The organism is Caballeronia sp. S22 (assembly GCF_964261745.1).
In the GTDB taxonomy this organism is placed as follows: Bacteria; Pseudomonadota; Gammaproteobacteria; order Burkholderiales; family Burkholderiaceae; genus Caballeronia; species Caballeronia jiangsuensis.
Window position 1 is genome coordinate 1,150,728 of record NZ_OZ180039.1, and the last position, 230,686, is coordinate 1,381,413.

Annotated in this window: 186 protein-coding genes and 2 pseudogenes (2 of these 188 only partly in view); 99 read left to right on the top strand and 89 right to left on the bottom strand. The window is 63.9% G+C overall.

Annotation, left to right across the window (positions count from 1 at the left end; translation table 11 throughout):
- From ACEN42_RS36985 to ACEN42_RS37020, 8 genes are all read right to left on the bottom strand, one after another.
- On the bottom strand, positions 1–19,044 hold the 5' portion of the coding sequence (locus ACEN42_RS36985) for a non-ribosomal peptide synthase/polyketide synthase (RefSeq protein ID WP_371882539.1). Its footprint begins 7,134 nt before the window's first position; only the first 19,044 of its 26,178 coding nucleotides appear in the window; its start codon is at positions 19,042–19,044; its stop codon lies off the left edge, out of view.
- Positions 19,045–19,129: 85 nt separating this feature from the next.
- Entirely contained in the window at positions 19,130–20,026 is an 897-nt protein-coding gene (locus tag ACEN42_RS36990; RefSeq protein ID WP_371882540.1) for a cupin-like domain-containing protein, read from the bottom strand.
- Positions 20,027–20,036: 10 nt separating this feature from the next.
- Positions 20,037–20,234 (bottom strand): MbtH family protein, encoded by a 198-nt coding sequence (locus ACEN42_RS36995; RefSeq protein ID WP_187603676.1) that lies wholly within the window; start codon positions 20,232–20,234, stop codon positions 20,037–20,039.
- A gap of 220 nt (positions 20,235–20,454) precedes the next feature.
- On the bottom strand, positions 20,455–22,089 hold the full coding sequence (locus ACEN42_RS37000; protein WP_371882541.1) for a cyclic peptide export ABC transporter: 1,635 nt from the start codon (positions 22,087–22,089) through the stop codon (positions 20,455–20,457).
- Between the two features lie 20 nt (positions 22,090–22,109).
- Positions 22,110–22,313, bottom strand: a complete 204-nt coding sequence (locus ACEN42_RS37005; protein WP_035499072.1) for an MbtH family protein — start codon at positions 22,311–22,313, stop codon at positions 22,110–22,112.
- Positions 22,314–22,326: 13 nt separating this feature from the next.
- Complete coding sequence (locus tag ACEN42_RS37010) at positions 22,327–23,847, bottom strand: 4-hydroxyphenylacetate 3-hydroxylase N-terminal domain-containing protein (protein WP_371882542.1); 1,521 nt, start codon at positions 23,845–23,847, stop codon at positions 22,327–22,329.
- Positions 23,840–37,063 carry an amino acid adenylation domain-containing protein gene (locus ACEN42_RS37015; protein WP_371882543.1) on the bottom strand — a complete coding sequence of 4,408 codons (13,224 nt, stop codon included), beginning with the start codon at positions 37,061–37,063 and terminating at the stop codon, positions 23,840–23,842. The genes ACEN42_RS37010 and ACEN42_RS37015 overlap by 8 nt, the downstream gene beginning before the upstream one ends.
- A 4-nt stretch (positions 37,064–37,067) precedes the next feature.
- Positions 37,068–38,369, bottom strand: a complete 1,302-nt coding sequence (locus ACEN42_RS37020; RefSeq protein ID WP_371882544.1) for an NtaA/DmoA family FMN-dependent monooxygenase — start codon at positions 38,367–38,369, stop codon at positions 37,068–37,070.
- Between the two features lie 173 nt (positions 38,370–38,542).
- Here ACEN42_RS37020 and ACEN42_RS37025 point away from each other — a divergent pair, with 173 nt between their 5' ends.
- Positions 38,543–38,902 carry a DUF6072 family protein gene (locus ACEN42_RS37025; RefSeq protein WP_371882545.1) on the top strand — a complete coding sequence of 120 codons (360 nt, stop codon included), beginning with the start codon at positions 38,543–38,545 and terminating at the stop codon, positions 38,900–38,902.
- A 106-nt stretch (positions 38,903–39,008) separates the two neighbouring features.
- Here the strand turns inward: ACEN42_RS37025 and ACEN42_RS37030 are convergent, their stop codons facing one another.
- A complete protein-coding gene (locus ACEN42_RS37030; protein WP_371882546.1) occupies positions 39,009–39,752 on the bottom strand; it encodes a class I SAM-dependent methyltransferase in 744 nt (247 codons plus the stop codon).
- Between the two features lie 137 nt (positions 39,753–39,889).
- Between ACEN42_RS37030 and ACEN42_RS37035 the strand changes: the two genes are divergently transcribed.
- Both ACEN42_RS37035 and ACEN42_RS37040 read left to right on the top strand, forming a co-directional pair.
- Complete coding sequence (locus ACEN42_RS37035; RefSeq protein WP_371882547.1) at positions 39,890–40,903, top strand: prohibitin family protein; 1,014 nt, start codon at positions 39,890–39,892, stop codon at positions 40,901–40,903.
- Between the two features lie 58 nt (positions 40,904–40,961).
- Positions 40,962–41,165, top strand: coding sequence for a hypothetical protein (locus ACEN42_RS37040; protein ID WP_187603668.1), 204 nt, complete (start codon positions 40,962–40,964; stop codon positions 41,163–41,165).
- A gap of 6 nt (positions 41,166–41,171) precedes the next feature.
- On the opposite strand, the gene ACEN42_RS37045 is transcribed toward ACEN42_RS37040, so the two are convergent.
- From ACEN42_RS37045 to ACEN42_RS37065, 5 genes are read right to left on the bottom strand one after another with little or no spacing between them, the layout of a single operon-like run.
- Positions 41,172–42,602 (bottom strand): cytosine permease, encoded by a 1,431-nt coding sequence (locus ACEN42_RS37045; protein WP_371882548.1) that lies wholly within the window; start codon positions 42,600–42,602, stop codon positions 41,172–41,174.
- Positions 42,603–42,651: 49 nt separating this feature from the next.
- Positions 42,652–43,584, bottom strand: a complete 933-nt coding sequence (locus tag ACEN42_RS37050) for an electron transfer flavoprotein subunit alpha/FixB family protein (protein WP_371882549.1) — start codon at positions 43,582–43,584, stop codon at positions 42,652–42,654.
- 13 nt (positions 43,585–43,597) lie between these two features.
- Positions 43,598–44,347, bottom strand: a complete 750-nt coding sequence (locus tag ACEN42_RS37055) for an electron transfer flavoprotein subunit beta/FixA family protein (RefSeq protein WP_371882550.1) — start codon at positions 44,345–44,347, stop codon at positions 43,598–43,600.
- A gap of 21 nt (positions 44,348–44,368) precedes the next feature.
- Positions 44,369–45,508: an acyl-CoA dehydrogenase family protein gene (locus tag ACEN42_RS37060; RefSeq protein WP_371882551.1), complete on the bottom strand. Its 1,140-nt coding sequence runs from the start codon at positions 45,506–45,508 to the stop codon at positions 44,369–44,371.
- Positions 45,501–46,736: a CaiB/BaiF CoA transferase family protein gene (locus ACEN42_RS37065; protein ID WP_371882552.1), complete on the bottom strand. Its 1,236-nt coding sequence runs from the start codon at positions 46,734–46,736 to the stop codon at positions 45,501–45,503. The genes ACEN42_RS37060 and ACEN42_RS37065 overlap by 8 nt, the downstream gene beginning before the upstream one ends.
- Positions 46,737–46,844: 108 nt before the next feature.
- Here ACEN42_RS37065 and ACEN42_RS37070 point away from each other — a divergent pair, with 108 nt between their 5' ends.
- Entirely contained in the window at positions 46,845–47,756 is a 912-nt protein-coding gene (locus tag ACEN42_RS37070) for a LysR substrate-binding domain-containing protein (protein WP_371882553.1), read from the top strand.
- Positions 47,757–47,774: 18 nt separating this feature from the next.
- Here the strand turns inward: ACEN42_RS37070 and ACEN42_RS37075 are convergent, their stop codons facing one another.
- A complete protein-coding gene (locus ACEN42_RS37075; RefSeq protein WP_371882554.1) occupies positions 47,775–48,767 on the bottom strand; it encodes a transglutaminase N-terminal domain-containing protein in 993 nt (330 codons plus the stop codon).
- Between the two features lie 206 nt (positions 48,768–48,973).
- On the opposite strand from ACEN42_RS37075, the gene ACEN42_RS37080 reads away from it, so the two are divergent.
- The gene (locus ACEN42_RS37080; protein ID WP_371882555.1) at positions 48,974–49,828 is read left to right on the top strand and encodes an SDR family NAD(P)-dependent oxidoreductase; all 855 of its coding nucleotides are present in this window, start codon (positions 48,974–48,976) and stop codon (positions 49,826–49,828) included.
- Between the two features lie 10 nt (positions 49,829–49,838).
- On the opposite strand, the gene ACEN42_RS37085 is transcribed toward ACEN42_RS37080, so the two are convergent.
- The 5 genes from ACEN42_RS37085 to ACEN42_RS37105 all read right to left on the bottom strand — a co-directional run bounded on the left by ACEN42_RS37085 (position 49,839) and on the right by ACEN42_RS37105 (position 54,749).
- Positions 49,839–50,369 carry a hypothetical protein gene (locus ACEN42_RS37085; protein ID WP_371882556.1) on the bottom strand — a complete coding sequence of 177 codons (531 nt, stop codon included), beginning with the start codon at positions 50,367–50,369 and terminating at the stop codon, positions 49,839–49,841.
- A gap of 32 nt (positions 50,370–50,401) precedes the next feature.
- The gene (locus tag ACEN42_RS37090; protein ID WP_371882557.1) at positions 50,402–52,072 is read right to left on the bottom strand and encodes an NRAMP family divalent metal transporter; all 1,671 of its coding nucleotides are present in this window, start codon (positions 52,070–52,072) and stop codon (positions 50,402–50,404) included.
- A gap of 442 nt (positions 52,073–52,514) precedes the next feature.
- Positions 52,515–53,129, bottom strand: a complete 615-nt coding sequence (locus ACEN42_RS37095; RefSeq protein WP_371882558.1) for an HAD family hydrolase — start codon at positions 53,127–53,129, stop codon at positions 52,515–52,517.
- A 120-nt stretch (positions 53,130–53,249) separates the two neighbouring features.
- The gene (locus tag ACEN42_RS37100; protein ID WP_371882559.1) at positions 53,250–53,960 is read right to left on the bottom strand and encodes an SDR family NAD(P)-dependent oxidoreductase; all 711 of its coding nucleotides are present in this window, start codon (positions 53,958–53,960) and stop codon (positions 53,250–53,252) included.
- Positions 53,961–53,996: 36 nt separating this feature from the next.
- On the bottom strand, positions 53,997–54,749 hold the full coding sequence (locus tag ACEN42_RS37105) for an SDR family oxidoreductase (protein ID WP_187603656.1): 753 nt from the start codon (positions 54,747–54,749) through the stop codon (positions 53,997–53,999).
- Between the two features lie 454 nt (positions 54,750–55,203).
- Between ACEN42_RS37105 and tauA the strand changes: the two genes are divergently transcribed.
- The 4 genes from tauA (at position 55,204) to ACEN42_RS37125 (ending at position 58,870) form a co-directional block, all read left to right on the top strand.
- Entirely contained in the window at positions 55,204–56,280 is a 1,077-nt protein-coding gene (gene tauA, locus ACEN42_RS37110) for a taurine ABC transporter substrate-binding protein (RefSeq protein ID WP_238289450.1), read from the top strand.
- 55 nt (positions 56,281–56,335) lie between these two features.
- On the top strand, positions 56,336–57,154 hold the full coding sequence (locus tag ACEN42_RS37115; protein ID WP_187603654.1) for a taurine ABC transporter ATP-binding protein: 819 nt from the start codon (positions 56,336–56,338) through the stop codon (positions 57,152–57,154).
- Complete coding sequence (locus ACEN42_RS37120) at positions 57,147–58,052, top strand: ABC transporter permease subunit (RefSeq protein WP_371882560.1); 906 nt, start codon at positions 57,147–57,149, stop codon at positions 58,050–58,052. Before ACEN42_RS37115 ends, ACEN42_RS37120 begins: the two co-directional genes overlap by 8 nt.
- 218 nt (positions 58,053–58,270) lie before the next feature.
- Complete coding sequence (locus ACEN42_RS37125; RefSeq protein WP_250487248.1) at positions 58,271–58,870, top strand: TetR/AcrR family transcriptional regulator; 600 nt, start codon at positions 58,271–58,273, stop codon at positions 58,868–58,870.
- Positions 58,871–58,886: 16 nt separating this feature from the next.
- On the opposite strand, the gene ACEN42_RS37130 is transcribed toward ACEN42_RS37125, so the two are convergent.
- Positions 58,887–59,048, bottom strand: a complete 162-nt coding sequence (locus ACEN42_RS37130; protein ID WP_371882561.1) for a hypothetical protein — start codon at positions 59,046–59,048, stop codon at positions 58,887–58,889.
- Entirely contained in the window at positions 59,045–60,433 is a 1,389-nt protein-coding gene (locus ACEN42_RS37135) for a spinster family MFS transporter (protein WP_371882562.1), read from the bottom strand. Before ACEN42_RS37135 ends, ACEN42_RS37130 begins: the two co-directional genes overlap by 4 nt.
- 308 nt (positions 60,434–60,741) lie before the next feature.
- On the opposite strand from ACEN42_RS37135, the gene ACEN42_RS37140 reads away from it, so the two are divergent.
- From ACEN42_RS37140 to ACEN42_RS37170, 7 genes are all read left to right on the top strand, one after another.
- Entirely contained in the window at positions 60,742–61,629 is an 888-nt protein-coding gene (locus tag ACEN42_RS37140) for a CoA ester lyase (RefSeq protein WP_371882563.1), read from the top strand.
- Positions 61,630–61,658: 29 nt separating this feature from the next.
- Positions 61,659–62,120 carry a MaoC family dehydratase gene (locus ACEN42_RS37145; RefSeq protein WP_371882564.1) on the top strand — a complete coding sequence of 154 codons (462 nt, stop codon included), beginning with the start codon at positions 61,659–61,661 and terminating at the stop codon, positions 62,118–62,120.
- A gap of 26 nt (positions 62,121–62,146) precedes the next feature.
- A complete protein-coding gene (locus tag ACEN42_RS37150) occupies positions 62,147–63,313 on the top strand; it encodes an acyl-CoA dehydrogenase family protein (protein WP_035499048.1) in 1,167 nt (388 codons plus the stop codon).
- 66 nt (positions 63,314–63,379) lie between these two features.
- Complete coding sequence (locus ACEN42_RS37155; RefSeq protein ID WP_371882565.1) at positions 63,380–64,618, top strand: CaiB/BaiF CoA transferase family protein; 1,239 nt, start codon at positions 63,380–63,382, stop codon at positions 64,616–64,618.
- A 2-nt stretch (positions 64,619–64,620) separates the two neighbouring features.
- Positions 64,621–65,787 (top strand): CaiB/BaiF CoA transferase family protein, encoded by a 1,167-nt coding sequence (locus ACEN42_RS37160; RefSeq protein ID WP_371882566.1) that lies wholly within the window; start codon positions 64,621–64,623, stop codon positions 65,785–65,787.
- Positions 65,788–65,818: 31 nt separating this feature from the next.
- Positions 65,819–66,505, top strand: a complete 687-nt coding sequence (locus ACEN42_RS37165; RefSeq protein ID WP_371882567.1) for a nitroreductase family protein — start codon at positions 65,819–65,821, stop codon at positions 66,503–66,505.
- 22 nt (positions 66,506–66,527) lie between these two features.
- A complete protein-coding gene (locus ACEN42_RS37170; RefSeq protein WP_371882568.1) occupies positions 66,528–67,301 on the top strand; it encodes an enoyl-CoA hydratase/isomerase family protein in 774 nt (257 codons plus the stop codon).
- Between the two features lie 44 nt (positions 67,302–67,345).
- On the opposite strand, the gene ACEN42_RS37175 is transcribed toward ACEN42_RS37170, so the two are convergent.
- Positions 67,346–68,770 carry an MmgE/PrpD family protein gene (locus tag ACEN42_RS37175; RefSeq protein WP_371882569.1) on the bottom strand — a complete coding sequence of 475 codons (1,425 nt, stop codon included), beginning with the start codon at positions 68,768–68,770 and terminating at the stop codon, positions 67,346–67,348.
- A gap of 63 nt (positions 68,771–68,833) precedes the next feature.
- On the bottom strand, positions 68,834–70,243 hold the full coding sequence (locus ACEN42_RS37180) for an MmgE/PrpD family protein (protein ID WP_371882570.1): 1,410 nt from the start codon (positions 70,241–70,243) through the stop codon (positions 68,834–68,836).
- 360 nt (positions 70,244–70,603) lie between these two features.
- Between ACEN42_RS37180 and acnB the strand changes: the two genes are divergently transcribed.
- Positions 70,604–73,189, top strand: coding sequence for a bifunctional aconitate hydratase 2/2-methylisocitrate dehydratase (gene acnB / locus ACEN42_RS37185; RefSeq protein WP_187603644.1), 2,586 nt, complete (start codon positions 70,604–70,606; stop codon positions 73,187–73,189).
- A gap of 89 nt (positions 73,190–73,278) precedes the next feature.
- Here the strand turns inward: acnB and bfr are convergent, their stop codons facing one another.
- Entirely contained in the window at positions 73,279–73,743 is a 465-nt protein-coding gene (gene bfr / locus ACEN42_RS37190) for a bacterioferritin (RefSeq protein ID WP_371882571.1), read from the bottom strand.
- Between the two features lie 157 nt (positions 73,744–73,900).
- Between bfr and cobF the strand changes: the two genes are divergently transcribed.
- Entirely contained in the window at positions 73,901–74,671 is a 771-nt protein-coding gene (gene cobF, locus ACEN42_RS37195; protein ID WP_371882572.1) for a precorrin-6A synthase (deacetylating), read from the top strand.
- Positions 74,672–74,724: 53 nt separating this feature from the next.
- Here cobF and metE read toward each other — a convergent pair whose 3' ends face one another.
- A complete protein-coding gene (gene metE / locus ACEN42_RS37200) occupies positions 74,725–77,016 on the bottom strand; it encodes a 5-methyltetrahydropteroyltriglutamate--homocysteine S-methyltransferase (protein WP_371882573.1) in 2,292 nt (763 codons plus the stop codon).
- A 111-nt stretch (positions 77,017–77,127) separates the two neighbouring features.
- On the opposite strand from metE, the gene ACEN42_RS37205 reads away from it, so the two are divergent.
- A complete protein-coding gene (locus ACEN42_RS37205) occupies positions 77,128–78,036 on the top strand; it encodes a LysR family transcriptional regulator (protein ID WP_238289608.1) in 909 nt (302 codons plus the stop codon).
- 27 nt (positions 78,037–78,063) lie between these two features.
- Here the strand turns inward: ACEN42_RS37205 and ACEN42_RS37210 are convergent, their stop codons facing one another.
- On the bottom strand, positions 78,064–78,717 hold the full coding sequence (locus ACEN42_RS37210; protein ID WP_371882574.1) for an isochorismatase family protein: 654 nt from the start codon (positions 78,715–78,717) through the stop codon (positions 78,064–78,066).
- A 173-nt stretch (positions 78,718–78,890) separates the two neighbouring features.
- On the opposite strand from ACEN42_RS37210, the gene ACEN42_RS37215 reads away from it, so the two are divergent.
- Positions 78,891–79,751, top strand: a complete 861-nt coding sequence (locus ACEN42_RS37215) for a class I SAM-dependent methyltransferase (protein ID WP_371883198.1) — start codon at positions 78,891–78,893, stop codon at positions 79,749–79,751.
- 20 nt (positions 79,752–79,771) lie between these two features.
- Here ACEN42_RS37215 and ACEN42_RS37220 read toward each other — a convergent pair whose 3' ends face one another.
- The 6 genes from ACEN42_RS37220 to ACEN42_RS37245 form a co-directional block, all read right to left on the bottom strand.
- The gene (locus ACEN42_RS37220; RefSeq protein ID WP_371882575.1) at positions 79,772–80,083 is read right to left on the bottom strand and encodes a Rieske (2Fe-2S) protein; all 312 of its coding nucleotides are present in this window, start codon (positions 80,081–80,083) and stop codon (positions 79,772–79,774) included.
- A gap of 21 nt (positions 80,084–80,104) precedes the next feature.
- Positions 80,105–80,293: a hypothetical protein gene (locus ACEN42_RS37225; RefSeq protein WP_035499036.1), complete on the bottom strand. Its 189-nt coding sequence runs from the start codon at positions 80,291–80,293 to the stop codon at positions 80,105–80,107.
- 90 nt (positions 80,294–80,383) lie between these two features.
- The gene (locus ACEN42_RS37230) at positions 80,384–81,733 is read right to left on the bottom strand and encodes an MFS transporter (RefSeq protein ID WP_371882576.1); all 1,350 of its coding nucleotides are present in this window, start codon (positions 81,731–81,733) and stop codon (positions 80,384–80,386) included.
- A 162-nt stretch (positions 81,734–81,895) separates the two neighbouring features.
- Positions 81,896–82,951, bottom strand: a complete 1,056-nt coding sequence (locus tag ACEN42_RS37235) for a 3-keto-5-aminohexanoate cleavage protein (protein WP_035499034.1) — start codon at positions 82,949–82,951, stop codon at positions 81,896–81,898.
- Between the two features lie 60 nt (positions 82,952–83,011).
- Entirely contained in the window at positions 83,012–83,860 is an 849-nt protein-coding gene (locus tag ACEN42_RS37240; protein WP_035499033.1) for a TauD/TfdA family dioxygenase, read from the bottom strand.
- Positions 83,861–83,871: 11 nt separating this feature from the next.
- Positions 83,872–84,852, bottom strand: a complete 981-nt coding sequence (locus ACEN42_RS37245; RefSeq protein WP_371882577.1) for a quinone oxidoreductase — start codon at positions 84,850–84,852, stop codon at positions 83,872–83,874.
- 510 nt (positions 84,853–85,362) lie between these two features.
- On the opposite strand from ACEN42_RS37245, the gene ACEN42_RS37250 reads away from it, so the two are divergent.
- The 6 genes from ACEN42_RS37250 to phaZ all read left to right on the top strand — a co-directional run bounded on the left by ACEN42_RS37250 (position 85,363) and on the right by phaZ (position 91,745).
- Complete coding sequence (locus ACEN42_RS37250) at positions 85,363–86,508, top strand: porin (RefSeq protein ID WP_187603633.1); 1,146 nt, start codon at positions 85,363–85,365, stop codon at positions 86,506–86,508.
- A gap of 50 nt (positions 86,509–86,558) precedes the next feature.
- Positions 86,559–86,930, top strand: coding sequence for a BON domain-containing protein (locus tag ACEN42_RS37255; RefSeq protein ID WP_371882578.1), 372 nt, complete (start codon positions 86,559–86,561; stop codon positions 86,928–86,930).
- A 49-nt stretch (positions 86,931–86,979) separates the two neighbouring features.
- Positions 86,980–88,617: a fatty acid--CoA ligase gene (locus ACEN42_RS37260; protein WP_371883199.1), complete on the top strand. Its 1,638-nt coding sequence runs from the start codon at positions 86,980–86,982 to the stop codon at positions 88,615–88,617.
- 22 nt (positions 88,618–88,639) lie between these two features.
- Complete coding sequence (locus ACEN42_RS37265) at positions 88,640–89,104, top strand: MaoC family dehydratase (RefSeq protein WP_371882579.1); 465 nt, start codon at positions 88,640–88,642, stop codon at positions 89,102–89,104.
- A gap of 33 nt (positions 89,105–89,137) precedes the next feature.
- Complete coding sequence (locus tag ACEN42_RS37270) at positions 89,138–90,829, top strand: alpha/beta fold hydrolase (protein ID WP_371882580.1); 1,692 nt, start codon at positions 89,138–89,140, stop codon at positions 90,827–90,829.
- A gap of 100 nt (positions 90,830–90,929) precedes the next feature.
- On the top strand, positions 90,930–91,745 hold the full coding sequence (gene phaZ, locus ACEN42_RS37275) for a poly(3-hydroxyalkanoate) depolymerase (protein ID WP_371882581.1): 816 nt from the start codon (positions 90,930–90,932) through the stop codon (positions 91,743–91,745).
- Positions 91,746–91,800: 55 nt separating this feature from the next.
- On the opposite strand, the gene ACEN42_RS37280 is transcribed toward phaZ, so the two are convergent.
- From ACEN42_RS37280 to ACEN42_RS37290, 3 genes are all read right to left on the bottom strand, one after another.
- Positions 91,801–93,591, bottom strand: coding sequence for an acyl-CoA dehydrogenase (locus ACEN42_RS37280; protein ID WP_371882582.1), 1,791 nt, complete (start codon positions 93,589–93,591; stop codon positions 91,801–91,803).
- A 200-nt stretch (positions 93,592–93,791) separates the two neighbouring features.
- Positions 93,792–94,157 carry an NUDIX hydrolase gene (locus ACEN42_RS37285; RefSeq protein WP_187603627.1) on the bottom strand — a complete coding sequence of 122 codons (366 nt, stop codon included), beginning with the start codon at positions 94,155–94,157 and terminating at the stop codon, positions 93,792–93,794.
- A 240-nt stretch (positions 94,158–94,397) separates the two neighbouring features.
- Entirely contained in the window at positions 94,398–95,228 is an 831-nt protein-coding gene (locus ACEN42_RS37290; RefSeq protein ID WP_374191226.1) for a CHAD domain-containing protein, read from the bottom strand.
- A gap of 198 nt (positions 95,229–95,426) precedes the next feature.
- On the opposite strand from ACEN42_RS37290, the gene ACEN42_RS37295 reads away from it, so the two are divergent.
- The 3 genes from ACEN42_RS37295 to ACEN42_RS37305 are packed head-to-tail and all read left to right on the top strand — an operon-like array spanning position 95,427 to position 99,342.
- Positions 95,427–95,789, top strand: coding sequence for a HigA family addiction module antitoxin (locus ACEN42_RS37295; RefSeq protein WP_371882584.1), 363 nt, complete (start codon positions 95,427–95,429; stop codon positions 95,787–95,789).
- Complete coding sequence (locus tag ACEN42_RS37300; RefSeq protein WP_238289393.1) at positions 95,779–97,278, top strand: ATPase domain-containing protein; 1,500 nt, start codon at positions 95,779–95,781, stop codon at positions 97,276–97,278. Before ACEN42_RS37295 ends, ACEN42_RS37300 begins: the two co-directional genes overlap by 11 nt.
- A 6-nt stretch (positions 97,279–97,284) precedes the next feature.
- Entirely contained in the window at positions 97,285–99,342 is a 2,058-nt protein-coding gene (locus tag ACEN42_RS37305; protein ID WP_238289391.1) for an ATP-binding protein, read from the top strand.
- Positions 99,343–99,383: 41 nt separating this feature from the next.
- Here the strand turns inward: ACEN42_RS37305 and ACEN42_RS37310 are convergent, their stop codons facing one another.
- Positions 99,384–99,908 (bottom strand): phasin family protein, encoded by a 525-nt coding sequence (locus ACEN42_RS37310; RefSeq protein ID WP_371882585.1) that lies wholly within the window; start codon positions 99,906–99,908, stop codon positions 99,384–99,386.
- Positions 99,909–100,281: 373 nt separating this feature from the next.
- On the opposite strand from ACEN42_RS37310, the gene ACEN42_RS37315 reads away from it, so the two are divergent.
- Positions 100,282–100,785, top strand: coding sequence for a GNAT family N-acetyltransferase (locus ACEN42_RS37315; protein WP_371882586.1), 504 nt, complete (start codon positions 100,282–100,284; stop codon positions 100,783–100,785).
- 17 nt (positions 100,786–100,802) lie between these two features.
- Here the strand turns inward: ACEN42_RS37315 and ACEN42_RS37320 are convergent, their stop codons facing one another.
- From ACEN42_RS37320 to ACEN42_RS37330, 3 genes are all read right to left on the bottom strand, one after another.
- Positions 100,803–101,513: a hypothetical protein gene (locus tag ACEN42_RS37320; RefSeq protein ID WP_371882587.1), complete on the bottom strand. Its 711-nt coding sequence runs from the start codon at positions 101,511–101,513 to the stop codon at positions 100,803–100,805.
- Positions 101,514–101,585: 72 nt separating this feature from the next.
- On the bottom strand, positions 101,586–103,082 hold the full coding sequence (locus tag ACEN42_RS37325) for a GMC family oxidoreductase (RefSeq protein WP_371882588.1): 1,497 nt from the start codon (positions 103,080–103,082) through the stop codon (positions 101,586–101,588).
- Complete coding sequence (locus ACEN42_RS37330; protein WP_371882589.1) at positions 103,079–103,672, bottom strand: isochorismatase family protein; 594 nt, start codon at positions 103,670–103,672, stop codon at positions 103,079–103,081. The genes ACEN42_RS37325 and ACEN42_RS37330 overlap by 4 nt, the downstream gene beginning before the upstream one ends.
- A gap of 239 nt (positions 103,673–103,911) precedes the next feature.
- On the opposite strand from ACEN42_RS37330, the gene ACEN42_RS37335 reads away from it, so the two are divergent.
- Complete coding sequence (locus ACEN42_RS37335) at positions 103,912–104,820, top strand: LysR substrate-binding domain-containing protein (protein WP_371882590.1); 909 nt, start codon at positions 103,912–103,914, stop codon at positions 104,818–104,820.
- A 42-nt stretch (positions 104,821–104,862) separates the two neighbouring features.
- Here ACEN42_RS37335 and ACEN42_RS37340 read toward each other — a convergent pair whose 3' ends face one another.
- Entirely contained in the window at positions 104,863–105,963 is a 1,101-nt protein-coding gene (locus tag ACEN42_RS37340; RefSeq protein ID WP_371882591.1) for an NAD(P)-dependent alcohol dehydrogenase, read from the bottom strand.
- 284 nt (positions 105,964–106,247) lie between these two features.
- Here ACEN42_RS37340 and ACEN42_RS37345 point away from each other — a divergent pair, with 284 nt between their 5' ends.
- The 6 genes from ACEN42_RS37345 (at position 106,248) to ACEN42_RS37370 (ending at position 112,879) form a co-directional block, all read left to right on the top strand.
- Positions 106,248–107,720, top strand: a complete 1,473-nt coding sequence (locus ACEN42_RS37345) for a mechanosensitive ion channel family protein (RefSeq protein ID WP_371883200.1) — start codon at positions 106,248–106,250, stop codon at positions 107,718–107,720.
- Between the two features lie 89 nt (positions 107,721–107,809).
- The gene (locus ACEN42_RS37350; protein ID WP_371882592.1) at positions 107,810–108,319 is read left to right on the top strand and encodes an NUDIX domain-containing protein; all 510 of its coding nucleotides are present in this window, start codon (positions 107,810–107,812) and stop codon (positions 108,317–108,319) included.
- 64 nt (positions 108,320–108,383) lie between these two features.
- Positions 108,384–109,805, top strand: coding sequence for an MFS transporter (locus ACEN42_RS37355; RefSeq protein ID WP_371882593.1), 1,422 nt, complete (start codon positions 108,384–108,386; stop codon positions 109,803–109,805).
- A 105-nt stretch (positions 109,806–109,910) separates the two neighbouring features.
- A complete protein-coding gene (locus tag ACEN42_RS37360; protein ID WP_371882594.1) occupies positions 109,911–110,282 on the top strand; it encodes a YciI family protein in 372 nt (123 codons plus the stop codon).
- Positions 110,279–111,556: an RNA polymerase sigma factor gene (locus tag ACEN42_RS37365; protein ID WP_371882595.1), complete on the top strand. Its 1,278-nt coding sequence runs from the start codon at positions 110,279–110,281 to the stop codon at positions 111,554–111,556. Before ACEN42_RS37360 ends, ACEN42_RS37365 begins: the two co-directional genes overlap by 4 nt.
- A 192-nt stretch (positions 111,557–111,748) precedes the next feature.
- Positions 111,749–112,879 (top strand): FAD-dependent monooxygenase, encoded by a 1,131-nt coding sequence (locus ACEN42_RS37370; protein ID WP_371882596.1) that lies wholly within the window; start codon positions 111,749–111,751, stop codon positions 112,877–112,879.
- Positions 112,880–112,883: 4 nt separating this feature from the next.
- Here the strand turns inward: ACEN42_RS37370 and ACEN42_RS37375 are convergent, their stop codons facing one another.
- From ACEN42_RS37375 to ACEN42_RS37410, 8 genes and pseudogenes are all read right to left on the bottom strand, one after another.
- A complete protein-coding gene (locus ACEN42_RS37375; RefSeq protein WP_371883201.1) occupies positions 112,884–113,624 on the bottom strand; it encodes a hypothetical protein in 741 nt (246 codons plus the stop codon).
- Positions 113,625–113,632: 8 nt separating this feature from the next.
- A complete protein-coding gene (locus ACEN42_RS37380) occupies positions 113,633–113,836 on the bottom strand; it encodes a hypothetical protein (protein WP_371882597.1) in 204 nt (67 codons plus the stop codon).
- A 123-nt stretch (positions 113,837–113,959) separates the two neighbouring features.
- A complete protein-coding gene (locus ACEN42_RS37385; RefSeq protein WP_371882598.1) occupies positions 113,960–114,697 on the bottom strand; it encodes an SDR family oxidoreductase in 738 nt (245 codons plus the stop codon).
- 51 nt (positions 114,698–114,748) lie between these two features.
- Positions 114,749–115,546, bottom strand: coding sequence for an isocitrate lyase/phosphoenolpyruvate mutase family protein (locus ACEN42_RS37390; RefSeq protein WP_371882599.1), 798 nt, complete (start codon positions 115,544–115,546; stop codon positions 114,749–114,751).
- Between the two features lie 50 nt (positions 115,547–115,596).
- The gene (locus ACEN42_RS37395; protein ID WP_371882600.1) at positions 115,597–116,769 is read right to left on the bottom strand and encodes an MFS transporter; all 1,173 of its coding nucleotides are present in this window, start codon (positions 116,767–116,769) and stop codon (positions 115,597–115,599) included.
- A gap of 158 nt (positions 116,770–116,927) precedes the next feature.
- Positions 116,928–118,405, bottom strand: a pseudogene (locus tag ACEN42_RS37400) (efflux transporter outer membrane subunit).
- Positions 118,402–121,593 carry an efflux RND transporter permease subunit gene (locus tag ACEN42_RS37405; protein ID WP_371882601.1) on the bottom strand — a complete coding sequence of 1,064 codons (3,192 nt, stop codon included), beginning with the start codon at positions 121,591–121,593 and terminating at the stop codon, positions 118,402–118,404. Before ACEN42_RS37405 ends, ACEN42_RS37400 begins: the two are co-directional and overlap by 4 nt.
- Positions 121,590–122,840 carry an efflux RND transporter periplasmic adaptor subunit gene (locus ACEN42_RS37410; protein WP_371882602.1) on the bottom strand — a complete coding sequence of 417 codons (1,251 nt, stop codon included), beginning with the start codon at positions 122,838–122,840 and terminating at the stop codon, positions 121,590–121,592. Before ACEN42_RS37410 ends, ACEN42_RS37405 begins: the two co-directional genes overlap by 4 nt.
- A gap of 237 nt (positions 122,841–123,077) precedes the next feature.
- Between ACEN42_RS37410 and ACEN42_RS37415 the strand changes: the two genes are divergently transcribed.
- Positions 123,078–123,596 carry a winged helix-turn-helix transcriptional regulator gene (locus ACEN42_RS37415; protein ID WP_371882603.1) on the top strand — a complete coding sequence of 173 codons (519 nt, stop codon included), beginning with the start codon at positions 123,078–123,080 and terminating at the stop codon, positions 123,594–123,596.
- A 14-nt stretch (positions 123,597–123,610) separates the two neighbouring features.
- On the opposite strand, the gene ACEN42_RS37420 is transcribed toward ACEN42_RS37415, so the two are convergent.
- Positions 123,611–124,531: a LysR family transcriptional regulator gene (locus tag ACEN42_RS37420; protein ID WP_371882604.1), complete on the bottom strand. Its 921-nt coding sequence runs from the start codon at positions 124,529–124,531 to the stop codon at positions 123,611–123,613.
- 93 nt (positions 124,532–124,624) lie between these two features.
- Here ACEN42_RS37420 and ACEN42_RS37425 point away from each other — a divergent pair, with 93 nt between their 5' ends.
- Entirely contained in the window at positions 124,625–125,128 is a 504-nt protein-coding gene (locus ACEN42_RS37425; protein ID WP_371882605.1) for a DUF1993 family protein, read from the top strand.
- 46 nt (positions 125,129–125,174) lie between these two features.
- Here the strand turns inward: ACEN42_RS37425 and ACEN42_RS37430 are convergent, their stop codons facing one another.
- A complete protein-coding gene (locus tag ACEN42_RS37430) occupies positions 125,175–126,074 on the bottom strand; it encodes a LysR family transcriptional regulator (protein ID WP_371882606.1) in 900 nt (299 codons plus the stop codon).
- Between the two features lie 103 nt (positions 126,075–126,177).
- Between ACEN42_RS37430 and ACEN42_RS37435 the strand changes: the two genes are divergently transcribed.
- From ACEN42_RS37435 to ACEN42_RS37455, 5 genes are read left to right on the top strand one after another with little or no spacing between them, the layout of a single operon-like run.
- Positions 126,178–128,280, top strand: a complete 2,103-nt coding sequence (locus ACEN42_RS37435) for an acetate--CoA ligase family protein (RefSeq protein ID WP_371882607.1) — start codon at positions 126,178–126,180, stop codon at positions 128,278–128,280.
- Positions 128,277–129,035: an enoyl-CoA hydratase/isomerase family protein gene (locus ACEN42_RS37440; RefSeq protein ID WP_371882608.1), complete on the top strand. Its 759-nt coding sequence runs from the start codon at positions 128,277–128,279 to the stop codon at positions 129,033–129,035. The genes ACEN42_RS37435 and ACEN42_RS37440 overlap by 4 nt, the downstream gene beginning before the upstream one ends.
- On the top strand, positions 129,032–130,456 hold the full coding sequence (locus tag ACEN42_RS37445; protein WP_371882609.1) for an aldehyde dehydrogenase family protein: 1,425 nt from the start codon (positions 129,032–129,034) through the stop codon (positions 130,454–130,456). The genes ACEN42_RS37440 and ACEN42_RS37445 overlap by 4 nt, the downstream gene beginning before the upstream one ends.
- A gap of 22 nt (positions 130,457–130,478) precedes the next feature.
- Entirely contained in the window at positions 130,479–131,297 is an 819-nt protein-coding gene (locus tag ACEN42_RS37450) for an enoyl-CoA hydratase (RefSeq protein ID WP_371882610.1), read from the top strand.
- A gap of 54 nt (positions 131,298–131,351) precedes the next feature.
- Positions 131,352–132,665: an MFS transporter gene (locus tag ACEN42_RS37455; RefSeq protein ID WP_371882611.1), complete on the top strand. Its 1,314-nt coding sequence runs from the start codon at positions 131,352–131,354 to the stop codon at positions 132,663–132,665.
- Between the two features lie 14 nt (positions 132,666–132,679).
- On the opposite strand, the gene ACEN42_RS37460 is transcribed toward ACEN42_RS37455, so the two are convergent.
- A complete protein-coding gene (locus tag ACEN42_RS37460) occupies positions 132,680–133,261 on the bottom strand; it encodes a hypothetical protein (RefSeq protein WP_371882612.1) in 582 nt (193 codons plus the stop codon).
- 80 nt (positions 133,262–133,341) lie between these two features.
- Here ACEN42_RS37460 and ACEN42_RS37465 point away from each other — a divergent pair, with 80 nt between their 5' ends.
- On the top strand, positions 133,342–133,884 hold the full coding sequence (locus ACEN42_RS37465; protein WP_187603593.1) for a MarR family winged helix-turn-helix transcriptional regulator: 543 nt from the start codon (positions 133,342–133,344) through the stop codon (positions 133,882–133,884).
- Between the two features lie 19 nt (positions 133,885–133,903).
- Here the strand turns inward: ACEN42_RS37465 and ACEN42_RS37470 are convergent, their stop codons facing one another.
- Positions 133,904–135,115, bottom strand: a complete 1,212-nt coding sequence (locus tag ACEN42_RS37470; protein WP_371882613.1) for an IscS subfamily cysteine desulfurase — start codon at positions 135,113–135,115, stop codon at positions 133,904–133,906.
- Between the two features lie 241 nt (positions 135,116–135,356).
- On the opposite strand from ACEN42_RS37470, the gene ACEN42_RS37475 reads away from it, so the two are divergent.
- Genes ACEN42_RS37475 through ACEN42_RS37520 form a run of 10 tightly spaced genes read left to right on the top strand, consistent with a single transcriptional unit; the run spans position 135,357 to position 144,593 of the window.
- Positions 135,357–135,887, top strand: coding sequence for a flavin reductase family protein (locus ACEN42_RS37475; protein ID WP_309882458.1), 531 nt, complete (start codon positions 135,357–135,359; stop codon positions 135,885–135,887).
- 32 nt (positions 135,888–135,919) lie between these two features.
- Positions 135,920–137,401, top strand: a complete 1,482-nt coding sequence (locus ACEN42_RS37480) for a 4-hydroxyphenylacetate 3-hydroxylase family protein (protein WP_035498998.1) — start codon at positions 135,920–135,922, stop codon at positions 137,399–137,401.
- Positions 137,402–137,443: 42 nt separating this feature from the next.
- On the top strand, positions 137,444–137,830 hold the full coding sequence (locus ACEN42_RS37485) for a hypothetical protein (protein ID WP_035498997.1): 387 nt from the start codon (positions 137,444–137,446) through the stop codon (positions 137,828–137,830).
- Positions 137,831–137,832: 2 nt separating this feature from the next.
- Positions 137,833–139,176 (top strand): amidase, encoded by a 1,344-nt coding sequence (locus tag ACEN42_RS37490; protein WP_371882614.1) that lies wholly within the window; start codon positions 137,833–137,835, stop codon positions 139,174–139,176.
- Between the two features lie 37 nt (positions 139,177–139,213).
- Entirely contained in the window at positions 139,214–140,440 is a 1,227-nt protein-coding gene (locus ACEN42_RS37495; RefSeq protein ID WP_371882615.1) for an ABC transporter substrate-binding protein, read from the top strand.
- A 12-nt stretch (positions 140,441–140,452) separates the two neighbouring features.
- On the top strand, positions 140,453–141,142 hold the full coding sequence (locus ACEN42_RS37500; RefSeq protein WP_250487300.1) for a DUF2848 domain-containing protein: 690 nt from the start codon (positions 140,453–140,455) through the stop codon (positions 141,140–141,142).
- A gap of 10 nt (positions 141,143–141,152) precedes the next feature.
- Positions 141,153–141,923, top strand: coding sequence for an ABC transporter ATP-binding protein (locus ACEN42_RS37505; protein WP_371882616.1), 771 nt, complete (start codon positions 141,153–141,155; stop codon positions 141,921–141,923).
- Positions 141,904–142,668, top strand: a complete 765-nt coding sequence (locus ACEN42_RS37510) for an ABC transporter ATP-binding protein (RefSeq protein ID WP_371882617.1) — start codon at positions 141,904–141,906, stop codon at positions 142,666–142,668. Before ACEN42_RS37505 ends, ACEN42_RS37510 begins: the two co-directional genes overlap by 20 nt.
- Positions 142,669–142,683: 15 nt before the next feature.
- Positions 142,684–143,568, top strand: coding sequence for a branched-chain amino acid ABC transporter permease (locus ACEN42_RS37515; protein ID WP_035498991.1), 885 nt, complete (start codon positions 142,684–142,686; stop codon positions 143,566–143,568).
- An 8-nt stretch (positions 143,569–143,576) separates the two neighbouring features.
- On the top strand, positions 143,577–144,593 hold the full coding sequence (locus ACEN42_RS37520) for a branched-chain amino acid ABC transporter permease (RefSeq protein WP_371882618.1): 1,017 nt from the start codon (positions 143,577–143,579) through the stop codon (positions 144,591–144,593).
- 7 nt (positions 144,594–144,600) lie between these two features.
- On the opposite strand, the gene ACEN42_RS37525 is transcribed toward ACEN42_RS37520, so the two are convergent.
- From ACEN42_RS37525 to ACEN42_RS37535, 3 genes are all read right to left on the bottom strand, one after another.
- Positions 144,601–145,059 carry a DUF4437 domain-containing protein gene (locus tag ACEN42_RS37525; protein ID WP_371882619.1) on the bottom strand — a complete coding sequence of 153 codons (459 nt, stop codon included), beginning with the start codon at positions 145,057–145,059 and terminating at the stop codon, positions 144,601–144,603.
- 83 nt (positions 145,060–145,142) lie between these two features.
- Positions 145,143–145,847: a glutathione binding-like protein gene (locus ACEN42_RS37530; protein ID WP_371882620.1), complete on the bottom strand. Its 705-nt coding sequence runs from the start codon at positions 145,845–145,847 to the stop codon at positions 145,143–145,145.
- Between the two features lie 146 nt (positions 145,848–145,993).
- Entirely contained in the window at positions 145,994–146,899 is a 906-nt protein-coding gene (locus ACEN42_RS37535) for a LysR family transcriptional regulator (protein ID WP_371882621.1), read from the bottom strand.
- A gap of 207 nt (positions 146,900–147,106) precedes the next feature.
- Here ACEN42_RS37535 and ACEN42_RS37540 point away from each other — a divergent pair, with 207 nt between their 5' ends.
- Positions 147,107–148,021 carry a LysR family transcriptional regulator gene (locus ACEN42_RS37540; RefSeq protein ID WP_035498987.1) on the top strand — a complete coding sequence of 305 codons (915 nt, stop codon included), beginning with the start codon at positions 147,107–147,109 and terminating at the stop codon, positions 148,019–148,021.
- A gap of 4 nt (positions 148,022–148,025) precedes the next feature.
- Here the strand turns inward: ACEN42_RS37540 and mdcH are convergent, their stop codons facing one another.
- From mdcH to speB, 12 genes are all read right to left on the bottom strand, one after another.
- The gene (gene mdcH / locus ACEN42_RS37545; protein WP_371882622.1) at positions 148,026–148,955 is read right to left on the bottom strand and encodes a malonate decarboxylase subunit epsilon; all 930 of its coding nucleotides are present in this window, start codon (positions 148,953–148,955) and stop codon (positions 148,026–148,028) included.
- A gap of 22 nt (positions 148,956–148,977) precedes the next feature.
- On the bottom strand, positions 148,978–149,745 hold the full coding sequence (gene madM, locus ACEN42_RS37550; protein ID WP_187603580.1) for a malonate transporter subunit MadM: 768 nt from the start codon (positions 149,743–149,745) through the stop codon (positions 148,978–148,980).
- A 14-nt stretch (positions 149,746–149,759) separates the two neighbouring features.
- On the bottom strand, positions 149,760–150,155 hold the full coding sequence (gene madL / locus ACEN42_RS37555) for a malonate transporter subunit MadL (protein WP_035498984.1): 396 nt from the start codon (positions 150,153–150,155) through the stop codon (positions 149,760–149,762).
- Between the two features lie 58 nt (positions 150,156–150,213).
- Complete coding sequence (gene mdcE / locus ACEN42_RS37560) at positions 150,214–151,029, bottom strand: biotin-independent malonate decarboxylase subunit gamma (RefSeq protein ID WP_371882623.1); 816 nt, start codon at positions 151,027–151,029, stop codon at positions 150,214–150,216.
- Positions 151,026–151,877, bottom strand: coding sequence for a biotin-independent malonate decarboxylase subunit beta (locus ACEN42_RS37565; RefSeq protein WP_371882624.1), 852 nt, complete (start codon positions 151,875–151,877; stop codon positions 151,026–151,028). Before ACEN42_RS37565 ends, mdcE begins: the two co-directional genes overlap by 4 nt.
- A 5-nt stretch (positions 151,878–151,882) precedes the next feature.
- Positions 151,883–152,191 carry a malonate decarboxylase subunit delta gene (locus tag ACEN42_RS37570; RefSeq protein ID WP_061118522.1) on the bottom strand — a complete coding sequence of 103 codons (309 nt, stop codon included), beginning with the start codon at positions 152,189–152,191 and terminating at the stop codon, positions 151,883–151,885.
- An 8-nt stretch (positions 152,192–152,199) separates the two neighbouring features.
- Positions 152,200–153,090 (bottom strand): triphosphoribosyl-dephospho-CoA synthase, encoded by an 891-nt coding sequence (locus tag ACEN42_RS37575; protein ID WP_371882625.1) that lies wholly within the window; start codon positions 153,088–153,090, stop codon positions 152,200–152,202.
- A complete protein-coding gene (gene mdcA, locus ACEN42_RS37580) occupies positions 153,090–154,751 on the bottom strand; it encodes a malonate decarboxylase subunit alpha (protein WP_371882626.1) in 1,662 nt (553 codons plus the stop codon). Before mdcA ends, ACEN42_RS37575 begins: the two co-directional genes overlap by 1 nt.
- 254 nt (positions 154,752–155,005) lie before the next feature.
- The gene (gene betA, locus ACEN42_RS37585; RefSeq protein WP_371882627.1) at positions 155,006–156,697 is read right to left on the bottom strand and encodes a choline dehydrogenase; all 1,692 of its coding nucleotides are present in this window, start codon (positions 156,695–156,697) and stop codon (positions 155,006–155,008) included.
- A 26-nt stretch (positions 156,698–156,723) separates the two neighbouring features.
- Positions 156,724–158,244, bottom strand: coding sequence for a cytosine permease (locus ACEN42_RS37590; protein WP_238289303.1), 1,521 nt, complete (start codon positions 158,242–158,244; stop codon positions 156,724–156,726).
- A 46-nt stretch (positions 158,245–158,290) separates the two neighbouring features.
- Positions 158,291–159,799: an aldehyde dehydrogenase family protein gene (locus tag ACEN42_RS37595; RefSeq protein ID WP_371882628.1), complete on the bottom strand. Its 1,509-nt coding sequence runs from the start codon at positions 159,797–159,799 to the stop codon at positions 158,291–158,293.
- 82 nt (positions 159,800–159,881) lie between these two features.
- Positions 159,882–160,856: an agmatinase gene (gene speB, locus ACEN42_RS37600; protein WP_371882629.1), complete on the bottom strand. Its 975-nt coding sequence runs from the start codon at positions 160,854–160,856 to the stop codon at positions 159,882–159,884.
- A 151-nt stretch (positions 160,857–161,007) separates the two neighbouring features.
- On the opposite strand from speB, the gene ACEN42_RS37605 reads away from it, so the two are divergent.
- Positions 161,008–161,943, top strand: coding sequence for a LysR family transcriptional regulator (locus ACEN42_RS37605; RefSeq protein ID WP_371882630.1), 936 nt, complete (start codon positions 161,008–161,010; stop codon positions 161,941–161,943).
- A gap of 15 nt (positions 161,944–161,958) precedes the next feature.
- Here the strand turns inward: ACEN42_RS37605 and ACEN42_RS37610 are convergent, their stop codons facing one another.
- From ACEN42_RS37610 to ACEN42_RS37630, 5 genes are all read right to left on the bottom strand, one after another.
- Positions 161,959–163,365, bottom strand: a complete 1,407-nt coding sequence (locus tag ACEN42_RS37610) for an MFS transporter (RefSeq protein ID WP_371882631.1) — start codon at positions 163,363–163,365, stop codon at positions 161,959–161,961.
- A complete protein-coding gene (locus ACEN42_RS37615; RefSeq protein WP_371882632.1) occupies positions 163,268–164,368 on the bottom strand; it encodes a porin in 1,101 nt (366 codons plus the stop codon). The genes ACEN42_RS37610 and ACEN42_RS37615 overlap by 98 nt, the downstream gene beginning before the upstream one ends.
- Positions 164,369–164,392: 24 nt before the next feature.
- The gene (locus ACEN42_RS37620; RefSeq protein WP_371882633.1) at positions 164,393–166,009 is read right to left on the bottom strand and encodes a bifunctional 3-(3-hydroxy-phenyl)propionate/3-hydroxycinnamic acid hydroxylase; all 1,617 of its coding nucleotides are present in this window, start codon (positions 166,007–166,009) and stop codon (positions 164,393–164,395) included.
- A gap of 89 nt (positions 166,010–166,098) precedes the next feature.
- A complete protein-coding gene (locus ACEN42_RS37625; RefSeq protein ID WP_371882634.1) occupies positions 166,099–167,037 on the bottom strand; it encodes a VOC family protein in 939 nt (312 codons plus the stop codon).
- 58 nt (positions 167,038–167,095) lie between these two features.
- Positions 167,096–167,944 (bottom strand): fumarylacetoacetate hydrolase family protein, encoded by an 849-nt coding sequence (locus ACEN42_RS37630; RefSeq protein WP_371882635.1) that lies wholly within the window; start codon positions 167,942–167,944, stop codon positions 167,096–167,098.
- Positions 167,945–168,119: 175 nt separating this feature from the next.
- Here ACEN42_RS37630 and ACEN42_RS37635 point away from each other — a divergent pair, with 175 nt between their 5' ends.
- Entirely contained in the window at positions 168,120–168,839 is a 720-nt protein-coding gene (locus ACEN42_RS37635) for a TetR/AcrR family transcriptional regulator (protein WP_371882636.1), read from the top strand.
- A 35-nt stretch (positions 168,840–168,874) separates the two neighbouring features.
- Here ACEN42_RS37635 and ACEN42_RS37640 read toward each other — a convergent pair whose 3' ends face one another.
- Positions 168,875–169,705, bottom strand: a complete 831-nt coding sequence (locus tag ACEN42_RS37640; RefSeq protein WP_238211708.1) for an anti-sigma factor — start codon at positions 169,703–169,705, stop codon at positions 168,875–168,877.
- The gene (locus tag ACEN42_RS37645; protein WP_035498970.1) at positions 169,702–170,235 is read right to left on the bottom strand and encodes an RNA polymerase sigma factor; all 534 of its coding nucleotides are present in this window, start codon (positions 170,233–170,235) and stop codon (positions 169,702–169,704) included. The genes ACEN42_RS37640 and ACEN42_RS37645 overlap by 4 nt, the downstream gene beginning before the upstream one ends.
- Before the next feature lie 168 nt (positions 170,236–170,403).
- Between ACEN42_RS37645 and ACEN42_RS37650 the strand changes: the two genes are divergently transcribed.
- The 16 genes from ACEN42_RS37650 to tagF all read left to right on the top strand — a co-directional run bounded on the left by ACEN42_RS37650 (position 170,404) and on the right by tagF (position 191,065).
- Positions 170,404–170,640 carry a hypothetical protein gene (locus ACEN42_RS37650; protein WP_035498969.1) on the top strand — a complete coding sequence of 79 codons (237 nt, stop codon included), beginning with the start codon at positions 170,404–170,406 and terminating at the stop codon, positions 170,638–170,640.
- 174 nt (positions 170,641–170,814) lie between these two features.
- Positions 170,815–171,300 (top strand): type VI secretion system tube protein Hcp, encoded by a 486-nt coding sequence (locus tag ACEN42_RS37655; protein WP_035498968.1) that lies wholly within the window; start codon positions 170,815–170,817, stop codon positions 171,298–171,300.
- Between the two features lie 44 nt (positions 171,301–171,344).
- Positions 171,345–172,394 (top strand): type VI secretion system protein TssA, encoded by a 1,050-nt coding sequence (gene tssA / locus ACEN42_RS37660; protein ID WP_371882637.1) that lies wholly within the window; start codon positions 171,345–171,347, stop codon positions 172,392–172,394.
- A gap of 33 nt (positions 172,395–172,427) precedes the next feature.
- Positions 172,428–172,955, top strand: a complete 528-nt coding sequence (gene tssB / locus ACEN42_RS37665) for a type VI secretion system contractile sheath small subunit (protein ID WP_371882638.1) — start codon at positions 172,428–172,430, stop codon at positions 172,953–172,955.
- Between the two features lie 4 nt (positions 172,956–172,959).
- Positions 172,960–174,462, top strand: coding sequence for a type VI secretion system contractile sheath large subunit (gene tssC / locus ACEN42_RS37670; protein WP_309882406.1), 1,503 nt, complete (start codon positions 172,960–172,962; stop codon positions 174,460–174,462).
- A 41-nt stretch (positions 174,463–174,503) separates the two neighbouring features.
- A complete protein-coding gene (gene tssE / locus ACEN42_RS37675) occupies positions 174,504–175,052 on the top strand; it encodes a type VI secretion system baseplate subunit TssE (RefSeq protein WP_309882404.1) in 549 nt (182 codons plus the stop codon).
- Positions 175,049–176,944 (top strand): type VI secretion system baseplate subunit TssF, encoded by a 1,896-nt coding sequence (gene tssF, locus ACEN42_RS37680; protein WP_371882639.1) that lies wholly within the window; start codon positions 175,049–175,051, stop codon positions 176,942–176,944. Before tssE ends, tssF begins: the two co-directional genes overlap by 4 nt.
- Positions 176,929–177,975 carry a type VI secretion system baseplate subunit TssG gene (tssG, locus tag ACEN42_RS37685; RefSeq protein ID WP_371882640.1) on the top strand — a complete coding sequence of 349 codons (1,047 nt, stop codon included), beginning with the start codon at positions 176,929–176,931 and terminating at the stop codon, positions 177,973–177,975. The genes tssF and tssG overlap by 16 nt, the downstream gene beginning before the upstream one ends.
- A complete protein-coding gene (tssH, locus tag ACEN42_RS37690) occupies positions 177,968–180,562 on the top strand; it encodes a type VI secretion system ATPase TssH (RefSeq protein WP_371882641.1) in 2,595 nt (864 codons plus the stop codon). Before tssG ends, tssH begins: the two co-directional genes overlap by 8 nt.
- Before the next feature lie 10 nt (positions 180,563–180,572).
- Positions 180,573–180,962, top strand: coding sequence for a DUF4280 domain-containing protein (locus ACEN42_RS37695; RefSeq protein ID WP_371882642.1), 390 nt, complete (start codon positions 180,573–180,575; stop codon positions 180,960–180,962).
- Between the two features lie 15 nt (positions 180,963–180,977).
- Positions 180,978–182,984 carry a type VI secretion system Vgr family protein gene (locus tag ACEN42_RS37700; protein WP_371882643.1) on the top strand — a complete coding sequence of 669 codons (2,007 nt, stop codon included), beginning with the start codon at positions 180,978–180,980 and terminating at the stop codon, positions 182,982–182,984.
- Positions 182,985–183,004: 20 nt separating this feature from the next.
- Positions 183,005–184,351 carry a type VI secretion system-associated FHA domain protein TagH gene (tagH, locus tag ACEN42_RS37705; RefSeq protein ID WP_371882644.1) on the top strand — a complete coding sequence of 449 codons (1,347 nt, stop codon included), beginning with the start codon at positions 183,005–183,007 and terminating at the stop codon, positions 184,349–184,351.
- A gap of 19 nt (positions 184,352–184,370) precedes the next feature.
- Positions 184,371–185,711, top strand: coding sequence for a type VI secretion system baseplate subunit TssK (gene tssK, locus ACEN42_RS37710; RefSeq protein WP_371882645.1), 1,341 nt, complete (start codon positions 184,371–184,373; stop codon positions 185,709–185,711).
- A gap of 32 nt (positions 185,712–185,743) precedes the next feature.
- Positions 185,744–187,045, top strand: coding sequence for a DotU family type VI secretion system protein (locus ACEN42_RS37715; protein ID WP_371882646.1), 1,302 nt, complete (start codon positions 185,744–185,746; stop codon positions 187,043–187,045).
- Between the two features lie 34 nt (positions 187,046–187,079).
- Positions 187,080–190,490 (top strand): type VI secretion system membrane subunit TssM, encoded by a 3,411-nt coding sequence (gene tssM, locus ACEN42_RS37720; protein WP_371882647.1) that lies wholly within the window; start codon positions 187,080–187,082, stop codon positions 190,488–190,490.
- A complete protein-coding gene (gene tagF, locus ACEN42_RS37725) occupies positions 190,490–191,065 on the top strand; it encodes a type VI secretion system-associated protein TagF (RefSeq protein WP_371882648.1) in 576 nt (191 codons plus the stop codon). Before tssM ends, tagF begins: the two co-directional genes overlap by 1 nt.
- On the opposite strand, the gene ACEN42_RS37730 is transcribed toward tagF, so the two are convergent.
- From ACEN42_RS37730 to ACEN42_RS37755, 6 genes are all read right to left on the bottom strand, one after another.
- Positions 191,062–191,889 (bottom strand): PP2C family serine/threonine-protein phosphatase, encoded by an 828-nt coding sequence (locus ACEN42_RS37730; protein WP_371882649.1) that lies wholly within the window; start codon positions 191,887–191,889, stop codon positions 191,062–191,064. The two genes, tagF and ACEN42_RS37730, sit on opposite strands and share 4 nt — an antisense overlap.
- Positions 191,890–191,929: 40 nt before the next feature.
- Positions 191,930–193,324, bottom strand: coding sequence for a serine/threonine-protein kinase (locus tag ACEN42_RS37735; RefSeq protein ID WP_371882650.1), 1,395 nt, complete (start codon positions 193,322–193,324; stop codon positions 191,930–191,932).
- Between the two features lies 1 nt (position 193,325).
- Entirely contained in the window at positions 193,326–194,204 is an 879-nt protein-coding gene (locus ACEN42_RS37740; protein WP_187603551.1) for a DUF3365 domain-containing protein, read from the bottom strand.
- A complete protein-coding gene (locus ACEN42_RS37745; RefSeq protein ID WP_371882651.1) occupies positions 194,201–195,091 on the bottom strand; it encodes a FecR domain-containing protein in 891 nt (296 codons plus the stop codon). Before ACEN42_RS37745 ends, ACEN42_RS37740 begins: the two co-directional genes overlap by 4 nt.
- Positions 195,092–195,217: 126 nt before the next feature.
- Positions 195,218–196,753 (bottom strand): hypothetical protein, encoded by a 1,536-nt coding sequence (locus tag ACEN42_RS37750; protein WP_371882652.1) that lies wholly within the window; start codon positions 196,751–196,753, stop codon positions 195,218–195,220.
- A gap of 52 nt (positions 196,754–196,805) precedes the next feature.
- Positions 196,806–196,940 carry a hypothetical protein gene (locus tag ACEN42_RS37755; protein ID WP_255503495.1) on the bottom strand — a complete coding sequence of 45 codons (135 nt, stop codon included), beginning with the start codon at positions 196,938–196,940 and terminating at the stop codon, positions 196,806–196,808.
- 444 nt (positions 196,941–197,384) lie between these two features.
- On the opposite strand from ACEN42_RS37755, the gene ACEN42_RS37760 reads away from it, so the two are divergent.
- From ACEN42_RS37760 to ACEN42_RS37775, 4 genes are all read left to right on the top strand, one after another.
- Positions 197,385–198,965, top strand: a complete 1,581-nt coding sequence (locus ACEN42_RS37760) for an isocitrate lyase (protein ID WP_371882653.1) — start codon at positions 197,385–197,387, stop codon at positions 198,963–198,965.
- Positions 198,966–199,243: 278 nt separating this feature from the next.
- Complete coding sequence (locus ACEN42_RS37765) at positions 199,244–200,341, top strand: transglutaminase domain-containing protein (protein ID WP_371882654.1); 1,098 nt, start codon at positions 199,244–199,246, stop codon at positions 200,339–200,341.
- Positions 200,342–200,764: 423 nt separating this feature from the next.
- Complete coding sequence (locus tag ACEN42_RS37770; protein ID WP_371882655.1) at positions 200,765–201,253, top strand: helix-turn-helix transcriptional regulator; 489 nt, start codon at positions 200,765–200,767, stop codon at positions 201,251–201,253.
- Between the two features lie 257 nt (positions 201,254–201,510).
- Positions 201,511–202,326 carry a helix-turn-helix domain-containing protein gene (locus ACEN42_RS37775; protein WP_371882656.1) on the top strand — a complete coding sequence of 272 codons (816 nt, stop codon included), beginning with the start codon at positions 201,511–201,513 and terminating at the stop codon, positions 202,324–202,326.
- Between the two features lie 21 nt (positions 202,327–202,347).
- Here the strand turns inward: ACEN42_RS37775 and ACEN42_RS37780 are convergent, their stop codons facing one another.
- Together ACEN42_RS37780 and ACEN42_RS37785 are read right to left on the bottom strand one after the other, a co-directional pair.
- Positions 202,348–202,677: a protease inhibitor I42 family protein gene (locus ACEN42_RS37780; protein ID WP_371882657.1), complete on the bottom strand. Its 330-nt coding sequence runs from the start codon at positions 202,675–202,677 to the stop codon at positions 202,348–202,350.
- A 48-nt stretch (positions 202,678–202,725) separates the two neighbouring features.
- The gene (locus ACEN42_RS37785; RefSeq protein ID WP_238289249.1) at positions 202,726–203,493 is read right to left on the bottom strand and encodes a C1 family peptidase; all 768 of its coding nucleotides are present in this window, start codon (positions 203,491–203,493) and stop codon (positions 202,726–202,728) included.
- Positions 203,494–203,757: 264 nt separating this feature from the next.
- On the opposite strand from ACEN42_RS37785, the gene ACEN42_RS37790 reads away from it, so the two are divergent.
- Complete coding sequence (locus ACEN42_RS37790; RefSeq protein ID WP_371882658.1) at positions 203,758–205,275, top strand: P-loop ATPase, Sll1717 family; 1,518 nt, start codon at positions 203,758–203,760, stop codon at positions 205,273–205,275.
- 564 nt (positions 205,276–205,839) lie between these two features.
- On the opposite strand, the gene ACEN42_RS37795 is transcribed toward ACEN42_RS37790, so the two are convergent.
- The gene (locus tag ACEN42_RS37795) at positions 205,840–206,526 is read right to left on the bottom strand and encodes a response regulator transcription factor (protein ID WP_187603532.1); all 687 of its coding nucleotides are present in this window, start codon (positions 206,524–206,526) and stop codon (positions 205,840–205,842) included.
- A gap of 659 nt (positions 206,527–207,185) precedes the next feature.
- Between ACEN42_RS37795 and ACEN42_RS37800 the strand changes: the two are divergent.
- The 3 genes and pseudogenes from ACEN42_RS37800 to ACEN42_RS37810 all read left to right on the top strand — a co-directional run.
- Positions 207,186–208,259 (top strand): annotated as a pseudogene (locus tag ACEN42_RS37800) (M4 family metallopeptidase); the annotation flags it as partial.
- 261 nt (positions 208,260–208,520) lie between these two features.
- On the top strand, positions 208,521–208,754 hold the full coding sequence (locus ACEN42_RS37805) for a hypothetical protein (RefSeq protein ID WP_222946346.1): 234 nt from the start codon (positions 208,521–208,523) through the stop codon (positions 208,752–208,754).
- 46 nt (positions 208,755–208,800) lie between these two features.
- Positions 208,801–209,145 carry a hypothetical protein gene (locus ACEN42_RS37810; RefSeq protein ID WP_371882659.1) on the top strand — a complete coding sequence of 115 codons (345 nt, stop codon included), beginning with the start codon at positions 208,801–208,803 and terminating at the stop codon, positions 209,143–209,145.
- A 97-nt stretch (positions 209,146–209,242) separates the two neighbouring features.
- Here ACEN42_RS37810 and ACEN42_RS37815 read toward each other — a convergent pair whose 3' ends face one another.
- Complete coding sequence (locus ACEN42_RS37815) at positions 209,243–209,545, bottom strand: protealysin inhibitor emfourin (protein ID WP_371882660.1); 303 nt, start codon at positions 209,543–209,545, stop codon at positions 209,243–209,245.
- A gap of 176 nt (positions 209,546–209,721) precedes the next feature.
- On the bottom strand, positions 209,722–211,902 hold the full coding sequence (locus ACEN42_RS37820; RefSeq protein ID WP_371882661.1) for a TonB-dependent receptor: 2,181 nt from the start codon (positions 211,900–211,902) through the stop codon (positions 209,722–209,724).
- A 305-nt stretch (positions 211,903–212,207) separates the two neighbouring features.
- Here ACEN42_RS37820 and ACEN42_RS37825 point away from each other — a divergent pair, with 305 nt between their 5' ends.
- From ACEN42_RS37825 to ACEN42_RS37880, 12 genes are all read left to right on the top strand, one after another.
- Positions 212,208–212,453, top strand: a complete 246-nt coding sequence (locus ACEN42_RS37825) for a DUF3253 domain-containing protein (protein ID WP_371882662.1) — start codon at positions 212,208–212,210, stop codon at positions 212,451–212,453.
- Positions 212,454–212,608: 155 nt separating this feature from the next.
- Positions 212,609–213,112 (top strand): MaoC family dehydratase, encoded by a 504-nt coding sequence (locus ACEN42_RS37830; protein WP_086968128.1) that lies wholly within the window; start codon positions 212,609–212,611, stop codon positions 213,110–213,112.
- 175 nt (positions 213,113–213,287) lie between these two features.
- A complete protein-coding gene (locus ACEN42_RS37835; protein ID WP_284509228.1) occupies positions 213,288–214,634 on the top strand; it encodes an MFS transporter in 1,347 nt (448 codons plus the stop codon).
- Positions 214,631–216,031: an MmgE/PrpD family protein gene (locus ACEN42_RS37840; protein WP_371882663.1), complete on the top strand. Its 1,401-nt coding sequence runs from the start codon at positions 214,631–214,633 to the stop codon at positions 216,029–216,031. Before ACEN42_RS37835 ends, ACEN42_RS37840 begins: the two co-directional genes overlap by 4 nt.
- Before the next feature lie 27 nt (positions 216,032–216,058).
- On the top strand, positions 216,059–217,243 hold the full coding sequence (locus ACEN42_RS37845) for an acyl-CoA dehydrogenase family protein (RefSeq protein ID WP_371882664.1): 1,185 nt from the start codon (positions 216,059–216,061) through the stop codon (positions 217,241–217,243).
- On the top strand, positions 217,240–218,430 hold the full coding sequence (locus ACEN42_RS37850; RefSeq protein WP_371882665.1) for a CaiB/BaiF CoA transferase family protein: 1,191 nt from the start codon (positions 217,240–217,242) through the stop codon (positions 218,428–218,430). The genes ACEN42_RS37845 and ACEN42_RS37850 overlap by 4 nt, the downstream gene beginning before the upstream one ends.
- A 71-nt stretch (positions 218,431–218,501) precedes the next feature.
- Positions 218,502–219,251: a GntR family transcriptional regulator gene (locus ACEN42_RS37855; protein ID WP_371883202.1), complete on the top strand. Its 750-nt coding sequence runs from the start codon at positions 218,502–218,504 to the stop codon at positions 219,249–219,251.
- Between the two features lie 19 nt (positions 219,252–219,270).
- Positions 219,271–220,080: a CoA ester lyase gene (locus ACEN42_RS37860; protein WP_371882666.1), complete on the top strand. Its 810-nt coding sequence runs from the start codon at positions 219,271–219,273 to the stop codon at positions 220,078–220,080.
- Between the two features lie 24 nt (positions 220,081–220,104).
- Complete coding sequence (locus ACEN42_RS37865; protein WP_371882667.1) at positions 220,105–220,854, top strand: electron transfer flavoprotein subunit beta/FixA family protein; 750 nt, start codon at positions 220,105–220,107, stop codon at positions 220,852–220,854.
- Entirely contained in the window at positions 220,854–221,786 is a 933-nt protein-coding gene (locus ACEN42_RS37870) for an electron transfer flavoprotein subunit alpha/FixB family protein (RefSeq protein WP_371882668.1), read from the top strand. Before ACEN42_RS37865 ends, ACEN42_RS37870 begins: the two co-directional genes overlap by 1 nt.
- Positions 221,783–222,313: a DUF2889 domain-containing protein gene (locus ACEN42_RS37875; protein ID WP_238211764.1), complete on the top strand. Its 531-nt coding sequence runs from the start codon at positions 221,783–221,785 to the stop codon at positions 222,311–222,313. Before ACEN42_RS37870 ends, ACEN42_RS37875 begins: the two co-directional genes overlap by 4 nt.
- 8 nt (positions 222,314–222,321) lie before the next feature.
- Entirely contained in the window at positions 222,322–223,251 is a 930-nt protein-coding gene (locus ACEN42_RS37880) for an alpha/beta hydrolase family protein (RefSeq protein WP_371882669.1), read from the top strand.
- A gap of 36 nt (positions 223,252–223,287) precedes the next feature.
- Here the strand turns inward: ACEN42_RS37880 and ACEN42_RS37885 are convergent, their stop codons facing one another.
- From ACEN42_RS37885 to ACEN42_RS37895, 3 genes are all read right to left on the bottom strand, one after another.
- Positions 223,288–223,776 carry an Hcp family type VI secretion system effector gene (locus tag ACEN42_RS37885; protein WP_035498061.1) on the bottom strand — a complete coding sequence of 163 codons (489 nt, stop codon included), beginning with the start codon at positions 223,774–223,776 and terminating at the stop codon, positions 223,288–223,290.
- Between the two features lie 138 nt (positions 223,777–223,914).
- The gene (locus ACEN42_RS37890; protein ID WP_371882670.1) at positions 223,915–225,378 is read right to left on the bottom strand and encodes a beta-1,3-glucanase family protein; all 1,464 of its coding nucleotides are present in this window, start codon (positions 225,376–225,378) and stop codon (positions 223,915–223,917) included.
- Positions 225,379–225,641: 263 nt separating this feature from the next.
- Positions 225,642–226,478: a FadR/GntR family transcriptional regulator gene (locus tag ACEN42_RS37895; protein WP_035498065.1), complete on the bottom strand. Its 837-nt coding sequence runs from the start codon at positions 226,476–226,478 to the stop codon at positions 225,642–225,644.
- A gap of 213 nt (positions 226,479–226,691) precedes the next feature.
- Between ACEN42_RS37895 and ACEN42_RS37900 the strand changes: the two genes are divergently transcribed.
- The 5 genes from ACEN42_RS37900 to ACEN42_RS37920 form a co-directional block, all read left to right on the top strand.
- The gene (locus ACEN42_RS37900) at positions 226,692–227,900 is read left to right on the top strand and encodes an ABC transporter substrate-binding protein (RefSeq protein WP_187603517.1); all 1,209 of its coding nucleotides are present in this window, start codon (positions 226,692–226,694) and stop codon (positions 227,898–227,900) included.
- 84 nt (positions 227,901–227,984) lie between these two features.
- Positions 227,985–228,845 (top strand): branched-chain amino acid ABC transporter permease, encoded by an 861-nt coding sequence (locus tag ACEN42_RS37905; protein WP_238211769.1) that lies wholly within the window; start codon positions 227,985–227,987, stop codon positions 228,843–228,845.
- On the top strand, positions 228,842–229,864 hold the full coding sequence (locus tag ACEN42_RS37910) for a branched-chain amino acid ABC transporter permease (protein ID WP_371882671.1): 1,023 nt from the start codon (positions 228,842–228,844) through the stop codon (positions 229,862–229,864). The genes ACEN42_RS37905 and ACEN42_RS37910 overlap by 4 nt, the downstream gene beginning before the upstream one ends.
- A complete protein-coding gene (locus ACEN42_RS37915) occupies positions 229,861–230,628 on the top strand; it encodes an ABC transporter ATP-binding protein (RefSeq protein WP_371882672.1) in 768 nt (255 codons plus the stop codon). The genes ACEN42_RS37910 and ACEN42_RS37915 overlap by 4 nt, the downstream gene beginning before the upstream one ends.
- Positions 230,625–230,686 carry the start of an ABC transporter ATP-binding protein gene (locus tag ACEN42_RS37920; protein WP_238211773.1) on the top strand. It continues 640 nt past the right edge of the window, so the window shows 62 of its 702 coding nt (coding positions 1–62); it begins with the start codon at positions 230,625–230,627; its stop codon lies off the right edge, out of view. Before ACEN42_RS37915 ends, ACEN42_RS37920 begins: the two co-directional genes overlap by 4 nt.

The following is a 230,686-nucleotide window of genomic DNA, read 5'->3' on the forward strand; positions in this document are numbered from 1 at the left end:
TGCCTGCAAAGGCGGCAACGCGCCAGTAGATGGTCCGTCGAGCGAAAGCGCCTCGGCAAGCGAAGCAACGCTGGGTGCATCGAACAGCGTGCGCAAAGGCAATTCGATAGAAAGCGCTTCACGCAGGCGCGACACGAGTTGCGTCGCAAGCAGCGAATGACCACCGAGCGAGAAGAAGTTATCGAAGACGCTGACGCGTTCAAGACCGAGCACGCTGGCGAAGCACTCCGCGAGCGAATGTTCGATCGACGTGCGCGGTGCGACATAAGCGGCAAGGTCTTGCCACTGCGGATCGGGCAACGCACGACGATCGAGCTTGCCATTAGGTGTCAGCGGCAGCGCATCGAGCACGACGAAGGCCGACGGCACCATGTAGTCGGGCAGACGCGAATCGAGATGTTCGCGCAAGGCACTCGTATCGATCTCCGAAACCAGCGTGACGTATGCCACAAGCTGCTGATCCTGCTGTCGAGCACGCGCAATAACCACCGCCTCCCGCACCGCCGGATGACTGGCGATCTGCGCCTCGATCTCACCCAGTTCGATACGGAAGCCGCGAATCTTGACCTGATGATCGTTACGGCCAAGGAATTCGATATTCCCATCGACGCGATATCGTGCGAGATCGCCCGTGCGATACATACGCGCGCCGGGAACAAACGGATCATCGAGGAAGCGCTCAGCGGTGAGATCATCACGATTCAGATAACCCCGCGCCACGCCCGCCCCACCGATATACAACTCGCCCACCGCACCCGGCGGCACCAGTTGATAACGTTCATCGAGCAGATACATACGCGTATTGGCAATCGGACGACCGACCGGCACCGTCGATGATGTACTCGCTTCGAGCCCGGTTTGATAGCACGAAGACCAGACCGTGGTTTCCGTGGGGCCATAAAGATTCCACAACGACTTGACCTTCTCGCGCAGACGCGCAGCCAGTCCCTCGGACAAGGCTTCGCCACCGCACAACGCCGTGAGTTGCGCGGAGCCGGGCCACTGCGCATCGAGCAGCATGCGCCAAGTCGCCGGGGTCGCCTGCATGAAGCGGATGTCGTGCTTCACGAGCAGCGTTTGCAGCGCGAGCGGATCGGCTGCATCGCTTCTGCGGGCCAGCACCACGCACGCACCGGTGCTCAAGGGCAGATACAGCTCCAGCCCGGCGATATCGAAGGAGATGGTCGTGACGGCGAGCAGCTTGTCGGCTGCGCTCATCGCGGTGACATCACGCATCGAGCAGAGGAAGTTCAGCATCTCGCGATGCTCGACCATCACGCCCTTGGGCTTGCCAGTGGAACCGGAGGTGAAGAGCACGTAAGCGAGGTGATGCGAAGCGACGGCTGTGTGCGGATCGTCTTGCGGGAGTGCATCATCGAGTGACGAGTCGGGATCGAGCACACGCAGAGAACCCGTATCTCCCAGCGCTTCACGTCCGGCGGCATCGGCGATCAACAGCCGTGGCGTCGAGTCGGTGAGGATATGGCTCAGGCGCTCGCCGGGATACGCCGGATCGAGCGGCACGTATGCACCGCCTGCCTTGAGTATCGCCATCAACGCGACGACCATGCCGATGCCACGCTCCACGCACAACGCCACGCGATCTTCCGGCTGTACACCGAGCGCAATCAGATGATGTGCAAGCTGATTAGCGCGCGCATTGAGTTGCGCATACGTGAGCGATTCATCTTCGAAGATAAGCGCGATCGCGTCAGGCGTACGTTGCACCTGTTGCTCGAAGAGCTGATGAATGCACAGATGTTCGGGATAAGCAGCAGCGGTGTCGTTCCACGTCTGGACCAGCAAGGTGCGGGTCTCGGTCGGCAACACGTCGAGCTGATTCACCGGCGTCTGAGGGGCCTGTTCGAGCGCCAGCGCAAGGCTCGACAGCGCTTGCTCCATGTAGCCGCACAGTTGCTCGGGCGACAGCGGCGCGAGCGTCTGCGCGGTGAGTCCGAGGCTTTGGCCATCGTCTTCGACCGCGAGCATCAACGGATAGTTGGTGCGTTCTTCGGCGCCGAGCAGCTCGATACCGTCGAAGACCGGTTGCTCATCGGTGGAGGCCTGATTGTGGCGATAGTTGAGCAAGGCGCTGAAGAGCGGCGCGGGCGCGGCGACGCCACTGCATCGCTGTGCAAGCGCGAGCGGCGCGTGCTGATGCTGCAACAACGCGGCGAGCCGTTCATGCGTGTCACGCACGCTATCGATGACCGATGCATTGTTCACATCGAGACGAATCGGCAGTGTGTTGATCAACAGGCCAAGCGCCTGATCGACCCCTGCCTGCATGCGTCCGAGCAGCACGGTGCCGAACACGACGTGACCATCCGGGTTCGCTGCACTGGCAGCATTGAGCACCCGCGCCAGCGCCAGATGGCACAGACTGGCGAGACTCACGCCGATGCTGCGGGCCTGAGTGCGCAGGCGCGTATTGAGCGATGCAGGCAAGCTCACGCGCGCTTCGGCAACCGCCGAGCCATCGTGATGAACGTCGGTGAGGCCGAAGGGCAAAGTCGGTTCGCTCACGACCGCGAGCATGTCGCGGAAGAATGCTTCATGCTCTTGCCGGGTCGCGCCGAGCCGAGCCTGCGCGACCAGATCGCGGAACGGCTGAGCCGTGCCGAGCGTGTGTGCACGGCCGTCGAGCAGTGCGCCGATTTCCTTCTGGACCACCTCCAGCGTGACGTGATCGCCGATCAGATGATGCCAGACGAGCAGCGCCAGCCAGCGTGCCGAGCCGGGTTCGCGAGCGATGGTGAGCCGAAGCAGCGGAGCTTGAGCGAGGGAAAGGCGCTGTGAGCGCGCATCGAAATGTCGCGCAAGCTGATCGGCAGCGTTGCCCTCCGTGAGGCTGATTTCGTCTATCGCCAGGGGCGCGTCACGCCAGACCACTTGCGCGGGCGTGCTGAGTCCGTCGTGGATGAAGGCGGTGCGCAGGATGTCGTGGCGTCGCACGACTTGCTTCAAGGCATCGAGCCACGCATCGAGTCGTGCACGGCTATCGAAGACGATGCGCGCAGTTTGCAGATACGGATCGCCGTCGGTGGTCAGCATGTGATGGAACAGGATGCCTTCCTGCAACGGCGCGAGCGCGTAGATATCCTGCACGTTGGCGAGCCCGCCGGGCACCTGCGCGACGATACGATCGATGTCCGTCTGCGTGAGCGCGATGAGCGGCAGCATGGGCGGCGTGAGTGCAGTGCAGTCGCGAGTGATCGCATTGGGCGGGACGACGATCTCGGCGGTAACGGCACCCTGTTCGAGCGAAGCCGCGAGCACACAGAGCACGGGCGTGGCGAACAGATCGCGCACGCTGGCGTGTAATCCGACGCGACGCATACGCTCGATGAGCGTCACGGCGAGCAGCGAGTGACCGCCGAGGGCGAAGAAGTTGTCCTGCCGGCCGACGCGTTCGAGGCCGAGCAATTCAGCCCACAGATCGGCGAGCGCGGTTTCGGTCGCACCCTGAGGCGCTTCGAAGGGACGCAGCGCGAAGGCATCGGCTTGTGGATCGGGCAGCGCGCGGCGATCGAGCTTGCCGTTGGGCGTCAGAGGCAGCGCGTCGAGCACGACAAAGGCCGAAGGCACCATGTAGTCGGGCAGGTGCGAGGCGAGGTATTCGCGCAGGGCGCTGACATCGATATCGGATGTCAGCGTGACATAGGCGACGAGTTGCTGATCTTGCGACTCCTCATGCCGCGCACGAGCGATAACCACCGCTTCGCGCACTGCCGGATGATCGGTCAAATGCGCTTCGATCTCGCCGAGTTCGATACGGAAGCCGCGAATCTTGACCTGATGATCGTTGCGGCCGAGGAACTCGATGTTGCCGTCGGCGCGATAACGCGCGAGATCGCCCGTGCGATACATGCGTGCGCCGGGCACGAAGGGACTGGCGACGAACCGTTGCGCGGTAAGCGCCGCGCGCCGAAGATAACCGTCCGCGAGACCCGCACCGCCGATATAAAGCTCGCCGATGACGCCGATCGGCACATGGCGCAGGTTTTCATCGAGCACATATGCGCGCGTATTGTCGAGCGGCTGTCCGATGGGAATCGACGTGCCATAGGAGATGGCATCGTTCAGCGCGTGGGTCAGCACACCCACGGTTGTTTCCGTCGGCCCATAGTGATTGAGAACGCGCAGGCCGGGCTTCAGCGCCTGCAAGGACATGATCCAGTCCGACCGGGTCGCTTCTCCGCCCAGCACCAGCAGTTGCGCGGGCAATGCAGGCGTATCGAGCGTCACGTCGACGAGTGCGCGCAGATGACCGGGCACGATCTTCAGCACATCGATATTGCGCTGACGCATGTATTGGCCGAAGAGGTAGCCATCGGAGGTCCGCTCGGTCGACAGCACGTGCAGTTCATGACCTGCCACCAGCGCACCGAACAGGATCGTATGGCCGAGATCGGTGGCGATGGTCGAAGCCAGGGCCATGCTGCTCTGCGCGCGGACGTTCATTCTCGCGAGCACGCCGCTCAGATAGTTGGCAAGGTTCCGGTGACTCAGGACGACGCCCTTCGGCTTGCCCGTGGAGCCGGAGGTGTAGATCACATAGGCCGGGTGACGGGAGAGCGCGTCGGCGGCGGGATTCGTGTCCGCGCAGGTTTCGATGCGACTCGCTTCGGTGTCGGGACATACCACGGTCACATCCTGCGCGATCTCCGAGAAGCGTTCGATAAGCTGTGGCTGAGTAACGAGCAACGACACTTGCGCGTCGTCGAGCATGTACTCGAGCCGTTCGGCGACAGAGGTGGGATCGAGCGGCACGTAAGCGCCGCCTGCCTTGAGAATCGCCATCAACGCGACGACCATGCCGATACCACGCTCCATGCACAGCGCGACGCGATCTTCCGGCCTCACACCCAGCGCGATCAGATGATGCGCAAGCTGGTTCGCACGCGTATTGAGTTGCGTATAGGTCAGCGACTCATCTTCGAAGACGAGCGCGATCGCATCAGGCGTGCGTCGAACCTGTTGCTCGAAGAGCTGATGAATGCACACGTGTTCGGGATAGGCAGCAGCCGTGTCGTTCCAGCTTTCAAGCAATGCGCGCTCTTCAGGCAACACGAGTTCGAGCGCATGCAGCGGCGCATCGGGTTGATCGAGCGCTTGTTGAAGCAATCGCGTGAAGCGTTCACCCAGCCGTGCGATGGTGACTTCATCGAACAGATCGGTGGCGTAACTGAGCGTACCCGCGAGACCGCCTTGCGTATGCGTCAGACTCAGCGTGAGATCGAACTTGGCACCGGCTTCGGCAGCGGGCAGCAAGGTCAGCGTGAGTCCAGGCAAGGCGAGCGCTTCCATCGGCGCGTTCTGCAACACGAACATGACCTGAAACAGCGGCGTACGACTGGTGTCGCGAACCGGCGCGAGTGCTTCGACCAGTTTCTCGAAAGGCAGATCCTGATGCGCATACGCGGCCAGCGTCGTGTCGCGCACTTGCGCGAGCAGATCGCGCAACGAGGGTGCGCCTGACAGATCGGCACGCAGCACCAGCGTATTGACGAACAAGCCGATGAGCGGCTCGATCTGCGCATGCGTGCGATTGGCAATAGGCGAGCCCACCGCAACTTCCGATTGCCCCGACAGCCGCGCGAGCAGCGTCTGGAACACGGCGAGCAGCAGCATGAAGGGCGTGACGCCCTCGCGTTGGGCCAACGCATGCAGGCGCTCGGAGAGCTCCGCGTTCAGCGCAAAGGGCAGCGTCGCACCGCGTCCGCTGATCTGCGCGGGCCGTGGGCGGTCCGTGGGCAGATCGAGTGGCGCGAGTTCGGCGAGTTGATTGCGCCAGTATTGAGTCTGCCGATCGAGCTCGGCCCCGGCGAGCCATTCGCGTTGCCACAGCGTGTAGTCGGCGTATTGCACGGCCAGAGGCGGCAGCGCGAGCGGTTCATTGCGCAGTGCGGCGGTGTAACCGGCACCGAGTTCACGTACCAGCACGCCGGTAGACCAGCCATCGGAGACGATGTGATGCATGGTGAACAGCAGAACGTGTTCATCGTCTTCGAGGCGCAGCAGTTGAGCGCGCAGCAACGGGCCGCGTTGAAGATCGAAGGGACGACGTGCTTCGTCCTGTGCCAGACGCGGGACATCGGCGGCTTGGGCATCGATGAGCGGCAGTGCAAATTCCAGTGCCGGAGCGATGTGCTGCACGGCCTGACCGTCGTGTTGTGCAAACGAAGTGCGCAGGCTTTCGTGACGGGCGACGAGCGCATTCAGAGCAGCTTGGAACGCACGAACATCGAGTGCGCCGTGCAGACGCAAGGCGATCGGGATGTGATAGGTGGACTGTCCGGGGTTCAACTGTTCGAGGAACCACAGGCGTTCCTGTGCGAAGGACAGCGGTACATGTGCCGGGCGCGCAAGTGCCTGCAAAGGCGGCAACGCGCCAGTAGATGGTCCGTCGAGCGAAAGCGCCTCGGCAAGCGAAGCAACGCTGGGTGCATCGAACAGCGTGCGCAAAGGCAATTCGATAGAAAGCGCTTCACGCAGGCGCGACACGAGTTGCGTCGCAAGCAGCGAATGACCACCGAGCGAGAAGAAGTTATCGAAGACACTGACGCGTTCAAGACCGAGCACGCTGGCGAAGCACTGCGCGAGCGAATGTTCGATCGACGTGCGCGGTGCGACATAAGCGGCAAGGTCTTGCCACTGCGGATCGGGCAGCGCACGACGATCGAGCTTGCCATTGGGCGTCAGAGGCAGCGCATCGAGCACGACGAAGGCCGACGGAACCATATAGTCGGGCAAACGCGAATCGAGATGTTCACGCAAGGCGCTCGTATCGATCTCTGATACCAGCGTTATATAAGCGACGAGTTGCTGATCATGCGTCTTTTCATGCCGCGCACGTGCGATAACAACCGCCTCACGCACTGCCGGATGACTGGCGATCTGCGCTTCGATCTCACCCAGTTCGATACGGAAGCCGCGAATCTTGACTTGATGATCGTTGCGGCCCAGGAACTCGATATTGCCATCGGCACGATAACGTGCGAGATCGCCCGTGCGATACATACGCGCACCTGAAACGAACGGATCATCGAGGAAACGTTCGGCGGTGAGATCGTCACGATTCAGATAACCCCGCGCAACCCCAGCCCCACCGATATAAAGCTCGCCCACCGCACCCGGCGGCATCAAGCGACGCTGCGCATCGAGCAGATAGATACGTGCGTTCGCAATCGGCTTGCCGATGACGGGCTGCATCTGTTCGATCGTTATCTCCGTCAAAGCGGCATCGACGGTGCATTCGGTCGGACCATAGACGTTGAACGCGCGGATCTGATCGGCCTCTGCGAGCTGATTCCATGTCTGTTGCGAGAGTGCTTCGCCGCCCACCAGCAAGGTCAGCTCGGATCGCCGCTGTTCAAGCAGACCGGTGGTAAGCAACACGTCGAGCTGGGTGGGTGTGCAATCGAGCACATCGACGTCGCGCGCATCGAGAAATTCGATCAACGCCGCGCCATCGGTGCGCACATCCGCAGGGATCAAAATCAGTCGATGTCCCGCGAGCAAGGAAGTGAGGCTTTTCAGCGAGGAGTCGAATGCGATGCTGGCATTCAGACTGACGCCGGAGTTCGGAGCGCAATGCGCGAACACCGTCGATTGCAATGCGCGATGGAGATTCGCGACATTGCGATGCTCGACCATCACGCCCTTGGGCTTGCCCGTTGAACCGGACGTGTAGATCACGTAAGCAAGGTGATGCGGAGCGACGTCGGTTTGCGGGTCGTCTTGCGACAACGCGCCATCGAGCGATGCAGCGGGATCGAGCACGGTGAGCGAGCCGATATCGCCCAGCGCTTCACGTCCGGCGGCATCGGCGAGCAGCAGGCGGGGCGTGGCATCGGTGAGGATATGACTGAGACGTTCGCCCGGATACGCCGGATCGAGCGGAACGTAAGCGCCGCCTGCTTTAAGTATCGCCATCAACGCGACGATCATGCCGATACCGCGCTCCATGCACAGCGCGACGCGATCTTCCGGCCTCACACCCAGCGCGATCAGATGATGTGCAAGCTGGTTCGCACGCGCATTGAGTTGCGTATAGGTCAGTGATTCATCTTCGAAGACGAGCGCGAGGGCATCAGGCGTACGTTGAACCTGTTGCTCGAAGAGCTGATGAATGCACAGATGTTCGGGATAAACCGCAGCGGTATCGTTCCAACGTTCGAGCAGCGCGTGCTCTTCGGGCAATACCAGTTCGAGCGCATGCAGCGGCGCATCGGGTTGATCGAGCGCTTGTTGAAGCAATCGCGTGAAGCGTTCACCCAGCCGTGCAATGGTGACTTCCTCGAACAGATCGGTGGCGTAGCTGAGCGTGCCTGCGAGCGCGTCTTGGGTATGCATCAGACTCAGCGTGAGATCGAACTTGGCGCCCGCTTCGGCCCCGGGCAGCAAGGTCAGCGTGAGACCAGGCAAGGCGAGCGCTTCCATCGGCGCGTTCTGCAACACGAACATGACCTGAAACAGTGGCGTGCGACTGGTGTCGCGAACCGGCGCGAGCGCTTCGACCAGCTTCTCGAAAGGCAGATCCTGATGCGCATACGCGGCCAGCGTCGTGTCGCGCACTTGTGCGAGCAGATCACGCAAAGAAGGTGCGCCTGACAGATCGGCACGCAGCACCAGCGTATTGACGAACAGGCCAATAAGCGGCTCGATCTGCGCATGCGTGCGATTGGCAATAGGCGAGCCCACCGCAACTTCCGATTGCCCCGACAGCCGCGCGAGCAGCGTCTGGAACACGGCGAGCAGCAACATAAAGGGCGTGACGCCTTCACGTTGGGCCAGCGCATGCAGCCGTTCGGAGAGTTCGGCGTTCAGCGCGAAGGGCAGCGTCGCACCGCGTCCGCTGATCTGCGCGGGACGTGGACGGTCCGTGGGCAGATCGAGGGGCGCGAGTTCGGCGAGTTGATTGCGCCAGTATTGAGTCTGTCGATCGAGTTCCGAACCGGCGAGCCAGTCGCGTTGCCACAGCGTGTAGTCGGCGTATTGCACGGCCAGAGGCGGCAGCGCGAGCGGTTCATTGCGCAGTGCAGCGGTGTAGCAGGCGCCGAGTTCACGCACCAGCACGCCGGTGGACCAGCCATCGGAGACGATGTGATGCATGGTGAACAGCAGAACGTGTTCATCGTCTTCGAGGCGCAGCAGTTGAGCGCGCAGCAACGGACCGCGTTGAAGATCGAAGGGACGACGCGCTTCGTCTTGTGCCAGACGCTGGACATCGGTGGCTTGGGCATCGATGAGCGGCAGTGCAAGTTCCAGTGTCGGAGCGATGTGCTGTACGGCCTGACCGTCGTGTTGCGCAAACGAAGTGCGCAGGCTTTCGTGACGGGCGACGAGCGCATTCAGCGCGGCATGGAACGCACGAGCATCGAGGACGCCATGCAGACGCAAGGCGATCGGAATGTGATACGTCGACTGTCCGGGGTTCAACTGTTCGAGGAACCAGAGGCGCTCCTGTGCGAAGGACAGCGGCACATGTGCTGGACGCGGACCTGCCTGCAAAGGCGGCAACGTGCCAGCGGACGGTCCGTTGAGCGAAAGCGCCTCGGCAAGCGATGCAACGCTGGGTGCATCGAACAGGGTACGCAAGGGTAATTCGATCGAAAGCGCTTCACGCAAACGAGAAACGAGTTGCGTTGCGAGCAGCGAATGACCACCGAGCGAGAAGAAGTTATCGAAGACGCTGACACGTTCAAGGCCAAGCACGCTGGCGAAGCACTCCGCGAGCGAATGTTCGATCGACGTGCGCGGCGCGACATAAGCGGCGAGGTCTTGCCACTGCGGATCGGGCAATGCGCGACGATCGAGCTTGCCGTTGGGCGTCAGAGGCAGCGCATCGAGCACGACGAAGGCCGATGGCACCATATAGTCGGGCAGACGTGAGTCGAGATGTTCACGCAAGGCGCTCGTATCGATCTCCGAAACCAGCGTGACATAAGCGACAAGCTGCTGATCCTGAGAATCCTGTTGTCGGGCACGCGCGATAACCACCGCTTCACGCACCGCCGGATGACTGGCGATCTGCGCTTCGATCTCACCCAACTCGATACGGAAGCCGCGAATCTTGACCTGATGATCGTTACGTCCGAGGAATTCGATATTGCCATCGGCGCGATAACGTGCGAGGTCGCCCGTGCGATACATCCGCCCGCCTGAAACGAACGGATCATCGAGGAAACGTTCAGAGGTAAGCTCAGGACGATTGAGGTAACCCCGCGACACACCCGCTCCGCCGACATACAACTCGCCCACCGCGCCAGGAGGCATCAACTGACGTTGCTCATCGAGCAGATAGATGCGTGTATTGGCAATGGGCCGGCCGATCGGCACCAGATTCGTTTCTTCAGGAAGGCATCGATACGCCGTCGCCCACACAGTCGCTTCGGTCGGACCGTACTCGTTATAGAGCAGCACTGGCCGGGGCAGTGTCGAGCTTTGCCGTGCGAGACTCGGCGGACACGCTTCGCCCGCGACGATGATCTCGCGAAGCTTATGCTCGCCGCTCGACGACATGCTGTCGAGAATGGCCTGACCGAGCGACGGCACACATAACACGCGCGTAATGTCTCGATTGCGCACGAGTCTGATGATTGCGTTCGGATCTCTTGCAGTGTCTATATCGACGAGAGCGAGACAACCACCGTTCGTGAGCGTCCCGAAGAGACCGGCGACGGAACTGTCGAAGGCGAGGGAAGAAAGCAGCAGGAAGCGCTCGTTCGCTGCGTGCTCGTAGAACTGGTGGCGGGCGAAGGTGGATGCGACCAGCGTCCGGTGCTCGATCGCGACGCCCTTGGGTTTGCCGGTTGAGCCGGACGTGTAGATCACGTACGCAAGGTGGTGCGGAGCGACGTCCGTTTGCGGATCGTCTTGCGACAACGCGCCATCGTGCGATGCATCGGGATCGAGCACGGTGAGCGTGCCGATATCGCCCAGCGCTTCACGTCCGGCGGCATCGGCGAGCAGCAGGCGGGGCGTGGCATCGGTGAGGATATGACTCAGACGTTCGCCCGGATACGCCGGATCGAGGGGCACATACGCGCCACCAGCTTTAAGTATCGCCATCAACGCGACGACCATGCCGATACCACGCTCCATGCACAGCGCGACCCGATCTTCCGGACGCACACCCAGCGCGATCAGGTGATGTGCAAGCCGGTTCGCACGTGCATTGAGTTGCGTGTAGGTCAGCGACTCATCTTCGAAGACGAGCGCGATGGCATCAGGCGCACGTTGAACCTGTTGCTCGAAGAGCTGATGAATGCACAGATGTTCGGGATAAACCGCAGCGGTATCGTTCCAGCTTTCAAGCAATGCGTGTTCTTCAGGCAACACGAGTTCGAGCGCATGCAGCGGCGCATCGGGTTGACCGAGCGCTTGTTGAAGCAGTCGCGTGAAGCGTTCACCGAGCCGGGCGATGGTGACTTCATCGAACAGATCGGTGGCGTAGCTGAGCGTGCCGGCGAGCCCGTTTTGCGTATGCGTCAGACTCAGCGTGAGATCGAACTTGGCGCCCGCTTCGGCCCCGGGCAGCAAGGTCAGCGTGAGGCCAGGCAAGGCGAGCGCTTCCATCGGCGCGTTCTGCAACACGAACATGACCTGAAACAGTGGCGTGCGACTGGTGTCGCGAACCGGCGCGAGCGCTTCGACCAGCTTCTCGAAAGGCAGATCCTGATGCGCATACGCGGCCAGCGTCGTGTCGCGCACTTGTGCGAGCAGATCACGCAAAGAAGGTGCGCCTGACAGATCGGCACGCAGCACCAGCGTATTGACGAACAGGCCGATAAGCGGCTCGATCTGCGCATGTGTGCGATTGGCGATAGGCGAACCTACCGCAACCTCAGATTGCCCCGACAGCCGCGCGAGCAGCGTCTGGAACACGGCGAGCAGCAGCATGAAGGGCGTGACGCCTTCACGTTGAGCCAACGCATGCAGGCGCTCGGAGAGTTCTGCGTTCAGCGCGAAGGGCAGCGTCGCGCCGCGTCCGCTGATCTGCGCAGGACGTGGACGGTCCGTGGGCAGATCGAGCGGCGCGAGGTCGGCGAGTTGATTGCGCCAGTATTGAGTCTGTCGATCGAGTTCGGCGCCGGCGAGCCAGTCGCGTTGCCACAGCGTGTAGTCGGCGTACTGTACGGCAAGAGGCGGAAGCGCGAGCGGTTCATTACGCAGTGCCGCGGTATAGCAGGCGCCGAGTTCACGCACCAGCACGCCGGTGGACCAGCCATCGGAGACGATGTGGTGCATGGTGAACAGCAGAACGTGTTCATCTTCTTCGAGGCGCAGCAGTTGAGCGCGCAGCAACGGGCCGCGCTGAAGATCGAAGGGACGACACGCTTCGTCCTGTGCCAGACGCTGGACATCGGTGGCTTGGGCGTCGATGAGCGGCAATGCAAGTTCCAGTGTCGGAGCGATGTGCTGCACGGCCTGACCGTCGTGTTGCGCGAAGGATGTGCGCAGGCTTTCATGACGCGCAACAAGCGCATTCAGGGCAGCATGGAACGCACGAACATCGAGGACGCCATGCAGACGCAGGGCGATGGGAATGTGATACGTCGACTGTCCGGGGTTCAACTGTTCGAGGAACCAGAGGCGTTCCTGTGCGAAGGACAGCGGCACATGCGCTGGACGCGGGCCCGCCTCCAAAGGCGGCAATGTGCCAGCGGACGGTTCGTCGAGCGACAGCGCCTCGGCAAGCGATGCAACGCTGGGTGCATCGAACAGCGTGCGCAAAGGCAATTCGATCGAAAGCGCTTCACGCAGACGCGACACAAGCTGCGTTGCGAGCAGCGAATGACCACCGAGCGAGAAGAAGTTATCGAAGACACTGACGCGTTCGAGACCAAGCACGCTGGCGAAGCACTCCGCGAGCGAATGTTCGATCGACGTGCGCGGCGCGACATAAGCGGCAAGGTCTTGCCACTGCGGATCGGGCAATGCGCGACGATCGAGCTTGCCATTAGGTGTCAGTGGCAGCGCATCGAGCACGACGAAGGCCGACGGCACCATATAGTCGGGCAAACGCGAATTGAGATGTTCACGCAGCGCGCTCGTATCGATCTCCGAAACCAGCGTGACATAAGCGACAAGCTGCTGATCCTGCGAATCCTGCTGTCGAGCACGCGCAATAACCACCGCCTCCCGCACAGCCGGATGACTGGCGATCTGCGCCTCGATCTCACCCAGTTCGATCCGGAAGCCACGAATCTTGACCTGATGATCGTTGCGACCGAAGAACTCCAGACTGCCATCGCTCAGATAGCGTCCAAGATCACCGGTCCGATAAAGACGCCCGCCCGAAACGAACGGATCATCGATAAAACGTTCGGCAGTAAGCTCCGGGCGATTCAGATAACCCCGCGCCACGCCCGCGCCACCGACATACAACTCGCCCACCGCACCGACAGGCGCGAGCCGACCTTGTGCATCGAACAGATAGACCGTCAGATCGGGAATACGCACGCCGATCGGACTGCTGCTGACCGCACAGTCATCGCGAGTCAGAGGCCGGTACGTCACGTGCACGGTCGTCTCGGTTATGCCGTACATGTTGATCAGACGCGGCTTCTGGTCCGAATGCCGCGCGTACCACGGTTCGAGCATCGGCGGATTCAGCGCCTCGCCGCCGAAGATCACATAGCGCAACGCATCGGGCGCATCGTTTGTTTCCTGCGCCTGAATGAGCGCGCGGAACGCGCTGGGCGTCTGATTCAGAACGGTCACGCCCTCGCGCTGAAGCAGGCCAAGGAAGTCGGGTGCGAAGCGCGCCACATGCTGCGGCACGATCACGAGTTTGCCGCCGTAGCGCAGCGCGCCCCACAACTCCCAGACCGAAAAATCGAAGGCGAACGAGTGGAACAGGCACCAGACATCGCGTTCGTCGAAGCCGAACCAGTCCTGCGTGGCGTCGAAGAGGCGCACGATCTGGGCATGCTCGACCATCACGCCCTTGGGCTTGCCCGTGGAGCCCGAGGTATAGATCACATAGGCGAGATGAGGAGGCGCGACCGGCGTTTGCGGATCGTCCTGGGGCTGTGTGTCATCGAGCGATGCATCGGGATCGAGCACGGTCAGCGCGCCGGTATCGCCGAGCGCTTCACGGCCGGCCGCATCGGCAAGCAACAGCCGGGGCGTGGAGTCGGTGAGGATATGGCTCAGACGTTCGCCCGAATAGGCCGGATCGAGCGGCACATATGCGCCGCCCGCCTTCAGTATCGCCAGCAGCGCGACGATCATGCCGATGCCACGCTCCACGCACAACGCCACGCGATCTTCCGGACATACGCCCAGCGCGATCAGACGATGTGCAAGCTGATTGGCACGTGCATTGAGCTGCCCATAGGTCAGCGACGCGTCTTCGAAGACGAGCGCGATGGCATCGGGCGTGCGTCGAACCTGTTGCTCGAAAAGCTGATGGATGCAGTAACCCGCCGGATACGTTGCGCCCGTGTCGTTCCACGTATGGACGAGCAGGTTGCGCACGGCGGGCGGCAACACGTCGAGCTGATTCACCGGCGTATCGGGCGCCTGTTCGAGCGCCTGCGCAAGGCTCGAAAGCGCCTGCTCCATATACCCGCACAACTGCTCGGGCGACAGCGGCGAGACGGTCTGCGCGGTGAGTTCGAGGCTGTCGCCGTTATCGTCGATCGAAAGCGTCAGCGGATAGTTGGTGCGCTCCTCGGCGCCGAGCAGTTCGATGCCGTCGAAGGCCTCGCGCTCATCCGCCGATGCCTGATTGTGGCGATAGTTGAGCAACGCGCTGAAGAGCGGCGCGGGAGCCGCGACGCCACTGCATCGCTGCGCGAGCGCGAGCGGCGCATGCTGATGCTGCAACAACGCCGCGAGACGCTCATGCGTGCGGCGCGCGCTATCGGCGACCGATGCATCGTTCACGTCGAGGCGAATCGGCAGCGTGTTGATCAAAAGGCCGAGCGCCTGATCGACACCCGCCTGCATGCGTCCGAGCAGCACGGTGCCGAACACGATGCGTCCGTCCGAATCGAGCGCGCTGCCCGCACTGAGCACGCGCGCCCAGGCGAGATGGCACAGGCTCGCAAGACTCACGCCGATGCTTTTGGCCTGAGCGCGCAGACGCGTATCGAGCGACGCCGGGAGCTTCGCGTGCGCTTCGGCTACAGCCGAGCCGTCATGATGAACGTCGGTGAGGCCGAAGGGCAGCGTGGGTTCGCTCACATCGGCGAGCATGTCGCGGAAGAAGGCTTCATGCGCGTCCTGAGCCGCACCGAGCCGCGCCTGCGCGACCAGATCGCGGAACGGCTGAGCCGCGCCGAGCGATTGCCCACGGCCGTTGAGGATCGCGCCGATTTCCGCATGCATCACTTCCAGCGTCGCATGATCGCCGATCAGGTGATGCCAGTTCAATTGCACGAGCCAGCGCCCGCTCCCCGTTTCGGGGGCAAACGCGATCCGCAGTAACGGAGCCTGCGTGAGGTCGAAGCGTTGTGTGCGGGCATCGAAATGTCGCGCAAGCTGTTCTGCCGCGTCGCCCTGCGTGATCGCGATTTCGGTGATGGACACGGGTGCCTTGCGCCAGACCACTTGCGCGGGCGTGCTGAGTCCATCATGGATGAACGCGGTACGCAGGATATCGTGCCGCTCGACGACCTGTTGCAGCGCATCGAGCCAGGCGTCGAGACGCGCGCGACTGTCGAAGGCGAGGCGCGCCGTTTGCAGATACGGATCGCCTTCCGTGGTCAGCATGTGATGGAACAGGATGCCGTCCTGAAGCGGGGCGAGCGCGTAGATATCCTGAGCATTTTCAAGGCCGCCGGGAACCTGTTCGACGATGCGATCGATATCCGTCTGCGTCAGCGTGATGAGCGGCAGCATCGACGGCGTGATCGCGGTGCAGCCGGGCGTTATCGCGTTGGCCGGCACGACGATCTCGGGCTTCGGTGCGGCATGTTCGAGCGAAGCCGCGAGCGCGCTGAGCACGGGCGTGGCGAACAGATCGCGCACGCTGGCGTGCAGGCCGATGCGCCGCAGCCGCTCGATGAGCGTCACCGCAAGCAGCGAGTGGCCGCCGAGCGCGAAGAAGTTGTCGTGACGGCCCACACGCTCCAGACCGAGCGATTCGGCCCACAGATCGGCGAGCGCGATTTCGGTTCGGCCCTGCGGTGCTTCGAACGGGCGCAGCGCGAACGCATCGGCTTGCGGATCGGGCAGCGAGCGGCGATCGAGCTTGCCGCTGGGCGTGAGCGGCAGCGCGTCGAGCGTGACGAAGGCCGAAGGCACCATGTAGTCGGGCAGACGCGATGCGAGATGCTCGCGCAGCGCGCTGGCGTCAGTCCCGGAAAAGAGCGTGACATAGGCGACGAGCTGCTGATCCTGCGAACCCTGATGCCGCGCCCGCGCGATGACCACCGCTTCACGCACCGAAGGATGCGCGAGGATTTGCGTTTCGATCTCGCCGGGTTCAATACGAAAGCCGCGAATCTTGATCTGATGATCGTTGCGGCCGAGGAACTCGATATTGCCGTCGAGCTGATAGCGTGCAAGATCGCCGGTGCGGTAGATGCGTGCGCCCGGAACGAAGGGATCGTCGAGGAAGCGCTCGGCGGTGAGTTCGGGCCGGTTAAGATAGCCGCGCGCCACACCCGCGCCGCCGATATAGAGTTCGCCCACCGCACCGGGAGGCACCGCGCGGCGCAGCGCATCGAGAACATAGGTGCGCGTATTGGCGAGCGGTTTGCCGATGACGGGCCGCGCCTGTTCGGTCGTGATCTCCGCGACGGTCGCATCGACCGTGCATTCGGTCGGACCATAGACGTTGAAGGCGCGTATCTGTTCAGCGCGCGCCAGACGGTTCCAGGTCTGCGGCGTGAGCGGCTCGCCGCCCACGAGCACCGTCAGCGGCGACTTGCGTTGTTCGAGCAGACCCGCGGAGAAGAGGGAATCGAGCTGCGTCGGCGTGCAGTCGAACACGTCGATGCGCGCGGTATCGAGAAACTCGATCAGGGCCATCGCATCGGTGCGCACGTCGGCGGGAACGATGACGAGCCGGTGTCCACCAAGCAGCGCGGTGAGGTTTTGCACGGAGGCATCGAAGGCGATGCTGGCGTTCAGCGTGACGCCCGAGTGCGGGGCGCAATGCGCGAACACCGTCGAATGCAGCGCGTGATGCAGATTCACCACATGGCGATGCTCGACCATCACGCCCTTCGGCTTGCCGGTCGAGCCGGACGTATAGATCGCGTAGGCGAGATGATGCGAGGCGAGGCCGGGCACGAGCGGATCGCCTTGCGGGAGTGCATCGTCGAGCGACGCGTCGGGATCGAGAACGGCAAGCGCGCCGGTATCGCCCAGCGCCTTGCGTCCGGCGGCATCGGCGATCAGCAGCACGGGCGCCGTATCGCCGAGGATGTAGCTCAGGCGCTCGCCCGGATAGGCCGGATCGAGCGGTATATAGCCGCCGCCGGACTTGAGTATCCCGAAGAGCGCGACGATCGCGCCGATGCCGCGCGCCATGCACAGCGCCACGCGGTCTTCCGGACGCACGCCTGCCGCGATCAGCCGATGCGCGAGGCGATTCGCACGCGCATTGAGTTGCGCGAACGTGAGCGACTCGCCGTCGCATTCGAGCGCGATGGCATCGGGCGAGCGTCGAACCTGATCTTCGAGAAGCTGATGAATACACAGATGCTCGGGATAAGGCGCGGCCGTGTCGTTCCACAACTGGAGCCACGCCTTTCTCTCGGGCAGAAGGAGCTCGAACGAATGCAGCGGCGCTTCGGGCTGCTCGAGCGCGTTTTCGAGCAGACGCGTGATGCGCCTTGCATGGGCATCCACGTCTTCGGACGAATAGAGCGACGGGTTGCCGTCGAACATCAGTTCGATACCGAGTTCGTCGCCCTCGTCGTGGATGATCAGCGCGAGATCGTCGGGCGTTCCGTAGAAAGAGCGATTCGATCCGATGCGGCAGCCGGCGAACTCCAGCGCGAGGCTGTAGTCCGGCATGATGTTGACCGTGGGGCCGAAGAGCGGCCTGTCGGATTCGATGCGTCCCACATCGCGCCGTATGTCTTTCACACGATAGCGTTGATGACGCAGGATGCGCCGGCTCTGCCGCGAGACGTCGCCGAGCAGATCGATGACCGACGTATCCGCGCCGAGCGTCGCCCGCAGCGGCAATGCATTCGACATCATGCCGGGCACGTTTCTCGCCCGTCGGCCCACCCGCGCCGTGACCGGAAAGCCGAGCACCACTTCGGGTTGTCCGCTCAGACGCGCGACATACGCGGCCATGACCGCCGTGACGAACTGCGGCCACGTCGCGCCGTGGCGTTCGGCGACTTGCCTGAGACGCTGCGTCGTTTCGGATGACAGACGCATCTGCGCGATCGCCTGTGTGGCGACGTCCGCGGGAATCGGCTCGTGCGCCATGCATTCGGCGAGAATCACCGGCTCGGGGCAGTCCGCCAGATATTCGCGCCAGAATTGCTGATCGCTCTCGAACGCATTCGACGCGCGATACGCGTTATCGTCGTCGATGAGTTCGGTGAGTTGCCCCCACGCGCATGGCGCGGGCTCGCGTCCTTCGACCAGCGCCGAATAAACCGCCGCGAGGCGTTGCGTGAAGAGAAAGAACGAAAAGCCGTCGAACGCGATGTGATGTATCCGCTGGAACAGGAAAAACCGCGTAGGACCTGCCTGGAAGAGCTGACCGTCGAACAGCGGATACCGGTCGAGATCGATGGCGCTGGCGAGCGCGGCCTGCACTTCCCGGTCGATCGCTTCGACAGGATCGGGCGCATCGCTGACATCGACGACCCGAAGCGCGAAATCTTCCATCTCGTCCGGCAGCACCTGATGCGGCATGCCATCCGTGACGACGATGCGCACCTGCATCGCCTGCGCTTCGCCGACCGTCCGGCGCAGCGCCGCGTGAAGTGCTTCGACATCGAGCGGCCCGATGATCTCCGTCAGTTGCGCGAGATTGAAGCGCGGGTCGCGCAAATCGAGTTGCTGTCGAAAGAAGATGCCCGATTGAGCGGGGGCGAGAGGAAGGCTGAGCATGGCATCAATCCGTAAATGAGAGCACGCGGGTGCTCCGGAAACCGATGTCCGAAAACATCGTTATGCGAGTTCTGGACGAAACACTTCAGGGATTCACGATTCGGGTAAGCGAGCCCAGCGCGACGAAGGCTCTCATGCGAAGCGCCAGCATGAGACTGCCCTGTGCCCGGATCACGTCTTTCACGGCCGGATCGCTGAGTGAGCCGAGCCGGTTGAACGGCGTGCGGAAGCAATGCGCCAGCGTGATGCCGAATCCGGTATCGGCGGGATCGACGCCATGCCACCAGAACGGCGGAATATAGAGGACATCGCCGGGTTCGAGCGTCGCTTCGAATTTGGTCAGGGATGCATCCTCGGGAAAGAAGCGCGCCCGTTCATCCATGTGATGCAGGTTGGATTTGATCGGCACGGCGTATGCATGCCAGTCTTCCTTCGAGAGCCTGAACATCGAGACGCGCTTTCTGCCGATGATCTGCGTCGTCAGCGTCTCGTCCGTCGTGTGGTAATGCCATTCGGTCGAGGCATTCCGATAGATGAAGAGACGGTCGCGGGCATAAGCGCGTGGCGGCAAATCCCGGTTCGCATGCAGAAAATCGTAGCTTCCGAGGTCGGCCTTCCATTCCTGCGGAATCGGCAAGGCGCGAATGGCGAAGGTGTCGTCCGGTCCCGCGTTGCGCAAACACGCGATCGCTTCATCGAGGCGATATTTCGGGAGGTTTTGATACCAGACGCCGGCCGGGCTGGCGTTGAACGTATCCGACACGCCCACCTGGCGGTTCGCCAGTCCTTCGAGATAGCCGGGCGTGCCCCATTTCCTGAAAGCGGGCCAATTCGTGACAGCGTGTCTGATCACGATGGGTTGCTGTGCGCAAACATGGTCGCGCCAGAACCGTTCGTGGTCGATCGCTTGATTGTCGATGGCCGCAAGCTGTACAGCCCGGCCCGGAACGAGATCGATAACTTTCACGACGCGCTTCGTCATTTTCCACTCCTCATATCGTGGTTCGGTCGGACCGCGGGTCGGTCCAGTGCGCATCGATGTAGTCCAGGCATTGCTTTCGTGAACTAATCGTATGCTCCACTTCCCAGCCGGCAGGAACGTCGAGATGAGCGGGCCAGAGCGAGCGCTGCCGCGATTCGTTGATCAGGACACAGAACGTGCCCTCATCGTCGTCGAATGGGTTGTCCATGCTGTTGCTCCCTTGTTCGTGCTTCGGGTTGCAACGAAATATAGGCGCCGGGAGTTAGCAATGAATTAGAAGTCGCGCAGGCAATCCGGCCATGCCGGACGCGGCGCGCCCCAGACCGATGAGCGTCTTGCGCCAGTGATGAGGAATGCCTCGCTATTACATATCGGCTTCGATTCCGGATCAAGAGGAATTGAACGTCATCGCGCGTGTCACGAACCGTTCATGTAGCGGCGGGCGTCGTCATCACGCGCTGGACTTTGCCTTCTTCCATCCAGACGACCTTGTCGGCGGCGTTGAACCAGCGATCGTCGTGACTGACGGCGATGATCGTCTTGCCCGCCGCCTTCAGCCTCGGCAAAAGTTTCTCGTAGTAATAGCGACGGAACTGCGGGTCCTGATCGGCGGCCCATTCATCGAAGATCAGCACGGGCCGACCTTCCGCGAGCGCGCTCACCATCGCGAGCCGTTTGCGCTGACCGCTCGACAGGTCCGTCGTGCTGAAGCGCCCGAGGTTGTAGTGAACCTTGTCGGACAGGTCCATTTCCCGAATCAGATCGGCGAGATCGTCGTGCGCGGCGTCGAGGCCATAGAGGCGGTCGAACAGATGGAAGTCGGAGAAGATCACCGAAAAGAGCTGCCTGTAGGCTGTCGCGTTGGCATCGGTGACGGTCTTGTCATCCCAGCGCACTTCGCCCGCATCCTGCGCATACAACTGGGTGATCAGATTGAGCAGGGTCGATTTGCCGCTGCCGTTGCCGCCCGCGATGAACGTGATCTCTCCGGCCTTGATGAACAGATCGCACGGACCGACGTGAAAGCCCTGCTGCTCGCCCGGCGACTTGTAGGTGTAACTCACGCCGCGCAGCGCGATGCCATGCGCCAGTACGGGCGCGGATGCGCCGGGGCCCGTTTCGGCCGCGCGTTTCGCCTGCTCCAGTTCGCGTTCGAGCGCGTGGAGCCGGTCGACCGCGAGATCGGCGCGGGAGACCGCCGGCAGCGCCTGAATCAGACTGGCGATGGCCCCGCCGGAAAACACGATGACGAGAATGATCTTCGCGGGCGTCGACGAATTGCTGATGTAGTACGGCGTCAGAAACACCATGCAGCCGAGCAGGCCGTAGAAAAAGGCGTCGCTCAGGGTCTGTCCGCGATTGAATCCACGGCCTGAACTCACGCGCAAATCCTGCACGGCGAGCGCGCGCTGCACGATGTAATTGTCGAAGAGATCGGTATCGCGGCGCGCATTCATCTTGATCTCGCGAAAGCCGCGCAACAGATGATCGAAGCTGGAACGAAACGCGCTTTCGAGTTCCGTCGCTTCTTTCGACAGCGCTTCCGCATGCGCATAGCTGCTGCGATAAAAAAACGTCGCGACCCCGAGAAACAGCAGCGTGACCGCGAAAGCGATCAGCGACAGGTAACCAATATACAGCGCCGACGACAACAGCTGCGTGACGAAATAGATCAGCACGATGACGGTCGGCGCGGCTTCCTCAATCGTCTGCAAGTCCCGGCCGATGGCGAAATCCACACGCATCGCGCCGATGTTTTCATAGGCCTCCAGATCCAGCGAGCGCACCGCCCGCGCGATGTCCAGGCGCTTTTGCAGGATGAAGTTCGAGATCACGGCGGTGGTGGCGTTGAGCGCATAGTTCATCGCGAGAAGCAGCGCCACGCTCGCGATGATGAAGAACGCCATCAGATAGAGATTCGGCCCCTTCGACTGATCGTAGTTCGCCACGGTCGTGACCAGCGCGATCACGCCGGACATCATCACCCCGGGCAATGTCGATGCCAGAAGCAAGGGCGTGCGATCGCGTCTGGCCTCGCCGAACAGCAGCTTGATGAATTTCATGGGTGCTCGTGGTCTCCATGCTACGGCGCTTCACGCCGCAGACTCGCCGGCCGTATGTCGGTCCAGTTTTCGTTGATGTAGTCGATGCATGCATGACGTGTCGCCACGCCGAACACGCGGTTCCATCCGGCGGGCACGGCCGCGAAAGACGGCCACAGTGAATGCTGCCCTTCATCGTTGCACAGAACGAAAAACTCGCCGGTCTCGTCATCGAAAGGATTCATCTCGCTCTCCGGGTCATGGCGTTTTCCAGACGGGATTCACCCATCCGTGTTCGTCATAGTCGGCGAGGCACTGATCGACGAGATCCGTCATCTGTTTCAGTGAGCCGTCCGCCGACGCCATCGCTTGCAGATGCACTTTCACTTCTTCGTGGCTGCCCATGTAGTTGCGTTCGTACAGCTCGTGACGCCCCGCGAACTCCGTGCCGACCGCGTCCCACATGAGCTTCATCAGCTTGATGCGTTCGCGATGCCCGATGCCGTTCGAGCCGCGAACGTAGCGCGACAGATACCGGTCGATGTCCGGGTTGTCGAAGTCGCGCGTGGAAGAGGGCAGATAGATCAGCGCGGACGCCACGATCTTGTGGACGATTTCCTTGATGCGCCCATACGAATCCGGAGCGAGCGCGCGGTACGCCAGCGCGGCGTGCAGATTCGGCAGCACGGCGCCGTCGATCCAGCGGTCGGGCTGACGCGCCATCGTGTTGGCGAGCGACCAGAACATATGACGCAGCGCGATGACCTCGCCGAGCATCACCTGATTGCCGCGAAACTCGTCACCGCTCGTGACGTGCAGCGCTTTCGAGAGCAGCCCGGTGAGAAAGTCCAGCTTCACCGCGTATCGCGTGCAACCGTGAAAGCTCGTGCCGTGCATGAAGCCAGAAGCGGTCGGGAAATCCGGCGGCATGGCATCCGTGCCGTGACTCAGCACGTTCTCCCACGGCACGAACACGCGGTCGAGGATCAGGATTGCATCGTTCTCGTCGAAGCGGGAACTGAGCGGCGAATCGAAGGGACTCGACACCTGCGTCGCCTGATATTCGTACGAGTTCCGGCAGATGAGCTTGAGCCCCGGCGCGTTCATCGGCGTGAAGAACATGACGGCGCGGCTCTTGTCGCTTTTGGCGATGCCGGCGTGATGGCTGAGAAACGTGTAGTGCGTGAATGCGGCGGAAGTCGCGACGACCTTCGCGCCCGAGATGACGAGACCGCCGTCGGTTTCCTCGTCGATATGGATGTAGACGTCCTGCGCCTTCTCGGGCCGCGCGCGATCGATCGGCGGATTGGCGAGCGCATGATTCATGAAGGGCACGGTTTCCTGCGCGAGCTTGTGCCATTGCCGGGCGTTGCCGGCGAATGGCCCGTAGTAGTCCGCGTTCACGTTCAGCGTGTTCATGATCGACGCCTTGTAGTCCGGCGTGCGTCCCATCCAGCCATAGGTGAGCCGCGCCCATGCCGCGATGGCCTGCTGCTGCGCGACGAGATCGTCCGCGTTGCGCGCGTGCCGGAAGTAGCAGTGCGTGAAGCCGCCGTTGCCCGTGTCGGTCGCGCAGGTGAGGCCGGGCTGCTGCGCGGGATCGTGCAGCGCGTCGTAGAGGCGCGCAAGCGAGCGCGCGCTGTTGCGGAACGCCGGATGAGTCGCGATGCCGTCGATCCGCTCGCCGTCGAAGAAGACCTCGCGTCCGTCCTGCAGGCTGTCGATGAATGCCCGACCGGTCAGCGGCCGCGCCGCCAGATGCCGCGATAGCTCATTCACTGTGTCTCACCCGATTGGCAAATAGATCACGAATGATCGGTCCGATGACGGCGAGCGCGTCGGCCCGCATCATGTGGTCGTGTTCATAGGGCACATCGATGATGTCGAGCGCGCCGCGTGCGCTCGCGCGCCATGCCCGCAGCGAAGATTCGCCGGACGGCGTCGCCGTGGCGCGCATGAACGTGATCGGCGCACTGAGCGGCGCGGGCCGGAACGCGGCGGCAAGCGTCGCATGGCACGCGGTGACCTCGACCAGCGCCGGCAACGCGCTCTGCGGCACATGCGCGAGCGGGCTTTCGATCGCGCGCATATGGTCCATCACGCGGTCCCAGCGCAGCGCACCAGGCGCGGTGTCGCTGGCCGGATAGCCGATCATCGCGAGGACATTGCCCAGATGCGTGGCCGGCGCGAGCGTTTCGTGCGGCGCACTCTGAGGCAGCGTGCTGTCGAGCAGCACGACATGCGCGACGGTCTCGCCCTGCGCTTCGAGGCTCGTCGCGATCCGGTGCGCGACCAGGCCCCCGAACGACCATCCCATCAGGCGATAGGGGCCACGCGGCTGGATCGCGCGGATATGCGCGATATACCGGTCCGCGAGCCCGGCGACCGAAGGCGGCGGCGCTTCGCCGCTCAGCATCGGGGATTGCAGCCCGTAGAGCGGAACATCGACGCCGATATGCGGAATGAGCGTCGCATAGCACCAGCTCAGGCCATATCCGGGATGCACGCAGAAGAGCGGCGCAGCGGCGCTCGCATGCTGTAGCGGCAACAGCGGCGCGAGCGCATCCGACGCGTGACGATGCCGCAACCGCGCGGCCAGGCGCGCGACGGTCGGCGCTTCGAACAGCGCGCGAATGCCGGGATCCACGCCCAGCGAATCGCGGATGCGGTTGACGAGCCGCGCCGCGCGCAGCGAATGTCCGCCGAGCGCGAAGAAGTTGTCGTCGATCGATACGGCTTCGCGCTCCAGCGTCTCCGCGAAGAGCCGCGCCAGTTCCGCTTCGCGGGCGTCGCGCGGGGCGAGGAAGCGTCGCGGCGCGTGAATGGGCGCAGGCAACGCGGCGCGATCGAGCTTGCCGTTGAGCGTCACCGGCAGGCGATCGAGCGTCGTGAAGCTGGCCGGCACCATGAAGTCGGGCAGGCTATGGGCTAGTGCATCGCGCACCCGGGCTTCGTCGTAGTCCGCATCGGCGACGACATAAGCTGCCAGTTGCCCGTCCACCAGCGCAACGGCGCAGTCACGCACCGATTCCTGCGCGCGCAGCACGGCTTCCGCTTCGCCAATCTCGACGCGAAAGCCGCGTACCTTGACCTGATGATCGGAGCGGCCGAGAAATTCCAGTTCGCCGTCGGCGGACCAGCGCGCCAGATCGCCCGTTCGATACATGCGTTCGCCCGGCGCGCCGTAGGGATCGGCGACGAAACGCTCGCCGGTCAGATCGGGCCTGCCGATATATCCGCGCGCAAGTCCCCGCCCGGCGATATAGAGATCGCCGGCTGTCCCCGGCGGGCAGCGGCCCAGCCAGCGGTCGAGCACATGCACGCGCGTATTCCAGACCGGCCGTCCGATGCCGCTTCGGGTCCGGTCCGCCGCAAGCTCCGCCGCTGTCGACCAGATCGTGGTTTCGGTCGGCCCATAGACATTGATCACGCGGCGGGCATGGGCGCGCAGCCGTTCCGCGAGACGCGCGGACAGCGCCTCGCCGCCGGTCAGCGCGAGCCTGAACGCGGGCCGCGGGCCGTCTTCGATTTCGCGCAGCAGCGCGTCCCAGAGCGTCGGCGTTGCCTGCATCACGTTCGCTCGCGATGCAGCGGCGAGGCGCGCGAGCCGGCGCGGATCCTTCACGTCGTCGGAGGCGGCCAGCACGATCGTCGCGCCTGCGAGCAGCGGACCGAGCAATTCGAGGCACGCGATATCGAAGCCCAGCGTCGTTACCGCGAGCAGGCGGTCGCCGGATTTCAGGCCGATGCGATCCTGCATCGCCGCCAGCAGATTGACGAGGCCGGCGCGCGGCACCGCGACGCCCTTGGGCGTGCCGGTCGAGCCGGACGTATAGATCACGTAGGCCAGATGCTCCGCGCGCGCAGCAGGCGCGATGGCGGCGAATACCGCGCCGTCGCCGTCATGCGCCGGCAAGCGATCAACGACGAGCGCGGGTTGTGCATCGTCGAGCATGGCCGCGATGCGCGTCTGCGGATAAGCGGGATCAATCGGAAGGAAGGCCGCGCCGCTCTTCAGGACGCCGAGCATGGCAACGACGATGTCGGGCGTGCGCGGCAAGGTCAGCGCGACCAGATCGTCGGGGCCGATGCCGCGTGCGATCAGCGCATGCGCCAAACCATCCGAACGCCGCTCGAGATCGGCGTATGTCCAGCGCGTTTCGCCCTGTTCGATCGCGACAAGCTCAGGCGTGCGCCGCGCCTGCCGCGAAAACTGTATCGCGACGTCGTCATCGGGGATGGCGTGCGTCGTTCGATTCCACGCGCTCATGCGTTCGGCTTCGGCGGGCGCGAGCAGATCGCGGGCGATGACCGCCTCTTCCGGCGCCGCCGCGACATGCTCCAGCACGCGCACGAACCGGTTCAATAACTTGTGCGCTGCTTCGGCATCGAACCGAGTGATCCGGCAGTCGAGACGCAGCGTCATGCGTTCGCCCGGAATCGCCACGAGCGTCACGGGATAGTGCGTGCCGTCGTAACCGTCGATGCCCGCGATCGCGAGCCCATCCGACGCGCCGTGCAGGCGGCGGGCATCCATCGGATAGTTCTCGACGATCAGCAGGGAGTCGAACAGTTCGTTGTGTCCGGACTGCTCCAGGATTTCCGTGAGGCCGAGATGCTGATGCGGTAACAGGTCCGCCTGCGCCGCCTGCATGCGCCGAAACAGATCGGGCCAGCGCTCGCCCGGATCGAGTACCACGCGCAGTGGCAGCGTATTGATGAAGAGGCCGACGCGCCGCTCGATATCCGGCAACTCGGCGGGACGCCCCGACACCGTGATGCCGAACACGATGTCCTCGCGTCCCGTGAGCCGGGCGAGCAGCACGGCCCACGAGGCCTGGAGAATCGTGCTCATCGTCGCTTCGTGGCGTTGCGCCAGCGTGACGAGCGCGCCGCTCAGGCTCTCGGGCAGATCGATCCGGATCGTGCGCGCGTCCGACGCATCCGAACCCGGTTCGGGCCGCGTCAGCCGTGTCGGCCCGTCCAGTCCGCGCAGCGCTTCGCGCCAGGCGGCACGCGCGGCCGTCCTGTCCTGGCGCTTCAGCCATGCGTGCTGATCGCGTAGCGCAAACGCGGCCTTCGGCGCATCGCCCGCATACAGCGACATCAGATCGGACACCACGACCGGCATCGACCAGCCGTCGAGCAGCAGATGATGGTTGCTCATCACGAGCCGATGCCGTCGCGGACCGGTCTTGACGAGCGCGAAGCGCAGGAGCGGCGCGCGTTCGAGATCGAAGCGGCGTTCGCGTTCCGACGCGAGCATGGCCGACAGCGCCCCGGCGATATCTTGCGCGCCCGAAATATCCACCGCACGCCACGGCGCGTTCACCGAACCGGCGACGACCTGAACCGGCCGTCCGCTCACGGTGCGAATGCTCACGCGCAAGGCTTCGTGACGCGCCAGCAGCGCGTCCGCCGCGGCCCGCAGACGCGCGGCATCGACGTGCCCTTCGAGGGTCAGCGAAATTTGCGCGATGTAGGGATCGGGGCCGGACGCATCGTATTGCGAATGGAACAGCAGCCCTTCCTGCAAGGGCAGAAGCGGCAGGATGTCCTGCGCGCCGGGCGTCGCGGTCTCGATCGCGTCGATCTCCGCCTGCGTAAAATCGCCGCCGACATCCGATGGCGTCAGGCCGCCGGATTCGAGCCGCGCCATCGCGCGCAGCGCGTCGAACCAGCGGCGGGCCAGTTCGCGAATCGATGTCTCGTCGAACAGGCCGCCCGCGAAGGTCCAGTGCGCGTGCAGCTGCGGCCCGTCGTCGCCGTCGACGACCTGTGCATCCAGCGCAATGGCATGGGACAAGGGCGCATCGGCATCGTCGCCGCCTTCGAGCGACAGGCCGCCAACCGCCGACCAGACGCCGCCCGAACCGCCGAAGCGGCCGAGGTAGTTGAACGACAGTTGCGCGCGCGCGCCTTGCAGATGCGCGGCCGTCCGCGCATTGAGATAACGCAGCAGCCCATATCCGATGCCGTTATCGGGCAGCGCCCGCAACGCTTCCTTGACCCGCTTCACGAGCGCGGCGAGCGGCGTCGCTCCGGTTTCGACGCTGTCGATATCGATGCGCACGGGATGAAGGCTCGTGAACCAGCCTACCGTCTGCGACAGATCGAGACCGCTGTCGCCCGGCTCGCGTCCATGCCCTTCGAGATCGAGCAGGACCGGACCGCTCGCGCCGCGCCATCCGGCCACGGCGAGCGCGTAGCCCGCGAGCAGAACGTCGTTCACACCGCCGCGGAACAACGCGGGCACGCTGCCGAGCAGGCGCGCCGTGGTCGCGGCGTCGAGCTGCGCGCTCACGCGACGCGCCGTCGCCAGCGTGTCGGTGCGTTCGAGCGGGCGCGCGGCGAGCGGCAAGTCGGCGGCGGAGACGATCCATCGCCAGCGATCGAGTTCGGCAACGCGCCGCGCGGCGTGCGCATCCTCGTGAAGATGGCGCGCCCAGCGGTGAAAGGACGTCGGCACCGGCGGCAGCACGCACGGCTGGCCGCGCGCGGCGAGATCGTAGGCCTCTGCGAGATCGTCGAGCAGGATGCGCCATGACACGCCATCCACGACGAGATGATGGATCGTGAGCAGGAGCATGCTCGCCGCCGCGCGCCGGTCGTACCAGACGGCCCGCAGCACGCGGCCTTGTTGCGGCGCGAGCCATCGTTCGAGCGCGTGTTGCTGACGCGCGGCGTCGCGCTCGACATCGGCGCTGGTCCAGTCGCGTGCATCGATCCGTTGCAGCAGCGTCGGCGCATCGGCGTCGCCGGGGGTTACATCGAGTTCTCCGTCGATCAGACGCGCCCGCAGCAACGCATGCCGCGCGATCGCCGCCTGCAATGCCTGCACGAGCGTCGCGTGGCGCGCGTTGGCCGGCAGGCTTATCCGCATGGACTGGCTGAATGCGCCGATCGCGCCGCCGCGCCCGTTCAGCCAGCGCATGATGGGCGTGGCGGGCACGCGGCCGGTCGCATCGTCGTCCGGTGGCGATGCCGTGCCGCGTCCGGCATCGGATAGAACGCCGGCGATCTGCGCGAGGCCGGACGGCGTCTTGTGCCGGAACACATCGGCCGGGCTCAGATCGAGGCCCGCCGCACGCGCGCGGCTCACGAACCGGATCGACAGAATGCTGTCTCCGCCCAGCGCGAAGAAGCTGTCGTCCGCCTGCACATCCTCGCGGTCGAGCACTTCGGCGAAGAGCCGCGCGATCACGGCTTCCCGTTCTGTCGCCGGAACGCGCCGCGCCGATAGCTCGCGCGACGGTGCGGGCAACGCCTTGCGATCGAGCTTGCCGTTGGGCGTGAGCGGCAGCGCGTCGAGCACCACGAACGCCGACGGCGCCATGTGCGCAGGCAGACGTCTTGCGACGGCGGCGCGCAGCGATTGCGCATCGAACGTCGGTGCCGTCACGACATAGGCGACGAGTTGCCGTTCGCGCACGGCGACGGCGCAGGAGCGCACGCCATCGTCTTCCATCAGCACGGCTTCGATTTCGCCCGGCTCGATGCGAAAGCCGCGCAACTTGATCTGCTGATCGGCGCGGCCGAGATAGTCGAGTTGGCCATCGGCTCGCCAGCGTCCCAGATCGCCCGTGCGATAAAGCCGCGTTCCCGCCGCGCCGAACGGATTGGCGACGAAGCGCTCGGCCGTCAGGTCGGGCCGCGCGAAGTATCCGCGCGCCAGTCCCGCGCCGGCGACGTAGATCTCGCCGGTCACGCCCGCCGCGCACGGTCGCAGGCAGGCGTCGAGCACATGGACCTGGCTGTTCCACACCGGACGTCCGATCGGCGGCGCGAGCGGGCCGGCGAGGTCGTCGCTCATCGTCGCGCATACGGTGACTTCCGTCGGTCCATAGGCGTTGACGAGCCGACGCCCGTTCGACCAGCGTCCCGCCGTGTCGGGCGAGATCGCCTCGCCCGCGGTGACGATCGTGCACGCGGCGGGAATCGTCGCCGGGTCCATGACCGCGAGCAGCGCGGGCGGCAGCGTCACGCAGGTGATGTCCTGCTCGCGGATCAGCCCGGCGAGGCGCTCCGCCGACATCAACGCCGGATCGGCGAGAACGAGGCGCGCGCCGCGCAGCAGCGTGACGAGCACTTCGGAGACGGCGGCATCGAACGAGAGCGACGCGAACTGCAACACGCGCGACGCTTCCGTGATGCCGAAGCGCTCGGCCTGCGCGCCGGCCAGACTCGCGATGCCCGCACGCGTCACCACGACGCCCTTCGGCTTGCCGCTGGAGCCCGATGTATAGACGACATACGCGGGATGACCGGGCGCGACGGCGCGCACGAGCGCGCCTGTGGGCCAGCCCGCGAGCGGCGGCAGCGCCGAAAGCGTGCGCGCGGGCCGCGCATCGGCGAGCATCGCGTCGATGCGTCCCTGCGGATAATGCGGATCGACCGGCAGATAGGCGCCGCCGCTCTTGAGCACGCCGAGCATCGCGATAACCATGTCGGGCGTCCGGTGCATGGTCAGCGCGACGATGCGCTCCGGCCCGATGCCATGCTCGACGAGGCAATGAGCCAGCGCGTTCGAGCGCATGTCGAGTTCGCGGTACGTCAGTTGATCCGATCCCTGCGTCACCGCGATGGCATCCGGCGTGCGCGCTGCCTGCGCGCTGAAGCGTGCCGCGACATCGTCCTGATCGACGGGACGCGCGCTTGCGTTCCAGCGCTCGATCTCGTCGCGTTCGCCGCGCGCAAGCAGGTCGATGCGCCCGACGAGACCGTCCGGCTGCGCCGCCATCGACCGCAGGATTTGCATGAGCGTTTCGAGAAGCCGCCGCGCATCGTGGTCGGATATCCGATCCGCGCGATGATCGATCCGCAACTCCAGTTCGCGCCCCGGCGTGACCATCAGGCTGACCGGATAGTGCGTCGTGTCGTTGACGGTCATCCCCGTCAGCACGACGCCGTCGATCTCGCTTTGCATGCGCGCGGCGGGATAGTTTTCGACGACCACCAGCGTGTCGAACAGCTCGCCGTGCCCGACGAGCGCCTGCACCTCGGTCAACCCGATGTGCTGATGAGGCAGCAGCGCGGACTGGTCCCGCTGGATGCGTTCGAGCAACTGCGCGACCGTCTCGCCGGCGTGCAGGGTCGCGCGCAGCGGAAGCGTGTTGATGAAAAGCCCGACGCGTTTCTCGACGTCCTGCAACTCGGCTGGCCGTCCGGCTGCCGTGACGCCGAACACGACATCGTGCCGCCCGGCCCAATGGCCGAGAAGGATCGCCCACGCGCCCTGCGCGAAGGTCGCCAGCGTCAGGCCGCGATGGCGCGCGCAGTCAACGAGACGCGCCGTCGTTTCCGCATCCAGCATCCCGGCGACGGATTCCTGTCGCGCGGCGTTCGCGCCGGGGTCCGCGTTGGCGACGAGACGCGTCGGTCCGTCCAGTCCGTCGAGCGCCGCCTTCCACGCGCTGCGTGCGGACTCGCGATCCTGCTTCGCCAGCCAGACGAACTGGTCGCGCAACGGCGGCGCATGGCCGAGCGCTTCGCCGGCGTAAGCCTGCATCAGCTCGGACACGATGACGGGCATCGACCAGCCATCGATCAGAAGATGATGAAGACTCAGCACCAGCCGATGATGACCGTGGCCCAGCCGCAGCAGGGCGGCGCGCAGCAACGGCGCTGAAGTCAGATCGAAGCGATGCTCGCGATCCTGCCGAAGCCAGTCCGCGAGCGCATCGTGCGGATTCGTGGCGTCGGTTAGATCGATGTCTCGCCAGCGCGTTTCGACGGCGCGGCGCAGCGCCTGCACGGTGCGTCCATCGACGGCATGAAAGCTGACCCGCAGCGCTTCGTGCCGTTCGATCAGCCTGTTCAGCGCGGCATGCAGCCTGTTCCGGTTCAGGTCGCCTTCGAACGACAGCACCAGTTGCACGATGTACGGATCGGGACCGGCGGCGTCGAACATGGCATGGAAGAACAGCCCTTCCTGCAACGGCGCAAGCGGGAGAACGTCTGCGGCATCGGGCACATCGGCGCGCAACGCGGCCAGCATGTCCGGCCACGATGCATCGGCGGACTGCGGCTCGATGCTCAGATCGCGCGCGACGACAGCGAGCGCGGCCGGCGTCTTTTCCCGGAAGACATCCGCGGGCGTCAGCACGAGCCCCGCCTTGCGTGCACGGCTGACGAGCTGAATCGACAGGATGCTGTCGCCGCCCAGCGCGAAGAAGCCATCGTCCGCACCGACGGATTCGATATCGAGCACGTCCGCGAACAGCTTCGCCAGCGCGGCTTCGCGCGGCGTCGCGGGCGGGCGCGTCGCCGATGTCCGCGCCTGATAGGCTGGCAGCGCCTTGCGGTCGAGCTTGCCGTTACGCGTGATCGGAAGCCTGTCGAGCCTCACGAAGCCGACCGGCACCATATAGTCGGGCAGGCGCTGCCGGAGCGCCGCGCGCACATGCCGCTCGTCGTAATGCTCGTCAGCGACGACATAGGCCACGAGACGGCTGCCCGTCGCGCCGTCCTGCTGCGCCAGCACCGCGCACGCGCGGATCGCGGGCTGCTCGGACAGCGCGGTTTCGATTTCGCCGGGTTCGACGCGCAGTCCGCGCACCTTCACCTGTTGATCGGCGCGGCCGGCGAATTCCAGCTCGCCCTGTTCGTTCCAGCGTGCGAGATCGCCGGTGCGATACATGCGCGCGCCGGGCCGTCCGTGAGGATCGGCGACGAAGCGCTCGGCCGTGATGCCCGTCTGCCCGACATACCCGCGCGCGAGGACATCGCCCGCGATATAGAGATCGCCCGCCACGCCGATCGGGCAAAGGTTCAGGAAGTCGTCGAGCACGTGAATCTGCGCGGACGCTCGCGGCGCGCCGATCGGAACCGGATGCCGCAGCCGCCGGTCCGGCGTCGCCGGAAAGCTCGTGACGAACACGCTGGTCTCGGTCGGGCCGTAGCAGTTCAGGAGGGTGATCTCCGGAAAGCGTTGCAGGACCCGCTGGAAGCTCGCGACCGAGGCCGTGTCGCCGCCGGTGAGGATCGTGCGCAGGCCGTTCAGACACTCCAGGTCTTCCGTGACCAGCAGATTGAACAGGCTCGTCGTCAGGAGGAGATTGTTCGCGCCGTGGTCGGCGATTTCGCGGCGCAGATCGGCGGGCGTCAACTGCTCGCACGAAGCTACGGCGAGTTCGTCTCCGCGCAATAACGCGCTCCAGATTTCATAGCTGCTGGCGTCGAACGCATAGGCCGACTGGAACAGCACGCGTTGCGGCGGAAGGTCGAGCAGATCCATCGCCATATCGACGATGCCCCTGTGCGTCAACTCGATGCCTTTGGGCAGCCCGGACGAGCCGGACGTGTACATGACGTTGATCAGGCACTGCGGCGGGATGTCGATGATGAGGGGACTGTCGTCGCCTTCGTCGAGCATCGCGGGATCGATGCGGAGCGTTGCCGCGGCGCCGTAGCCGGGGTGTGTGTCGGTATCGTGGAGCACGAGCGCGGCTCGCGTGTCGTCGAGCATGCGCCTTATGCGCTCAGGCGGCTGGCCGCGATAGAGCGGCAGATAGCATCCGCCGGCCTTCACGATGGCGAGCGTCGCGACGATCAGCTCAAGCGAGCGGGCCATATCGACGGCGACGCGTGTTTCCAGTGCAACGCCGTGCGCCGCGAGCCGATGCGCGAGCCGGTTCGACATCCGGTCGAGCTGCCGATACGTCAGTGCGTGCGCGCCGCAACGCAACGCGATGGCGTGCGGCTGCCGCTCGACGATCTGCGCGAAGCGTTGCGGGATCGACTGCGCTTCCCGCTGACGCGCCTGCGATGGCGCGCCGAAGCCGAGCAGCGCCGCGCGTTCCTCGGGCGCGAGCACGACATGACGCCCGATGCCCGCGTCGGGATCGGCGATGGCCTGATCGAGCATGCCCTGAAACGCGGCGGTCATGCGGCGAGCGGTGGCGGGCTCGAACAAATCGGCGGCGAATTCGAGACTGCCTTCGATGATGCCGTGACCATCATCGCCGCCGCCGTGGGCGATGAACTCGAATGCGAGATCGAACTTGGCCGCCGCATTGCCGATGGCGCGCGGCGTCGCCGTCAGGCCTTGCAGCGAGAGCCGCGCGTCATCGCCGTATTCGAGCGTCAGCGCAACCTGGAACAGCGGATGACGCGCGGCGCCGCGCTCGGGATTGAGCGTCTCCACGATGCTCGAAAACGGCACATCCTGATTGGCGTAAGCGGCGAGATCGACATCGCGCACGCGCGCGAGCAGTTCGCGAAACGTCGGATGGCCGCTCGCATCGACGCGCAGCACCAGACTGTTCACAAAGTAGCCGACGAGGTCCTTGAGCTGCTCGTCGAAGCGGTTTTCGCCCGGCGTGCCGATGAACACGTCCGTGCCCGCGCCGAAGCGTCGCAGCACCGCGACCAGCGCGCACTGCAACACCATGAAGAGCGTGGCGTGATGAGCCTGGGCGAAGTGCGCCGCGCGACGATGCAGGCCCGCATCGATCCGGAACGCGATGCGTTCGGCGCGGCCCAGCGCGTCGGCCGGTCGTGCGCGCACGCGCGGCAGCGGCAATTCGTCGGGAAGGTCGGCCAGCATGCCGCGCCAGTAGGCGAGCTGCCGTTGCGCGAGACTGCCCGTTTCGTGGACGGAGCCGAGCAGCTTGCGCTGCCAGTCCGCGAAATCGGCGTACTGCACCGGCAGCGGCGGCAAGTCCGGTCGCGCGCCGGCGCGCCGCGCGGCGTAAGCCGTCGATACGTCGCGCAGAAACGGCGCGAGCGACGCGCCATCGAAGGCGATGTGGTGAAAGCTGAAAACCAGCACCGCGCGATCTTGCGTACAGCGCAGCAGGCGTGCCCTGAAGGGAATGCGGTTTTCGAGATCGAAGGGCGCGCCGGTCTCGTCGGCGATATGGCGATCGAGTTCGGCGGGCGTGATGTCCGTCACGGCGAGCAGGTCGTCGAGTTCGCTCGCGCGCAGGACATGCTGATACGGGCCGTCGTCCGCATGACGAAAGAGCGTGCGCAGGCTGTCGTGCCGCGCGGCGACGTCGTGAAGCGCGAGACGCAGCGCGTGCGCATCGCACGGACCGGACAGTTCGAAGGCGTAGGGCAGGTTGTAGGCGGCCGCCGCCGCGCCATCGCCCAGCCGCGCCAGAAACCACAATCCCTGCTGTCCCGCCGACAGGCAGGCGCGCTCGCGCGATGTCTCCGCCGACAAGCGCAGCCGCCGCGTGCCGCCGCCTTCGAGCAACGCGGCAAGCCGTTCGACGGTCGGCGCGCGGAACACATCGCTGACGCTCGCATCGATCTGCAATACGGCGCGTATCCGGTTCGCGAGCTGTGCGGCAAGCAGCGAATGGCCGCCGGATGCGAAGAAGTCATCGTGGATGCCGACGTCATCCAGCCGCAGCACATCGGCGAACAAGCGCGCGAGTTCGATCTCGACGGGCGTTCTGCCGGAAGGACCGCGACCGCCGTCACGCATCGCTTTGGGCAAGGCGGCGCGATCGAGCTTGCCGTTGGGAAGGAGCGGCAACGCGGACATCGCGACGAAGGCCGACGGCAGCATGTAGTCCGGCATCCGGCGCGCCAGCGAGTCGCGCACAGCGGCTTCTTCATAGCCGGCTACGGGCACGACATAAGCGACGAGCCGTCCATCGCCCGGTGCATCCTCCTGCAGGACGACGGCCGCCGCCGCGACATGCGGATGCGCGAAGAGCGCAGCTTCGATTTCGCCCGGCTCGACGCGAAAGCCGCGTATCTTGACCTGCCTGTCAGCGCGGCCGAGATATTCGACTTCGTTGTCGCCGCGCCGACGCGCCCTGTCGCCGGTGCGATACATCCGCGAGCCGGGCGGACCATGAGGATCGGCCAGAAAGCGCTCTGCCGTGAGGCCCGGTTGCCCGAGATAGCCTCGGGCCAGTCCCGCGCCCGCGAGATAGAGTTCGCCGGCCTCACCCGTGGCGCAGGGTTGCAGGCGTTCATCGAGCACATAAGCCGATGTGTTCCAGATCTCGTGGCCGACCGGCGCGCCGTTGGCCGGCGTGGCGACGGCATGCAGGCTGTCGCCGCTCGCTTCCGACGACCCGTAGAAATTGACGAGACAGGCATCCGGCACGCAGGCGGCAAAGCGTTCCGCCAGCGCGGGCGGCAGCGTTTCGCCGCTGCATATCCAGAGTGGACAGCGGTTGAGCGCGACGTGATCGGGCTGATCGAGCAGCGCCGCGAGCAGGCTGGGAACGACCGTGATGCGGCTAATATCCAGACGCGGAATTTCGGCGGCCAGCAGCGCCGGGTCTCTGGCGACATCCGCATCGGTCAGCGCGACCGTGGCGCCCGCGATCAGCGGCGCGAGCAGTTCCGTCGCGCCATCGATAAAGCTCATCGAGCTTTTGGCGAGCACCGTTTCGCCGGGCGCGAACGCATACGTTTCGGCCACCCAGCACAGTCGATTGACGAGGCCGGCGTGCAGACCGACCACACCTTTCGGGCGGCCCGTCGAGCCCGACGTATAGATGACATACGCCGCATCGAGCGGGCGTGCGCCTGTGCGATGCGCCGTTTCCTCACGCGCGGCATGATCGCTCGCGGGGAGATCGACCATATGCAGTATCGGAATCTCCCGCACGATTTCGGCGAGTTCGGCGGCGAGGCTCGTGTTGGTCAGCACGCACGACGGCCGCGCATCGCGCGACATGAAGGCGAGCCGGTCCGCCGGATACGCGGGATCGAGCGGAAGATAGGCCGCGCCGCTCCTGAGCACGCCGAGAATGGCCAGCACCATGTCGAACGAACGCGGCAGCGCGATCGCGACGATGTCCCCCGGCCCGAGCCCGTGCGACATGAGCAGATCGCCCAGCCGGTTCGCGCGCACGTTCAGTTCCGCGTAGGTCATCTGGCGCGCGCCGTGCAGCAACGCCGCGGTCGTGGGCGTGCGCGCGGCCTGGCGCTCCAGAAGGTCGCATACGGTCAGCGTCGTCAGCTCGTCGGCGGACCAGCGCGTCGCGTCGTGGCCGCCGTCGATCGGATCGGTCAACGCGTCCATTCAATCAGCCATCCTGATGATGAGTGGACGTCAATCCACGTGCACGCAGCTCGGGAATCACGGCGCGGCCAAATTCCTCGAAGGTGCCCGGAAAATGCGTCGGCGTGATGACGAAGCCGTCGCAGCAGTCTTCGAACAACGCCTGAAGTTGATCGGCGACATCCGACGCCGTACCGATGAGACGCGGCGTGCCCGTGCTCGCCGACAACCCGATGGCGACATCATCGACGCGAATGTCGGGTTTCGCATCGAGCAGCTTCGCAAGCCACGCCAGCGTGCCGCCCGCATCGACCGCGGGCCGCTTGCGCTGGGTTTCGAGAATCGGCTGCAAGGGTGCATCGCCCGATACGCCCGACAGGTCGAGGCCCAGCATCGCGGCCAGATAGCTTCGGGCTGCATCGGAGTTCACGAGCGTGTCGAGATGCGCGGCGCGGGCCTCGGCGATTTCACGCGTCTCGCCGATCACGGGTTGCACCGCCGCCATCAGGCGTATGTCCTGCGGCGAGCGTCCCATGCGCGCGGCGCGTGCGCGGACGTCGTCGCGCAGTTCGCGCATGGCGGCGGGCTCGCTCTGTATCGCGAAGATGACTTCCGCCCAGCGCGCCGCGAAGTCGCGGCCTCGCGGCGAGACGCCCGCGGCCATCAGCGTGGGTCCGCCCCGGTACGGCAGCGTCAGCGGGCCGCGTATATCGAAGTGACGGCCCTTGTGATCGATCTGATGGATCTTGTCGGCGCGGGCATAGACTCCGGACTTCTTGTCGGCAATGAGCGCGCCTTCATCCCACGAGGACCAGAGGTCGTGACACACCGTCAGCACTTCTTCCGCACGATCGTATAGATCGCGATGATCGAGCGATGTCAGATGCGCGAAGTTGATGCCGTTGCTCGGCCCCGCCGACGTGACGACATTCCACGCCATTCGACCTTGACTAAAATGATTCAGTGTACTAAGCGTTCTGGCGATATGATAAGGCTCCATATAGGTCGTCGACAGCGTGACCGTAAACCTCAGGCGGCGCGTGACGCCGATCATCGGCGCAACGAGCAAGGCGGGATCGTGACGGATCGCGCCGCTTGCACCGCGGCTTGTCATCGTTTGCCATTCGCCGTCTTCACCCATTGGAACGGCGAGCGATTCCGGCACGAACGCATAGTCATAACCATAGCGATCAAGGCTGCGAGCCAGGTTTTCGTAGAGCCTGCGATCGCAGAAATCGGTTTCGCTATAGGGATGGCGCCACATGGCGCCGAAGTGACTTCCGGGCACCAGCACGTAAGCCGATAAAAGCATGTGACGGCGCGTCACGATGCGGCTCCGCGTACCATGTCACACGTTTGTGATGCCTTGATGGAATCATTTCCAGCAGGGTTTCGTACGAACATGCGACACCACCTTTTTACTGGTAGTCACCGGAATTTCTGCGTATATTGTTCTAGTGTGGTTGAAGTTGTCAATTAAGTTGACCTGAGGGCCAAGACATGAAAGACAACACCGCGGTCACCGAGACTCCTCATACGGAAAGAATTACCAGCGACACTCCCGCTGTGACGCGCAGCACGAGTCCGGCCACCAATGGCGTGAAACTCGTGGGCGAAGCGTTCGTCCCTGGCGCGAGTCTTCTGATGGATGGAAATGTCGTGAATGGCGCTGTGCACGTGGCAGCAGGCATCGGCATCAAGATGCTTTTCGGGCCGGTCGGTCTGCTGCTGGCGGCGGCTGATTCCTACTCGAAATCGGTGACCGACAAGTACCTGTGGAACCACGTCAACGATCTCGTCACCAAGGCGAAGGAGACGCGAAAGGCCAGAGCGGAAGCGGCGAGCCCGCCGGCCGAGTAATCCCCCATCGGTTCTCCGCCGATACGATTGCAAACATCACTGAGCATAGCTTTTCAGATGCGCCCGAAGCACTCGCCGCGCATCTGAAAGCATGTGCACGCTCGTTTCAATGCTCGAGTCGCTGAAACACCCGAAGCTCGTGCCCATAGATCAGACGGGGAATGAATTCACCATGCACGAGAGCGAGCCGATGATCGCCGGCCCAGGTTTCCACGGCGCCTTCGGGGACTTGCTCCACCCACTCGCGCGTAAAGATGTAATCGTCGATATTGTGGGCCAGCCGACGCCCGCCCGGGCGCGCGGTCATATCCTTGTAGAGAAAAATGCCGCCAGGTTTGACGCGCTGCGCCGCGGCGGCGAATACGTCGCTTCTGCTTCCCGGCGGGACGTGATGCAGGACGTCCACCATCGCAACGACGTCGAACGGACCTTCCGGCGCTTCTGCGACCGACCGTACGTGCTCGAACGTCAGAATGTCTTGTGCGCCGACACGCTGCGCTGCGGCGCGCGCCGATTCCAGCGGCGGCGCCATGACGTCGCAACCCACGCCACGGCGAATCTTTTTCATGGCCGCGAGCAGCGTGAGCAGCGATCCCGCGCCGCAGCCCACGTCGAGAACCTCGGCGCCGTCGCGAATGAAGGGCAACAGTTTGTCGTAAGGGCAGACGTAAGGGCGAATCGCGCTCAACCATCGGAAGGGCGCGGGCGTGTCGCAATACGCGGCATAGAAGAAACGGCGCAATTGCGCGGGCGTTGCAGCGCTGTCTACCGAGGGAATGGAGGCCGATGCGGGAGCGAGCATTTCCGTGTGCAGGTGTCGTCCGATCTTGCGCTTGATGTTACTATGCAAACACTTTTTGCGCCGCAAAATTCTGCGAATTATTCGTTATCCGTACGAGTTGATGCCAGATGAGCCCAGCGGATCCAGTCGATGACGAGGCTTCCGAACCTCAAAAGCACCGCATAGTCAGGCACGTCCGGTATCGGATGAGCAGGAGCGAAAAGTTCATCGCGGTGTCGCTCGTCGTCGGCGTCATCGTGCTGCTGCTGATTCCTTTCACGTTCATCATCATTCCGGCGGGCCATGTCGGCGTGCTCTATCGCTTGCTGAGACACGGCACGGAGACGGACTTCGTCTATCACGAAGGGCTGAACATCAAGTGGCCGTTCGACCGGATCTATACCTACGAGGTCAGGACGAAGACGCTCGACGAGAGCGTCCACGCGCTCGCGCGCGACGGCCTGAGCGTTCAGGTGGAGATTTCCGTGCTGTATCGCCCGGTGCCGGATAGCGCGGGGAAGCTGCATCAGGAAGTCGGCTATGACTACGTGGACCGGGTCGTGCGTCCGATTTCGCTCGGCGCCGTGCGCGACATCATCGGCAAATGCGATCCGCATGATCTGTATCGCATCAATGTCGAAGAGCTGGAAGGCCGCATACTGGAGAAGATGCACGGATCGCCGGCCGCGAAGGGGCTTATTTTCTTCGAGCGCGTCGTCGTGCGCGATCTCGATCTTCCGACCACGGTGAACGACTCGATCAACAGAAAGCTCACGGAAGAACAGAATGCGCAGGCGTATAAATTCCTGATCGCGCAGGCGCAGGACGAAGCGGAGCGCAAGCGGATCGAGGCCATCGGCATTCAGACGTTCTATTCCATCGTCGCCAATTCGCTGACGCCCCAGTTGCTGACATGGCGAGGCATCGAAGCGACCGTGCAGTTGTCGAACTCCAGCAACTCGAAGATCGTCGTGGTCGGCGGCGGGAAAGATCAGCTTCCGTTGATTCTCGGAAGCGACATCGCCAAGCAGCCGGACCTTCCCGCGCCGAAGGTGATCGACCCGCAGTCGCATCCGCTGCCGCAATGGCGCGATCTTCCAAAGCTCTTTCCGAAAGCCGGCGACGCGGGCGGTGCCGCCTCCGAAAGCAGCGGCGGCACCGCGCCCGGCGATGAAACCAACGTGTCGCGAGCCGCCAATCCAGGCGTTAAACAACGTTAGATGCTTGTGATGTTAAGCTGATTGCTCGTTGCAGCCGCGACGATCACGGGAGGCCATCATGATTGTGATTCCCAGCCTCGTTTATATCGTTCTGAGCCTGCTCGTCGCGTATCGCGGCCGGCGCACGCATCTCGGCTATCTCGGAACGTTTCTTCTGAGCTTGTTCATTACGCCGATCATCGTGTTCGTCGGCCTCCTGCTTCTGACGCCTTCGCCTGAGAATGTCGAAATCATCTATCGCGGAGACAAGCAGAAGATTTAGGCGAGGCTAATCCGCGTTGGGCATCGCTTCGGACGCGACACGCTCCGGCACTTGCGATCGCCCGAGCCGCGACATCGCGTAATACAGAATGCCCGGCACGACGATGCCCACGATCCACGATATATCGACGCCGCCCAGCGCATCGACCCACGCGCCCGTATAGAAGCCGGTCGCGACGAACGGCATCTGCACGAGCACGCCGAGCGCATAGACCGTGATGCCCGTGACATTCCATCGTCCGTAACGGCCATTGACATCGAAGAGGGCGGGCACGTCGTAGCGCTCGCGCGTGACCCAGTAGTAATCGACGAGATTGATCGCGCTCCACGGCGTGAAGAACACGAGCAGAAACAGCAGGAACGAAGAAAACGCCTTCAGGAACGAGTGCTGTCCGGCGAGCGCGAGTCCGCTCGATGCCGCGACGCTCAGCAGCACGAAGACGAGCCGCGTGCGTGACGAGATCTCGCGCTGTCCGCCGAAGCCGGTGACGATGGCCGCGACCGACATCACGCTGCCGTAGGCGTTGAGCGTGGTGATCGTGAGCTTGCCGAGCGCGATCGTGAAGTAGAGCACAGCGGCAATCGCACCGGTCGCACCCAGTCCGACGATAAAGCCGACCTCGTGCCCCGAAAAGCGCTCGCCGGCAAGCGCGGCGGCCAGCACGCCGAAGGTCATCGATACCTGCGCGCCGATCACCGTGCCGCTGAACACGGCGAAGAAGGTCTTGCGCGCGGAAGTCGACTTCGGCAGGTAGCGCGAATAGTCCGCGACATACGGCCCGTACGCGATCTGCCACGAGGCCGACAGCGAAATCGCCAGCAGAAAGGAAGCCACGGTGAAGTGCCGGTTCGCGAGCAGCGTATCGGGCGCATGGCCGTGCAGCAGGCTCGCGAACAGATAGAGAAACGCGAGCGTGCCGACGATGCTCGACACGCGGCCCATCGCATGAATGACGCGATAGCCGAAACCGGTGAGCAGCACGATCAGCGCCGCGAAGATCAGGATCGATGTCGTGTTGTCCGTATGCAGGAGCGCGCCGATGGCCTGCCCCGCGAGCACCGTGCCGCCCGCCGAAAAACCGATATACATCACGCAGACGAGCACGAGCGGAATGATCGCGCCGTACACGCCGAACTGCACGCGGCTGGAGATCATCTGCGGCAGGCCGAGTTGCGGGCCCTGCGCGCCGTGCAACGCCATCACCGCGCCGCCGATGACCTGGCCGATGAGCAGCCCGATCAGCGACCAGAACACATCGCCGCCGAGCACGACCGCGAGCGCGCCGACGACGACCGCCGTGACTTGCAGATTCGCGCCGAACCACAGGGTGAACTGGCTGAACAGGCTGCCGTGGCGCTCCGCGTCGGGAATATAGTCGATCGAGCGGCGCTCGATCAGCGAGGCGTTCGCGGCGGGTGCTGAAGTGTTGCGTTCCATGCTCGTCTCCTGAGCGGTAAGGCACTTCGTGAGAAAGATGTGTGCGGATTCAGATCGCGTCGACGAATGCCGGCACGATGTCGTGCAGATCGCCAACGAGACCGTAGTCGGCCACGCCGAAGATCGGCGCGTCCGGATCCTTGTTGATCGCGACGATCACCTTCGAATCCTTCATGCCGGCGAGATGCTGGATCGCTCCCGAAATGCCGACGGCGACATACAACTGCGGCGCGACGATCTTGCCGGTCTGCCCGACCTGATAGTCGTTCGGGACGAAGCCCGCATCGACGGCGGCGCGCGATGCGCCCAGCGCCGCGCCGAGTTTGTCGGCGAGCGGTTCGAGCATCCTCGCGTAGTTCTCGCCGCTGCCGAGGCCGCGTCCGCCCGACACGATGGTGCCGGCGTTCGTCAGTTCGGGGCGCTCCAGCTTCGTCGCTGCGCGGCTGACGAAGCGCGACAGCCCGCGATCCGCAGCCGCTTCGATGCGCTCGATCGAAGCGCTTCCCCCTTCCGCCGATACGGCATCGAAGCTCGTCGCGCGCACCGTGAGCACTTTGACCGCATCGGTCGATCGGACCGTGGCGATGGCGTTGCCCGCGTAGATCGGGCGTTCGAAGGTGTCGTCGGCGATGATGGCCGTCACGTCGCTGATCTGCGCGATGTCGAGCTTCGCGGCGATGCGCGGCATCGCGTTCTTGCCGAAGGCCGTTGCGGGCGCGAGGATGTGCGAGTAGTTCGCGGCGATCGGCAGCACCGTCGCTTCGATGTTCTCCGCGAGGCCGGCTTCGAGTTGCGGCGCATCGGCGAGCAGCACTTTCGACACGCCCACGATCTTCGCGGCGGCTTCCGCGATGCCGTGCGCGTGATGACCGGCGATCAGCACATGAATATTCGCGCCGATCTTCCGCGCCGCGCCGATGGTCTTCAACGTCGCCGCATTGACCGACGTGTTGCCATGTTCCGCGATAACCAGAATCGTCATTTCCCTGTCTCCGTCAAAGGACCTTGGCTTCGGTCTTGAGCTTGTCGATCAGCGCCTGCACGCCGGCCAGTTTCACGCCGGGCGCGCGCTTCGGCGGCTCGGTGACCTTGAGCGTTTGCAGGCGCGGCGTGACATCGACGCCGAGTTCTTCGGGCCGAACCGTATCGAGCGGCTTCTTTTTCGCTTTCATGATGTTCGGCAGCGTGACGTAGCGCGGCTCGTTGAGGCGCAGGTCGGTCGTGATGACGGCGGGCAGCTTCAACGACAAAGTTTCCGCGCCGCCGTCCACTTCTCGCGCGACGATCGCGAAGCCGTTATCGACTGCGATGCCTGAAGCGAACGTCGCTTGCGGCATACCGGCGAGCGCGGCGAGCATCTGGCCGGTCTGATTCGAATCGTCGTCGATGGCCTGTTTGCCGAGGATGACGAGTTGCGGCTGCTCCTTGTCGACCAGCGCCTTGAGCAACTTGGCGACCGCGAGCGGCTGCAACTCCGCGCTGGATTCGACCAGAATCGCGCGGTCCGCGCCGATCGCGAGGGCCGTGCGCAGCGTGTCCTGCGACTGCGCGACACCGCACGACACGGCGATCACTTCGGTCGCGACACCGGCCTCCTTCAAGCGCACGGCGGCTTCGACAGCGATCTCATCGAACGGATTGATCGACATCTTCACGTTCGCGATATCGACGCCGGATCGATCGGACTTCACGCCCACTTTCACATTCGCGTCGACGACGCGTTTGACTGCTACAAGAACCTTCACGATTCGTCTCCCGATGTAGTGTCAAGCGAACAGCGAACGGGCGATGACAGTGCGCTGAATCTCCGACGAACCTTCGTAGATCCGCAGGATGCGCGCGTCACGCACGAGGCGCTCGATTCTCATCTCGCGCGTGAAGCCATAGCCGCCGTGAACCTGCAATGCGGCGTCCGTGACGAACGACACCATCTCCGATGCGTAGAGCTTCGCCATCGACGCCATCTCCGTGAACGATTCACCGGCGGCGCGGCGCGCGGCGGCCTGAAGCGTCAGAAGCCAGGCCGCTTCGAGACGCGTTTTCATGTCGGCGAACGACCACTGCAAGCCTTGCTTGCTTGCGAGCGGCTCGCCGCCGACGTGCCGCTGTTTCGCCCATTCGACCGCATCGCCGAATGCCGCTTCGGCAATGCCGAGACTCGTCGCCGCGACATCGAGACGGCTGTTGTCGAGCACCTTCATCGCGGTGCGAAAGCCGCTGCCTTCGTCGCCGATCCGGTTCGCGGCGGGCACCACGCAATCCAGCGCGACTTCATGCGCGGGCGCGCCGTGAATGCCCATCAGCTTTTCCGGCGGCGAGACGGTGACGCCCGGCGTGTCGCGATCGACCACGAACGCGCTGATGCCGCGCGTGCCCGGACCGGGCGCGGTCTTCGCATAGACGACGATGAACTGCGCCGCGTCGGCGTTGGAGATGAAGTGCTTCACGCCGCGAATGTGATAGCTGTCGCCGTCGCGCAGGGCTTGCGTCGTCATGCCCGCGGGATTGGAGCCTGCCTGCGGTTCGGTCAGCGCGAATGCGCCGAGTTTCACGCCGGTCGCGGCGTCCGGCAGATAACGGTCGCGCAGTTCATCCGATGCGCCGATGAGGATCGAATCGGTCGCCAGATAGTGCGCGCCGATCATCGACGACGTGGCCGCGCATGCCTTCGCGATTTCAACGAGCGCGAGAATGATCGCCGCCGGCGACGCGCCGATTCCGTTCCAGCGTTCGGGCAGGTTCATGCCCATCACGCCGAGTTCGGCGAGTGCGCGGACATAACGCGTCGTCGGGATTTCTTCGCGATCGACCTGCGCCGCGTGCGGCGCGAGTTCGGCTTGCGCGAAACGGCGAATCGCGTCCGCGATTTCGAGGTCGGCGTCGGTGACGCCCAGTCGCTTAAGCAAGATCTTTCTCCTGGATGATGTCGGGTTCGCCGGTATGCACGACGCCGGACGCGGCGAGCGTGGCGATCGCTGTCGTGTCGAGGCCGAGCAGGTCTTCGAGGACCGACGCGGTGTGTTCGCCGATGCGCGGCGCGCGCGTCGTGCGTGGGTTCGGATACGCCGAGAATTTGAGCGGCTGCGCGGGCAGGCGCATCGTCGATCCATCGGCTGCGACGGTATCGACGAGCACGCCGCGCATCCGCGCGTGATCGCTGTCGAGCGCCTGCCGGATGCTCTGGATCGGCGCGACGGGAATGCCCGCGGCGCTCAGCGCGGTATTGACGTCGGCGACCGAGCGTGTCGCTGCCCATCGCTCGATGCACGCACGCAGAACGGCTTCGTGCGCGCAGCGCGAGGTGTCGTTCGCGAAGCGCGGGTCGTCGGCGAGTTCGGGCTGGTCGATCGCATCGGCGAGGCGGGCGAACAGCTTGTTGTTGAGCACCGCGACGACGAAGTGACCGTCCGACGCGCGATACGCGCCGAACGGCGCGGATGTCGGATGGCGATTGCCGACGCGCGATTGCGCCACGCCCGTGGTCGCATAGCGGGCGACGAGCGCCGCCGTCAGGTTCAGCGTCGCGTCGAACATCGATACGTCGACATGCGTGCCCTTGCCCGTGCGATCGCGTGCGACGAGCGCGGCCAGCACGCCCCAGGACGCGAAGATGCCGCTCACGACGTCGGACACGGAATCGCCGACGAGCGTCGGTTCGCCGTCGGGCGCGCCGGTCGCGTCCATCAGCCCGCACAGCGCTTGCAGAATGATGTCGTAGGCGGGCCGGTGCGATTCGGGGCCGGTCTGCCCGAAGCCCGACACGCTCGCATAGACGAGCGCCGGATTGCGCGCCGACAAGGTCTCGTAGCCGATGCCGAGCCGCCCGGCGACGCCCGGACGGAAGTTCTCCACGACGACGTCCGCCTGTGCGCACAACGATTGCGCGAGCATCTGCCCGTCCTCGGTCTTCAGATCGATGACGACGCTGCGCTTGTTGCGATTCATCGCACTGAACAGGCCGCTCTCGCCGTGCGCGAACGGACCGATCGCGCGATAGTCGTCGCCGCCCGGCGGCTCGATCTTGATGACGTCGGCGCCGAGATCGCCGAGCAGCGCCGAACACAGCGGCCCCGCCAGCACCCGGGAAAAATCGATCACGCGTATGCCGTCGAGCGGCAGCCTGGACACAGTCACGACATCGTCTCCTGAAGGTCCGGCCAAAGCCGGCCGGTGTCATGATTCTGGTCGCGCCGGGTAATTAGATAAAATATCGGAATAAATTAACGCCTATACGATTTTCATATGGCTTTGTCACTCAGGCTGCTTCGCTATTTCGTCGCCGCCGCGGAACTCGGCAGCACGACCGCGGCGGCGAACCAGATGAGCGTGTCGCAGCCGTCCATCTCGGTTGCGATCCGCGAGCTCGAAGCGCATTTCGACGATCCGCTGTTCACGCGCGGGGCCGGCACGCGCATGACGCTCACGCAATTCGGCGAGCGCAAGCTCGCGGAAGCGCGGCAACTGCTGGCATCGGCGGCGGCGTTTTCGACCGACGACGTCGGCGATGAGGAAGGCGGCGAGGTGCAGATCGGCGTCTTTCGCACCATCGCGCCGGTCTATCTGCCGCGCGCGCTGGCGCTTGCGCGTGAGCGTCATCCGCGGCTGCGCGTTCGCTTCGTCGAAGGCGATTTGCCGCAGCTCGAATCGTGGCTGCGCAAGAGACAGATCGACTTCGCGCTGATGTACGACGTCGGGCTGGGCGATGACATCGAGCGCGACTGTCTTGCGCAATTGCGGCCGTACGGGCTCGTGCCCGCCGGTTCACGCCTCGCGAAGCGCAAGCGCGCCATCTCGCTTCGCGATCTCGCGGCGGAGCCTTTCATCCTGATCGACCTGCCGCAGAGCCGCGATTTTCTGATGACGCCGTTCTGGCAATGCGGGTTGTCGCCGAATGTGGTTCATCGTGCCGCGTCGATCGAACTGGTCAGGGCGATGGTCGCGAGCGGGCTCGGCGTGTCGTTGCTGATCACGCAAAGCCCGGCGGCGACGCAATCGCCGCTCGTGGTCGAGTGCCGGATTCAGGAGTCGACGGTGATTCAGCCGCTGGTGATCGCGCGGCCCGCGCGGGCGGCGCGCACGCGCGCATCGGAATGGATGTCGGCGTGTGTGCGCGATGCGGTCGGCGAATCGATGCGCGCGCGGGCAGGGCGCTGACGCAACCAGCCGCGAGCCTCAGGCCTGGTTCGAGACGCTTTCGCCGATCGGCACCGGTTCTGCCGGCCGCTCGATTTGCCGCACGCCGACGCTCACGTCCATGCCGATGAAATCCGCCGCGTCGCCGAACCAGGAACCGGACACGGGCGCGGCCTGTTCGGGCTTGCGCGTGTACGCCACGCGGATCAGATCGGTTCCGCCGACGAGCGAGTTCGTCGGGTCGTACGGCACCCAGCCCGCGCCCGGCAGGAAGACGTGCAGCCATGCGTGCGTCGCGCCCGCGCCGACGACGAGCGGCTCATCGCGGCTTTCGACCTGCCGCGCGCCCTGCTGCAATCCGGTGTTGCGCACTGCGGGCGGCGCGGGCGTGTCGAGCGTCCGGTCGTACAGATAACCCGACACGAAGCGCGCGGCGAGTCCCAGTCCGCGCACCACCTCGATCATCAGCAACGCGAAATCCCGGCAGGTGCCGCTGCGACGGTTCAGCGTTTCGGATGGACGCTGCGTGCCCATCGCGTCGCGCGACTGGTACTGGAAATCGCCGCGGATGGCCGAGTTGATGTTCGCGAGGATGTCGCGCGTGTGGATGGTGCCGCGCCTGGGGAGAAACTGCGTCACCCAGTCGCGCAGCATCGGCTGGTCGTCGGGATATTGCGGCGGCAGGAAGGACGCCAGATCGAGCCGGTCCTCGTCGTTGTATTGGAACGGGTAATTCTCGGCTTCGGGGACGACCGGCAACTCCAGATTCTTGACGCCGAAATGTTCGATCACGAAGCGCGCGCGAAGCTGCAACTCATCGGCGGGCACACCGGGTTCGACGACCGCGACCGAATTGGAAAACACGTCGTGAATCCAGTGCTGCGAGCTGTGCGGCGATACCTCCAGCGTCGCCGACAGCACGCGGATATCGTGCGCGGCGCGTGGCCGGAACATCACGCGATGCGGAGAGAACTCGACAGGCTTGCGGTAGCGATAGGTTGTGACGTGCTCGACTTCGAGAAAGACGGACATGTGCGACCTCCGAGCCAGTGCCGCGCGAACGGGTTGTCATCGGCGATGCATTACGTGTCCGCCGATACGGCAATGATGCCACCGATGGCGCCATACAGAAAGCCGACGCATGCGCGATGTACCGCGCGCGGGCGTGCTACCCTTGTTTTCACCGGAATCGCCGCGGTGCGCTTGCCAGCGCCCGCGCACAACAGGGATATCGACACATGTCTCATTCTGCTCTGACGAGAGACGCGGTTGCCGTCATCACGGGTGGCGCGTCGGGTATCGGTCTCGCTGCGGCGAAGCGGTTCGCCGAGCTCGGACTTCGTATCTGTATTGCGGACCGCGATGCCGATCGAATCGCGCAAGCCGTGGAGCACATCGCCCAAGTGAGCGCGAGCGGCGCACAAAACGTCTTCGGATTCGAAACCGATGTCGGCGTCATCGACGATGTCCGTCGCCTGCACGCGGCCGTCGTCGAACGATTCGGCGGCGTCGACGTCCTGATGAACAACGCCGGAATTCAGCCGGGCAGCACTATTTTCGGTCCCGTCGAGAACTGGACGCGCGTGCTGGGCGTGAACTTGTGGGGCGCCATTCACGGGACGCAGGTTTTCGTTCCCGACATGATCAGGCGCGGACGTCCGGGGCTCGTGATCAATACCGGTTCGAAGCAAGGCATCACGACACCGCCCGGCGATCCGGCGTACAACGTTTCGAAAGCCGGACTGAAGGCGTTCACTGAAGCGCTGCAACACGAACTGCGCAACACGGCCGGGTGCAACATCAGCGCGCACTTGCTGATTCCCGGCTTCGTCTTCACGGAGTTGACGCGCAGGGATCGGACGGAAAAGCCCGCCGCGGCCTGGACGCCCGAGCAGACCGTCGACTTCATGTTGCAGCGTCTGGATGCAGGCGATTTCTACATCCTGTGTCCGGATAACGATGTGCCGCGCTCGCTCGACGAGCGCCGCATGTTGTGGGCCATCGGGGATGTCGTGGAAAACCGGCCGGCCTTGTCGCGCTGGCATCCGGATTACAAGGCGGCGTTCGACGCGTTCATCGAACAGCCTCGCTGAGCGAAGCGCTTCAGCGATGCGGCCAGAGGATGCAATACTTCTGGCCATCCTCGAGGTTTGGTCCGACGCTTCCATCCGCCTGAACGATCTTGAGCCAGCCGTTCGGGTCGGACGCCGTGGGCGTGTCCCCGCAATTGTTGTGTACCCAGTGGATGCCGCCGCTGTACGGAATGCCGCAGGCTTCGATCTTGTCGCCGACCTTGATCGTGTTCAGCGGAGCGGGCACGCCCTTGCTGTTCTTCTGATAGCCCGACGCGAAGACGTTGTCGATCGCGATATCGTATGTTTTGCCGTCGGCATCGCCCTTGATCCGCAGATGCGTATGCGATAGCTCCACGCCGTGACGGAACATCCCATGCTTGAACGTCGGAGGCGACACCGCTCGACCGGTCAGCAGCGAGCCGCCGGCCGCGTGGCAATCCTGCGCATCGTCGGCGCGCGCGCTGGTCGATAGCGCGGCGATCAGCAAGGCCGCGCCCACCGATATCCGCGCGAGCTTTTTATCGCGATGACCGCAGGCTCGATGAACGAGTGATCTCATGGTTTCCTTTGTGATATCGGGATTGCGGCGCGTCACTTCATCAGCATCATCTGCACGACCTTGACGACGACGAGTCCCACGGCGATGACGAGGTAGCCACGCAAGGCGGTCATCCAGATCCGGCTCGACAACGTGAGCCGGGGCCTCTCCAACTGATCGAGCGGCGGCATGCGCCACGTGTCGCGCAAGTGCCGCAGTTGCACGTTCGATTCGAAGCCGAACGCTTCGTGCCGGCCTTTGCGCGCACGGAGCAAGAAGATCATCGCATAACCGGCAAGCGCGACGACCGTACCGCCCGCGAGAATCATGCCGATGGTTTCGCCGCTGATGTCCGGGTACACGACCGACGCCGTCAGGACGATGGACAGCATCACCAGCACCCACACCACCGCGCCGGTGAAGACATTGAGCGCGCCGGAGTTGACCCAGGGACCGAGCACGGCGCGGTCGTTGCACAGGAGCAGCAGGAAGACCGTCGCGCTCGGGAGCAGCACGCCGGCGAGGGTTTGTACCGCTTCCGTGAGCAGGCCCAGCGGACTTCCGGGGATGAGTACGAGTGCCGCCGCCGCCGCGATGATCCCGAAATAGACGAAATAGAATCCCTTTGCATCGGACACGCCGCGATGCAGCGAATGACGAATCTTGAAGACATCGCCGATCGCGTATGCAGTCGACAGCGAAACGGCGGCCGCGCCGATGATGCAGGCATCGAGCAGCGCGACGGCGAAGATGGTCGCGGACGTCCGGCCGACATACTTCTCTAGCCCCGCGATCACGCCGCCCGCGTCGGTGAACTGTCCGGACTCGGGGTGGCCGGCGAATAGCGCGGCGCTGAACGAGATCATCGCGACCGCGCCGATCAGCACGAAGGCGATGCCGATCCACAAGTCGGCTTTCTCGTACTGCATGAAGCGCGGCGTGATCCGCTTGTCGACGACATAGCTCTGCTGGAAGAACAATTGCCACGGCGCGACGGTCGTTCCGACGATGCCGATGACGAGCAGCATCACGTCGGAGAGCTTTGCATGGGCCGGCCAGTTCGGCACGAAGAAGTCACGCGACATCTGGCCGACGGGCGGATGCACGGACACGAGCACGGGAACCAGCAGCAGGCTCAACAGGCAAAGCACGAGAGCGAAGCGCTCGAAACGCCTGAAGTTGCCGGTGCTGACCGCGGCCATGATGAGCGCCGCGGCGATGCAGACGCCCGCCATCTTCGAGACGCCCAGAAAATCGAGCGCGAACGTGATGCCGATGAACTCGGTGACGATGGTCAGCGCGTTGAGGATAAACAGATCGATGACGCTGAACGCCCCCCAGAACTTGCCGAAACGCTCGAAGATCAGCCGGGCGTGGCCGACGCCCGTCACCGCGCCCAGACGCAGCACCATCTCCTGATTGACGAAGAGAACGGGGACGAGCAGCAGCAAGGTCCAGAGCAGCGTGGTGCCGTAGTTCTGTCCGGCCTGCGTATAGGTGCCGAACGCTCCGGCGTCGTTATCGCCGACCATCACGATGAGACCCGGGCCGATGATCGCGAGCAGGGTCCGCACGCGCGCCCACCAGTTGCGGCGGGGCGCTGTGTCGTGATGCGCGATGGTGCCGAACGCGCCCTTGATGTCGCCGAGATGGGCCGAATCGAGGACGGCGCTGCGTTCGGCCGCGGCGCTGCCTGGCGATGAAACGTTCGATGGTGTGGACATTATTGTTATCCGTAATCTGGGACTGCGCACACGTTCACGCGCGCTTGCAGCGGGCGCGCGCAGGCCGCCGCGCGTGGACGCGGCGAATTACCAGACGGGCGCGCGTGAGCGTCGCCTGTGAGGCGCTTAAGAGAGGTGCACGGGGAAAACTACTGCGACGCGCACCGTCCGCTACTGGCGGGACGGCGGCTTGGGAAAGGCTGCGCTGACGTCCGGCCGGTTAGGCGGCGAATCTGTTCGATGATCGACTACTGCTGCTGTCCAAGGCATCAGCCCCTTCGTGAAGATGAAAAAATTGTAGGCGCGCTTCTTGAGGGAAGTCAACACAGTTGGTGCAAATGAAGCCCGGATGGCACGTCTTTTGTGTGGTTTCGCGCGCAAGCTTTCGGGTGGGCCCTGCTGTAGCTTTCGGCTTGCTTGGTGAAGGCGTGAAATACGTGTTCTAAATCAACTTCCTTAGCTTGAACTCCTCCGCCAGCGCATCGGCATCGACGAACTTGTACGCGATCAGTCCCGCATCGAGCGCGCCGCTCACGTTCGCATCCGAGTCGTCGATGAAGAACGTCTCCGAAGCCCGCGCGCCGAGCAGTTCGAGACATCGAAGATAAGCCTGCGCCGAGGGCTTCGCCGAACCGAACGACGCCGTCGCATAGACGTGAGGTCCGAACACCCGTGCGACCGGCGGATTCAGGTAACCGATGTGATCGGAAACCAGACGGCAGTTGTTGGTCAGCACCGCGATCGCATGGTTTTGCGCGACGCTCGCCGCCAGATCGATGGTATCGAGATTGGGCGTGATCGATGCGCGGCGCGATGCCAGCCACATGTCGCGGCTGATCGGGCAGTCGAGCAGATCGCCGAGCATCGCGAGATACGCGTCTTCGCCGATTTCACCGCTATCCGCGCGAGCTTCGAGACCGGAGCCCCAGATCGCTTCGCGCACCGCTTCGGACGGTCTTTCGCAAAGCGCCGCCAGATGATCGACGCGCACCGCGCGGTCGTAGTGGGACAGGACGCCTTCCATATCGAACAGGACGAGGGAAATCGGTGCTGTCATGTGGATGCCCCACGAGAGAGGAACGCCATCCGGCGGCGTGGCGTCGGATGGTGAGTCGTCCCATTCTAGCTTCGCAATATTCGCGCGGGGCCGTCTCGCCGGCTTCCGGAAAGACCCATCTCAACGCCCCGCGCTCTGCCCGCCATCGACGTGAAGAATCTCTCCAGTGACGAAAGGCGCGGAATCGAGAAAGACGATAGCGCTGGCGATATCGCTCGTCTCGCCCATGCGTCCAAGCGGATGAAACGCGCCCAGCGCTTCGTGGTCTGCGTGCGCGTGCATCGGTGTCTTGATGATCCCCGGCGCGACGGCGTTCACGCGAATGCCCCTCTTCGCGTATTCGATCGCCAGCGACTTCGTTGCCGCGTTCAGGCCGCCCTTCGTCAGCGCCGCCAGCACCGAATAGATTCCGCTCATCGCCGCGTGATCGATGCTGGTCGTGACCGTCACCACATGGCCGCCCGATTGTTTTTCCATCTGTGCGATCGCGAGTTGCGTGATGTGATAGAAGCCCGCCATGTTCACATGCATCACGGCGGCATAGTCTTCGGCGGTGTGTTCGGTGAAGGGCTTTCCGATGTAGATGCCCGCGTTGTTCACGAGCGTATCGATCCGGCCAAAGCGGGCGACGCCTTCCGCGATGACGCGGCGGGCGGTTGCGGGGTCGCCGATATCCCCGGCGACGCTCAGGATGTTCTCATCGTCCGACGGCGCGATCGAACGTGAAGTAGCGACGATTCGATAATCCAGCTTCCTGAATGCCCTGACGACTTCGGCGCCAATGCCTTGCGATGCGCCGGTGACGACGACGACCTTTTGTGTTGTGCTCATGCTTCACTCAAAAAATCAGGGTTCACGAACCCGGGATCAGGCCTTCTTCGCCTGCGCCAGCCACTGCTCGAGACTGACGCGGCCGATTCGCGCGTCGCCGAGCGGCACGAGCGATTGTTCCTCGACGCGGCCGCCGTAGTAGCGCGCCTCGCTGTCCGTGACAACCGGGCGCGTGTCGCCCACCGACTTCAGATAACGTCCGACGATGTCCGCGAAGGGAGCGCGGTCCGGACCGGCGATATCGGTCATGCCGTTCAGCGGCGAGCCGCACGCGATCTGCGCGAGGAACCCGGCGACATCGTCGGCGGCGATCGGCTGAAACAAGCCATCGCCGAGTCGCACGGTTCCATCGACCATGCTGAAATCGGCGATGCCGCCGATGAACTCCATGAACTGGGTCGCGCGCACGATCGAATACGGCACGCCCGATGCTTCGATGAGCTTTTCCTGCGCGACCTTGGCGACGAAATACGCATTCTCCGGCGTGCGGTCGCATCCGACGATGGAGAGCGCGACGTGATGGCGCACGCCCGCGGCCTTTTCGGCCGTCGCGAGGTTGCGCTCCGAAGTGCTGAAAAAGTCGAGCACCGCTTGCGGTTCCCATGAGGGCGCGTTCGTCACATCCACGACGACATCGGCTCCGGCGAATGCATCGCTGAGCCCTTCGCCGGTAACGGCGTTGACGCCACTGCGCGGCGACGCGGCGAGCGCCTCGTGGCCCGCCTCCTTGAGCAGGGTCACGACACGCGATCCGATCAGGCCGGACCCACCCATTACGACGATCTTCATGGCTAATCTCCCGAAGAAAAATGAGGGATATGCGAGGAGCCGGGCGAGTGCGGCCTTGCGTGAAGGTGCTCGCCTCTGTCCCATTGCGTGAGGCAATTCTCGAAGAATCTTGGCCTGACCATAAGTGCCAAGAATGTGAAGTTTGACCGGGCCATCGCAAGGCGACGGCCCGTCACAATTATAGGTAGGACAAAGGAAGTCGTAGGCCGACGTGATCCGCGCGACGCGTATCGGGCTATGTATGATCCGCCAACATAAATGAAGCGCGGCGGCGGCGCGCCGGCAAACGCGCGCCCGATGTGGACCCAACGATTGGTTCCGTCTGGCACTAACTTTCCGGATTTTTCGCTGTGGATACTCGGGCATCGGTTCGCTGCACGCGCAACGAGCCTGCACCGGAAAAGGGAACGTCGCGCGCAGGCGTTCCCGATTCTCCACTTCTCCAGGAAAGCTCATGAAAACGATCCGCGTCTCCGGCTTGAAAAGGCTGTCCGGCAAGCTGCTTCGAACGTTCGCGCCGGCGCGCGCGCTGGCCTCGCTTGCGATCGCCGCGTGCGCGTGGGGCGTCGCACAGACCGCGCATGCCGAGGACAAGGAAGTGACGATCGCGTACCAGCAGATCGTCGATCCGTGGGTCGTCGGCATCGCGGATGGCTCGATCGCGAAGGCCACCGGCTACAAGATCAACTGGCGCCAGTTCGAATCGGGCGCGAAAGTGGCGACCGCGATGGCCTCGGGCGACGTCAAGATCGGCGTGATCGGCTCCAGTCCGCTCGCCGCCGCCGTCAGTCAGGGCGTGGATGCGCAGCTCTTCTGGATCCTCGACAACATCAACGAGGCCGAGGCGATGATCGTGCGCAACGGCTCGGGCGTCGAGAAGCCGGCCGATCTGAAGGGCAAGACCATCGGCGTGCCGTTCGTTTCGACGACGCACTATCACACGATGTTTGCGCTGCAGCACTGGGGCATCGATCCGTCTTCCGTGAAGATTCTCAACATGCAGCCGAACCAGATCGCGGCCGCATGGGAGCGTGGCGACATCGACGCCGCCTATGTATGGGACCCGGCGCTCTCGCAACTGAAGAAAAGCGGCAAGGTGCTGATCACGTCGGGCGATCTCTCGAAGCTCGGCAAGCCGACCTTCGACGGCATCGCGGTCGACCGCGCGTGGGGCGAGGCGCACAAGGACTTCATGGCGAAGTTCGTCAAGGCGATTGCCGATATCGACCAGCAATATCGCAGCGATCCGTCGAAGTGGAGCGCGCAGTCGCAACAGGCTTCCGCGATCGCGAAGACGATCGGCGGGACGCCCGCCGAGGTGCCGGAATCGCTCGCGCTGTACGGCTATCCGTCGGCGCAGGAGCAGGCGTCGAAGCAGTGGCTCGGCGGCGGCGCATCGAGCCGCGCGGCCTTCGCGCTGAAGGACACGGCGGACTTCCTGAAGCAGCAGAAGCGGGTCAACGCGGTGCTGCCGGACTATTCGAAGTACGTGACGGCCGAATACGTCGAGGCCGCCGAAAAGCTGAAATGAGCCTGACCCGGGCACGCGCCGCTTGCCCTTGCCACATCCGAGTCCGGGAGGACATATGGGTTGCATGCAGGTGAAGAACGTCAATGTGATGTTTCCCGGACGACGCCCGGGCGAGCGCGTGCATGCGCTCGATGGCATCGATCTCACCATCGGCGATGGCGAATTCGTCGTCGCGCTCGGTGCGTCGGGTTGCGGCAAGACGACGCTGCTGTCGCTGATGGCGGGCTTCATCGCGCCGTCGTCGGGCGAGATGCTGCTCAACGGCCGGCCGGTGGAAGGACCGGGCGCCGATCGCGGCGTCGTGTTTCAGAAGCATGCGCTGCTGCCGTGGCTCAACGTGCTCGACAACGCCACCTTCGGGCTGAAGCTGCAGGGCGTGCCGAAGGCGCAGCGCGAGGAGATCGCGAAACGCAACCTCGCGCTGGTCGGCCTTCAGGACTTCCACAGGCACATGATCTATCAGTTGTCGGGCGGCATGCAGCAGCGTGTGGGCATCGCCCGCGCGCTGACCTGCGATCCCGCGATGCTGCTGATGGACGAGCCGATGGCCGCGCTCGACGCCCTCACGCGCGAGACCATTCAGGAGCTGCTGCTCGACGTCTGGCAGCGCACGCAAAAGATGCTGTTCTTCATCACGCACAGCGTGGAGGAGGCGCTTTTTCTGGCGAGCCGGCTGATCGTGATGTCGCCGCGTCCGGGCCGCATCACGCATAGCTACGATCTCGATTTCAACCGCCGCTTCCTCGCCACCCGCGACGCGCGCGCGATCAAGTCGAGTCCCGATTTCATCGAGATGCGCGAGCGCGTGCTCGGCATCATCTACGGCGACGAACGCGCCGCGCATCACGCCGCCGAGGAGTTGCATCATGGATAAGCGAGCATCGATGACCGTGGCCGGTCCCGCGATCGAACGGGAGTTAGGCGCATCGCGGCGTCCGCCCGGCAGACCCGCGTGGCAGTCGAAGAAAAAGCCGGTGAAACCGGGCGACACGTTCGGCGTGCCGGGCTACGGCAGCAGTCTAGTGATGAGCGTCGCGACGGTCGCCGTGCTGCTGGCCGGCTGGTTTCTGATCACCGGCATGCACTGGATCAAGCCGCTGTTCCTGCCGTCGCCGCAAGCGGTGTTCGCGAAGTTCATCTCGGTGGCGAGCGAAGGCTTCGCCAACTCGACGCTCGCCGAACATATCGTCGCGAGCCTGTTGCGCGTGTTCGGCGCGTTCGCGCTCGCCTGCGTCACGGCGATTCCCGTCGGCGTGATGATGGGCGTCTCGCGGCACGCGCGCGGCGTGTTCGATCCGCCGATCGAGTTCTACCGGCCGCTGCCGCCGCTCGCGTATCTGCCGCTCATCATCATCTGGTTCGGCATCGGCGAGTTCTCGAAAGTCTTTCTGATCTATCTCGCGATATTCGCGCCGCTCGCGATCGCCGCGCGCGCGGGTGTGCGCTCGGTATCGATCGAGCAGATTCACGCGGCCTATTCGATGGGGGCGACGCGCACGCAGGTCGTCATCCACGTGATTCTCAAGTCGGCGCTGCCGGAGATTTTCACGGGGATGCGTATCGGGATCGGCGTGGGCTGGACGACGCTCGTGGCGGCGGAGATGGTTGCATCGACGCGCGGCCTCGGCTTCATGGTGCTGAACGCGGCGGAGTTTCTGGCAAGCGATGTCGTGATCATGGGGATCATCGTGATCGGCTTCTTCGCGCTGTGCTTCGATATGCTGATGCGGTATCTGGAGAAAGCGATGGTGCCGTGGAAAGGGAGGGTCTGAAGCCGGACTCTACCGAAGATGCGTCTGTGTTCCAGCCTCTTGCCGCGGCGCGTTCCGTACTGTGAACGCGCTGGCTCGTCCAAAAGAAATGCGGTAATCTCTCAAACGAACATTAGGTCGTCATGAGCGCCCGCGAGTCGGTGTGGAAACTGGACAGAGACGTAGGAACAGACGTGCGAAAGAAAAATGTAAATCCCAGCGCGGATACCCGAGAGACCTTGCTTCGGCTGGCGGCCCGCTCGTTTGCAACGCAGGGCTACACGGCGACGACGATGCGCTCGATTGCGGATCAGGCCGGCATCGAGGCCGCCAGCATCTACTATCACTTTTCGTCGAAGGAAGAGCTGGTCGATGTGGTGATGGAGCACGGCGCCGACAGCATCGTGCAGCACATCAACGAGCACTTCGGCGCGCTGCCCGAGAACGCTAACGCCGAAGACCGCTTCAGGGCGGCGGTCATCGGACAGATGAGTGCGCTGATCAAGTTCGGCGATTACGCGCTCGCACATGGCCGCTTGCTGAGCCAGTTGCCGGATCAGGTGCGCGAGCGTCAGATCAAACGGCGCGAGCGGCATCAGCGGCTGTGGACCACCGTCTTCGACGATCTGCGCGCGGAAGGTTTTTTGCGTGAGGACATCGATATCGCGCTGAGCCGTATCTATGTCCTCGGCTTCATCAATTCGGTTCAGACATGGTTCGATCCGAAGAAGGGATCGCTCGAAAAAATCGTCGATCAGTTCATCACGATGTTCTTCGAGGGCGCGCAGCCGCCGGGCAAGCCGCGGCGGCGCGCGCGCAAGAAGGAACTGGCTGCTTAGTCGCGAGCCGCTGTCGTCAGCCCGTGGCGCGCATGTCCGCTTCGTTCGAAATGGGGCGGAGCATGCGCATGAGCGTCGCGACATCGTCGAGCTTTTCGAGGTTGAAGACGCTATCGATCACATCATCGATGCGCGCGGCCGGGAAAACGTTGATCGCGTCGATAAGACCTTCGTTCATCGCACCTGAGCCGCCCGCTCCTCGGCCAGCAAGCGCCGATAGTGCGGCAGCGCGGTAATCAGCAGCCACGCCGCGACCGCGGAAGCAATCGCGCACACGATGGCGATCGAATGTCCGACCATCTTCGGGTTCTGGAATACACGATCGGTGATGAGCGCAATCAGCGTCGGGCCCGCGCCGAAGCCAACGAGTTGAGCGACGAACGAATAGATCGCGCCGACAGTGCCACGCATGCGGCTCGGCGCAACGAGCTGCAACGCCGCGGCCATGCATCCGGTGGGCAGGCTGAAGAAGAACACGATGCCGGCCGCCGCAGCCAGCGCACCGGTCGTTCCCGGTACGAATGGAATGCTCGCGCAGCAGAGCATCATCGGGATCATGGAGATCGCCGCGGTTCGCAGCGGCGCATCTTCATAGCCACGCTTTTCGAGTTGACGCGCGACCCACGGCCCGGTCAACGCGCCCGCAATGCCGAAGACCACGACCAGCCCGCCGAAGCGAAATCCGACCAGCGAGGCCGGCATGCCGTGCGTGCGAATCAGGTACGTGGGCATCCATGCGGGCATGCCGAGCACGACGATCGCAAGCATGCCGACGCCGAGCAGAATCCGAGCGTAAAACCCGCGTCGCTGCCAGAGATAGCTCGCTGAAGCGCCGGTCGAGAATTGCCGCTCGTCTTCGCGCGCGCTCATCACGCTGCTGCGTGCGGGTTCGCGCACGGTGAGCAGCACCAGCAACGCAAAGAGCATCCCCGGCAGCCCGATGATGACGAACGCGAGTTGCCAGGTCTGGAACTGCGTGAGGATCGGAAAGTGTTCATGAAAGGCGCGTGCGAATTCGATCACGAAGCCGCCCGCGACGAGCGAGAGCCCGCCGCCGAGCATCGGGCCGAGAATGAATATGCTCATCGCGCGCGGCATTTTCTTCGCCGAAAAGCAGTCGGCGATCATCGATAGCGCGAGCGGGAATACGCACGCTTCGCTAGCGCCGACGCCCAGGCGCGCGAGGAACAGCCCTCGATACGTATCCGCATTGCCGCACAGCGCGGTGAAGGCGCACCACAGACAGATGGAGACCAAGAGAAGATTGCGCCGGTTGGTCACATCGACGAGCCGCCCGAACAGCGGCGATGCGGCCAGATACGCGGCAATGAAAGCGACGCCCTGAACGAGGCTCAACTGCGTGTCGGAGATGACGAGCGAGCGCTTGATCGGTTCGACCAGCAGATTGAGAAGCTGTCGATCGATGTATGCGAGGGAATACGCGAGCGTCAGCATCACGAGCACATACCACGCTCGTCCGCTGTCATGGATCACGTGATCGCGAGATAGATGTAGCGGCGTTTGCGCGGTGGCGCCGGCGGCGTCGGACGGCATGTCGTTCATGGCGTTTCTCATTTCTCCTCCAGTAAGAGCATTCAAAAGTCGTGAGTTCTGCAAGGCGATGTGCCGGGCATTCGATAGGCAACTCGGATGACGCGAGCGCCGGCACGCAGGATGAAAACGCTTTTACCTAATTAATGTTAGATAGTTTGTGCGGTGTTTTGAGGATGTTCCATGAGTGTTATCCATGAGGATTTGTGGCCTGGCGTCATGCGCCGCATGACGTCGGTGTAAACCCCAAATGACACCATCGCGGTGCGGGGAGGAAACTAACTAGCAATCGTTAGGTAAATTTACAGACCGAGACAGTGATGACCACCCAGATGAAACCCATACGCTCCTTCCTCTTCGTTCCGGGCAACAAGCCGACGTGGATCGAAAAGTCCATCAATTCCAGAGCCGATGCGCTGATCCTGGATCTGGAGGACAGCGTGCCGCCCGCGCAGAAGGCCGAAGCACGCGAGATCGTCAGGTCGAAGTTGACGTGGCTGGCGGAGCAGAAACAGCGTGTGTGGGTGCGCATCAACCGCAGCGCGCATCTGTACGACTTCGAGGACATCCTGGCTATCGTCAGTCCCGTGGTCGAAGGCATCGTGATCTCCAAGCCTTGCGGCCCGGAAGACATTCATACCGTTTCATCGATGCTGGCCGAGGCCGAGTTCCGTGCCGGCGTGGAAGTGGGTCATACGAAGGTGATTCCGCTACTGGAAACGGCGCGCTCGCTGCAACTGGCGTACGAGATCGCCCAGCATGAACGCGTGCCCGCCATCGTGGGCGCAACGGCCAAGAACGCCGACGTGGCCCGTGCGCTAAAGACCGTCTGGTCGCTGGACGGCCGCGAGACCCAATACCTCAAGTCACGCATCGTCATGGCCGCGCGCGCTGCGGGCAAGCTGCCGATCGGCGGCGTCTGGCAACAGGTGCACGACCTCGACGGGCTCAAGGTGTCGTCGGCCAACGACCGGCAACTGGGCATGAGCGGAGAACTGGTGCTGCATCCCTCCAACGTCGAGATCGTCAACCGGACCTATAGCCCTGCCGAGGAAGAGGTGGCGTTCTATCGAGGGATGATCGACGCACTCGACAAAGCCCAGGCCGAAGGCCGCGCATCGTGCATCTACGACGGTGAACACATCGACATTGCTCATGCCAAGACGGCGCGCGAAATCATCGAACTCGCACAGTCGTTCAACGGCTGATTGCTCACCGAATCTCAGGAGACAGACACATGGCTGGCCTTTACTTCGAACAATTCAAGCCCGGCATGGTGATCGAACATGCCATCCGCCGCACCGTGACCGAGACCGACAACATCCTGTTCTCGGCCATGACGTACAACTGTGCGCCGCTGCATATCGATGCCGAATACAGCAAGAACACCATGTACGGCCAGCGTCTCGTGAACAGCATGTTTCTGCTGGCGCTGCTGGCCGGTATCACCGTGTATGAAACGACGCTGGGCACCACACTCGGCAACCTTGGCTTCGGCGAAATCGCCTTCCCCACGCCTACTTTTCATGGCGATACGGTCCGCGTCGAGACCGAGATCGTCGAGACGCGTCTGTCGAAAAGCCGCAAGGACTCGGGCATCGTGACCTTCAGGCACATTGCCCGCAATCAGCGCGACGAGATCGTCTGCACCGCTCTTCGCACCGGCCTGATGATGCTGCGTCCCGCCGAAAAGGCCTGATTTCATACTTGGAGAAGGACTAGGCCATGGACTACCAACTCAGCGCGGATCAGCATGCCATCGTCGATGCAGCCCAGAAGATCTGTACGGACTTTCCGCTCGAATACTGGCGCAACAAGGACAAGAATCACGAGTTTCCGCACGAGTTCTTCGACGCCGTCGCGAGTGGCGGATGGCTCGGCATCTGCATGCCGGAGGATGTGGGCGGCGCGAATCTGGGCGTGACGGAAGCGGCGCTCTTCATGCGCGCGGTCGCCGAGTGCGGCGGGCAGGCAGCGGCGTCCACCATCCACATGAACATCTTCGGCTTGCAGCCGGTCGTGCATTTCGGCACGGAAGCGCAGAAGAAAGCCTGGCTGCCGCCTTTCGCGCGTGGCGAGAACAAGGCGTGTTTCGCCGTGACCGAGCCCGATACGGGTCTCGATACCACCAAGCTCAAAGTGACGGCGAAGAAGCAGGCCGACGGGAACTATCTCATCTCGGGCAAGAAGGTATTCATCTCGACCGCGCAGGTCGCCGATCACATGTTGATCCTCGCGCGCACCACGCCGATCGAACAGGTGAAGAAGCACAGCGAAGGGCTGAGCCTGTTCTACACGAAGCTCGACCGCGATTACGTCGATATTCGGGAGATCGACAAGCTCGGCCGCGCCGCCGTCGATACGAACGAGCTCTTCATCGACAACCTGCCGGTGTCGAAGGACGCGCTGATCGGTGAGGAAGGCAAGGGCCTGAGCTATATATTTCACGGCATGAATGCCGAGCGCGTTTTGGTTGCCGCCGAGCAGATCGGCATCGGCCGCGCGGTGCTCAAGCTCGCGACGCAATATGCGAAGGAACGCGTGGTGTTCGGCCGGCCCATCGGCAAAAACCAGGGCGTTCAGCATCCGCTGGCGCGCAACTGGGCGGAACTGGAAGCGGCGAATCACATGATCTTTGCCGCCGCTGATCTCTACGACAAGGGCCTGTCCTGCGGCTCCGAAGCGAACGCAGCGAAGCTGCTGGCATCCGAGGCTTGCATGAATGCATGTCAGACCTCGATCCTCACGCATGGAGGCTTCGGCTATGCGAAGGAGTATCACGTCGAGCGCTTCATGCGGGAAGCGTGGATCGGCTACATCGCGCCGGTCACGCCGCAGCTTATCCTGTCGAATATCGCGGAGCGTAAGCTTGACTTGCCGAAGTCCTACTAGGCACGGCGGTTCAATACGACTGGCGGCCGTCAATGGCTGGATTGGCGGCTGCTTCAGGAGACAAGCATGTCAGCTACAAGACCCTTGCAGGGTATTCGCGTTCTCGATCTGACCGTGGCGCTGGCCGGGCCCTATGGATCGCTGTTGCTGGGTGGTCTGGGCGCCGAAGTCATTCGCGTCGAGTCGCCCGGCGGCGGCGATATCGCGCGCAATAATCCGCCCTATGTGGGCAGGGAAGGCGTCCACTTCGGCGTCAGGCACGAGGAAGATGTGTCGCTGACCATCCTCAATCGTGCGCGCAACAAGAAGAGCATTACGCTCGATCTGAAGTCGGAGCAGGGCCTCGCGCTCTTCATGGAACTGGTGAAGGAATGCGACGTCGTCATCGAAAACGCGAGCGAGGGCGTGACGGCGCGCCTGGGCGTGGGCTATGAAAGCGTGCGCAAGGCCAATCCGAAAATCGTCTACGCATCGATCAAGGCATTCGGTGAACCGAGCCCTTACCCCAATCTCAAGGGGATGGACATCATCGTGCAGGCGCTCTCCGGCATCATGGACGTAACCGGTCTCGCCGATGGGCCGCCCACGCGCTGGGGCCTGCCTATCGCCGATCTCGTCGCGCCGCTCTACGCCGTCAATGGCATCCTCGCGGCGCTCATTCATCGCGGCAGGACGGGCGAGGGGCAACTGGTGCAGGTCTCCATGCTCGACTGTCTGTCCTCGATGGTGGCCGAGGAGCACTTCGATGTGTTCTTCGCGAACGGCTATCCGAAGCGCTCGGGCAACTTTCAGGATCGCCTCGTGCCGTTCGGCGTGTACGGCACGCGCGACGGCCACGTGGCCATGGTGGCGTTCCAGCCCGACTGGTTCCGCAATCTTATGGAGGCTATCGGCAAGCCCGAAATGGCCGTAGATCCGCGCTACGCGACGCGCGGTCCGCGCATGAAGCACGCGACCGAAATCAACGCGACCATCGAGGAATGGACGCGGCAGCACAGCACGGAAGAAGTGATACGCGAACTTCAGGAAAAGCGCGGCGTGCCCGCGGCCCCGGTGCGTTCGCCGCTCGATGTGCTCAAGGATCCGGTGTTGCAGGAGCGCGGCGCGGTTGTGAAGCTCGAACATCCCGGCCTCGCCGATGTCGACGCGATGGGCATGGGCCTGCCTATCCGTTTCTCGCAAACGCCGGTGCAGTTCGATCAGCCGGCGCAGGAGCTCGGCGCATCCAACGAAGAGATCTATCGGGATCTGCTGAAGCTGCCGGATGATCGGCTGCGGCAATTGCGCGACGAAGGAGTGATCTGATCATGTCCGCCGCATCTTCCCGGGGAGGACCGCTCGCGGGCGTCAAGGTCGTCGAGATCGCGGGCATCGGTCCCGGTCCGCTGGCCGCGATGTTTCTGGCCGATCTCGGCGCCACGGTCATCCGTGTGGACCGCAAGGAGCCTTCGGGCCTCGGTGCGCCGCGTCCCGTGCAGTTCGATCTGGGGCTGCGCAACCGCAAGTCCATCCGCGTCGATCTGAAAGACCCGGACGCCGTCGAGATGGTGCTCGAACTGATCGATCAGGCCGACGCGCTTATCGAAGGCTTTCGCCCCGGCGTGATGGAGCGGCTGGGTCTGGGCCCCGATACGTGTCTCACGCGCAATCCGCGTCTCGTGTATGGCCGCGTGACCGGCTGGGGGCAGGACGGCCCTCTTTCGCAGGTGGCCGGGCACGATCTGAACTACATCTCCATCACCGGCGCGCTGCATGCGATGGGTCGCGCGGGGCAGGCGCCCACGCCGCCGCTCAACGTGCTGGGCGACTATGCGGGCGGCTCGTTGTATCTGGCGTTCGGACTGCTCGCGGGCATCATCGAGGCACGCGGTTCCGGCAAGGGCCAGGTCGTGGACGCCGCGATGGTGGACGGCGTGGCCTCCATCATGACGGTGACGATGGGTCTGCACGCGGCAGGTATGCTTGGCAAGGAACGCGGCACCAATCTGCTCGACACCGGCGCGCACTTCTACGAGGTGTATGAGTGCGCCGATGGAAAGTACGTCAGCGTCGCGCCGATCGAAGGCAAGTTCTACAGGCTCCTGCTTGAAAAGCTGGAGCTACAGGATCATCCGCTGCTGCAAAAGCAGATGGACCGCGCGCAATGGCCGGCGGCCAAAGAGGTGCTGGCCGCGAGGTTCAGGGAACATACGCGCGACGAGTGGGCGCGGCGGTTCGGCGAAATGGATGTCTGCCTCGCGCCGGTGCTCGACTTCGACGAAGCATCGAGCCATCCGCACATCAAGGCGCGCGGCACGTTCATCGACCTCGACGGCGTGATGCACCCGGCGCCCGGCCCGCGCTTTTCGCGCACGCCCGCCGCGCCGCCCGAGCCGCCGGCGGCATCGAGCACGGACAACGCCATCGACGCGCTGCGCGGCTGGCTGCCCAATGAGCGCATCGACGCATTGCGCGCGCGCGACACCTTCATCTGAGGGCTTTGGAACAGGCAACTGGCTTATCGAAATGAAATCGCATACTTCCGATCTCACCGCTCTCGATCGACTCACGAGCGGCCGCTCCACGTGCCGCGCATACGAGCACAAGGCGCTCGATGCAGAACTGATACGCAGCATCGTCGGCATGGCGAGCCGCTCGGCCTCGTGGTGCAACGTGCAACCGTGGCAACTCGTCATCACCGAAACGCTGGAAAGCACGGAGCGCTTCCGCGAGGCGCTGATGGAGCGCGCGTTCAGCCATCCGCAAACCGAATCCGATCTGCCGTTTCCGCCCGGTTACAAGGGCATTTATGGCGAACGTCGGCGCGGGGCGGGCATCGCGCTCTATACGTCGCTCGGCATCGGCCCCAGGGATGCCGAACGCAGTGCGCAGCAGGCATTTCGCAATTTCCGCATGTTCGATGCGCCGCATGTGGCCATCATCACCGTGCCTGCCGAACTGGGTCCGTATGCGCTCGTGGATGCAGGCGGCTTCGTCTCCTCGTTTCTGCTCGCAGCCTACGCTCACGGTGTGGCCACGACGCCGCAAGGGGCGCTCGCTCGTCACGCGCATTTCGTGCGCGAGTATTTCGGCATTCCCGACACCCAGCACATGATTTGCGGTATCTCGTTCGGCTTTGCGCAGACCGGGCACCCCGTCAACCAGTTTCGCACCACGCGCGCTGGCGTCGACGATCTGGTGCGCTTCGCCTGAGCGAATGGAAAAGGGGAACATCGTGGCATTGCTGATCGACCACCCCGCGCCGCACGTGCGCCGCCTCACCCTGAATCGCGTCGAGCGCATGAACGCACTCGACGGACCCACCTTGCAGCATCTCAACGACGCGGTGTGCGACAGTATCGCTGCGGCCGGCGAGATCAAGGTGCTCGTGATCCGGGGCAGCGGCCGCGCGTTCTGCGCGGGCAACGACCTCAAATGGCTCGCAAGCGGGGTGCTGGCCGACCGCGCCGCGCATATGCGTCACCAGGACCTGATGCAGGACACCTACGAGCGCCTGGAGTCCGCACCGCAGATCGTGCTGGCCAGCATCAACGGCTACGCGCTCGCGGGCGGCTTCGAACTGGCGCTCGCCTGCGACCTGATGATCGCCGATGAAGCCGCACAACTCGGCGACGAACATATCCGCCGCAGCCTGCTTCCAAGCGGCGGCAGCTCTCAGCGGCTGCCGCGCAAGCTGGGCTTGCAGCGGGCTATGTACTACCTCGTCACGGGCCGGCGCATGACGGGCCGCGAGGCCGCGGACATGGGTCTGGCCGCGTTGGCCGTTCCATCTCTGCAACTGGAAAGCGCCACGCTGCAACTGGCGCAGGAAATCGCTCAGGCCGATGCGCTCGCGCTGACTTCGATGAAGCAGATGGCGCGCCGCGCGATGGAACTGCCGCTCTCCGATGGCCTGCGCTACGAGCGCTGGATGCAGCATTGCTATCGAACGCAGTCGCCGTCGCTGGAGGCGGGTGTGCATGGCTTCGGCGGCAACGGCGGGAACTGATGCATGCCGCCAGCGCGACGCCTCGCGCGTCGCGCTGGCTCTCCTCAACGCTCCGTGGCGCACAGGATCATCAGCTCCGCGGCTTTCATGCGCGGGTCCATCGCACGCAATGCGGCGAGCAGCTTCCCGGCACGATCCGCGCCCAGCACATCGCCGGTGAGTTCCATGAACTTCGCGTCCTGCTCCTGCTCGGGCATCGGATTCTTGTCGGTGCCGATCGGGTCTTCCACGAATACATGCTCGGAGGCGCCGTTCCTGAAAGTGACCGTCACATCGGCGACGAACTTGCCCGGGTAATCTCGCTCCAGCGCCGGTTCCTGGGTGATGCGGACGCTGCGCGCCATGTCGATCACGGGCGTCATGTCGACCTTGCCGGCGAGGTAGTCCCGGTGGACCGGATAGCCATTGCCATTGCCGAGCAGCGTGAAGGCAGCCTGAATCGGCAGGCTGAACTGCACATGCTCGATGTTCCTGGGCTCGTACGCATTGGCGTTGGCCGTGCCGACGACGACATTGAAATGAGGCGAGATCTTCAGATGCACATCGGCAATCTCGTCACGACGCGCTGAAAACGGACGCAGCGCGTCGATGTAGGCATGCGTGCAGTAACACGCACAATAGGCCTTGAGCCAGACGGTAGCGATCTCGAAAGGCCGATCCAAAGCGAAGCGCTGTTCGGAGCCATCGCCCGCCGGACGTTGCAGAAAGGTGCGGAAGAAGCCCTTATTTCCGCTGAGGAACGCGCGCGGTCCCGTGATGCCGGCTCGGGCCATGTCGGCGGCGACGATGCCGTTGCGCGTGCCGATGCCAGCGTGGATGCGCTTGATGGAACCGCCGGTGGAGGTGTATTCGGTCGTGCCGGAGACATGGCTCAGTGCGATCGCCAGCGCTTGAAGGGTCGTTTCGGCATCGAAGCCGCGAAGTTTGGCGGCGACCGCCGCGGCACCGAAGTTCGACAGCGTGCCGTGCGGATGAAAGCCGCGCTGCAGCAGGTCCGGCGAGGCCAGCAGGCCGATGCGCGCGTAGACTTCGTAGCCCGCGACCATCGCGGTGATCACTTCCTCCAGCGAAGAACCGAGTTCCTCGCCGATGGCCAATGCAGCCGGGATCACGCAACTGCCCGGATGGCTGTAGCTGGGACCGTGTGCGTCGTCGTATTCGAATCCATGTCCGTAGGAACCGTTGACGAAGGCGGCGTCCATGGCGCTCATCGTCAACGTCGAGGCGCTCACGCGGCTCGTGCCCGGTCGCTGCTGGCTCGTCGCGTACTTGAGCAATTGCCCGGACCACGGCATCTTCGAAATGCCGATCTGCACTGCGAGCTGGTCGCGCATCAGCCGGTTGATGCCGGCGTGTGCGTGCGCGTCGATGTGCTCGTATTTCAGGTCCTGGATGAACTGCACCACCGCCTGTTCCAGCGGAGGGCAATTGGATGGCACCGAGGATTGTGCTTGCTGTGTGGCGGTCATGGCAGTGTCTCCTTGGAAGTTATGAAAGCAGGTTCGAGCAGGCCGTGCAGGTGCCGGTCGAAGTCAGGTCTGGTTCGGTGCCAGCGGGTCGAGAAGAACTTTGACCACGTCGTCCACTTCGTCGAATTGCAGAATGTCGCGGATCATGTTGTCCACGGTTCGCCGGGCAAGCGGTATCGCCGAATAAGGCACGCATAGCCTGAATTTGGCGATGAAATCGTCCGGAGTGAACGGATTCCTGGGATGTCCCTTCACGTAGATGCATTCTTCCATCAGCTCGCGGCCGTCGCGCAGCCTGACGGTCAGACGTGCACCCCAATCGGACACGTCGGGATTCTCTTCGGCGGTGATGCGCGTCATCAACTCGCGCACTTCGGGCCGGGAACGAGCCTCGTCGCTGTACGACTCGAGGAACACCTTGTCGTCGAATGCGGCTATGGCGACGACATAGGGCAGGCTGAACTGGCACTCGGGCACCGTGACCGGATTCCACTTCTTCTCCTGCGGCTCGCACACGGCGCGCCAGCCCGGCGTGGAGGTCTCGATGTGAATGCTCGCAATATCGCTCGCGCCGAATTCGCTTTCCTTCATCGACTCGCGGATGGCGTCGATGGACGAATGCGAGAAATAGCACGCGCTGTAGCCCTTGGTGATGATGTTTTCCATCTCCCAATGTTCGCCCAGATCCTTGAGAATGAAGTCGGGATCGGTCTGCCAGCGCGCCGTGGAGAAAAAGCCTTTGGGACCGAGCAGCACCTCGGCACGCGGCCCGGTGATGCCGCGTTGAGCCAACTGACAACAGGTAATCGCTGCCTGGCTCACCAGCCCGTGATGCATGCGCACCATCAGCGTGGCGGGCGAGTAGATGCCCATGGTGTTGGGTTGCGTCATGGTGCGCGCGATGCCCTGCGCGTTTTCCAGTTCCTCCTGCGTCAGCCCTATGAGTTTGCCGACCGCGGCCACGGCGCCAAAGATGTAGTGGCCGCCGCATTCGTGGTGCTTGATTGCGCGATTGATGACCTTATAGGCCGTGCCCAGCCGCACGAGCGTTTCCTGACCGACGGCCATCGCCGCCAAAAACGCCTTGCCCGACACCGGGCCGCAAAGGCCGGTCGCAGCAAGCAGCGTCGGCACCACGTATTCGGTGATGTGGCCAGCCTCTTCGTGCAGATCGCCGCAGTCCATCGCGCGCGGCATCGGGCCCATCGCCAGTGCGGCTTCGCTGGCCGGCACGCGGCCGCCGTAGAAGGGCAGCGGCGTTTGCGGATTGCCGCCGCGCTCCTTCACGAGCGACACGACAGCGGGGATGCCTTCCATCGCGGATCCGCCGATGGTCACGCCCATCGCATCGAGCAGGGTGTGCTTGACGTGACGGATCACGTCGGCCGGCAGGTCGGCGTATTGCGTCTCCAGCGCCATCCGGCACAGCGTGGCCATCGGGTCTTCGACTCCCTGCGGCGCGAATCTGGTCATATCGAAGTCTCCATTCTTTTGCTTTGTGTGATTTGCTGCTTCGGCGTCGTCTCTATTAACTACGATTAGTTAGGTGAAAGTGCGCGAATCGTCGCGGCGTGATTCCGGATTTGGTTTGTCACGATGTATAACGTGTCGGCGCGGGATGGGGCAATGCGTCGGGCGTGAACGTTCCGTACTCTGACAAGGCGTCTATCGACTCATCGCAGACCCGGGCGACTAAGTCTTATATAAGACATAAGACATAAGACATTTGACGAGGTAATCCGTCTCGATTACAATGGCGATAAAAGCAGCGCCCGGAACAGCCTCGGTGTGGCTGAAAAGCCTTTCCCTGAAACGCAATACCAACGGTCCCCCATGCTTGAAAACTTTCGCGCTCACGTAGCCGCACGCGCCGCGCTCGGCATTCCTCCTCTGCCGCTGACGGCTCAACAGACCGCCGAACTGGTCGAACTGCTGACCAATCCGCCCGCCGGCGAAGAGCAGATCCTGCTCGACCTGATCACCCATCGCGTGCCCGCCGGCGTGGACGAAGCCGCCCGTGTGAAGGCGGGCTTCCTGGCCGCCGTCGCGAAAGGCGAGACGGCCTGCGCGCTGATCTCGCGCGCCCGCGCCACCGAACTGCTCGGCACGATGCTGGGCGGCTATAACATCGAGCCGCTGATCGAACTGCTGTCCGATGCCGAAGTCGGCACCGTCGCCGCCGATGCGCTGAAGAAAACGCTCCTGATGTTCGATCAGTTCCACGACGTCAAGGAACTTGCCGACAAGGGCAACGCGAACGCACGCGCCGTGATCCAGAGCTGGGCCGACGCCGAGTGGTTCACGAGCCGCCCGGAAGTGCCGCAAAGCCTGACCATCACCGTGTTCAAGGTGACGGGCGAAACCAACACCGACGACCTCTCGCCCGCCCCGGACGCGACCACCCGCCCGGACATTCCCATGCACGCGCTCGCGATGCTGAAGAACGCGCGTCCCGGCATCACGCCGGAAGAAGACGGCAAGCGTGGCCCGGTCAAGTTCATCGAGTCGCTGAAGGAAAAGGGTCATCTGGTCGCGTATGTGGGCGACGTGGTCGGCACCGGTTCCTCGCGCAAGTCGGCCACCAATTCGGTGCTGTGGTTCACGGGTGAGGACATCCCCTTCGTCCCCAACAAGCGCTTCGGCGGCGTGTGCCTCGGCGGCAAGATCGCGCCGATCTTCTACAACACGATGGAAGACGCCGGCGCCTTGCCGATCGAACTCGACGTGTCGAAGATGGAAATGGGCGACGTGGTCGAACTGCGCCCGTACGAAGGCCGTGCGCTGAAGAACGGCGAAGTGATCGCCGAGTTTCAGGTCAAGTCCGACGTCCTGTTCGATGAAGTGCGCGCCGGCGGCCGCATTCCGCTGATCATCGGTCGCGGACTGACCGCCAAGGCACGCGAAGCGCTGGGTCTGCCCGCGTCGACGCTGTTCCGCCTGCCGCAGCAGCCGGCCGACAGCGGCAAGGGCTTCTCGCTGGCTCAGAAGATGGTCGGCCGCGCCTGCGGTCTGCCGGAAGGCCAGGGCGTGCGCCCCGGCACCTACTGCGAACCGAAGATGACCTCGGTCGGCTCGCAGGACACCACGGGCCCCATGACCCGCGACGAACTGAAGGACCTGGCGTGCCTCGGCTTCTCGGCCGATCTCGTGATGCAGTCGTTCTGCCACACGGCGGCGTATCCGAAGCCGGTGGACGTCAAGACGCACCAGACCCTGCCGAACTTCATCAGCACCCGTGGCGGCATCGCGCTGCGCCCCGGCGACGGCGTGATCCACTCGTGGCTGAACCGCATGCTCTTGCCTGACACCGTCGGCACCGGCGGCGACTCGCATACGCGTTTCCCGATCGGCATCAGCTTCCCGGCCGGCTCGGGCCTCGTCGCCTTTGCCGCGGCTACCGGCACGATGCCGCTGGACATGCCGGAATCGGTGCTGGTCCGCTTCAAGGGCAAGATGCAGCCGGGCGTGACCCTGCGCGATCTGGTCAACGCGATCCCGCTCTACGCCATCAAGCAAGGCATGCTGACGGTCGCGAAGCAGGGCAAGAAGAACATTTTCTCGGGCCGCATCCTTGAAATCGAAGGTCTGCCCGAGTTGAAGGTCGAGCAGGCATTCGAGTTGTCGGATGCTTCCGCCGAGCGCTCGGCCGCCGGTTGCACGGTCCATCTGAACAAGGAACCGATCATCGAATACCTCAACAGCAACATCACGCTGCTGAAGTGGATGATCGCCCAGGGCTACCAGGACCCGCGCAGCCTGCAGCGCCGTATCACGGGAATGGAGCAGTGGCTCGCCGACCCGCAATTGCTGTCGCCGGATGCGGACGCCGAGTACGCGGCCGTCATCGAGATCGATCTCGCCGACATCCACGAGCCTATCGTGGCGTGCCCGAACGATCCGGACGACGTGAAGACGCTGTCCGACGTGGCCGGCGCCAAGATCGACGAAGTGTTCATCGGCTCGTGCATGACGAACATCGGCCACTTCCGTGCCGCGTCGAAGCTGCTGGAAGGCAAGCGCGACATCCCGGTCAAGCTGTGGGTGGCCCCGCCGACCAAGATGGACCAGAAGCAGTTGACCGAGGAAGGCCATTACGGCGTGTTCGGTACGGCCGGTGCTCGTACCGAAATGCCGGGCTGCTCGCTGTGCATGGGCAATCAGGCACAGGTGCGCGAAGGCGCGACGGTCATGTCGACCTCGACTCGCAACTTCCCGAATCGTCTCGGCAAGAATACGAACGTGTATCTCGGCTCGGCGGAACTGGCCGCGATCTGCTCGCGTCTGGGCAAGATTCCGAGCAAGGCGGAGTACATGGCCGACATGGGCGTGCTCGAAGCTGACGGCGACAAGATCTACAAGTACATGAACTTCGATCAGATCGAAGACTTCAGGGAAGTGGCCGACACAGTGAAGATGTAAGCGCTATTGAGCTACGGCGTGTTGTTCTCGTCGTAGTGAAGGGCAGGGGCGCCGCGGGCATTCAGTCTGCGGCGCCTTTTTTGTTGTGGCTACATCGCTGATTGCTGGTAATTTGCGATTCCGACCTTATCGACGAGGCCGATCTGAATCTCGAGCCAGTCGATATGCTCTTCAGTGTCGTCCAGAATATCGACAAAAATCTCTCGCGACACGAAGTCCTTTACCGATTCGCAATAGACGATCGCCTCCCGGCACTTCGCCTGCGCGGATTGCTCTAGTTTCAGGTCGCACTGAAGCACTTCCAGCACATCTTCGCCAATGAGCAGCTTGTCGAGATCCTGCAAATTCGGCAATCCGTCTAGCATGAAAATTCGCTCGATCAGTCTGTCCGCGTGCTTCATCTCTTCGATCGACTCGTCGTATTCGTGCTTACCGAGTCCTTCGAAACCCCAGTGCTTGTAGAGCCGCGCATGCAGGAAGTATTGATTGATGGCGGTCAATTCGTTCTTCAATTCGGCATTCAGATACTGAATGACCTTTGGGTCGGATTGCATGATGCCTCCTTCCTCGCTGGACGGTTAGATGAAGGATAGACGACGGCTGCGAATACGCCGCGAATGCGAGCCGTTCCGAACGGCTCCCCTGTTTTTTTTCATCTCATCGCGACGTGAGGATAGTATCTTGCGGATACACGGCAATCTGGAGCAATCAGTGAAGAAAATCCTCATCATCGGGATCGGCGCGGGCAATCCGGAGTACGTCACCGTTCAGGCGATCAACGCGATGAACCGGGTCGACGTTTTCTTCGTGATGGACAAGGGCGCATCGAAAGCGAAGCTCGTCGAGTTGCGCAAGGAGATCGTCGAGCGATACGTGAAGGACCGCGATTATCGGATCGTCGAGGCAACGAGCCCTGAGCGTCGGCGGGACGTCGCGAGCTATCTCGATGCAGTCGAAACGCTGAATCACGAGAAGCAGGCCGTATTCGAGCGTCTGATCGAAGAAGAACTGCGTGATGGCGAATGCGGCGCATTTCTCGTGTGGGGCGATCCGTCGCTCTACGACAGCACGATGCGCATCATCGAAGCCATCGACCGGAGCGGGCGGCACGAGTTCGAGTATGAAGTGATTCCCGGCATCAGCAGCGTTCAGGCGCTCGCGGCGAAACATCGGGTCGCACTCAACACGATCGGGCGCGCCGTCGAGATCACGAACGGCCGAGGAATCGCGGAAGGCTTTTCGAAGAACGTCGATAGTGTGGTCGTGATGCTCGACGCACAGAACGCGTTCCGGCAGGTCGCGGATGAAGATGTCGATATATTCTGGGGCGCCTATGTGGGCACCGACGACGAAATCCTCATGGCCGGCAAGCTGCATGAAGTGATGGACGATATCGAGCGGGTACGCGCCGAAGCACGCGAGCGCAACGGCTGGATCATGGACACGTATCTCCTGAAGCGCCGCACGCAACCAAAAGACTGAAAACGAAAACTGCCATCCGAGGATGGCAGTGAAGTTCGATCCGCGTCCGGCGATCAGGCCAGTTGCCGGAGCGTCCGTGCCGCCGCGACCATGTTCTTCAGCGCCGGGATGACCTCATCCCATTGACGCGTCTTCAGGCCGCAATCCGGATTCACCCAGAGGCGCTCGGCGGGAATGCGCTCCGCCGCTTTCTTCATCAGATTGACGATGTGCTCCTGGCTCGGGATGTTCGGCGAGTGAATGTCGTACACGCCCGGCCCGATCTGGTTCGGATAGTCGAAGTCATCGAACGCGTCGAGCAGTTCCATGTCGGAGCGCGACGTTTCGATGGTGATGACATCGGCATCCATATCCGCGATCGACGCGATGATGTCGTTGAACTCCGAATAGCACATGTGCGTGTGGATCTGCGTTTCGTCGCGCACGCCGTTGGCCGTGATGCGGAACGATTCGACCGCCCAGCGCAGATACTCCTTCCACTGCGAGCGGCGCAGCGGCAGGCCTTCGCGCAGCGCCGCTTCGTCGATCTGAATCACGCGCACGCCGGCTTTTTCCAGATCGAGCACTTCCTCGCGGATCGCGAGCGCGAGCTGATGGCATGACACCGAACGCGGTTGATCGTCGCGCACGAACGACCAGTTCAGGATCGTCACCGGACCGGTGAGCATGCCCTTCATGGGCTTGTCCGTTTGCGATGCGGCATACCTGATCCACTCGACCGTCATCGCCTCGGGGCGGCTGATGTCGCCGAAAAGAATCGGCGGCTTCACGCAGCGCGAGCCGTACGACTGCACCCAGCCGAACCGGCTGAACGCATAACCGTCGAGCTGTTCGCCGAAATATTCGACCATGTCGTTGCGCTCGGCTTCGCCATGCACGAGCACGTCGAGACCGAGCGCTTCCTGCTCCTTCACGGCGCGCGTGATCTCACGCTCCATCGCGGCCTTGTAGCCTGCGTGATCGAGCGCGCCAGCCTTGAACTGGCTGCGTGCGTGACGGATTTCGCCCGTCTGCGGGAACGAACCGATGGTCGTCGTCGGGAAGGCCGGCAGACCGAGCATCGCGGCCTGCTTCTTCGCACGTTGCGCGTAGGCGCTCTGACGCTTGCCGAGCGCCGCGTCGATCTTCGCGATGGCGGCCTTGACCGTGGGATTGTTCACGCGCGGCGACCGGCGACGGCTTTCGATCGCGGCGGCGTTCGCGGCGAGCGCATCGGCGACCACGGCGCGACCCTGGTTCAACGCGCCCGCCAACACGTTCAGCTCATCGAGCTTTTGCAGCGCGAACGCGAGCCACGACTTGATTTCGGCATCGAGCTCGGTTTCGCTGTTCAGATCGACCGGAACATGCAGCAGGGAGCAGGACGGCGCGATCCAGAGACGATCTCCGAGTCGCCGATGCAGCGGCTCCAGCCATTCGAGCGTCGCGCCGAGATCGCTCTTCCAGATGTTGCGCCCGTTGATCGCACCCACGGACACGACCGCGGTTTCCGGCAAGTGCGCGACGACATCTCCGATTTCGTCACGCGCGTTGATCGCATCGATATGCAGGCCGTCGACCGGCAGCCCGCATGCGAGCGCGAGGTTGTCCTGCAACGGCCCGAAGTAGGTTGCGAGCAGCAGTCGCACGCGGCGCGCCGACAGCGCATCGTAGGCGGTAGCGAAAGCATCGCGCCATGCCGGATCGAGTTCGGTGACGAGCGCAGGTTCGTCGATCTGCACCCAGTCCACGCCCAGCGCCGCGAAATGGTCCAGAAGCGCCGCATACACCGGCAGAAGGCGCGGCAGCAGCGCGAGCTTGTCGGAGTCGTCCTTCGCCTTGCCGAGCCACAGATACGTCACCGGGCCGATGATGACGGGCTTCGCGTTCACGCCCTGAGCGCGCGCTTCGCCGAGTTGTTCGATGAGACGCGAAGCATCGAGCCTGAACTGCGTGTCCGCTTCGAACTCCGGCACGATGTAGTGGTAGTTCGTATCGAACCACTTCGTCATTTCGCCGGCCGCGACGCCGCCGCAGCACGCGGCGTGATCTTCCGCGCCCTGCGCCGAACTGCCACGCGCGACGCGGAAATAGTTGTCCAGCGCATCGCCGTGAAAGCCGCGCACGCGCTCGGGCAGGTTGCCGAGCGTGAAGCTCATGTCGAGCACCTGGTCATAGAACGCGAAGTCGCCGACGGGCACGTAGTCCAGATGCGCCTGCTCTTGCCAGTGGCGCGCGCGAAGCCCGGCGCCGGTCGCCTTCAGCGCGTCGCGCGAGGATTCGCCTTTCCAGTATTTTTCGAGTGCGAATTTCAGTTCACGCTTCGCGCCGATGCGCGGGAATCCGAGGTTGTGTGCAGTAGCCATCGTGCGGTGTCGTCCGTAGAGAATAAATCATGGACGATGATAGAATTTTTGATGCATGAATAAAAATGGATTGTTTTCATGCATCGATTAACTTTTTTCATGGAGCGGGCGATGCTGGAACGCAGTCATCTGATGGTCGTGCGGGAAGTCGAAAAGCAGGGCTCGCTGACCGCCGCCGCCGACGTGCTGAATCTCACGCAGTCCGCCCTGAGTCATACGGTCAGGAAGCTGGAGCAGCAACTGGGGACGCCGGTCTGGACGCGCGAGGGACGCAGCATGCGGCTCACGCAGGCCGGGCATTATCTGCTGGGCCTCGCGAACCGCATGTTGCCGCAGTTCGAGCAGGCGGAAGTGCGCATGAAGCAGTATGCGCAGGGCGAGCGCGGCACGTTGCGCATCGGTATGGAGTGCCATCCGTGTTATCAGTGGCTGCTGAAGGTCGTGTCGCCTTATCTCGCACGCTGGCCGGACGTCGATGTGGACGTGAAGCAGCGGTTCCAGTTCGGCGGCATCGGCGCGCTTTTCGGCTTCGACATCGACGTGCTCGTCACGCCCGATCCGCTCAGGAAGGACGGACTGCGATTCGAACCCGTGTTCGATTACGAGCAGGTGCTGGTCGTCGCCGAAAGCCATGCGCTGGCTTCCACGGCTTATGTCACGCCTGAGCAGCTTGCATCCGAAGTGCTCATCACCTATCCGGTCGAGACGGACAGGCTGGACATCTACACGCGGTTTCTGACACCGGCGAACGTGGTGCCGAGACGTCACAAGGTGATCGAAACCACGGACATCATGATGCAGATGGTCGCGAGCGGGCGTGGCGTTGCCGCGTTGCCGCGCTGGCTCGCGGAAGAATACGCGGACCGTATGCCCATCACGCCGGTCAAGCTCGGCAAGAAGGGCATCGCGAAGAAGATTTACCTCGGCGTGCGCGAGGCCGATCGGTCGATCGATTACCTTGCGGCGTTCATCGCGCTGGCGCGCGAGGCGGACTGGGCGCAGGCGCGCATCCAGGCGTGACGGCGAAGCAAGCCTCCGCTGTCGCGGCTATCGTTGCGTCATCGCCCCGACTACGTCCTGGGTCTTGACGACGGCATGCGCGAGAAACGCGTAGTTGACCATCGCGGCCTTGTAGCCGTCGCCCCAGGTCGGATGACGCGGCCCCGCCGTGGCATCGGCGACAACGTACACTTCGAAGCCCTGCTCGATCAGGTCGCGCAAGTGCGACTCGACACACATGTTGGCGAGCATGCCGCCCAGCACGACCTTGCGCACATTACGCTTTCGGAGCTGCAGCGTCAGATCATTCGTCTGAGGACCGAAAACCTTGTGCGGACTTACGACGACGGTATCGCCGTCCTCGATATACGGCTTGAATTCGTCGAGCCAGTCAGCGCCGGATTTCTCGAATCCGCTCAGATTCAGCGCTCCCGCGCGAGCGAACGTGCCGCTTGCGAACTCGTCCGCTTCGAGCGGGCCATTGAACTTCCATGCACGATCGGTCGGAAAAAAATAATGCGGCGAAATGAAAACGGCGAACTGCGCCGCTTTCGCGGCCTTGAAGATTTGCAGCATGTTCTCGACGGTTCGGTTCTCCGTCACGCTGGCTCCCACTGCGCCCCAGTTTTTCCCGAGCGGGCTGAGCACGTCGATTTGCGGATCGATAAACACGACGGCCGTGTCGGCCGGATCATATTTCATGGTTCGAGCTCCAGACGGTGTAGTTCGCACGATATCGCCCCGGCGAATTCAACACAGTGTAGGCAACGTGCCGAATCATTCAACAGGAAATCAGCGCCGCCTGGCCTCGGCTCACTCCGCAGAAAATGGAAGAAACGCGTATCGTGTCGCGTATCCACGACTTCATTCGTTCCATGAACCCTATCCGCCTCGACCCGTTGCGCGCGATCATGATCGCCGCCACCGTTTTCACACTCACGCTGACCGGGTGCGCGTCCTCGTCGCTGAGCTCGCAATCGCAGGCAGCGAGTTCCAGATCGCTCGACGCCGCCATCGACGGATCGCAACGCACCGACAAGGCCCGTGCGCGCGACATCTATCGTCATCCAAAGGAGACGTTGCAGTTCTTCGACCTCGGTCCGACCCAGGCGGTGCTGGAGATCGCTCCCGGAGGCGGATGGTACACGGATATTCTCGCGCCCTATCTGCACGACGCGGGCCAGCTTTATGAGGCGCAGTATCTCAGCACGTCCGCCGATCTCGCCGCCGAGGACAGCGATACCGATGCCGCCTATCGGCGCAAGCTCGCGAGCGCTCCGGCGGTGTATGGCAACGTCGTTGTCGGTACGTTGCACGCAGGCCGGTTCATCGGCTTCGACGCGCATGAGCGGTTCGACCGCGTGCTCACGTTTCGCAACATCCACAACTGGATCAAGGACGGACAATTCGACGCCAACCTGCGCGCGTTCCATGACGCGCTGAAGCAAGGCGGTGTGCTGGGTGTCGAAGAGCATCGCGCGCGACCCGGCACGACCGTGCAGCAAATGATCGATTCCGGCTACGTGACCGAGGCGTACGTCATAGAGCATGCACAGGCGGCCGGTTTCGTGCTGGTCGCGCGCAGCGAGATCAATGCGAACCCGAAGGATACGAAGGACTATCCGCACGGCGTGTGGTCGCTGCCGCCCACCTACAGGGGCGGTGACGTCGACCGTTCGCGCTATGCCGCGATCGGAGAGTCGGATCGCATGACGCTCAGATTCGTCAAGCCGTAGCGATCAACGGCATCACGCGATCAATCGCCGGTTCGCATCATCAGTTCTCCGTCGATCGTTTCGACGGAGAGCTTCGTCAGACACAGACCCTTCGCGCCGACCATGCAGCCCGACCTGATATCGAAGCGCAGGCCGTGCGCGGGGCATTGCAGGACATGACCGTCGAGACGGCCGTTCGCGAGCGAGGCGCCGCTGTGCGGACATGAATTGTCGATTGCGTGAACGACGCCTTCGACGTTGAAGAGCACGACGCTACGTCCTTCGACGAATGCGAGCATGCGCGAGCCGGGCGCGAGGTCGGTGCCGCCGGCAATCGATATGTTGTGCGTCATGTGTGTCGTGCTCAGTCGTGCTCAACGCCACGCGCTCAGATCGTCGCAGGGCGTGTGCGCATCCATCCAGTCGTAGGGTTCGTGCTGTCGTCCCCACGACCAGTTGTGCGCGCAAGCCTGGCGTCGCGCGGGCTTCGCATCCAGATCCGATTTCGATTCGACGGAAGCGGGGCCATTCATCGGCGAGGCGTTTTGTACATCGACGGACATGCTTGAATCTCCTTCAAAGTAATGCCCGAATGCGGACAAAGGTTCGATTGCACGGTCTTGAACGATCAAGACCGCGACAGTGAGCAGAGGCTATGCAAGCGGCTTCTGCGCAGGTTCGTTGGGCGACGCCTGCTCACGCAGAGCATCGATGCGGCTCAGGTCACGCGCATATCTCGACCGGCCGATGGCGAACGCGATCATCGCCGCGACGCTCACGAGCGGAATCAGTTGCAGCGCGCCCAGGAGGCCGATACGGTCGGCGATCGCGCCGGTGACGAGCGGACCCGGCGCGAGACCGATCAGATTGTTCGCGAGCGTCAGCGTCGCGAATGCCGAAGCATGGATCGACGCCGGAGTCAGGTTCGCCACCATCGCGCCCGCCGGGCCGGACGTGCCCGCCACGACGAGAATCCCCACGCCGAGCAGGACGAGTTGCAGCGGGCCGGCATCGAGTCGGAAGCCGATGGACAGGCACACGAGCGAGAGCAGGCAATAGACGACCGCGGTGATCCATTTGCGCGAGGGCGCATTCCTGCAGATACGGTCCGTGATGACGCCGCACGTGACCATGCCGACGCCGCCCAGCAGCACGAATACCGCTGCGCCCGCGGCTGCCTTGTCGGCGGGCAGCGCATAGTAGCGATTCAGGAAGCTGGGCATCCACGCGATCACGGCGCCCATGATGAAGAGCTGCAAGCCGCTGCCGATATACGCGCAGACCACCGAAACCGTCGAGAAAAGACCGGCCAGCAGCGTGCGCAGGCTCGTGCGCACACCGTCTTTCTGCCGTTTCGCAGCCGGGACATCGGGATACCGCGCGGCGATGCGCTTGTCCGATACGACCAGCCGGTAGGCGATCACGAGCAGCAGGCCGAAGCCGGCCATCGCGCCGAAAGACGCCCGCCAGCCGAAGTGCACGGCGACGAATCCGCCCAGCGCCATGCCGAGCACCGAGCCGAACGCGCCGCCGGCCATGAAGGCGCCGGTGAGCGTGGAGCGCAGGTGCGACGGGAAAATGCTGAGGATGAGCGCAATCCCCACGCTGCCATACGCCGCTTCGCCGAGACCGACGAAGGCGCGGGCGATCAGCATTTCGCCGTAGTTCGTGGCGACGGCGCAGCCGAGCGTCGCGACGCTCCAGAGCGCCGCCATCAGCACGAGGCTGCGCACGCGGCCCCAGCGGTCCGCGAGGACGGAGAGCGGGAACGTCAGAAGACCCACCATCAGCGCGACGACGCCGCTGAGCGAGCCCAGTTGCGTGTCGGAGAGGCCCCAGGTCTGCTTCAGCAGAGGGAATACCGCGTTGAGGACCTGTCGGGACATGTAGTCCGACAACAGTAGTCCGAATGTGAGCGCGAATACGATCCACGCGTATTTGCGCGATACGGCCTTGCCGGCGTTGATGCCGCGCGCGGCTGGCTCGATGCAGTCGATGTCCAAGATTGTCTCCTCCGATGTACGGCGTGGGCCTCGTCGTGCGCGTGTTCGCGCAGCGTGCCGTCGATTTTTCTGACCGGGAAGTCGGGCTTCCCGGCCTGCGCCGTGGAGTTTCAGGTTAGAAGTATGAGCGCGGCGACCATCGCCGCGCCCTCATGCCGTGCTTCAGGCCGCGCGCAGCGGAACGTTGACCTGTCCCGGCTTGCGATTCGGCGCCATGCCGTTCGCGGCAAGCGTCTCGTCCGCGGTTTCGTACTGCACGCCGATACGGTAGATCTCGCGCGCTTCCTTGCCGCTCGCGATCTCGCGTCCCAGTTCGCGGGCCACGCGCACGCACTGCTCGATCTGCTGCACCGACGTGAAGCGATTGCCGTGCTGATCGATGATCGTGTCTTCGATGCCGCAGCGCGGATGCAGACCCATCGACATCGCCATCATGTTGAACGGCAGGACGTTTTTCAGCAGCGACTCGGCCGTGAGCGTGCAGCCATCCGGCGCGCGGTGGACGAAGTTGAAGAAGTTGAACGGGTTCGGGCCGTCGAAGCCGCCGCCGATGCCGATCCACGTCAGGTTCAGCGGCCCCTTGTAGACGCCCTTGCGCACGAGGCGTTCGAGCGTTTCCAGCGCATGGATGCCGGTGAGCTGGAAGTGCGGCTGGATGCCCGAAGCCTGCAGACGGCGCAGATGCTCCTCGACCCATGCGGGGCCGGCGGGCACGGTCATTTCGCTATAGGCGGCCATGAACGCGGGATTCGACAGCGACGTGCCTTCCAGATACTCCGGATACAGCAGCTCCATGATGTTCATCTGCGTCGTGTTGATCGCGACGGTCACCTGATCGGGCTTCGGATCGAGTTCGGCGAGCATGTGGCGCGTGTCGTCGGAGAGCCACTTGGCTGCCTGGCCGTCGTCTTCCGGCGCGAACGAGATCGAGCCGCCGACCTGGATGATCATGTCGGGAACGGCGGCGCGCACGCCCGCGATCAGCTCGTTGAACTTCGACAGGCGCTTGGAGCCCTTGCCGTCCAGCTCGCGCACGTGCAGATGCAGAACGGTGGCGCCGGCGTTATAGCAGTCGACCGCCTTCTGGACCTGTTCGTCCATCGTCACCGGAATATCTTCCGGGAAATCGGCCGGGGCCCATTCCGGACCGTACGGCGCGACCGTGATGACAACCTTGTCCTGGTTTTCGGGGTGAAGCGAATCGTCGAGAAATTGCATGTCTGGCTCCTGCTGAAAATGAATTCGATGTGAGATGTACTGCGCCGCGCCGCGCGGATATCAATAAGGCACGTCGCCGATGATTCCGGCACGCTCCATCTTTCGATGGCAAGGCGGATAGTCCATGACCGCGTAGTGCTGCGTGCTGCGGTTGTCCCAGATCGCGATGCTGTTCTTTTTCCAGCGCCAGCGAACCTGGTATTCGGGGATATACGCCTGGCTGATCAGGTAGCTCAGCAACTGGCCCGCGCCCGGATTGGCGTCCTGGCCGAAGCGCACGCGCGCGGGCGTGTGATAGTTCGTGAAGTGCGTAGTGAAGGCGTTGACGAAGAGGGTCGCTTCCTTCGTCTCCGGATGCGTGCGCACGACGGGGTGTTCCGCGTCCGGAAACTGGGCTTTCAGCGCGAGCCGCTTTTCGATCGGCATGGCAGCGCCGAAACTGGCTTCGATGCTGTGGCGCGCCCGCAGGTCGGCGATTTGCGCCTTGACATGCTCGGGCAGGTTCTCGTAGGCGAGGACCATATTGGCCCAGATCGTGTCGCCGCCGACGGGCGGCGTTTCGACGCAGCGCAGCACGCAGCCGAACGGCGGCGCGGCGCGCCAGGTGGCGTCCGTGTGCCAGGCGTTCTCGTAGCGGTCGTTGGGCTGGTCGGGATTCTTGTAGATTCGCACCAGACCCGGATGCTCCGGATCGCTGCCGGCGACCGGATGATCTTCCAGCTCGCCGAAGCGGCGGGCGAACGCGACGTGCTCGGCACGGGTGATGTCCTGATCGCGCAGGAACACCACGCGATGCTTGAGCAGCGTTGCGCGGATTTCCGCGAACAGGCCGTCATCGTGCACCGCATCGGCGATGCTGACGCCGGTCAGTTCCGCTCCGATCGCGCAGGTAATTTGTTCGACGCGCATTGTCTGTCTCCTCACACGACGAAAATGGATGAACCGGTGGTCTTGCGCGATTCGAGATCGCGATGCGCTTGTGCCGCATCCTGCAGCGCATAGCGCTGGTTGATCTCGATGCGAATGCGTCCGCTCGCGACGTGCCCGAAGAGTTCGCTTGCGAGCTCGCTCTTTTCGGCCGGATCGGCGATGTAGTCGGCGAGCGCGGGGCGCGTCAGATAGAGCGAGCCTTTCATCGCGAGCAACTGCGGATTGAACGGCGGAATCGGACCGGATGCGGTGCCGACGCAGACCATCAGGCCACGGCGGCGCAGCGAGTCGAGCGACGATTCGAACGTGTCTTTTCCGACGCTATCGAACACGACATTCACGCCCACGCCGTCCGTCAGTTCCCGCACGCGCTTCGCGACATCCTCGTGGCTGTAGTTGATGACGTGCGTGCAACCGTGCGCACGTGCGATTTCCGCCTTTTCGTCGCTAGACACCGTGCCGATGACCGTGACGCCCAGAAGGCGCGCCCACTGCGACACGATCAGCCCGACACCGCCAGCCGCGGCGTGCAGCAGGATGGAATCGCCCGATTTGAACGCATGGATGCGGCGCATCAGATACGAGGCGGTCAGGCCGCGCATGGTCATCGCGGCGGCGGTCGCGCATTCGATGCCCTCCGGCAGGCGGATGAGCGCTGCCGCAGGCGCGAGGCGCTCGGTGCTGTAGGCGCCGAGCGTGTTGATGAAACCGGTGTAGGTCACCCGGTCGCCCTCGCGCACCTGATCGACGCCCGCTCCGACGGCTTCCACCACGCCCGCCGCTTCCACGCCCATGCCGGCAGGCAGGGGGACCGGATACAGGCCGCTGCGGAAGTAGGTATCGGCGAAATTCAGGCCGACGGCCTCGTGACGCAGCCTGACCTGCCCGGGGCCGGGCATGCCGACCGGAACCTCTTCCCAGCGCAGGACTTCGGGGCCGCCCGTCTCGTGAAAGCGAATCGCATGTGCCATTTGTTTCTCCATTCATGCGCCCGAGCGGTCAGGCTCGCAGCGTGTACAGTGGTTTTCGCAGCCCGGAACCCGGTCGCAGCGCCGGCCGCTTCGATGCGGGCTGGCAGATGCTGATACCTGGCGTTATTACGCCGGATCGGCTGGTGTGTGAACTCATACGCATCGTAGTCCCGGATGGGCTTGCGCGACCCTCTCGCGTAGGGAGGGGTCCGCCCCCCGCCCGCCACCCCCTCCCGGCTCGGCGCGGGACTTCCGAAAAGCGGTTTTTTGCGCGCGCACGGTCTCACCCCGTCGCCCCTCCCACCGGGAGAGGGGCTGGAATCGCGTTCCTTTCGTATTCTTGCTACAAGCCTTCACACGCCGTCGCGATGCCGCCGGGTTGCGCCCGGTTCGCTGCCTCGGCGGCCATTCGAACGACGGGCCTGTGAAGCGCCCACCCACCGATTGCCCGGCCCTGACCACATTGTTGTGCATCGGGATGCGTGCAAGCCAACAAGATACGGAGACCTTATGAAGCGAAGCCTAACCAGCGCGGCGGTACTGCTGGCCTTTTCCGGAGCCGCACACGCGCAAAGCTCGATAACGCTGTACGGCGTAGTCGATTCCGGGCTGTTCTACCAAAGCACCGCGGCGGCGTCGTTCGCCCCGAACGCGCCCAATCTCGGCAAGGTCTATCGCTTCAAGGACGGCGGCATCTATTCGAGCGGCTGGGGTCTCAAAGGCACCGAGGACATCGGTGGCGGCTATCACATCAACTTCAAGCTGCAAAGCTCGTTCGACAGCGGCACGGGCAGATTCGGCCTGAGCGACACGCCGGGCGTCACGGCCCAGTTCAACCAGTATGCGACGCTCGGCGTTTCGGGGCCGTTCGGCAAGCTCGACGCGGGCCGCCAGATCGTCCCGATGATCTGGGCGATGTACGACACCGACGTGCGCGGCGCGCAGTACTTCGGCAGCATCCTGACCGCGTGGCTCGGCATGAATCAGGCCGCGGGCTGGCCGGGCACGAACACGAACGGCGCGATCGGCGCGCTGTACGACAGCAACGCGCTCGTCTACGAGTCGCCGAAGTTCTATGGCGCGTCGTTCGCGCTGGAGTACGCGCCCGGCGGCGTCCCCGGACATTTTCAGGGCGGCACGCGCGAGTCGGCCGTGCTCAAGTATTCGAACTACGGCCTGAACCTCGCCGCGGCGTACTACAACGGCCATGACGCCAATCCGTTTCCCGCGACCTATCCCGCCACCCCGGCGATTCCGGCGACGGGGCAAGCGAACAACCGATTTTTCTACGCTGGCGCCCAGTACACGTTTTACGGTTTCTCGGTGTCCGGTTCATACGGCCATGGCAAGAACCCGGCAAACAGCAATCGTGCCGATATCGATATGTATTCAGCTGGTCTCGGCTATCGATTCACCCCCGCTCTGAAGGTGACATCGGGTTTCTATTACCTGAAGGACAACAACAACTCGGCGAATCATTCGAGCGAGTTCGCGGTGGGCGCGGAATACAGCCTGTCCAAGCGCACGCTTGCCTATGCGCAGGTCGGCCATGTCGATAACCACGGAACGATGAATCAGACGATCGTGTACGGGCAGCCTGTGGCGCCCGGAACGTCGACGACGGCTGCGATGCTCGGCGTCCGCCACAACTTCTGACGCGCGGCCGCGCGACACGAAAATCCCGTGAACAATAAATGGAACAGTCCATGAAGAGCATCAAGCCATTCGGATCAGGTTTTGCGGCGTTGATCGTCCTGGCGTCGATCGGAGCCGCTTCTTATGCCGGCGACACCATCGCGGCCGCGAGCGCGCCTTCGGTTGCGTCGAGCGCGAGCGCGCCGGTCGCCACTCGCAAGGAAAATCGCGCGCTGCGCAAGCTCGTCTACGCCGAGTTCGCGAAAGACAAGAGCATCGACGCCGGCGATATCGGCGTCGGCGTGAAGGGCGGCGCGGTGACGCTGACCGGCACGGTGATCGACGCCGCGCAGATCGAGAAGGTCGGCGCCCTGGCGAAAGGCGTCCCCGGCGTCGTGTCGGTGACGAACAAACTGGCTATCAGGCGCAATTTCGCGCAGTAGTCCACGCGGCGCGCGGCCCTGCATCAAGGAAAATCAAGTGAATCACGACATGTTCGAACCCACCCAGTCGGCGTATGCGTACCCGCTGCTCATCAAGCATCTTTTGCACACACCGCTCGCGCACGCGCCCGATCAGGAGATCGTGTATCGCGGCGAGACGCGCCTCACTTACCGCGCGATGCGGGAGCGCATAGGGCGCCTCGCCAACGGTCTCGAACGGCACGGCGCGATCATGGGCAGCACCGTCGCGGTGATGGACTGGGACAGCCATCGCTATCTCGAATGCTATTTCGCCATTCCGATGATGGGCGCCGTGCTGCAGACGGTCAACGTGCGGCTCTCGCCGGCGGAGATCGCCTACACGATCAACCACGCGGGCGCGCAGATCCTGCTCGTCCACGCGGACTTCCTGCCGGTCATCGAATCGATCCGCGATCAGCTCGAATCGGTGCGCACCTTCATCCTGATCGAAGACGAAGGCAGCGCCGCCGCCGCGCACGCGATCCCGTTCGCGGACGAATACGAGAGCATGCTCGCCGCGAGCGAGTCCGCCTACGACTTCCCGGACTTCGACGAGAACACGCGCGCCACCACGTTCTATACGACGGGCACGACCGGCCTGCCCAAGGGCGTCTTCTTCTCGCACCGCCAGCTCGTGCTGCACACCATCACGGGAATGGCCGCGCTCGCGAGCCCGGTCTCGGGACAGCGCTTTCATCGCGGCGACGTCTACATGCCGATCACGCCGATGTTCCACGTTCACGCGTGGGGTATGCCGTACATCGCGACCGTGCTGGGCGTGAAGCAGGTCTATCCCGGCCGCTACGTGCCCGAGCGGCTCGTCGCTCTGGTGCGCGATGAAGGCGTCACGTTCTCGCATTGCGTCGGCACCATCATGCACATGCTGCTCAATTGCGGCGAAGCGAAGAGCGTCGATCTCAGCGGATGGAAAGTGGTCATCGGCGGGGGCGCGCTGCCTCAGGGCCTCGCGCGCGCGGCGCTAGATCGCGGCATCGATATCTTCGCGGGCTATGGCATGTCCGAGAGCTGCCCCCTGATGAGTCTCGCGCAGCTAAAGCCCGGCAGCGAGACGCTCGACCTCGACGAGCAGGTGCCTCTGCGCTGCAAGACGGGCCTGCCGCTGCCGCTCGTCGATCTGCGCATCGTGAACGAGGAAGGCGCCGACGTCGCACACGATGGCCGTGCGAGCGGCGAGGTGGTCGTGCGCGCGCCGTGGCTCACGCAAGGCTATCTGAAGGATGCCGACGCGTCGGAAAAGCTCTGGGAAGGCGGCTATCTGCATACGCAGGACATCGCGAACATCGATACGAACGGGTATCTGCAGATCACCGACCGCATCAAGGACGTGATCAAGTCCGGCGGCGAGTGGGTTTCGTCGCTCGAGATCGAGAATCTGATCTCGCTGCATCCGGGCGTCTCCGAAGTGGCCGTAATCGGCGTGAAGGACGAGAAGTGGGGCGAACGGCCCGTGGCGCTGATCGTGCGCAAGCCGCAGTTCACGCCAGCCGTATCGGAAGACGACATCAGGAATCACGTCCTCGGGTTCAGCGAATCCGGACGGATTTCGAAGTACGCCGTGCCGCAGGTCGTGAGGATCGTCGATCAGCTCGAAAAGACGAGCGTCGGCAAATTGAACAAGAAGCGGTTGCGCGAACAGTTCGCGTGATCGCTCGAAGGAAAGTTAAAGCATGAGCATGACTGGATACAGCATGGCGACGATCGATGAGTTCGTCGGCCGTGAACTGGGTGTGTCGGAGTGGGTCGTCGTCGACCAGGCACGCATCGACGCATTCGCGCATTGCACCGGCGACACGCAATGGATTCACATGAACGAGGAGCGCGCGAAGCGCGAGGGTCCGTTCGGCGGCACGATCGCGCACGGCTACCTGACGCTTTCGCTGCTGGCGACGCTCGCGATCGAAGTGGGCATCATCCCGGCGGATGCGTCGGCGGCCCTGAACTATGGGCTCGACAAGGTGCGTTTCATGGCGCCGGTCCGATCCGGCTCCCGCGTCAGAAGCCGCGTGATGCTGACGGATGTCGAAAGGAAGAGCGGCGGACGGATCATCGTCAGGGCGGACAACGCGTTGCAGGTGGAAGGCGAGGAAAAGCCCGCGCTGATCGCTCAGACGCTCGTGATGATTCTGGCGTGATGGGTGAGCAAGGATGAAAGTTCGGAGATCGAGATGGCAGCAAACATGAACAGCGGCAACGACGACATCACGGCTGGCGCAACCGACGGCATGCTCGGGCCCAACCCGTTCGTCGGGCTGCGCGCCATCGATATGCTCGCCGCCGCCCGGCAGATCGGCACGCAGGCGATGCTGCATCCCGCGCTGCTGCTGGACCAGACCGCGGCGCTCGCGCGCGATCTGACGTCGGCGGTGAGCGGCAAGGAAACGTCCACGCCGGAACGGGGCGACAAACGTTTCGCCGATCCGGCATGGCGCGATCAGCCGCTGTACCGCACGACGTTGCAGGGCTATCTGGCCTGGCGCGACGCGCTTGCGGGATTCGTCGAGCGTTCTGCGCTGGACGACCGGAACAAGGAACGCGCGCAGTTCGTGATGTCGCTCGTGACGGACGCGCTCGCACCGACCAACACGCTGGCGGGCAATCCCGTGGCGCTTCGCAAGGCCGTGGAATCGGGCGGCGCGAGCGTCGTCGCCGGCATGAGAAACATGCTCGCCGATACGCTCGGCAACAAGGGCATGCCGTCCCAGGTCGACAAGCGCGCGTTTCGGGTCGGCGGGAATCTCGCCACGACCTCGGGCGCGGTCGTGTTTCGCAACGAAGTGCTCGAACTCGTTCAATACACGCCGGCGACGCCGAACGTCTACGCGCGTGCGCAACTGATCGTGCCGCCGCAGATCAACAAGTTCTACGTCTTCGATCTGTCGGCGAACAAGAGCATCGTCGAGTATCTGGTGAAGAGCGAGTTCCAGGTATTCGCCGTGAGCTGGCGCAATCCGGGCGAGGAACATCGCGACTGGGACATGGACACGTATGTCGCCGCGCTCATCGAAGCGATTCAGGCGGTGCGCGACATCACCGGCAACCCGGACGTGAACCTGCACGGCGCGTGCTCCGGCGCGATGACGATCTCGGCGCTGCTCGGCCATCTGGCCAGCCGTGGCGACAAGTCGGTCAACGCGGCCACGCTGATGGTGGCGGTGCTGGACAGCACCTCGCCGTCGCAACTCGGGCTCTTCACCACGCCCGAGACCGTCGAGATCGCCAAGCGCAACAGCAAGGCCAAGGGCGTTTTGGCCGGCGAGGAAATGGGCCGCGTGTTCGCCTGGATGCGTCCCAACGATCTGGTGTGGAACTTCTGGATCAACAACTATCTGCTCGGCGAAGCGCCGCCCGCCTTCGATGTCCTTTACTGGAACAACGACGCGACGCGTCTGTCCGCGAAGATGCACGGCCAGTTGCTCGACATCTTCATGGGCAATCTGCTGAGCACGCCCGGAGCGCTCAACGTCCTCGGCACGCCGGTCGATCTGTCCGCGGTCAACTGCGACACCTACGTCATGGCGGGCATGACCGATCACATCACGCCGTGGAAAGGCGTCTACAACACGGCGCGCGCATTCGGCGGAAAAACGCGCTACGTGCTGAGTTCCAGCGGCCATATCCAGAGCCTCATCAATCCGCCGGGCAATCCGAAGGCGAAGTTCTTCCGCAACGACGAATTGCCCGAAGACGCCGACACATGGCTCGCCGGCGCGAAGCCCGAAGCAGGGTCGTGGTGGAGCGACTGGCGCGAGTGGCTCGCCGCGCGTTCCGGCGAACGACGCGCGGCGCCGAAGTCGCTCGGCAACAGACGGCACAAGCGACTCGCCGACGCACCCGGAACCTATGTTCTGGAGGCTTGATTAGCGGTTTCAGACCCGCAGTCGACAGCCGACAAGCGCATCGAAAAAAAACGCCGCGCACCCGCGCGGCGTTCCGTTTATATCCACATGGAAAAGAACGATGAAAACTGTGCGCACAATGGACATTCAGACCGTCACGATGGACGGTCAACTGCTTCGCGTCGGCATCTGGCGAGGCAGCGATGCTTCGCCGCCGCTCGTCATCTTCAATGGCATCGGCGCCAATCTCGAACTGGTACAGCCGTTCGTCGATGCACTCGGCGACGTGGAAGTCGTGATTTTCGATATTCCGGGCGTGGGAGGTTCGCCCGCGCCGCTCGTGCCGTATCGCTTTTCCACGCTGGCGGTGCTCACCGACAAGCTGCTCTCGCATCTCGGCTATGACGGGCAAGTGGATGTGCTCGGGGTATCGTGGGGCGGCGCGCTTGCGCAGCAGTTCGCGTATCTGTATCCGTACCGCTGCCGGCGGCTGGTGCTGGCCGCCACGTCGCCGGGCGTCATCATGGTGCCCGGACGGCTTTCCGTGCTCTCGAGGCTGATCGGCGCGCGGCGTTATCGCGATCCGGATTATCTGCGCGAAGTCGGCGCGGAGATCTATGGCGGCGCATACCGGCGCGATCCCGAACTTCTGGAGGAACACGGCCGCCATATTCAGGCGCCGGGCGGACGCGGGTACGTGTATCAGCTACTCGCCACATGTGGATGGAGCAGCCTGCTCTGGCTCGGTTCTCTGCGCCAGCCGACCCTCGTCATGCATGGCGACGACGATCCGATCGTCCCGCTCGTCAACGCGAAGATCATAGCCAGCCGGATTCGTCAGGCGACGCTGCACGTCATCGAGGACGGCCATCTCTTCCTCATCACACAGACGAGTGTGGTGGGTCCGTTGGTGCGCAACTTTCTGCTGGCGGGTTAGTTATCAAGGGCGGAGATCGGGCGGCAAAACGCGCCGCCCGATCTCCGCCGCTCGCTCAGAACTGGTCTTCGGCGAGCGCGAACATGCCCTGATCGCCCTTGGCGCTGACGATCGACGCTTCCAGCGCGACGGCCTGCGGCAGCACATGGTCCGCGAAGAAATGCGCCGTCGCGATCTTCGCGCCGTAGAACGCGGGATCGTCGGCGCGCCGGGCATTCGCCACGATCAGCGCGCGCGCCATCTGCCAGCCCGACAGCACGATGCCCGCGAGCTTCAGATAAGCCACGCCGCCCGCAAACACGGCATTGGGATCGTCTTTCGCTTTGCGCAGCACGAAGTCGACGGTGCTCGCAAGCGCGGCGCGTCCGGCCGTGAGTCGCCGATGCATCGCGTCGAACGGAGCGCCGTCGTGCTGTTGGAGCGCGGCGAGCGTCTCGTCGATCTGCGCGAGGATCGCGCGCACAGCCGCGCCGCCGTCGCGGACCGTCTTGCGGCCGATCAGGTCGTTGGCCTGGATCGCGGTGGTGCCTTCGTAGATCGTCAGGATGCGTGCGTCGCGAAGATGCTGCGCCGCGCCGGTCTCCTCGATGAAACCCATGCCGCCATGCACCTGCACGCCGAGGCTCGTGACGTCGATCGACATCTCCGTGCTCCAGCCCTTCACGATCGGCACGAGGTATTCGTAGATCGCGGAATGAAACGCGCGCGTGTCGGCGTCGGCGGCGTGATGCGCGAAGTCCGAGTGCGCAGCCGCGACATAGGCCAGTGCGCGGGCGCCTTCGGTCAGCGCGCGCATCGTCGAGAGCATGCGGCGCACGTCGGGGTGCCGGATGATGGCGACGGACTGTTTCGCGGAACCATCGACGGGACGGCTTTGCACACGATCCTTCGCATACGCGGCGGCCTGCTGGTACGCGCGATCGGACACCGCGATGCCCTGCACGCCCACCGCGAAGCGCGCCGCGTTCATCATGATGAACATGTATTCGACGCCGCGATTTTCCTCGCCGATCAGATAGCCGGTCGCGCCGCCATGATCGCCATATTGCAGCACGGCCGTCGGGCTCGCCTTGATGCCGAGCTTGTGTTCGATCGATACGCAATGCACGTCGTTGCGCTCGCCGGGCGAGCCGTCTTCGTCGATGAGAAATTTCGGCACGAGAAAGAGCGAGATGCCCTTGACGCCCTCGGGCGCGCCCGGCGTGCGCGCAAGCACGAGATGGACGATGTTCTCCGCCATGTCGTGCTCGCCATACGTGATGAAGATCTTGGTGCCGAAGACCTTGTACGTGCCGTCGCCTTGCGGCTCGGCGCGTGTGCGCACCAGCGCGAGGTCGGAGCCTGCCTGCGGCTCCGTGAGGTTCATCGTGCCGGTCCATTCGCCCGAGATGAGCTTCGGCATGTAACGCTGCTTCAGTTCGTCGGAGCCTGCGGTGAGCAGCGCTTCGATCGCGCCGTCGGTCAAGAGCGGGCAGAGCGCAAACGACATGTTCGCGGCGTTCAGCATTTCGATGCACGGCGTCGCGATGAGCTTCGGCAGCCCCTGTCCGCCGAAGTCGGCCGGATGCACGACGCCCTGCCAGCCGCCTTCCCCGTACTGCCGAAATGCTTCCTTGAAACCGGGCGTCGTCGTGACCTTGCCGTCATGCCACTCGCTCGGATGTTTGTCGCCTTCGGCGTTGAGCGGCGCAAGCACCTCGCCGTTGAACTTCGCGGCTTCGTCGAGCACGGCCTGCGCGATTTCGAGCGTGGCGTCTTCGAAGCCCGGCAGCGCGGAAACGCTCGCCACGTCGGCGAGCTCCTCGATCACGAACAACATGTCCTTCAATGGGGCGGTATAGCTCAAAGTGTTTCTCCGGTGGCATCGATTCGACGGCTGCGGCAAGGCCTCGTCGTCAGAATGAGCCGAGGCAGATGCGCGGAAACGACTCGAGATCGGCGTGAGCGCCGCGAGCGATCGCTGGTCGATGCCTGATGTGTTGGGAAGTGCGCTGGGCTGATCTTAGAACGGGGATGTTCCGGCGCGCACCTCTCGCGGAGGGAGGGTTACTTCTTTCTCTTTTGACTGGCCAGCTTCACGATATCGCCCGTCGGCGCGCTGGTCATGAGCCGTCGAAGTTCTTCGAGCTCCACCCAGCGGCATTTGGAGATTTCATTGTTCGGACGCGGCTTCGCCCGGCTCGGGATATCGCAATAGAAGACGTGATGATGTTTCTGCTTGCTCTTGAAGTCGAAAAGGTATTTCGCCGATTTGCCGGAGAGCTGCGTTTCTTCCTTGAGTTCCCGAAGCGCCGCGTCGGGCAGATGCTCGCCCCGTTTGAGCATGCCACCCGGCAGAGCCCATTTGGACTCTCTTGCGACGAGCAAAATTCGTTTGCCTTTTCGACAGATGACGGTGGCGCGTTTCTTCAAGACTTGAACTCCGCGTTTTATTCTGATGTCGATTGCTGGAAGTCTCCGGCTGCGCGCAGCCCGGCGTCGATCGAGATAACCGACGCCTGAACCTTGACACGCGCAGCGTGCGCCAATGCTATTACAAAAGCAGGCCAATTCGCCAACGATAAATTAACCAGCGACGAATTTGAATTTGACTGTGTGACATAAAAGCGTCATCGAAATCCTGCCGTCGATCTTGTCGGGGCGATACCCGTCCTACAGCAGCCTTGACGCCGCCTTCAGACGGCGCTTCTGTTCCTTCTTGAGCAACCGGAGCGCTGCGTCGGTGCTCGTTCCTTCAGGCAATGATCCTCGATGCGCCGTCAGTAGCGCGCGGCTGGCGACGACGTCGTTCAATCCGCCGAAGCGCTTTTGTATCCGCTTCAGCTCCTTCAGACCCTTGCGCTGGTTTTTCTGCAAGAGCGGTTCGAAGAATTCGATGAGGTAACGGACCTTTTTCCCGGCCTTGCGGACATCGTGATACGAGTCGTATTCTGAGCGGCCCGCTTTCGACGCGTGTCGCATACGTTTCTTGAGCTGCTTCTGCGCCGTGGATATGCGCTTACGCGCGAATTTGGTCAAGGGCGTACGCGCCGGGGAGGTGTTCAACTCACGGTTCGCTTCGCTGATTGCTGCGCGCAGCAGTTTCGTCAGATCCGAGTTCAGGAGCGTCTCGCGACTTTGATCCGCGGTTTGCGCTCTGTTTTGCCTGAACGCGCCCAGCAGTTCTTCGTCACACTTTTTTCCGACGAGACTGATCAGGATGTCCCAGTCGCGCGTGTTCCCTGCCGCGCTCGCGAGAAATTTCAAAACGGCGCGCTGCTCGTTGTCGAATTGCTCGTCGAGGATGGGGCGGTAGGCCCACAGCAGCGTGCGCAGCCGGCGCAACGCGACGCGCAACTTGTGCAGTTTCTCGGCGTCGGCGGTGTCTTTGAGCGCCGACGCTTCCTCGATGGCCTCGTGCACCAGCGGCTCGGCGTACGTTGCGAAGTTCGCTTCGGCTACTGATTCGCGCTCCACGGCGCGGTGGGTATCGTCCGTCGTCATAGCAGTGTCTCCGCATTTTCAGTGATCCTGTCCCTGAGGCAAAATGCGTGCCCCCGACGCGGCGCAGTTCTTTGTGGAGCGGCTGCATCGAATCACGATAGGTCCAGGCCGGAATCGCACGGAAAAGCACGCTCGCGCTATCGGCCCCGAGCCTCGTGATATGCTCCGCAGGGTGTCACGCAGGAGGTTACACCCGACATGACCGTTGCGGCCATTTCCCATATTGCTGATCAACACCGCGAGGTTCGCCACCCTGGCGTTCTTCTCAAGGACTTCGTGCTGCCGCGTCTTGGTCTCTCCGTGAGCCAGGCGGCGCGGGATCTGGGCGTGTCTCGTCAGACGCTGCACCGAATCTTCGACGCCAGCGCGAGTCTCACCCCCGAGATGGCGGTGCGGCTGGAAGCGCTCTGCGGAATCTCGGCCCTGTTCTGGCTTCAACTGCAATGCACCCATGATCTGCGCGACGCTCGCGCATCGTTGGCGGATGCACTGCCGCAAATTCCAAGATATCGGCTTTCTCGCACGGCGATGAAGCAGCTCGGAGCAACCGATGGACGCTAATATCGCAACGCCACAATATGCCCGAACGGGCGTCTCAGGACTCGACGACATTCTTGTCGGCGGGCTGAGCAAAGGGAACGTGTTCCTGTTGGAGGGCAGTCCCGGCACCGGCAAGACAACCATCGCGCTCAGCTTTCTGATGGCCGGTGCGGAAGCGGGCGAGCCATGTCTCTACATCACGCTTTCGGAAACGGCATCGGAGTTGCGCAACGGCGCTTTGTCGCACGGCTGGAGCCTCGGCGACGAGATCAGCATTTTCGAAGTGAGTCCCTCTGAAAACCTGCTCGATCCGGATCAGCAGCAAACGCTGCTCTATTCCTCGGATCTCGAACTGGGTGAGACGACGCGGCTGATACTCGGGGAATTCGAGCGCGTCAGGCCGAAGCGCGTCGTGATCGACAGCCTCTCCGAAATCCGCTTGCTTGCGCAAAGCTCCTTGCGTTACCGCCGGCAGATTCTCGCGTTCAAACATTACTTCGCAGGGCGCGACGCTACCGTGCTGCTGCTCGACGATCTGACTTCCGAAGCTGCGGACAAGACGGTTCATAGCGTGGCGCATGGCGTCATCAAGCTGGAGGAACTGTCGCCGCAGTACGGAGCGGAGCGGCGTCGTCTGAGGGTGCTCAAATATCGCGGTCAGCAGTTTCGCGGCGGTTACCACGACTTCGCAATCAGGAAGGGCGGCGTGTCGGTGTTTCCACGGCTCGTCGCCGGCGAACATCGCACGAGCTTCGCGCGTACCCAGATGACGAGCGATGTGACCGAACTGGATGCATTGCTTGGCGGCGGTGTCGAGCAAGGATCGAGCACCCTGATTCTCGGACCGGCAGGCACCGGCAAGAGCCTCTTCGCGCTGCAGTTCATTGCCGCAGCCGTGAGGCGAGGCGAGAAGGCCGCACTCTTCGTGTTCGACGAAGAACTCGGACTGCTGTTCGACCGGGTTCGGGTCATGGGCATCGACCTCGAAGCGATGAGAGACGCCGGCAGTCTCCATATCGAACAGGTCGATGCCGCGGAGCTGTCGCCGGGCGAGTTCGCGCATCGTGTGCGCGCGAGCGTCGATACCGCGCGCGCAAAGACGGTCGTCGTCGATAGCCTCAACGGCTATCAGGCCGCAATGCCCGAAGAGAACGCGCTCGTGCTCCATGTGCACGAGCTGCTGCAGTATCTGAACCGGCAGGGCGCGAACACGTTTCTGACGGTCGCGCAGCACGGCCTCGTCGGCGACATGAAAGCGCCGGTCGATGTGACCTATCTCGCCGATACAGTCATCCTGCTGCGCTACTTCGAGGCGCTCGGCCGGGTACGGCGCGCCGTTTCGGTCATCAAGAAGCGCACGGGCGCGCACGAAGAATCGATACGCGAGTTTCGCATCGGCAAGAAAGGGCTGGTCCTGGGAGCGCCGCTGGAAGACTTTCAGGGGGTGCTGCGCGGTGTGCCCACGTTCGTCGGGAACTCGGCGCCATTGCTTACTCCGAAGGAAGGCTAAGGCCGCATGTTCGAATTCGATCGATGTCCGGTGCTCCTGCTCACGCCTTCGGGGCGCGACTTCGCCGTCGCGCAGACACTCCTGGCGGCGGCCGGAATCGACTCGGCGGCGTGCGCGGACGTGCCGCAACTGGGTTCGAAGCTGGCGGACGATGTCTGTTGCGCGATCGTCGCGGACGAAGCCCTGAATGGCGTCGATCTTGTCGCGCTCTCCAGATGGGTATCGTCCCAGCCGCCCTGGTCGGACTTTCCGTTCGTCGTCCTGACGCGGCGCAGTGGCGGCGCCGACCGCAGGCCGATGGCCGAACGGCTCACGCAAGCGCTCGGCAATGTCACGTTCATCGAACGGCCTTTTCATCCGACGACCTTCGTGAGCGTGGTCGAGACAGCGGTGCGCGGGCGGCATCGCCAGTTCGACGCACGGGCGCGGATTCGCGAACTGCACGAAGGCGAAGCACGCTTGCGTACCGCGCTGACCGCCGGGCAACTTGGTTCCTGGACCCTGGACCTCGCTACGCCGACACTCACGGCATCCGCGACCTGCAAGGCGATCTTCGGGCGCGGAGAGAACGACAGTTTCACGTACGAGGAACTGCGCGCGAGCGTTCATCCGGAAGATCGGGAGCGCATGCAGGCGGCGGTCATGCGCAGCATCGAAACAGGTTGCGACTATGCCATCGAATATCGCAATGTCTGGCCGAACGGCACCGTGCATTGGGTAGACATCCGGGCGCGTGTCGTTCGCGACGACCTCGGCCGGATCACGCAGCTCGTCGGTGTGTCGTCGGATATCACGCCGCGAAAGTCCGCCGAGGATCAGTTGCGGCGCTTGAACGAGTCGCTCGAAGGAAAGGTGCTGGAGCGCACGGCGCAACTGGAACACGCGCATCAGGCCGTCCTCGATGAAATCCGGCAACGCGAGCACACGGAAGATCTGCTTCGGCAAATTCAGAAGCTCGAAATGATCGGCCAGTTGACGGGCGGCATCGCTCACGACTTCAACAATCTCCTGATGGCGATCATGGCGAACCTGGAGCTCGTGCGAAAGGAGGTGCCGCCTGGAGAGAAGGCGGGACGTCTGGTGGAAGGTGCGCTCAAGGGCGCGCAACGCGGCGCGGCGCTCACCCAGCGATTGCTCGCGTTCGCACGACAGCAGGTTCTCAAGGTCGAACCCGTCAGGATGCCGGCGCTGGTGCACGGCATGTCGGACCTGCTCGAACGCTCGATCAGTTCGATGATCGAATTGACGATCAATACCGCGGACGAAATTCCCTTCACGCTGGTCGATGTCAATCAGGTCGAACTTGCAATCCTGAACCTCGTTGTCAATGCGCGCGACGCGATGCCCGATGGCGGCGTGATCGTCATCAGCGTGGCGCTCGCCCATTCATCGGGCGATGGTGAACTGACCGAGGGCGATTATGTCCGGGTCACGGTGAGCGACACGGGTACGGGCATGGACGCCGCGACGCTCGCGAAAGCCACGGAACCGTTCTTCACGACCAAGGAAGTGGGCAAGGGCACGGGGCTTGGCCTCTCGATGATCCACGGTCTCGCGCGCCAGTTACAAGGGGCGCTGCGTCTCGAAAGCATGGTTGGACAAGGCACGTGTGCATCGCTTTGGCTTCCGGTTTCCGAGAGCGGAGTGGCCGAAGCGGAGATGCCGATCAGACCAGCGGACAACATTTCCACCGAAACGCCGCCGGTACGAGCGACCATTCTGGTGGTCGATGACGACCCGCTCATCGCATCCAGCACTTCGTATCTTTTGCAGGATCTCGGACAAGAGGTCATCGAAGCGAACTCCGGTGAAGCCGCGCTTGAGATTTTGCGAAGCGGCCGCGAAGTCGATGTCCTGCTCACTGATTTTTCGATGCCGAGAATGACCGGCCTTGAGCTGGCCAACGCGGCGCGCACGCTCAGGCCCATGCTGCCCGTCATTCTGGCGACAGGGTATGCCGAACTGCCGGAAGGCGCGGAAGCGAATCTGCCGAGACTGCGCAAGCCGTATCAGCAGAGTCAGCTCTTGATGGAGATCGCCAAGGCGGTCGCGCCCAGGCATTGACGGCCCGAGGCCGCGCGTGCGGCCTCAGGCGTCAACTCGTATCAGACCGAACGTTTGGCGGACGCGCGCGTAGTCTTCGCGATTTCGCCGCTCGCATCCAGAACGGTTGCGCTCGTGTCGCGCGCGGCGTCGCTGGCGGTGTCGGCCAGATTCGTGATGAGTTCGCCCGACGATTGCGCGGCCGTTCTGACATCGTCGGTTGCGGCGTTCGCCATGTCGCCGAGCTTGATGCCGTTGCGCTCGTATTGATTGCGCACCTCGCCGATCATGTCGTCTTGCGTCGACGTGATGATCGACAGCGCATGCTGGCTGTATGAAGCGGCCTTCTGGGGAAGCTGCGCGAACATGACCGACTGCCAGCCGAGCACGTCGCCGGCGCCTGCTTCATCGCCCGCGCGCAAGAGCGCGTTGCTTTCCTCGACCACTTTACGAACCGTCTGCACGTTCAATTCCGTGAGCGCCTGCAGACCGCTCGCAAAGCGCCCGGTGACGTTGAGAAGCACTTGCAGGTTCGCACGCGCGATCGACGGAATCTGATAAGCGAATTGACCGGGATACTGGAACATTGACCACTCCTTTAAAGAGTCGAATGAATTTCGGTAAAAACGATGCGCAGACGGAAGCAGCCTGCCGATCGCTCTTTTAGTCTTCGTGTGGAGTCTGATTACCTCATCGCGATATGACAGCCGCGTGCACGCGCGACGAAAAACACGCACGCGACGTCGGACCATGACGTATCTCACGTCTGAGACGAGGCGAGTACGCGGCGGTTCCCATGTCGCGATGAAAATCTCGAGCACGCTCGGTCTAAATCCGTCGTGCGCACTCATTGGATATCGATAGCGGTACGATGGGTCCACATCCCCGCCGGGCGGAATGCGCTTTGCTATGCAAGTCGAGGAAGAATCATCTTCCTGTTCCTTAAAAACAGAGGCACGCATGGACGACTTCGAGACCATCTATATCGGCAGCGAAGACCCGGATGCGCTCGACGCTCGCATGCTATGCGACGAACGGCAGATTTACCTTGCGGCCATGACGGGCCAGAACGCGCAGCACGGCATCGCTTCAGGCGATCTGCGCAGCATGCGCGCCCGCTTCGTCGTAGCGAGAAACGCGATGGGCGAAGCAATGGGATGCGGCGCCATACGACGCCATAGCTACCACGTCGCCGAGGTGCGGCTGTTCTATGTTCGTCCGCGGTATCGCGGCCTCGAAGCGAGCTTGCTGTGCTATCTCGAAGAGCAGGCGCGCTTGCTTGGCTATCACATGCTGCGGCTTTCCGCGATGCCGGCTGAACGGAGTGCGTCGCGGGCCTGCGAAGCGAGCGGGTATCGTCGCGTGCCGGCCGATCCGGACAGTCTTCAACCGGGCGAAACCGTGTGCTTCGAGAAACCGCTCGGTGTCGCCGATACGTGGACTGTGACGCCCGCAACGAAGTGACGGGTTTATCGTCGATGTCAGCCGGCGTCAGCCGCGTACCAGCGGCCCGTTTCCGGCGACACAGCGGCTGGTGCGCCGTTCAACCAGACTTGCTCTTCATCCGGTTGCGGTTCGGTCGAAGAGGCGACGTCGAAGGTCATCTCGAGTGCTCGCGCAACGTTGCTGTCTTCGATGGGAAGTTCCCAGGTCAGAAATATTTGGACGAAATCCCGGTCCGGCGCAAAGTCGGACGCACTGAAACTGTCGCTGTGGCGCTGAATGACACCATGAGGCTGGGCCGTATCGAAGATCACAGCGGTTCCGCGGACGAGTGGAATGCGGCGGCCCGTAGAAGGAAAATGCACGTCCAGACCTTTGTCCTCGCTCAGGAAGAGATTGCAAAAGGCCGCGCCGCCGTATTGCGCACCGTCATGGTGATATCGCGCCCCACGACAGGCCATCAGCGCCACGTCACTCGAGGCAAGCACGCCCGGCATTCCGAGCGCGGATGTCCAGTCGGACACTCCCTTCACGCACTGCCTGTAGTCCGGCCAGCGCGCGCGAGCCCGCGCCAGCGGCATTTCCTCGACATCCCCGGGTTCCAGAACGAGTCGCGTCGATGTCTCCCTTTGCCAATCCGCAAGCAGGCTCGCGGAGGGCACGGGCACGTCGAGCACGTCCGATAAAACGATGTCGCTTATGCGCCGGCTGCGGATGGCGTCGCCGCTCCAGAAGAAAGAAGTCAGCATGTCTCGAGTCGATGCCGTCGAAGAGGAATTCATCCGCGAATTGTACCGATCCGGCGCTGTCCTCATCGTTCCTCACGCGGCGGCGAACGCGCGTACCGCGATGTGCTCGGCGATCATCATCGTCGTCAGATTGGTCGGCGCGCTCGGGATGCCGGGCATGATGGACGCATCGACGACCATCAGGCCTTCGATGCCGTGAACGCGGCCGTTGCTATCGACCACGCCATCGTCGCCCATCGGCGCGGTGGATGTCGGATGCGCATACGCATCGAGATTGCCGAGGATCACGGATTCGAGATCCGCGTCGGACACGGACGCGCCGGGCGTCATCTCTTGCGCGACCATCGCCGAAAACGCCTTCGAGCGGCCGATACTGCGCGCGATCTTCACGCACTCGATCATGCGGCGGCGGTCGCGTCCGGTCGTCAGAAAGTTATAGACGATCTTCGGCGCGCTGCGCGGATCGCGATCCTTCAGGCGCACGTAGCCGACGGATTCGGGCTGCGTCACCGATGCCGCGAGCACGAGCGCGCCGCCCGTGGGCGATTGCGCCGGATCGAACAGATGCGTCGCGGAGACATGCAGATCGAGATCGCCGGGCGTCGCCTCGGACGAAGCCGCCCACAGAATCGCGCCTGCCGCGGGAAACATGCCGTTCGCGCCGGGCTTCAGCGCATAGATGTTGTAGTAGAACGGATGCTCCTGAAGGCGCTCGCCAACGGGCAAATTCGCGACGAGCGGAATGCCGAGCGCGTTCAGATGCGCCGCCGGTCCGATGCCCGAACGCATCAGGATGGCGGGGCTGCCGAACGCCCCCGCGCAGAGGATCACGGTGCGCGCGCGATAGTGCTTGCCGTTCACGTCGATGAGGCCGGTCGCGCGCCCGCCCTCCATCGACACGCGATCGATCTCGACGCCGCCCTCGATCGTGAGATTGGAGCGCGCACGCACGCCGTCGTCGAGGAACGCGATGCCCGTATTGATGCGACGGCCGGAAATCACGTTCAGCGGATACGGCGACACGCCTGCCTGTTCCTCGCCGTTGAAATCCTCGACATACGCGAAGCCGCATTCGAGCGCGCCATCGACGAAACCGTTGACGGCCGGCGTCAGTTCGTGACGGCGCCGCTGGCGCACGGGCAGCGGGCCGTGACGTCCCCGATAACGATCGTCGCCGTCGGGCGTGTTCTCGATCGCCTTGAAGCAGTCGAGCACGTCGTCGAAGCGCCAGCCTTCGAGACCGCGCGCCGTCCACTTGGCGAAGTCCTCGGGGCGCGCGCGCATCGCGACGGCCGCGTTGATGGACGAGCAGCCGCCGAGCGCCTTCGCGCGCCACGCCGCAATGTTCTGCCCGCCTTCGAACGTGTCGGCGCGATAGCCCCAGTCGTGCGCCGCATCGCCGGCGGCATGATCGGCGTTCCATAGCACGGCGGGAAACGCGTTGGGCCGATACGCATTGCCCGCTTCGAGCAGCAGCACGCGGCGCGACGGTTCGCTGCTGAGCCGGTTCGCGAGCACCGCGCCCGCCGAACCGCCGCCGACGATGACGATGTCGTATTCGCCGTTCATCGCGCGAACCCCGCGGCGACCTGGCCCATCAGCGTGGCGAACGGCATGTCGAGCGCGGCGTAGACTTCCAGCGCTTTCGGATCGGCGTTGTCGGCCATGATTTCGACCATCAGCGTCGCATAGTCCGAGACTTCGATGCCGAGCGCCGTCAGACGCGCGAGTCCCGCTTCGTGCTTGTACGCGCTGAAGGTGCCGCAGGCATCGAGCGCGACGACGGGTTGATACCCTTCCTCGCGTGCCGAGATCGCCGGCAGCGACGCGCAGACTTCGAAGCTCAGCCCCGCGATGATCAGATGGTCGCGTTGCGCCGCCTTCACCTTGTCGACGAAACGCGGCTCGTCCCATGCGTTGACGGTCGAGCGGTCGAGAATCTGCGCATCGCCGAGGGCGGCGCGCAGTTCGGGGATCGTCGGCCCCCACATACTGTCGCGCGCCGTCGTCACCGCGATGACGGGCAGGCCGAGCGCCTTCGCGGCCTTCGCCAGGCCGACCACGTTGTGCTTCAGTTCGCCGACCCCGATATCGCGCACGCCGGTGAAGAGTCCGACCTGATGATCGATCAGGAGCACGGCGGTGTTGTCGCGGGTCATGCGGGTTCTCGTCTGGGGCTTCATCATCGTCTCCGTGGTTGGGTCAGAACGGAGCTTAGACGTCTGGCTGGCCGAGACAAGACGTCGCGCGTGGACGCTGCGTGCAACACATTGGACGACGGATAGCCGGGCCAATGACGAAGACTTGAACGCAGCGTCCGAGGCACTGGATGACGCCCCGTGTAACATGCCTGACGCTTGCCACGCCAATCACGTCACACGTATTCGGGAACGCGCACATGCTGGATCTCAACGACATGTACTACTTCGTGCAGGTGGTCGATCACAAAAGCATCACGGCTGCGGCGCGCTCGCTTGCGCTGCCGAAATCGACGATCAGCTATCGTGTGAATCAGCTCGAAGCGCAACTCGGCGTGCGGCTCATCAATCGCACTTCACGTCAGTTCGCGGTGACGGAGATCGGCGCGGAATTCTATGCTCACGCGCGCTCGATGCTTCAGGAAGCGCTCGCGGCGGAGTCGGTCGTGCGTCAGCGCATGTTGTCGCCGAGCGGACTGGTGCGGATATCGACGGCCGTCGCGACCGCGCAGTTCGCGTTGCGCCACGTGTTGCCGCGCTTCTGCGATCGCTTTCCGAAGGTGCGTCTGATGCAGCGTCTGTCCGATGTCGAAGTCGATGTCGTCGCGGAGGGCTTCGACATCGCGATTCGCGCGCATAGCCAGCCCTTGCAGGATTCGACGCTGATTCAGCGTCCGCTCGCGCCGACGCCGTGGATGCTCTTCAGCAGCCCGGACTTCTTCGACGGTGCGACCTTGCCCGAAGAACCCGCGGACATCGCGGAGCGACGCTCGCTCTTCATGATGCGCGACGGCGTGCCCCACGAATGGACCATGCGCCGCGACGAGACGGTGCGCACCGTGCGCGTGTCGCCCGTATTGATGACGAGCTGCATGCTCACGCTCAAGGACGCGGCCGTGGCCGGGCTGGGCATTGTCGCGTTGCCCGGCTATGTGTGCAGGGAGGAACTCGCCCAGGGACGCCTCATGCGTGTCCTGCCCGAATGGACCTGCGGCGATGCGCAACTCACCGCGCTCGTGCCGTATGGGCAGAATCAGTTGCCTTCAGTGCGCGCGTTGCTGGATTTTCTCGTGCAGGAGATTCCGCCGTTGCTGTCGATGGAGGGGTAACGCGCGCACGCCGGCAGGCGTGCGTTCGATACGGAGCCTCGCTCAGAACGGCTTGATCGCCACCTTGAGCACGCCGTCCCGCTGATGCGCAAAGAGGTCGTACGCGGCGACGATATCGTCCAGCTTGTAATGATGCGTCACCAGCGCGCCAAGCTCGACGCGCCCGGACTGGATCACGTTCATCAGACGCCTCATTCGCTCCTTGCCGCCGGGGCACAGCGCCGTGTTGATCTTGTGGTCCCCGAGTCCGGCCGCGAAAGCGCCGAGCGGAATCGTCAGATCGGACGAGTACACGCCGAGACTCGACAGCGTGCCGCCCGGCTTGAGAATGCGCAGCGCCGATTCGAACGTGCCCTGCGTGCCGAGCGCCTCGATCGACGAATCCACGCCGCGTCCGCCGGTGAGCTTGAGGATCTCGTCCACGACATCGCAATTCTTGAAGTTGAGTGTGACATCCGCGCCCATCCTGCGCGCCATGTCGAGTCGATGATCGTTGCCGTCTACCGCGATGATCGTCGTGGCGCCGAGCAGGCGGGCCCCCGCCGTCGCGCACAGTCCGATCGGACCTTGCGCGAACACGGCCACGGTGTCGCCTATCCGGATGTTGGCGTTCTCCGCGCCCTTGAAGCCCGTGGACATGATGTCGGGGCACATGAGGACCTGCTCGTCGGTCAGGCCGTCGGGGATCGGCGCGAGGTTCGCCTGCGCGTCGGGCACGAGCACGTATTCGGCCTGCGTGCCGTCGATCATGTTGCCGAAACGCCAACCGGCCGTCGCCTTGTAGCCGTGACAGCCGCACTGGCCGCGCGCGATGAGGTAGCTGCCGTCCTGCGAGGCGACGCCGTCCTGCGCGGCGTAGGAGTTGAAGTTGGGACAGATGGCGCCGGCGATGACGCGCTGGCCTTCCTCGTAGCCCACCACCGCGCTGCCGAGCTTTTCGATCACGCCGACCGGCTCGTGGCCGACGGTCAAGCCTGTGGCGACCGGGTATTCGCCTTTCAGGATGTGCACGTCGGTGCCGCAGATCGTGGTGGTGGTGATGCGCACGAGCGCGTCGTTGGCGCCCACGTCGGGGATGGGCTTTTCGGCGAGTTCGATACGGCCCGGCTCGATGAAGACAGCGGCTTTCATCACGGCGGTCATGAATTCCTCCTTCCGTTCAGGTAGTTTCGGCACATCGTTAGTGATCCGTACTGCGTTCGAAAGATACGGGCTGCGCGACGTGGCTACCGGAACATCCTACGCTTCAACGCATCGCCGCTCTTTGATCTAACGCATGCTCCACGCTGCGCGAGCCGTCATCGAATCGTCATGGTGCGTCGCACAATTGCGACACCGCGCAACCGCGCCCGCCGTTCTGCCGCAACTACACAAGTCCGCCCGCGGATGTGTATTCTTTCGAGGTCATGGATTTGGGGGTGGTGCCTGTGAAATACCCGCTGATTCTGGGCTTCGCTATCGTCGCGGTGGACCTCGTCGTCTGGCGCGGCCGCCTGCCTGCGCATGACCTCGCGCGGCTGTTTATCAGGCTCGCGCTTTTCTTCGCGCTGAGCTGGATTCTTTTCACCTCGGGCCTCAGTCCTTTCACTCAGGCTCCTGACTACGGCGCAGTCGAGCTTCACTGGCTGGGACAGATTCTGGAAATCATCTGGTGGCTGATGGGCGCGCGTCTGCTCTCTCTTTCACTCGATACGCTGCTGCTGCCCAGGGCATGGCGCAAGCAGCGCCTGTTCTCGGACGTGTTCGGCGCAGTGGTCTTCCTCGCCGCGGCCGTCGCTGCCCTCGGCTTCGTGCTGGAACTGCCGGTGCGCGGACTCGTCGCGACCTCGGGGGCGCTCGCCATCGTGCTGGGTCTCGCCATCCAGAGCACGCTGAGCGATGTCTTCGCGGGCATCGTCATCAACACGACGGAGCCGTACGCGGTAGGCGACTGGGTGGTGATCGACGATGTCGAGGGCAAGGTCGTCGAGATGAACTGGCGCGCGACGCATCTGCTGACCGGTCAGGGAAACACGCTCATCGTGCCGAACGCGGTCGCGGCGAAGGCGAAAATCACCAATAACAGCAAACCGGGAGACGTCCACGGGCTATCGCTCATCCTGGAGATCGAACCCGAGGCGCGGCCGAAGACCGTCCTCGATGCCCTGGAGCGCGCACTCACCGGCTGCAACGTCATTCTCGCGTCGCCGGCTCCGTTCGCCCGGATGAAGCGCACCACGACGAACTCGGTGCAGTACGAGGTGGTGGCCTTCGTCGACGACATGAACAAGAAGCTTGCGGTATCCAACGAACTCTTCGACCTCTGCTATCGGCACCTCGCGGCCGCGTGCGTCGTGTTGCGCGTTCTCGGCGTGCCGGCGGCGACCGCCGCTTCTTACGACGAAAGAGAGGCGCTGCTGAAGCGCGTGAGCCTCTTCGACAGCTTGTCCGGCGACGATGTTTCGCGCTTGGCCAAACGCCTCTCCCGCCACGAATATCAGGCGAATCATCAAGTCCTCGCGCCCGATACGGTGCCCGACAGCCTGTCGATCGTGCACTCGGGCGTCCTCTCGGTCTCCATCATGGATGGGACGAGCAGTCGCGAAATCTCTCGCATCGGGCCGGGAGAGGCGTTCGGCGAAGCAGGGCTGCTCGCCGGGCTTGCGATGCAGGTCGCCATTACGACGCTTACGCCGTCCGTGCTCTTCAAGCTCGGCAAGGACGACATGACGTCCTTTCTCAAGGACCACGGCGAGGTTGCGAAGCAGATGTGCGAGCTGCTGGCGTATCGGCAGGACAAGCTCGGCAAGCTCACGACGCCGATGCCCGCCGAGCAGGAGAAAGGCCACTCGTTATTCCAGTGGCTCGTCGGAAAGGTCTGGAACCTGCATTCGCTGCACGACGACTCGAAGAGCAACTGAGGCATGAAGTCCTGTCTGAACTTTGCATCGGTATGATTCGTGATCGGGATATCCACACGGAAACACGATGAAAGTGAAGGAGAGCGCTCATGCCTAGCGTCGAGCAAGCACGACCGGCCACGCTAGTCGATTCTGTCTGGCGCGTGATGCTGCGTGTCGCATTCCCCCTCGCGCGCGCGTGGTGGAGTCTTCGACGGCCTCATCATGAAGGCGCGCTCGTCGCGATCTACGTCGGGCGGGCGCTCCTGCTCGTGAAGCCGTCGTATCGCCCGGAGTGGAATCTGCCGGGCGGCAGTGTCGATCCCGGCGAGACGCCCTATGCAGCGGCGCTGCGCGAAATCGACGAGGAGATCGGGCTCGCGTCGCATGCTCTGGTCCCTGCGGGCAGCGCCACCGGTATCTGGGACGGGCGCAGAGATACCGTGCATTTCTTCGAACTGAGACTCGACGCCTTGCCCGAGTTGCGGCTCGATAACCGCGAGATCGTCGCCGCGCATCTGGCATCGCCGGAGGAATTGCGCGGCATCGCGTTGACAGGGGCCGCCGCCGCGTATTGTTTCGCCGAAGCCGACGGCTCCCGCAAAGTCACTACGCCCTAGCGCGAAGACGGCCGGACCGGCGCTTCTGTCATCATGTAGGGGCTTCAGCGAACCCAAGGGTGTCATGTCACATCTCGAACAAGAGAAAGCGAACGCCAGTGCGAACCATCTTGCGCGCGGGGGCGAAACCGGCGCGGACGGGCCGCACGGAAGCGAGGCGGGCGAGGAGTACGACGCATCGGCGGTGGGCCGCACCGGGCCGCTGAACGAAGCGGCGCTCCTCGGGCGCAAAACACCGCCGTGGCCGGATTCGGCGGCGGCCAACCCCGGCCATCACGCGCGCGTCGGCGCGCAAGGCACGGTGCGCGCGCTGGCCGGTTTGTTGTTCGGCCTCGCGCTGCTCGTCGCGGGCAATGGCCTGTTTCAGACGCTGATTCCCTTGCGTATTCTCCAGTCGGGCTATTCGACGTTCGTCACCGGTCTGATTCAGTCGAGCTATTACGCGGGCTTCATTCTGGGCGCAATGGTCAATCGGCGTCTTATCGATCGCATCGGTCAGCATCGGACGTTCGTTGCGTTCTCGGCGGCTGCATCCATTCTCGCGCTCGCTTTCGGCGCGGCGCAGTCGCCCTGGATGCTGGGCGGCGTGCGCCTGCTTACGGGCGTCGCGTTCATGGGGCTTTATACCTCCGTCGAAAGCTGGCTCAACGGCACGGTCGAGAACGAGAAGCGCGGTCAGGTATTCGGGCTGTACGCGGGCATCAACTACCTCGCGGTGGGCAGCGGCCAGTTTCTGCTGAATGTCGGAGCGGGGACGGGCGCGCAGCAGTTCTCGATCAGCGCGGCGCTTTTTGCGGCGGCGGTGCTGCCGGTCACGCTGATGGAAGGCTGGCCCGCAAAGGTCGACGACGCGAATCTCGACCGCGTGCCTGCCCGAACCTGGGGCGAAAGCCTTCGCGAAATGATGGCGCTCGCACCGCTCGGCGTTCCGGGCTGCATTCTCGCCGGGTTCATTTACAGCAACTTCTATGCGCTGATGCCCGTCTATCTTCAGCGCTCCGGCTTCACGACGGAGGAGCTCGCGACCTTCATGGGCGTCGCGCTGATCGGCGCACTGCTGCCTCAGTATCCGATGGGGCGGCTCTCGGACCGCATCGACCGGCGGCGTCTCGTGCTATGGACGTCCTCGGTCTCGGCGATACTCAGCGTCGTCCTGTTCTGCTTCGATTTTCGCATCGTCACATGGTGCGCGACACTGGCTTATGTCGCTGTGACATTCACGCAGTACGGGCTTATCGTGTCGCACGTGCAGGACCGCACGGAGTCGCACTTGCGTGTCGGCGTGTCCGCGATGTTGCTGGTGCTTTTTTCCCTCGGAGGCATGACGGGGCCCACGCTGGCTTCCGCGCTGATGACGCTCATCGGGCCGAGAGGGCTGTTCCTGTTCAACGCGCTGTCGTGCATATTGCTCGCGCTCAGCGCGCGGCACGCGCTCCGGGTGTTCGCGCGGACGTCGACGGCCGGTACGGAAGCGGGCGAAAAATAGTTCCTCTTTTTTGCGGCCGTGTGTCCATCGATACGCGGTTCGCGCGTCATCGTGATGGCGGCGCAGATTCGATGCGCCCGCCGCAACCCCGTGACGGAGGCTCAAATGCAATACCTGTTGATGATCTACTCGCAAGAAGACCGCTGGAATCAGATGACCGACGCCGAGCGGCAGCAGGGCGTCGCCGCTTATCAGGCGTACACCGAATCGTTGAAGAAGGCGGAGGTGCTGGCGGGCGCCAACCGTTTGCAGCACACGAGCACGGCCACGACGGTACGGCTCATCGACGGCAAGCCGCAGGTGCTCGACGGACCGTATTCCGATTCCAAGGAGCAGCTCGCCGGCTACTACCTGATCGACGTGCCCAATCTCGATGCGGCGATTGCGTGGGCGTCGCGCTGTCCCGGCGCGGCGCACGGCCTGATGGAAGTGCGCCCGGTGTGGACGGCCCCTTACGATGCGCCATCGGCGGCATGAGCCAGCCGTTCGGCGGCGCTGCCGCTGACGCTGGCGCTTCCACGCGCGCGATTGCCGAGGCGGTCGCGCGCCGCAGTTACGGCAAGCTCGTCGCGCTGCTGGCGATGCGCACACGCGATGTCGCCGCAGCCGAGGACGCCCTCTCCGATGCGTTCGCGGCCGCGCTTGCCGACTGGCCCGAGCGCGGTTGCCCCGCGAATCCCGAAGCGTGGCTGATGACGGTCGCGCGCCGGCGGGCGATCGACGGGGCGCGCCATCGCCGTGTCGGCGACGAAGTGACGAACCAGCTCACCATCCTCGCCGACGAGATCGACGAGCGCGAAAGAGGCGCGCTGCCCGACCGGCGGCTTGCGCTGCTGTTCGCGTGCACGCATCCGGCGCTCGAAGCTGCGATTCGCACGCCGCTGATGCTGCAGGTGGTGCTGGGCCTCGAAGCGAAGACGATCGCCTCGGCGTTTCTGATGTCGCCCGCCGCGATGAGCAAGCGCCTCGTGCGCGCGAAGCACAAGATCCGCGAGGCGGGCATTCCGTTCAGCGTGCCCGAGCGCGAGGAGTTGCCCGGCCGGCTCGCCGCGGTGCTGGAGGCCGTCTATGCGGCGTATGCGGAAGGCTGGACCGACCCGGCCGGCTGCGATGGCGGGCGGCGCGATCTCACCGGCGAGGCGCTTTTTCTTGCGCATCTGCTCGTCGAACTGTTGCCCGATGAACCGGAGACGCTCGGTCTGCTCGCGCTGATGCTGTATGCGCAGTCGCGTTGCGACGCGCGACGCGATGCGGCCGGCGACTACGTGCCGCTATCGGCGCAGGATCCGTCGACATGGAACGCGCCGATGATCGATGCCGCCGACGCGCTGCTGCGGCGCGCGAACACATTCGACGCAATCGGACGCTTTCAGCTCGAAGCCGCGCTGCAATCGGCGCACGTGCATCGCTGCCGGACGCATCGTCCGAACTGGGACGAGATCGTGCAACTCTACGATGCGCTGTTCGCGATCGCGGCTTCGCCGGTGGTCGCGGTGAACCGCGCGCTCGCGGTGGCGGAACGCGACGGTCCGCAGGCGGCGCTCGATGCGCTCGCGCCCTATGCGGACGATCCGCGACTCGCCGACTATCAGCCGTACTGGGCCGCACGCGCCGATCTGCTCGCGCGTGCCGGCGCGTCGGCCGAAGCGCTCGCCGCGTACGATCTCGCGATCGGACTCGAGCGCGATCCGGCCGTGCGCCGGTTCCTGCAACGTAGACGCGGCGAAGTGTCGTCGGATCGAACGGCATGATCAGGCAATGAGGAAATGATCATTGCAGCCGCCAATCTTCCACCCGCTCGAACGTCAGGATACCTACGCCTTCGCGGCCGTCCGTCCATGTTGACAGCACCCGGAAAAAACACTCATAGTCCTTGCGTTAGAAACGAAGTGTGACGAGATCGCCGGCCGCATTGATCGGATAGCAACCCATCGAGGCATTCAATGAACGAAAAGGTCCTGATTTCGGGCGCCGGCGTGGCCGGTCTTGCGCTTGCTCACTGGCTCGATGCCGCCGGATTCGACGTCACGCTCGTCGAACGCTCGTCCGCGTTCCGGCGCGGTGGTCAGGCGGTCGACATCCGTGGCGTCGCGCTCGACGTGACCCGCGCGATGCATCTGCTCGATCGCGCCCAGGCATTGCGAACGCGTCTGAAAGGCATGTCGATGCTCGACGCCGATGGCAACGAAATCGACCGCACCGAAGAACGCACCTACAGCGCGGGACGGCTCGACAGCGACGACATCGAAATTTTTCGGGACGATTTGTGCGAGCTGATCATGGGCTCGCTGAACGAACGCGTCGAGTTCCGGTACGGCGACAGCGTACGGACCATCGACGAAACGAGCGGCGGCGTCGATGTGTCGTTTGCCAATGGCGAGCGGCGCCGCTTCGATCTGCTGGTCGGTGCCGACGGCATTTACTCGAACATACGCAAGCTGCATTTCGATTGCGAAGAAGCGGTCGTGTTTCCGCTCGGCGTGATTCTCGCGCTTTTCTCGACCCCGAATCTCATCGATCTGCGCGACTGGCAGATCGGGCATCGCGTGGATGAATTCGGCTACGTGATCTACCCGAGCCTCGATCAGACGCAACTGCGCATCGGCGTTGGATTCGGCGCGCCGGAAGCGCCGGTCGCGCGCAACGACGTAAGCGCGCAGAAGCAGCTCGTCGCCGATCGATGCGCGCATCTGGGCGGCGATTTCCCGCGCTTCATCGAAGCGATGCGCGGCACCGACGATTTCTATTTCAACGATCTCGCGCAAATCCACATGCCGTCGTGGTCGAAGGGGCGCGTCGTGCTGATCGGCGATGCGGCGCACTGCGCATCGCCGTTTTCGGGGCAGGGCACGAGCCTCGCGCTCGTCGGCGCATTCGTGCTCGCGCATGAATTGATACGGAAGCGCGCGGATTTTGCTCGGGCGTTCGCCGCGTACGAAGAACGCATGCCCCCCTACGTGAAGCTGAATCAGGCGCTCGTCGATCTCGACAGAAAAGGACCGGTGCCGGATGAACAGCTAACCGAAGCAAAGAACGGCATCGATCTGAGCGATCTGTTCGCGATGCCGCGTTGACGCTTCAATGCTGCTTCTGTAATCCCCGACGTTCGATTCGATTGCGCAACTGACCCGCGACGAACGCGCTGGTGGTCAAAGTCAGGTAAAGGACGACGAGATCGTGACGCCATGCGTCCAGCGCAAGTTGATGGACGAGCAACGTCGGGTCGGGGGCCGGGCGAAGCGCGTTCTTCGTTTCCGCGATGAGCGTCATCCGGATAAAGCCTCCCGCCGATAGCAACGGCAACAGCGCCGCGAACGCAAACAGCGCGAGCTTCATGCGCGATGCCAGCGGATGATGGCGCAACCGGAACCATAATCCGAGGCATCCGTGTAACCAGCCGGGGGCGAGCAGCGCGAGTTGCAGACCTTGCGTGCCGCTCGTGAGCAGCATGACGACCACCCGCTCGTAGTTCGGCTCGAAGCCATAGAGCGCCGACGCGAGCCGCGTGGTTACCGCGTGACGGATGAGCAACAGCGGCAAGCTGAGGCCCGCCAGAAGGCGGATCCATTCCGCGGCGGGCAGCGCCCAGTTGCGGCGGCCGTATATCGTGTGCAATGCCAACGCGAAATGCGCGAAGGCGGCACCGTACAGTGCGATCGTTCCGGGTGCGCTGCGCCAGAGCCGCAGCGCGACTTCGAGCCCCCGTCCGGCAAGTTCCATTGACCAGAGCCCGAGCGCGTGATTGACGAGGTGCATCGAGAGATAGGTCAGCAGCACCATACCCGTCCCGAACTGAAGGCGACGCAGAACGGTTTGCATCTGAAGCATCAACTTGCGCGTCGGAATGACGTATCGCCGGAGCTTCGACGCGCAGGGCCGCAATACTGATTCGCCGCGCACTGTTGCAGCGTTTCGGCGAATCGCTCCAGCGCAGATACCGACCCACATACGCTCCGATATTCCTCGTGGCCGATTCTGCCATCGAGAATGATCGTCAGCCCCGATGCGCGCGCCATGTCGATGATGTCCATTTCGATTCCCCTTTCCGTGTGGCTTCATCTACAAGATCGTGCGCACGCGCCGGTTATTCCCCGGCGGGACGGATTCGGATGAAATAGCACGGTGGGGCGCGTTCGAACGCCCGGACATCGAGCCTACGCGTTGGCGCCGCCATCGACGGTCAATGTTGCGCCGGTGATGTAGCTCGCATTGGCGCTCGCAAGGAAAACAACGGCTTGCGCGATGTCCTCGCCTTTTCCGTACTCACCGGTGGCCGTCAGCGATTTCAATGTCGGTCCGAAAGGACCGTCGACCGGGTTCATGTCCGTATTGATGGAGCCAGGCTGCACCAGGTTCGCCGTGATCCCTTGCGGACCGAGTTCTCTTGCCAGGCCCTGCGTGAACGCAACGAGCGCGGACTTGGACGCGGAGTAGACGCCGAGCATCGACGCCGGCACACGGTCGGCAAAATAGCTGCCGATCGAGATGATGCGTCCACCGGCCCCGAGATGAGGAATCGCGGCTTTTGCGGCGAGGATCGGTCCACGTACGTTCACGTCGAGCGTCGCGTCGATGTCTTCGATGGAAATGTCTTTGACATCGCCCATCCGAAGTATGCCGGCGTTGTTGATGAGAATATCGAGGCCACCGAGCGCTTCGACCGTCTTCTGCACGGACGCCTCAATCGCGGATGCATCGGCGCTATCGGCCTGGATCGCGATACCGCGGCGACCCTCCGCTTCGATCGCCTTCACGACATGCGCGGCCTGTTCCGACGACTTTTCATACGTGATCGCGACATCCGCGCCGGCAAGCGCCAGAGCCTTCGCGATCGAAGCGCCGATACCGCGGCTTGCTCCGGTGACCAGAGCGCGTTTTCCTTGAAGCATCATGGCAATCTCCATTACGTGTCGATGGGTAGAGCGTTCAAACGGTTTGGTGAGTCAGGCGAAAAGCTGCTGAATTTCGGCGTACGGCAAGGGTTTATCGTCGAGGGCTTCGGAGCGGCCGTGCGCCAGAAAGTCGGCGGCCATCGCCTTCGTTCTGCCGAGCACGACTTGCGCGATGCCGCTGCCCGCGCTCAGCCGACGCACCCCGAGTTTTCCGAGCGTGGCCGCATCGGGCAGGCCGGGGAGCGCCATCACGTTCAGAGGCAACCGGACCGCGCCGACGATCGTCTCGATGTCCGACGGCCGCACGAGCGCCGGAAGGAAGAGACCATCCGCGCCGGCCGACGCATAGAGATTGCCGCGAGCAATCGCCTCTTGCGGCTGTTTCGCTTGCTCGACGAGACTGGCAAGAAACACGTCGCTGCGCGCGTTGACGAAGAGGTCCACGCCGGCCTTCGCGACGGCACGCTTGATCGCCTCGATCTTCGCGGCCAGAAGCGGCGCAGCGTCCGGGCCGTCTTCGATGTTGATGCCGGCAATGCCGAGATCGGCTAGTTGCATGACATGATCCGCGACGGCTTGGGGCGTGTCCGCGTAGCCGTTTTCGACATCGACCGACAAAGGCACCTTCAGGACGCGCACGATGCGGCGCACCGAGGCGACGACTTCATCGAACGGAAGCGTGCGTCCATCGGGATAACCCAGCGACCACGCTAAGCCCGCGCTCGTCGTGGCGATGGCGGAAGCGCCCTGCGCCTCGATGAGGCGGGCGCTGCCGGCATCCCACGCGTTCGGCAGAAGGAGTGGTATCGACTGCTCATGTAACTTGCGGAATGTGCTTGTGTTGGACATGACTGTTTCCTCGAGTATCGAATGAATGGGAAGTATGGCGTTCGCCGGGCTCAGGCCGCTACCGCGGCTTTGGCTCCCGCGAACGATGCGATGCGACGCGTCGCAAGCTCGGAGACGAAAATCGCGATCACGACGGGAATGGCGGACAGATAGCCCAGGTTGTGACCGCCGACGATCGGAATCGCAGCAGCGCCCAGCGTGCCCGCGATGGACACGCCCACATACGTCGCCGACGTATTGAGGCCGACCAGCACCGCGGTCATCGGCGGATTCAGGCTCGCGAGGCGGAACTGTTGCGGCACCAGGACGCCCCATGCACATGCACCCCAGATCGTCACCGCGATGGCCGCACTCCAGAGGTGCGCGCTCGTGATCGGCATAGTGAAGATGACGAGTGCGACGATGGCCAGCTTGATCCGTACGACCTTGTGCGAACCGATCCGGTCGAGGATGCGTCCCGTCAGCAGGTTCGAGAACGTCCCGGCCAGTCCCCACAGCACCAGCAGTGCGCCGAGCACCGTGACGTTGTGGCCGGTCGCACGGTCGAACACGACGGAGAAGTAGCTGAAGATGATGAAGGTGCCGATCTGGGCCAGCACGGTCGTCGCGAGCGTCAGTCCTACGCGCGAATCGGTCAGCGGAGACAGACGTGCGCGAAGCGAGACGGCTGGCGGCAGCGGCACTTCGGGCAAAAACGCGAGGATGCCGGCGACGGCCGCCGCACCGAGCGCGGCGACGAGAACCAGCGTCCAGTGCCAGCCCGCGAAGCCGCCGATGACCGCGCCGATGGGCGAGCCGAGCGCGGTAGCGGTGGTCAGACCCGCCACGATGATCGACAACGCATATCCGCGGCGCTCAGGCGGCACGAGCGCCGCGCCGGTTCCGCTGGCGGCCGGCGAGAACATCGCCGCGCCGAAGCCCGCAAAGGCGCGCGTAGCCAGTGCGATGCCGAGGTTCGGCGCCACGATGGTGCCGAGATTGGCCAGCACGAAAAGCCCGATGCCGGTGAGCAGCAGACGCTTGCGTCCGACGTTCGCGGCAAGCGCGGCGATGGTCGGACCCAGCAGCGCGTAGCTGATTGCATAGACGCTGATCAACTGTCCCGCCGCACCGATGCTCACGTCGAACGACTTGGCGATTTCGGGCAGGATGCCCGCGAAAACGAAACTGTCGGTGCCCAGTGCGAACATGCCGAGCGAAAGTGTCAATAGGCGACGATCCATGTCAACCTCTCCTGAAGGATTGCGAATTGCGTTGCGTGACGAAACTATAGGGAAGCCAGCGGGATCGCACTACCGATCGGAAGTGGGAAGCTGTTCACCGTAAATTGGCGAAGTGCCCGGTTGTTTTCCGACGGCGTGCGAACACGCGATAAGCCGGCCTAGTTCTTCGCGGCCATCTGTTGCTGCGGCGCATCCCATCCGCCGCCGAGCGCGCGGAAGGTTCTCACCGCGGCGCGTGCAACGTCCGCCTTCGTCGCGTCGAGATCGTCGCGCGATGCGAGCAGTTGCCGGTCGGCGTCGAGCACATCGGTGAGCGTGATCGAACCCGCGCGATACGCTTTCTCCGATAAGTCTCGCGTTCGCGTCAACGCATCGACTTCCTGCTGAATCTCCTGTGCGCGAATCTCCGTTTGCGAGAGCGTCATGAACGCGTCCTCGACGTCTTCGGTCGCCTTGAGCGCCGCCTCGCGATACTGCGCCAGCGCCTCCGCATAGGCGCCGCGCGCGCTTTTCACTTCGGCGTCACCTTGCCGAAATCGAACAGACGCCAGCGCAGCGCGCCCGTGCCGATCGGCTGGAACGCCTTCGCGCTCAGAAGATGACTGGCCGAGGTGCTGTCGAATCCCAGCGCGCCGGCGAGCGAAATCTTCGGGTAATACTCGGCAAGCGCCACGCCGATCCCTTCGTTCGATGCCGCCAGATGCCGCTCCGCCGCGATGATGTCGGGGCGGCGCCGCAGGACATCGAGCGGTGTATCGGCGCTGCCGATCGCCGGCGCGTCGGGAATGGCGCCGGCGTGCGCGCCGAGTTCCGCCGCATAGGTGCCGGGCTGCGCGCCCAACAGCACATCGAGCCGATTCAACTGCGCTTCGAGCGATATCCGCAGGCTCGGAACAGTGGCCCGCGCCTGACGCAACAACGCTTCGGCCTGAGCCACTTCGCGTTCATCGGACGCGCCGGCCTGCTTGCGCGCTTTCACGAGCGCCAGCAGACGCGCGTCCGTGTCCACCTGGTCCTGCGTGACGGCGAGCCGTGCCTGCAGACCCCGGATTTGCAGATAGGCGTCGGCGGCGTCAGCCGCGACCGACACGCGCGTGCCGAGTTGAGCGGCATCGGCGGCTTGTTCTTCTTCCGTGGCTGCCGCGTGCGCGCGTCGCAGGCCGCCCGCCAGATCGATTTCCCAGCTTGCCGTCGCGCCCGCGACATACTCTTTCTGATCGCGGCTGTAGTTCGGAAACGCACTCGCAAGCGTGCCGAGCGGACTCTGCACGCTCTGGTGCTGCGCCGAAAACGATGCGTTGGCATCGACGGTCGGAAGCAACTGCGCACCGGCCGCCTGCGCCGCCGCACGCGACTGCGCGACCCGCGCTATCGCGGCCTGAATGCTCAGGTTCTGAGCGAGCGCGCGTTGCACGACTTCGACCAGTTCCGGATCGTTGAAGCCGGTCCACCAGTTGTCGAGACTCGGCGCGGGCAGCGTGGCTGGCCGCTCGGCGATGACCTGCGCGTTATGAAACGGCACCATATGCGTTTCGGGTTCGACATAGTTCGGTCCGACTGCGCACGCCGCGAGAAACGCGCTGACGAACAGACTGCCCGCGATCGCTTTCGAAGTCCTGGCCAGGAGCGAGTTCATTTAACTTCTCCGCTATTGAGTTTGCGCGGCAAGGCACGCGTGTCCCGAATGCCGAGCTTGCGCACGAACGCATAAAACGCCGGTGTGAAGGCGAGACCGAAGAGCGTCACGCCGAGCATGCCGAAGAAGACCGTGGTTCCGAGCGACTGCCGCATTTCCGAGCCCGCGCCATCGGCGATGGCAAGCGGCGCCACGCCGGCGATAAAGGCAAACGACGTCATCAGGATCGGCCGCAACCGGACGTGAGCCGCGTGCGTGGCGGCGTCCTCCGCGCCGACGCCGTCTTCTTCCTGACGCTGCTTGGCGAACTCCACGATCAGAATCGCGTTCTTGGCCGCCAGTCCCACGAGCACCACGAAACCGATCTGCGCAAGAATGTCGATCGGCATGCCGCGCACATTCAGCCCGATCGATGCCGCGAGCAGACACATCGGCACGATCAGTACGATCGCGAGCGGCGTCTTCCAGCTTTCGTACTGCGCAGCCAGCACGAGGAACACGAACAGCGCGGAAGCGGCGAAGATCACGAGCGGCGACATGGTCTGCTCTTTCTGCTGATGAGCCAGGTCGGTCCATTCGTATGTGATGCCGTTCGGCAACACCTGCTGGGCGAGCTGTTCCATGCGTTCGATCGCATCGCCCGACGAGAAGCCCGGGCCTGCCGCGCCCATGATTTCCGCCGCGGGATAGAGGTTGTAGCGCGGCACACGATACGGCTGCGTGTCGTTGCGGAACGTCGCCACGCTGCTGATCGGCACCATGTCGCCCGACGCGTTGCGCACCTTGAGCCGTCCGATGTCTTCCGGCGTGCGGCGGAAGGCTTCATCGCCCTGAACGCGCACCTGATACGTGCGTCCCATGAAGTTGAAGTCGTTCACGTACTGCGAGCCGAGGTACAGCTCCATCGTCGAAAACACGTCCGTTGGCGTGAGCCCGATCTTTTCCGCCTTGAGGCGGTCGACGTCCGCATAGACCGACGGCGCGCCGGCGTTATAGAGCGTGAACACGCCGCCGAAGGTCTTGTCCTTGTTGGCCGCAGCCACGAGCGCATGCGCTGCGCCGGCGAGCGCTTGCGGGCCGAGTCCGCCGCGATCTTCGAGCATCAGCTTGAAGCCGCCCGCCGCGCCCAGCCCTTGCACGGGCGGCGGATTCACCACCACGACGACCGCGTCCTTGACCCCGGCGACGCGCTTGCGGAGTTCGACCAGCATCGAGGCCGCGCTGACTCCGGGCACATGCTTGCCGTACAGCGAAGGCAAGCCGTAGAAGAGCGTTCCCACATTCGGCGCGATGGTGCCGGTCGTAACGTCGAAGCCAGACACGGGCGACGTGTGCGTGACGCCCTTGAGTCCGGGTGCGTCGAGCACGATGTCGTTGATCTCGCGAATCACCTTGTCGGTGCGCTCCAGACTGGAGCCGGGCGGAAGGAACGCGATCACCGCCTGATAGCCGATGTCCTGTTCCGGAATGAACCCCGTGGGCATTCTCGACATTTGCAGGCCGGTCGCCGCGATTAGGCCGGCATAGACGATCAGCATCACGGTCGTCGCGCGCACCGCGCGGCCCGTGATCTTTCCGTACCGGGACGACAACCATTCGAACGACGCGTTGAAGCGGCCGAAAACGGCATGATGCAGGCGGCCCAGCGCGGTCGAACCGCCGTGCGACTTCTCCATCTCGTGCGGCTTGAGCAGCACGGCGCAAAGAGCCGGGCTCAGCGTAAGCGATACGAAGCACGAGATGACCGTGGACGCGGCGATGGTGATCGCGAACTGCTTGAAGAACAGCCCCGAAATGCCGGACATCAACGCGGTCGGCCCGAACACCGCGCACAAGGTCAGCGCGATGGCGATGATGGCGGTCGAGACTTCATCCATCGTCCGATGCGCGGCTTCGCGTGGCGTCATGCCGAGCGCCATGTTGCGCTCCACGTTCTCGACCACCACGATCGCATCGTCGACGACGATCCCGACTGCCAGCACCAGTCCGAACAAGGAGAGATTGTTGATCGACGCGCCGAACAGCGACAGGATGGCGAACGTCCCGACCAGCGACACCGGGATCGCCACCACGGGAATGATCGTCGCGCGCCAGTTCTGCAGGAACAGATAGACCACGCCGACCACCAGCAGAATCGCGATGCCGATCGTCTTGGCGACTTCGTGGATTGATTGCGAGACGAACGTGGTCGGATCGTAGATCCTGATGTAATCGACGCCGGGAGGAAAGCTCTTTTTCAGTTCGGCCATCTTGGCCCAGACGTCATGCTCCACCTGCACGACGTTCGCGTCCGGCGTCGCGATCACGAACCACGGCGTGGCCGCATAGCGGTCGGCATACGCCTTCGAGCCGTAGTCCACCGAGCCGAGTTCGACGCGGCCGATATCGCGAATCCGCGTGACGCGTCCTTGCGCATCCGACTTCACGATTACATCGCCGAACTGCTCGGCGGTGCTGAGACGGCCCAGCGCCTCGATGTTGATCTGATACGCGCCCGTGCCGCTGTTCGATACCGGCGGCTGATTCAGCACGCCCGCCGATACGGCCGCGTTCTGCGCGCGAAGTGCGGCGAGGATCTCGCCCGCGCTGATGTGATATGAAGCGGCCTTGTCGGGATCGATCCAGATGCGCATCGCGTACTGCCGCTCGCCGAATAACTGGAAGTCCGACACGCCGGGCAAGCGCGCAATCTGGTCGCGAACCTTGAGCATATAGTTCGACAGATACTCGGGACTTCGTGAACCATCCGGCGAATAGACATGAACGCCGAGCAGCAGCGCCTGAATCGTCTTCTTCACCTGCACGCCCTGCAATTGCACGTCGGCGGGCAGGCGCGAGAGCGTGTCTTCCACGCGGCTGCGCGCCAGCAGAAGGGCAGTGTCCGGATTCGTGCCGACCTTGAAGATCACCGTGATCGTCAATTGACCATTGCTCGTCGACTGGCTCGAGATGTAATCCATGTTCTCGACGCCGTTGATGGACTGCTCGAGCGGCGTGGCGACCGTGCGCGCGATCGTATCGGCCGATGCGCCGGGATACGAAGTCGTGATTTGAATCGTGGTCGGCACGATGTTCGGATACTGAGCCACCGGCAGCTTGATCATGGTCGCGAGACCGATGAGCAAGACGAATATGTTGAGCACCGCGGCAAAGCGCGGATGCTCGATGAAGAAGTGAGTCAGCTTCATGATTTGGCTCCTTCGGCCACTTGCTCCGCCGAGAACTCGATGCTTCCCGCGCGCGGCGAGATTTTCGAACCGGGATGAACGGACGGAATGCCGTCGATCACGACGCGGTCGGTCGGCGCAAGCCCGGAGCGGATCACCCGCAGCCCGCCGCGAAGATCGCCGATCTGTACTTTTCTCGGCGTGGCAACGTTCTCCGCATCGACGACATACACGATGTGGTCCGTCTGATCGTCGAGCACGGCGGCATCGGGCACGAGCAGCGCCGGTTGCGGCGCGGTCGTAGCGAGGCGGACGCGAGCGAAGCCGCCGGGCGTCAACGACAGGTCGCGGTTCGAGATCGTCGCGCGCGCATGGATCGTCCCGCTCGAACGGTCGAGCGTGTTGTCGATGAAATCGAGCGTGCCGACGCGCGCGAATCCGCTGTCGCCGGTGGGCGAGATATTCACCGCGTCGGCCAGCGGTCCTTGCCGGCTGCCGCGCGAACGCTGGAACGCGGCGTAGTCGTTTTCGCTGATGTCGAAATCCAGGTAGATCGGATCGAGCGAAACGATGGTGGCGAGCAATGTCGTCGGCCCGCTGCCGGCGCGGCTGCCGGACACCAGATTGCCCTTCGACACGAGATGCGTGCCGATACGCCCGGTGAACGGCGCCGTGATCCTGCAGCGATCCAGATCGAACCGTGCGTCGCGCACCAGCGCGTTCGCGTTGTCCACGGCCGCCTGCGCCGCGCGCTGTTCGGCCACGCGCTGATCGACGTTCTCGACGGTTCCCGCTTCCGCGCGTTGCAGTTCCTGCGCGCGGGCGAGCTGGCGCGTCGCGAGCGCGAACCGCGCATTGGCGGATTCGAGTTCGGCCGTCGCTCCGCTCAGCTTGATCCGATACGGTTCCGGGTCGATCTCGAAGAGCGGATCGCCCTGATGAACGATGTCGCCGTCCTTGAAATAGATCTGCGTCAGCGTGCCGCCCACCTGCGCACGCAGTTCGACGCGATTCACGGCTGAAAACTGGCCGAGAAACCCGAGCCGGCCTTCTATATCGCGCTGCAACGGCGCGCTTATCGTCACCGACGGCGGCGGTGGCGCGGCAGCCGGCGCGGCACCGGACCCGTGCAGATGGAACGCCGTCGCGGCCACGGCGACGATCATCAGGCCGGCCACACCTTTACCGATCCATCGAACCGGACCGGGGTTCGCCGCGATGTCCGGAGCATCGACTCCCATCTCGGCCTGATCAATTTGATTATCCATGGCAATCCTAAGTGTGTTTGATGGCTAGGCGATGTCGAGGCGTATCCAGAGCGACAGCGATAGCGATCTGAAGGAGGCAGCGGCATCGGGCAACTTCCCGTCGATGACTGCCGGATAAGTTTCGTGACGCAACTATAGGCAAGACCGTTGCGGCACGGTACTGGCCGAAACCGGGAAGCTGTTCCCCGCGGAATGGTTAAGTTGCGTCATGAAACTTGAGTTAGGATGGGCGCCATCATGTATAGAAAACGCTTCGACGAAATGGATTGCTCGATCGCCCGCGCCCTCGACGAGGTCGGCGAGTGGTGGACGCTGCTGATCGTGCGCGAGTGCACGCAGGGCAGCAGCCGCTTCGACGAGTTCCAGAGCGGGCTCGGCATCGCGCGAAATGTTCTGACGGCGCGGCTCGAACGCTTGACCGAGCTGGGGATTCTCGAACGCTTCCCGATCGCGGAACGCGCGAATACGTTCGGCTACCGGCTGACGTCGAAAGGATCGGACTTATATCCGGTGCTGGTCGCGCTCATGCAATGGGGCGATAAATGGCTCAGGCCGAACGGCAAGCCGCCCATCGAACTGGTGGAACATGCGAGCGGAAAGCGCGTCGAGACCGTGGAGATTCGCGGACCGGGCAGAGCGGCGCTGAGCTATCGGGACGTTCGCTTCGCCGCCGGTCCCGGCGCGACGGAGAAGACGCGGGGTGTCATCGAGAATCGCAATGATCGGGTGCTTGGCGAGCGGGGCGAGGAATCGTGACGGTGGCTTGAGACTCAGCGCCGCTTCTGCTTGCCGAATCGCGACAGGGATTCCCTGAGCCGGGGCACGGCGAAGTCGATGAAATGCCGCAGCTTGATGGCCATGAGGTTCCTGGACACGTGAACCAGATGGACGGGCACGGGCTCGATTTCGAACTGCGATAGCAGTACTTCGAGCTGTCCGCTGCGGAGCGCTTCATCGGCGTCGTGTTCGAACACGTAGGTGATGCCCGTGTCGGCCGCTGCGGCGCTGACGGCGGCGTCGGGTGACGTGACTTCGAGGCGGGCCTTCACTTCCAGCACGTAGATCTTGTGCGTTGCGGGCAGACGGAAGCGCCACGGCGACAGGTACGGGCTATTGAAGACGATGCACGAATATTTCACGAGTTCGTCGGGCTCGCGCGGCGGCGTGTGTGTTGCGAGAAAGGCAGGACTCGCGCATACGACCGGCCGCAATGCCCCGACGCGCGTGGCGATCATGTTGCTGTCCGGCAATTCGCCGATACGCACGGCGAGATCGGCGTGAGAATCGATGAGGTCGATGTTCCGGTCGGAGAGAAGAAGTCGAACGGTGATGTCCGGGTACTGCGCGAGGAACTGGTTGATGACCGGTAGCACATGCAGGCGGCCGAGTTGCACGGGCGCTGTGACGACCAGTTCGCCTCTTGCGGTCGCAAATTCGCCCGTGGCTTCGTGTTCCTGTTCGCGCACGAGTTCGAGGATGCGCCGCGCCGCCGCGACATATGCCATGCCTGCGTCGGTCAACGTGAGCTTGCGCGTGGTGCGGATGAGTAACCGGCTTCCGAGCATCTCTTCGAGATCGGCGACCTTGCGGGTGAGCGTGCTGACAGGAATCTTCAGTTCGCGAGCCGCCGCCGACAGGCTTCCCCCGTCCACCGCGGTCACCAGCATTTCCATGGCTTCGAGTCGGTCCACCGCATTCACTCACGTGGAATAAGGTCGCAGTATTGTAGGGGAAGTGGCTAGCGAAGGCTCGAAGCCGAAAGCATGTTTCTCTGGAGATCGACAATGTACGCACAGGCTATCGCGCAATGCGTGGAAGCAGTCAGAACGATGGAAACGTATCTCGACAAGGCGGAGCGCTTCGCGAGCGCGAAGAAGTTCGATGCCGCCATTCTGCTGTCGACGCGGCTCGCTCCCGACATGGCCCCGTTGCTCTATCAGATACAAAGCGCCTGCGACTATCTCAAGGGCGGAGCAGCGTGGCTGTCGGGACAACAGCCTCCGCGACATGAAGATGACGAACGAACGCTCGAAGAAGCGCGTGCGCGAATCCGCAAGACGATCGAGTTCGTCGAAAGCGTGGCGATCGGGCGTTACGCGGACGCGGCGAATCAGGTCGTGAAGGTATCGTGGGTGCCCGGCAAGCTGACCGGAGAAAACTATCTGCTGCAAATCGTGATTCCGAACATCTACTTCCACGTTTCAATGGCTTACGCGATTCTGCGTGCAAATGGCGTCGATCTCGTGAAGATGGACTTCATCGGCCCGGTCGATGCGTTCGATGCCTGAACGGCGCGGCGGCGCAGGAGCCGTGGCGTTCCCCGGCTTGAGCGCATCACCCCGCCAGTAGCCCGGTCGCCAGTTCGCGCAGGCGCGCGCCGACGAAGCGCGCCGCTTTCGAAAGCGGGCGCTGCCGGGTGAAGCCGAGCGCGATCGTCCGCTTGATGGCCGGGCGCTCGATGCGCGCCGCAGCGAGACGGCCGGTTCTCTGCTCTTCACGCACCGCCAGTTCGGGAAGAATGGTGAATGCGCCGCCGCTGGCCGCGACTTCTTTCATTGCGATGAGCGTATCGACTTCCATCACGATGTTCAGCGACGTGCCGCTCTCGCGCGCGACGTGATCGAGCATCGCGCGCAAACCGTTCGGCGCGGCAGGAAGCACGAGCCGCAAGCCGGCGAGCTTCCTGAATGCGATCGCCTGATTTCGAAAAACGTCGTGTCGCGGATCGCCGACGAGAAACGTATCGACGATGCCGAGCACGTCCTCGTGCCGCCCTTGCGCCGGGCCATACCGGTTGACGACGATCATGTCGAGCCGGCCATTGCCGAGCTGCTCGTCGAGCGTGCCGCTGAATCCTTCCGCGACGTGCAGTTTCACGGCGGGCGCTTTCTCGCTGATGTCCGCGAACAGGAGCGGCAGCAATTGCGGCGCGAGCGACGGCAGCAGGCCGATATGCACCGTGCCCGACAGCGCGCCCGCCGATTCCTTGACCGCCACCTCCAGACGCTCCGCCTGATTCAGCAGCAACGCGACTTCCGGCTGCACGCGCCGGCCGAACTCCGTGAGCATCACGCCGCGGCCCGTGCGCTCGAAAAGCCGGTCGCCCCATTCCTCCTCCAGTTGCGTGAGATTGCGGCTGACGAGCGATTGCGCGACGCCCAGCGCCTGCGCCGCCCGCGAGATCGAGCCGAGTTCGGCCACGACCAGGAAAGTCTCGAGCTGCTTGAGATTCATGGTTTCACAAAAGTCGATATCTGATATAGCCAATCTAACACTTCCTGATGGCGTCCGGCGCACGTAGCCTGTCGATCATGCAATCCTGATCGATGAAAACGACATGCTTACGAGACGAAACGACATCCTTCACGCGCCGGCGGCGGCGTTGTGGAATCCCGCATCGGTGGCGGTCATCGGTGCGTCGGACAATCCGAACAAGGTCGGCGGACGCCCGATCCATTACATGCGCCGCTACGGGTTCGGCGGGCGCATCCTGCCCGTCAATCCGCAACGCGCCGAGGTGCAGGGTCTGCCGTGCTTCGCGAGCCTCGCCGATCTGCCGGAAGTGCCCGAGGCGGCGATCGTCGCGGTGTCGGGCGATGCCGCCAGCGCCGCGATCCGTGCGTGCGCGGATATGGGCGTGCGCGTCGCGATCGTCATGGCGTCGGGATTCGCGGAAACCGGCGAGGACGGCCGGGCGCTGCAGGACGAACTCGTGCGCTACGCCCGTGCGGCCGGCATGCGCATCGTCGGGCCGAACGCGCAGGGCATCGCGAATTTCGCGAGCGGCGCGGTGCTCAACTTCAGCACGATGTTCATGGAAGTGGAACCGCAGGACGGGCCGATCGCCATCGTGAGCCAGAGCGGCGCGGCGAGCGTGATGCCTTATGTGCTGTTGCGCGAGCGCGGCCTGGGCGTGCGCTATCTCGCGGCCACGGGCAACGACGCTGATCTCGGCGTATCCGATCTGGCGATGAGCGTGGCATCGGACGAATCGATCCGGCTGATTCTCGTGTACGTCGAATCGCTGTCGCAGCCCGCGATGCTCGCCGAAGCCGCGCGCATTGCACGGCAGCGGGGCGCGCACGTCGTGCTGCTCAAGGGCGGCAGCAGTACGCGGGGCGCGGCCGCGGCGGCGTCGCATACGGGCGCGCTCGCGGGTCTCGACGCCGCGCTCGATGCGTTTCTCGACAGACACGGCATCGTGCGCGCCCGCGACGTCCACGAACTCGTGAACGCGGCCTCGTTGTTCGTGCGCGGCTTTCCGGTGCGCGAAGGCCGCACTGTCGTGATGAGCCACAGCGGCGCGGTCGGCGTGCTGTGCGCGGATGCGGCCGAGCGCACGGGCTTGCCGCTCGCGAGCCTGTCGGCGGCGACGATCGACGCGCTCACGCGAATCCTTCCCGGCTTCGCGACGGCGGGCAATCCGCTCGATCTGACCGCCTCGCTGCTCGGCAACGGCGCGCTCTTCTCGCAGGTGCTCGACGTGCTCGGCAACGATCCGCAAGCCGACATGTTCGCGATCGGCGTGCCGGTCGCCGGTCCGGGCTACGACGTGCCCGAGCTTGCGCGCGCGGCGGCGCGTTTCATGGCGACGCATCGCAAGCCGATCGTCGTAACCGCGCCGCAGCGCTCGGTCCGCGCCGAGTTCGACGCGTGCGGCGTGCCGACTTACATCGGCGAAACCGATGCGATCCACGCGCTCTGGCAGTACGCGCGCAGCGAGCGCATGCGCGGCGCGCCGCCGGCGTTTGCGCTGCCGCCCGCCGAAGCGGACGTTCTGCACGGTCTGCTCGATGAAGCCGCGAGCCTGAGCATGCTGCAACGCTACGGCGTGCCGGTCGTCGATCACGCGGTGTGCGCGGATGCGGACGAAGCCGCGGCGCTCGCGAACGCGTTCGGCGAAAGAGTCGTCGTGAAAGGCTGCGCTGCCGAGATTCCGCACAAGAGCGAGCACGGCCTCGTGCACATCGGCGTCGGCGCGGGCGATGCGCGTGCGGCCGCCTTTGCGTGCCTTGCACGTCTGAAGTCGCTCGATGTCGGCGCGCCGCGCGTCGTCGTTGCACGCATGGCGCGCGGGCTGCACGAATTCATGCTCGGCGTGACGGTCGATCCGGTGCTCGGTCCGGTCGTCGTGATCGGCGAGGGCGGCACGCTCGTGGAAGTGCGCGGCGATGTCGTGTCGCTGCTCGCGCCGTTCACCGCGGATGACGCGCTCGCGGCCATGCGCCGTCTGCGTATCGCGCCGCTGATCGATGGCTATCGCGGCCAGCCCACGCTCGATGCCGACGCGCTCGCGCACGCCGCCGTCGCGCTCGGCAACTTCGCGATCGCCTATCGCACGTCGCTCGTGTCCGTCGACATGAATCCCGTCATGGTGATGGCGCGCGGCGAAGGTGTCGTCGTCGTGGATGCGCTCGTTCAATTCGGGGAGCGCGCATGAGCGAAATCCTTTGCGATATTCACGACGGCGTCGCGCTCGTCACGCTGAATCGCCCTGCGAAACTCAATGCGGTGAATCAGGCGCTGCGCGCATCGCTGATCGACACGCTCGCGCATCTGAACAGCGACGCAGCCGTGCGGGCGATCGTGCTGACCGGCGCGGGTGAGCGCGCGTTCTGCGCGGGTCAGGATCTCGAAGAAGCCGCGGGCGTCGATATCGCGCGCATTCCTGCTTGGCTCGACAATCAGCGCGCGATGTATCAGGCGGTGCGCGATCTCGACAAGCCGTGCATCGCCGCTTTGAACGGCGTCGCGGCCGGCGCGGGATTCCAGATCGCGCTGTGCGCGGACTGGCGCATCGCGGCGATGAACGCGCGTATCGGGCAACCCGAGGTGAAGGCGGGGCTGGCGAGCATCGTCGGATCGTTTTTGATGACGCTGCATGTCGGCATGACGCATAACGTGCAGATGTCGCTGTCCGGCGATCTGATCGATGCGCGGCGCGCGTGTGAAATCGGCCTCGTGACGGAACTCGCGGAGCAATCGAGCGTGCTCGGCGTATCGCTCGAACGCGCGACGAAACTCGCAAGACTTCCGCCGCACGCGATCAGGCTTTCCAAACAACGTATGCGCGCGATGACGCAGCCCGGTTTCGATGCTGCCTGTGCCGCGGGCATCGAAGCCCAAACCGAATGCTATGCGCACGGCGAGCCGCAGGTGGCCATACGCGCGTTTCTCAGGAGTTCGACGACATGATCCACTACAACCAGCATCTGATCGATGGCGACATGCGCACTGCAACGAGCGCGGCCACGACGACCATCCACGATTCCACGACGGAAGCGCCGATTGCGAGCGTGGCGCACGGCAGCGCGTCGGAAGTCGATGCCGCCGTCGTTGCGGCGCGCAGGGCGTTTGCGCACTGGGCGAACACGTCCGTCGATGAACGCGCGAGCTATCTGCGCGCCATCGCCGATGCGCTCGAAGCCCGTTCCGATCGCATGGCCGATGCGGTCGTCGCCGAAGTCGGCATGCCGCTCAAGCTCGCGCGACGCATCCAGGTGCAGGCGCCCATCGCGGCGTGGCGCGCGGCGGCGTCGCTGGCTGCGGATGCGCTCGCGCAAATGCGCGTCGCGCATTCGGTGATCACGAAGGAACCGGTCGGTGTCGTTGCCGCGATCACGCCGTGGAATTATCCGCTGCATCAGATCACGGCGAAGCTGGCGGCCGCGCTCGCCGCTGGTTGCTGCGTGGTGCTGAAGCCGTCGGAACTGGCGCCGGGCGTCGTCGGCGCATTGTGCGAAGCCGTGCTCGAAGCGCGCCTGCCGCGCGGCGTGCTGAACATCGTCCACGGCGATCGCGCGACCGGAGCAGCGCTCGTCGCGCATCCGGGCATCGACATGGTCTCGTTCACGGGATCGACGGTGGCCGGAAAACAGATCGCGGCGACCGCCGGTGCGGAACTCAAGCGCGTGGCGCTCGAACTCGGCGGCAAGTCGGCGAGTATCGCGCTGCCGGACGCGGATCAGGCGATGGTCGTGAAGCATGCGCTGTCCTCGTGCATGCTCAACTCGGGGCAGACATGCAGCGCGATCACTCGGCTCATCGTGCCCGAAGCGCAGTATGCGGCGTATCGCGAGCAGCTTCGGCAAGGTGTCGCGAAGCTGCGTGTCGGCGATCCGCGCGATGCCGATTCGCGCATCGGGCCGCTCGTCGCGGCGGATCATCGGCGGCGGGTGCAGGCGTATATCGCGCGCGCCGAGCAGGCTGGCCATGACGATATCGCCATCGACGTGAAACCGGATGTACCGGCGCGAGGCTATTTCGTCGCGCCGGCGATCTTCGGCCGCGTGCCGATCGGCGCGGAACTCGCGCAGGAAGAAGTCTTCGGTCCGGTGCTCGCGGTGCAGACGTATTCGACCGAAGACGAAGACGAAGCCGTCGCGCTCGCCAACGGCACGACGTACGGACTCGCGGGCGCGGTATGGAGCGCATCGGCGGAACATGCGCAACGCGTCGCGCGACGCATGCGGGCAGGCCAGATCGATATCAACGGCGCGCCGTTCAACGCGCTCGCGCCGTTCGGCGGCTTCGGGGCGTCGGGCACCGGACGCGAAGGCGGCGCGTTCGGCATCGAGGAATTCACCGAGCTTCGCGCCATTCAGCTCGCGCAATGACATGATTCAGGAGAATACGAAGATGGATCAGCAAATCGAAATCACCCGCGCGGGCGCGCGTGAGCAGGTCGCGGTCGTATCGTTCAATCGTCCGGACAAGATGAATGCATTGACCAAGGTGATGGAAGCGCAATTGCGCGAGGCCTTCGATACGCTCGACCGGAACGACGCCGTGCGCGCCATTGTGTTGACGGGCAACGGGCGCGCGTTCTGCGCGGGCATGGATATCGCCGAACTCGAAGTCCTGCCGCCCGAAGACATTCGCGCGGCCGAATGGATGCGCCCCTACGACATGAACCGCCGCGCCGATTTTCAGAGCCGTTATTCATATTTCATGGGCGTGAAGAAGCCGGTCATCAGTGCGATCAACGGCGCGGCCGCCGGGCTCGGCCTCGTGTTCGCGATCTACAGCGATGTCCGTTTCGCCAGCGACAAGGCCATTTTCTCGACGGCGTTCGCGAAGCGCGGATTGATCGCCGAGCATGGCATCGCGTGGATGCTGCCGCGCGTCGTCGGGCCGGGACACGCGGCCGACATGCTTTATTCCGCGCGCAAGGTGAGCGCGGACGAAGCGCTCGCAATGCGTCTTGTCGAGCGCATCGTCCCGCACGACGATCTGCTTGCCGAAGCGATCGCCTACGCCGACGATCTCGCGACGAACGTCTCGCCGCGCTCGATCCGCATCATGAAGCAGCAGCTTGGCGAGGCGCCGTTTCAGACGCTCGGCGAAGCCATCAAGCTGGCGAATCGCGAGATGTTCTACAGCATCCAGAGCGAGGATTTCACGGAAGGCGTGGCGCATTTCATCGAACGTCGTCCGGCGCGATTCACCGGCGCCTGAACGCGAACATCCGACACGATCATGGCCGACAGAGCCAACCAAGGAGACACGGAAATGGATCTGGACCTGAACGCGGGCACGCTGCCCGCAGAAAACACGCGCTCGGGCGATGCCGTCTTTCGCAAGATCGCGTGGCGCTTCATGCCGTTGCTGTTCATCTGCTACGTCGTGGCGTATCTCGATCGCGTGAACGTCGGCTTCGCCAAGCTGACGATGCTGAACGATCTCGGTTTCAGCGATGCGGCGTACGGCATCGGCGCGGGCATTTTCTTCATCGGCTATTTCATGGCGGAGGTGCCGAGCAATCTGATCCTGCATCGCGTGGGTGCGCGGCGCTGGATCGGACGCATCATGGTGACGTGGGCGATCATGTCGGCGGCGATGGCTTGGACGCACTCGACGACGCAGTTCTACGTGTTGCGCTTTCTGCTGGGTGTCGCCGAAGCCGGCTTTTTGCCGGGTATTCTGCTCTATCTGAGCCAGTGGTTTCCGGCGCATCGGCGCGGCAGGATGGTCGCGATCCTGATGGCGGGCAACCCTGTGTCGGGCATCATCGGCGGCGCGGTTTCCGGCTACATTCTTCACGCGATGAACGGCTGGCACGGCATGGCCGCGTGGCAATGGCTGTTTCTTCTGGAAGCCGCGCCCGCCGCGTTGCTCGGGCTCGTGGTGTACTTCTTTCTGACCGACAAGGTCGCCGATGCGCGCTGGCTCGATGCCGGCGAACGCGCCGTCGCGAGCGCCGTGATCGCAGCCGATGCGGCCGCACGCACGCATACCTCGATTCGCTACGGCCTCACGGGCGGCCGCGTCTGGCTGCTGTGCGCGATCCTCTTCTTCATCGTGATGGGCACGAGCACGATCGGCTTCTTTCAGCCGACGATCATCCGTAACTCAGGCGTGAAGGACCCGCTGATGATCGGCCTGCTCGCGACGATTCCCTATCTTGCCGCGCTCATCGGCATGATCTACGCGGGGCGCAGTTCGGACCGCATGCGCGAGCGCCGTTGGCATGCGGTCGTGCCCGTGCTGCTCTCGGTTCCCGGCTTCCTGCTGTGCGCGTTCGGCGGCCACGAACCGCTGATCGCGATGATCGGCCTCACCATCGCGACCGCGAGCATCATCACATCGCTGCCGATGTTCTGGGCGCTGCCTTCGTCATTCCTCGGCGGCGCGGGCGCGGCGGCGGGCATCGCGCTGATCAATTCGACGGGCAACCTCGCGAGCTTCGTCGGGCCGGCTTTGCTCGGCTGGCTTCATGGAACGACGCATTCTCTTGCCGTCGGACTGATGGTCGTATCGGGCTGCCTGCTGATCGCGTCGATGATGATTCTGCGTTGGGTTCCGGCGGATGTGGTGAACCGTTGAGGGCTGCCTGTCGTTCATTGCGGGACGTGATGCTGCATGGCGGCCGCAAGGTCGGTATCCAGATACCTTGCCAGTAGCGGTGCCGCGCGCTGCGCCAACGTGGCTTCCGCCAGCCACGGATAAGTCAGCGCGTCCTGTAACTCTTGCAGCTTCACCGCGCCCGGATCGTCGATCACGTCCATGCGCTCGATGGCGATATGCAGCCCGGCGATTCGCTCGGACCCATCGGCCATGCGCGCAATGCGCCACCTGTACGTGCCCTTGCCGAGCCGCAGCGCTTCATTGTCCTTCTGCCGCATCGCGACTAGCCAAGGCATCGTGCAGATGCCGTCGTGATCCAGTTCGGGCGCGGTACAGACGTAATAGGTACGGCACCGGTCGAACCGTTCGCCGAAGTCGGCGACGAGCGTCTTTGCGATCCCGTGTGCGCCGCTCACGCTGCGGGGAAAATCGATTGCATCGGTTGCGATCGAAAACGTCAGCTCGGCATCGTCGGCGAAGCAATCGAAGATCAACGCAGGCTGGTTCTCGTCCTTCGCACGGATATAGCATTCAAGAAGCGAGCGCGCGGAAGACGTCGAAATTGCAGGGTTCATGGCTGAATCTCGTTTGTTAAGCTTTGCCGTATAATTACCTTTAAAAGGTAACTGCATTAGCATCCGGGAGTTTGAGTGTCATGCCGAAACAGATCGACGAATCCGCTCTGACGATTACCAATCCAGCGTGCCTCGTCGACGGGACAGACACGGAATTCCGCCATCTGATCAATGGCCTCCTGCCGTTCGCGGCGCGGCTTTTGTCCGTGCGCGATGGCTTCGGGACGATCATCGGCCTGACCGGCATCCAGTATTCGCTGCTCGTCTCCGTGTCGCATCTCTCGCATGGCGAATCGGTCACGGTGAACCGGCTCGCGGACCATCTGCATCTGAGCGGGGCGTTTGTCACCATCGAAACGGGCAAGCTCAAGAAGCTCGGCTATATCGACAAGCGTTCGGACCCGCACGACAAGCGCAAGATGCGCCTTACCGTGACATCGAACGGCGTGAAGCTGCTTCGCGAACTGGCCGCGACGCAGCAGCACATCAACAACGTGCTGTTCGAAGGCGTGACGAAGACCGAATTCAGGGCGCTGTGCTCGGTCGTCGACAGGCTCGTCGCCAATGGCGACCGCGCGACGCTCGATCTGTCGCATCTGATTGCGCGACAGGAAAAGTCGTGACGCGCGGCGCAGGGCATGACTAGTGCGCGGCCCATTGAATCGAGTTCGGATCGACGCCCTCGAGATGCATGTCCCACAGCGGGCTCAGCGCGCGCAGCCTGATCACGGTCTCCTGAACCTGCCGGATCACCTGGTCCACTTCCGCTTCGGTCGTGAAGCGGCCGAGCGTGAAGCGAATCGAGCTGTGCGCCAGTTCATCGCTGCGTCCGAGCGCGCGCAACACGTATGACGGTTCCAGCGACGCCGACGTGCACGCCGATCCCGACGACACCGCGACACCCTTGATCCCCATGATGAGCGACTCGCCTTCGACAAACGCGAAGCTGACGTTCAGATTGTGCGCGATACGCTGTGTCAGATCGCCGTTGACATAGACTTCATCCAGCTCCAGAAGCCCCGCAAGCAGCCGGTCGCGCAATGCGCCGACGCGCCGGCTTTCCGCTTCCATCTCTTCCTTCGCGAGCCGAAACGCCTCGCCCATGCCGACGATCTGATGAGTCGGCAGCGTGCCCGAGCGCATGCCGCGTTCGTGTCCGCCGCCGTGCATCTGCGCCTCGATGCGCACGCGCGGCCTGCGCCGCACATACAGTGCGCCGATGCCTTTCGGGCCATAGACCTTATGCGCGGTCACCGTCAGCAGATCGACGTTGAGCGCAGCGACGTCGATGTCGATCTTGCCCGCCGCCTGCACCGCATCGCAATGAAACACGATGCCTTTCTGCCGGCACATCGCGCCGATTTCAGCGACCGGCTGTATCACGCCGGTTTCGTTGTTGACCATCATGACCGAGACGAGGACCGTATCGGCGCGCAAAGCCGCGCGTAACGCGGCGATGTCGAGCAGTCCGTCCTGCCCGACCTCCAGATACGTGACGTCGAACCCGTGCCGCTCCAGTTCGCGGCACGTATCGAGCACGGCCTTGTGCTCGGTCTTCACCGTCACGATATGGCGGCCGCGTCCCTTGTAGAAGTTCGCCGCGCCCTTGATCGCGAGATTGTTTCCTTCGGTCGCGCCGGAAGTCCAGACGATTTCCCGCGGGTCCGCGCGCAGCAGACCGGCCACATGCCGGCGCGCATTCTCCACTGCTTCTTCCGCTTCCCAGCCGTAGCCGTGGCTGCGCGAAGCGGGATTTCCGAAGCGCTCGTAAAGGTACGGAATCATTTTCTCGACCACGCGCGGATCGACCGGCGTCGTCGCGCTGTAGTCCATGTAGACGGGACGTGCAGTCATTGATCGTGTTCCCTCGTAATGGAAGTTGGCCGCAGTGTAGCCCGGACGCTCGCTTCTTCGGGCCAACACCCATTCATCGAGTAGGGTTGTCTTTCATACAAAGCTTTTTAGCCGAGGGTAAACGATAGCTTGAACAGCTCGTTCTGTTGTCATGTAATAAAAGCTATGCAACAAAGCTAAAAACAAATGCTTTGTTGGGTCCGATGAAGGCGTCGCGAGCAGCGGCGCGAAGGAGAACGAGATGAAGGACAGCATCGTACGGCCGGGCAGCGATCCGGAAACGCAGCGTCAGTTCCGGTCCGCATTGTCCATGTTCGCCACGGGCGTCGCGGTCATCACGGCGCCGAGAGATGAGGGCGCGCCGATCGGCATGACGGTCGCGTCGTTCAATTCGGTGTCGCTCGATCCGCCGCTGATTCTGTTTTCGGTGGACCGCCGCAGTCTGAGCCTCGCCGATCTGTGCGTGGCAAACAGCTACGCGGTCAACGTGCTCGAAGAATCGCAGCAGGACATGTCGAATCGCTTCGCTAAGGCCAACGGCGACAAGTGGGGCTGGCGCGATGCCGCCACGAACCCGTGCCGCGAGCCGGTCCTGCTTCCCGACACGCTCGCGACCTTCGAATGCGAGCCCTATGCGCAATACGACGGCGGCGATCACGTGATCTTCGTCGGCCGCGTGATTCGTCATCGAACACGCTCGCAAGGACGTCCGCTCATTTTCTTCGGCGGCCGCTATCACACGCTCAACGGCGTTCAAGCAGCGTCGGCCTGAAACGGCGGACGAACTCATTTCTGGAGAACATCATGATCAAGAACGGCACTCAACACATTGCGTCATTGCGCGACGGACGTCAGGTCTATCTCGACGGCAAGGCGGTCGGCGACGTCACCACGCATCCCGCGTTCCGCAACTCGATTCGCAGCTACGCGAATCTGTACGACTACCAGGCGCGTCCGGAAAACGTCGAGAAGATGACGTTCGTATCGCCCGATTCGGGCAATCGCGTGAGCCGCATCTGGGAGCTGCCGACCTCCTACGAGCAACTCGTCGAGCGACGCATCGCGCTCGAAGCGTGGACGGAACTGCATTTCGGCTTCATGGGCCGCTCGCCGGATCACGTCGCGTCGTGCATCTCGGGCATGGTCATGGGCATCGATCTGTTCGAGCAATACGACCCGGCACGCGCCGGCGCGCTGCGCGACTACTACAAGTACGCTCGCGACAACGATCTCTTCCTGACTTACGTGATCGTCAATCCGCAGGCGAATCAGTCGAAGTCGGCGCATGAGCAGGAGGACAAGTATCTGGCGGTCGGCATCGTCGATCAGGACGCGGAAGGCATCACGGTACGTGGCGCGAAGATGCTCGCGACGAGCGGCATCATGGCGAACGAAGTTTTCTGTAGCTGCATTCAGCCGCTGCGTGAAGGCGACGAGATGTACGCGCTGTCCTTTGCGATTCCGATGAACGCGAAGGGCATGAAGGTGATGTCGCGCAAGTCGTACGAGGAGCACGCGCAATCCGTGTTCGACAACCCGCTGTCGAGCCGCTACGACGAGAACGACGCGGTGCTGTACTTCGACGACGTCAAGGTGCCGTGGGAACGTATCTTCGTCGCCGGCGATGTGGCGATGTGCGCGAAGCAGTTTCATGTGACGCCCGCGCACGTCTACCAGAACTATCAATGTCAGGTGCGCCTGATGACGAAGCTGCGCTTTCTCGTCGGCCTCGGTCTGCGCATTTCGGAAATCAACGGCACGAATGCGTTTCCGCAAGTGCGCGAAACGCTGGGGCAGCTCGCATCGGAAGCATCGATGGTCGAGGCCTATGTGTACGGCATGGAAGCGAAAGGCAGCGTGGTCAACGGCTACTACGTGCCCGACCGCAACATGCTGTACAGCTCGCAGGTGCTCACGCAACAGCTCTATTCGAAGATCCTCACGACGCTGCGCGAGCTCGCGGGCGGCGGAATGATCATGCTGCCTTCGAGCGTGCACGACTTCGAGAACCCGGACCTCGCACGCATTATCGAGAAGACGCAGAAGTCGCCCATCTGCAGCGCGGAGGAACGCGTGAAGTTCTTCAAGCTCGCGTGGGACGCGGTCGGCTCGGAGTTCGCCTCGCGTCACAACCAGTATGAGCTGTTCTATGCGGGCGCGTCCTTCGTGACGAAGGGCCATGCGTATCGCAGCTACGACTGGCGCCGCGCGACGGGTCTCGTCGACACCATGTTGTCGAGCTATTCGCTCGATTCGGAACTGGCGAAGACGCGCCAGGCCGCCTGAGACCGACTCGACGCAATCAACGCTTCCCCACTGGAGAAACACATGGCTATCAACAAACTTCACGACGAGTTTCACGGACTCGACATGGCCGACGGCTGGCAGTTGCCGGAGGGTTACGCGCCCGGTTCGGGCGCACAGGAGCTGATCCTTTCCGGCGCGCTCGATACCGGCAACAAGCGCGGCAGCCGCACGCGATTGCTGCGCCTTCCCGCCGGCATGTACACGACGAAGCCGTTCGTCCACGACTACTGGGAAGAAGTGTTTCTCGTCGAAGGCGATCTGACCGTCGGCAATGACGAGCAAGGCGAGGGCGGCAAGCCCTTCGAGGGCTACACCTACGCGGTGCGCCCGCCGGGCGCGTGGCATGGCCCGTTCAAGTCGAACGGCGGTTGCGTGCTGCTCGAAGTGCATTACTACGATCCGGCCTGATCATGCTGCCCGCTCTCGATTCTTTGCGTGCCCAACTCGCCGATGGCCGTATCGATGCCGCGTCGCTTCTCGCGTCATGCATCGAACGTATCGGCGATGACTCGGGCGAAGGAAAGCGCGTCTTTCCGCACGGCGTGAGCGCCGCGGCAAAAACGCAGGCGACGGCGAGCGATGCGCTGCGCCGTCATGGCGTCGCGGGTCCGCTCTCGGGCATTCCCGTCTCGGTGAAGGATCTGTTCGACGTGCAGGGCGAAATCACGCGCGCCGGCAGCTTGGTCCTTCCGGAGCAGACCGCTACGCGCGACGCCGTCGCGATCGGCAGATTGCGTGCGGCGGGCGCGGTGTTCGTCGGGCGCACCAACATGACCGAGTTCGCGTACTCGGGCCTCGGCATCAATCCGCACTACGGCACACCCGCGAATCCGTTCGACCGCGATGGCGCGCGGATTCCCGGCGGATCGTCGTCGGGCGCGGCTGTGTCGGTGAGCGATGGCATGGCCGCTGCCGCGATCGGCTCGGATACGGGCGGCTCGTGCCGGATTCCCGCGGCGTTGTGCGGTCTCGCGGGCTTCAAGCCGACGGCCGCGCGCATCCCGCTCGAAGGCGCGGTGCCGTTGTCGTCGAGCTATGACTCGATCGGTTCCATCGCGCAAAGCGTCGCGTGCTGCGCCGCGCTCGATTCGATCATGGCGGGCGACACGGAACCAGCGGCGATTCCGCCGCTGCCGTTGAGCGGGCTGCGGCTCGCCATACCGAAGACCATCGTGCTCGACGACATGGACGCACACGTCGCCGCTGCGTTCGAGCGCGCGATTGCACGTCTGACGGCGGCGGGCGCGATCGTGCGCGAAGTCTCGTTCGAGAGCTGGCAGCAGCTTGCGACGATCGCTCAGCACGGCGGGCTCGTCGCGGCTGAAGCGTGGGCGTGGCATGTCGGACTCATCAAGCGTCATGCCGACGATTACGACCCGCGCGTGATCGCCCGCATCCGGCTCGGCAGCGAGCACAGCACCGCGGAGTATTTGCGCAATCGGGCGTTGCGTGCGCAGCTATGCCGTCAGGCCGACGATGAGTTGCGTCCCTTCGACGCCATCGTCTGCCCGACGGTGCCGATCGTCGCGCCGCGTATCGCGGACCTCGACGAAGAGCCCGCGTACACATCGACGAATCGCTTGCTGCTGCGCAATCCGTCGATCGCCAACATGCTCGATCTATGTTCGCTGTCGATTCCGTGCCACGCGAGCGGCGACGCGCCCGTGGGACTGATGTTGATGGGCAGGCACATGAGCGATCGCCAGTTGCTCGCGATGGGTATCGGTGTCGAGTCGGTCGTACGTCCGCAATGAAGCGGGCTGCTTAACAAATACATATCAGGAGACTTCCATGTACAGACAATTCGCGTGCACCGCGGTGTGCGCCGCCGTCGCGATGACAGCGAACGCGGCCGGCATCAGCGACGGCGTGGTGAAGATCGGCGTGCTCACCGACATGTCGTCGATCTTTTCCGATATCGGCGGAAAAGGCTCGGTCGTGGCGGCGCAGATGGCCGTCGATGATTTCGGCGGCAAGGTGCTCGGCGCGCCGGTCAAGGTGATCAGCGCGGATCATCAGAACAAGACCGATGTCGCCGCGACCGTCGCACGTGAATGGTTCGACAATCAACAGGTCGACATGGTGCAGGACCTGCTGCCGTCGTCCGTTGCGCTTGCCGTGTCGAACGTGGCGAAGGAGAAGCACAAGATCGCGATCGCGAGCGGCGCGGGCACGACGAAGCTCAGCAACGAGGCGTGTTCGCCATACACGATCCAGTATTCGTACGACACCTATGCGCTGACCACGAGCCTCGTCAAGGCGATGGCGCGCGCGGGCGACGACTCGTGGTACTTCCTGACCGTCGACTATGCGCTCGGCGCGTCGCTGAAAAGCGATTCGGCGGCGGCGTTGAACGCGACGGGCGGCAAGGTGCTCGGCGAATCGAAGCATCCGATGCACGCCGCGGACCTCTCCTCGAATCTGCTGCAGGCGCAGGCTTCGCATGCGAAGGTGATCGGTCTCGCCAACGCGGGCGCGGATACCGTCAACGCGATCAAGACCGCGCGCGAATTCGGTATCAACGCGCCGGGCAAGCAGAAGATCGCGGGTCTGCAGATGTTCATCAGCGATGTTCACAGTCTCGGCCTCAAGTCCGCGCAAGGGATGATGCTGACGACGCCTTTCTACTGGGACCGCGACGATGCGAGCCGCGCATGGTCGCAGCGCTTCTACGCGAAAACAGGCCGCATGCCGACCTTCATTCAGGCGGGCGTCTATTCATCGACTTTGCATTACCTGAAGGCCGTGCAGGCGAGCGGCACCGATGCATCCGACGCCGTGCTCGCGCAGATGCGCAAGACGCCCGTGAACGACTTCTTCGCGACCAACGGCGTGATCCGCGCGGACGGATTGATGGTGCACGACATGTACATCGCCGAGGTCAAGAGCCCGGAGCAGTCGAAGAAGCCCTGGGATTACTACGCGATCAAACAGACCATTTCAGCGCAGGACGCTTATGCGCCGCTCGGCGCGAGCCGTTGCCCGCTGGTCGGCGGCAAAGTCGCTGCATCGAAATAAACGGAGACACTGATGAAGGCCATCACATTCAACATCGAAACGCGCGACGGCAGTGTCGAGCGCGCCATTTCAATCGACACGCTCGTCATCGCGGGCTGGACCGGACGCGACACCGAAGCGATGGAGAAGCACATCCGCGAGCTCGAAGAACTGGGCATCAAAAGGCCTGCCTATACGCCGGTGTTCTATCGCGTGGCGGCCGATCGCTTCGGGCCTGCATCGACGATGCAGGTCTCGGGCGAGGAGAGCAGCGGCGAAGCGGAATTCGTGCTGGTGAAGGACGGCGGCGAAGTGTTCGTCGGCGTGGCTTCCGATCACACGGACCGGCAGGTCGAGGCCTATGGCATCACCGTGTCGAAGCAGATGTGCGACAAGCCGTGCTCGAACACGCTGTGGCGGTTGAGCGACGTGGCGGATCACTGGGATGCGTTGCTCCTGCGTTCGTACGCGACGATCGACGGCGAGCGCGTGCTCTATCAGGACGGCAAGGTAACCGCGATGCGCTCGCCGCAGGACTTGCTCGACCAGTTCGCGCAACGCGGCGGCGAGTTCGTCGATGGCACCGCGATGCTCTGCGGCACGCTGGCGGCCATCGGCGGAATTCGCCCGGCGCAGCGCTTCGAGACCGTGCTCGAAGACCCGGTGCTCGGGCGCGCGCTGCGGCACGCTTATGAGATCGAGACGCTGCCGGTGATGGGCTGAGGAGAGCGCGATGACGCATGCAGAGATGATTCTGGAGACAAAGGGTTTAACCAGGCAGTTCAACGGCTTCACGGCCGTCAAGGGCATCGATCTTCGTGTGCGGCGAGGCACGATCCACGCGCTGATCGGACCGAACGGCGCGGGCAAGACCACATGCTTCAACCTGCTGACGAAGTTCCTGACGCCGACTTCGGGACAGATCTTTTTCGATGACCGCGAGATCACGCGCGCCGCGCCTGCGGCGATCGCGCGCAAGGGCGTGATCCGCTCGTTCCAGATATCGGCGGTGTTCCCGCATCTGACGCCGGTCGAGAACGTGACCATCGCCTTGCAGCGGCCGCTCGGCGTGTCGTTTCGCTTCTGGAAAAGCAGCGCGATGCTGACGCGTCTGCGGGAACGCGCACTCGATTTGCTCGGCGAGGTCGGCCTCGCCGCATACGCCGATGTGAAGACCGTCGAGCTGTCATACGGCCACAAGCGCGCGCTCGAAATCGCCACGACGCTCGCGATGGATCCTGTGCTGATGCTGCTCGACGAACCGACGCAGGGCATGGGACACGAGGACGTCGATCGCGTGACGGCGCTCATCAAAAAGGTATCGAGCGGAAGGACGATCCTGATGGTCGAGCACAACATGAAGATGGTGTCGAGCATCGCGGACACGATCACGGTGCTTCAGCGTGGCGAGATTCTGGCGGAAGGGGATTACGCTTCCGTCTCCGCGAACCCGCAAGTGAAGGAAGCGTACATGGGGACCGAAAATGAATCGCTCGCACATTGAAGCGCCGGATGATGCCGGCATCGACACGGCGACATGCGAAGACGCGCTGCGTGTCGCGGGCCTCGAAGCGTGGTACGGCGAATCGCATATTCTGCATGGCGTGGACCTGCGCGCGGCGCGCGGCGAAGTGGTCACGCTGCTCGGGCGCAACGGCGCGGGCCGCAGCACGACGCTGAAGGCGATCATGGGCCTGACCGATCGGCGCAGCGGCTCGATCCGCATCGACGGACGCGAGACGATCGGCCACGAGCCGCAGCGCGTGGCGCGCCTCGGCGTCGGCTATTGCCCGGAGGAGCGCGGCATCTTCGCGGGGCTCTCGTGCGAAGAGAATCTGTTGCTGCCGCCGCGTCTTCCGGACGCGAAGGGCACGCCGATGCCGCTCGAAGAAATCTACGCGATGTTCCCGAACCTGGCCGAGCGTCGCGCGAGTCAGGGCACGCGTCTGTCGGGCGGCGAGCAGCAGATGCTCGCGATCGCGCGCATTCTGCGCACGGGCGCCGATATTCTTCTCCTCGATGAAATCTCCGAAGGGCTCGCGCCGGTGATCGTGCAGACGCTCGCGCGCGTCATCAGGTTGCTGAAGTCGCGGGGCTTCACGATTCTGCTCGTCGAGCAGAACTTTCGCTTCGCCGCGCCGCTCGCCGATCGCTTCTATGTGATGGAGCACGGACGCATCGTCGATGCCTTCGAGTCGGCTCGTCTTCCCGAGAAAACGGCCACGCTGCAAGCGCTGCTCAACATCTGACCGGAGCGAAACGTCATGGAATTCTTTGGTATGCCGCTGCAGGCGGTATCGGGCCAGCTCGTCCTCGGTCTGATGAACGGTTGCTTCTATGCCGTGCTGAGCCTCGGCCTGTCTCTCATCTTCGGCCTGTTGAACGTGATCAATTTCACGCACGGCGCGTTCTTCATGCTCGGCGCGCTGTTCGCGTGGATGGGCACGAATTATTTCGGCTTCGATTACTGGCTGATGCTCGTCATCGCGCCGCTGGCGGTGGGTGCGGTCGGCGTACTGGTCGAGCGTTCGATGCTGCGTCGTCTCTACAAGCTCGATCATCTGTACGGCTTGTTGCTCACGCTCGGCGTCACGCTGATCTTCGAGGGGCTGTCGCGTTCCGTCTACGGCGTCTCGGGGATGTCGTACGCCGCGCCCGATAGCCTCGCGCGCGCCGTCGATCTCGGCTTCATGATGCTGCCCGCGTATCGCGCATGGGTCGTCGTCGCATCGCTCGCCGTGTGCGGGGCGGCGTGGTGGGCGATCGAGCGCACGCAACTCGGCGCGCTGTTGCGCGCGGCGACGGAGAACCCGCGCCTCGTCGCGGCGTTCGGCGTCGATGTGCCGCGCATGGTGTCGCTGAGCTACGGCTTCGGCGTTGCGATCGCCGCGTTCGCGGGCGTGCTCGCCGCGCCGGTCATGCAGGTGTCGCCGCTGATGGGGCAGAGCGTGATCATCACCGTGTTCGCGATCGTCGTGATCGGTGGGATGGGTTCGATCGCCGGATCGGTGCTGACGAGTCTCGCGCTCGGCATCCTCGAAAGCCTGACGAAGCTGTTCTATCCGGAGGCGTCGGCGACCGTGGTGTTCGCCGTCATGGCGCTGGTTCTGCTCGTGCGTCCCGCCGGGCTCTTCGGTCAATCGAAATGAGGTGTCTCATGCATAACCGCTTCGCATTCGTCGTCGCATTGGCCGTCCTCGCCGCCGCGCCGTGGCTCGGCGCGTATCCGGTCTTCATGATGAAGCTCATGTGCTTCGCGTTGTTCGCCACGTCGCTGAATCTGCTGCTCGGCTATGTCGGCCTGTTATCGTTCGGTCATGCGGCGTTCTTCGGCGTCGCGGCCTACGTCGCCGGCAGCGCGTTGCGCGATCACGGTTTGCCGCCTGAAGCCGCGTTACTGCTCGGCGCGGGCACTGGGGCCGCGCTCGGCCTCGTGATGGGCTTGCTCGCGATTCGCCGCAAGGGCATCTATCTTGCGATGGTCACGCTCGCACTCGCGCAGATGATCTACTTCTTCTGCGTGCAGGCGCCGTTCACGGGCGGCGAGGACGGCATGCAGGGCGTGCCGCGCGGGCGGCTCTTCGGCGTGCTCCCGCTGGACGACGACCTGACGCTCTACTACGTCGTGCTGGCCATCGGTGCGATGGCGTTCGCGTTCATCGGCCGCGTGATCGATTCGCCGTTCGGCCGGATTCTCGGCGCGCTGAAGGAGAACGAGGCGCGCACGGTTTCGCTCGGCTACGACGTCGATCGCTTCAAGCTGCTGGCGTTCGTCATATCGGCTGCTTGTGCGGGCCTCGCGGGCGCGATGAAGACGCTCGTGCTCGGCTTCGCCACGCTGTCCGACGTGCACTGGACGATGTCGGGCACCGTGATTCTCATGACTCTGCTGGGCGGTCTCGGCACGCGGTTCGGTCCGGCGGTCGGCGCGGTGATCGTCGTCGGGCTCGAAACGAAGCTGGCCGCGTTCGGCACGTGGCTCGCGGAGCTTACGCATATCGCGTGGTTTCAGGGGCTGGGCGAATCGGTCAGCATCGTGACCGGGATCATGTTTGTCGCCTGCGTGCTGCTGTTCCGGCGCGGCATCGTGGGGGAGTTGGCTCAGTGGTACGGTCGTCGTGACCGTGAAAGCGGACGCTTGCCCGCGCATCTGGTCAGCCACGACAGTACCTGAGTTGTCGTTACTTGGCAGGCAGATAATCGAACGGACCCTTGGACGTGACGAAGAAGATGCACTCGGTTTGCGAGATGCACTTCGTCACGTGCTGTTCGCCGCCTTTCTGATACCAGTACGAGCCGGGCGCAAGCGGATGATCCTGCCTCGAGCCGGGAGCTTCATTGGCGACGACGCCAGCAATGACGACGCCGTAATACGAGTAGGTGTGCGTATGCACGCCGCTGGCGGTGCCGCCAGCCATCTTGATGTAGTTGCTGTGAGCACTGGACGCCGGGTCGCCCCAGCCGTTCGCGGTGGTCAGACCTTCCTTGTTCTGGTAGAACTTCAACTCGGTTACTGGAACGACCTTCGATGTATCGGCGTAAAGATCGGCTTTGTCGCCGGCCGCTGCTGCAAGTACGGGGATTGCCGCGAGAAATGCTGCTGCCGCTGCGAGTCGTTTGGCTTTGGTTGCGAATGACATTTCGGATTCCTTTAGGATGTTGTCGAATCTATCGTTTGCTGCGAAGAATTTCGGCCCGGAGATAGAACCCCGGCGCCGTGTGTTCAGGCTTTTTGCGTTTGCTGACCGTACAGTTGTTTGCGATGCTCATCCGTCAATTGCGAAGGACGGATCTCTTCACCCAGCGCGTATGCGCGTTTCACGGCAGGTCGATTGCCGACTCGATCCAGCCAGCGGGCGACATGGGGAAACTCATCCAGGGCTATTCCCTGCGCGGCGTACTGCAAAGCCCACGGGAAAGCGGCCATATCGGCAATCGAATACTCGTTCGCAATATATTCCCGATCGGCCAGGCGCTTGTTCAGAACTGCGTAGAGGCGCTTTGCTTCTTTACTGAACCGGTCGATCGCGAGCGGCTGCGCTTCCGACGCATAGTTTCGGAAGAACACTGTCTGGCCCAGAATCGGGCCGAGGCCGGCCACCTGCCAGAACAGCCATTGCAAGACTTCAACGCGACCCTGTGGGTTCGCCGGAATGAACCGGCGCGTTTTCTCGGCGAGGTGCAGAAGAATCGCCCCGGACTCGAAGATCGACACATCGAGTTCACGGTCGACAATGGCAGGCATCCGATTGTTTGGGGAAAGCTTCGCGAATTCAGGCGTGAACTGAATACCCTTGCCGATATCGACGGGGTGAACCCGGTAATTCACCAGCGCCTCTTCGAGGAAAATGGCGACCTTCTGACCGTTGGGAGTCGGCCAGTAATAGAAGTCGACGCCGGCGGCAGTTGCGTTCGCTGCTGTGTTCATGATGGGATTTCTCACTGTTCATACGGGGGATCACACGGTTGGTGCGATTGATGGCGCCCAGTATGTGCCGTGGCCGGAAGGTGAGAAACAGGGCTAGCCCGAAAGGATCTTTCGCGAAACGCGAAAGTTGAGGCTGCGCGCGTCGGCTATGCGTACCACAGTGCGGTGTCGGCCCTCAAGGTTTCCACCGCCAGATCGACGAATACGCGCACCTTTTGATTGACGTGTCTGCCCTCGCGATGCACGACGTTAATGGGAAGCGTGGCCAGCTCGTGCTCCGGCAGCACGACTTGCAGCTTTCCTGCCGCCAGCGCGGGTGCGATCTGACAGGACAGCAGGCACACGATTCCCAGTCCGGACATCGCAGCCGACATCGCCGAGTCGTTTGTCGTCGTGATCAGGCGTGGCTGGATGGGCACGACGATGGGCTTGCCGTCCACGCGAAAGCGCCATTCGGGCGATGGCGTCGAAGGAAGCGACTGGATCGTCACATGTGACGTGAGGTCCTCGGGCTTTTGCGGCTCGCCGCGTGCCTGGAGATAGGCCGGCGACGCGCAAAGAAGGCTGCGAACCTTGCCCACCGAGATTGCCTGAAGGGAAGAATTGGGCAGATCGCCGATACGGATCGCAACGTCGACGCCCTCGTCGACCAGATTCACGGTTCGGTCCAGAAACCAGCAGCTCGCGATGACATCCGGATATCGCGCGAGATATTCCTGGACGATCGGCGTCACATGGGTATTGCCGAGAACGATGGGCGCGGTCACCGTCAACTGGCCTCGCGGCGACGTGCGCGCGCCGGCCGCGGCGAGTTCCGCCGCCTCCACGGTCGCGAGAACGCGGCGGCATTCATCGAAGAATGCGGCGCCGGCATCCGTCGTTCGGACGATGCGCGTCGTGCGGTTCAGAAGGCGCACACCGAGATGCTCCTCGAGATCGTTGACCAGACGGCTGATAACGGATGTCGAGACCTGGAGCTTGCGTGCCGCCGAAGAAAAACCTTCTGTTTCGACGACCGTCACGTAAGTCGCCATAGCGTGAAGTTTGTCCATATTCGACGCGACCCGAAAGAAGAATCGAGGCAGATGCCGTGCGCTTTCGAGTCCCGGCGGATGGGCGGATACTCGATGAACGATAGGCAATGATAGGGGAAGCGGGCGTACCGCAGGACTAACAACAACGCGTTGAGGGATAAACGCTATTCGTCCAACGCGATTGCGAGGCGATAATCAGGACATTCGACCACTCGATGAACCAAGATGCGCGACCGAATCGACGATGAGATCACCTTCCGCAAGCTCGAAGTCCTGCTCGCATTCATGGAGACGGGCAATCTGGCGAAGGCGGCCGAAGCGCTGAACGTGAGCACGGTCAGCGTGCACCGCGCGCTGCACTCGCTCGAGCAAGGCGTGCGATGCGCGCTGTTCCGTCACGAGGGCCGCAATCTCAAGTCGACCGAAGCGGCGCAGATGCTCGCCGACGTGGCGCAAGAGGTGATGACGCTGATGTCCGACGGCATTCGCGCGACACGCGAGGCGGCGGGTTATTCGTCAGACCGGCTCAGGATCGGCTCGCTGTATTCGCTGACCATCAAGACCGTGCCCGGCATCGTCGTCGATATCAAGGTGCGCCGGCCGACATTGCACGTCGAACTGGTGCTCGGTCCGAATGTGGAACTGGTCGACAAACTGAAGCGGGGCGAAATCGATGCGGCTCTGATGGCGGTGCCGGATGCCGAACCCGAGATCGAATCCATCCCCCTTTTCGAAGACGATATTTTCTTCGCCGCACCGGCGGGTTCCGCCTACGCAAATCAGGAAGCAGTCGATCTGCGGGACTGCCGCGACGAAGCATTCGTTTCGCTCGGCGAGGGCTTTGCGACCTATCACGGTTTCGTGGAGGCATTTCGCGTCGCCGACTTCACGCCGAACGTGACGATGCGCACCGGCGATATCTTCTCGCTGATGAACCTCGTGAGCGGCGGCGTCGGCTACACGCTTTTGCCCGGGCGCGTGCGCGGCGTCTTCGGCGACAAGGTGCAATTCATTCCGCTCAAGCCGCAGTACCTGATGCGCCAGACTATCGGCGTGAGCTTCCTGCGCGCGCGCGAGCGCGACCCGAACCTGCTCGCGCTGATGGCCGTCTGCCGTCTGCGCACGAGAAGCGCCGGTTGACCCTTCAGCGTTCGTCGCGTGTCCTTTCGCGCTCGACGAGCGCGCCGAGGTCCGTCAGCGAGGTCTCGCTGCAACTCACCGCGACGCCCTCCGCGAAAAGCGGGCTGGCCATCCGCGTCAGGACGTTTGCGGGCGGCATCTCGATCGCCAGACGCGCGCCGCGCTCCCACGCGAGTCTCATCGCGTCGTGCCAGCGCACCGGCCGCGCCATATTGCCGGCAAGATCGGCGGCGATGCGCGTACCGTCGAAAAGCGGCCGCGCGGCGCTGCTGCTCAGATACACGATACGCGGCGCGCGCACGTCGACGTGGGCGAATGCATCGGCGAGGGCGGCGGCGGGCGCATCGAGCAAAGTGCAATGCGACGGCACCGCGACATCGAGACGCTCGCAACGTTGAGCGCCTTGCTCGATGGCAAGCGTGGACAGACGTTGCATCGCGGCATCGCTGCCAGCGACGACCATCTGCGTTTCCGTGTTGATGTTCGCGAGGAAGACATCGCCGTGCACTTGCGCGATCAGCCGTTCGAGCGCTCGTTGCGTCATGCCGACGATCGCAGTCATTCCGTAGCCGCCCGGATAGGCGCGCTCCATCGACTGGCCGCGCAAGGCGACGAGCCTGATGGCGTCGGAGTAAGCGAGGGCGCCGGCGATCACGGCGGCGGGATACGCGCCGATCGACAGTCCGGACACCATGTCGGGCTCGTTACCGCTGGCCCGAAGGACGCGCGCCTGAGCGACGCCCGCGATCAACAGACAAAGCTGCACGGCGACGGTCGAGCGAAGCGCTGCCGCGTCGTCGATGGACTGCACGTCGTAGCCGAGCACGTCGCTGGCTTCTTCGAGCGTGCGGGCGGCTTCCGTGTGCGCCGGCAGCGCATGCAGCATGCCGGCGCGCTGCGAGCCCTGGCCGGGGAACGTGAATAGCACGCTCATGATGCTGCATCTCCCCGGCGCATCACGCGCCCATCAGCGCCTTGGTCGCGAAGAACAAGAGCGACGGTCCGAGCAGGCAGCCGACGCCCGTATGGAAGGTCGCGATCAGCGCGCCGTAGGGAACGAGCCGACGGTCGGTTGCGGCCAGTCCCGCGCTCACGCCGCTCACCGTGCCGGCCAGCCCGCCGAAGATCATCGCGGAACGTGGCGTCTTCAGCCCCATGAAGCCCGCCGCGATCGGCGTGCCGATCATCACGATGATCGCCTTGATGAGACCCGTCGCGATGCTGAGCGCGATCACATCCGAGCTCGCGCCGATCGCCGCGCCCGTCACCGGACCCACGATATACGTGACCGCGCCCGCACCGATGGTCGTCATGCTGACCGCATCCGTGTAGCCGAACGCATGGGCGATGCTCGCGCCGACGATGAACGGCAGCACCGTCCCGAGCAGCAGCGACACCACGCCGATCAGCCCCGCCTTGCGCGCTTCGGTCGCCTGCACTTCGAACGCGGTCGCGACGATGGCGAAGTCGCGCAGCATCGCACCGCCCATCAGGCCGACGCCGGTGAAGAGCGGCAGGTCCGCGAGACCTTTTTGTCCTCCGGTGAACGCGCCGCCGATGTAGGCGAGCACGAGGCCGATGACGATCGCGATCGCCGAGCCGTGCACGCGCCCGAAGGTCAGCTTGCGCGAAATCAGCGACGACACCCACATGATGAGGCCCACGAGGAAGAACGACGTGACGAGGCCGTTCTGGATCAAAATCTTGTCGAGCATATGCAGCATGGCTGTCTCCTGCTTCAGATTTCTTCGAGGTGCGGGGCGCTCACGAACGACGTGCTGTCGTGACCGGTGCGGGAAAGAACGGCGATGCAGCCCGCGCAGACAGCGGCAGCGCCCAGCGCCGACAACAGCGCGACGGGACCGCCCTTGAGCGCGGCGACAACGTTCTGGTTCGCCGCCATCGCGACGACGACGGGGATATACATCGCGCCCCAGAAGCCCACGCCCGCTTCGGTCTCCTTCGGCAGCCAGCCCTTCTTGTGCAGATAGAGGCGCAGGAAAATCAGCAGCAACATGGCGATGCCGACGCCGCCGACGTTCGTCTTCACGCCGATGGCAACGCCGAGCAAATCGCCGAGAAAGAGTCCTGCCAGGTGGCAGAACGCCAGGAGGGCGGTTCCGTAGATGATCATGTCGTGTCTCCGTTAATGAATTTATTGGTTCCCAGCGAGCCGCTGCGCAAGGCGGGTTCTAGCGCCACTGCTCCCGCAACTTGCGCCGCACCGTCGAGGAAGCAGCACGATGCTCGCTGCCGAGGCGGCTTTCCAGCCCGCGCGAAGGGTCGCGGCGAATGTCGTCGAAGGCGGCGTGCAGGGACTTCTCGACGGCTGTCTGATCGGCGCGGCTGGGCGCATCGGCGTTGCCTACGCTCAGGAGCTTCCACAGCAATCCGAGGGACGCATAGTTGTCGATGTCGTAGGCCATCGGCGGCACGCGCGCCGTGAACGCTTCGAGATCCGCGACCGAGCGCAGCGTGACCCGAGCGGCCGATTCCTTGCCCATCGCATGAACCATGACCTGCGAATCGGCGAGCGCGATCAGCCGGTTGGCCTGATAGCCATGCGCGAGAAACGCCCCCGACATCGCGCGCCCGACGATCAGCCCGATCACCGGATGACCCGCGAGCCGTGCGCTGGCGTAAGCATCCGCGGCACCGGCGAGCGCCTGGTGAATGCCGTACGCTTCTTCGCGCCGTCCATACGCCTGACTCGCGACATCGATGACCGCGACGATCGCGCGCTTCTCGTCGTGCGCCTTGTCGGCCGCGATGACTTCGCGCACCGCCCGCGCGAGTTCCCACGCCTCGACGAGCCCGACCTCGCCGCTGCGCGCACGCGGAAACGGATTGTCCGGATCGGGCACCACGGCGATGTAGCGCGCGCGATGCTCGCCCAGCCGCGCATCGGCGACACGCACGGACGGCGGATATCCGGGCTGCAACGGCGCGCTGTACGTGAGCGCGTCGAGCCAGACCGCCCCGCGCTTCGAAAGCTCTTGTGTGCTCATGACTGAAACCCCTTGCCGTAGATGGCGACTGCCTGTTCGGGCGTGGCCTGCACGCCCGGATCGACCTCGGACAAGCGCGCGAGGAATCCCGCGACGCGTTCGCTGCGGCATGCGTCGGGCCGCCCCGCGCGAAACAGGTCGATGACGGCCGCGCGAATCGCATCGGCGTCGTCGGCGACGTAGTCATCGACGAGGCCCGTGCGATGCCGTTGCTCGCAACCGGTGAAGCTCCAGATCATCGGACGGTCGCGCGAATCGAATTCGGCGATGCCTGCTTCCTGTTCGATGACCGCCGGGCCGTTGAGGCCGAGGCGCGCCTCGCGCGTGCCGATCAGATAGCTGCACAGCCCCGCCGCGATCGACATGCCGCCATAGCAGCCGATCGGTCCGGCCGTGATGCCGATCACCGGCTGGTAGCGCCGCAAGTCGACGATGCCCGCGTGAATCTCGGCGATCGCCGCGAGCCCGAGATTGGCTTCCTGCAGGCGCACGCCGCCCGTTTCGAAGAGGATCACCGCGCGCGTCGGAATGCCGTTGCGGTTGTCCTCGGCCGCGAGTTCGAGACTGCCCGCGATCTTCGCCGCCGACACCTCGCCCATGCTGCCGCCCTGGAATCCGCCGTCGATGCCGAGCACGACGGCGGGCTGCCCGTCGATAGCGCCCTTCGCGACCACCATGCCGTCGTCGGCCTGCGTGACGATGCCCTGGCGCATGAGCCACGGCGACGTGACGCGCTGGAACGGATCGAGCAGTTCGCTGAAGGTGCCTTGGTCGAGGAGCCTTTTTGCGCGGCTGCGCGCATCGAGCTCGATGAAGCTCTGGCGTTCGAGCAGTTGCTGTGTATCCATGATCGTCACGCTCCGCCGGTTGATTTCAGTTGTTCGAAGACTTGCCCGATGCGCATCTGCACGACGCCCGGCGTCGCGCCCGAATCGTTGATTTCGAGTTTCGCGGCGGGCAGCGAGCCGTCGCCGAAAATGCGTTCAAGCACTGCTTGCCAGAGTCGGCCTTTTCCGTCGACGGAGGTCGTGATGTTCACGACCGTGCGATTCGCAGCGTTCGCTTCGAGCAGCACTTCGAGGTCGCCCGAAGCGACGACGCCCACGAGCGCGCGGCCTTGCGCGGGCTGCCCCGCCGGGAATTCGAGGACGATGGTTTCCATGTGTGTTCCTATGCGTTCGACGGCTGATTGGCTTCGCCCTGAAGCCGGTCGAGAAAGAGGGCTGCGGCGAGCAGATCGGCGGCGCCGCCGGGTGATACGTGCAGTTCGACGAGCCGCCGGTCGAGCGCCTTCAGTTCGCGGCGTCCCGCGAGCGCGGCGGCGCCACCTCGTTCGAGCACGCAGCGCGCGCCGTGCTGCATCTCGGCGAGCGCGTCGCGGCCGCCGCGCGCGAGCACGCAGGTGTCGTCGAGCGTCGCCATCACGGCGAGCAATGCGTTGAGGCGCGCAGCCGTTTCGCTGTCGCCACGTGCGCGCGAGCGCATGAGTTCCGGCAGCGCGATATCCACGACATGCGGAAAGCCGGCTCGCGCCTGTCCGCGCGCGCCGCCGACGTTGTAGTCGATGCACGCCTGCTCGCCCTTGTTGCCGGTGATCGCCGGGGCGTGGCGATCCTGCACGCGAGCGATGGAGCCGGCACGCGACGCGACGGCTCGCGGATCGAGTTCCAGAGGTTCGCGCGCCGCCGCGGTCACGAGCAGCCCGAGCGCCCAGATCGCGCCGCGATGTGTGTTCACGCCGCCGGTCGCGTCGAGCATGCGCGCTTCGCCGTCGCGTCCGATTGCGCCGATACGCTCGCGCAGCGCACGCATCGGTTCGATGTCGATGCCGGCGCGCGCCAGCTCGACGAACGTCGGCTGCAATGCAAGCGCCGATACGCACATCAGGCTCCAGTCGAGATCGCGATGCGCGCCGCGGCTGCGGATATCGACAAGACCGGGTTTCGGCGCAAGCGTGACTTCATCGATCAGCGCTTGCACCACATGCGCGCCGAAACGTTCGGCCAGATCCGGCGCGCGGCGCAGCGGCCACGCCGCGTTCATAGCGAGGTTCTCGCGCATTACCAGCTCCGAAAGCGCGCGGGCGGTTCGTACAGCCCGTCCGACCAGTCGACGATATCGGCCATGCTCTTCGCGGCGAGCAGCGATCGGCTCGCTTCGCCGCGATGGACGCCGAGGTCCTCGGGCAGCGCGACGAAGCCGTCGCGGCGCAGCGCGGCGAGCTTGCCTGCGTCGCTCTTGAGGCCGACAGGCGTGACGCCCGCGACGGCCGCGATCATCTCCTTGCGATGTTCGAGCGAGCGCGCCTTGTAGAGATACGCGATGCCTTCCTCGGTCAGCACGTGCGTGACGTCGTCGCCATAGATCATGACCGGTGCGAGCGGCATGCCGGACTCGCGGCCGACCTCGACGGCATCGATCGATTCAACGATGGTCGGCTGGCCGCCCGCCTGGAACGTCTCGACCATTTGCACGACGAGCTTGCGGCCGCGTTCGAGCGGGCTGTCCGTTTGCAGCAGATCGAGCCATGCGGGCGTGGCGTGGCGACGGCCGTGCGGATCGTGGCCCATGTTCGGCGCGCCGCCGAAGCCGGTGAGCCGCCCGTGCGTGACCGTCGATGAATTGCCTGCGCCATCCATCTGCAAGGTCGAGCCGATGAACATGTCCACCGCGTATTGCCCGGCGAGCTGGCACATCGTGCGATTGGAGCGCATGGAGCCGTCGCGGCCGGTGAAGAAGATGTCGGGCCGTTGCGCGACATACGCTTCCATCCCGAGCTCGCCGCCGAAGCAGTGCACGCTCTCGACCCAGCCGGTTTCGATCGCGGGGATCAGCGTCGGATGCGGATTGAGCGTCCAGTGGCGGCAGATCTTGCCCTTGAGGCCGAGCCTTTCGCCGTAGGTCGGCAGGATCAGTTCGATGGCGGCGGTGTTGAAGCCGATGCCGTGATTGAGCGACTGCACCTGATGCCGCTCGTAGATGCCGCGAATGGCCATCATCGCCATCAGGACCTGGATCGGCGTGATGAGACGTGGATCGCGCGTGAAGAGCGGCTCGATGAAGAAGGGCTTGTCGGCCTGCACGACGAAATCGATCCACGAGCCGGGGATATCGACGCGCGGCAGGTCTTTCGGATCGTCGACGATCTCGTTGACTTGCGCGATCACGATGCCGTCGCGAAACGCGGCGGCTTCGACGAGCGAGGGCGTGTCCTCGGTGCTCGGACCGGTATAGAGATTGCCCGCGCGATCCGCCTTGTAGCCCGCGCACAGCACGACGTTCGGCGTCAGGTCAACATAGAGCCGCGCATACAGCTCGATGTAGGTATGAATCGCGCCGATCTCCAGGATGCCGTCCTGAAGGAACTGCGAGATGCGCAGGCTTTGCGCGCCGGCATACGCGAAGTCGAGCTTTCTTGCGATGCCGCGCTCGAAGAGATCGAGATGTTCGGCGCGGCTCACGCTCGGAATGATGAGATGCAGGTCGTGGACGACTTCCGGATCGACCTTCGCAAGCGAACGCGACAGAAAATCCGCCTGCTTCTGGTTGTTTCCCTCGACGACCACGCGGTCGCCGGGTGCGACGAGCGCTTGCAGGACATCGACGATGCGTTCGGTGGGCAGCACCATGCCGTCCGCTATCGATGCAACCCGCGCAAGCCGACGATGTTTCTCCGCGCGGCGCGTGGCCCAGCGGGACTGGCTCTGACTTTGACTGGACATGTGGACTCTCGCTCAAGACTTGAGGCGAGTCTAGGGAGCGGGAGAGGCGCGTTCAATCAGCTTCGGAATGCGTTCGTTATCGTCAGGGTAACGATCGGTCGGGGTGCATCGTGTGTGCCGCGCGGGGCGGGGCTGTGGGGCTGAAAGCCGATGATGAGGGTTTTCCCTCGCGGCGGCTTGGCCGAAGTGCACGGGCGGACATTTCCGGCCGAACGGCCGTTTCGCCGCCCGTGCATCGACAACGTGCCCGTCGTTCAGGCGTGATGCAACTTGCGCTTAGGCTGATGCGTTCGTTGCCTCGTTTCCCAACCTTCCGCGAGCCCCACATCCGCGTGCGAAGGTTCGAGCATGGGACCGCCTTTCACCAGATCGGCGGCGCGTTCGGCCAGCATGATCGTGGGCGCGTTCAGGTTGCCGTTCGGCTCGGTCGGAAAAACGGACGAGTCGATCACGCGCAGCCCCTCCATTCCCCGCACCCGCAGTTCCGAATCCACCACGGCCATCGCGTCTTCGCCCATGCGGCATGATCCGCACGGATGCATCGTGCTTTCCAGGTTCGCACGGACAAAGGCGTCGATCTCGTCGTCTGTCTGGACATCCGGGCCGGGCGCAAGCTCGACATCGCGAAACGGGTCCATCGCCGGTTGCGTGATGATCTCGCGCGTGAGGCGCACGCATCGCCGGAATCCTTCGCGATCTTCCTCGCGTTCGAGATAGTTGAAGCGGATCTCGGGATGCGCATAGGGATCGGCTTCGTTCAGGCGCACGTAACCCCGGCTCTTCGGCTTGTTGGGGCCGGTGAGCACCATGAAGCCATGTCCCTTGAGTGGCTTGTCGCCGTCATAGCGCATGGCGGCGGGCAGGAAGTGGAACTGGATGTCCGGCCAGCGCAGGCCCGCTTCCGAGCGGATGAAGCCGCCGGCTTCGAAGTGATTGCTGGCCCCGAGCCCATCCTTGAACAGCAGCCAGCGCAGCCCGATCATGAATTTGCTGAACGGGTCCATCCTGCTGTTGAGCGTGACGGGCTGCTTGCATGCGTACTGGATATAAATCTCGGCGTGATCCTGCAGATTCTCTCCGACGCCCGGCAGATCGTGCATGACCTCCACGCCCGCGCGCCGCAGCACCTCCGCCGGCCCGATGCCCGAGCGCTGAAGCAGGTGAGGCGAACCGATCGGCCCCGATGAAATCAGCACTTCGGCGCGGCAACGCGCGGTATGCGTCACGCCGCCCTGATCGTAGACGACACCCACCGCGCGCTTGCCTTCGATCAGCACGCGACGTGTCATCGCGTGGGTCACGACATGCAGGTTGGGCCGCGTCATCGCCGGGCGCAGATAGGCATTCGCGGTTGACCAGCGCACGCCGTCCTTGACCGTCATGTGCATCGCGCCGAAGCCTTCCTGCATGTAGCCGTTGCAGTCGTCGGTCTTGATGTAGCCCGCCTGCGCGCCCGCCTCGACCCATGCGCCGTAGAGCGGATTGCGCATGTTGTTGCCGTTGTTCGTCGACAATGGCCCGCTCTCGCCACGGTACTGATCGCCGCCGAACTTGTAGCTCTCGGCGCGCCGGAAATACGGCAGGCAGTTCGCGTATTCCCAGCCTCGCGCACCGAGCGATTCCCATTCGTCGAAATCGCAGGCATGGCCGCGAATGTAGACGAGACCATTGATCGACGACGACCCGCCCAGCACCTTGCCGCGCGGACAATGCAACTGGCGTCCTTCGAGATGGGGTTCCGGCGCGGTCTGATACTTCCAGTTGTACTTCTTCGTGTTCATCGGCATCGAAAACGCGCTCGGCATCTGGATGATGATGCTGCGATCGCTGCCGCCATACTCCAGCACCAGCACGCGCACATTCGGGTTTTCGGTGAGGCGGTTGGCCAGCACGCATCCGGCCGAACCCGCCCCGACGATGATGTAATCGTATTGATCGGTTGACATGTCTTTTCCTTTAATGACGCGTCGGCTTAGAAGCGCTTGTCGCCTGTCGTGTACTGGGGCTGGGTGCTTTCGATGTGAGCAATGACCGCTTCTTCCTTTCTCATGTCGAGCGAGCGCGCGAGCAGGAAGTACGCGATTGCCGACACGAGGAGGCCGACCAGCCATGCCAGATCGACACTGCCGATCGCCCGTGCAAGCGGACCGACATAGACTTCGTCCTGTCCATCGAAGATGCAGAAGAAGGGGACCATCGCCGCGAAGCCGATGACATACGAGATCAGTCCACGCGCGCCCCACGCGCCATACACGCTGCCGTGCGGCATGAAAAAATGCGGGATCGCATAGCGGCCCTTGCGGACGAAGAAATAGTCGGTGAGGTTGACCGCCGTCCACGGCACGAGGAAGTACAGCATCACAACGAGATAGATGTTCAGCACCGACAATCCCTTGCCCGACGTGTAGATGCTCAACGCCACGCCGAGTTGCAGGCACACGACGAACAGCACCGCGACGATGCGCGTCCTGGCCGTCGGCCGGATCTTCCTGAACGAATCGACGCCGGTGATGGCCGTGAGCTTCGCGCTGTAGATGTTCATCGCGATGACGGGCAGGAACGCGAGTATCGTGACGGCGACGACCACGCTGCCGAGCCCCGGTGCGAGATCGCTGCCGACCTGATTGAGCGCGACGAGCACATCGCTCGCATGCAGATGATCGGCGAGCCAGCCACCGACGGCGATCATCCACGCACCCGACAGCGACGCGCCCACGAAGACCGCCGCGATCAGCCTGCCGCCCGGCGTGTTCTTCGGCAGATAGCGCGAGTAGTCCGACACATAGGGCGCATAGGCGATGTTGTAGCTCGCAGCCGCCGCGAACTGGGCGATGAAGCCTGTCCAGTTGAAGCCGAGCGGCGCCGGCGGATTCGCGCCTGCCGCCGCTGCCGGCAGCGGGATGTCATGGACCCAGTGCATCAGCACCGCAAAGGTGACGAGCCCATACAGCGGAAGCGACAGATACAGCGCCCATTTGAAGCTGCGATGCATCCAGTCGTGGCCGAGCACGGCGAGGATCGAAGCCGGCACGGTGACCGCGAGCGCTATCCTGAACGGGTCCCAGCCGAACAGCGTTTTCAGGCCTTGCATCATCAACACGAGATTGACGATGTTGAAGCCCGCGAAGACGAACAGCGTCGCGAACAGCACGAGAATCACGCCGCGATAGCCGAACTGCGCGCGCGACTGGATCATCTGCGGCAAGCCGAGATGCGGGCCTTGCGAGCCATGAAACGCCATGAACAGCGTGCCGAACATGATGCCTAGAGTGCCGGCGACGGTGGTCCACCACGACGTGAGACCGACGCTCGGCCCGACGAAGCCGATCGTCATCGTGAAGAAGGTGAAGTTGCCGAGGAACCAGAAAGGCCCCTGTCGCGAGAGCCGGTCGGTGCGCTCGTGCTCGGGAATGAAGTCGATCGAATGACCTTCGATCGCGCCGTGCTCGCTCGCCGCCGCGCTCGTGCTCGCCGCGCTTTCGTATGATTTCATCGCGTACCTCGATCAGTAAGCTGATGCCGTAAGAGGGGAGAGACGCTCAGTGCAACGTGATCCAGACGGCCTTCGTCTCCGTCAGATGGTCGAGCTGCTCCATCCCGAGGTCTTTGCCGAAGCCCGATTCCTTGAATCCTCCGAACGGCATCGACGGGTCGATCGTGCTGTGCGCGTTCACGTAGACGCTGCCCGCGCGCAAACGCGGCACCAGGTTGTGAATGCGGTTCACATCGTTCGAATAGATGGCTGCGGCGAGACCGTAAGGCGAGTCATTCGCGAGCTGCACGGCTTCGTCGATGTCATCGAAGGGCGATGTCACCAGCACCGGCCCGAAGATCTCTTCGCGGACGATCTTCATCGAGTTGCGGCAATGCGCGAAGATCGCGGGCTCGACGAAGTAGCCGGCTTCATCGCGCCTGCGTCCGCCGTAGACGAGCTCGGCCCCTTCGCGGCGTCCCGTATCGATATACGCGCTCACGCGCTCCTTCTGCAGCGCCGACACGAGCGGACCGATGAAGCAATCGGGATCGAGGCCGGGCGCGATCTTCAACGTGCGCGTGTAGTCGACGAGCGCGGCGAGAAAGCGCTCGTGGATCCTGCGCTGGACATATACGCGCGTGCCCGCATCGCACACCTGGCCCGAGTTGAAGAACATGCCGTTGGCGACGGCGCGCGCGGCGGCATCGACGTCCGCATCGTCGAGCACGAGCACCGGCGACTTGCCGCCGAGCTCCAGCGTCACGCGGCGGATATCGCTCACGGCTGCCTGGCCCACGTTGCGCCCAACGTCCGTCGAGCCGGTGAACGTGAGCTTGTCGATGCCGGGATGACGCGCGAGCGCCGCGCCGATCACGTTGCCGCGCCCCGTCACGACATTGACGACGCCCGCCGGAATGCCGGCTTCCTGCACGAGCTCGGCGAAGCGCAGCGTCGATAGCGAAGTGAGCTCGGCCGGCTTGATGACCGCCGTGCAGCCCACGGCGAGGGCGGCCGCGAGCTTCCACGCCATCGTCTGGAGCGGGAAATTCCACGGCACGATGATGCCGACCACGCCGACCGGCTCCTTGCGCGTATAGGCGACATAGTCACCCGGAAGCGACGGCTCGACGGTGCGCCCATGCAGCTTCGAGGCCCAGCCGGCGAAGTAGCGGAACGTATCGATGGTGCCCTGCACGTCGACGTCGCGGGCCTGCGCGGCGGACTTGCCCATGTCGATCGATTCGATTTCGGCGAGTTCCGTCGCGTTGGCTTCGATCAGATCGGCGAGCCGATGCAGCAGGCGCTCGCGTTCCAGCGGCTTGAGCTTGCGCCACGGGCCGCCGTCGAACTGCGCGCGCGCCGCCTGAACCGCGCGATCGAGATCCCCGACTGTTGCGAGCGGAATCTGCGTGATGCAACCCGTGGTCGAAGGCTCGATGACATCGAGCGTCTCTCCTGCGCCGCCCGTCACCCACTCGCCACCGATGAACATCGTCTGCGGCTTGTTCAAAAAGCGCGTGGTGGCTTCCTGAACGCCGAAACGCTCCAGATAATTACGGACAATGGTATCCAACTTCGTCTCCTGTTTTTCCGGGGCTTCGTGATGTCGAGTCCCGTGAATGTCGATGTGAACCGTGCGCCTGCGGGCGCGCCGTTCAACGATTCGCTTTGCTGCGCTCGTGGAAGATGAAGCCGATCGAGTTCATCAGCAATTGGGCGGCGAGAATCGGCGTGACGCCGGCGGGATCGTAGGCGGGCGCGACTTCCACGAGGTCCATTCCTACGATGTTTCCGCGGCTGCGACGGGCGAGCGCCTGGATGATTTCGAGCACCTCGTAGTACAGGAAACCGCCGTGGCTCGGCGTGCCTGTACCGGGCGCGATGGATGGATCGAAGCCGTCGATGTCGATGGTTATATAGTAGGCCGCGCCTTCGGGGACCCGCGCGAGCACGCCTTCCGTGCCGAGCTTGCGCACGTCGCGGACCGACAGGATCTCCGAGCCGGCACGGCGCGCCGCGTCGTAGTCGTCGCGGTTCGACGACGACACGTTGCGAATGCCGAGCTGCGTCATGCCGACGATATGCGCCATCTCGGAGGCGCGCCGCAGCGGATTGCCGTGCCCGTAGCGCACGCCGTGCCGCTCGTCGACGAAGTCCAGATGCGCATCGAAATGAATGATGTGAATCGGCCCCTTGCCTTCGAACGCCTTGATCACCGGTGCGTGAATCGAGTGATCGCCGCCCAGCGTGACGGGCATCGCGCCGCACGCCAGAATCTTGCGCACCGCGAGCTCGATATTCGCGTTGCTGCTCGCCATGTCGGTGTGCACGATGTCGGCATCGCCGACGTCGACCATGCGCACCTGATCGCGGCTCAGATACAGCACATCGTCTTCGTGATCGTAGGCGCCGGCGTGACCGAACGAAAACAGGGTCGACGCCTCGCGGATGCTGCGCGGCCCGAAGCGCGTGCCGGAGCGCCATTGCGTGCCCATGTCGTTCGGTGCACCGAGGATCGCCACGTCGGCGTCGATGCGGTTCCAGTCGAGGCACACCGGCGATTTCGCGAACGTGCAATGACCGACGAACGGCAGATTGAGCCGTCCGGATTCGTAGTTGTTTTCCTTCATCTGCATCTCCTGTTCTGTCAAGATGGGCCGCAGGTTGAGCCTGCGCGTTGTTTTGAGAGACTATGAACAGGAATGGCGGGCACGAGAATCACGAGTATCGGATGTTCATATCGGAATTTCCGAAGCAACGACGCGTGGAGGCGCGAACCCGATGACCCAGTTGCAGGACGTAGATCTCAAGCTGTTGCGGGTGTTCATGGCCGTGGTGCGATGCGGCGGCTTTTCGGCGGCGCAGGCGAGCCTGAACGTCAGCCAGTCGACGATCAGCGAGCAAATGACGACGCTCGAGACCCGTCTCGGGCTGAAGTTATGCGAACGGGGCCGGGGCGGTTTCCGTCTGACCGAGCATGGCATCGCGACCTACGAAGCGGCGCAGCGGCTGCAGATTGCGGTGGAAGCGTTTTGCATGGATACGGATGCGCTGAAGAAGCACATCTCGGGACGGCTCTATCTCGGGACCATCGACAACACGGTTTCCGACAAGGCATCGCCGCTGCCGCATGTGCTGCAGAAGTTCGTCTCACGCGGACACGATGTGCATGTGGATGTCTATGTCGGCTCGCCTGCCGAACTCGAGGAGCGCGTGCTGGACGGCCGGCTCCATGTGGCCATCGGCCACTTTCCGATTCACGTGCCGGGCCTGAGCTACGCCGAGCTTTATGCGGAACCGGATGGCCTCTATTGCGGGAAGGGGAATCCGCTTTATGCGCGCGCGTTCGATGCGGACGTATCGTCCGAAACGATCGCCGAGAGCCGGATCGTCGCGCGCGGCTATTTCCAGCAGCATGATCTGCGCATGTTGAGCGCGAGCAAGGCAGCGGCGACCGTCGACAATGTCGAAGCTCAGGCCATCCTGATTCTGTCGGGGGCGTACGTGGGGTTCCTGCCCAATCACTACGCGGCGCGCTGGGTCGAGACCGGTGACATGCGCCGGATCAGCGCAGAGCGGCTGGGCGGAGAGTGGCCGTTCTGCGCGATCACGCGGCGGGGTGTTTCGATGCCTTCCATTCTGAAGGCGTTCATGGCCGATCTGCAGGGTTGCCAGGAGGCGTTGAGATCGGCCTTGCCCGGCAACCCATCCCGATAGCCACGGGAAATCACATCAATCCAGTGCGACTGCACCCGCCTGCACACGCGCTCGCGACGGTGCCGTTTCCTTCAGACCGAGCGCCACGACAAACCCGATCGCGAGGGCAGCCAGTCCGAGATGCATGATGTACTGAATGCCGAAATGCTTTGCGATGTAACCCGCAATCGCCGGGGCGAATCCACCACCGAACACTTCGCCGATGCCGACCACCAGACCCGAAGCCGTCGACATCAGCTTCGCCGGCACCGATTCCGCGCTCAAGGGTCCGACTGTCAGCGTGATCATGCTGAAGACGAACAGAAGCGTGAGCGTGAGGTACGTGAATAGCAAGGTCGGGTTCGCACCGGTCCGCATGAGAAGGAAGAGGAAGACGGCCGCGCCGATCACCGAGAAGATCATGACCGGCTTCCTGCCGAGCTTGTCGGAAAGTGCCGGCATCACGAGCGTGCCGAGCGTGCCGCCGAAACCGATCGAGGACAGCACATAACCCATCTGCTGCATGCTCAGATGCAAATAGTCGATCAGGTAACTGGGGAAGAGTGCGCTCAGCACGACGAGACACGTCAACCAGCACAGCATGCCGACGATGTTCAACGCTATGTTGCGGTAGCGAAAGACATCGGTCCATCTGTGGGTGGCGGCATCGTGCGTCGCCGTGTGCTGTGCAGCGGCCGAAGCTTTCGTATTGCGCAGCACCCTGAACATCAGGTAAGCCACCAGCAAACCCGGAATCGACACCACCGCGAATATCCAGTGCCACGGCAGCACTTTCAGCAACTGCGTGACGAGGATCGGCGCGATGCCCAGACCGAATAGCGGCAGCGCCATCTGCTGAATGCCGATGTTGCGGCCGTGACGCGTCGGCTTCGATGCATCGAGTGTCGCGATGATGCTGGCAGGCGTATAGGCGCCTTCGGCAAAGCCCATCACGGCGCGAATCAGGATCAACGAGCCGACGCCCGTTGCAAGACCGCTCAAGCCCGCCAGCAACGAAAACACGATGATCGCCGGAATGATGACCTTACGATGGCCGACGCGATCGGAGAGGTTGCCCATGAACATCGCCGAGATGCCCCACGCGACGGCGAGCGCACCGGTGATGTGCCCGAGGTCCTGATAGTCGAGATGCAGATCCGTCATCATGACGGGAAAGAGCGGCATGATCATGAACCGGTCGATGCCGACCAGTCCGAAGCCGAGCGACAGCAAGGCCACGGCTTTCCACTCGTAGGCGATATCCCACCCTGAAACCCTGTTGTGTTCCATGTTTGCGATCTCCAGATCGTAGAGCGATGTCGTCGCACGCGACGAGCGATTGATGTCAGAAAGAAGTCTGCAGGCCGAGGCGGCCGATGACCTGATGCGTGGTGCTCGATTGACCCGCACCGTTGATCCAGGCGTTGTGTCCGCCTTCGACATCGCCGCCGGTCCACTGAAAGACCGCTTCGGCGTACAACGTGGTGCGCTTGGAAAGAAGATACTGAGCGACGCTCGTGACTTGCTGCGCCCTGTTGTGGCTCAACTGTGCGTTGCCCTTCATGTACTGATAGTTCGCGCCGAAGCGGATATCCGGCATGAACGTGTACAAGGCGCCGGCCTGAACCGCCTGCACGACGCCGCCCGTCAGCGTATTGCGCGTGTTGGTATAGAGCGCGTTGAGATACACATCGCCGATGGTCTGACTGAGCCCGCCTCCGAAATTGCGGATACCGTCGTGGCCGTCGTTCAGCGCCGCGTACCGGGTTTCGTTGTACGCGGCCGCAATACCGAAGCTGCCGATCGCATAGTTCACGCCGAAGCCGATCGTGTTGTTCGCGGAAAACGAGCCGGGCGTGTTGCCGAAGCCGTACAGTGCGCCGAGCCTCAGGCCTGAGAAGGTGGCCGAGACGATCTTGACCGAGTTCGATACGCGCGACGTTCCGCCGGTCTGGTCGAAGTCGAACGAGCCGGTCGGATTCTGGGGAATGCCGAGCGCGGCGAACGGCCCCTGGCGCATGTTGTAGAGGCCGCCATACGTGAAGCCGCCGTCCAGTTTCGCAGGCGGAAAGAAGAGGAAGTCGGCCATCAGGTTGTATTGCTGGCCGAACGTGATGCGCCCGACGCCGTCTTTCGACAGACCGACGAAAGCCTGCCGGTTGAAGTCGGCGCCCGGTCCCGGAATCCCCGCGCCGCTGTTCACCGAGAACTGCGACGCAAGCTCGAAGAGGGTCTTGTAGCCGCCGCCGAGATCCTCGATGCCACGGACGCCCCAGAGGCTCGGCGTCCAGATCGAGTCGTCGGCCTTGAAGTTATGGCTGCCGTTTTCGTTGCTCACATAGCTCACGCCGACGTCGAGAATGCCGAACAGCGTCACGCTGCTTTGCGCTCTGGCTTGCGGAGCGAGCACGCATGTAGCGAGCAGCGCGCATAGTGTCTTCCTCATGTTCTCTTCCTTTTTTGTTTTGAGTCAGAGGACGACCGCTTCCGTGCGCTCGTCGACCGAAAGGCGCGACACGAGATCGCTCAACAACATCGGCAGTTCTTCGAGCGTCTTCACGCCGCCGAAGATGTAGTAGTCGGGCCGCACGATGATGGCTTCGACGCCGTGCTCATCGAAGAACTGCCTGTACTTGCCGCTGACGTCGAGCAGCACGCGATCCTTGACGGCTTTGTCCGCGTCGCTCGTGATGCCGATCGAACGCCCGCCGATGGCAGCGAGAGCGGCCTTGCCTTGCGCGTCGAGATACCGGTTCGGGTGCGCGTCGAGCGCGATGACGTGAAAGCCGTTGGGCACTGCTTCGTCGTAACGAGATGCTTCGTCCACGTTAATGACCTTGCCGTGAACGCTCAGCAGTCCGGCCACGCTTTCGCAAGCGAACGCCGGGTCCTTGCAGATCAGGCCATCGATGAGACCGGGAAAGGGCGGCAGCGCAGGCACGTCGCCCGCGAGATACGCCGCGTCGCGGCGAGCCGCTTCTTCCTTGTCGGAGATGCAGACGACCTGTCCCATCGCGATCGATGCATCGATCACCGCACGCACCTGCGGGCGGCGCTCGGGCGTGTAGTCCTCCAGCACGCGGTCCGATGCAGTGCCCTTGAGGATCAGGTCGAAGCGCCAGGCGAGATTCCATGCGTCCCGGATGCCCGAGCACATGCCCTGTCCCATGAACGGCGGCATCTGATGCGCAGCGTCGCCCGCGAGCACGACGCGACCGCTATGCCAGTTTCGTGCGATCAGCGAGCGGAACTTGTAGACGGCATGACGCACGAGCGTCGCGTTCTCCGGCGTGACCCAGGGCGACAGCAGTTCCCACACCTTCTCCGGCTTTAGCAGCTCTTCGATCGATTCGTGCGGCAGACGCATGAACTCCCAGCGACGCAAGCCCGGGCCGCCCGGCACCATCGTCGTCGGGCGCTCCGGATTGCACCACTGGCCGATATCGGGCACGTCGAGCTTCACGCCGTCGTTCGGCTTGAGATCGATCACGAGCCAGTCTTCCTGGAAGCCGAGATCATCGAACTCGATGTCCTGCGACTTGCGCACGAAGCTGTTCGCGCCGTCCGCTCCGACGACATAGCGTGCGCGCACCGTCTGCGTCTCGCCGGTCGGCTCCCACGTCGCGCCGTTCATTACGCCGCGACGCAAAGTCAGTTCGCAACAGTCGGACAACTGACGCAAAGCGGTTGCTTCCCAGCCCTGTTGCACGGAGACGTTCGGAAGCGACTTCGCCTTTTTGTCGAGCAGCGCTTCGAGCGACGGCTGATTGAAGAGATAGCCCACCGGTCCGTCGCTGATCGATTCCGCCGACCAGTCGATCTCGACGAGCGTCTTCCAGTCCGCGTTGAACCACTGATACTTGGACGACGGTTGCGAGATGCGCTCGACGTCTTCTCCGATGTCCATCGCGTGGAATACGCGACGGATCTCGTGGTCGTGAAATACGGCGCGCGGAAGCGGATACAGCGAAGGCCAGCGATCGAAGACCGCGACGTTATAGCCGCGTTCTCCGAGCAATATCGAAAGAGATTGCCCGACGGGTCCGTATCCGACGATAGCGACGTCGAGAATGGTTTGATCTGTCATTTCGGTTCACCTGCTGAAAATAGAGCGAGTTGTGCCCTGGCGCCGGATGAACCGGCTGCCATCGGATCGATGCAAAGGGTGTGAAGCGATCAGTCTGCTAAGACGACGCCGGCTTCGGTGTTGTGGATGAAGTCGTCGGGGACCGGCGGACCCCAGAGATAGAGCGAGTCTTCCGGTGCGAAATCGCCTGCGGGCCACGCTTCGCCCGCGGACACGAAGTCGATATCGGCGGAGTACTCGCAGAACGAACCCCACGGGTCCTGCACGTAATGGAAGTAGTTCGAGCCCAGAACGTGCCTGCCGGTACCCCAGCCTTTCGTGAAGCCGGCCGCGGCCATTTGCGACGCGCCCTGACCGACGAGGTTCACGTTATCGACATCCCACGCCGCGTGATGCCAGCCGCGCGCGCTGCTCTTGGCGAACGCGACGAGATGATGGTCGCTGCCGTGCGGCGCATGCGTGAACGCGATGATGTCGAGCGACTTGTCCGACAGGCGCAGGCCAAGCGCCTTGCCGTAGAAATCGAGCGCGCCGAGGACGTCCGGCGAAAACAGCAGCACATGAGAGAGGCGTCGCGGACGCACGGTCTTTGCCTGCGAGCGCATGTGCGCGCCGCGCTCGTCCGCATTGCTCGATGCGACGACGCATGGTGCCTTCTCGAACGGCGTCGTCTTGGGGCCGATTTTCACCTGGATCAGATTGCCGTCGGGATCGCGGAACCAGAAGCCTTCGCCGGGCGATGCAATCACATCCGCGCCTGTCGCCTTCACCTGTTCGAGGATCGCCGCGAAATCCGCTTCGAAGCAATTGAAACTCAAATACGCGAGCGATTTTCTCGATGCGGGAATGATCCGCGCCCAGCGATGTCCGTCGGCTGCGCGCAACTCGAGTTCGTCGGCGGTCGCTGTGACATCGAGACCGAACGCGCTGAAGAAACGCTCGGCATCGGCAAGCGAGGGAACGTTGAGCGCAAAGTGATCGATCGAGTGAACACTCGCGCATGCGGATGCTACGGCAGGGTCGCTCATGACCGTGTCTCCATGTTCGATAAGCGCCGGCTCTGCGACCGGCTTCGCGGATAAGGAATTAGCGCGCGGCTTCGTCGGCGATGACATTGCGCAGCGTGCCGATCTTTTCCACCGACACTTCGCAAACGTCTCCCGCTTTCATCAGGAGGCGCGGCGTGCGCGCCCAGCCGATGCCCGAGGGCGTGCCGGTCACGATCACGTCGCCCGGTTCGAGCGTGATGGCTTCGCTGATCACGCTGATGAGCGTCGCGACATCGAAGACCATGTCGTCGGTGCTGGCCGACTGCACCACCTCGCCGTTCACGCGCGTTTCCAGCAGCAGGCCCTTCGCGCCTTCGGGCAGCTCGTCGGCGGTCACGAGGTCGGGACCGAACACGCCCGTGCCGTCGAAGTTCTTGCCGACGGTCCATTGCGGCGTCTTGAACTGATACTCGCGCACCGAGCCGTCGTTGAAGAGCGCATAGCCCGCGACGTGCGAGAGCGCGGCTTCCTTCGAGATGTGGCGGCCGCCCGTGGCCAGCACGACCGCGACTTCGCCTTCGTAATCGAGCCCTTCGGAATCGGTCACGGACGGACGAATCATCGGCTGCTCGTGCGCAATGAGACTCGTATTGACGCGCAGGAACAGGGTCGGGTAGTCGGGCTGCTCGTACTTGCTTTCCTTCGTGTGATCGGCGTAGTTCAGACCCACGCAAACGATCTTCGGCGGCTTTTGCAACGGCGGAAGGTACTTGAGGCCGGCGGCAGGGATCTTGTCCTCCGTCGCGTTGCTCTTTGCATATTCATCGAGCCGGACGCCGCGTGCGAGCAGCGATTCCAGCGGCTCGTCACCGATGACGCGCACGTAATCGCCTTCGCGCACGCCGAGGGTTGCACGGCCATTCTTTTCGAAACTGACGAACCTCATTTCTGCCTCCTGTGGACCCGGAGACGAAGCGCCTCGGGTGTGCTGAATCTCGTATTGACGAATTTGTCAGTTCCAATTCTATGCAAAATGACAAACTCGTCAATATGAATTCGATCAGGACAAACCCGCACAGTGTCGGCGCTGCTAAAATCAAACCGGATCAACGGGATAGCCAATGGAAGCGACAGAATCGAGCGAAAATCACCGGACGCGCGTGGGTGCGTTGCGACGCGAAAAGACGCGCACTCGTTTGATCGAAAGCGCGCTGGCGGTTTTTGCGGAGAAGGGCGCGGACGCTCCGACCATCGACGATTTCATCGCTGCGGCGGGCGTCGCGCGTGGGACGTTCTACAACTACTTCCGCACGACGGCGGAACTGCTGTCGGCGGTGGCGGGCGAAAGCAGCGACGAAGTGCTCGCCGTCATCGATCCGCTCGTGCGCGCGATCGACGATCCGGCGCAGCGCGTGGTGGTGGGTTCGCGCCTTTATATGAGCATGGCGGCGCGTTATCCGCTGTGGGGCGCGTTCATCACGCGAGTGGGCACGAAACGGGGATCGCGCGGCCGCCTGCTCGACGAGTACCTCATGCGGGATCTGCAGATGGCCCTGGATGCCGGCCGGTTCGACGTGGCCGATGTGGTCGTCGCGCGCGATATCGCGCTCGGCTCGATCATGTACGGCATCGAAACGCTTTTATCCGGCGACGCGCCCGTCGACTACGCCGAGCAATCGATGTACGCGCTCATGCGCGCCTTCGGCATCGGAGCGAAGGAAGCCCGAAAACTCGCCTACGCGCCGATCGCCGATCCTTCAGCGCCACGCGGCGCCATCTTCGAGCGAGTCGATGCATTGGCGGTCGAAGACGGCGCCGCGCGTCGTGACGAGGCTGGTTAGGCCGGGAGAAGGAACGCCGCGGCGCACGCGTTTGGCTAACTGTCGCGCGCTCCCTCCGCGCGGTCGCTGTAAAGCGGAACGGTCTTCCCGCTGGCGATGCTGTTGCCGACGGCCTGAAGGTCGAGCGAAGGCGCTTTCGCGAGCAGCACGTAAGCGAGCCGGTTCGTGCGCCACGTGACCGTCTTCATGTCCCCGACCTGACCGGACCGCACCGGCGCGTCGCTCTCGTTTTCCTCGATCACGCACAGCGCGACCGGATCGCCGCGCTCCGGCAGATACACCATCTGGATGAGCGGGCGGTCATGGTAATTCAGGCGCTGCACGCGCTTGAACTTGAGGCCGACCTGACGCAGGTCCGGGACATCGACCGGCATGCCGTCGCGCTGGTGGATATCGGCCAGAACCTGCTCCGTGCTGGCCTTGTCTTCGCGCAGATTGGAAACCGTGTCGCGCCCGTAGAGCACCTGATAATCCGCCACGCTCTGCACCCACGGATCGGCGCCGCGATTCAACGGATTGTAGCCGCCGAGATAACCGGTGAGCACGCCCGAGCAGACCGCACCCGCGACGAAGGCCGCGGCCGCCCACTGCATCGAAAAGCGGCGCGTGCCGCGCGGCGCCTTGCGTTCTTGCGGCGCGCTGACGCTTACGAGCTCCTCGATGCGGCGCGTGAGGCTTTCCGGCACGGGCGGCACCGTTTGCCGGTCGTAGGCGGCGCGATACGGCAGGACCGACGCCTGCAGCGCCGCTGCGCGCGCCGCCAGCTCGTCGGAATGCGCGATCGCCGCTTCGATTTCCGCGCGCTGCTCCGGCGAAAGCTCGCCGTCGACGTACGACATCAGCAGCGAATCATCGACATTCATCATAAGGATTCTCCTTTTCTGGTTGCCGCCGGAGCCTGCACGCTGAATTTCTGACCGATCGTAAGCCGCGCGCGCGACAGCCGGCTCATGATCGTGCCGATCGGCACGTCGAGCACCTCGGCCGCCTCGCGATAGCTCAGGCCTTCGATCGCCACCAGCACCATCACGACCCGCTGCGCTTCGGGCAGCGTCTCCACCGCGTCGATCACCTGGCGATGCAGCAAATCGAGTTCCGGATTACGCGCCGAAGGATCGGCGAACGATTCGATCTCTTCGTCCTGCCAGTCCATGCTGCCGCGGCTGCGAATCGAACGTGCGCGCAATTCGTTCATCCACGTCGAATGCACGATCGAGAACAGCCAGCTCAGCGTCGACGTCCCCGGCTGCAACTGGCTGCGCCGCTCCAGCGCCCGCACGCAGGCGCGCTGCACCAGATCCTCGGCGTCGTGCTGGTTCTGCGTGAGCCGCAGCGCAAACCGCCATAACCGAGGCAACAGCGTCGGCAGGACGGTCGGCAGGTCGTCGTCGTTCATCGGGGCAGCTCCTGTGATGGGCGCGCTCATGATTGACAACACTCCAGAACCCGATCTATTCCGAAAATTTTTCGATTTTTTTTGCGGAATAAGCGGGCGGGGGCGGCTGTTTTCGGGTCACGGATCGCGCAACGGCGCGCACTCGAACCACCGATTAGGAGACAGATCATGGAGACCCTCCTCGACCGCGCCCGGCAGGCAGGCATGGCGGTCATGCTGGACGCGTGCATCGGACGCGAACGTTTTCATAGCATAGCCGGTTCGACGGCAACCCTCGCGCGATTTGCGCAGCTTTGCGAAGCGCCGGCAGTGAGTCGTAACACGCTTGAAAGCTGGGCTGCGCTCTGCGAACGCGGCGACGCGACAGCCGTGGCGGCGGCGATCCGCCGCGCGCTCGGCGAATGAATTTCGATTTGAATTCGGGTTGATGCGCGGCGTTTTAAACGCGCCGAAGCATCGATATCAATTAGATATCCGAATCAATGCGGTGCGTTTATAGCCCGCAAACCAAGCTTCGCGATCCAATGGCGACGCGAATTTTGCCTGTGCCGCAAGGCGCATTTTTCTCTGGAGACTGACATGGCTGTGGATATGTTTCTCAAGCTGGGCGATATCAAGGGTGAATCTCTGGCGGTGGGTCACACCGAAGAGATCGAGGTGCTCAGCTGGTCCTGGGGTTGCTCGCAGATGGGCACCACGCACACGGGCACGGGCGGCGGCACCGGAACCGCATCGGTGCAGGACCTCACGATCAGCAAGTACGTCGATAAAAGCTCGCCCACGATCGTGCAGTCGTGCTGCCAGGGCGTGCACATGCCCGAGGCCGTGCTCACGTTGCGCAAGGCGGGCGGCAACGAGCCGGTCGAGTATCTGAAGATCACGCTCAAGGAAGTGCTCATCAGCAGCCATTCGGTGGGCTCGGGCGGCGGCGATCAGATTGCCGAGAGCGTCACGCTCAATTTCGCGCAATTCAACATGGAGTATCAGCCGCAGGACAACACCGGCGCGAAGAAGGGCGGCGTGGTGACGGGCAAGTGGAACATCCCGAAGAACAAGTCGGAATGAACCGCCGGTTCACACACTAACCCACGCCTCTTACGGACTTCACCATGAATCGCGCAGATATCGCAGCCTGGCTCGCCGACCTTTCGCCGGATGTTCCGTGCGGCGAGGACGAAGAGTACAGCGCCGATTTCCGGTCTCTGGAAGAGGCGCTCGCCGGCAAGCCCGACGCCCAGTACGGCGGCACCGTGATCGCCGCCACGCCGCCCGACTGGACGCTCGCCCACTCGCTCTCGATGACCTTGCTCGAACGCACGCGCGATCTGCGCGTGGCGGTGCACTACACGCGTTCGGGCACGGTCCGCGAGGGTTTCATCGGGCTGGCGCGCGGCCTTGCGCTGATCGAAGGGCTGCTCGATCGGCACTGGGGCGGCGTGCATCCGCAACTCGATGCCAGCGACGGCGACGATCCGACCGCGCGGGTCAACGCGCTCTCGGCGCTCGTCGACGACGCGGGGCTCGTGGGCGAGCTGCGCGACGTGCCCTTCGTCGCGCCGCGCGGCCAGCGCGGTTTCGCACTGCGCGAGCTCGATGTGATGGCAGGCGAAGCGCCGATTTCCGAAGGCGACGAGATGCCGACGCTCGCGGCCATCGATGCGGCGTTCGCGCAAGCAGGCATCGACGCGGGGCGGGCGATGTGCGCGGCGCTCTCGTCGGCGCGGGCGTCGCTCGAAAAGATCGAGAGCACGCTGACCGCTCGCGTGGGGCCGGCACGCGCGCTCGATTTCGGTCCGCTTTCGCGGCCGCTCGGACGCATCGGGGACTTCGTGGCGGCGCGGGTCGAGGTGCTGGATCCGGATACGGGGGGAAGGGCGATGGAGACCAGCAGCAGTGAAGAGGGCGCGGGTTCCGGTCCGGCGGCGCATTACGCCGTCGCGGCCGGGCCCGCAGCGCCCCGGCGCATCGCGAGCGCGAAGGACGTGAGCGACGCGCTTGACGCGATCTGCGCGTACTACGCGGAGTGCGAGCCGTCGAGCCCGTTGCCGGTGCTGTTGCAACGCGCGCGCAGGCTCGTCGGCAAGAGCTTCATCGAGATCATCGAAGACGTCGCGCCGGACGGCGCGCATCAATTCAGGCATCTGGGCGGCGTCGTCTGACGGGCCCCGGACACAAGCAAAGGAGCAGACATCGTGGCAAAGGAAAGCAGTCAGAAATTCATCGCGCGCAATCGCGCGCCGCGTGTGCAGATCGAATACGACGTCGAAATCTACGGCTCGGAGAAGAAGGTCAATCTGCCCTTCGTGATGGGCGTGCTCGCGGATCTGGCGGGACAGCCCGCCGAGCCGCTCGCACCCGCCGCCGAACGGAAGTTTCTCGAAATCGACGTGGACAACTTCGACGAACGTCTCAAGTCGATGAAGCCGCGCGTCGCGGTGCAGGTGCCGAACACGCTGACGGGCGACGGCAACGTCGCGGTCGATCTGACCTTCGAGAGCATGGACGACTTCACGCCCGCCGCGATCGCACGCAAGGTCGAGCCGCTGCGGCAATTGCTGGAAGCGCGCACGCAACTCGCGAACCTCCTGACCTACATGGACGGCAAGACCGGCGCCGAAGCGCTGATCGCGCGGCTGCTCGAAGAGCCCGCGTTGATGAAGGCGCTCGCCACCCAGCCTCGTCAGAACGACGCCGCCGACCAACCCATCACCGGAGCATGACGCGATGAACGATCTCAGCATCCAGCAACAGGCAAGCCCCGCCGTATTGGACGCGGCGCCCGAACTCGACGACTTCTCCACGCTGCTGCAAAAGGAGTTCAAGCCGAAGTCCGAGCGTGCCCGCGACGCCGTCGAGAACGCGGTGCGCACGCTCGCGGAGCAGGCATTGCGCGACACCGGCGTGATTTCCGGCGATGTCCTCGCGACCATCGAAGCGCTGATCGCGCAGATCGATCAGACGCTCACCGGGCAGATCAACCTGATCCTGCACAGCGAGCCGTTCCAGAAGGTCGAGAGCGCATGGCGCGGCCTGCACTACCTCGTGAACAACACGGAGACCGACGAGTCGCTCAAGATCCGCGTGCTGAACATCTCCAAGGCGGAACTGCACAAGACGCTGAAGAAATATCGCGGCGTCGCGTGGGATCAAAGCCCGCTCTTCAAGAAGCTCTACGAAGAAGAGTACGGCCAGTTCGGCGGCGAGCCCTACGGCGCGCTGGTCGCGGACTACTACTTCGACCATAGCGGCCCGGATGTGGACTTGCTCACGCAGATCGCGAAGATCGCGGCGGCGGCGCATGCGCCGTTCATCGCGGGCGCGGACCCGGCGGCGCTTCTGATGGAATCGTGGCAGGAGCTCGCCAATCCGCGCGATCTGACCAAGATCTTCCAGACGCCCGAGCACGCCGCGTGGCGCTCGCTGCGCGATTCCGAGGACTCGCGCTACATCGGCCTCGCGATGCCGCGCTTTCTCGCGCGCGCGCCCTACGGCGCGAAGTCCGACCCGGTCGAGGCGTTCGACTTCGAGGAAGACACCGCGGGCGCGAACAGCAGCAAGTACGCGTGGGCGAACGCATCGTATGCGATGGCGGCGAACATCACGCGCTCGTTCAAGACCTCCGGCTGGTGCTCGCGCATTCGCGGCGTCGAGTCGGGCGGCGCGGTCGAGGGTCTGCCGGTACACGCGTTTCCGACCGACGACGGCGGCGTCGACATGAAGTGCCCGACCGAGATCGCGATCAGCGACCGCCGCGAGGCCGAGCTCGCCAAAAACGGCTTCATGCCGCTCGTGCACAAGAAGAACTCGGACTTCGCGGCATTCATCGGCGCGCAGTCGCTGCACAAGCCCGCCGAATACGAAGATCCGGACGCCACCGCCAACGCGAATCTCGCCGCGCGTCTGCCGTATCTGTTCGCGTGCTGCCGCTTCGCGCACTACCTGAAGTGCATCGTGCGCGACAAGCTCGGCTCGTTCAAGGAACGCGACGACATGGAGCGCTGGCTGCAGAACTGGATTCTTCAATACGTCGATGGCGATCCCGCGCATTCCTCCGAAGACACCAAGGCGCGCAAGCCGCTCGCCGACGCGCAGGTCATCGTCGAGGAAGTGGCGGGCAATCCGGGCTACTACACGTCGAAGTTCTTCCTGCGCCCGCACTACCAGCTCGAAGGTCTGACGGTGTCGCTGCGGCTCGTGTCGAAACTGCCGACGGCCAAGGCCGCCTGAGCCGCGTCACGTCCGCCCATTGCCCGCAAAAGGAGTCGCCCATGTCCGAACCTTCCGCCCGCGACCGGTTGCAGCCGTCGTTGCTGGACCGCCTGACCGATTTCGAACCGCACGCGCGTCACGAATCCCGCGAGCGTCGCGTGATCTCGGCGCGTGCGCTGCGCGACAGCGTGCAGCGCGATATCGGCTGGCTTCTCAACGCGAGCGGTCTCGGCGAGCGCTCGCTCGCACAGGACGCGGCGAATCTGCCGCATGTCGCGACGTCGGTGCTCAACTACGGCCTGCCGGATCTCGCGGGCCGCGACGTCGCCGCGCTCGCGGCCGGTGCGCTGGAGCGCATCATCCGCGACGCGCTGTGGGCCTTCGAACCGCGGCTCGCGCGCGAATCGGTGCGCGTGACGGCGATCGACGAAGTGAAGGGCGCAGCAGCAACCAAAAGCGCGAGAGGCGGCCACGTGATCCGCTTCGAGATCGAGGCGGACATGTGGTCGCAGCCGTATCCCGAACGGCTGTTCCTGCGCACGGAACTCGATCTCGAAGCGGGCGAAGTGCGCGTCTGCGATGCATCGGCCGGGGAGCAGCAGACATGAATCCCGCGTTCCTCAGGTACTACAGCCAGGAGTTGCAGCACGTCCGGGAGATGGGCGCCGAATTCGCCGCCGCGTTTCCGAAGATCGCCGGGCGGCTCGCGCTCGATGGCGTCGAATGCGCGGACCCGTATGTCGAGCGGCTGCTGGAAGGCTTCAGCTTTCTCGCAGCCCGCGTGCAGATGAAGCTCGACGCCGAGTTCCCGCGCTTCACGCAGCATCTGCTGGAACTGGCGTATCCGCACTATCTCGCGCCGACGCCGTCGATGACGGTCGTCCAGTTGCAGGCCGATCACGCGAACCCGCAACTCGCGGCGAGCGCCGACGGCATCGTCGTGCCGCGCCACACGGCGTTGCGCGGCATGCTCGACAAGTCCGCGTCGACGCGCTGCGAATATCGCACCGCGCACGCGGTCACGTTATGGCCCGTCGAGATCGCGCAGGCGAAGTTCTTCACGCATGCGGGCTCGCTGAACGCGTCGGCGCCGGCGCTGCCCGCGGGCGTCAAGGCGGGATTGCGCCTGCGCTTGCGCGCGACCGGCTCGCTTGGCTTCGAACGCCTCTCGCTCGATCGTCTCGCGCTGTATCTGCGCGGCCCGGATGGCCTGCCTGCGAAGCTGCACGAGCGGCTGCTCGCGCATTGCGTCGGCGTCGCGGTGATGCAGCCGGGCAATGGCGCGAGCGCCCCAACCACGCTCGCCGTGCTGCCCCGGACAGCGCTGCAACCGCTCGGTTTCGCCGAAGACGAGGCGCTTCTGCCGGTCGGCCGGCAATCGTTCGACGGCTATCGTCTGCTTCAGGAATATTTCGCCTTCGCGCCGCGCTTCATGTTCGTCGAACTGGGCGGCTTGCGCGACGCGCTGCGTCATTGCCGCGGGCGGGAAGCGGAGATCGTGATCCTGCTCGATCAGGCGGATGCGTCGCTCGAACGCGGCGTCGATGCTGCGAATTTCGCGCTCGACTGCACGCCCGCCATCAATCTGTTTCGCCGCCGCACAGACCGCGTCGCGTTGTCGGACACGGAGTTCGAATATCACGTCGTGGTCGATCGCACGCGTCCGATGGACTACGAAATCCATCAGCTCGACGAAGTCACCGGTTACGGCGCGGGCGCGGATGCGCAGAAGCAGTATCGGCCGTTCCACTGCGCGAACGATCTCGACATGCCGGGCGAGGGCGGCGCGTTTTATCAACTGCGGCGCGAGCCACGGCGCGCGTCGGCGCGGCAGCAGCAGAACGGTGCGCGCAGCAGCTACCTCGGCAGCGAAGCCTTCATCGCGCTGGTCGATGCGGCGGGCGCGCCCGGCAGCGGCGACGTGCGCCAGCTCGGCATCGGCGCGTGGTGCACGAACCGCGATCTGCCGCTGTCGATGCCGGTCGGCGCAGGCTCGACCGACTTCACGCTCGACGCCGAAGCGCCCGTCACCGCCGTGCGCTGCGTCGCGGGCCCGAGCCGGCCGCTGCCTTCGTTCGCAGAAGGGCCGGCGGCGTGGCGGCTGCTCGATCATCTTTCGCTTAACTACGCGTCGCTCGTCGATACGAACGAGCAGGAAGGCGCCCGCGCGCTGCGCGAACTGCTCGCGCTCTACTGCCCCGCCGACGATGCCGCCGCGCACCGGCAGGTCGAAGGGCTGCGTTCGGTGTCGTGCGCGCCGGTCGTGCGGCGTTTGCCTTCGCCGGGTCCGATCGTCTACGGGCGCGGCCTCGCGATCACGCTGCACTTCGACGACGCCGCGTTCGAGGGCGCGAGCGCGTTTCTGCTCGGCGCGGTGCTCGCGCAGTTCTTCGCGCAATACGTGTCGATCAATTCGTTCACCGAGACCCAGGTCGCGACGCTCGCGCGTGGTCCGGTCATGCAGTGGCCCGCGAGGATCGGACGATGCGCGACGCTCTGACCATCGACCGCGTGCTCGCCCGCGACGCCCGCCGCTTCGACTTCTTTCAGGCGCTGCGGCTGATCGAGCAGGCGCATGCGGAGCGTCCGCGCCTCGGCCGCTCGCTGTCCGTGCGCGACGACGCCGTGCGGCTTTCGCAAGACCCCGAGCTGATCTTTCATCCGACGACGCTCGGCGATTACGTTTCGGGCGAGGACGGCAAGCCGGGCCGGCTCGCGGTGAATTTTCTCGGCCTGCTCGGCCCGAACGGCCCGCTGCCGACGCACCTGACCGCCTACGTGCGCGAGCGCGCCCGCAACGCGAACGATCCGACGCTCGCGCGCTTTCTCGACGTGTTCCATCACCGGATGCTGTCGCTGTTCTATCGCGCGTGGGCGGATGCGCAGCCGGTCGTGAGCGCCGACCGTCCGCGCGACGATCGCTTCGCGGGCTACGTTGGCAGCCTGTTCGGCCTCGGCGCGCCCGCGCTCGCCGATCGCGACGCCGTGCCCGATTCCGCCAAGCGGCACTTCGCGGGCGTGCTCGCCGCGCCGACGCGCCACGCCGGCGGCCTGCGGCTGATTCTCTCGCGCTTTTTCGGCGTGAACGTATCGATCGAGCCGTGGCGCGGCCACTGGATCGCGCTGCCGGAAGACGCGCGCACACGTCTGTCCGGCGCGCGGCTCGGCGTATCGACGGTCGTCGGCACGCGGGTCTGGGATTGCCAGCACAAGTTTCGCATCGTGATCGGACCGCTCGGCTATGTCGATTTCATGCGCTTTCTGCCGGGCGGCGCGAGCCTCGCGAAGCTCGCCGACTGGGTCCGCAACTACGTGCGCGATCCGCTCGACTGGGACGTGGCGTTGCATCTGAAGCGCGAGGAAGTGCCGCCGCTGCGTCTGCAAGGCAATTCGACGAAAGGCGCGCGCCTCGGCTGGAACACCTGGCTCACGAGCGGCGCGCCGGTCCATGACAACCATCGGGTCGTGATCGCCGGGCAGGCGCAAGCGAACCACAAGCAAGCCCCACGCAAGGAGACTTCTCATGACTGAAATCAGCCGCATGGCCCTGTTCGGCAAGCTCGATCCGCTTGCCTATCGTGCGATCGAAAACGGCGCGGCGTTCTGCAAGCTGCGCGGCAACCCGTATGTCGAACTGGCGCACTGGGTGCATCAGATCCTGCTCGCGGCGGATTCGGATCTGCGTCGCCTCGTGCGGCATTTCGAGCTGGACGAGGCCGCGCTCGAACGCGATCTGACCGCCGCGCTCGATCGTCTGCCGCGCGGCGCGACAGCCGTTTCCGATATCTCCGCGCAAGTCGATGAAGCCGTCGAGCGCGGCTGGGTCTTCGGCTCGCTGATGTTCAACGCCTCGAAGGTGCGCAGCGGGCATCTCGTGATCGGCATGCTGCGCACGCCGAACCTGCGCAATGCGCTCTACGCGCTGTCGCGCCAGTTCGAGAAGATCAGCTTCGATGCGCTGTCCGCGCGTTTCGATGCGCTGCTCGACGGCTCGCCGGAAGCGCAGGCTGCGCCCGCGGCGGAACCTGCCGCGCCGCTCGCGCAGAACGACGCGCTCGCCCGCTATACCGTCGATCTGACCGCCGAAGCGCGCGAGGGCAAGCTCGATCCGATCGTCGGACGCGACACGGAGATTCGCCAGGTCATCGACATTCTCATGCGGCGGCGGCAGAACAACCCGATCCTGACGGGCGAGGCGGGCGTCGGCAAGACGGCGGTGGTGGAAGGCTTCGCGCAGCGCGTCGTCGCGGGGGACGTGCCGCCCGCGTTGCGCGATGCCGTCGTGCGCACGCTCGATGTCGGTCTGCTGCAGGCGGGCGCGAGCGTGAAGGGCGAGTTCGAGAGCCGGCTGAAGCAGGTGATCGACGCGGTGCAGGCGTCGGACAAGCCGGTGATTCTTTTCATCGACGAGGCGCACACGCTCGTCGGCGCGGGCGGCGCGGCCGGCACCGGCGACGCCGCCAACCTGCTCAAGCCCGCGCTCGCACGCGGCACGCTGCGCACGATCGCGGCGACGACCTGGGTCGAATACAAGAAGCACATCGAGAAGGACCCGGCGCTCACGCGGCGGTTTCAGGTGGTCAAGGTGCCGGAGCCGACGGAAGCGGGCGCGATCGCGATGATGCGCGGCCTCGTGCGCAAGATGGAGCGGCATCACGGCGTGCAGGTGCTCGACGAGGCGCTGGAGGCGGCGGTGAAGCTTTCGCATCGCTTCATTCCCGCGCGCCAGTTGCCCGACAAGGCCGTGAGCCTGCTCGACACCGCCTGCGCGCGCGTCGCGGTGAGCCAGCAAGCGCTGCCGCCCGCCATCGACGATGCGAAGCGGCGCATCGAGACGTGGACGACGGAAAGCGAGATCGTCGCGCGTGAAGCGGCGCTCGGCATCGATACGCGGGAACGCGCCGCCGACGTCGCCGCGCGGCTCGACACCGAACGTGCGCGCCTCGCCGATCTCACCGCGCGCTGGGAGGCGGAGCGTGCGCTCGTCGGGCGCATTCTCGCGGCGCGGCGGGCGATCGAAGCGGACGGCGAGTCCGTCGCGCTCGCGGACCTTAAAGCGCTGACCGACGAACTCGCCCAGCGCCAGGGCGAAACGCCGCTGATCCTGCCGGGCGTCGATGCGCACGCGGTCGCATCGGTGGTGCAGGACTGGACCGGCATCCCGGTGGGCCGCATGGTGCGCGACGAAGCCGCCAGCGTGCTCGATCTGGCCGCGACGCTGAACCGCCGCATCGTCGGACAGGATCACGCGATGCACATGATCGCGCGCCGCGTTCAGACCGCGCGCGCCGGACTCGACGATCCCTGCAAGCCGGTCGGCGTGTTCATGCTGGCGGGCACCTCGGGCGTCGGCAAGACCGAAACCGCGCTCGCGCTCGCCGAGGCGCTGTATGGCGGCGAGGACAACGTCGTCACCGTGAACATGAGCGAGTACCAGGAAGCGCACACCGTGTCGCTCTTGAAGGGCGCGCCGCCGGGATATGTCGGTTATGGCGAAGGCGGCGTGCTCACCGAGGCGGTGCGGCGGCGTCCCTATAGCGTCGTGCTGCTCGACGAGTTCGAGAAGGCGCATCCGGACGTGCACAAGCTCTTCTTCCAGGTCTTCGACAAGGGCCGCATGGAAGACGGCGAGGGGCGCGAGATCGATTTCAGCAACACGCTGATCCTGCTCACGACCAATGTCGGCACCGAGCTCATCACGCATCTGTGCGGCGGCGGGCGTGAAGCGCCGTCGCCGGAAGAGATCGCACGCTCGTTGCGCGAGCCGCTGCTCGAAGCATTTCCGCCGGCGCTGCTCGGACGCGTCGCGGTGATCCCGTACTACCCGCTCGACCAAGCGATGCTCGATGCGGTGATCCGCCTCCAGCTCGCGCGCATCGGGCGGCGTATCGGGGAGCGGCAGCGCGTGAGCTTCGCCTGGGACGACGCGGTGGTCGCGCAGATTGCGCGGCGCTGCACGGAACTCGCGAGCGGCGGCCGCATGATCGACGCGATTCTCACCAACACCGTGCTGCCGCGCGTGAGCACGGAATTTCTGAGCCGTCTCGTCGATGGCCGCAGCGTGGCGAAAGTCGAAGTCGGCGTATGCGACGGCGAGTTCACCTATTCGTTCGATTGAGGAGCCGGTCATGCCACAACAAGTCGTCATGGGCGCGACGCTGCAATGCTCGTTCGGCATGACGCCGTCCGCGCTCGTCGTGCTGCCCGTCAATCGCGTGCGCTGCGAAGGGTCGATTGCCGCGAACATCATGGATCACGAGCCGCTCGTGAACATCATGCCGTTCGGCATGTGCACCTCGCAGGCGAATCCCGAAGTCGCCGCGGCCACCGCCGCCGCGCTCGGCACGCCGACGCCGATGCCCTGCGTGCCCGCGACATTCGCGCCCTGGGTGCCCGGCGCGCTCACGGTGCTGCTCGGCAACCAGCCGTCGCTCGACAACGTCTCCAAATGCCTCTGCAACTGGGGCGGCGTGGTGACGATCGTCGATCCGGCGACGTGCGAAACGCAGATTCCCTGAACGACGAGGCCACCGATGATGCTCACCGACAACGATCGCATCGCGCAGGTGACCTGCGCGCTCGGCACGAACGCGCTCGTGCTCTATCGCATGCGCGGACGCGAGGAACTGGGGCGCCTCGCGCAATGGGATCTCGAACTGCTCGCCGATCGCTCGAATCTCGACATCGCGAAGATGCTCGGCAGCGACTTCTCGCTGTCGCTCGCGATTCCGTCGGGCGGCACGCGCGAGTACAACGGCATCGTCACGGCGTTCGAACTGGCGCGGCCCGCGAGCACGCAGCCCAACCGCCCGGCGCTGTATCGCGCGACGGTGCGCCCGCGCCTGTGGCTGCTCACGCGTGCATCGCATTGCCGCTTCTTTCACCGGATGACCGTGCCCGCGATCATCGGCCGCGTGCTCGCGGACTATCACATCGACTTCGAGAACAAGTGCTCGGCGAGCTATCCGAGCCTCGAACATTGCGCGCAGTACCGCGAGACGGATTTCGATTTCGTGAGCCGGCTCGCCGAGCGCGAAGGCATTTACTACTACGTCGAGCATCGGGGCGGCAAGCATCGGCTCATTCTCACGGATTCGTCGCAGGTGCATGGCGCGACGCCGCATTGCAATGCGCTTCCTTTTCGCGCGCAGACCGCCGCGCCCCACGAGCACGAGTGGGTCTACGCATGGTCCACGGGCGGCGAAGTGGCGACGGGCATCGTCGAGATCAACGATTACGACTTCGAGAAGCCGTCGCAATCGGCGCAGCAAGGTCTCGTCGCGCGTGCGCATCGCGTGAAGCGCTTCGATGAGCCCGTCTACGCAATGCAGGAGCACGCGCCCGGCTACACGCGCCACGAAGACGCCGAGCGTCTCGCGCGCGCGCGCGTCGAGGCGCATCAGGCGGGCAATGTCTGCGTGAGCGCGCGCACCACCGCGCGCGCCGTCTGGCCCGGCGGCATCGTGCATCTGAGCGATCATCCGCTCGCGCAGCACAACGGCGAGTATCTCGTCGTTTCCGCCGAGTATGAAATCAATTCGGATGACTATATTTCCACTTTCGATGCACGCGACCGTCCGCCCGTTTTCGATTGCGCCTTCACGGCGTTGCCGCGCGACGCCGGATTTCGCGCCGCGCGCAGCACGCCGCGCGCGTGCGTCGCGGGGCCGCAGACAGCGGTTGTCGTCGGACCGAAGGGCGAAGAGATTCATACCGACAGATACGGCCGCATCAAGGTGCAGTTTCATTGGGAGCAACACGAACCGGAGGCGTCGCGCGAGTCGCTGCAGCGCTGCTGGGTGCGCGTCGCGCAGCCCTGGGCCGGCAAGGGCTACGGCGCGTTCTTCCTGCCGCGCATCGGACAGGAAGTGCTGGTGCATTTCATCGAAGGCGATCCGGATCAGCCGCTCGTGATCGGCAGCGTCTACAACGCCGCGCAGACGACACCTTACGAACTGCCCGCGAAAATGGCCCGCACCACGCTCAGGAGCAATTCGACGAAAGGCGGCAACGGCTTCAACGAAATGCGCTTCGACGATACGAAGGATGCCGAGCAACTGTTCTTTCACGCCGAGCGCGATCTGGAAACCTGGGTGAAGCACGACGCGCTCACGCGCATCGGTAACGAGCGCCATGTAATCGTCGAGCAGGACGATTACGCGCGCTGCGGCGGAAATCGCAGCGAGGAGGTGCAGGGCGCCCAGCGCACGCGGGTCGGCGGCAAATTTTCCCTCGATATCGGCGGCGATACGCATCACAAAAGCGGGGCGAATATTTCGGTGGGGGCGGGTGTTAACGTCGATGTGAAGGGCGGGGCGAACGTCACCATCGAGGCCGGCGTGACGCTCACGCTCAAGGCGGGCGGCAACACCATCGTGCTCGGACCGTCCGGCATCGCGATCAGCGCGGCCGGGCCGGTGTCGATCGACGGCGTGGTCGTGCAGATCAATTGCGGCGGTGGAGGCGGTGGGGCGGGCGCGGCGAACGCGTCGCCCGATGCGCCCGCCGCGCCCCGCCAGGCCGACGACGGCACCAGATGAACGGACAGGAAGGAGACTCCATGTATCTCACGCTCACGGTGGAGAGCTATCAGGGCAGCGCGCCCGATGCGCCGCTTGCGTGCCGCTTCGGCGCGGCGGGCGGCACGATCGGGCGCGGCCCCGGCAACGTGCTGATGCTGCCGGATGCGGCGAAGACCGTGTCGCGCGTGCATGCGCGGATCGACTGGAGCGAGGACGGCTGGCGGCTCGCCGATCTCGGCAGCAATCCGAGCCGGGTCAACGGCCGGCCGCTCGCAGGCGGCCAGCCCGCGCCGCTCGGCGATGGCGACGTGCTGGAGATCGGCGGCTACCGGCTCGGCGTGCGCACGATGGCGCGCGCACCCGCCGCGGCTTTCGACGCGCCGCTCGGCGTGCACGACCGTCGCGGCTTCGATCCGCTGGACGCGGCGAGCGTGCACGAAGCGGGCGCGGCGCAGGCGTTCGCGCACGATCCGCTCGCCTGCGCGGCGGTGCTGGCGGATTCGCCGCTGCCGGGCCCGCGCTTCGATCCGCTCGGCGGTGAAGAGGAAATGCCTCATCGGCTCGACGGCCATGCGGCGTTCGCCGGATCGCAGAGCGATCACGTGCCGCCCGAGCAGGTCGCCTACGTGCCGCCCGTGCGCACGATCACACATGCGCCGGCGGGCGGCATTCCGCACGACTACGATCCGCTCGGCGACATCGCGCTTGCGCCTTGCACGAGCGCCCCGGAGTTGCCGATTCACACGACGGTCGCGGCGAACGACGCCATCGCCGAATCGGCCTACGCGGCGCTGCTCGACGGCATGGGCGTCGATGCCGCCGCGCTCGGCACACGCGATGCCGCCGAGGTCGCGCGGCTCGCGGGCGCGATGCTGCGCACGGCTGTGCGAGGCGTGGTGGACGTGCTGCTGTCGCGCTCGGTGATGAAGCGCGAAATCAGCCTCGACACGACGATGCTGGTCCAGCGCGACAACAACCCGCTCAAGTTCTTCCCCGACGGCGACGGCGCGCTCGGGCAGATGCTGCGTGGCGCGAGCGCCGGCTATCTGCCCGCGCAGACCGCGCTCGAAAGCGCCTTCGACGATATCCGCCGTCACGAACTCGCGGTCCTCGCGGGCACGCGGGCGGCCATGCAGCATCTGCTCGGCCGCTTCGATCCTCAGGCGATCGCCGCTGCCGACACCCGACGCGGCTGGTTCGACTGGCTGCCCGCGTGCCGCAAGGCGCGTCAGTGGGAGCGTCTGGTGGCGCTGCATGCCGAACTGACGCGCGCAAGCGCCGACGACCTCCAGGCGCTGTCCGGCAGCGCTTTCAACGACGCATACGAGCGGCAGGCGAACGGTTTCGCCGATGCGAAGCCGCTCGCTCCTTCCATCCTTCATTGAATCCAAGCGCGAGGCGACGATGTCCAGGAACAACAAGGTGATCTGGTCCGAAGGCATGCTGCTTCAGCCGCAGCATTTGCAACAGCACGACCGCTATGTGCGCGCGCAGATCGACGCGCGCTGCGCCGCCTTGCGGCCCTATGCGTTCGGCTTCTCGGAACTGGAGATCGATGTCGAGCAACTGAAACTCGGCCGCATCGCGCTGAACGCGTGCGCGGGCGTGCTGCCCGATGGCAGTCCGTTCCGGCTTCCCGCCGACGATGAACTCCCGCTGCCGCTCGCCGTGCCCGAGGACGCGCGCGATCTGACGGTCGTGCTCGCGCTGCCCATTGCGCGTCACGGCGCGCCCGAAGCGGCGTACGCGGCGCAGGCCGGTCACGATGGCTTCGCGCGCCACCGCATCGCGGAAACGGAAGTGCTCGACAGCAACGAGGGCGCGACCGGCGCCGCGCTCGTGCAGGTCGGCAAGCTGCAACTGCGCCTCGCGTTCGAGGAGGACGTGGCGCACGCGCATACGTCGCTCGGGATCGCGCGCATCGTCGAGCGTCGCGCGGACAACAGCATCGTGCTCGATGCCGCCTACGCGCCGCCGTGCCTCGACTATCGCGTGTCGCGCCGGCTGTGCGGATTCGTCGACGAACTCACGGGCCTCATGCATCAGCGCGCCGATGCGCTCGCCGCGCGCCTCGCCCAGCCCGCCGCGACCGGTGCGGCGGAGATCGCCGATTTTCTGCTGCTGCAAGTGCTCAACCGGGCCGAGCCGTTGTTCGCGGGGATTGCGTCGACGACCGGTCTGCATCCGCACGACCTGCATCAGCACGCCTTGCAACTGGCGGGCGAGCTCGCCACCTTCAGCCAGTCCGGCAAGCGTCCGGGCGCGTTCCCGGGTTATCGCCACGAACGGCTCGACGAGACCTTCACGCCGATCGTCAACGCGCTGCGCGCCGCGCTCGCCGCCGTGATGGACCCGCATGCCGTGCCGATCGCGCTGGAGGAGCGCAAGTACGGTCTGCGCGTGGCGATCGTGCCGGACCGCGAGCTGTTCCGCTCGGCGAGCTTCGTGCTCGCGGTGAAGGCCGATCTCGCGCCCGCCGCGTTGCTCAACGGCTTTCCGCAGCAGGCCAAGCTCGGACCGGTCGAGCGCATCCGCGATCTCGTCAATCTGCAATTGCCGGGCATCGCGCTGCGTGCGCTGCCGGTCGCGCCGCGCCAGTTGCCGTTCCACGCCGGCTTCACCTATTTCGAGCTGGAACGCGGCGGCGATCTGTGGCGGCAGTTCGCGACCTCGGCGGGCGTGGCGCTGCACGTCGCGGGGGATTTTCCCGGTATCGAGTTCGAGTTCTGGGCGATCCGCCCTTGAATCCCCCGCTTCATTCGACGAAGGAACGCATCGTGAATGCACCCGCTTTGCCGCAAGCCGGCTTCGACCCGGACGACACCATTCTGATTCCGCAGCCGGGCGGACGCGTCGCAGCGCATGCGCGCACGGAAGACGCACCGCGCGCCCCGGCGCTGCCCGCCGCGAGCGGCCTGAACCCGCTCGTGCGCGCGGCGAATCCGCTGATCGAACTGGCGTTGCCGCTGCGTCAACGGGCCGCGATGACCGATATCGAAGCGCTGCGAGGCGAACTCGTGCGCATGGTGCGCGCCTTCGAGCACGAGGCCCGCGCAAGCCGCATCGATACCGAAAAGCTCGCGGCTGCGCGCTATTGCCTGTGCACCTGCATCGACGAGGCGATCTCGGGCACGCCGTGGGGCAGCGGCGTCTGGGCGAGCCGCAGCCTGCTCGTGACCTTTCACAACGAGGCGTCGGGCGGCGAGCGCTTCTTTCTGATCCTGCAGCGGCTCGCGCAGGACCCGGCGCGCAACATCGACGTGCTGGAGCTTCTGTACGTGATTCTGTCGCTCGGTTTCGAAGGACGCTATCGCCTGATCGACGGCGGACGCAGCCAGCTCGACTCCGTGCGCGAGCGGCTCGAACGCATCATCCGCGACCAGCGCGGCGCGTTCGAAACCGAACTGTCGGTGCACTGGCGGCCCGCCGAGCGCGCGCGCCGGCCGCTCGGCCAGCGCATGCCGCCGTGGGTCTGCGCAGCACTCGCGGGCGTCGTGGTGGTGGCGACGCACATCGCGCTCGCGATGAGCCTGAATCGCACGTCCGACCCCGTGTTCGAAGCGCTCGATCGCATTCGCGTGAGCGAGCGGCCCGCAGCACCCGCGAGCGTGATTGCGCCCGCCGCGATGCCCGCCGCCGCCGCGAATCTCGCGGCCTTCCTCGCGCCCGAGATTCGCGAAGGCCTGGTGTCGGTGCGCCAGGCGGCAGACCGCTCGATCGTCACGATCAACGGCGACAACCTGTTCGCCTCCGGCAGCGCGACGCTCGACCCCGCCTACGACACGCTGATCGGACGCATCGCGCAGGCGCTCGCGGGCGTACCCGGCAAGGTCGTCGTGACGGGCCATACCGACGATCAGCGGCTCGTGTCGGCGCGCTTCCCGTCGAACTGGCATCTGTCGCAGGCCCGCGCCGATAGCGTGCGCGCGATGCTCGCGTCGCTCACCGGCACGCCCGCGCGCTTTTCGGCCGAAGGGCGCGGCGACGCCGAACCGCTCGCGTCGAACGACACGCCCGCGGGCCGCGCAAAAAACCGCCGCGTGGAGATCACGCTGCTCGCGCCCGGCGCGTCGTCGTGACGCGTCCGGGACACAGATCAGCATGGAGACATCGATGAAAAAGATCGCAGGAACGCTCAGGACGCCGCAATGGCTCACGCTCGCGGGCGTGCTCGCGTTGCTCGTCGTCGTGTGGTTCGAAGGGCCGCTTTTCGCTTTCGATGGCCACGCGCCGCTCGAGACGCCGCGCAGCCGCTGGATCGCGATGGCCGCGCTCGTCGCCGTGTGGGGGCTCGTCTGGGGCGCGCGCCTCGTCGCCGCGCGGCTCGTCAATCTGCGTTTCATGAGCGGCGTGGCGGGGCGGGGACAGGCGGCAGCGGCCGGCAGCGCGGAGCTCGCGGTGCTGCGCGAGCGCTTCGAGCAGGCGCTCGCGATCCTGCGGCAGGCGCGCATGAAAGGCGTCAACGGCCGTCAATGGGTCTACCAGTTGCCGTGGTACATGTTCATCGGCGCGCCGGGCACCGGCAAGAGCACGGCGCTCGCGCATTCCGGCCTGCGCTTTCCGCTGCGCGAGACGCTGGGCGAGGACGCGATCGGCGGCGTCGGCGGCACGCGTCACTGCGACTGGTGGTTCACCGACGACGCCGTGCTCGTCGACACGGCAGGCCGCTTCACGACGCAGGACAGCGACGCGCAGGCCGACGAATCCGCGTGGACGGGCTTCCTGCAACTGCTGCGCAAGTACCGGCCGCGGCGGCCGCTGAACGGCGTCATCGTCACGCTGTCGGCGGCGGATCTCGTGCGCGAGGACGACGCCGCCCGCGATGCGCATATCCGCACGATCCGCAGCCGTCTCACGGAGCTGAGCGAGCGGCTCGGCGTGCGCTTTCCGGTGTATGTCGTCGTGACGAAGTGCGATCTGCTCGCGGGCTTCACCGAGTTCTTCGACGATCTCGGCGAAGCGGAGCGCAACCAGGTCTGGGGCATCACCTTCGCGCTCGACGAATCGCCGGGAGCGAGCGCGGCGCTCGGCGCATTTCCCGCCGAATTCGATGCGCTCGGCACACGGCTGCAGACGCGCGTGCTGCATCGCATGCAGCGTGAGACGGACGTCGCGCGGCGCGCGCGCATCTATGGCTTCGCGCAGCAGTTCGCGGGGCTGCAGCCGGCGCTCGGCCGTTTTCTCGATGGCGCGTTTCGCGGCACGCGCTTCGAGGCGTCGCCGCTTTTGCGCGGGGTCTATTTCACGAGCGGCACGCAGCACGGTCGGCCGATCGACCGCGCGATCAGCAGCATCGCGCAATCGCTCGGCTTGCGTCGCGACGCCGCGTATAACCGCGATGCGTCGGGGCGCGCGTATTTCATCAACCGGATGCTCAAGGACGTGGTGATCGCGGAAGCCGGGCTCGTCGGTGCGAACGCTCGCTTCGAGCGCTGCAGCGCGTGGCTGCGGCGCGGCGCGCTCGCGCTGGTCGGCGTGACGCTGATCCTCGCGCTCGCGTGCATGGCCGTGAGCTATCAGCGCAATCGCGCCTATGTCGCGGAGTTCGAGCGCGCGACGCAGCATGTCGGGCAACTGGCGCGCGACGCGAACGCGGCCGCCGATCCGCTCGCGGTGCTGCCGCTCCTGGACGCGGCGCGCGCGCTGCCCGGCGGTTATGCGGACGCCGGCAAGCCGGTGCCGTGGCTCACGCGGCTCTGGCTCTATCAGGGCGACAAGCTCGGTCAGGAGGCGCGCGTGACGTACCGGCGACTGCTCGATCAGACCTTGCTGCCGCTCGCGGTCGGCAAACTGACGCAGGAATTGCACGATGGCGCAGCGGACAACGGTTCGGCATCCGAAGCATATCGATATGAAGCGCTGCGCGCCTATCTGATGCTCGGCGACGCCCGCCATTTCGACGCCGCCGCGCTGCGCGCGCATCTGGTTCCTGCGCTCGCGGGCGACGCGAGTCCAGCGCAGCGCAGCGCGCTCGACGCGCATCTCGCCGCGCTGTTCGACAAGACGCACTTCGATCCGTCGCTTCCGCTCGACGACGCGCTCATCAAGGCGGCGCGTGCGCGCCTGGCGGAGCTGCCGCTGTCGCAGCGCGTCGGCAACCGGGTGGACGGCGAACTCGCGCAGGGCAACATCGCCGCGTTCAGCGTGAGCGCCGCGGCCGGACCCAACGCGCCGCTGCTGCTGCGGCGCACGAGCGGCGCGCCGCTCACGGCGGGCGTCGCGGGCGCGTACACCCGCGCCGGCTACGCGCAATACACGCGCTTGCGCGACGCCGCGCTCGCCAATGTCGAGAAGGACGCGTGGGTGCTCGGCCGCGACGACGTCGCGCTCACGCAGGACGGCATCGCCGCGTTGCGCGCCGCACTCGACGAGCGTTACTTCGACGCGTATATCCACGCATGGGACGCACTGCTCGACGATGTAAGCGCTGCGCCCGTCACCGGTCTCGCCGATGGCGCGCGTGTCGCGAACGAGCTGTCCGCGCCCGACTCGCCGCTCCGGAAGTTCATCGTCGCGGCGGCGCGCGAGACGACGCTCGGCGCGAATTCGCCGACGCGCGTCGATGACCACTTCCAGCCGCTGCATCAGCTCGCGGGCAAGCCAGGCGACGCCACGGCGCTCGATCGCGCGCTCGCGCCGCTCAAGGACGCCGCCGTCTATCTCGATGCCGCCGACGCCGCGCGCAGAATGGGCCAGCCCGCGCCCGCCGGCGATGCGCTCGGCAAGCTGCGGCTCGCGAGCCAGACGAGCCCGGCGCCGCTCACGCCGGTCGCCGCGTCGATCGCAACGGCGGGCACGGCGCTCCTCGAAGGCGGCGAGCGCGCCCGGCTGGATGCGCAGTGGAACGCGAACGCCGGCCCGCTGTGCCGCCGCGCGCTCGATGGCCGCTATCCTTTCGTGCGCGCCTCGACCCGCGACGTCGCCGCCGACGATTTCAGCAAGCTGTTCGCGCCGGGCGGCCTCATCGACGATTTCTTCCAGAAGAACCTCGCCGCGCTGGTCGATACGAGCGGGCCGGTCTGGCAATGGCGCGCCGGCACGCCGCCGGCGGGCATGCCGCGCGACGCCCTCGCGCAATTCCAGCGCGCCGCGCAGATCCGCGATGCGTTCTTCCACGACGGCAGCCGCGACATGTCGATCCGCTTTCGCGTGAAGGCGCTTTCGTTCGATCCGGCGCTGACGCAACTCAATCTCGACATCGACGGGCAGCAGCTTGCGCTCAGACAGGATGGCCTTCAGTCGATGCTGCTGCAGTGGCCGAGCGGCAAGAACACGGGCCGCGCGAGCGCGCAGTTCGATCCGGCTTCGGCGACGCAAGCCGCGCCGCTCGACGCGAGCGGTCCGTGGGCGCTCCTGCATCTGATCGATGCGGGCAGGCTCGACGCCACCGCTCAACCCGACCGCTACAAGCTCACGCTCGATTCCGCCGGACGCAAGGCCGTGCTGGAACTGGACGCGACGAGCGTCGTCAATCCTTTCCGGCGCGCGCCGCTCGAACAGTTTCGCTGTCCGGAGCATCTGTGATGGCATCGCCGGGTGTCGCCGGATGCTTCGGCAAGCTGCGCGGCAACGGCGATTTCGTGACGCGGCGTCTGCCGCGAAGCTTTGTCGTTCCCTGGGATGCGATGTTGCAGGCGGGCCTGCTCGCGGGCCGCGCGGCGCGTGGGCGTGCGTGGCTCGATGCGTATCTGACCGCGCCGCTGTGGTGCTTCGCGCTCGGCGGCGGCGTGCTGGGTGCGGATGGCTGGGCGGGCGTGCTGATGCCGAGCATCGACAGCGCGGGCCGGCATTTTCCGTTGACGATCGCCGCGCCCGTCGAACCGGGCGCGTGGTCTATCTGGCGTCCGTATGCGCACGAGTGGTTTGCGCGTTGCGGCGTGCTCGCGCTCGCGACGCTCGACAAGGGCGCAAGTCTCGCGGATTTCGATGCCGGATTGCTGGCGCTATCGCCAGAATATGACGCGAACGACGTTTCGACGCCGTTACATGCGGGAGGCTGGGGAACGAGCGTCTGGTGGCACGCGCAAACGGCGCGCACGAGCGCGGGTCTGCCCGACGCCGCGTTCGTCGCGGCGTTATTCGATGACCGGGTTGGTTAGCAACCGTCGAAGCAGGCGATGACCGCCGTGATGTTGTCCTTGCCGCCCGCGTCGAGCGCGAGCGCGACCAGTTGCTCGCAGGCGTCGTCGATGGTTTGCGGCGTCATCGTCGCGAGGACCGTTTCGATCTCGCCATGCGGCACCTCGCCGTGCAGGCCGTCGCTGCACAGCAGATAGCGGTCGCCGGGCAGCCACGCATGCGTTTCCACGACGGGCGCGATCGACGGCAGCGGCCCGAGCGCCTGCAGCAGCACGTTGCGCGGCGGCAAATGTTCGATGACGCCGCGCTCCAGCGCCTGCTGATAGAGCGTCTGGTCGCGCGACAGTTGCGCGAGCGCGCCGTCGCGATAGCGATAGAGGCGGCTGTCGCCGATGTGCAGCGAGATCAGCCGCGCCGAGCCGGGCGGCTGCCAGATGCCGGTCAGCGTGGTGCCCATCGAGCGGTGCGCGAGACCTTCGCGCAGGTTCATCGCGTGAAGCGTCGCGTTGGCGTGGTCGAGCGCGTCGGCGGCGGCGCGCATCGCGCATGCCGAATCATCGTGCACGGTGGCGTCGGGATCGTCGGTGTGCACGATGCCAGCGTGAGCGCGACAGGTCGTATCGGCGGCGAGCCGTGTGGCGATGCAGTCGAGCGCAGTCGCGCTGGCGCGCGCGCCGCAGGCGTGGCCGCCCATGCCGTCCGCGACCGCGACGAGGTTCAGCGCCGGATCGATCAGAAAGCGGTCTTGATTTTCGCGGCGCACGCGGCCGGGGTCGGTGAGGCCGGCCGCCGTGCATGCGGCAAGGCGGACCGGCGCGCGGCGGATGAGCGTGTCGGGATTCATCGGTCGTGCTCCTTCGGATGCGTGTCGTGGTGAAGAGGCGCTACAGTCCGGCGTCGCGCTGGAAACGCGCGCGGTCGTGTTCATCGGAGATCGCCGCCGCGAGCCGTTCGTACAGCGCGCGCAGGCTGGCCGCACGAGCGGCCTCGCGTTTCGCGATGATGGTGGCGATCGGACCGAGATAAACGGCGAGCTTGAGCGCGGCGGCTCGCACCTCTTGCGCATCGAGCGATGAAGAAGGCGATGTCGCCCCTTGCGCCGTGCCCGTCCCCGACCCGTCCGCGAAGGCGGCGACGAACTGCGCGCGGCCGCGATCAGAAGGCACATGCGGCGCGAGCAGCGCGACGAGCGCAGGCAGATCCGGCGCATCCGCGATACGCGCCGCCGCACGCCGCACCAGCAGACGCGCGACCGGCCCGATCTGCGCGGCGAGTCGCGCCTCGACCGAGGCGAGCGTAGCGGCGGGCCACATCGTGAGCGAAGGCAACGACTCGCCGCGCCATGAGCCCGTGCCCGATGATGCGAGCGGAGCGGCTGGCGTCGGCGTGGGCGTCGGCGCTTCGAGAATCGTGCAGTCGTCCGGGGTCGCTGGCCTGCCGTCGGAGACATGCTGAAGCGCCTGCCGCAGCGCATCGGCCGTCTGAAAGCGCGCGGCGGGACGACGCGACAGCGCGCGCATCAGCACGTCATCGATTCCGGGCGGCAGCGCCGGGTTGCAGACGGACGGCAAGCGCGGCGTCTCGTGCATGACTTGCCGCATCACTTCCGCCTGCGATGCGCCCGCGAACGGCCGGCATCCGGTGAGCATCTGGTAGAGCACGATGGCGGCGGAGAAGAGGTCGGAGCGGCCATCGACGGGCTCTCCCGTGAACTGCTCCGGCGACATATAGCAAGGTGTGCCGATCATCGCGCCCGCCAGCGTCAGCGTCGATGATTCGACGTGCGCGACGCCGAAGTCCGCGACCTTCAGCCGTCCTTGCTCGCTGACGAGCAGGTTCGCGGGCTTGATGTCGCGATGCACGACGCCGTGATCGTGCGCGAAGCCGAGCGCGGCGAGCAGTTGCGCGACCCAGTCGAGCGCGGTCGCGAGTGCGAGCGGACGGCCCGCGTCGAGCAAGGGCTTCAGCGCGTGTCCGCTGACGAGTTCCATCGCGATATAGGCGGTGTCATCGGCTTCGCCATAGTCGTACACGCCGACGATGTTCGGATGCGCGAGCCGTCCGGCGGCCTGCGCCTCGCTGCGCAGGCGCGTCATCAGACTCGCGCGCTCGCCGGTTTCGAACAGTTCGCGGCGCACCGTCTTCAACGCGACATGCCGCTCGATGTGCGGATCGAAGGCGCGATAGACCACGCCCATCGCGCCCGCGCCCAGCACCGCGTCGATGCGGTACTTGCCCAGTTGCGCGATGCGCGGCGGGTCCATCGCGGCGGCTTTCACCTCATGCCTCGATCATCTTGAATGCTTCCACGAGACTCGTCTTCATGCGCGCGAACGACGCGGCGAGCGAGGCGATCTCGTCGCGGCCGCGCTCGGTGAAGTTCGCGCCGTCGAGTTGTCCGAGGCTGGCTTCGTCGGCGGCGCGCGAGAGGGCGCGGATACGTCGCGTGACGAGCAGATGCACCGTTACGTTCAGCGCGATCAGCAACAGCACGAACACGGCGAAGAGCGAGCCGAGGAAGGTGCGCAGCACAGCGTCGCTGCGCGCGACGGGCAGCGCCATCGGCACCGAGACGAAATCCGCGCCGATGACATCGTGCATCGCCCAGTTGAAGCCGTTGTCGGGACCGTATTTGTCGATGAGCGTTTTCGGCGCGCGCGACGGCACGCTGTGGCATTCCATGCAGGCGGCGTCGTTGATGCGGTTCGGGCGCGCGATATACAGGTTCTGCCCGGTCGGCGTGTCGCGCAGTCCGACGATTTCCTTGAGCTCGGGCTTGTCGTGCAGATGGCGGATCACATCCGCTTCCCAGTCCGAGGGACGGTCGCGCGGATTGGTCGGGTTCAGCATCGTCGAGCGATATGAGTAGCCCGCGAGGCGCTTTTCCAGCGTCATCAGCGTTTCGACTGCCGAGAAGGCCGGCACCGATTGCGGCACGAAGCTGTATTTGAGCTGCGTCTGCAAAAGCGGCGTGACTTGCGTCGCGGTGTAGTTCTGCGCCGCGCTCGCCGCTTCCATGAGGACGCGCGCATTCTGCACGGTTTCGTCGATGGCCGCGCGACGCAGCAACTCGCGCGCGGCGAACCCGGCCGACACGAAGCCGACGACAAAGACCGCGAGAAACACCAGATTGAACTTGACGGCGAGCGACAGTCTCATGACTCCACCTCGGTTGATTGGTTCTGCGCGGGCGAGACCGCGCGCCGGCGCGGCATGGCGGGAGGCGGACACAGCACGCGCCGCCATTCGGGAAGCGTGCGCAGGTTCTGACGCACCTGGGCGCGAAACGGCTCGCCTTGCGTGAGCGGCCGAAAGCGCGCGACGAAGCCGCGCCGGATCGGCAGCGGTGCGCTCAGCCAGTCGGCGATATCGGCATATGTTGCCGGGCGGCCCTGCGCGGGCGCGACGGGCTTCGCCTTCGCGGGCGTCGCCGATAACGCGAGCGGATCGCGGAAAGGCAGCGGCATCGCGGCGATGAACGACGTCGCCGGGCGCGTGCCCACGACGAGCGGCTTGCCGGTCTCGCGTTCGGCGTAGTGCTCGCCGTCGAGTTGCTGATGTGCGTCGGCATGGTCGGGCATGGCGAGCGTCATGCTGCCCGCTTCGATGAAGAGCGAAGTCATGTCGCGGCTCGCGTGCAGCACCGCCGAGCCGTCGCGCAGGCTCGCGTGCAGCGTGGGGGTGTCGATCGACAAGGGATCGGACGCGCCCGCATGCGGACGTGCGATCTTGATCCAGCCTGAAAGGAGCGCGAGTGCATCGCCGTGCGGCGCGGCATCGATGGCGACGCGCGTGTCGGCGCCAAGCGCGATGATCGTGCCGTCGCCGTCTTCGATTTGCGCGCCGCCGTGCGCATCGGTGGCGAGCAGATCGCCTGGCTGAAGCGCGATGGGCATATCGACGTTGAACGCGGTCGTCGCGCGGATCAGCGTGACGGTTCCTTCGGGCAGCAGCATCGCCTGGCCCGCTTGCGCGTCGTGAAGCGAGCACAAACATGCGAGGGCGACGCTCAAGCGAAGGGTGTGCAGCAGGGTTCGGGCGTTCATCGCGGCGATGCCTCGGAGCGTGAAGGTATTGCGACGAAAACAGCCGTGCGCCGGTTTCTATTCCACATGAATTTCCCCTATATCGACGGAACAAAAGCGGCGCCGGTCATTTCATGCGCGAAGGCGCTAGCCGTTCAGAAAGCCGAGCACGGCCTTGCGCACTTTCAGGTCCCAGGTCTGCTCTTCCGTGTGGCTCGTGGCGAGTGTGAGCAGACCTTTGATCATCGCGTCGTCGGAATTGAACGCGAAGCCCGCATCGCTCAGATAGTCCGATCCCCATACCTTTAGGCTGTCCACGTACTTGCAGCCAGCCGTGAATTCCGCCTGCGTGACGATGTTCTCGTCGTCCTTGAACATCGCGAGGAAGTGCATCTTGTCGCCGCAAATGCCGGAGTTGAGAGCCAGCACCGAGAGCGCCGGAATCGGCACCGCATAGCGCTTGAACCAGCCGTTGAAGGCGATCGGCCGCGTATGCAGCGCGTCGCGTTGCATGCGTGCTTCCCAGTAGCCCTTCGCCTGCTCGCAAAAGCGCTTGATGCGCTTGATCTCCACGATCTTCCAGATGACCTTCGCGAGCGTTTCCATGATGGACACGACCGCATCGATGATGGTCGACGCACCCTGGCTCGCGAACTGTAGCCCGAGGCTCGCGCCGCCTTTCACGAGGTCATAGACGCCGGAACCGATGCTCAGCTTCATCGCGCGCCTGATCGCTTCCACGATGGTGCCGGGATGCCCGGTCAGCAGTTGCACGTCGCGGCCTTGCACCCATTCGCGATACTTGGTGATGCTGCTGTCGACGGTATTGGCGATGCCCTTGGCGATATCGAGGCCCGCACCGATGAACGGCGCGAGCGTGGCGAGCAGCTTGCCGCACAGGAAATCGACGAGCTTGCGCAGGAGCGCGGGCATCGTGTCGAGCGCGAAACCGCCGGGATCGTTGCGGATGTCCGCAACCTTTTCGCGAATCATGTCCCACAGTTTTCTCGCCCCTTCCTCGACTTTGGCGCGGATGGCCTCGTACAGCCGCTGCGCCGCGCTGCTTAACGCCGGCAACGTGAGCGTGGCGTTGGTGAGCTGATTCGACTTCGTGAGCGTCGGTTCCTTGTGCCTTCTGATCTTCTTCTGCACCTGTTCGAGTGCGAGCGACGCCGATTTCTGCACGACGCTGTTGTCCAGCACCGCGGATGCGCGCGCCGCCGCGACATTGGTGTCCGGCGCGAATCCGAGGCCGACGTTGGTGATATCGAAGGCGCCTTCCAGCAGCACCTGAAACGTATCGTCTTCCAGTTCCAGGTTGCCGAAGAGATACAGCACGCCGAGGCGCGCGTTGATGAGCGCGGGCGTCATGAAGTCCTGCGCGCCTGCCGCGGCGTCCGTGTCCCCTTTGCCGTGCAGTTGCTGATCGAGCAGCGTGAAGTACTTCGAGCCGTTGCGCGACGCGCTTCTCCAGGCATCGTCGGGACCGGCCGACAGTCGCCAGCGCTCGAACGCCTGCACCAGCGCGTGAAACTGATGAACCGTCCGGTTGCGGTGATACATGAGGATCTGCTGATCCAGATCCTTGAGCGCGGCGCCGCGTACCTGAAGCAGCGCCGAGGTTCCTCTGAGCCATTCATCGTGGGCAACGACGTCGGGCAACTGGGCATAAGCGTAGGGCATGGAGAGGTCTCCTCGAAAACCTGAGGTGGTGATTGACTGTCGGGGAGGCGTCCTAGCACCAGGCGATATCGTTCAGCTTCACGTAGCGGCTTTCGATCAGGCGGCCGCTGCGGCTGCGCAGGTCCACTCGATAGATGCAGCCGAAACTGAAGAAGTTGTGCTCGAGGACAAAGATTTCGCGGTGCATGATGCCTCCTGTCGGGCGCGGTTCGCTGGGCGAATCGTGGCGATCGTGGTCGCCGTGGGATGTCGCGACCGTCGAAAGCAAAACAGCGGGGTGGGAGGATTTGTTCCGCGTGCGAGGGGGACTTTATTTGCGGGCGAGAAAGGAATAAACGCGGCTCTGAAGTGTCGCGGCCAGCACTCAACATTCGAAAGCACATTTCACATTGCGGGACTTCCCGGAAATTTCTGCAGTCGTGCTTTTTTGCCGCTTGAAAACGGTTTTTGCATCGCAAAAACTGCCGCGTAACTCGTTGAAAATAAAGCGTAAATTATGTCTTATGTCTTATATAAGACTTCACTCAGAGGCGATAAACGGCGGTACTATTAAGTCATGCAGTTCGCTTCGACAAACGTCGCGACACGCCAAACCGTTTAGTTAACCGCGCTTTGCTCTCAGGAGAGTCACATGGCCCAATATCAAGAAGACATCAAGGCAGTTGCTGGTCTGAAAGAAACCAACGGCAGCGCCTGGAACGCCATCAACCCCGAGTACGCCGCTCGGATGCGTGCCCAGAACAAGTTCAAAACGGGCCTGGATATCGCCAAGTACACGGCGAAGATCATGCGTGACGACATGGCCGCCTACGATGCCGACCCGTCCAAGTACACGCAGTCGCTGGGCTGCTGGCACGGCTTCATCGGGCAGCAGAAGATGATCTCCATCAAGAAGCACTTCAACAGCACCGAGCGCCGTTACCTTTACCTCTCCGGCTGGATGGTTGCCGCGCTGCGCTCCGAGTTCGGGCCGCTGCCGGATCAGTCGATGCACGAAAAGACTTCCGTCAGCGCGTTGATCCGCGAGCTGTACACCTTCCTCCGTCAGGCCGATGCCCGTGAGCTGGGCGGCCTGTTCCGTCAGCTCGATGCGGCCGATGGCCCTGCGAAAGCCGCGATCCAGGAAAAGATCGATAACCACGTCACTCACGTCGTGCCGATCATCGCCGACATCGACGCGGGCTTCGGCAACGCGGAAGCAACGTATCTGCTGGCCAAGCAGTTCATCGAAGCGGGCGCATGCTGCATCCAGATCGAGAATCAGGTGTCCGACGAGAAGCAGTGCGGTCACCAGGACGGCAAGGTCACCGTGCCGCACGAGGACTTCCTGGCCAAGATCCGCGCGATTCGCTACGCGTTCCTGGAACTGGGCGTGGACGACGGCATCATCGTGGCGCGTACCGATTCGCTGGGCGCAGGCCTCACCAAGCAGATCGCCGTGACCCGCACGCCGGGCGATCTGGGCGACCAATACAACGCGTTCCTCGATTGCGAGGAGTTGTCGGCGGACGAGCTGGGCAATGGCGACGTCATCATCAAGCGCGATGGCAAGCTGCTGCGTCCCAAGCGCCTGCCGAGCAACCTGTTCCAGTTCCGCGCAGGCTCGGGCGAAGCGCGCTGCGTGCTGGATTGCGTCACCGCGCTGCAAAACGGCGCCGACCTGCTGTGGATCGAAACCGAAAAGCCGCACATCGCGCAGATCAACGGCATGGTGAGCGAGATTCGCAAGGTCATCCCGAACGCGAAGCTGGTGTACAACAACAGCCCGTCGTTCAACTGGACGCTGAATTTCCGCCAGCAGACGTTCGACGCGATGAAGGAAGCGGGCAAGGATGTGTCGGCATACGACCGCGCCCAGTTGATGAGCGTGGAATACGATCAGACCGAACTGGCGAAGCTCGCCGACGAAAAGATCCGTACCTTCCAGGCCGACGCATCGCGCGAAGCGGGTATCTTCCATCACCTGATTACGCTGCCGACTTATCACACGGCCGCATTGTCGACTGACAACCTCGCCAAGGAATACTTCGGCGATCAGGGCATGCTGGGTTATGTGGCTGGCGTGCAGCGCAAGGAGATCCGTCAGGGCATCGCCTGCGTGAAGCATCAGAACATGTCCGGCTCGGACATCGGCGATGATCACAAGGAGTATTTCAGCGGCGAAGCGGCCCTGAAGGCGGCGGGTAAAGACAACACCATGAACCAGTTCTGATAAACAGCGACACTTCGAGCAGAACGCCAACCCATGCGGGTTGGCGTTTTTTTTATGTGTTCGTGTGACGCCAACGGATATCGCGGGTCTGTCGGGTAGCAGGCGTCATGTGCGGCTCGTAGGACTCGCCCATCAAAGATCATTCCTCGTTTAATCAATGGCATAGAACGACACGGCGAATTGGCACGTCCCATGCAATGTTGGTGTCGAGCCAGCGTTGCCTTGCGCGGAATGACGTAGAACGGCATCGGGAGGCTTCGAAACACCGGAGTCAACCCATGCCGCTCGCCCGACTGCTTCTCTGCTTTCTCCGATGCACGTTCGCTGCGGCAGTGCTTTTGCCATTCGTTGCGGGCGCCGCGAGTCTGCCAGCCGCATCGCACAATTACGAACCCGGAACGCGCGATGAAGATTCGAGCGCTTCGGCCATGCCTCACGCGCTGAAGACCGGCATCGAGCGCCTGCGTACCGGGACGTGGTGGGAAGCCAACCGGAAGATCCGCCCGGAACTCGCGCAAGTCGGCGACCTGATGTTTCTCCTGCCGCTTGCCGACAAGAAGCTCGAACCGTCGTCGGATGCGATCGGCCGCGTGCAGCGCCTGCGCGAAGCGATGCGCAGCCACCAGACGCGCCAGCCTGCCGGCTGGAGCCGCCTCGTTGCACAGGTGCGGGCCGAGCGCGCGAAGGCCGGCGATGCGTCGGCCGCGCTGCTCGCCGATGCGCTCGTCAACGAGGTGCGCTACCGCGACGGAACCGATGGCAGCTACTACGCGCCGGCACGGTTCTTTGCCGAAAGCGGCGTATGCAAGGACTTCGCCGTCGCCAAGTATCTGCTGCTGCGTGACGCGGGTTTCGATATCGCGCGACTGCGTCTCGTGTCGCTCGCGCCGCGCTACAACAACACGCCGGACGACTGGCACGTCATTCTCGTCGTGCAGATCGACGGCGCGAGCGAACCGCTCGCACTCGATTCACCGAGCGCGCCGACCGTGAAGCGATCCGACGATACGGCCAACGGTCCGTCCATGCTGCTCGGTGCGATCCTCGCCGGCCGCAAGCCCGCCGACGCGGTGTTGCGCGCGCCCGCCGGACCGCTTACTACGCCGCTCAGTCTGTCAGGCCAGGCGCGGCGGCCCATTGCGACCGTGTTCAACGAAGAGGGCAGCCGTTCGTTCGAACGTGCCGCGCCGGGCGCGCTGCGACGCGCATCGGCGGTTGGGCGAAGCGCGAGCGCGATGTATGTCGATGAAATGGGCGATCCGTGGAAAGTCGATAGGTCCGGGGTGTTTCCGAAGTGGCGCGTTGCTGTTGATCAGGTGGACGCGCTCGAGAAGACGGAGCAGACGGCGAGGTTGATACGTGTGGCGGGGCGTTGAGTGAGGCGTCTAGGTGATTCCGTATCGGCTTGAGGGCAGGCTGTTGTCACGAGCGTGACTCGCATACGAAGACGGGGGGCGGGCTTATGCAAAGCATCGCATGAGGCGATGTGGTGCTCGGAATAATCGCGAGACGTCATGCCTTGCGTCCACGACTGACGGCTTGAAGTCGACGTCTCGTGCCTCTTCATTGAGCGCATACATGAGCGGCCTCCAGTCCATATCGGCAGCACGAATTCAAATTCCTGGATTCCAGTCGTCTTCTGATCGCGATGTACGTCTGCGCGACCCTCTCCCGGCGACCGGTTCGTTTTCGATCCTGCTTCCGTTCGATCGAACTGCTTCGCGCATGGTTCGTCGTGGCCGCGCGTCGACGCTGCCATCACCCTCATAGCCCGTTCACCCGTTTGTTGAAGGTGCTTCATGAGCACGACTACGCGACAGGAAAGCACCGATGACCTCTTGTCCGACGACGACATCGGACCGGCTTTGTCCGATCTCCGATTGTCCTGTCAGAAGCCGGTCTGGTTCGCGCAGATCGAGCAAGAACAGGAAAGCCAGAAGCGCACCTCACCCGCGATCCGGCATGTTCGGGAGAACTTCTCCCGCAGGATTGCGCTGAAGGAGGTGGCGGATCTGTGCCGGCTCAGTCCGTCTCAGTTTTCGAGAACGTTCAAGGTGGAACAGCATCTGAGCTTCGGGGAGTTCGTGCTTCGATTCCGGCTCTGGATGGCGCTGCATCGCCTGACATCGAACCGGGAGCTGGTGAAGGAAGTCGCTTATGCGGTGGGATTCAACGATATGTCGTATTTCGCGCGCTCGTTCAAGCGCTATTTCGGCACATGCCCGAGCGAACTGAAGACGATGTCGATGCATCGCGTCGATGACTCGCACAGCGCTCAGGACATATAGCCTTCCCGCCGATACGCCACGACTGGTAGTCGAACGTCAGGATAACTAAATTGGTATCGACAGTCTTCCCCTGAAAAAACCATGTAGTGGATGAAAAGAGCCCTGCGCAAGTGGGGACCGCAGTCCCGCGAAGCGCGGGTTTCAAGAAATGCCCCGAACGTTCAAAGTACGGATCAGGCAGTGGTTTGATCCATTGCATATCGGGTCAGTCCGAGGACGGAAAGTTCTCTCGACGGCTCAACGAAGGGGCGGCAATCATGCGGCAAATGCAGCAGCAGATTCGCGTTTCTGACGGACACGCGTTCGTCTGGATCGACCTCACGAAAGAACCATTCTCATCCGTCGCGCATTCGATAGCCGGCGAATTCGAGTTCAGAACGGTGCGCGAACCGCAGCATATCGTCGGGGCTATCGAACACTGCGCGCCGCCCTTCATCTGCGTGGAACTCGCGGAAGAGAGCGGCGGCGAGGCCGGTCCGAAGAGCATCGACATGCTCAAGCGCGTTAGTGAGACCTGTCCCGATCTGCCCGCACTCATCGTCGTCGGGCACGGCTCGTCGATGGCGGCGCTGTGTGCCATACGCCTGCGCGTGTGGAACGTGATCATCAAGCCGGTCAGCGCCACGGAATTGCACAGGACGATCCGTGCGATGGTCGCGACGTTTCAGCCGGGCGGGTCACGGGAAGCGTGGCCCGCGGTCGCCGGGAAAGCCGATGAGCGACCGGGCATCGTGCGTACATCGACGGCGATCTCGTATGTGGCGAGCCACTACATGGGCAGGATCACGATCAATGATGTCGCCGCGCAGTGCAGGCTCAGTCCTTCGCAGTTTTGCAGGACGTTCAAGAAGGAGCATCACGTGAGCTTCGGGCGTTACCTGCTTCGCTATCGCATGGATCGCGCGCGCGAACGGCTCAGCCTCGCCGATGTGCTCGTCGGAGAAGTCGCCTTCGAAGTCGGCTTCAATGATCTCTCGTACTTCACGCGATCATTTCGCCGGGAGTTCGGATTGTGTCCGACTGAGTTTCAGGCCGGCGCGATCCGACAGCAGGCATCACCGATGCCTGCGTGAAAGGGCGGCGCGGCCGCGATCTCAGGAGCGGGGAGGAACATCGACGTCAAGCTCGAAAGTCGAGCAGGGCGAAGGATCTTTTTCCCATGCGCGTACGCAGTTCAGCACGATCCGCGCACGGCCCGCGCCGCTCGCAACGAAAACCCATCTCGCAATGCCGCCCGCACCGGGCGGACCCTGCCCCGCGATGTAGCCGGACCCGCGCGACGTCAGCACGCCGTCGGCGCTTTGGGCGAGCGTCCAGCGAAAGCCCGTGGCCGGCGTCTCAGCGAGCTCGACGATGAGTTCATCATCGAGCTCGAGTTCGACGGTACGGCCCGAGTCCGTTTGCGTGACAGTCGTGCTGCGCATGGGCGTGCTTGCTCCGGATCTCGATGCGTGATCTACGGACGCGACCGTTCAGGCCGCGACGAGGCGAATCGTCCAGAAATCGGACGACAGGTCCGTATCGGTGAGGTAAGCATAGGGCATCGTGCAGTATCCGTTCTTGCCCCAGCTCTCGCCCCACGAATTGCGGACGATAAAGCGCTGCTGGGCGTCGTCATAACCGACGGCGACGACGCAATGCCCGCCGAGCAGCTGTTCCTGAGGCGAGGGCATCGGAACGATGCCGGTCTGCGCCACCTCGGCGCTCTCGAAGCTCTCGTAGACGCTGAACCCGAACACGATCGGATAGCCGTCGGCGAGACATCCCTTCATCTGGTTCAGGTTCTGCACCAGGCGCGAGTACTGGACGACCTTGTATTTCAGCGCTTCCGTGTAACAGTTCTTCGGCGGCTTCGATCTGAACTGGCCGATGTCATAGGGCCAGCTGGTTTCGGGGCAATCGCCTTGCTTCGCCACGGACTTGAAGCCGTCGCGGATCATTGCGCCGCTGTCCGAGTCGACCGTGTGCTCGATGACGCGCTCGTTGTAGTAGATGAAAAGCCGCGAGGGATTGAAGGGCGGCTGGAGGTTCTGCTTCATGCGGTCGAACTGCAGCGCCGCGGCGATACCGTTGGCCGTGCAACTGCCGAGGCTGCCCTGGTCATAGACCGGCGGACACTGGGCGGTCAGGTCGACCTTGGCGGGCAGCGCCGCGAGCCGCGTGACGGGCGCAGCGTAAAGATGGTCCCGGTGGTCGGGCAGGTCTCGCACCCATCCGTAGTGCTTGGTCTTGAATGCCATGTCAGTCTCCTTTGGAAGTCGATCATTCGAGGTCGCGCGCACGCGGTCGACGGTTCGCGTGCGATGTTCATCGCGGCCGTCCGGCGGCTGCACGGCAAAGAATACGGCGGCACGCGCGGGCCGCGTTAGTACGATCCTGCTGGATGAATAGGAGAATCGTGCTGCCGATGCGATGTCGGGTGAATCGCCACGTTGCCGGGGACAAGTGCGTGGCGTATGCTGCGTGAACGTGCCGGTTCACATCCGAGTGGGGCGCATGAAGTCATGAGCAATTCGACGCCTTCAAGCGGCAGCGACACCACCGACGTTCAGATCAGGCTGAACGACAGGACGTTGTTCGGCAATGACGCGGGTGAAGACGAAAACATCGATGTCCTCACTTCGTATTTCGTGAACCAGCCTGCCTTCGGGGAGTTCCTCGACCCGAACGTTCGTCTTCAGGTGGCGCGGGCGCGTAAAGGCATGGGCAAATCGGCGCTGCTCGCCAAGTTCGCGCACGACCTCGCTGCACTGCCGTGCAAGCCGCTCATCGTCAATGTGGTGCCGTCCACGCTCGCCGGCATGCTGGAACCGCCGGACAGCGACAATGCGGTGATGCTTGAGAACTACTGGAAACAGGTGATCTGCCGCGCGATCAATTTCGAAATCGCCAAGTCGATCGGATTCGCCTGGCGCGACGACGACATCACGCTCGTCGAGACCGCCGAGCTGGCGGGGTTCAGGGGCAAGAGCCTCGTCGGGGCGCTCACGAGCCGTCTGCTCGGCAAGATCAGCCTCTTCGGCGCGATCGAGATCACGCAGAAGTCCATCCCGGTGCAGAACCATGACCAGATGCTCAAGCGCATGCAGGATGCGCAGCGCGATGCGCGGGATGTCTGGTTCCTGCTCGACGACATCGACACCCGGTTCAGAAACGTGCCCGCTCAGCAGGCTTATGTGGCTTCGTTCTTTTCCGCATGCAGGAGCCTGATTCGCGAAATCAACGGCATCTCGATTCGCGCCACGGTCAGGAGCGACGTCTGGTCGGGTCTGACCAGCGTGGAAGATCTCGACAAGTTCGAGCAGTACATTTGCGACATTGCCTGGACCACGAACCAGCAGAAGGATATCGTCGTCAAACGGATTCATGCCTATGTGCAGCGCGAGTACCCCGCCTGCAGCATCGCGAAGAACTGGACCATTGCGGCCGACGCCGACGCGCTCACCGAACTCGTCTTTGCCCGCAGATTCAAGTGGGGCAGCGAGGGTGTACCGCCTATCAACGTGCTGCGAATTTTTGCCGGTGGCCGACCGCGATGGATGGCTCAGCTCTGCCGGCTCGCCGGCAACAGGGCTGTGGTGAATAACAGCGCCCGGATCGGCGTCAATGAGATCAACGAGATCATGCCGGAGTTCGGGAAACGGCGGCTCGCTGATCTTTACAACGAGCACGGACACCAGTTCGCGGACCTGCGAAAGCTGATCGAGATTTTCAGTAATGGCGAGCGCAGTTACACCACGACGGAACTCGGCCGCAAGATCACGCAGGCTTATGTCCGCACGAAGAGCGCCAAATCCATTCCCGACATCGACGGCGCTCCTTACCGGCATTCGATGCAGATCTCCCAGTTTCTCTTCCGATGCGGCTTTCTCGTGGGCCGTGCGTCGGAGGTCGGGCCTGACGGCGTCGCGTTCGTGACCTACGAGATGCGCCCTGATCTGCTGCAGGTGGACGCCAATCCCGACGACGGCATGGACTGGGAAATACAGGCGCCGTATAGAAGGGCGTTGCGCATCCGCTGAACCGCAGGGTCGCGATATGCGCGGCCCGGTGTGAAATAACTTCAATGCGCATCGCATATGTTCGGCTGTCGACCGAGCAGGCGTAGCCTCATATCGTGCGCAACGCGGGCGAACATATGGCACTTCCCCACGCGCCGCGGATGCGTGATGATAGTCCTCATTGTCGAGATGACCTCGCGATCAAAACGTGCGACGAGTCGGGAGACAGAGTTTTAAGGAGAGAAAAATGTTTGCGACACGAGTCTTGCTAAGGCCTAATTCGAGCCGACTGCATGAAACCGATGGCGCCCGTGAAGGAATTCGGGCAGGGCGCCATGTCGGCACCCAATGGCCCGGCAGTTTTGCAAAGATGCAGAGCAGTTGACAGATGGCGCCCCGTGCCGCCATCTTTTCTGTAGCCATCTCAATGGCCTGAGGAAGGAACATTAAAGACGGTGGCATGCGTGCCTGAGAAGGTCACGAAGAAGTTGTCGGCCATATCGGCGGCGACATTTGTCAATTCACACACGCGGCAAGCAGGACACTCGAAGCGACGAGAGCCTCATGCTCTCGTCGCTTTCTTGTTTATCCCGCGCACTTCTCCACTTCCTTCTCCGCGAGTTCATTCACGCGGATCGCGGCCTCGGTGCGGTTGCGCACACCCAGCTTGTCATAGATCGCACATGAGACCTGCCTGACGTGGCCAGGGCTGATGTCGAGCTCACGGGCGATTTCCTTTCCCGACAAACCGCGCCCGATACGACGCGCGACCTCCCATTCGCGCGGCGACAGTCCGTGTGGATTGCGCATGCGCTCGTCGAGGCGCGTGCATGTGAGGCGACGCAGGACGGCATCCGGAATCCAGAGGTCGCCGGCGAGGATGCGTCGCAGGCCGTTCAGCGTATGCCGATGATCGTTGCGTCCCACCAGAATGCCTTGCGCCGCGTGATCGCCGAGGCACGTGCGTATGGTTTCGACGGCCTGATCGTCGATATGCCCGTGCGTCATCCACGCGGCGACGGGAACATTGTGCCGGTTGTGGGCCTGAAGTTGTTCGAGGGTGCGGGCGCCACGCGGCGCGTCGTCGAGATCGAGATCGAGAAACACGAAGTCGGGGGGCGGATCGCGGGTCAGTTCATCGATCGCACGCGCAAACGTGAAGACCGGCACGACCTTGATGCACGCCATGCCGAGCTCTTCCGCGTTCAGTTCGAGATAGTGCGCGAGCGCGATGCAGTGAAGCTCGTGACTGTCTGCCCACACGATTTTCATTGCCGTTTCTCCTGCCTTCCATGTGCTGCGAAAGAACTGCGAAATCCGTAGCGCAAGCAACGCGCCGGTTTCAGGCAAGCCTGGCCGAATGCACGTGATAGCGATCATAAAGTCGCCGACCAAAAGCGCAATCCCTTCTGAAAGAGGGAGCCGGATCGAGGGGGCAAGGTGCGAAAGTCGATTATCTATAGCTTTTCAGTCTGCACATACCGAAAATTGAGGCATTGGCACTCGAAGAGATGAAAGCACAATAGTCATAGCGAGTAGCAGGATTGTTATAACGGAACCGCAGACGCTTCCATTACACTGCGCTTAAGCAGAGTCCAGATGAAAGCGTTTAGTCATCCCAACGAGATTCCAGATATACGAGTAAAACGACGAGATCCGGACGAATAATGCCGGGGCCGAGATACGTGCGCGTTCGGAAGCACCTGAAGGGCTGCCGCACGTTCAAACACCAAGCTTATTTCCCAAGGCGTATGGCACGCCCTGGAGTAATGCGCTGTTTCATTCCAATTTGAATATTGAAAACGCAAGCACGAGGGAGCATTAGCCGGGCCGGCACTCCAGCGCATTCGTCGCAAGGGGAGTTGAGTTCCGAAAAATGTCGGCAGTTTCGTTCAGGTCCATTTGCACTACCGCTCGACCAAGGAGGCAGTATGAAATGCGATGACCCAGTGGCCCACGGCCAATATCGATGCAGATGCGGCATTGTTCCGCCTCATATGCTCGAGGCGATTATAAAGAACGGCGATGCAGAGCAGCGCATTGCCGCCGCGCAAACATTGCATCTGACCGAGCAAATGCGGCTGGAGCGCCTAAGTCTGGTAGGCGAGGCGGGCCCCGCTCAGCTTGCCGATGAAACTGCCGGCGCCGCGCATAAAAGCCGGAAAATCTATACCGCCGCCAATGGCACGGGTCTCCCCGGAAACCTCGTCCGAAGCGAAGGACAGGGAGCATCCGGCGATGCGGAAATCGACGAGGCATATAACGGTCTCGGTGCCACATTCGATTTATATAACAACATCTTCCAGCGCAACTCGATTGACAACGCCGGAATGGATCTGATTGGAACGACCCATTACGGAGTCAAATATAACAATGCGTTCTGGAACGGTTCGCAAATGGTTTTCGGCGACGGCGATGGCAAGCTGTTCAACCGATTCACCATCGCCATCGATGTGATGGGGCACGAGCTTACGCATGGCGTGACGCAATACACCGCGAAGCTCGTTTATAGCAACCAGTCAGGCGCCTTGAACGAATCGGTCTCGGACGTCTTTGGCTCGATGGTGAAGCAATACGCGCTCGGGCAGACATCGGCGCAGGCCGACTGGCTCATCGGAGCGGGTCTGCTGGCAGCGGGCGTGAAGGGCGTTGCGTTGCGGTCGATGAAGGCTCCCGGCACGGCTTACGACGATCCGGTTCTGGGGAAAGATCCTCAGCCGGATCACATGAGCAAGTATGTCAATACGACGTCGGATAACGGCGGGGTGCATATCAATTCCGGCATTCCGAACAAGGCGTTTTATCTTACGTCGATTGCACTGGGTGGAAACTCGTGGGATAGGGCGGGCCACATCTGGTACAACACGCTGCTCGATACCCGGCTTTCCGCCTCCGCGCAATTCCAGGATTTCGCGAATCTCACCGTCGACAACGCGAACAAGCTTTACGGCGCGACCGTTGGCAATGCTGTCGTGCAGGCGTGGCAGCAAGTCGGCATTAATGTCGCGGCGATCGTGTCATGGCAAAACAATAAAGCGGTTTTGTCGACCTATACCAGCCCGCACTCCATGAACGCCTGGGCATACATCCAGGACAACGGCTGGAGAAAGGTTCAATCCCTGACGCCGGACGGTGTCACGAATACCTTCGCCTTGCTGGTCGATGCGCAAAGCGTCAACGCCAGGGTGAACGTGTACCTCGATGGCACGACCATCTATCAGGCTTATTCCGTGTAAGTAACGAGTATAGTGAAAGGAGGATTTATCATGGCATACGTGAACTTTTCCAACGTCAAGGTCAGCATGACTTTTTGCAGCCCGCATTCGATGAACGCATGGGCTTTGATCGAAACGCAGCCCTGGAGAAAGCCCCAGCCGATCAGCACGGACGGCGTTTCCAATATGTTCGTCATGCTGAATGCGGCGAAAATCAGCGGACGAACGGTGTCGGGTTCATACGACGACGCCACGGGGCAGCTCTATACGCTATATCTGAACTGAACCCGTAAAGACGCTCGCAGCGTTGCATGAAAAGGAACCCATTCTCATGAACCCATCATCCATCACGATCAAGATTGAATTTGGTCAGGACGGGAGTGGCACGACTGTCAAGGATATTTCCGGGGGAGATGCCGCTCCGACTCCTTCTTCCGACGCAGTCATGCATACCGGCTTGAACAGTTCGATCCCTTTCCCGGATATGACGTCGCGCGCGGCCGGTGCGCAAGAGGAAATCCCGACTCCATTTTCTGGCGGCGCCGGATTTCTGGAAGCAACATCGGCTCCGCCGATCCCGGATTTGAATCCGGCGGGGCTTTCAGGAGGCAGTGATGAAGCGCCGCCGCCCCATCCTGAGGAGGCGCAAACGGCTGGAAAGAAAGGCGCGAAATAAGATCGCGTTTCAAGAAACTGGCGCCTGGATCAGGCGCCAGTTTTATTTTGATTCGAGTCGAGCTGTCGATACTTTAAACCGGCTGTCGCTTCCATCCTTATCGATGCCCGTGCTCCCTGATGAAATGCATCAGCGCGCAAAATTCAGGCGGCGGCGACGGATCAGCCGCGCTGAGCACGGTTCGCGCATCTCCATCGACGATCACGATTCGATGGTTTTGGCCGTCCGGAATCTTCGTGCTTTCTGTCGCGATCGACCTCTCTGCGCGGGCAGCCGCGACCAGCCTGGCGAACGCGTCGTTTTCGCCAGCCGAAAGCTCTGTCTCGTTCAAAACCATCGGCTTCGCCAGGCCGGGAACGCCGGCAGTCCAGCCACCGTCGGTTGTCAGTTCCGCGTGCATCGCGTGCTCCCTTCAGGTTCGAGTGTGCGTTTGAAACTCTCTTATCCAGTATAGAAATGCCGGGCGCGTTTTGTCGGGTATCGGGGCCCTTTGCTGTTTGCGGCCGCTCGTCGCCCGCTTTTTGGTTGGCCGCCACCTTCGCGTCATGACGGCGAACCGCAATACACAGATCGCAATCAGAAATCAATCTGCGCGGAAAGCAGCAACGTGCGCGGCGCGGCATTCATCACGTACGTGCCTTGCTGAATCCAGTATCGGCTACCGAAAAGATTCTCGATGTTCGCGCGGAACACGACGTCCTTCTGCGCGATCCGCATTCCGTAACGCACACCGACGTCGTAACGCGTCCACGCCGGCAGGCGCAACGTGTCGCTCGAATCGTAGTACTGCGCGCCCGTATGGATGATCCGGCCATTGACGCTCAGCCCCGCAACCCACGGCAGGTCGTAGTCCGCGCCGAGGTTGAAGGCGAATTTCGGCACGCCGCCCGGATCGTTGCCGTCCTGCGTGCCGCCCGCCGTGCCCGAGACTTTCGGATCGTAGAACGTCGCGCTCGCCATCATGCGAAGACCGCGATATACCTCGCCATAAGCGGCCAGTTCGAGCCCGCGCACGCGTGTCTTGCCGTTGTAGCCGTAGATGTTCGTCGTTGGATCGGTGACGGCGTTCGGCTGCGAGATCTGGAAGATCGCCGCCGACGTCATCACGCGGCCCCAGTCCGCCTTCACGCCCGCTTCGTACTGATTCGACTTGTACGGCGCGAATGCCTGTCCTGCATTCGCGGTGCCGGCCGGCGCGGTGCCGCCATTGCTGAGACCCGACGTGAAGTTGCCGTATACGGAGACGTTCGACAGCGGCTTCACCACGATGCCCGCGAGCGGCGTGATCGCCTGCTGATCGATCGAGCTTTGCTGGGTGCCCGTGGTCGGATCGTAGTTGTCCTGCCCGATGGTCTGACGGCGGAAGCCGCCCGTGATCAGCACGCGATCGTTGAGGAACGACATCGTATCGATGACCTGCTGGCTGTTCAAACGCGTCTGGCTGCTGCGCTGCATGTCGCCGCGCGGGACGCCCACCGGTGCGAGCGTCGTCGGACTGTAGAGATTGGACGCCACCGAATCCGACGACAGCGCATAGAAGTAGCCGATCTCCTGATTCAGGCTCGTCACGCCGGTGACGAGCGTGTGCTTGACGCCGAAGGTATCGAAGTGAAAGCGCAGGCCCGCGTCGACGGTCTTCGTGCGAGTGTACTGATCGTAGTAACCGTTCGCGACGTCGAAGGCGCCCGCGGCCGTCATGCCGCTCGCGAACGGGAAGTTCTGCTCGGACGTGCCGTAGTGCTCGCCTGCCGCGCCGTACACGGTCACGTACTTGTTGATGTCGTACTCGGCGCGCGTCATGACGGCCGAGTCGCGCAGCTTCAGCTTCGAACCGGGATAGAGGTTGTTGTACGCCGACGGCACCGCCGGCACGGCAGTCGCAGTGCCGAAGCCGATTTGCGAACGGAACTCGTCGGTGTTTTCGGAGACGTTGTAGGCGTCGAACGACCAGCGCAGTTGCTTGCCGCGGTAGTCCAGCCCGATCGCGCTGTCGCCCTGAAGCTGATTGCCGTGCGCGATGCCCGTCTGTCCGTCCTTGATCTGTCCGTTGAAGCGGATGCCCCACTGACCTTCGTCGCCGAAGCGGCGGCCGACATCGGCGGCGATGCCGAACTGGCCTTTGGTCTGAAACAGCGCCGTCAGACGCGTGAGCGGGGTATCGTCGGCGCGCTTGGTGACGATGTTGATCGCGCCGCCGACGCTGCCGCCCGGTCCCATGCCGTACATCAGCGAACCCGGGCCTTCGAGCACTTCCACGCGCTCGAGCAGATTCACGGGCACGCGCGCCGCCGAGACCATGCCGTACAGGCCGTTGAGCGCGACATCGGTCGGTTGCACATCGAAGCCGCGAATCTGGAAGACATCGCCGAAGCCGCCGCTGCTCTGTTCCGTGCGCACGGAGGCATTGTTGGTGACGACATCGGCGATGGTGCGCGCCTGTGTGTCGCGGATCATCTGCTCGGTGTAGTTGGTGGTGTCGAACGGCTGGTTCATCACGTTCGATGTCCCGAGAACCCCGATGCTGCCGCCTCGCGCAACTTGTCCGCCCGCGTAGGGCGCGGGCAGGTCGCCAGCCTCGGCGGTGCCCTTCACCACGATGGCGGGCAGCGCCGTCGATTGCGATGCGGTGCCGTCGGTGCCGTCGGCCGTGCTCTGCGCGTAGGCGTTCGCCTGCAGTGCGGTTGCGGCGATCAGTCCGACGAACAGGCGGTCGACCGCCCATGACACCGCGGTGCGCCGATGAGTTGTTTGGTGCATTCCCCGTTGCGACATAAGGCCAGACTCTTCTTGGTTGGGTTGTAAACGAAATATGTAAATGCGAATTATTCGCGATTGTAGGCCAAGAAATTAAACGAACGGTACATATATCGATTTGTCGTATCAGAAAGTGTTGTGGCGAGGCGACGGGTGTAAAGCTGTGCCCGAAGAACCGATGTCGACCCTCGCGATTGACTCGATCATTTCCAACGGCCATGTTCCTGGACGGTGCTGCAGAACAGGACCGTCAGACACGAGGGCACGATACAGCCATGACCGTAACGAAGTTCGACATCGAGAAATGCATGCTGGAGCTGCTCGGCAGGCGCGCTACGACGGCCTCGATTTGTCCATCGGATGTCGCGCGTGCTTTAGTTCACGATGAAGACGGATGGCGAGCATTGATGCCGTCGATAAGGCAAGTCGCTGCGAGGCTTGCGCGTGAGGAGCGGATCCTGATCACGCAAAGAGGAACGCGATTGAACCCCGAGTCGAGGATTCATGGCCCGATCCGGTTGCGACGCGGACCGAAATTCATTGCGCCGGAATGAACGGGATCGTGGCTGACTACGTCCACCACTGGCCGAGCCGTCGCCCTTCCGAACGCAGGAAGGGTTTACCGCTACACATTCCAACTTGACGCTACCGCCGTCACAAACGATACTTTGTCCGTACAAAGCAACGTTTAAGACAGGAGGCGTGAAGCATGCATTCGGACAGAGTGGGCAAACAGCGTTACCGGGCCAGCTACGGTCGTTATCTGGAAGAGTTCACGGTCGGCGATATCTACGAGCATCGCCCGGGCCGCACCATCACGGATGCGGACAACATCCAGTTCTCGCTGCTGACGATGAACTTCCACCCGATGCACTGCGACGCGCATCACGCATCGAAGAGCGAGTTCGGCAAGCTTCTCGTGAGCAGCGGCCTGACCGTCGCGATCGTGCTGGGCATGTCGGTGAACGACGTGAGCGGCAAGGCGATCGCCAATCTCGGCTGGAAGGAAATCCGCCTGACGGGTCCCGTTTTTGCGGGCGACACGCTGTACGCGGAGTCGGAAGTGCTCGAAGTGCGCGAATCGAAATCACGCCCGACGCAGGGCGTCGTCACGGTGCATACGCGTGCGTTCAATCAGGACGGCAAGCCCGTCATGGACTTCATCCGTACCGCGCTGATCGCAAAGCGCGGCCACGGCACCGCCGAAGACTGAGTTCGCAGACCTGGCCCATTCCGCCGGCGCCATGCCGCCGGCGTTCCGTTTCCGTTTCGCCTACAAGACCGCTCGGCAACGACGACACGCGGCGGCGCGACGGTTCATCGTCACAGTACTGGAGACAACTGTGAGTCATTACGTAAGCTCGGGCGCCCGGCTAGACCGGCTGCCGATGTCGCGTTTTCACTGGAAGATTCTCGGTCTCATCAGCGCGGGCGCGTGCCTCGACGCATTCGATGTCTATCTCGCGGGCGGCGTGTCCGCTGCCATGCTCAAATCGGGCTTCTCGACGCTGCAACTCAACGCGCTGTTCGTCTCGTCGGGCTTTCTCGGCATGGTGATCGGCGCGGGCCTGTCCGGCTATCTCGGCGACCGCTTCGGCCGCCGCTCTTCGTATCAGTTCAATCTCGCGCTCTTCGGCTTGATGTCGTTCGTCGCCGCATTTGCGCCGAACATCCAATGGCTGATCGGCGCGCGCTTCGTCATGGGCATCGGGCTCGGCGCGGAACTGGTCGTCGCGGCGGGCACCTTGTGCGAATTCATTCCGCCCGCGTATCGCGGACGCTGGATCTCGCTGCTCGGGCTCATCGTCAACTCGGGCCTCGTGATAGCAACGAGCGTGGGCTATGTGGTCATTCCGCATCTCGGCTGGCGCTGGATGTTCGGCATCGCGGGCATCGGTGCGGTGATCGTGTGGGCGCTGCGTCATCGCATGCCCGAGTCGCCGCGCTGGCTCGAATCGGTCGGACGCACGCAGGAGGCGGAAGAAACCGTGAGCGCCATCGAAGCCGAAGTCGCCGCGCGCAAAGGCCCGCTGTCCGATGTCCCGCGCACGCAGAATCTTCAGGTGCCGAGCGTGCCGCTATCGGCCCTCTTTCGCCGCGGCATGATCGGCCGCACGCTCACGGCGGCGTTGACGGCGGTCGCGGTGAACGTCGCGGTGTACGGCTTCGTCGCGTGGCTGCCGACCTTCTTCGTGCGCGAAGGCCGCGACATCGTGACTTCGCTCGGCTTCACGACGCTGATGTCCTTCGGTGCGCCCTTCGGCGCGGTGCTCGGCTACGTGACCGCCGATCGGCTGGGCCGCGCGAAAGGACTCGTGTTCTTTAGCGTCATCACCATCGTGCTGGGCTTCGTCTATCCGCAGATGACGGCCAACGCCGCGATCGCCGTCGTGGGCTTCACGCTCGTGAGCTGCATCTTCGGCATCGTCACGCTGGGTCTCTTCGGCTATGTGCCCGAACTGTTCCCGACCGCGCTGCGCCTGCGCGGCACGGGCGTGGCGGGCGTATGCGGACGCGTCGCGTCGATGCTCACTTCGTATGCCGCGGTGATCCTGTATGCGCAACTCGGGCTGTTCGGCGTGCTCGGCATGGTCGCGGGCGTTCTGATCCTGCTCGTGATCGCCGTGTTGAGTCTCGGCGTGGACGCGAACCAGTTCTCGCTGGAAGACGTCTCGCCCGATGAGGAGCCCGCCGCCAACGATCTGTCGCTCAACCATCAGGGAGCCGCGCGATGAATGCACGCAACGAGATTCGGCAGCAGGCACAAACGGTGTCGCAGCGCCTGGCTTCCTTTACGACGCATCTGCAACTGAGCGACGTGCCAGAGCGCGTGCGCGAACGCGCGAAGCATCTGATCCTCGACAGCATCGGCCTCGCCTATGCGACGCTGAAGCTGCCTTACGCAAGCTCGACGCTCGCCGCGATGCAGGAACTCGGCAGCGGCGAGGCCACGGTCTTCGGACACGAGCAAAAGCTCGCGCTGCGCGATGCGATGCTGCTCAACGGCCTGCTGATTCACAGCCTCGATTTCGACGACACCCACGCACGCGGCGTGATTCATTCGACGGCGAGCGCGTTGCCCGTCGCCTTCAATCTCGCCGAGCGGGAGAACGCGAGCGGCGCGGATCTGCTCACCGCCTATCTCTGCGCGATGGAAGTATCGACGCGCGTAGGCTCCGCCGCGAAGAGCGGCTTCCATAACGCGGGCTTTCATCCGACCGGACTCGTAGGCGCGTTCGGCTGCGCGCTGGGCGCGGCGCGTCTGCTCGGTTTGTCGGTCGAGAAGGCGCAGCATGCGCAAGGCATCGTGCTGTCGATGGCATCGGGCAATCTGGAATTTCTGCAAGACGGCGCATGGACCAAGCGTCTGCATCCGGGATGGGCCGCGGTCGCGGGCGCAACCTCCGCGACCCTTGCGAAGCATGGTTATATCGGCCCGGGCGCGGCGTATGAAGGCCGCTTCGGTCTCTATGCGCTCTACATGAAGCAGTCGCTCGAAGCGGGCGATATCGACATCGCGACGGCGGGCCTCGGCGAAACATGGGAAATCGACGGCGTTGCGCTGAAGCCGATTCCCGCGTGCCACTTCACGCATGCATCGTCGGATGCGGCGATCGCGCTGCATCGCGCGCATGGTTTGAAGGCGAGCGATATCGAGCGCGTGATCGTGCGCGTGCCCGGCCCGACGATCCCGATCGTCTGCGAGCCGGTCGCGCCGAAGCAGAATCCTTCGAACAGTTACGACGCGCAGTTCAGCATTCCGTACATCGTCGCGACCGGGCTGTTGCATGGCCGCTTCACGCTCGACGATCTCGAACCCGCAGCGCTCTCCGATGAAACCGTGCGCGCACTCGCGGCGCGCGTCGTGCACGAGGCGGACCCGGACTCGACGTACCCGCGTCACTACACGGGCGAGGTGATCGTGCATACGCGCGACGGCCGCACGCTGACGCATCGCGAGTCGATCAATCGCGGCTCGTCGGACAGGCCGCTCACCAACGACGACATCGTCGCGAAGTTTTTCGACAACGCGCAGCGCAATGTTTCGCGCGATGCCGCCGAACGCATCTGCGAAGCGGTGCTTTCGCTCGACGCGCATCCGGCACGCACGCTGGCGCACGCGCTCGCGTAAGACGTACACACGAATACAGGAGAAGCAATGGCTACCATCGACGCCGATCAACAGCAGGACTTGAGCGACTACGCAGAGAACGAGACGCTCATTCTCGACATGCTCGACCGCTTCCTCAAGACGGAAGTCAAACCGTATGTGCACGAGCTCGACGCGAAGGACGAGTATCCGCACGAGATCGTCGAGAAGATGAAGGACATGGGGCTGTTCGGTTGCCTGATCTCGCCCGAGTACGGCGGTCTCGGTCTCACGACCGCGACCTACGCGAAGATCGTCGATCGCATTTCGGCGGTGTGGATGTCGGTGAGCGGCATCATCAACTCGCACCTCATCATGGCGATGACGATCCAGCGTAACGGCACCGAAGACCAGAAACGCGAGTTCCTGCCGCGCATGGCGACGGGCGAACTGCGCGGCGGCATCGGCCTGACCGAGCCGGATTGCGGCACGGACCTTCAGGCGATCCGCACCGTCGCGCGCCGCGAAGGCGACGAGTATGTCGTCAATGGCAACAAGACATGGATCACGAACAGCAAGTACGGCAACGTGCTCGCGCTGCTCGTCAAGACCGATCCGGACGCGCAGCCGCGTCATAAAGGCATGAGCCTCTTGATCGTCGAGAAGGGACCGGGTTACGAAGTGAGCCGCCAGTTGCAGAAGCTCGGCTACAAGGGCATCGATACCTGCGAGCTCACGTTCACCGATTTTCGCGTGCCGGTGTCGCGCGTGATCGGCGGTCAGGAAGGGCTCGGGCTCAAGCAGATCCTGAGCGGTCTGGAACTCGGTCGCATCAATGTGGCGGCGCGTGGCGTCGGCGTCGCGCAGGCCGCGCTCGATGAAGCGGTCGCGTATTCGCAGCAGCGCAAGACCTTCGGCAAGCCCATCTGCGAGCATCAGGCGATCGCGCTCAAGCTCGGCGAGATGGCGACGCGCGTGGAGGCGGCGCGCCTTCTGACCGACTCGGCCGCACGCGCGTATGACAAAGGGCTGCGCTGCGACATGGAAGCGGGCATGGCGAAGTACTTCGCCACCGAAGCGGCTGTCGAGAACAGCATGGAAGCGATGCGCATCCACGGCGCGTATGGCTATTCGAAGGAATACAACGTCGAGCGGCTGTATCGCGATGCGCCGCTCCTGACCATCGGCGAGGGCACGAACGAGATGCAACGCCTGATCATCGCCAAGATGCTGATTGCGAGGAACCCTGCATGAGCCTGCCTCTTTCCGGCGTACGTATCGTCGCCATCGAACAATACGGTGCGGGTCCGTTCGCGACGCAGCATCTCGCCGATCTCGGCGCGGAAGTCATCAAGATCGAGAACTTCCGCGAAGGCGGCGATGTCGGCCGCAATGTGGGTCCTTACTTTTTCGGCGAGGGCGACAGCCATTTCTTCGAGGCGTTCAATCGCAACAAGTGCAGTCTGACGCTCGATCTGAAGAAGCCCGAGGGGCGTGAAGTGCTGCTCGATCTCGTGAAGACGAGCGATGCGGTCTTCAACAATCTGCGCGGCGATCTGCCCGTGAAACTGGGTCTCACCTACGACCAATTGAAGGACGCGAATCCGGCGATCGTCTGCGCGCATCTGTCGGCTTATGGACGCACCGGCAGCCGCGCATCGTGGCCCGGCTACGATTATCTGATGCAGGCGGAAGCGGGGTATCTGTCCGTGACCGGCGAGCCTGACGCGCCGCCCGCGCGCTTCGGCCTTTCGATCATCGATCTGATGACCGGGACCACGGCCGCGATGGCGCTGCTCGCGGGTCTCGTGCAGGCGCGCACGACGGGCATCGGCCGCGACATGGACACGAGCCTCTTCGATGTCGCGCTGCATAACCTCGCGTATGTCGGCACATGGTATTTGAACGGCGGCACGGTGACCGGACGCGACCGTCGATCGGCGCATCCGTCGCTCACGCCGAGTCAGTTGTACAAGACGAAGGACGGCTGGATCTTCCTGATGTGCAACAAGGAGAAGTTCTGGGGCGTGCTGGCCGAGATACTCGACAAGCCGTCGTGGATCACCGATGAACGCTTCTGCAATTTCAAGGCGCGGCTCGCGAATCGCGATCTCGTGGAACAGGAACTGGATGCGGCGCTCTCGCGCGCGACGACCGCCGAATGGCTCGAACGCCTGGGTGGCCGCGTGCCTGCCGCGCCGGTCTACGACGTCAAGCAGGCGCTCGACAATCCGTTCGTCGCGGAGCGTCAGAGCGTGACGGAAGCGGAGCATCCGCGCTTCGGCAGGGTCCGCAACGTGGCCGCGCCGGTGCGCGTGAACGAGACGCTGGCGGCACGCGCCGCGCCCGAACTCGGGCAGGACAACGCGAGGCTTCTGGCCGAACTCGGTTACGATGCTGGACGGATCGCTCATTTGCGCGAAAGCGGCGCGGTGCAATGATGATGCTTGCACCGGATGATGTCGCGCGAATGGCGGGTCCGTCCGTCAATCCTTCATCGTGCGTGCAAAAGATGGTCAACGTGCTCGGTCAGCAACCGCGTTATCTGCAACTGGCGCAGACGCTCATCAACGAAATTCAGAACGGACGCTTTCCGGTGGGCTCCACCATTCCCACCGAATTCGAATTGTGCGAGCAGTTCGGCGCAAGCCGCTCGACCGTGCGCGAAGCGGTCAAGCAGCTCGTGCAACTCGGCATGGTGGTGCGGCAGGCGGGCATCGGCACCACGGTCAAGGCGTTGAATTCGGAAGGCAGTTATCGGCAGGTCATGCAGCAACTGAGCGACCTGCATCGCTATTCCGCGGACACCGCGCTTCAGGTCCTGAAGAAGGAGACCGTCGAAGTGAGCGATGCCTCGCTATGCGCGATGTTGCAGGCGAAGCCCGGCGAAACGTGGCTGCGTCTGGAAGGCATCCGGCGCTCGCCCGAAAGTGTCGATCCGATCTGTCATACCGAAGTCTATATACAGCCCGCGTTCCGTTCGCTGAGGGGCATCGAGGACGAGCCGCATACGCCGATTTTCACGATGATCGAGCGTCAGTTCGGCGAGCAGATCGCACGCGTGGAGCAGGAGATTCGCGCGATGGCGTTGCCCGCGGACATCGCGCGCCTCGTCAATGCGAAGGCGCGTTCGCCCGCACTGTGGCTGTCGCGCCGGTATTTCAACAAGCGCGGGGAGATCGTCGAGGCGGCGGTCAGCATCCATCCCGCCGACCGCTTCAGCTATTCGGAGACGTTCCAGCGCGGCTGGAGCGGCGCCTGAAGCATTCGAGGAATTGCGCATGATTGCACGCAGTTATCTGTTCGTTCCGGGCGATCGTCCGGAACGTTTCGACAAGGCATTGGCGACATCGGCGCATCGCGTGGTCATCGATCTGGAGGATGCGGTCGCCATCGACGTGAAAGCGCAGGCTCGCGCGCAGATCGCGCAATGGTTGCAATCGCCGCTAGCGGACGAGGTGCGCGAGCGCGTCGTGATACGCGTGAATGCGTATGGCACGCCGTGGCACGAGGAAGATGTGTCGATGGTGCGCGCGGCTAACGTTCGCGCCGTCATGGCGCCGAAGGCCGAGGACGCGGCGCAACTCGCCGATATCGCGGCGCGCTGTGTCGAAGGTGTCGAGCTGATCGCGCTGGTGGAAAGCGTCGCGGGCGTGGTGCGCATGCGCGAGATCGCGCAGAGCGGACGCGTGGCGCGGCTCGCCTTCGGTTCGTTCGATTTCGGCGTGGACGCGGGCATCGATGGCACCGCGCGCGAGCTGGATTACGTGCGCTCGCAGTTCGTCATCGAGTCGCGCTTTGCGGGACTGCCGCCGCCGGTCGATGGCGTGACGCTCGCCACCGGCGATATCGATGCGATCAACGCCGACGTGCTCGATGCGCGCCGTTTCGGTTTCGGCGGCAAGTTATGCATCCATCCGAAGCAGGTCGAGGCGGTGAACACGGGTTTCGCGCCGAGCGGGGCGGAACGCGAATGGGCGGCGCGTGTTCTGGCCGCGCTCGAAGCCAATCCACGCGGCGCGATTTCGGTGGACGGGAAACTCGTCGACAAGCCGATCGTCGATCGCGCCCGACGAATTCAGGCCGCGTGAAGCGGACATGAGGAGATAAGAGGAATGAAGGTTCTGGTGCCGATCAAGCGTGTGGTCGATTACAACGTCAAGGTCCGGGTGAAGTCGGATAACACTGGCGTCGATATCGCCAACGTGAAGATGTCGATGAATCCGTTTGATGAGATTGCTGTTGAAGAAGCAGTGCGTCTGAAAGAAGCGGGCGTTGCGACGGAAGTTATCGCCGTGTCGTGCGGCGTGGCGCAGTGTCAGGAGACCTTGCGTACCGCGCTGGCCATCGGCGCGGATCGTGCTGTGCTGGTGGAAACGTCGGAAGAGTTGCAGCCTTTGGCCGTCGCGAAGTTGTTGAAGGCGCTGGTCGATCAGGAGAAGCCTGATTTGATCATCCTAGGCAAGCAGGCTATCGACGACGATTCGAATCAGACTGGTCAGATGCTTGCCGCACTGGCGGGCCTGCCGCAGGCGACGTTCGCATCGAAAGTCGTAGTCGCGGATGGCAAGGCGACTGTATCGCGTGAAGTCGATGGCGGCGCGGAAACGCTTTCTTTGAAGCTTCCCGCAGTGGTCACGACGGATCTGCGCCTGAACGAGCCGCGCTACGTGACGCTGCCGAACATCATGAAGGCAAAGAAGAAGCCTTTGTCGACGGTGAAGCCCGCCGATCTGGGCGTCGATGTCGCACCGCGTCTGAAGACGCTGAAGGTCGTCGAGCCGTCGAAACGCAGCGCGGGAATTACGGTTCCCGACGTGAAGGCATTGGTCGAAAAACTGAAGAACGAAGCGAAGGTAATCTGATGACGACTCTCGTTATTGCGGAACACGACAATGCGTCGATCAAGGCCGCGACGCTCAACACGATTGCGGCTGCGTTGAAGATCGGTGGCGATGTGCATGTGCTGATCGCAGGTTCGAACGCGCAGGGTGCGGCGGATGTGGCGGCGAAGATCACGGGCGTTTCGAAAGTGCTTCTCGCCGATGCGCCTCAACTCGCGGAAGGTCTTGCGGAAAACATCGAAGGCACTGTGCTGAACATCGCGAAGGACTATTCGCATATCTTCGCTCCCGCGACGGCTTACGGTAAGAACATCGCGCCGCGCATTGCCGCGCATCTCGATGTCGCGCAGATCAGCGATATCACCGCCGTCGATAGCGCCGACACGTTCGAGCGCCCAATCTACGCGGGCAATGCCATCGCCACGGTGCAATCGAGCGATCCGATCAAGGTGATCACGGTTCGCACGACGGGTTTCGATCCGGTTGCCGCAGACGGCGGAAATGCTGCGATTGAAAAGATCGAAGCCGCAGCCGACGCAGGCATCTCGCAGTTCGTGAGCCGCGAAGTGACGAAGCTCGATCGTCCGGAACTGACGAGCGCACGTATCATCGTGTCCGGTGGACGTGGGCTGGGCAGCGGCGAGAACTATACGAAAACGCTCGAACCGCTCGCCGACAAACTCAACGCGGCGCTGGGCGCATCGCGCGCGGCAGTCGATGCTGGCTATGTCCCGAACGATTATCAGGTCGGTCAAACCGGTAAGATCGTCGCGCCGCAACTGTATGTGGCTGTCGGCATCTCGGGCGCGATTCAGCATCTGGCAGGCATGAAGGATTCGAAGGTCATCGTCGCGATCAACAAAGACCCGGAAGCGCCGATCTTCAGCGTGGCCGATTACGGTCTCGTCGGCGATCTCTTCACGGTCGTACCGGAACTCGCGAGCACGCTGTGACGACGGATCGCGTGCCGCTGCACACGCGGCAGATCACACTGCAAGGCTTCAAACGCGCGGACGGTCTCTACGACATCGAAGGCCGCCTGCGCGATACGAAGTCATACGACCGCGCGTCGCATGGCGTGGTGGTCAAGGCAGGCGATCCCGTACACGAAATGATGCTGCGCATTACGATAGGCGTCGACTTCGTGATTCGCGATGCGCATGCCGAGTCGATTACCGTGCCCTATGTCGGCCATTGCGACACGATCGCGCCGGAGTATCGGAAGCTCCAGGGCATGACGCTCGCGCCGGGTTTCATGCGCGAGATCAGAAGCCTGTTCGGCGGTGTGCAGGGCTGCACGCATCTGACGGAGCTGATCGGTGCAGTGGCGACGGCCGCGTTCCAGACCATGAGCGAAGAGATCAACGCGAGCGGCGCCACACGGCCGTTTCAAATCGACGGTTGCCATGCGCTGCGCATCGACGGCCCGCTCGTCGAAGCATTTCATCCGAAATGGTACAGGGCGCGACCGCGCGCCTGAGCCTTGGTATGAGCCCGATGAATCGTCGAAAAGGGATTCTGATCCGCCTGGCATGGTCGATGACGTTGGGTGCATCGATTTGGGGTATCGCCGGCGTCGCGTTGGCTGGTGACGACATGGACACACGCGCTATCGATCTGCACGAAACCGTCGTCAAGGTGCCGGTGATCGAGCACGGCCTGTTCGGCGAACACGAACGCGACATCGTCGCGACCACCTATATGCCCGACGGCGACGGACCTTTTCCGTTGATCGTGTTGAGCCACGGCAGTCCGCCTGATCCGAGGGACCGCCCGAAGGTCGGCCGCTACCGTGAATTGCCGCAGATCCGCACATTCGTCCAGCTCGGCTTCGCAGTCATCGTGCCGATTCGCCGGGGCTTCGGCGCTACAGGCGGCACTTATGAAGAGGGCTTCGGTTCATGCAAGAACCCCGACTATCTTCAGGCAGGCAAGGACGCGGCGCAGGATGTGCTCGCAGCCGTCGCCTATGCAGGGACGTTGCCGCAGGTCGATCGGGATCACGTCGTCCTGGTGGGTCAGTCGGCAGGCGGATTCGCGTCTCTGGCAGCGGCGAGCTATGCCCCAAAGGGGCTGGTCGCGGTCGTGAACTTCTCGGGCGGTCGCGGTGGTGACCCGGCGAAACATCCGGGCATACCCTGCGGCCCGCAACAGATGGCCGACGCGATCCGGCATTTTTCATCGACGATAAAAGTGCCGGTCCTTTGGCACTATGTCGAAAACGATTTGTACTTCGCGCCCCAGATCGTGGCGACCTGGTTTGCAGCGTTTCAGGCGGCTGGCGGTCAGGGAGAGATGATCGTCGAGCCGCCTTTTGGAAGGAACGGTCACGGGATGTTTGCCGTCACCGATTCCATTCCCATCTGGTTGCCGCACGTCGAGCAGTTCCTTTCTCCTCTGGTGTCGATGAAGCAGTAACCGGGGCGGAACCACTGTGCACCGATCAACTCGACATCAGGCCTTCGGCGCGAGCCACGAATCTTCGGCTTCGATACCGTCCGGTTCGTAGGTCCACGTGATCTTTTCGTACGTGAACGCGAGGTCTTCCATGTGGCCCATTTGCTTGTTGTTCGGGTCCAGCGCGTTCGGCGTCCACGACTTCATGTTCGTCAGAATCGCGTTCGACAGCTTCACGGTGTAGTACTTCTCTTCCGTGCCCTTCGGCGAGATGCGGTAGAACTCCAGCGACACGTCCTTCATCTGCTCGCCCGAGGTCAGCGCCTGAAACAGCTTGGGCGAGGACTTGTCGATTTCCTTGGTGATCGTCATCGCGCCATGCACGCGCTTGCCGGTGGGCAGACCCGTTTGCGGGCTCTTCGGGATTTCGATGGTGTGATCGACGGCCTGGACGAGAATCTTTCCTTCGTGACCCTGGACTTTGTTCGAGCCTTCGATCTTGCCTTGATTTTGGCCTTCGAGGGTGAGGTAGCACGGCATCGGCATGATTTGTTCTCCGGTTTGTTTGGCGCGTTTCGTTTAGCGCATGAGATGTATTCTGTGGACGCGCCGTTACCGCCGAGTTTCAGAAAAAGGGATTCAGGTTACGAATGAAACATGGCGCTTATCCCACTTCGTCGAAACTCAGCTGAAGAACTTTCCGAGCGTAATCGTGACCGACTGCGTCGCCGTCAGTCCGATGGACGGATTCTGGTCGCAGACGTCGTCGTAGGGGAAGGCGTAGGCAAGTGAGTTCGTGCTCAGTCGATGGAACAACTGCGCCCACGGATTGAAGACGAGCGTGTTGGGGTTCGCGATCTGATAGAAGGTGGCTGCGTCGTTCTTGCAGGTCGCATCGGCGAGTGTGTTCGACATCACGCCTCGGTTGAACGCGGCGGCCAGCATCTTCTGCACGTTCTTGGCGGCGTCGCTGCCGGTCGCGAGGCTGTTCGCGCACTGCCAGACGTCATAGCTGGAGATGCCGGGCGTGCCCGCGCCGCCGACCGTGAACGCCGCCGTGCCGCTCGCCGTCGAACCGGCGTAGAACGTCAGGCCGGCACCGGATTGCACGATGCCGGTGTAGGTGCCCGTCGCGAGATCGGTGACCGACAGCGGCGTGGTGGTCCACGTCTGATACCAGTTCTCGATGGTCTGATCGAAATACGTCAGCAGCGAGCCGCTGTACTGGTTCTGCGCCGAGATGCTCTTGGGCGAGAGCGCACGCAAGGTGACGCTGCCATTGACCGCGAGTCCCGCTGGAAACGCGGACGGCGCGGGCACGCTCTGCGGCAGGTAGAACGCGGCGGGCAGCTTCGACACCGCATCGAGAATAGCCGGACGCGACGAATCGTACTGACCTTGCTGCGCGCCGCCCGGCGTGCCGTTGAGCAACAGCGGAAAGCCGAACTGATCGACCTGCGTGGTGTTGCCGTTGAAATTGCCTTCACTGTCGAACGAGAATTCGATCCAGTCGAACAGGGTGAGTGAGCCGGGACCGTCGACGGTCACAGGGGCCGTGTATGCGCTGCTGCTGAGCGCCGTGAACGGCAGTTTCGGCACACCGACGGATAGATAAATGCGGCCGCTGAACGCCGCTGTGCCGGTGCCCAGACCCGGAATGCTCGTTGCGTTGAGCTTCGACAGATCCAGTACGAAGCTGGAACCGACAGTGAGCGGAATGCTGTAATCGGCCCATGCGAGCGGATACGTTTGGGCAAGCGCGGCGGCTTCGCTGCCGGGCAGTGCGGACGAGCCGGGGAACGTCTTCGCGGCGATCGTGTTGTCGGCGGCGCTCATTACATGGGGCGTGCCGGTCGAGTCCACCCAGTACTGCGTCACGCCGGAAGCGAGACTCGTCTCGCCGATCACGTAGGCATAGACGGCCGTACCGGCCGGCAGATCGGTGTGCGTGAGATCGAGCGTCAGCGGCGTCTTCGCGGTGGATTGAGCGCCTCCTGCCTGCGGCCCGGACGGGGAAGCGGGACCGGACGACGCCGCCGTGGATCCCGACGCCGGATTCGAACCCGAACCGCCTCCGCATGCGGCGAGGAGGCCCGATGCCCCCATGCCGAGAAGAAAAGTGCGTCGGCTGATGGATTTGGTCGTCATCTTCGGGTCCTTCGTCGGAGCATACGGTTAAAGGCGGCAGGGCAGATAACCCGCGCCAGGGGATACGCGTGCGAGGGCTTCCTGGCACGACGCAGGGTTCGGGAACTGATCGGGTTATCGGCAAGCGAAGGCGGTGGCTTGAGGCTAAGCGGCGCCCAATCTTCTCGGGCGGTGCGTCACGACGGGGCTGAAGATGGAAGATTCGAGAGTAGTTTCGCTGGACCTCGGGCTGGTCCCTTAAGGTCTCTGGCGAACCCCCGCGATCAATTGCCGCGTGCGCCCATGCGCTTGCGAATCTCCGAGTCGAGAATCAGCCGCCCCCGCAACTTGCCCTTCATGCGCTTCACATAGCGCGGCGCCTCGGTCATATGGATCACCATCAGTTCGCGCACCTTGTCCGCGTCCCGTGCGCGCGCCGCTTCCGTGATCGCCTTATGGATCTTCACATTCGCGCGGCCGAAGCGCTCATGCTCGGCTGGCGGCGTGTCGTTCCTGAACTCGATGAGCTGCCGGATCATCTCGTTGATGAGCTCGCACGTGAAGCGCAAAAAGGGATTGGGGTTTGCCGCGGCGAGAATGTCGTGGAAGTTCACGTCTTCCTGACGTTGCCGCACGATGTCGCGATCCGCATGTTTCGAAGCAGGTTCGTCGCAACATGCGATGTTCGTTTCCAGCGCCGCGAAATCCTCGTCGGTGAGATGCGGCACCGCGCCCGCCGCAAGTTCGGGCTCGAGTAACTGACGCACCGTGTAGATGTCGTCGATGGTCACGTCCTTGAAGAACAGATAGTTCTGCAGCAGTTGCAAGGTGCGATCGAGCGGCACCTCGACGATCGTGCCGCCGCCCGAAGGCCCTGTCGTCACCTTGATGAGCCCTTGCACTTCGAGCGACTTGAGCGCCTCGCGCGTCGTGCTCTTGCTTACGGAAAAGAGCTGCTGCAATTCGACCTCGCGCGGCAGCTTGTCGCCGGGCTTGAGGTTCTTTTCCGTGATCAGCCGTTTGATCTCCTCCGCGACCAGGTCGGCGCGCTTTGGCTGCTTGATCGGCTGCTGCGCGATCTCGATTGCTGCGCCCGCGCGTTTTGCACGCTCCATCACCATGTCGATGCTCCCTGTCTTTGTCTGCTTTATACGCGCGCACGGCCCGCTCGTCAGACTTGGAATTTTGCCTTATTGACACGCGAATTTATTGTTTCTAGCATCAGGTTCATTCTATTTATCATGATAAATAGAATGAACCGGGCCGAGGCTTGAAGCTACCACGAAAATAAAGCGTAGCGGCTGCGCGGGTCATCTTCTCAAGGAGCGTCAATTTTGAATCGCCGAAACATGTTGAAGCTGGCCGCGCTGTCGGCCATTCCGGGATCGTTCGAAGCGCTCGTCGCAAGAAGCGCCTTCGCGCAGGGCTCGCCGATCCAGTTCGCGTGCCCGGTGCCCATGTCCGGTCCGTTCGCGGCGAACGGCAAGTACGCCGATCTCGGCATGAAACTCGCGATCGAGCAATACGGCAAGGTGCTCGGCCAGCCGCTCGCCTACACGACGCTCGATACCGAGGGAAAACCCGCAACCGCCGTTCGGCGCGTGCAGGAAATCGCACAGCAAAAGAACGCGCGCTATTTCGCGGGCGGCATTCTTTCTTCGGAAGCGCTCGCGATGGGCAAGGAAGCCGAAAAGGCCGACGGCATTTTCATCACGACGGCAGGCGCGGACGAACTCACCGGCAAGGACTGCAACAGCGCGACGTTCCGCTGGTCGGTGCCGACTTTCGGTGCGATCGAGCAGACCGTGCGCCCGCTGATCGAATCGATGCCCAAGGCGAAGCGCTGGTACACGATCACGCCGCAATATGTGTTCGGCGACGGCCTCCTGTCCGCGGCGAAGAACATCTTCAAGGAAAAGGGCATCGAGCATGTGGGCAACAGCTATCACTCGCTCAATGAAAAGGAATTCAGCGGCTATTTGACCAACGCGGTCGCCGCGAAGCCCGACGTTCTTCTCATTCTCAACTTCGGCTCGCAATCGTCGGACACGTTGCGTCAGGCCGTGAGCTTCGGCATGAAGAACAACTGCACGATCCTGATGGCATGGGCATCGGGTCTGGAGCAGTTCGAAGCGCTGGGGCCGGATATCTGCGAGGGCGTGTACTTCGGCGCGCAATACTGGCATGCGATCGACGCACCGCTCAACCACGATCTCGTCAAGCGCGTGAGCGCGGCTTACAAGTCGAACCCGAACTACAGCCTCGCCGGATCGTATATCTGCACGAAAATTCTTCTCGATGGCATCGTGAAGGCGGGCACCGCCGATCCGAAGAAAGTCATCGCCGCGCTCCAGGGTATGAAGTACGCGGGCCTGACCGGTCCCGAAGAGATTCGCGCGGGCGATCATCAGGTGCTGAAGAATTACTATCTGCTGAAGGGCAAGCCCAAGAGCAAGATGAAAGACAAGGACGATTACGCCGACATCGTGAGTTCGGGTCAGTCGTTCCTGCCGCTCGACAAGACGCAGTGCAAGCTCGCCTGATCGCGTGATGTACTGACGCAGATCATTCTCACGCGAATGCGGGCGAGACCTGCATTCGCGCCGCCACCTTTCTGATGCAAGGCCATGAACGTTTATCTGTTGCAGGTCGTGAACGGCATCGGCGTGGGCATGCTGTATTTTCTGCTCGCGGTCGGTTTGTCGATCGTGTTCGGGCTGCTGCGCTTCGTGAACTTCGCCCACGGCGCGTTCTATCTGTTGGGCGCGTATTTCTGCTATCAGGCGATGCAGTGGTCGATGAGCTTTTGGGCCGCGCTCGTCATCGTGCCCATCGTCGTCGGCGCGTGCGCGTGGATCGTCGAGAAACTCGTGCTGCGGCATGTCTATGCGCAACAGCACGAGTTCCATATTCTCGCGACGGTGGGTCTTGCGCTCGTGATACAGGAGTGCGCGATCATCGTGTGGGGACCGCTCGGCGATAACGTGGCCGTGCCCGACATCCTGAACGGCGTCGTGATGTGGGGCAGCTTCATCTACCCGAAGTACCGCCTCTTCGTGATCGCGTTCACGGCCGTGCTGGCGGGCGTTCTATGGTGGGTGCTCGAAGGCACGCGCCTCGGCAGCGCAGTGCGCGCGGGCAGTGAATCGAGCGAGATGGTGTCGCTGCTCGGCATCAACGTGACGCGCATCTTCAGTCTCGTGTTCGCGCTCGGCGCGGGCACGGCGGCGCTGGCGGGCGTGCTCGCCGCGCCGATACGCGGCGTCGATCCGTTCATGGGCATCGAGGCGCTCGGCGTTGCGTTCGTCGTCGTCGTGGTGGGCGGCATGGGCAACTTTCTCGGTGCGCTTGTCGGCGGATTGCTGGTCGGCATCGTGCAAAGCGTGATGAGCACGCTATGGCCCGAAGGCGCGCGTCTCATGATCTATGTCGCGATGGCCGCAGTGCTGCTGCTGCGTCCGAACGGATTGCTCGGGAGGACCGCGTGAATTCCAAGCTCGATTCGAATACATTGGACGTGAGCGTGCCCCAACGATCCCTCAGGCATTCGCTGCATCGATATCGGTTCCTGGTGCTCGCGGCGATCGTCGTCTGCATTCTGCCGATGACGATGCGTTCCGGATCGCTCGCCACCGAAGTGCTCGTCTATGCGCTCGCCGCGCTCGGCTGCAATCTGTTGCTCGGGCATACGGGCCTGCTGTCCTTCGGGCAAGGCATCTTCTTTGGCCTCGGCAGTTATAGCGCCGGCCTGATACTCACGAAGTCAGGACTGCAAGTACCCGTGGCGTTGCTCGGTGCGATCGTCGTGGGTGCGGTCGCGGCGGCCATCGTAGGATGGTTCTCGATCCGTCAGCGCGGCGCGTACTTCGTGATGCTCACGCTGGCATTCGGGCAGATGTTCTACTTTCTCGCCTACACGACGCCCGATCTCACCGGCGGCGACAACGGCCTGCTCGATATTCCGCGTCCTGCCTTGTCGATCTTCGGTCAGCCGCTCGTGTCGATCGCATCGCCGTGGCAGTACTACGCGTTCGTGGCGGTGCTGTTCCTGATCGCGTTCTGGCTGATGCTGCGCGTGTCGCATTCGGTCTTCGGCCGCACCTTGCTTGCGATCCGCGACAACGAAGCGCGCGCCGCTGCCGTTGGTTACGACGTCAGGCGCTTCAAGCTCGTGGCGTTCGTGGTATCGGGGGCGGTCACGGGGCTGGCCGGCGCACTGCACGCGATGATGACGGGTATCGCGCCGCTATCGAACATCGACTATCACACGAGCGAGATGATTCTCGTGATGACGGTGATCGGCGGCACGGGCAATCTCTTTTCCTCCGTGCTCGGCGCGGCGTTCTATGTGCTTTTCGCCGACTGGCTGTCGACGCTCTGGCCGCGCTGGCTGCTGTTGCTCGGTCTCGTGCTGATCGCGGTGAGCCTCTTCATGCAGCGCGGTTTGTGGGGACTGGGAGAACGCATCTTGCGCGTGGTGAAGCGCGATCGGGGAGAGCCGGCATGAGCGTGTCGATACTGGAAGCGAAGGGCGTCGCGAAACGCTATGGCAAGTTCGCGGCACTCACCGATGTGCATCTGCGCATCGCAAGGAACACGGTGCATTCCGTCATCGGCCCGAACGGCGCGGGCAAGACTACGCTCTTTCATGTGCTGACGGGCACGGTGCCGATCAGCGCGGGCAGTATCGTGTTCGATGGTCACGATGTGACGCACGAGCCCGATCACCGGCGCGTGAAGCGCGGCATTGCGCGTTCGTTTCAGGTGACGAGCCTGTTTGCGAATCTCCCGGTGCGCGAGAATCTGCGGCTCGCCGCGCAAGGCGTCGACTCGAAGCGCGCGCTCGATGCATGGACGCCGCCGCGTGGCGCGCTCGAACATCGCGATACGGTCGATGGCATTCTCGAGCGCCTCGCGTTGCAACGTTTCGCATCGGCGCAGGCGAGCGCGCTGTCGCATGGTCAGCAGCGGCGCCTCGAAGTAGGCATGGCGCTCGCCGCGCGGCCGAAGGCGATCTTTCTCGACGAGCCGACCTCGGGCATGGGCATCGACGATCTCGACGACATGAAGCATCTGATTCGCAGTCTGCGCGAGGACTACACGGTCGTTCTGATCGAGCACAACATGGATATCGTGATGGACATCTCCGACACGATCACGGTGATGCAGCAAGGCCGCGTGCTCGTCGAAGGCAAGCCCGCCGATATTCGTGGCGACGAGCGCGTGCGCAGCGCCTATCTCGGCAACATGATCACCGGAGGCCGCGCATGATGCTCGACGTCGATAACATTCACGGCTATTACGGCAAGAGCCATATCCTGCAAGGCGT

What these genes read in the sequence shown, in the direction of transcription:
- ACEN42_RS36990 (WP_371882540.1), bottom strand. Translation starts at nt 20,026, where the DNA reads ATGACGAAGCGCGTCGTGAAAGTTATCGATCTCGTTCCGGGCCGGGCT.
- ACEN42_RS36995 (WP_187603676.1), bottom strand. Translation starts at nt 20,234, where the DNA reads ATGGACAACCCATTCGACGACGATGAGGGCACGTTCTGTGTCCTGATC.
- ACEN42_RS37000 (WP_371882541.1), bottom strand. Translation starts at nt 22,089, where the DNA reads ATGAAATTCATCAAGCTGCTGTTCGGCGAGGCCAGACGCGATCGCACG.
- ACEN42_RS37005 (WP_035499072.1), bottom strand. Translation starts at nt 22,313, where the DNA reads ATGAATCCTTTCGATGACGAGACCGGCGAGTTTTTCGTTCTGTGCAAC.
- ACEN42_RS37015 (WP_371882543.1), bottom strand. Translation starts at nt 37,063, where the DNA reads ATGGACGCGTTGACCGATCCGATCGACGGCGGCCACGACGCGACGCGC.
- ACEN42_RS37025 (WP_371882545.1), top strand. Translation starts at nt 38,543, where the DNA reads ATGAAAGACAACACCGCGGTCACCGAGACTCCTCATACGGAAAGAATT.
- ACEN42_RS37035 (WP_371882547.1), top strand. Translation starts at nt 39,890, where the DNA reads ATGAGCAGGAGCGAAAAGTTCATCGCGGTGTCGCTCGTCGTCGGCGTC.
- ACEN42_RS37040 (WP_187603668.1), top strand. Translation starts at nt 40,962, where the DNA reads ATGATTGTGATTCCCAGCCTCGTTTATATCGTTCTGAGCCTGCTCGTC.
- ACEN42_RS37045 (WP_371882548.1), bottom strand. Translation starts at nt 42,602, where the DNA reads ATGGAACGCAACACTTCAGCACCCGCCGCGAACGCCTCGCTGATCGAG.
- ACEN42_RS37050 (WP_371882549.1), bottom strand. Translation starts at nt 43,584, where the DNA reads ATGACGATTCTGGTTATCGCGGAACATGGCAACACGTCGGTCAATGCG.
- ACEN42_RS37070 (WP_371882553.1), top strand. Translation starts at nt 46,845, where the DNA reads ATGGCTTTGTCACTCAGGCTGCTTCGCTATTTCGTCGCCGCCGCGGAA.
- ACEN42_RS37075 (WP_371882554.1), bottom strand. Translation starts at nt 48,767, where the DNA reads ATGTCCGTCTTTCTCGAAGTCGAGCACGTCACAACCTATCGCTACCGC.
- ACEN42_RS37080 (WP_371882555.1), top strand. Translation starts at nt 48,974, where the DNA reads ATGTCTCATTCTGCTCTGACGAGAGACGCGGTTGCCGTCATCACGGGT.
- ACEN42_RS37085 (WP_371882556.1), bottom strand. Translation starts at nt 50,369, where the DNA reads ATGAGATCACTCGTTCATCGAGCCTGCGGTCATCGCGATAAAAAGCTC.
- ACEN42_RS37090 (WP_371882557.1), bottom strand. Translation starts at nt 52,072, where the DNA reads ATGTCCACACCATCGAACGTTTCATCGCCAGGCAGCGCCGCGGCCGAA.
- ACEN42_RS37095 (WP_371882558.1), bottom strand. Translation starts at nt 53,129, where the DNA reads ATGACAGCACCGATTTCCCTCGTCCTGTTCGATATGGAAGGCGTCCTG.
- ACEN42_RS37100 (WP_371882559.1), bottom strand. Translation starts at nt 53,960, where the DNA reads ATGAGCACAACACAAAAGGTCGTCGTCGTCACCGGCGCATCGCAAGGC.
- ACEN42_RS37105 (WP_187603656.1), bottom strand. Translation starts at nt 54,749, where the DNA reads ATGAAGATCGTCGTAATGGGTGGGTCCGGCCTGATCGGATCGCGTGTC.
- tauA (WP_238289450.1), top strand. Translation starts at nt 55,204, where the DNA reads ATGAAAACGATCCGCGTCTCCGGCTTGAAAAGGCTGTCCGGCAAGCTG.
- ACEN42_RS37115 (WP_187603654.1), top strand. Translation starts at nt 56,336, where the DNA reads ATGGGTTGCATGCAGGTGAAGAACGTCAATGTGATGTTTCCCGGACGA.
- ACEN42_RS37120 (WP_371882560.1), top strand. Translation starts at nt 57,147, where the DNA reads ATGGATAAGCGAGCATCGATGACCGTGGCCGGTCCCGCGATCGAACGG.
- ACEN42_RS37130 (WP_371882561.1), bottom strand. Translation starts at nt 59,048, where the DNA reads ATGAACGAAGGTCTTATCGACGCGATCAACGTTTTCCCGGCCGCGCGC.
- ACEN42_RS37135 (WP_371882562.1), bottom strand. Translation starts at nt 60,433, where the DNA reads ATGAACGACATGCCGTCCGACGCCGCCGGCGCCACCGCGCAAACGCCG.
- ACEN42_RS37140 (WP_371882563.1), top strand. Translation starts at nt 60,742, where the DNA reads ATGACCACCCAGATGAAACCCATACGCTCCTTCCTCTTCGTTCCGGGC.
- ACEN42_RS37145 (WP_371882564.1), top strand. Translation starts at nt 61,659, where the DNA reads ATGGCTGGCCTTTACTTCGAACAATTCAAGCCCGGCATGGTGATCGAA.
- ACEN42_RS37150 (WP_035499048.1), top strand. Translation starts at nt 62,147, where the DNA reads ATGGACTACCAACTCAGCGCGGATCAGCATGCCATCGTCGATGCAGCC.
- ACEN42_RS37155 (WP_371882565.1), top strand. Translation starts at nt 63,380, where the DNA reads ATGTCAGCTACAAGACCCTTGCAGGGTATTCGCGTTCTCGATCTGACC.
- ACEN42_RS37160 (WP_371882566.1), top strand. Translation starts at nt 64,621, where the DNA reads ATGTCCGCCGCATCTTCCCGGGGAGGACCGCTCGCGGGCGTCAAGGTC.
- ACEN42_RS37165 (WP_371882567.1), top strand. Translation starts at nt 65,819, where the DNA reads ATGAAATCGCATACTTCCGATCTCACCGCTCTCGATCGACTCACGAGC.
- ACEN42_RS37175 (WP_371882569.1), bottom strand. Translation starts at nt 68,770, where the DNA reads ATGACCGCCACACAGCAAGCACAATCCTCGGTGCCATCCAATTGCCCT.
- ACEN42_RS37180 (WP_371882570.1), bottom strand. Translation starts at nt 70,243, where the DNA reads ATGACCAGATTCGCGCCGCAGGGAGTCGAAGACCCGATGGCCACGCTG.
- acnB (WP_187603644.1), top strand. Translation starts at nt 70,604, where the DNA reads ATGCTTGAAAACTTTCGCGCTCACGTAGCCGCACGCGCCGCGCTCGGC.
- bfr (WP_371882571.1), bottom strand. Translation starts at nt 73,743, where the DNA reads ATGCAATCCGACCCAAAGGTCATTCAGTATCTGAATGCCGAATTGAAG.
- metE (WP_371882573.1), bottom strand. Translation starts at nt 77,016, where the DNA reads ATGGCTACTGCACACAACCTCGGATTCCCGCGCATCGGCGCGAAGCGT.
- ACEN42_RS37205 (WP_238289608.1), top strand. Translation starts at nt 77,128, where the DNA reads ATGCTGGAACGCAGTCATCTGATGGTCGTGCGGGAAGTCGAAAAGCAG.
- ACEN42_RS37210 (WP_371882574.1), bottom strand. Translation starts at nt 78,717, where the DNA reads ATGAAATATGATCCGGCCGACACGGCCGTCGTGTTTATCGATCCGCAA.
- ACEN42_RS37215 (WP_371883198.1), top strand. Translation starts at nt 78,891, where the DNA reads ATGAACCCTATCCGCCTCGACCCGTTGCGCGCGATCATGATCGCCGCC.
- ACEN42_RS37220 (WP_371882575.1), bottom strand. Translation starts at nt 80,083, where the DNA reads ATGACGCACAACATATCGATTGCCGGCGGCACCGACCTCGCGCCCGGC.
- ACEN42_RS37225 (WP_035499036.1), bottom strand. Translation starts at nt 80,293, where the DNA reads ATGTCCGTCGATGTACAAAACGCCTCGCCGATGAATGGCCCCGCTTCC.
- ACEN42_RS37235 (WP_035499034.1), bottom strand. Translation starts at nt 82,951, where the DNA reads ATGCAATTTCTCGACGATTCGCTTCACCCCGAAAACCAGGACAAGGTT.
- ACEN42_RS37240 (WP_035499033.1), bottom strand. Translation starts at nt 83,860, where the DNA reads ATGCGCGTCGAACAAATTACCTGCGCGATCGGAGCGGAACTGACCGGC.
- ACEN42_RS37245 (WP_371882577.1), bottom strand. Translation starts at nt 84,852, where the DNA reads ATGGCACATGCGATTCGCTTTCACGAGACGGGCGGCCCCGAAGTCCTG.
- ACEN42_RS37250 (WP_187603633.1), top strand. Translation starts at nt 85,363, where the DNA reads ATGAAGCGAAGCCTAACCAGCGCGGCGGTACTGCTGGCCTTTTCCGGA.
- ACEN42_RS37255 (WP_371882578.1), top strand. Translation starts at nt 86,559, where the DNA reads ATGAAGAGCATCAAGCCATTCGGATCAGGTTTTGCGGCGTTGATCGTC.
- ACEN42_RS37260 (WP_371883199.1), top strand. Translation starts at nt 86,980, where the DNA reads ATGTTCGAACCCACCCAGTCGGCGTATGCGTACCCGCTGCTCATCAAG.
- ACEN42_RS37265 (WP_371882579.1), top strand. Translation starts at nt 88,640, where the DNA reads ATGAGCATGACTGGATACAGCATGGCGACGATCGATGAGTTCGTCGGC.
- ACEN42_RS37270 (WP_371882580.1), top strand. Translation starts at nt 89,138, where the DNA reads ATGGCAGCAAACATGAACAGCGGCAACGACGACATCACGGCTGGCGCA.
- phaZ (WP_371882581.1), top strand. Translation starts at nt 90,930, where the DNA reads ATGAAAACTGTGCGCACAATGGACATTCAGACCGTCACGATGGACGGT.
- ACEN42_RS37290 (WP_374191226.1), bottom strand. Translation starts at nt 95,228, where the DNA reads ATGACGACGGACGATACCCACCGCGCCGTGGAGCGCGAATCAGTAGCC.
- ACEN42_RS37295 (WP_371882584.1), top strand. Translation starts at nt 95,427, where the DNA reads ATGACCGTTGCGGCCATTTCCCATATTGCTGATCAACACCGCGAGGTT.
- ACEN42_RS37300 (WP_238289393.1), top strand. Translation starts at nt 95,779, where the DNA reads ATGGACGCTAATATCGCAACGCCACAATATGCCCGAACGGGCGTCTCA.
- ACEN42_RS37305 (WP_238289391.1), top strand. Translation starts at nt 97,285, where the DNA reads ATGTTCGAATTCGATCGATGTCCGGTGCTCCTGCTCACGCCTTCGGGG.
- ACEN42_RS37310 (WP_371882585.1), bottom strand. Translation starts at nt 99,908, where the DNA reads ATGTTCCAGTATCCCGGTCAATTCGCTTATCAGATTCCGTCGATCGCG.
- ACEN42_RS37315 (WP_371882586.1), top strand. Translation starts at nt 100,282, where the DNA reads ATGGACGACTTCGAGACCATCTATATCGGCAGCGAAGACCCGGATGCG.
- ACEN42_RS37320 (WP_371882587.1), bottom strand. Translation starts at nt 101,513, where the DNA reads ATGCTGACTTCTTTCTTCTGGAGCGGCGACGCCATCCGCAGCCGGCGC.
- ACEN42_RS37325 (WP_371882588.1), bottom strand. Translation starts at nt 103,082, where the DNA reads ATGAACGGCGAATACGACATCGTCATCGTCGGCGGCGGTTCGGCGGGC.
- ACEN42_RS37330 (WP_371882589.1), bottom strand. Translation starts at nt 103,672, where the DNA reads ATGACCCGCGACAACACCGCCGTGCTCCTGATCGATCATCAGGTCGGA.
- ACEN42_RS37335 (WP_371882590.1), top strand. Translation starts at nt 103,912, where the DNA reads ATGCTGGATCTCAACGACATGTACTACTTCGTGCAGGTGGTCGATCAC.
- ACEN42_RS37340 (WP_371882591.1), bottom strand. Translation starts at nt 105,963, where the DNA reads ATGACCGCCGTGATGAAAGCCGCTGTCTTCATCGAGCCGGGCCGTATC.
- ACEN42_RS37350 (WP_371882592.1), top strand. Translation starts at nt 107,810, where the DNA reads ATGCCTAGCGTCGAGCAAGCACGACCGGCCACGCTAGTCGATTCTGTC.
- ACEN42_RS37355 (WP_371882593.1), top strand. Translation starts at nt 108,384, where the DNA reads ATGTCACATCTCGAACAAGAGAAAGCGAACGCCAGTGCGAACCATCTT.
- ACEN42_RS37360 (WP_371882594.1), top strand. Translation starts at nt 109,911, where the DNA reads ATGCAATACCTGTTGATGATCTACTCGCAAGAAGACCGCTGGAATCAG.
- ACEN42_RS37365 (WP_371882595.1), top strand. Translation starts at nt 110,279, where the DNA reads ATGAGCCAGCCGTTCGGCGGCGCTGCCGCTGACGCTGGCGCTTCCACG.
- ACEN42_RS37370 (WP_371882596.1), top strand. Translation starts at nt 111,749, where the DNA reads ATGAACGAAAAGGTCCTGATTTCGGGCGCCGGCGTGGCCGGTCTTGCG.
- ACEN42_RS37375 (WP_371883201.1), bottom strand. Translation starts at nt 113,624, where the DNA reads ATGCAAACCGTTCTGCGTCGCCTTCAGTTCGGGACGGGTATGGTGCTG.
- ACEN42_RS37380 (WP_371882597.1), bottom strand. Translation starts at nt 113,836, where the DNA reads ATGGACATCATCGACATGGCGCGCGCATCGGGGCTGACGATCATTCTC.
- ACEN42_RS37385 (WP_371882598.1), bottom strand. Translation starts at nt 114,697, where the DNA reads ATGATGCTTCAAGGAAAACGCGCTCTGGTCACCGGAGCAAGCCGCGGT.
- ACEN42_RS37390 (WP_371882599.1), bottom strand. Translation starts at nt 115,546, where the DNA reads ATGTCCAACACAAGCACATTCCGCAAGTTACATGAGCAGTCGATACCA.
- ACEN42_RS37395 (WP_371882600.1), bottom strand. Translation starts at nt 116,769, where the DNA reads ATGGATCGTCGCCTATTGACACTTTCGCTCGGCATGTTCGCACTGGGC.
- ACEN42_RS37405 (WP_371882601.1), bottom strand. Translation starts at nt 121,593, where the DNA reads ATGAAGCTGACTCACTTCTTCATCGAGCATCCGCGCTTTGCCGCGGTG.
- ACEN42_RS37410 (WP_371882602.1), bottom strand. Translation starts at nt 122,840, where the DNA reads ATGGATAATCAAATTGATCAGGCCGAGATGGGAGTCGATGCTCCGGAC.
- ACEN42_RS37415 (WP_371882603.1), top strand. Translation starts at nt 123,078, where the DNA reads ATGTATAGAAAACGCTTCGACGAAATGGATTGCTCGATCGCCCGCGCC.
- ACEN42_RS37425 (WP_371882605.1), top strand. Translation starts at nt 124,625, where the DNA reads ATGTACGCACAGGCTATCGCGCAATGCGTGGAAGCAGTCAGAACGATG.
- ACEN42_RS37430 (WP_371882606.1), bottom strand. Translation starts at nt 126,074, where the DNA reads ATGAATCTCAAGCAGCTCGAGACTTTCCTGGTCGTGGCCGAACTCGGC.
- ACEN42_RS37435 (WP_371882607.1), top strand. Translation starts at nt 126,178, where the DNA reads ATGCTTACGAGACGAAACGACATCCTTCACGCGCCGGCGGCGGCGTTG.
- ACEN42_RS37440 (WP_371882608.1), top strand. Translation starts at nt 128,277, where the DNA reads ATGAGCGAAATCCTTTGCGATATTCACGACGGCGTCGCGCTCGTCACG.
- ACEN42_RS37445 (WP_371882609.1), top strand. Translation starts at nt 129,032, where the DNA reads ATGATCCACTACAACCAGCATCTGATCGATGGCGACATGCGCACTGCA.
- ACEN42_RS37450 (WP_371882610.1), top strand. Translation starts at nt 130,479, where the DNA reads ATGGATCAGCAAATCGAAATCACCCGCGCGGGCGCGCGTGAGCAGGTC.
- ACEN42_RS37455 (WP_371882611.1), top strand. Translation starts at nt 131,352, where the DNA reads ATGGATCTGGACCTGAACGCGGGCACGCTGCCCGCAGAAAACACGCGC.
- ACEN42_RS37460 (WP_371882612.1), bottom strand. Translation starts at nt 133,261, where the DNA reads ATGAACCCTGCAATTTCGACGTCTTCCGCGCGCTCGCTTCTTGAATGC.
- ACEN42_RS37465 (WP_187603593.1), top strand. Translation starts at nt 133,342, where the DNA reads ATGCCGAAACAGATCGACGAATCCGCTCTGACGATTACCAATCCAGCG.
- ACEN42_RS37470 (WP_371882613.1), bottom strand. Translation starts at nt 135,115, where the DNA reads ATGACTGCACGTCCCGTCTACATGGACTACAGCGCGACGACGCCGGTC.
- ACEN42_RS37475 (WP_309882458.1), top strand. Translation starts at nt 135,357, where the DNA reads ATGAAGGACAGCATCGTACGGCCGGGCAGCGATCCGGAAACGCAGCGT.
- ACEN42_RS37480 (WP_035498998.1), top strand. Translation starts at nt 135,920, where the DNA reads ATGATCAAGAACGGCACTCAACACATTGCGTCATTGCGCGACGGACGT.
- ACEN42_RS37485 (WP_035498997.1), top strand. Translation starts at nt 137,444, where the DNA reads ATGGCTATCAACAAACTTCACGACGAGTTTCACGGACTCGACATGGCC.
- ACEN42_RS37490 (WP_371882614.1), top strand. Translation starts at nt 137,833, where the DNA reads ATGCTGCCCGCTCTCGATTCTTTGCGTGCCCAACTCGCCGATGGCCGT.
- ACEN42_RS37495 (WP_371882615.1), top strand. Translation starts at nt 139,214, where the DNA reads ATGTACAGACAATTCGCGTGCACCGCGGTGTGCGCCGCCGTCGCGATG.
- ACEN42_RS37500 (WP_250487300.1), top strand. Translation starts at nt 140,453, where the DNA reads ATGAAGGCCATCACATTCAACATCGAAACGCGCGACGGCAGTGTCGAG.
- ACEN42_RS37505 (WP_371882616.1), top strand. Translation starts at nt 141,153, where the DNA reads ATGACGCATGCAGAGATGATTCTGGAGACAAAGGGTTTAACCAGGCAG.
- ACEN42_RS37510 (WP_371882617.1), top strand. Translation starts at nt 141,904, where the DNA reads ATGAATCGCTCGCACATTGAAGCGCCGGATGATGCCGGCATCGACACG.
- ACEN42_RS37515 (WP_035498991.1), top strand. Translation starts at nt 142,684, where the DNA reads ATGGAATTCTTTGGTATGCCGCTGCAGGCGGTATCGGGCCAGCTCGTC.
- ACEN42_RS37520 (WP_371882618.1), top strand. Translation starts at nt 143,577, where the DNA reads ATGCATAACCGCTTCGCATTCGTCGTCGCATTGGCCGTCCTCGCCGCC.
- ACEN42_RS37525 (WP_371882619.1), bottom strand. Translation starts at nt 145,059, where the DNA reads ATGTCATTCGCAACCAAAGCCAAACGACTCGCAGCGGCAGCAGCATTT.
- ACEN42_RS37530 (WP_371882620.1), bottom strand. Translation starts at nt 145,847, where the DNA reads ATGAACACAGCAGCGAACGCAACTGCCGCCGGCGTCGACTTCTATTAC.
- ACEN42_RS37535 (WP_371882621.1), bottom strand. Translation starts at nt 146,899, where the DNA reads ATGGACAAACTTCACGCTATGGCGACTTACGTGACGGTCGTCGAAACA.
- ACEN42_RS37540 (WP_035498987.1), top strand. Translation starts at nt 147,107, where the DNA reads ATGCGCGACCGAATCGACGATGAGATCACCTTCCGCAAGCTCGAAGTC.
- mdcH (WP_371882622.1), bottom strand. Translation starts at nt 148,955, where the DNA reads ATGAGCGTGCTATTCACGTTCCCCGGCCAGGGCTCGCAGCGCGCCGGC.
- madM (WP_187603580.1), bottom strand. Translation starts at nt 149,745, where the DNA reads ATGCTGCATATGCTCGACAAGATTTTGATCCAGAACGGCCTCGTCACG.
- madL (WP_035498984.1), bottom strand. Translation starts at nt 150,155, where the DNA reads ATGATCATCTACGGAACCGCCCTCCTGGCGTTCTGCCACCTGGCAGGA.
- mdcE (WP_371882623.1), bottom strand. Translation starts at nt 151,029, where the DNA reads ATGAGCACACAAGAGCTTTCGAAGCGCGGGGCGGTCTGGCTCGACGCG.
- ACEN42_RS37565 (WP_371882624.1), bottom strand. Translation starts at nt 151,877, where the DNA reads ATGGATACACAGCAACTGCTCGAACGCCAGAGCTTCATCGAGCTCGAT.
- ACEN42_RS37570 (WP_061118522.1), bottom strand. Translation starts at nt 152,191, where the DNA reads ATGGAAACCATCGTCCTCGAATTCCCGGCGGGGCAGCCCGCGCAAGGC.
- ACEN42_RS37575 (WP_371882625.1), bottom strand. Translation starts at nt 153,090, where the DNA reads ATGCGCGAGAACCTCGCTATGAACGCGGCGTGGCCGCTGCGCCGCGCG.
- mdcA (WP_371882626.1), bottom strand. Translation starts at nt 154,751, where the DNA reads ATGTCCAGTCAAAGTCAGAGCCAGTCCCGCTGGGCCACGCGCCGCGCG.
- betA (WP_371882627.1), bottom strand. Translation starts at nt 156,697, where the DNA reads ATGTCAACCGATCAATACGATTACATCATCGTCGGGGCGGGTTCGGCC.
- ACEN42_RS37590 (WP_238289303.1), bottom strand. Translation starts at nt 158,244, where the DNA reads ATGAAATCATACGAAAGCGCGGCGAGCACGAGCGCGGCGGCGAGCGAG.
- speB (WP_371882629.1), bottom strand. Translation starts at nt 160,856, where the DNA reads ATGAAGGAAAACAACTACGAATCCGGACGGCTCAATCTGCCGTTCGTC.
- ACEN42_RS37605 (WP_371882630.1), top strand. Translation starts at nt 161,008, where the DNA reads ATGACCCAGTTGCAGGACGTAGATCTCAAGCTGTTGCGGGTGTTCATG.
- ACEN42_RS37610 (WP_371882631.1), bottom strand. Translation starts at nt 163,365, where the DNA reads ATGTCGAAGGCGGACACAACGCCTGGATCAACGGTGCGGGTCAATCGA.
- ACEN42_RS37615 (WP_371882632.1), bottom strand. Translation starts at nt 164,368, where the DNA reads ATGAGGAAGACACTATGCGCGCTGCTCGCTACATGCGTGCTCGCTCCG.
- ACEN42_RS37620 (WP_371882633.1), bottom strand. Translation starts at nt 166,009, where the DNA reads ATGACAGATCAAACCATTCTCGACGTCGCTATCGTCGGATACGGACCC.
- ACEN42_RS37625 (WP_371882634.1), bottom strand. Translation starts at nt 167,037, where the DNA reads ATGAGCGACCCTGCCGTAGCATCCGCATGCGCGAGTGTTCACTCGATC.
- ACEN42_RS37630 (WP_371882635.1), bottom strand. Translation starts at nt 167,944, where the DNA reads ATGAGGTTCGTCAGTTTCGAAAAGAATGGCCGTGCAACCCTCGGCGTG.
- ACEN42_RS37635 (WP_371882636.1), top strand. Translation starts at nt 168,120, where the DNA reads ATGGAAGCGACAGAATCGAGCGAAAATCACCGGACGCGCGTGGGTGCG.
- ACEN42_RS37640 (WP_238211708.1), bottom strand. Translation starts at nt 169,705, where the DNA reads ATGATGAATGTCGATGATTCGCTGCTGATGTCGTACGTCGACGGCGAG.
- ACEN42_RS37645 (WP_035498970.1), bottom strand. Translation starts at nt 170,235, where the DNA reads ATGAACGACGACGACCTGCCGACCGTCCTGCCGACGCTGTTGCCTCGG.
- ACEN42_RS37650 (WP_035498969.1), top strand. Translation starts at nt 170,404, where the DNA reads ATGGAGACCCTCCTCGACCGCGCCCGGCAGGCAGGCATGGCGGTCATG.
- ACEN42_RS37655 (WP_035498968.1), top strand. Translation starts at nt 170,815, where the DNA reads ATGGCTGTGGATATGTTTCTCAAGCTGGGCGATATCAAGGGTGAATCT.
- tssA (WP_371882637.1), top strand. Translation starts at nt 171,345, where the DNA reads ATGAATCGCGCAGATATCGCAGCCTGGCTCGCCGACCTTTCGCCGGAT.
- tssC (WP_309882406.1), top strand. Translation starts at nt 172,960, where the DNA reads ATGAACGATCTCAGCATCCAGCAACAGGCAAGCCCCGCCGTATTGGAC.
- tssE (WP_309882404.1), top strand. Translation starts at nt 174,504, where the DNA reads ATGTCCGAACCTTCCGCCCGCGACCGGTTGCAGCCGTCGTTGCTGGAC.
- tssF (WP_371882639.1), top strand. Translation starts at nt 175,049, where the DNA reads ATGAATCCCGCGTTCCTCAGGTACTACAGCCAGGAGTTGCAGCACGTC.
- tssG (WP_371882640.1), top strand. Translation starts at nt 176,929, where the DNA reads ATGCGCGACGCTCTGACCATCGACCGCGTGCTCGCCCGCGACGCCCGC.
- tssH (WP_371882641.1), top strand. Translation starts at nt 177,968, where the DNA reads ATGACTGAAATCAGCCGCATGGCCCTGTTCGGCAAGCTCGATCCGCTT.
- ACEN42_RS37695 (WP_371882642.1), top strand. Translation starts at nt 180,573, where the DNA reads ATGCCACAACAAGTCGTCATGGGCGCGACGCTGCAATGCTCGTTCGGC.
- ACEN42_RS37700 (WP_371882643.1), top strand. Translation starts at nt 180,978, where the DNA reads ATGATGCTCACCGACAACGATCGCATCGCGCAGGTGACCTGCGCGCTC.
- tagH (WP_371882644.1), top strand. Translation starts at nt 183,005, where the DNA reads ATGTATCTCACGCTCACGGTGGAGAGCTATCAGGGCAGCGCGCCCGAT.
- tssK (WP_371882645.1), top strand. Translation starts at nt 184,371, where the DNA reads ATGTCCAGGAACAACAAGGTGATCTGGTCCGAAGGCATGCTGCTTCAG.
- tssM (WP_371882647.1), top strand. Translation starts at nt 187,080, where the DNA reads ATGAAAAAGATCGCAGGAACGCTCAGGACGCCGCAATGGCTCACGCTC.
- tagF (WP_371882648.1), top strand. Translation starts at nt 190,490, where the DNA reads ATGGCATCGCCGGGTGTCGCCGGATGCTTCGGCAAGCTGCGCGGCAAC.
- ACEN42_RS37730 (WP_371882649.1), bottom strand. Translation starts at nt 191,889, where the DNA reads ATGAATCCCGACACGCTCATCCGCCGCGCGCCGGTCCGCCTTGCCGCA.
- ACEN42_RS37740 (WP_187603551.1), bottom strand. Translation starts at nt 194,204, where the DNA reads ATGAGACTGTCGCTCGCCGTCAAGTTCAATCTGGTGTTTCTCGCGGTC.
- ACEN42_RS37745 (WP_371882651.1), bottom strand. Translation starts at nt 195,091, where the DNA reads ATGAACGCCCGAACCCTGCTGCACACCCTTCGCTTGAGCGTCGCCCTC.
- ACEN42_RS37750 (WP_371882652.1), bottom strand. Translation starts at nt 196,753, where the DNA reads ATGCCCTACGCTTATGCCCAGTTGCCCGACGTCGTTGCCCACGATGAA.
- ACEN42_RS37755 (WP_255503495.1), bottom strand. Translation starts at nt 196,940, where the DNA reads ATGCACCGCGAAATCTTTGTCCTCGAGCACAACTTCTTCAGTTTCGGC.
- ACEN42_RS37760 (WP_371882653.1), top strand. Translation starts at nt 197,385, where the DNA reads ATGGCCCAATATCAAGAAGACATCAAGGCAGTTGCTGGTCTGAAAGAA.
- ACEN42_RS37765 (WP_371882654.1), top strand. Translation starts at nt 199,244, where the DNA reads ATGCCGCTCGCCCGACTGCTTCTCTGCTTTCTCCGATGCACGTTCGCT.
- ACEN42_RS37770 (WP_371882655.1), top strand. Translation starts at nt 200,765, where the DNA reads ATGAGCACGACTACGCGACAGGAAAGCACCGATGACCTCTTGTCCGAC.
- ACEN42_RS37775 (WP_371882656.1), top strand. Translation starts at nt 201,511, where the DNA reads ATGCGGCAAATGCAGCAGCAGATTCGCGTTTCTGACGGACACGCGTTC.
- ACEN42_RS37780 (WP_371882657.1), bottom strand. Translation starts at nt 202,677, where the DNA reads ATGCGCAGCACGACTGTCACGCAAACGGACTCGGGCCGTACCGTCGAA.
- ACEN42_RS37785 (WP_238289249.1), bottom strand. Translation starts at nt 203,493, where the DNA reads ATGGCATTCAAGACCAAGCACTACGGATGGGTGCGAGACCTGCCCGAC.
- ACEN42_RS37790 (WP_371882658.1), top strand. Translation starts at nt 203,758, where the DNA reads ATGAGCAATTCGACGCCTTCAAGCGGCAGCGACACCACCGACGTTCAG.
- ACEN42_RS37795 (WP_187603532.1), bottom strand. Translation starts at nt 206,526, where the DNA reads ATGAAAATCGTGTGGGCAGACAGTCACGAGCTTCACTGCATCGCGCTC.
- ACEN42_RS37805 (WP_222946346.1), top strand. Translation starts at nt 208,521, where the DNA reads ATGGCATACGTGAACTTTTCCAACGTCAAGGTCAGCATGACTTTTTGC.
- ACEN42_RS37810 (WP_371882659.1), top strand. Translation starts at nt 208,801, where the DNA reads ATGAACCCATCATCCATCACGATCAAGATTGAATTTGGTCAGGACGGG.
- ACEN42_RS37815 (WP_371882660.1), bottom strand. Translation starts at nt 209,545, where the DNA reads ATGCACGCGGAACTGACAACCGACGGTGGCTGGACTGCCGGCGTTCCC.
- ACEN42_RS37820 (WP_371882661.1), bottom strand. Translation starts at nt 211,902, where the DNA reads ATGCACCAAACAACTCATCGGCGCACCGCGGTGTCATGGGCGGTCGAC.
- ACEN42_RS37825 (WP_371882662.1), top strand. Translation starts at nt 212,208, where the DNA reads ATGCTGGAGCTGCTCGGCAGGCGCGCTACGACGGCCTCGATTTGTCCA.
- ACEN42_RS37830 (WP_086968128.1), top strand. Translation starts at nt 212,609, where the DNA reads ATGCATTCGGACAGAGTGGGCAAACAGCGTTACCGGGCCAGCTACGGT.
- ACEN42_RS37835 (WP_284509228.1), top strand. Translation starts at nt 213,288, where the DNA reads ATGTCGCGTTTTCACTGGAAGATTCTCGGTCTCATCAGCGCGGGCGCG.
- ACEN42_RS37840 (WP_371882663.1), top strand. Translation starts at nt 214,631, where the DNA reads ATGAATGCACGCAACGAGATTCGGCAGCAGGCACAAACGGTGTCGCAG.
- ACEN42_RS37845 (WP_371882664.1), top strand. Translation starts at nt 216,059, where the DNA reads ATGGCTACCATCGACGCCGATCAACAGCAGGACTTGAGCGACTACGCA.
- ACEN42_RS37850 (WP_371882665.1), top strand. Translation starts at nt 217,240, where the DNA reads ATGAGCCTGCCTCTTTCCGGCGTACGTATCGTCGCCATCGAACAATAC.
- ACEN42_RS37855 (WP_371883202.1), top strand. Translation starts at nt 218,502, where the DNA reads ATGGTCAACGTGCTCGGTCAGCAACCGCGTTATCTGCAACTGGCGCAG.
- ACEN42_RS37860 (WP_371882666.1), top strand. Translation starts at nt 219,271, where the DNA reads ATGATTGCACGCAGTTATCTGTTCGTTCCGGGCGATCGTCCGGAACGT.
- ACEN42_RS37865 (WP_371882667.1), top strand. Translation starts at nt 220,105, where the DNA reads ATGAAGGTTCTGGTGCCGATCAAGCGTGTGGTCGATTACAACGTCAAG.
- ACEN42_RS37870 (WP_371882668.1), top strand. Translation starts at nt 220,854, where the DNA reads ATGACGACTCTCGTTATTGCGGAACACGACAATGCGTCGATCAAGGCC.
- ACEN42_RS37880 (WP_371882669.1), top strand. Translation starts at nt 222,322, where the DNA reads ATGAGCCCGATGAATCGTCGAAAAGGGATTCTGATCCGCCTGGCATGG.
- ACEN42_RS37885 (WP_035498061.1), bottom strand. Translation starts at nt 223,776, where the DNA reads ATGCCGATGCCGTGCTACCTCACCCTCGAAGGCCAAAATCAAGGCAAG.
- ACEN42_RS37890 (WP_371882670.1), bottom strand. Translation starts at nt 225,378, where the DNA reads ATGACGACCAAATCCATCAGCCGACGCACTTTTCTTCTCGGCATGGGG.
- ACEN42_RS37895 (WP_035498065.1), bottom strand. Translation starts at nt 226,478, where the DNA reads ATGGTGATGGAGCGTGCAAAACGCGCGGGCGCAGCAATCGAGATCGCG.
- ACEN42_RS37905 (WP_238211769.1), top strand. Translation starts at nt 227,985, where the DNA reads ATGAACGTTTATCTGTTGCAGGTCGTGAACGGCATCGGCGTGGGCATG.
- ACEN42_RS37915 (WP_371882672.1), top strand. Translation starts at nt 229,861, where the DNA reads ATGAGCGTGTCGATACTGGAAGCGAAGGGCGTCGCGAAACGCTATGGC.